Below are 215207 nucleotides of genomic sequence, written 5' to 3'. Positions count from 1 at the left end.
TTGCATCGTTCTCAACCGCATGCTGGCATGGGCACGCCCGGAGTCTATCCGGCGTCAAGTCACGCAGGCATAACCAACTACATTAAAGATCGAAATGCGTTCGATTTCATATCCGCGCACCAACGCCGACTGTGCTTCTTTCCCCAGCGGGGGATGGTCTCGTAGGAGACGACGATCCCCCGCTCCAGCAGCATTTCTTCAACATCGCGCAGGCTCAGCCCGAACCGGTAATAAAGCCAGACGGCATGAGCAACGATTTCGATCGGGAAGCGATGGTTCTTGTAGGTGGCGCATGCTTCGACCATGCCAACCTGACTTATCGTCAAACCGTTAAGCCAAAATCAATGTGACAGCACCCGATGAGGTTGTGATCACGATCGCCGGCAAGAAACACTGGCTATGGCGTGCCGTCGATCAGGATGGTTTCGTCCTTGACGTCCTGGTCCAGAACCGCCGGAGTGCCAGGGCTGCAAAGCGGTTGATGAGAAAACTCCTGAGAGGACAAGGCCGTTCGCCCCGTGTGATGATCACCGACAAGCTCCGGTCCTATGGCGCCGCAAAACGCGACATCATGCCCAGCGTCGAACATCGCTCGCACAAAGGCCTGAACAATCGGGCGGAAAACTCCCATCAGCCGATCCGAAGGCGTGAGAGGATCATGAAGCGCTTCAAGTCAGCCAGGCAGCTTCAACGCTTTGTTTCCATCCACGACCCGATCGCCAACCTCTTTCACATTCCCCGCCACGACATCTCATCCACCCATCATCGCGAGCTGCGAGCAATAGCCATGGAAACATGGCGCCAGATCGCACGCCTTCATGCCGCCTGAACCAAAGGCAGAACTCCAAATCGTGCCTTCGCAGCGTTAAGTTTACGATGCCCTTTCAACTGATCTCGTTGCTCCTTTCCGACCTCGTTCATTTCGGCCGTGATCGACTGTGGAGCCGTGTATTGCAACTGATGCTCGACGACCTCGCATAATTTCGCCAGCGCCCCCTCTATTCCGATAATCAGAAACCTTGAAATCAGCGCAAAAACGATCGACGTAAAGAGTCCTGCGATCGACGTGGCGAACTTGAATGAGGCCACGTTCAGAAGGTTGAACATCGCGTTTTTCATCACGTCGATATCGTTGCTGCTCGCGCCCCTGGCGGCTTCGTGCAAGCACGATTCCGATGAACGTAAGCAACAGACCAACACCGACGAAATAGCCGGAGACGCTGCCGATCACTTTCAAGCCGGGCAGTTTTTCTCGGACCAATCCGTAGTTGATGAAACTTTGTGGCCGGATCGTATTTTGAATAGGACCGCCAGCTTCAACTTTGCCTTTCAGAAGCGTTTCGTCGAACTCCTTCCACGCGGCGCCGATCAAACGATGGCGAAGCAACCGAGGTAGAATCTCGACCTCATAGTCACGCGCAAAACGAACGGAGCTGTCACGGCTGCTCAGCAGCCGCCGCATTCGCAAAAGCGAGACGGTGACCGCGAGGGTGTGCATGACGAAGAATGCGACAAGCAGGCCCAAGCCAGTAAAGAAAATGAGCAATGCGAGGGAATAGATGAAGTCGTGATCCCGCGCAGTCGCAATAGCCATCTCGTCATTGCCGGCCGCGATGCCCTTTGCAATGCCTTCAAATGCTGTGGAGATCAGTGTCAGGTCGAACCAAGGCAGCCACAACGAGGCGACGTAGATGACCCCAATCGCGATAGCCCAGAAGGCTGCGAAGCGAAACGCAGATGACCAAAAGATCCTGTACACGAACTGCAACACCCCCAAGCCGCAGCCCAATAGTTACTGATGTATTAGTCTAACGCAATCGCAGGGGCGAACTTAATGTCGACACCTGGAGCGGGCCGGTCGTGGGACCATATACATGATTCCGAGGGGTGCTATCCTAAGAATTGGCCTTATTTGCCGCGTTCTTAGAGGTCGTTCGAGGTGGGCGGCCTGATCCGGCCGCGCGACATCTATATCACAGAACATACTATAATAAGCTGCAAGCCTGGATGCCACATCGATAGGGATGCGGGGAAGCTCCCAAGACCTCGTCGCGAGCATCTAGTTTCCGCTGAGTGCGAGGAAGCGGTCGCTCGGCCACAACCGATCCCAACCTGCCAATCTCCCGTGCCGTCGAAGGCGAGAGATTGGCAATGCACAAGGAGGAGCGACATTCCTGCATTGCCAGATCCGGACATTTTAACTTAGCCGCTACAGGTCAAAGTCGCATAAGAATGCAGTCCGAAACTGCCGGGCGGATGACCGTTATGGCAATATAGCGGGTCGTTCATGGCACCCAATCGTATGTGAGGCGTATTCCGGTTCCGGACGCGCCGCGCGATGCTAGGTCGCGTTGTCCGGCGGGCCAAGCCAATGACACCCACAAAGCTGCTGATTGGGCAGATCGCTGTTGTGTTCGCAATCGTCATTCTGGGCGTGTGGGCGGCGACGCAATGGTGCGCCCATATGCTCGACCATCAGCCGGCGCTAGGCGGGCCATGGTTTGCCGTGGGCAGATGGCCGATCTACAAGCCGTGGAAGCTTTTCGATTGGTGGTTCCACTTCGACGCCTACGCGCCTGAGGTCTTCGACAAGGCTGGGATGCTCGCGGGCGCCAGCGGATTCGTGGGTTGTGCGGCCGCGATGGCTGGCTCGCTCTGGCGCGCGCGACAGCGTGGTCTGGTCACCACATATGGATCTTCGCGATGGGCCAACACGCGGGAGATCGAGAAGGCAGGGCTGTTTCGGTCGGCAGGCGTTTTCCTCGGCAAACTGAAGGATTGCTATCTTCGCCATGACGGACCGGAGCACGTCATGGCCTTTGCGCCTACACGTTCGGGCAAGGGCGTCGGTTTGGTTATCCCAACGCTTCTTGCCTGGACAGGATCGACCGTCATTCATGATATCAAGGGCGAGAATTGGCAGCTGACGTCTGGCTGGAGGTCGAAGTTCTCGTACTGCCTACTGTTCAATCCGACCGACTCAAGGTCAGCGCGCTACAACCCACTGCTGGAAGTGCGCAAAGGTCCGAACGAGGTCCGCGACGTCCAGAACATCGCTGACATCCTCGTCGATCCGGAAGGCGCGCTGGAGCGACGGAATCATTGGGAAAAGACCAGTCATTCACTCCTGGTCGGGGCCATCTTGCATGTGCTCTACGCCGAGGAGGAAAAGACGCTTGCCCGCGTTGCCACCTTCCTGTCGGATCCGCAACGCTCGTTCGCAGCGACACTGCAGCGGATGATGACGACAAACCATCTCGGTGCCACCGACAGGCCTCAGGTGCATCCTGTAGTGGCTTCGGCCGCACGTGAGGTGCTGAACAAATCTGAGAACGAGCGTTCCGGCGTTCTCTCGACTGCCATGTCTTTCCTCGGGCTCTATCGCGATCCGACTGTGGCTGCGGCAACTTCGGTCTGCGACTGGCGTATCGCCGACCTCATGGATGCCGAACGACCAATGTCGCTCTATCTGGTCGTGCCGCCTTCGGACATCTCGCGCACAAAGCCCCTGGTCCGACTGATCCTCAATCAGATCGGCCGGCGGCTCACCGAGCGATTGGAAGGCGATCCAAAGAAGAGCCGCAAACATCCACTGCTCATGATGCTCGACGAATTCCCGGCGCTCGGGCGGCTAGATTTCTTCGAGACCGCGCTCGCCTTCATGGCCGGCTATGGCATTCGCGCTTACCTGATCGCACAATCCTTGAACCAGATCTCGAAAGCCTATGGCGAAAACAACGCCATTCTCGACAATTGCCACGTACGGATTGCCTTTTCCTCCAATGACGAGCGCACCGCCAAGCGCATCTCAGACGCACTTGGTACGGCGACGGAACTGAGGTCCATGCGCAACTATGCCGGCCATCGGCTGGCGCCCTGGCTTTCGCACGTCATGGTGAGCCGGCAGGAAACTGCCCGCCCGCTGCTGACGCCGGGCGAGGTGATGCAGTTGCCGCCATCGGACGAACTGGTGCTGGTATCGGGATTGCCGCCGATCCGCGCCAATAAGCTGCGCTATTACCAAGATCAGAATTTCACCGAGCGGGTGCTGTCTTCGCCCGTCCTGCACGACGGTCCCTACGCGGACTGCCCTATGTGGCGCCCGGACGATTGGACCGGACAAGTACGCGGCGTCGATCGCCGGCTTGCTGCCGACAACGAAACCGCCACCGCGGCAATTCAAGATGAGGGCGGTATCCAACAGCAGCGCCATCCGGGTTTGCCGGAGGAACACGCCGTCGTGACTCCGGAGCCCGATCAAGGTGATCTGTTCGTGCCCGCCGACGACGATAGTGAGGCACTTGTCGACAAGCGCGTCATGGATCGGATCTCTACCGCCGCGCGTGCCTACGGCATCAACGAGGGAAGGGGCGACGACAAGGACATCGTGCCCGGCTTCTGAAGCTCCATGACCGGCGTACTTCAGCGTATATAACAGCCATAAGCGAATTTGAGCATCTGGCCGATGCTTGTTCCCGCCGCCGTACCCGCCGTGCGGCCAGTTGGAACAAGCCAAATGAAGCCGCACCGTATCCGTCATCAGTTTCTGCTTGAGCCTGGGCTAAGCGAGAAGCTGGACAACCTTGGCCGCGATCCATCGACGACCAAATCAGCGATCGTGGCGAAGGCGATCGAAGCCTTCATCGAGCGGCGTGGCGAGAACGAGCTCGACCGGCGCTACGGCGTAAGGCTCGACCGTCTTTCCCGCGACCTCGCTCATGTCAGGCGCGATGCCGAGATGATCCTGGAGAGCCTCGCACTTTTTATCCGCTTTTCGATCACGCTTCATGCTCATACGCCGGTCCCGGACAGGGCGACACAGGCGATCGCCCAGGAACGTTTCGACAAATTCGTCGAGCAAGTCGGCCGTCAGATCGCGTCGGGGAAACGGTCGCTTGGCAAGGACAATGGCGCGGGAGGGGAAGGATGAGCTCTCATCCGGAGGCCGACCATCGTCGCCGCGCAATGCTGCGCACCGCCATGGGCCCGGCGATCACCGAAGCCCTAGCCGATCCCTTGGTCATCGAGGTGATGGTCAATCCCGACGGTGCGCTGCGCCTCGACCGGTTAGGAGAGGGCCTGGTCGATACTGGCGTGCACATGCACCCATCCGAGGCGGAACGCATCGTCCGCCTTGTCGCTTCCCATGTGCGCGCCGAGGCGCATGCCGATAATCCGATCGTCAGCGCCGAACTGCCCTCGGGCGAGCGCTTCGAGGGGCTGTTGCCGCCAGTCGTACTGGCGCCATGCTTCGCCATTCGCAAGCCAGCGGCAAATCTCTACCCGCTGGCCAACTATGTGGCCGACCGCATCATGCTGCCGCTGCAGGCCGATGCGCTGAGGAAGGCGGTGCGCGAGCGGCGCAACATATTGGTCGCGGGCGGCACGTCTTCGGGCAAAACCACGCTCGCCAATGCGCTGCTGGCCGAAGTCGCCGAATGCGACGAGCGGGTGATCCTGATCGAAGACACACGCGAGCTGCAGTGCGCTGCCAAGGACTGCGTTGCGCTTAGGACAAGACGGGGCTCGGTGACGCTTGCCGATCTCGTACGCTCGACGCTGCGGCTCAGGCCCGACCGCATCATCGTCGGCGAAGTCCGAGGGGCGGAAGCCCTCGACATGCTGAAGGCATGGAACACTGGCCACCCCGGCGGCATCGCCACGGTTCACGCCAATTCGGCGCGCTCCGCCCTCTACCGGATTGAGCAACTCGCCCAGGAAGCCGTCGTCACCGTTCCCCGCCGTCTCATAGCCGATGCCATTGATCTGATCGTCTTCATCGCCGGGCGCGGATCCTCGCGCCGCATCGACGCGATTGCCGAGGTCACCGGTCTCGACGGCAGCGGCGATTACGCTGTCGCCCCGCTCACGCTTCCCCAACTCCAGCAGCTTTGAAAGGTCACTTCATGCGCAAGAAGCTTCGCTTTCTTTCGTCCACCGCGCTCGCGTTTTGTCTTACGGCCTCGGCTCACGCGGCCGGCTCCGGCATGCCATGGGAACAGCCGCTGCAGCAGATACTGGAGTCGGTGCAGGGACCGGTCGCCAAGATCGTCGCGGTGATCATCATCATCACAACGGGCTTGACCCTTGCCTTCGGTGACACCGCAGGCGGATTCCGCCGGCTCATCCAGATCGTCTTCGGCCTTTCAATCGCCTTTGCGGCATCGAGCTTCTTCCTCTCCTTCTTCTCTTTCGGTGGCGGGGCGCTCGTCTGATGGTCGCGGGCGAGCAGCATATCGAGGGCTTCGAGGTTCCAGTCCACCGGGCGTTGGCCGACCCGATCCTGCTCGGCGGTGCGCCGCGGGCGGTCGCGATCCTCAACGGCACGGTGGCCGCGGCAATCGGCCTGGGCTTGCAACAATGGATTGCCGGGCTGGTGCTCTGGCTTGCCGGCCACACACTCGCGGTCTTCGCCGCAAGGCGCGATCCGGACTTCGCCACAGTGCTTGTCCGCCACCTTCGTCTCAAGGGGTGGCTTGCATGCTGAATCTTTCGGAATATCGCGGCAAAGCCGACCGGCTTGCCGATCATCTGCCGTGGGCCGCACTTGTTGCGCCGGGCATCGTGCTCAACAAGGACGGCAGCTTCCAGCGAACTTTTCGGTTCCGCGGCCCCGATCTCGAAAGCGCGACGGAAGCCGAGCTCGTCGGCATCTGCGCGCGGGCAAACAATGCGCTCAGACGCCTTGGCTCGGGCTGGGCATTGTTCGTTGAAGCCGAGCGGATCGAAGCGCTGGGCTATCCGAATTCTCGCTTTCCCGACGCGGCGTCATGGCTGGTCGACGAAGAACGCCGCGCGGCCTTCGAGGGCAAGGTCGCGCATTTCGAAAGCCTCTACCATCTGACCTTGCTGTTCATGCCACCGCCGGACAGCCAGGCACGGGCGGAAAGCGTGCTCGTCGACTCGCATCATTCAGAAGGCGAAAGAGACTGGCGCCAGGAGATGGCGCGGTTCCGAGACGAGACCGACCGGGTTCTGGATCTTCTGTCGGGCTTCATGCCCGAGGTGCGCGCCCTCGACGATGCCGAGACGCTGGCCTATCTGCACGACACAATCTCGACCCGTCGCCATCCGGTCGCCGTGCCGGAAACACCGATGTATCTGGACGGCATCCTGGTCGATGCGCCGCTTACCGGCGGCTTGGAGCCGATGCTGGGTGAGCAACATCTTCGCACACTCACCATCCTCGGCTTTCCGAACGTTACACGGCCCGGAATCCTCGACGCACTCAACAACCGGGATTTCGCCTATCGCTGGATGACGCGCTTCATTCCGCTCGACAAGACCGAAGCCACGAAGACGCTGACCCGGTTGCGGCGGCAGTGGTTTGCTAAGCGCAAATCGATCGTCGCGATCCTACGCGAGGTTGTGACCAACGAACCGGTCCCGCTCGTCGACAGCGATGCCGACAACAAGGCGCTCGATGCCGACGAAGCACTTCAGGCCCTGGGCGGCGATCATGTCGGCTTCGGCTATCTCACGACGACCGTGACGGTATGGGACGAGGATCGCCAAGCCGCCGCAGAGAAACTTCGTTCGGTCGAACGCATCATCAATGGGCTCGGCTTCACCACGATCCGTGAAAGCGTCAATGCGGTCGAGGCCTGGCTCGGCTCATTGCCCGGCCATGTCTATGCCAATGTTCGCCAGCCGCTCGTTCACACACTGAATCTCGCCCATCTCATGCCGCTCTCCTCGGTATGGGCCGGCTCAGCAACGAACGAGCATCTCGCCAAGGTTACCCAGACCGACGCCCCGCCGCTTCTCGTGGCCGAGACCAGCGGATCGACACCGTTCCGGCTTTCCACGCATATCGACGATGTCGGCCACATGCTGATCGTTGGTCCGACCGGCGCCGGAAAGTCGGTTCTGCTTGCGCTGATCGCTCTTCAGTTCCGACGCTACGCCGGCGCCCAGGTCTATCTCTTCGACAAAGGCAATTCGGCCCGTGCGGCGACCCTTGCCATGGGTGGAGAGCACCATGCACTCGGCGCGGACGGGGCGCTTTCCTTCCAGCCGTTGCGCGACATCAGCGACCAGGCTGCCCGCAGCTGGGCGGCCGAATGGGTCGCCGGCCTCATTGCCCATGAGAACGTCGCAGTTACCCCAGAAGTTAAGGAGGCGATCTGGTCGGCACTCACCAGCCTTGCTACCGCGCCGGCGCAGGAACGCACGCTGACCGGCCTGTCGGTCCTGCTTCAGTCCAATGGGCTGAAGTCTGCGTTGATGCCCTACACGCTCGACGGCCCCTTCGGTCGGTTGCTCGACGCCGATGATGATCGGCTGGCCTTGTCGGATGTGCAATGTTTCGAGACTGAGGAGCTGATGCACAGCCAAGGCGCTGTGCTGCCTGTGCTCACCTATCTGTTTCATCGGCTGGAGGAGCGATTCGACGGACGGCCGACGCTGCTCATGCTCGATGAGGCCTGGGTCTATCTCGACAATCCGCTGTTTGCCGCCCGTATCCGCGAATGGCTGAAAGTGCTGCGCAAGAGAAATGTGTCGGTCATCTTCGCCACGCAATCGCTTGCCGACGTCGCCGGCTCTGCAATAGCGCCTGCAATCATCGAGAGCTGCCCACAGCGTATTTTCCTTCCCAATGACCGTGCCGTGGAACCGCAAGCGCGGGCGGCCTATGAGCGCTTTGGTCTGAACGAGCGGCAGATCGACCTCATCGCCCGCGCCACGCCGAAGCGGCAATACTATCTCCAATCGCGTCGCGGCAACCGGCTCTTCGAGCTGGGCTTGGGTCCCATCACACTCGCGCTTTGTGGCGCCTCCGATCCAGCTACGCAGACCCTTATCGACAGGGCCCTGTTCGAGCACGGGCAGGACGGCTTTGCCTCCCACTTCCTGAATTCGCGCGGCCTCGATTGGGCCGTCGAACTTCTTCTGCAATTCCCTCAACCAGACAAGGAGCAATCGTCATGATGGGACGCCGCCTTTTCACCAGCCTGATCACAGTTTCTCTGATCGCCAAACCCTTGGCCGACTATGTTCAGCCAGCCTATGCCCTGATCGTCTTCGATCCGTCGAACTATGCGCAAAACGTGCTGTCGGCGGCACGCGCATTGGAGCAGATCAACAATCAGATCCAATCGCTTCAGAACCAGGCAACCGTGCTGCAGAACATGGCGCGCAACCTTCAGAGCCTGGATTTCTCTTCCGTGGGCCAACTCACCGGCGCGCTCCATCGCATTGATGGGCTCATGGACCAGGCAAGCGGCCTGAGCTTTGATCTAGGCAAACTTCAGGACCAGTGGCGCAGTCAATACCCGGAAAGCTACGACGCCACGATCAAGGTCAGCGACGTGGCAAGTGCCGCGCGCGAGCGTTGGCAGAGCGCCCTGCAGGCGTTCCGCCAGACCATGGGTGTGCAGTCGCAGATCGTCGAGAACGTCCGCGGCGACGGCGACCTGCTTGCCGATCTCGTCAACCGTAGCCAGGGCGCGGCAGGTGCGCTTGAGGCAAGCCAGGCCACCAACCAGCTGATCGCGCTTTCGACCAAGCAGCAGATGCAAATCCAGACGCTGCTCGCGACGCAGTTTCGAGCTGAGGCCGAGGATGCCGCCCGCAAGGCCCAGTCCGAGGAAGCCGCCCGCGAGATGACGAAGCGCTTCCTGGGCACCGGCACGGCCTATCCCGGCAACTGATCACCAGCTCTTTACGACGAGGAAGGCGGCGGCATGAACGACCTCGGGGTCATCGATCGCTTCATGGAGACCTTCATCCGCTACATCGACAGCGGATTCGGGCTGCTCTCTGGCGATGTCGCCTTCCTCACCACGACCCTGATCGGCATCGACATCACGCTAGCCGGTCTGGCCTGGGCGTTCGGCGGCGAACCCAACATTCTCGGCCGCCTCATCCGCAAGGTGCTCTATGTCGGCGTCTTCGCCTTCATCCTGAACAATTTCAAGAGCCTCGCCGACATCATCTATCGGTCCTTTGCCGGTCTCGGCATCAACGCGTCCTCAGGCAATCTCTCCGCTGACAATCTCCTGCATCCAGGCCGCATCGCCGCCACCGGTTTCGAGGGCGCCTGGCCGCTGCTCGATCAGGCAAGCCAGCTCCTGGGCTTCCCCGAAATCTTCGGCAACGCGCTCACCATCTTCGTGCTGCTCGTGGCCTGGTTCCTGGTCATCATCGCCTTCTTCATTCTCTCGATCCAGCTCTTCATCACCATCCTGGAGTTCAAGCTCACCACGCTGGCCGGCTTCACCCTGGTCCCGTTCGCGCTCTGGAACCGGTCGGCGTTTCTCGCCGAGCGCGTGCTGGGCAATGTCATCTCGTCGGGCATCAAAGTGATGGTGCTCGCCGTCATCGTCGGCATCGGTTCCACACTCTTCGGTCAGTTTGCTTCCGCGCTGCAAGGGAAGGAGCCGGATCTGGCCGCCGCCATGTCCCAGGTGTTGGGCGCGCTTGCGCTGTTGGGGCTCGGCATCTTCGGACCTGGGATCGCTTCGGGCCTTGTTTCCGGTGCCCCTCAGCTCGGCGCGGGCGCCGCACTGGGTACCACCGCAGCCGCAGCCGGTGCATCGCTCGTTGCCGGAGGCGCCGCGTTTGCCGGAACGCGCATGGCGACCGGAGGCGGGCTCGCTGCAGTCCGTGCCGGCACGACCATGGGATCGGCTGCTTCCGCTGCTTGGCAGATCGGGCGTGCAACCTCATCCGACTCCGGCATGTCCGGCGTGGCTGCCGGTATGCACGGCGTGGCGGGTGCCGCCGGCGGCGCCGCGATGCGGGCAGCGCGATCTGCTGCGGGAACCTTCGGACGCAACGCCGATGCCGGGCGCGAAGCCGCGTGGACCGCGACGGGCGGTACGCCACCGTCGTCAATGATTGGGCGCACTGCCGGCGCAGGCCCCAATGCCGCGCCGACATGGGCAAGGCGCTTGCGTTCCGAACAGAACGCCCGTGCACATCGCCATGCGGCGGCGCAGGCCGTCCGAGATGGCGACAAGCCGGGCGGCAGCGCCAATCCCTCACTCAACGACAAGGACGACTAGATGCTCTTCAAGCGACCCGTTCAACGATACGGCAAGACGCCCGAGCCGGTCACGCCGTACCAGAAGGCCGCCCAGCTCTGGGACGAGCGCATCGGCTCATCTCGAGTTCAGGCCAGGAACTGGCGGCTGATGGCGCTCGGTTGTCTTGCCTTAGCGGCTGGACTTTCCGGCGGACTCGTGTGGCAGTCGACACAGAGCCGGGTTGTGCCCTACGTCGTCGAAGTCGACCGGTTCGGCGAGGCGCGCGCCGTTGCTCCGGCAGTCCGAGACTACGAGCCCTCCGATGCCCAGATCGCCTGGCATCTCGGCCGCTTCATCCAGAATGTCCGTTCCGTTTCCACTGATCCAGTGCTGGTCAGGCAGAACTGGCTGGCAGCTTATGACTTTGCCACCGACCGGGCAGCGCTCTTCCTCAACGAATACGCCAAGGCGAACGACCCCTTCGGTCAGATTGGCACGCGCAGCATATCCGTGCAGGTGACCAGCGTAGTCCGGGCTTCCGATAGCTCGTTCCAGGTCAAATGGACCGAGCAGGTCTTTGAGCGGGGCAGCCTCGCCAGCACGACGCGCTGGACCGCGATCCTCACCATCATGATCCGGCCACCAAGCAATACGGACCAGCTGCTCAACAATCCGCTCGGCGTCTTCATCAACGCCATCGATTGGTCACGCGAGCTCGACAGCGCCGCGCCGACATCCGTTTTCCCAAAGGAGCCCGCCGATGACAAATAGAGTCCCATCGTTCCGTAACGCGCTAATCCTTTCTGCGTCCGCAGCCGTCCTCTCCGCCTGCGCGTCGAAGCCGGTGCCGCCGCCCGAGATTTCCTATGAAGCTGCCGACTTCAAACCGGCGGCAATCGAGAAGGTGCCGGAGAAGCCTGTCAAGATCGTCGAGGTGCCAAAGCCGTTGCCGCTACCCGGCCAGTTGCAGCCCAATCCGGGTAAGGTCGCCGCCGCCGAAGACAAGCGCTCTCCTGAAGAACGTGTCGCCGATGCCAACAAGGCGGCGACGCAGCAACCCACCAAGTACGGCTATGTCAACGCGGTGCAGGTCTTTCCCTTCACCGATGGCGCGCTTTACCAGCTCTATGCCGCGCCAGAGCGCGTCAGCGATATTGCTCTACAGCCGGGCGAGAAACTGACAGCCGTGTCGGCCGGTGACACCGTGCGCTGGGTCATAGGCGATACCGCCAGCGGCACCGGTGACAATCAGCGCACCCATGTGTTGGTAAAACCTTTCGCGTCAGGGCTTACCACCAATCTCGTTATCACAACGGACCGTCGGACGTATCATCTGCAGCTTCAAAGCACCGAGAAGACGGCAATGGCGGCGATCTCCTGGACGTACAGCGAGGACCAGATCATAGCGCTCCGCCAGCGTAACGCTCAAGCCGAGGCCGCGATGCCGGTGGCGTCGAATCTGGCGCTGGAGAACATTCGCTTCCGCTACTCGATTAGCGGCGATACGCCGCCCTGGAGGCCGACGCGCGCCTTTGATGACGGCAGCAAGGTTTATATCGAATTCCCGCGCCGCATCGATCAGGGCGAGGCGCCGCCGCTCTTCAACGTCGGCGCTGACGGCGGCAGCCAGCTCGTCAACTACCGCATGCGCGGCAACTATTACGTCGTCGATCGCCTCTTCGCCGCCGCTGAACTGCGCCTGGGCACCAAGCAACAGCAGGTGGTGCGCATCACGAGGACTGACGGCCGGCAACTGCCGCGGCGGATCCCACTTTTTGCGCGTTCCGGCAGGTGAGGGGGAAGGGTTCATGACCGATACTTCCCGCTCCAATGCTCCGCCGAAACTCGATCCCGAACAGCTGCAGCTACGGGCCTCACCCCGTCGTGCTGTGCGTTTCAGGCGCGGCGTGATCATCGCTATCGCTGCTGTCGGATCCGGTGCCATTCTGGGCGTCACGGTGATCGCGCTTCAGGGACCGGCATTGCGCATCAGACAGCAGGCGGAAGACCTCCACAACACTGAGCGCAAGCCAACCGCCGAGGGACTCGACACGCTTCCCAAGGACTATTCCGGAATGAAGCCGAAGCCTCCTGTGCTCGGACCACCTCTGCCCGGCGACCTCGGCCGTCCCATCCTTGAACGTCAACGTCAGCTTGGCATAGCGCCGGGGCAGGAGGCGTCGGCCGAGGAGCAGCGGCTTGCTCAGCAGGCGATCGAGGCGCGCGAGTCGCAAGTCCTGTTCCGGATCGAAAACCGGCCTAGGGAAACGAATGTCGCCGACAATGCGCACGGAGCGCAGCCGCCGTTTGAAGCACCGCTTGCGCAACCCGGTGCGGGTGGCGCGCGAGCTTCCGTGGCGCCGACCGAGGGTGACCAGAACAATCAGCAGCGCAAGCTCGACTTTGTCAGCCAGCAGAGCACGAGTGGGATTTACAATCCGCATGCGCTGCAAACGCCGGCTTCGCCCTATCAACTGATGGCGGGCAGCGTGATCGCAGCAAGCCTCATCACCGGGATCAATTCCGACTTGCCCGGCCTCGTCGTCGCGCAGGTCACCGAGAATGTGCACGACACGGTCACCGGCAGCATCTTGCTCATTCCGCAAGGCTCGCGGCTGATCGGCACCTATGACAGCGTTGTCGCCTTCGGCCAAAAACGTGCGCTACTGGTCTGGCAACGCGTTCTGCTGCCCGATGGCTCTTCGATCGAAATCGACAACCTGCCCGCGACAGACACTGCCGGCTACGCGGGGCTTGAGGACAAGGTGGATTTCCATACTTGGCAGCTGATCAAGGGCGTTGCGCTAGCCACGCTGCTGGGTGTCGGCACCGAGTTGAGCTTTGGGGACAATGAAAGCGACCTGGTCAAGGCGATCCGAGAATCTACTCAGCAGAACGTCAGTCAAGCCGGCCAACGCATCACCGAAAAGAACCTCAATATCCAACCCACAATTACGGTGCGCCCTGGTTGGCCGCTGCGCGTCATCGTGCACAAGGATCTTGTGCTGCGGCCAAACGCGGGTTGATTAGGAGTGGCTCATGGCGAACCTGAAACTTGGAAAGCTTCCAGACCGAACACCTTCCAAAGTCACCGTCACTGTCAGCGCTGAGCTGAACCAAGCGCTGAAGGACTATGCGGCGCTATATCGCCAGACCTATGGCGAATCGGAATCAGTTGCGGAACTGATCCCCTTCATGCTGGCAGAGTATCTAGAAAGCGACCGAGCGTTTGCTAAGGCAAGAAAGGAAGGCTTATCCGCTACAGGCACGTCGGAAAAGTCGCGGCGCCAACCCGGTTCGCATTCCGAATAGCCGAACGCCAAACTGGGTCTAGCCGAACCATGGCGCGTGCCGCCGAACTTCCCGGTTCTCTAACGTCGCTGGCAGAGCTCGAACGATTTCTGGCTGTTGCGGCCTATTTGGTCGTTCGTCATGGCGAAACTTACACGCCGACATTCGAGCGGCTTGAGCATGAGCTTAAAGAAGCGCGGCGGCGGCTTGGGATCCGAGACCGGGCCCGGCACGTGCTAGCCGAACTGATCCAGAATGGGGGCCCCGCAGGAGCAAAAGCGATAGCCCAACTGCGATATGCGCCCCAAACTTCCATCGAGAGCGGAATTAACGTCAACCCGTCAGCGCGAAATACGTGAAGCTGTCCGACACCGATCGATTTCAAGTATCGAACCTGCAACCGCACAACATAAAAAACTGCTGATTAGGCACCGTGGTATCAGCCCCGTTCAGGAGGGACGAACGCGATCCTTTGCAGCCACTCGTGCTTCTGCGCCAGGGATGGTCCGGCGCCGTATTTCGGCCGGATCCATTTGTGGCCCATCAAGGAGGCGGTGACCTTCTCGGGCGCCTCAACTGCCGTTAGTCGATCCTCAAATGTGTGCCGCAGGCTATAGAGACTATGCTCCGATGTAGGCAGGAGTTTCTTGTTGGTGAGCACCTTATTGACGAGCGCCGAAAGCGAAGCAGCCTTGTCACGATAGCGCGGGAAGCCCTCCGGATGGAGTTTCATCGCTTCAAGCGCGCAGCCAACAAGGGGGATGTCGCGCGCTGAATGATCAGTCTTCAGGCGTCGCCCATTGGGGCGCACCTGCACGTGCGGGATGTCATGATCGAGGTGAATTGTTTCCGTTGTGAGGTTTGCTGCTTCAGAGAGCCTGAGTCCGGTGTCGGCAATTAGATAGACAAGATGGCGCGCCTCATCGTTGAGCCCGGCCAGTGCGCCTTCGGCGAGGATCTTTCCTTGCACGAACTCCGCCGTAAACGCCGCGCGTTGAGCCGCGACGGCACCGGAAAGGCGCAGTTGATGGAAAACCGGCTCCAGCTTGAGCTGACGCGTCAGGTCGACCACACGCAGCATCTTGGAGATGTGGCCGATATCCTTGTTGGCCGTAGCGATATCGAGGCCGCCTCCGACGACGCGCTTCTGCCACCACTCGCGGAAAGCGACCGCATCATCCCGTGTCAAGCGAGCGATCTCTTTGTCCCCGATGACGCCAATCAAGTTTGCAATCGCTCTTTTCTTCGGATTACGCCACTTCTTCACCTGGTTGGGCGACATGGCCAGCAGGGTCTGTTGCTCGATCGCCTCGAACTCCTTGATGAGACCGCTCAGGCGCAGTGCTGGCCGCTGCTCTCCACCCATCACCGCCGAAACGTCCTTTGCGTCCTCAACCGCATTCTTGTCGAGAAGCAGTTTGATGCGAGCCATGAGTTCGTCGAGAGGGCCCGCCGCCAGTTCCTCATTGGTGCGATAAGCCACCCCGAACGATCGCGCCCGCTTCCTTGCAGCCTCGAAGCGCAGCGCCGCTTCCGCCGACTGGCCGTCGCCCAATCTGCGCCAATACGCCTCGAGCCCGGCGCCGAGGCTGCGCACCGCGTCCCGGGCCCGTACACCGCGCGGATCGTCGGCAACGGCGACCCCAGTGGAAATGCGCACCAGGCCGCGCCGATCATAGGCGGCGAATTCCTTCGGAACCCGTCGCACGAGATACCAGATGCCATCACGTTTGTGCGGCCGCGGCGCCGCAGATCGTCGCATTAGCTAACTCTAATGTTACACAGTTTGTTACACAGAAAGAGATATGTTTCGATCTTGAGCGGTCAAGAGCCACAACGAACTTTTTGAAAACAAACGGTTTTTAGGTGAGTGAGCTGGCGGAGAGAGCGGGATTCGAACCCGCGTTACGGTCTCCCGTAAACACACTTTCCAGGCGTGCGCCTTCAACCACTCGGCCACCTCTCCGTCCTTGCATGGCGCGCCGGCCGGTCTTGCCGCGCGGGTTGGGGACATGCATTCCCTTGGGGGCGGAACCTCCGCGTCGTGGGCGCCGTCAACCGCGGGCAACCCTTCCCCGCACCTGAAGCCGTCGAAGCAACAGGCGCGGGGCTCATCTAGTCGATCCCGCGGCGAATGCCAAGCCATAATGGCGCTTCGCCGGCTTTGCCGCGCACGGATCGTCGGCGATGCCGCCGGCGCGGTGCTTTTCGGCACGGCGGCGGGCGAATGATGTGCACAGGCAGTGCGGCACAGCCTGTCGTTGCTTGACTTCGCCAGCCGTCCCCTGTCGAGTGGATACGAGGCTTTGCGGGGGCATTGTCGGCACATGACGTCCATCAACCAGGAGCCGGCCAGGCGGCCGGACAGCGGCCTGTCCTACGTGCCGGTGGCGTGGCTTTGCATCACAATGGCGCTTTCGGCCTATGGCCTGGTCTCGTCATGGCGGGTGATCGGCGGCCACGACCTGCCGGACAGCGTCGCCTACTTCGTCTACAGCGGTCTCGCCGGCGGTATCGTGACCATTCTATGGGGTCTCTATCTGCTCGGCCTTGCCTTCAACCGCTCGGCGCGCTTTCCGCGTCATTTCATCATCTGGCAAGTCGCCACCATCGTTTGGCTGGCGGCGAGGCTGGCCTATGTGCTGCTCGCGCCGGATTTCGGCTTTTCAGCGCGGTCTATGCCAAGCCGGAAACCGAAAGCCCGTCGGTTCTGGTTTCGGTCGTTGCCGCTTTGCTCGGCATCCTCCTCGGCGCTGTGCTCGGCGCCGGCGTCGGATTTGCCGCCGGCTCGCTGATCGCCGAAATCACCGACATGAGCTGCTTCGAAGGCGTCTCGGAGCCCGAGCCGCGGCGCAAAAGATAGATGCAGAGCACGCCGATGGCGATTTCGCCCAGGCTGAAGACAAGCCCTTGCGCCTGCGGCTATTTCGCCGTTTTCATCGGCCTGGCCGGGCTGGTTGTCGGCGCCATCGCCGGCGGGCTGTTTGCCGTCTGGCGTGTGAACCGGCGAAGGGCCAGGCCGGTCGCGTAATTTCAAATTCGCGTGTCGCGATTGCCGTCCGGGCAGGCGCGTTCTATCTCTCTGACGGGAAGGACGTAACCGGGCCCAAGGGGCCAGGGAAATCCTGGGGAGGAAGTCTGGATGTTCCGTTTCATCTTTCGTCTCGCGGCGATGGTCGCGCTTTCGATTTCCGTCATCATGGCGGTGGTCGATGCGACGCGCTCGGTGGCGGCCTCGGCGCTTGTCATGACGCCGCTCAACGCAAGCTGGCTGGCGGTCTCCCCCGACACCCGCGCTGCCTTCGAAATCTACGTGCGCGACAAGGCCAGCCCGCTGCTGTGGGACGGCGCCATCGCCTTTGTGCTCGGCCAGCCCGGCTTTGCCGTGTTCGCGGTGCTGGCCTTCCTGCTCTATGCCGTCGGCTACCGGCGGCAGCGGCGCAATGAATTCGCCGCGACCTGACCGAAGCAGACCACCGGCAACATCTGGGCAAGAATCCTTGCGGTTGATGCGGCCTCAAGGGCGCGGGGCATCGACTGCGTCGTGCCGGCCACCATCTCTGCCCAGGACCTCCAAGAACGGAATGAGGCACGCCGCAGCCCGCCCGCGGCATGCTTTTCCAAAAGGTCAAAATTCCGCGTGAATTTTGTTTCGGGCCGTGCCAGATTGGCCCGGAGCGGGAGGGGAGTACACTCCTGCCTGACGTCGCGTGCCTGCCGGAGAACCGGGCAGGACGCGGTGTACAACGGAAAAATAACCGACAGGGTGTGGATCACATGAAACGTATCGTTCTCGGCCTCCTGGCCGCAACCGTAATGGTTCTTCCGGCCTTCGCCGCCGATATCCAGCCAGCCATTCTCTATGATCTTGGCGGCAAGTTCGACAAATCCTTCAACGAGGCGTCCTACAACGGCGCTGAAAAATTCAAGACCGAGACCGGCATTGCCTATGTCGAATTCGAGGTCTCCAACGCCACCCAGCGCGAGCAGGCGTTGCGCCGCTTCGCCGAGGACGGCCGCAATCCGATCGTCATGGCGGGCTTCTCCTGGGCTGACGCGCTGGACAAGATCGCCACCGAATTCCCCGACACCAAGTTCGCCATCATCGACATGGTCGTCGACAAGCCCAATGTCCGCTCCGTCGTCTACAAGGAGCAGGAAGGCTCCTACCTGGTCGGCGTGATGGCGGCGATGGCCTCGAAGTCCAAGAAGGTCGGCTTCATCGGCGGCATGGACATTCCGCTGATCCGCAAGTTCGGCTGCGGCTATGTCGGCGGCGCCAAGTCGGCAGGGGCGACCGACGTCATCCAGAACATGACGGGTGACACGCCCGCCGCCTGGAACGATCCGGCCAAGGGCGGCGAGATCGCCAAGACGCAGATCGACCAGGGCGCGGACGTGATCTACGCCGCGGCCGGCGGCACCGGCGTCGGCGTGCTGCAGGCAGCGGCCGATTCCGGCAAGCTCGGCATCGGCGTCGATTCCAACCAGAACGGCCTGCAGCCCGGCAAGGTGCTGACCTCGATGGTCAAGCGCGTCGACGTCGCCGTCTACAACACCTTCATGGACGCCAAGAACGACAAGTTCACCGGCGGCATCAACGACCTCGGCCTCAAGGAAGGCGGCGTCGACTACGCCATGGACGACAACAACAAGGCGCTTGTCGACGACGCGATGAAGACGGCCGTCGAGAAGGCAAAGGCCGACATCATCGCCGGCACCGTCAAGGTGCACGACTACATGTCGGATAACGCCTGCCCGTATTGATCGGCCAATCTCAGTTTGCAAACCGCCGGGCATCGTCCCGGCGGTTTTGTTTTGACTGGACTGGTCGACCGAGCAGCGTCAGCCACGGGAGAGACGATGCGGCCGATAATCGAACTCATGGAAGCTCGCTATGTTGAGGTTCTTGCACGGATGCGCCTTGCCGCCTTCTTCGAGGGGACGGGAAGGATGCTCGGGGAAGACATCGCCGACCTCAACAGGCTTTCGGCAGGAGACAGCTTCCAAGCCGCTTTCGTGGCTCGTGAGGGTGATGTCGCGATCGGGACCTGTCTGCTGGTCCGCAACGAACTGGAACCGGCGCATGAATTGACGCCCTGGCTTGCCGGGCTTGTCGTCGATGCCGGGCATCGCGGCCGCGGGATCGGCACGGCGCTGGTCGGCGCGGTCGAGGCGCGTGCCGCGTCGCTCGGCGTCGATGTGCTCTATCTCTACACCTGGGAAGCGCGCGATTTCTACGCCAGGCTTGGCTGGGCTGCGGTCGAGACGTTCGAACAGGACAGCGGGCCGATGCAGTTGATGTCGCGCAAGCTCCGCCTATAGCTGTCCGGCCAGATAGCCGAGCGCGAAGGCTGTGGCCAAGGCAATGGCGATGACGGTTCCGCGCCGCCGGCCGCGGGAATGCACGCCAACGCCATAGGCTGGGCGCTCCAGTCTGTGGATCACGACGGGCGGCTTGGCTTCAGCCTCGCCAAGGGCGGCCAGCCGCATCTGCGGCAGGTCAGCGATGCGCTGCGAGACCAGTTTCCAGCGATTGTCGGACGCTCCGTCCACTGGTGCCGCGTCGTCGAAGACGCGCATCCGTTCGGCGAGCCGCAGCACCGTGTCGCGAAAAGCAGGGTCGATCTCCAGGTCGCGCTCGGCGCGTTGGCGGTCCCTGTCGTTCATCAGGCCAAGCACATAATCGCCGGCGCGGGCAATGCGGTCGCTTTCACTGGCCATGACACTTGCTCCTCCCTCACCAGTGCGGCGGCTTGGTCACCGGCACGTCGGGCGCGGACTGCTCCTCCAATGCCAGGAACCGGTCGGTCAGCGCGTCGAGCTTGCGCTGCATGCGCTCGATCACCTTCCACTGCTCGGCGATCTGGCCGGACAGTTCCTCGATCGTCTTTTCCTGCTCGGCGGCGCGGATTTCCAGCGTCGTCAGCCGGTCGGCAGGCATGATCATTCAAAACCCCGGTCCGTTGCGCGGCTCCCAGGCCGCGTGTCCATATTAGCGAATGTGAAGGTCTCGGGCACGTTCGAAATTGACAAGCGCGCGGGGATTTGTCGAGAGTGGACAGCACTCCGCCAATTGGCACGGGCGGGGTGTCATGCTAGGCGTTTTGACCAAGCGATAAAAATAAGAGTGGGACATGGCGCAAGCCGCAATCGAGCTGATCGGCATCAACAAGAGTTTTGGCGCCGTGCGCGCCAATCGCGACATCAATCTGGAAATCGTTCGCGGCACCATCCACGGCATCGTCGGCGAGAACGGCGCCGGCAAGTCGACGCTGATGTCGATCCTCTATGGTTTCTACCAGGCCGACAGCGGCGAGATCCGCGTCGGCGGCCAGCCGGCATCGATCAAGACGCCCAATGACGCGATCGCGCTGGGCATCGGCATGGTGCACCAGCACTTCATGCTGGTCGATAATTTCTCGGTGCTGGAAAATGTCATTCTCGGTGCTGAAAGCGACGCGCTGTTGAAGAAGAGCATTGCCAAGGCGCGTTCCGAGCTGGAGCGGCTCGAGCGCGAATACGGGCTCGAGGTCGATCCCGACGCGATCATCGAGGAATTGCCGGTCGGCCTGCAGCAGCGCGTCGAGATCCTCAAGGCGCTCTATCGCGGCGCCGAGATCCTGATCCTAGACGAGCCGACGGGCGTGTTGACGCCGGCCGAGGCCGACCACCTGTTCCGCATCCTCAAGCAATTGAAGGAACAGGGAAAAACGGTGGTGCTGATCACCCACAAATTGCGTGAGATCATGGCCATCACCGACACGGTCTCGGTGATGCGCCAGGGTACAATGGTGGCAACCAGGGAAACCAAGAAGACGACGGTCGAGGAACTGGCCGAGCTGATGGTCGGGCGGCGTGTGCTGCTGAGGGTCGAGAAAGGCGAGGCGGAAGCCGGTGGCGTCAAGCTCGCGGTCAAGAACCTGACGGTGAAGGATTCCCGCGGCGTCACCATGGTCGACGACGTTTCCTTCGACCTGCGCGCCGGCGAGATCGTCGGCATCGCGGGTGTCGCCGGCAACGGCCAGTCCGAACTGCTCGAGGCGATATCCGGCATCAGGCACGCCGTCTCCGGCTCGGTCATGCTCGACGGCAAGCCGATCGACCTTACCGGCAAGGCAGATCCGGGCGAGCTGCGCGACCGCGGCCTCGCCCATGTGCCGGAGGACCGCCATCATGTCGGCCTGGTATTGGCCTTCGAGGAGAACGAGAATTCGATCCTCGGCTATCACGACGACCCTCGCTACCTGAAGGGGCCGCTGCTCGACATCGACGCCATCCGCAACGATGCCAAGGACAAGATCACCAAATACGACATCCGCCCGGCGGACTGCCGGCTCAAGACCGCCAATTTCTCCGGCGGCAATCAGCAGAAGATCGTGCTGGCGCGGGAGATGGAACAGGATCCGGGCGTGCTGATCGTCGGCCAGCCGACGCGCGGCGTCGATGTCGGCGCCATCGAGTTCATCCATAAGCGCCTGATCGCCATGCGCGACCAGGGCAAGGCTGTGCTGGTGGTGTCGGTCGAGCTCGATGAGATCCGCTCGCTCTCCGACCGCATCCTGGTGATGTTCGCCGGCCGCATCGTCGGCGAGCGCGGCCCCGAGGCGACGGAGGGCGAACTCGGCCTGCTGATGGCCGGTGTCGAGCAGCGGGAGGCCGCGGAATGAGCACGCCTTACGCCAAGCTGCCAGCCTGGGCCGACTACGGCCTGATCCCGGTGATCAATCTGTTCGTCGCCTTCGTCGTCGCCGGCTTCGTGGTGCTTCTGGTCGGAGAAAATCCGTTCCGCGCCGCGGTCATCCTGGTCGAAGGCGCCTTCGGCAGGGGCACGGGCATTGCGTTCACGCTTTTCTACGCCACCACCTTCATCTTCAGCGGGCTTTCGGTGGCGGTTGCGGCGCATTGCGGCCTGTTCAACATCGGTGGCGAGGGTCAAGGCTACATTGCAGGGCTCGGCATTGGTGTCGTTTGCCTGGCCTTCGACAGCGTGCTGCCGTGGTGGCTGACCTTCCCGCTGGCGATCATTGCATCCGCGGCGATGGGGGCGCTGTGGGCGCTGGTCCCGGCCTATCTGCAGGCCAAGCGCGGCTCGCACATCGTCATCACCACCATCATGTTCAACTTCATCGCCGCCAGCGTCATGGTCTATGCACTTGTCGGCTTCCTGAAGCCGGCCATTTCGATGGCGCCGCAGACGCGCACCTTCCTCGACGGCGCGCAACTGCCGAAGCTCAACTGGGTCATCGAACTGTTCGGCGCCAAGATCCGCTCGGCCCCGCTCAACATCAGCTTCCTGCTGGCGCTGGTCATGGCCTATCTGGTCTGGCTGCTGATCTGGCGCACCAAGCTCGGCTACGAGATGCGCACCTACGGCCACAGCCCGAAGGCGGCACGCTATGCCGGCATTTCGGAGATCCGCATCGTCATCGTCGCCATGATGATCTCGGGCGCACTGGCCGGCATGATGGCGCTCAACCCGACGATGGGCGACCAGCACAATGTCGCGCTCGATTTCGTCTCCGGCGCCGGTTTCGTCGGCATCGCGGTGGCGCTGATGGGACGCCTGCACCCGGTCGGCATCGTTCTGGCGGCGATCCTGTTCGGCATGCTCTACCAGGGCGGCGCCGAGCTCGCCTTCGAGATGCCGGCGATTTCCCGCGACATGATCGTCATCATCCAGGGCCTGGTCATCCTGTTCGCTGGCGCGCTCGAACACATGTTCCGGCCTTACATCCAGGCGCTGTTCGCTTCGATCAGCTCGAAAGCGGTCGGCATCGAAGCGGTCAAGGGGAAGGGCGCCTGAGATGGATATCTTCATCGCCATCGTGCAGATACTCGACTCGACCATCCGCCTGTCGGTGCCGCTGCTGCTGGCCTGCCTTGCCGGCCTCTATTCGGAGCGGGCGGGTGTTTTCGACATCGGGCTGGAAGGCAAGATGCTGGTCGGCGCCTTCGCCGGTGCTGCGGCCGCCTCGGTCTTCCACTCTGCCTTTCTCGGCCTCGGCATGGCGATCCTGATCTCGGTCGCTTTCGCCCTCATCCACGGCTTTGCCTCGATCACCCATCGCGGCAACCAGATCGTCTCCGGCGTGGCGATCAATTTCATCGCCGCCGGTTCGACCATCATGCTCGGCCAGCACTGGTTCCAGCAGGGCGGGCGCACGCCGGCGCTGGCGCCGGGCGAACGCTTCGAGGCGATCATCTGGCCCGGCGTCGACGCGGTGCGGGGCGTGCCGATCATCGGGCCAATCTATTCGGAGCTGATCTCCGGCCACTCCATACTGGTCTACATCGCCTTTCTGATGGTGCCGTTCACCTGGTGGGTGCTGTTCCGCACCCGCTTTGGGCTCAGGCTGCGCGCCGTCGGCGAAAACCCGGCGGCCGTCGACACGGCCGGCATCTCTGTCGCCTGGCTGCGCTACCGGGCGCTCATCTGCACCGGCATCCTGACCGGCGTCGCCGGCGCCTATCTGTCGATGGTGCAGAATGGCGGCTTCGTGAAGGACATGACCGCCGGCAAGGGCTATATCGCGCTTGCGGCGCTGATCTTCGCCAAATGGAAGCCGGTCAACGCCATGTTTGCCTGCCTTTTGTTCGGCTTCCTCGACGCGCTGTCGATCCGCCTGCAAGGCACGCCGCTGCCTTTGATCGGCAAGGTGCCGGTGCAGTTCATGCAGGCGCTGCCCTATGTGCTGACCGTGATCCTGCTTGCCGGCTTCATCGGCAAGGCGATCCCGCCGCGCGCCGGCGGCGTGCCCTATGTCAAGGAACGCTGAGCGATCGCGACGCGGAAATCGGCATCTGCCAACGAATACCGGCTTTTGAACAAGATCGTGGGAGAGAACACCTGAATGTCGCATGATCTGTTCGAAGCGGCCAAAGCGGCGATGGCCAAGGCCTATGCACCCTATTCGAAATTCCCGGTGGGCGCGGCGCTGCGTACAGAGGATGGCCGGGTTTTTGCCGGCGCCAACATCGAGGTGGCGTCCTATCCCGAGGGCTGGTGCGCCGAGACCACGGCGCTCGGTCATTACATCATGGGCGGTGGCGGCGAGATCACCGAAATCGCGGTCATCGCCGAGCGGATGGCGAAATGCTCGCCCTGCGGCGGCTGCCGGCAGAGGCTGGCGGAATTCTGCCGGCCGGAGACGAAACTCTACCTTTGCGACAATGGCGGCGTGGTCGAGACCGTGACGATGGGCGAGATGCTGCCCTACGGCTTCAAGGGCGATATTTTGAAATGAAGACTTGGTTGAAATGAAGAGTTGGTTGAAATGAAGAGCTGGCTAAAATGATTGAAAAAGCTCTGGATCATCTCGTCGAAAGGCTGGACGGGCTGGCACCGACAGTCGCGCTGGTGTTGGGTTCCGGTCTTGGCGGCCTCGTCGATCAGGTCGAGGACGCCCGGCGCATCTCCTATGCCGAGCTACCGGGCTTCCCGAGAAGCGGCGTCAGCGGCCATGCCGGCGAGGTGGTGGCAGGGCATTTTGCCGGTACGCCGGTGGTGATGCTGTCCGGCCGCGCCCATTATTACGAGCACGGCAACGCGGCTGCGATGCGTCCGGCGCTGGAGGTGCTGGCCGGCATCGGCATCACGCAATTGATCCTCACCAACGCCGCCGGCTCGGTCGATCCGGAGATGGGGCCAGGCTCGGTGATGCTTATCACCGACCACATCAATTTCTCTGGTTCCAATCCGCTGATCGGCGAACCCAGCGACCGCCGCTTCGTCGGCCTCACCGAGGCCTATGATGCGGGTCTGCGCAAGGCGATCGAGAAGGCGGCCAAGGCGACCGGCACAGACCTGCACGAGGGCGTCTACATGTGGTTCTCCGGACCCTGTTTCGAAACGCCGGCCGAAATCCGCATGGCGCGCGTCATGGGCGCCAATGCCGTCGGCATGTCGACGGTGCCGGAAGTCATTCTCGCCCGCTTCCTTGGCTTGCGCGTCGCCGCCTGCTCGGTCATCACCAACCTCGCCGCCGGGATGACCGGGGCGGAGCTTTCGCACCAGGAAACCAAGGACATGGCGCCGCTGGGGGGCGCTCGGCTGGCGACGATCCTCAGGCGCGTGTTCCAGGACGGGCTGCCGGAGAGTAAGGTCTAGGCCGGATGCTTGCCCAGGAAATCATTCGCCGCAAGCGCGACGGCCACAGACTGTCTGCGCCCGAGATCGCAAGCTTCGTCGACGGGCTGACCGCCGGCAGCGTTACGGAAGGGCAGGTCGGCGCCTTCGCCATGGCGGTGTTCTTCAACGGCATGAGCCGCGAGGAGGCGGTGGCGCTGACGATTGCCATGCGCGATTCCGGCGACGTGCTCGACTGGTCGGATCTGCCCGGTCCGGTCACCGACAAGCATTCGACGGGCGGCGTCGGCGACAATGTCTCGCTGATGCTGGCGCCGATCGTCGCGGCCTGCGGCGCCTATGTGCCGATGATCTCCGGCCGGGGTCTCGGCCACACCGGCGGCACGCTGGACAAGATGGATGCCATCCCCGGCTACATCAGCCAGCCGGATCTGGCGCTCTTCCGCAAGACCGTGCTCGAAACCGGCTGCGCCATTATCGGCCAGACCGCCGATTTGGCGCCCGCCGACCGCCGTTTCTATGCGATCCGCGACGTGACCGGGACGGTGGAATCGGCGCCGCTGATCACCGCGTCGATCCTGTCGAAGAAGCTCGCCGCGGGGCTCGGCTCGCTGGTGCTCGACGTCAAGGTCGGCAACGGCGCCTTCATGGAGAAGTCGCGCGACGCCACCGCACTGGCCAACAGCCTGGTTGAGGTCGCCAATGGTGCGGGCTTGAAGGCTTCGGCTTTGGTCACCGGCATGAACGAGCCGCTGGCGTCCGCCGCCGGCAACGCGGTCGAGGTGCGCAATGCCGTCGATTTTCTCACCGGCCGGTTTCGCGACAAGCGGCTGGAGGATGTGACGCTGGCGCTGGCCGCCGAAATGCTGCAGTCGGCCGGCCTGGCTGCGTCCAACCAGGACGGCATCAGGCGCGCCGCCGAGACGCTTGCCGGCGGCCGCGCGGCCGCCGCCTTCCAGCGCATGGTGGCGGCACTCGGCGGTCCCGCCGATTTCGTCGACACACCGGAAAAGTATCTGCCCAAGGCACCGGTGGAACTGGCCGTGACGGCGCCAGAAAACGGTTTTGTCACCGGCATTGCGACGCGCGACATCGGGCTTGCCGTCGTCGGCCTCGGTGGCGGGCGCACCCGGCCCGACGACAGGATCGACCATGCGGTCGGCATCACAAGGCTTGCGCCGATCGGGGCTGAGGTGCCGGCCGGCGAGGCGCTGGCGGTGGTTCATGCCCGTTCAGAGTCGGATGCGGAAGCGGCTGCGGCCGCCGTGCTCGCGGCCTATACGATCGGCGCTTCGAAGCCGGCGGCGGAAAAGACCGTCATGCGGCGGATCCTGCCGCGCAGATAGGGCGTCGTTGTCCTACTGGACAAGCAGCAGCGCGCCGTTTTCGACCTCATATTTCTGCAGCTTCTGCAGAAAGCTCATGCCGATAAGGTTGGTGTGCAGCGCCTTGTCGTCGAGCACGACCGCCTGGATGTTATCGACCGAGATCTTGCCGATCTGCAGACGGTCAAGAGTGACCACCGCCGCCTTGATGGCGCCGTTGGCGGTGTTGACCTGATGGATGAAATCCGACGGATTGAGCGAGATGCCGATCCGGCGCGCCGTGGAGGTGTTGATGGCGACCAATGTGGCGCCGGTGTCGATCATGCCGTCGACCTGACGGCCGTTGAACTTGAAGGCCGAAGTGAAATGGCCGCGCGCGTCGGCGTTGACCACCACCTTGCGGCCGAGCGGCAGGGGGGCGACCTGCTTGTCCGGCACCGAGGCGAGATTGAGGTCCGGCTGCGTCTCGACTGCCGGCTTGGAGGCGACGGCCGATCTCAGCAGTCCGTCCAGCATCTCAGGGTTCGACTGATAGACGATCGGGATCGATGCCGAGGTTCCGGCAAAGACGCCAAGGAAGAGAAGCTTGCGCAGCATGAATGGACCTTCGTGAAGGCCCCATTTCTACGCCGACATGGTGTTTTCAGCTTTAACGCGCGCGGGAACCGCGCCTTTGCGTAAACGGAAGGTAAACGACCCGGCAGCTGTCGGCGGAAGGCTCAAGTCGCCGTCACTTCGTCCCGTACATGCGGTCGCCGGCATCGCCAAGGCCGGGCATGATATAACCCTTGTCGTTGAGCTGGCGATCGATGGAGGCGGTGAAGACCGGGACGTCCGGATGCGCCTTGATGAAGCGCTCGATGCCTTCGGGGGCCGCCAGAAGGCACAAGAAGCGGATGTTGGTGGCGCCTCGGCCCTTCAGCTTGTCGATCGCCGCGATCGCCGAATTGGCGGTCGCCAGCATCGGGTCGACAACGATCACCAGCCGGTCGGCGAGATCGCTTGGCGCCTTGAAGAAATATTCCACCGCCTCAAGCGTTTCATGGTCGCGGTAAAGCCCGATATGGGCGACGCGCGCCGCCGGCACCAGGTCGAGCAGGCCTTCGAGCAGGCCGTTGCCGGCGCGCAGCACCGAGGCGAAGACCAGCTTCTTGCCCTCGAGCGTCGGCGCTTCCATGGTCTCGATCGGCGTCTCGATCTCGGTCGTCGTCAATTCGAGATTGCGGGTCACCTCGTAGCCCAGAAGCAGCGAGATCTCGCGCAACAGCCGCCGGAAGCCGGCTGTCGAGGTCTCCTTCTTGCGCATGATGGTCAGCTTGTGCTGGACAAGCGGGTGGTCGACGACGGTGACGCCCTGCATGGTGCTCTCCTGGAATTCCGGCAATTCGAAAGACCCTAGCGACAATGCGGCGGGCAAGGAACCGCTTGGCCGCCACCGACCACAGTTTTTGCCGGAAATTTGCCGGTGAAAAGATCAGCGTGAAGCGCCGTTGAGCCGGGCGAGAAGCGCCGTCTTCGTCTTCCTGTCGACGAATGCCGCCTCGATTGCCGTCCTGGTGACAGCCGTGAGCGCCTTGTCGTTCAAGGCGAAATGCTCGGCGGCGATGTCGTATTCGCGCTTCAGCGAGGTCCAGAAATAGGGCGGGTCGTCGGAGTTGAGCGTCACCTTGCAGCCTGCCGCCTTGAGCGCCGGAAAGGGATGGTCGGCGAAACTGTCGAAGACTTTCAGCGCGATATTCGAGCCCGGGCAGCATTCGAGCACCACGCCCTGGTCGGCGATGCGGCGGACAAGGTCGGGATTCTCGATGGCGCGCACGCCGTGGCCGATGCGGGAGGGGCGGATGTGGTCGAGCGCTGCCTTGACGCTCTCCCAGCCCATCAGTTCGCCGGCATGGATGGTGATGCCGAGCCCTGCCTCGCGGGCGATCTCGAAGGCGCGGACATAGTCCTCGAAATCTCCCATGCGCTCGTCGCCGGCGACGCCGAAGCCGGTCACCAGCGGATGCCCGCAGCGGGCGGCAAAGCGTGCCGCCTGCTCGATCGATTCGACGCCGACATGGCGCACGCCGGTGACGATCATGCGGCCCTCGATGCCGGTCTTGGCCTTGGCGCGGGCCATGCCTTCGCCGAGCGCGTCCGTATATGCCTTGGCCGACAGGCCGGCCTTTTTGGCGTGATCCGGTGAAGTGAAGACCTCGGAATAGATGGCGCCGTCGCGGGCAAGGCTGGTCAGGTAGTGGTCGGCGAGGCGCGCATAGTCCTCTTCGGTGCGGAACAGGTCGGACGAGAAATCGTAGGCGGCCAGAAAGGAAGTGAAATCGTGCCAGACGAAGGAGCCGTTCTGGATATAGGGCGACGTGTCCTTGCCGTATTTGCGCGCCTGGCTGATGACGAGTTCGGGCGCCGCTGCCCCTTCTATGTGGCAGTGCAGTTCCGCTTTCAATGGCATTCAATCATCCCGTCACGTCGGTCCAGGTCACATGGGCCCACCACCTGGAAGCGCGGCCGAACACCGCGCCTTAAACAATAGCGCCCGCACAATCGATCGGCTATGGTCCCGCCGGTTTTATGACGGATCAAAATAATGTCAGTTGAGAGAACCACGGCCGCGGGCGGCATGGAAACCTCCTATGGTTTCAAGCGGGTAGGGGCAGACGACAAGCAGTCGCTGGTCAACGACGTTTTCCACAAGGTGGCGAACCGCTACGACCTGATGAATGACCTGATGTCGGCCGGGCTGCACCGGCTGTGGAAGGACGCCATGGTGACATGGCTCAATCCGCCGAAACGGCCTGGCTGGAAGGTGCTCGATGTTGCCGGCGGTACCGGCGACATCGCCTTCCGCATCGTCGAGGCGAGCCACGGCAACGCGCATGCCACGGTGCTCGACATCAACGGCTCGATGCTCGCCGTCGGCCGCGACAGGGCCGAGAAAAAGGGCCTGTCCGACAACACCGATTTCGTCGAAGCCAATGCCGAAGAACTGCCTTTCGCCAATGCCACATTCGATGCCTATTCGATCGCTTTCGGTATCCGCAACGTGCCGCGCATCGATGTGGCGCTGGCTGAGGCCTTTCGTGTGCTGAAGCCTGGCGGGCGCCTGCTCTGCCTGGAGTTTTCCGAAGTCGAAATGCCGCTGCTCGACAAGGTCTACGAAGCCTGGTCGTTCAACGCCATCCCGAAGATCGGCCAGGCGGTCACCGGCGACGGCGAGCCCTATTCCTATCTGGTGGAGTCGATCCGCAAATTCCCCAACCAGGTGAATTTTGCTTCCATGATCACCCGCGCGGGCTTCGACCGCGTCACGTTCCGCAACTATTCCGGTGGCATCGCCGCGCTTCATTCGGGCTGGAAGCTTTGAGGCGAGTGCAGCGATGAGCACAGTCGGCGCCGCTTTCAGGCTCGTACGGGCCGGCTGGGTGCTGGTCCGCGAGGGCGTCATCGCCGCCTTGCCGGGCGAGGAGCTTTCCGGCCTGCCGAAATTCGGCTGGCGCATGGCCAGGCTGTTCACCCGCCGCCGCTCGCTTGCCTACAAGCGCGGCGACCGTCTGGCCAAGGCGGTGGTGCGGCTGGGGCCGTCCTACGTCAAGCTCGGCCAGTTTCTGGCGACGCGGCCGGATGTCGTCGGCAACGACATGGCGCTCGACCTGGCCCTGCTGCAGGACAAGATGCATACGTTCCCGCAGGCCGAGGCGATCGCCGCCATCGAAGCCTCGCTAGGGCGCAAGATCGGTGAACTCTACGCCAGCTTCGACGGTGCCGTCGCCGCCGCATCGATCGCCCAGGTGCACAGCGCCGAGACCATCCATGAGGGCGTTGCCTCCAGGGTGGCGGTGAAGGTCATCCGGCCGGGTGTGCGCCGCCGCTTCTTCCACGACCTCGAGAGCTATTTCCTCGCCGCCCGCCTGCAGGAGAAATACATCCCGTCGTCGCGTCGGCTGCGGCCGGTCGAGGTGACCGAGACGCTGGCGCAGACAACCAAGATCGAGATGGATCTCAGGTTAGAAGCGGCAGCACTTTCGGAACTCGGCGAGAACACCAAGGAGGATCCGGGCTTCCGCGTGCCGTCGGTCGACTGGGAGCGCACCGGCCGCGACGTGCTGACCATGGAATGGGTCGACGGCGTCAAGATGAACGACATTGCCGGCCTCGCCGAGGCCGGGCACGACCTCAAGGCGATTGCCGCCAACCTCATCCAGTCGTTCCTGCGCCATACGTTGCGCGACGGCTTCTTCCATGCCGACATGCATCCGGGAAACCTGTTCGTCGAGGCCGACGGCACCATCGTTGCCGTCGATCTCGGCATTGCCGGCCGACTCGGCAAGAAGGAGCGCCGGTTCCTCGCCGAAATCCTCTACGGCTTCATCACCCGCGACTATCTGCGCGTCGCCGAGGTGCATTTCGAGGCCGGCTATGTGCCGCGCCAGCACAATGTCTCGGCCTTCGCGCAGGCGATCCGCGCCATCGGCGAGCCGATCCATGGCCAGCCGGCCGAGACAATCTCGATGGCCAAGCTGCTGACGCTTTTGTTCGAAGTCACCGAGCTGTTCGACATGGCGACGCGGCCGGAACTGATCCTGTTGCAGAAGACCATGGTGGTGGTCGAAGGCGTCGCCCGCACGCTCGACCCGGCCTTCAACATGTGGAAGACGGCCGAGCCGGTGGTCGGTGACTGGATCGCCGGCAATCTCGGTCCGCGCGGCCTGCTGGTCGATGCACGCGATGGCGCCAGAGCGATGCTGGCGCTGGCCCGCCAGGCGCCAGACCTTGCCGTCCGCACCGAGCGGCTGTCGCGCGAGATCGACCTGATGGCCGAGCACGGCCTGCGCTTCGACGAAACGACGGCGCGCGCCATCGGCAAGGCAGAGGCGCGCTACACCCGCTCGGGCCGGCTGGCACTGTGGGTCATCGCGCTGACGCTGCTCTATATTTCGTGGCGGATTTTCTAGCCTCATCCTCGACCGCTTGCTCTCATTTGATAGCATTGCTATCATTGCAGGCAGCATAGCCGAGATGAGTGCAATCATATGGCCAGCATCACCATTCGCAACCTCGATGACGAGGTCAAGGATCTGCTGCGGAAAGTGGCGGCGGAGAACGACCGCTCGATGGAGGAGCAGGCACGGGTTATGATCCGCGCCGCGGTCGAAGGCCAGCTCGGTCCGGCCGGTCGCATCGACCAGATCGAACAGACGCTGCGCGAACTGGCGAGCGCACGCAGCGTGGCGGCGCCGGTCGCTGCCGCGGCGAGCAAGGTCCTGCCGCGCGGCGGCCTCTCCGGCAAGCGCATCCTGCTCATCATCGGCGGTGGTATCGCCGCCTACAAGGCGCTCGACCTGATCCGCCGGCTGCGCGAGCGAGGGGCCGCGGTGCGCGTGGTGATGACATCAGCGGCGCAGGAATTCATCACCACGCTGTCGGTCGGCGCGCTTTCGGCCGACCATGTCTTCACCGATTTGTTCGACCGCAAAGACGAGCACGATGTCGGCCATATCCGCCTGTCGCGCGAGGCCGACCTCTTGGTCGTGGTGCCTGCCACCGCCGATTTGATGGCGAAGCTCGCCAACGGCCATGCCAATGATCTGGCGTCCACCGTTCTTCTCGCCACCGACAAGCCTGTGTTAATGGCGCCGGCCATGAACCCAAAAATGTGGTCGCATCCGGCGACGCGCCGCAATCGCGCGACGCTGGGCAAGGACGGCATTGCCTTGATCGGACCGGCGAAGGGCGAGATGGCCGAGAGCAACGAGGCCGGCGAGGGCCGCATGGCCGAGCCGCTGGAGATCGTTGCCGCCATCGAGGCGTTGCTCGACACCAGGCCGAAGCCGCTTGCCGGCCGCAGGATCATCGTCACCTCCGGGCCGACGCATGAGCCGATCGATCCGGTGCGCTACATCGCCAACCGCTCGTCGGGCAAGCAGGGCCATGCGATTGCGGCGGCGCTGGCAAGGCTCGGCGCCGATGTGCGCCTGGTCTCCGGACCGGTCAATATCGCCGATCCGGCCGGGGTCACGACGGTGCATGTCGAGACCGCGGCCGAGATGAAGGAGGCGGTCGAGCAGCTTTTGCCGGCCGACGCTGGAGTGTTCGTTGCCGCGGTCGCCGATTGGCGCACCGCCAGTGCCGCCGGCGAGAAGATCAAGAAGGTGGCGGGTGAGGGACCGCCGGCCCTGCAGATGATCGAAAATCCTGACATCCTTGCCGGCGTCGGCCATCACAAACAGCGGCCGGGGCTTGTCGTCGGCTTCGCCGCCGAGACGCAGGACCTCGTCAGCAACGCCGAGGCCAAGCTCCGGAAGAAGGGCGCCGATTTCATCGTCGCCAACGACGTCTCGCATGAAAGCGGCGTCGGCCCTTCGGGAGTGATGGGTGGCGACCGCAACAAGGTGCGGATCGTCTCCAAAACCGGCGTCGAGGAATGGCCTGAGATGGATAAGGACGAGGTGGCGGCACGGCTCGCCGCCTTGATCGCCGAACGCCTCAAAACCGTTGTGGTCTGAGGTCCTCGATCAGCCGGCAGTCTTCTCCAGAGGCGTCTCCGGTACCGCAATCCTCAAGGCCGCCACGCATCCGACAATGCCGAGCGGCACGAAGGCGATGAACAGCCAGCTGGCGACACTGGCCGCCGCCTCACGGTTCAACCCTTCCGAAAAGCCACTGGCATTGGCGATGATACCGGCCACGGCAGCGCCCACCGCATAGCCGATGCGCTGCATGGTCGGCACCGCGGCCGACGCGATGGTCTGCTCGTCGTCCCGGGCCGAGGCGACGATGACGCGGGTCAGGAACGGCCAGGCGACACCGAAGCCGCCGCCTTGCAGCAGGGCGCACAGCAGGATCAACGGAATGGAACCCACCGGGATCGTATAGGCGAAGCCGGCAATGCCGCAGGCGATCATCAGCGCGCCGACGACGATGATCGGCCGTTCGCGTTCCTGCGGTGCGTTGGCGACGAGGATCGACAGGATAGACCAGGAGATCGACTCGGCGGCGATGATATAGCCTGTGGTCAGGATCGGTATGTCCTGCAGGCTGGTCAGGAGCAGCGGTCCGTAGACGCCAAAGGAGATGGTGGCCACCGAAAAGGCGGCGACCATGGTCATGCCGCTGCCGACCGGCGAGCGCCATGAGAACAGCTTGGCCGGGAACAGCCGCGATTGCGGCTTCAGCCCGTCGATGCGGAAGAACAGCGCGAGGCCGATCAGGCCGAAGCCAAGCAGCAGGGACGAGCGCAGCAGGGCAATGTCGACGCCTGCCATGGCGATCAGCACGACGCTGACGGCGAGGCAACCGAGCGCGACATAGGGGAAGGGCGGCGCCGTGCCGCCGGTTGCCTGCAGGCGGGTAGCCTCCGGCGTGTTGAGTACGATGAGGCTCGCGAGCGCGAGCGCGATCCCGCCCAGGGTGAAGATGCCGACGGCCCAGCGCCAGGACAAAAGCTCGGTCATGATAGCGCCGATCATCGGCCCGCTGAACGCGGCGATACCCCAGATCGCCGACAGGATGCCAAAAAGCTGCGGCCAGATGTTGCGTGGGAACAACCGCTCGACCGACACGAAGGCCAGCGACACGAGCGCGCCGCCGCCCAATCCTTCGATCAGCCGGCCGGCGAGAAACTGGGGCATGGATGGGGCGATGGCGCTGACCAGGGCGCCCGTCGCGTAGAGCAAGGCGGCGATCACCATGTTGGTGCGCAGCGGAACATAGCTGACGAGCCGGCCGGCGGCGGCTCCGGCGACGATGGCGCCAAGCTCGTAGATCGCCAGCGACCAGCCGACCAGCTGCACGCCGTCCAGTTCGCCGACCATGGCCGGCATCACCGTCGCCACCATCGTCTCGTTGGTGGCGTAGAGCAGGATGCCGAGGTTGATGAAGCAGAAACGCGCCAGATCGCCGCTCGCCCACAGCGCCTGCCAATCGACCCTGTTGCTGGTTTCACTGCTCACATCATTCTCCCGACTTGCCGGCCATTGAAAGGGTCGCAGCATGCGTCGAAAACGATGCGCCGCCCGTCGGGAAGCGCTTGTAGAACGTCAACCGCGGTTGAGCTCAAGCGGTTTTTGAGACGCTTGCGCAGCCAAGCTGCGGACGGTCAGTTCGCGGTACTGCGCAGCTGGAACTGGCTGACGCCGATGGCGATGTTGATGCCGGTCTGCGTCTGCAGACTGAGCGGCTGCAGCGTGAAGGCCTGCGAGGAGCCGCCGACGAGGAGATTGGCGCCGGCGCCGACCGTCGCTGTCACTTCGGCGCTGGCGCCGATGTAATCGCCGGCCAGCGCGCCGGGCGCATAGATGTTCTTCAGCGGCGTCAGCACCAGCCACTGCATCACGCTCTGCTTGGTGGTGCCGATGTCCAGCCCGTATTTGTTGACGGCGCCGAAATAGGCTTCCGGCGCGAAGGTCTTGTCGGCGGGGGTGAAGGTGCAGCTCAGATCCTTGCTCGAGCCGAAAATGAAGCCGGTGCCGCCGCCAATGGCGCATTCCAGTGTGCCGAGTTCGATGCCTTGGTCCCGGGCGTGAGCCTGTCCTGTAAGCGCGGCCGCGATCACGGCGACGGCGATGATGGTTTTGTGCAAGGCGATCCCCCAAAAGCATGCGGCGCGGAAACAGTATCCTGTTCCGCGCCGCGCGTAGAGGGATCAAATGCGCTTATTTGAACGAGTGGATCAGCTGGAGCGAGGCCACGGCTACCGTCAGATTGACGCCGGTCTGCGCCTGGACGCTGAGCGGCTCCAGCATGAAGGCGCCGTCCAGCCCGCCGACCAGGAGATTGGCGCCGCCGCCTGTCACGACGCTGGCCTCGGCATTGACGCCGTAATAGCTGCCGGCGAGGTCGCCCTCGTCATGGCTGCGGGTGGCTGCCAGAACCGCCCATGCCAACTGGCCCTGATGCGTCTGGCCGATATCGACGCCGAGCTTCGAGATCATCCCGGTGTACTGCTCGGACGGCCCGTGATTATAGGGACGGAAGGTGCAGGACACGCCCTTGTTTGACGTGATGACATAGCCGACGCCGCCGTCGATGGTGCAATCGAGCGTGCCGAGCCGGAGCGCGCCGGCGCTGACGGGAGAGGCGAGGACCGTGGTGGCCAGCGCTGAGGCACAAACAAGTATCTTGATCATCGGGAAGGTCCCTTTCGCAAACTTCGCAAGCCTCGATTAACGATCGAGGTGCGCGGAGCGTTCCGCCGAAAACTTGGCGCGAACATGGCAAGAGTTAATGTGCCGTTATCGGGGCGTTGGCGACGCGTGGCGAAACGCTGCCTTGAGCCCGTACGAGCTCAAGGTCGGACTGAACGGCTACGATCTTTTTGTTTTGACGCAATTCCGGACGGAAAACCGCTGCACACTTTTCCTGGAATTGCTCTAGCTAGCTGGCGGTGGCGCTTGAGGTGCGGGACAGACCGTCCTTGGCCGGCTGGTAGGTCGGATCGAGATGGACCGCCTCGCGGTAGGACTTGGCGGCTCTCACCTTGTCGCCGCGCCGCTCGTAGATCAGCGCCTGGTTGGCCCAGGCCTCGGCGTTCTTGCCGTCGAGCTTGATGGCCATGTTGAAGTCGGAGAAGGCGTTGTCCTCGTCGTTCATGGCGAGATAGGAAAGGCCGCGGCCGTTGTAGGGCTCGGCGGCGTCCGGGGCCAGCGAGATGGCGGTCGAAAAATCCTCGATGGCGAATTTGTGCTGGCCCTGGCTCTGATAGATCAGGCCGCGATTGTGATAGGCGCGCGCATCGGTCGTATCGAGCTGGATCGCCTTCTGGAAATCGTTGAAGGCTTCGGTGGTGCGGCCTGCCTTGCGATAGAGGTTGCCGCGGCCGATATAGGCGGCGTCATAGTTCGAATTGATCTGGATCGAACGGTTGTAGTCGGCGAGCGCGGCTTCCTGGTTGCCGAGGAAGCGCTGGATCAAGGCGCGGTTCGAATAGGCCTGGTAGAAATTCGGATTGAGCTGGACGGCGGTGTCGAAATCCTTCAGCGCCGCCTGATACTGGCCGCCACGGCCATAGGCCGAGCCGCGCACATTGTAGGCTTCCGGATCCTGGGGATTGCGCTGGATCACGGCCGAGAGCGAGGAGATGTTCTCGGTCGAGCCTTGCGCCTTGTCGATGTTGTTGAATTCGCCGGTCGGGGCCGTCTGGCAGCCGGCAAGCGCCAAGCCGGAAAGCAGGGCTGCCGTCAGGGCGAAGCCGCGCAATGCGGTTCTGCGCTCCACGGAAATTGCGTTCATGTCTGCTCTGTCCTCACTGCCCGCCGCGCCGTCAGGTCCGTTCCCTCTCCGAACCGGGTCGAAAATTGTCGCAAGTGCTAGAGCGAACTTTGTGCGTCAAGGTGGACGCACGTCACTCTAAATAAAAAGGTGGCGGCGATTCCGCATCGCGCCACCTTGGATATCCTTCGAAAAGGACGAAAAATTGGCGGTATCAGCGCGGCGGACGCGCTGCACCGGCAGCACCGGCCGCAACCGGGCGCGGCGTCATCGGCAGCAGGCCTTCGCGCTGGGCGCGCTTGCGGGCCAGCTTGCGGGCGCGGCGCACGGCCTCGGCCTTTTCACGGGCGCGCTTCTCGGAAGGCTTCTCGTAATGTCCGCGCATCTTCATTTCGCGGAAAATGCCTTCGCGCTGCATCTTTTTCTTCAGCGCGCGAAGCGCCTGATCAACATTGTTGTCGCGAACGAGTACCTGCACGGGCAATCCTGTCTTTCGGGTTTGATATCAACAGGCAAGCGGCCATAGCCACGAGCCTCCGCGGCGAGTTACACCACGAATTGTGGCGGCTGATAGCAGAATCAGGCCGCGCTGTCCACAGCCGAAATGAGGCTGAGCGGTCAAACCGCGGCCGGTCGCCGTCGGATTGGGTTTTCAACCTAGGCAGTGGCCAGATGGAGCTGCTCGAAACCGTCGAAGAACTCGCCGTAGTCGCAGGTTATCTCCTCACCGGCGGCTATGTCGCGGGTCGCGGTCGCGCCGCCATAGCGCGAGAAATCCGTGTTGGGCCTTTCGGCGTGGTTCATGAAACGGCCGTTGTCGACTTCATAGACCATGAAGCCCGGACGGTCGGGGCTTGGATAGGCATAGCGGTCGAGCAATTCCTTGAGGTGCGCGGGTGCCGCCTCGTATTTCTCTACCGGGATCAGCCGGTCGAAATCCGGATCGAGGCGCCAGATCGAGGCGCCCTTGCGGATCGGCTCGGCGGCGAACACGCCGACGCCTTCGATTGCGCTCTGGGCGACATAGGTTCTGATCAGCAGCATGGGTCCCTGCCTGTTTTCGACAGGGAAACGGAATCGCCAAATCGCGCCGAAAAAGCAAGACCGGGGACCTGCGTTGCGGCGACGAACATGCCTGTTCGCCGCGAAAACCCCTTCACGTCCGGTTGATCGAGACGCCGCCATCGGCAAGCAGCGCGGTTCCGGTGGTGAAGCTCGACGCGTCCGAGGCCAGATAGAGCGCCGAGCGGGCGATCTCCTCGGGCTGCGCCATTCGCTTCAGGGCATGCAGGCCCTCGACGAAAGCCAGCACCTCGGGGCCGGCATCCGGCGCGTTGGTGATGCTTGCAGGCGTGTCCGTGCCGCCCGGCATCAGCGCGTTGACCCGCACGCCCTTCGGGCCGTATTCGGCGGCGAGGACCTGCGTCAATCCGATCAGCCCGGCCTTGCTGGCGGCATAGCTCGTCATGCCGGGCATGCCGACTGTGTGGCCAACGAAGGTGCTGGTGAAAATCAGCGATCCGCCGCCACGTTCGACCATTGCCGGCACCTGATATTTCGCCCCAAGGAAAGCGCTGGTCAGATTGGTGTCGAGCGTCTCTCTCCATCCGTTGAGCGACAATTCCGAGATCGGACCCATCTTGCCGACCGAACCGACATTGTTGAAAGCGATATCGAGCCCGCCGAACCTGCCGACCGCCTGCTCGACAAGGGCCTTTGCATAGGCTTCTTCGGTGACGTCGCCGGCAAGGGCGATCGCCGTACCATCGGCGTCCTCGATTTCGGCGACGAGGTCGTCAAGTTCCGCCTGGCGGCGGGCAGCGACGATGATCTTGGCGCCTTCCTCGGCAAAGAGTTTGGCGGTGGCGCGGCCGATGCCGGAACTGGCGCCGGTGACGATGGCGACCTTGTTGGCGAGTGCGAACATTTTCTTGCATCCTTCTGCATGGCGGCGGTCTTGCCGGCAATTGGGATGCTTGATCGCAGGTCGAGGCGATGCGAGCCACCCGATACCCGCGAAGGCATCCAGATGGGTCTTTTTCCCCACGGCGCAAAACGGCAAGCGCCGTCGCAAACAGCGCAAGGGTGGCAGCGCTGTTTCGCTAGTGATACACCTCGCGCGCCGGAGCCTGAACGAATGCCCGGCCGCAATCTGCGAGACCTTTGGCGCGAGGCTGGAACGTGAAGAAATATTCGGTATTCGCCATCGCCCGCGAGGCCATGCGCGGCCATAAGGGCTGGGACGAGCAATGGTCTTCGCCTGAGCCGAAGAAGGAATACGACGTCATCATCGTCGGCGCCGGCGGCCATGGCCTGGCCACCGCCTATTATCTCGCCACGGTGCACGGCATCACCAATGTCGCGGTGCTGGAAAAGGGCTGGCTCGGCGGCGGCAACACCGGCCGCAACACCACCATCATCCGCTCCAACTACCTCTATGACGAAAGCGCCGGCATCTACGACCATGCGCTGAAGCTGTGGGATGGGCTCAGCCAGGAGCTCAACTACAACGTCATGTATTCGGCGCGCGGCGTCATGATGCTCGCGCACAATGTGCACGACATCCAGGTGCTGAAGCGCCATGTCCACGCCAACCGGTTGAACGGCATCGACAATGAATGGCTGACGCCCGAGCAGGCGAAGGAATTCTGCCCGCCGCTCAACATCTCCAAGCAGGCGCGCTATCCGGTTGTGGGCGCCGCCTTGCAGCGGCGCGGCGGCACGGCGCGCCACGATGCGGTGGCCTGGGGCTATGCGCGCGGCGCTTCGGCGCGCGGTGTCCACATCATCCAGAATTGCGAAGTCACCGGCGTCAAGCGCGCGGCGAACGGCGCCGTCACCGGCGTTGACACGACGCGCGGTTTCATCGGCGCCAAGAAGGTCGGCGTGGTGGCGGCGGGTCATTCCTCCGTCATCATGAACATGGCCGGCGTGCGCATGCCGCTGGAAAGCTATCCGCTGCAGGCGCTGGTCTCGGAGCCGGTCAAGCCGGTGGTGCCGTGCGTAATCATGTCGAACACGGTGCACGCCTATATCTCGCAGTCCGACAAGGGCGAGTTGGTGATCGGTGCCGGTACCGACCAGTATGTCTCCTATTCGCAGACCGGCGGTCTGCACATATTGCAGCACACGCTCGATGCCATCTGCGAGATGTTCCCGATCTTCACGCGCATGAAGATGCTGCGTTCGTGGGGCGGCATCGTCGACGTGACGCCGGACCGCTCGCCGATCTTGGCCAAGACGCCGGTGCCCGGCCTCTATGTCAATTGCGGCTGGGGTACGGGCGGCTTCAAGGCGACTCCGGGTTCGGGCCATGTCTTTGCCCACACGATCGCCAAGGACGACCCGCACCCGATCAACGCGCCCTTCACCATCGAGCGCTTCCGCACCGGCCGGCTGATCGACGAGGCGGCAGCGGCGGCGGTGGCGCACTGATGATGACCGAGATGGCTGTCGCGATGCCGCTGGTGCTCGCCGGCGAGCAGGGGATGTTTCATTTTCCCTCGGTCGAAGAGGTGCGCCTGCAGCCGATCAGCCGCACCGAAAACGAGACCGGATGGCCTTTTTCCGTCGATGCGGGCGTGCTGACCTGCGTCTGGAGCGGCGGCCAGAAAGTGGTCAGCTTCCTGGAGAACAGGCCGGCCGATCTTGAGGACCGTGAGACATTCCAGCCGCGCCACGTCATCGTGACGACCGATCCGGTGCTGCTCACTTTCGGCAACATGGCCGATCGCGAGCTGTTCCGCCCGGCGGCGAGCGTCGAGGAACGCATCCGGATGGTCGCGCCCTTCGCGACCCTGGGCCAGAAGCTTTGCGACCAACCGGCCGGCGCTCATGTCGGCCACGGCGAATTGTAGGAACCAAGCACAATGCTTCTCATCCGCTGCCCCTATTGCGAGGAAGAGCGCCCGGAACTCGAGTTCCGCAACGCAGGCGAGGCGCATATCGCGCGCTCGACCAACATGGCCGGCGAAAGCGACGACGATTTCGAGAAGTTCTTCTTCATCCGCTCGAATCCCAAGGGCATCATCTACGAGCGCTGGCGGCACATGAATGGCTGCGCGCGCTTCTTCAACGCCGTGCGCGACACCGTCACCGACAAGTTCATCATGACCTACAAGGCCGGCGAGCCGAAGCCGTCGAAGCTGCCTGGAGTTGCCAAATGAGCGGCGCGTTCCGCATTCCCGGCGCCGGGCGCCTCAAGCAGGCGAAGACGGCGCGCTTCAGCTTCGACGGCCAGGCCTACGCCGGCGTCGAGGGCGACACGCTGGCCTCAGCACTGCTTGCCAACGGCGTCCATCTCGTCGGCCGCTCGTTCAAATACCACCGTCCGCGTGGCTTCCTGTCCGCCGGCGCCGAAGAGCCCAATGCGTTGGTCCAGATCGCGCGCGACGAGGCGCGCAAGACGCCGAATGTGCGGGCAACCGTGCAGGAGCTCTATGATGGGCTCGCCGCGCAGTCGCAGAACCGCTGGCCGTCGCTCGCCTTCGACGTCGGCGCGGTCAACGACATCGCCTCGCCATTCTTTTCGGCCGGCTTCTACTACAAGACCTTCATGTGGCCGAAGGCCGCGTGGAAAAACCTCTACGAACCGAAGATCCGCGCCGCGGCCGGCCTCGGCGTGTCGCCGGACCAGCCTGATCCCGACCATTATTCGGCGCGCTTCGCGCATTGCGATGTGCTGGTGCTGGGCGGCGGTGCCGCCGGCATCGCCGCAGCCCTTGCGGCAGCCGAAACCGGCGCCAGCATCATGCTCGCCGACGAGCAGGCGGAGTTCGGCGGTAGCCTGCGTTTCGAGACTGGCGCCAGGATCGACGGCCAGGACGGTTTTGCCTGGGCTCAAGGTGCAATTGCCAGGCTGAAGGCCATGTCCAACGTCCGCGTGCTCTCGCGCACGACGGCGTTCGGCTACTACGCGCAGAATTTCGTCGGGCTGGTCGAGCGCGTCAGCGATCATCTGCAGAACCCGGGTCGCGAACTGGCCCGCGAGCGGCTGTGGCAGGTTCGCGCCAAGCGCGTCGTGCTGGCGACCGGCGCCATCGAGCGCCACATGGTGTTCGCCGATAACGACCGTCCCGGCATCATGCTGGCTTCCGCCGCGCGCACCTATCTCAACCATTACGGCGTTGCCGTCGGCAAGAATGTCGGCGTCTACACGGCCAATGACTCCGCCTATGCGGCGGCGATCGACCTGAAGAAGGCCGGTGTCAACGTAGCTGCCATCGTCGATTTGCGCGACAACCCGACCGGGCCGGTGATCGACGAGGCGAGGGCGCTCGGTATCGAGATCAATTTCGGCCGCGCGGTGGTCCGCGCCGGCGGCAAATTGCGGGTGACCTCGATGACCGTGCAGCCGAAGAATGGCGGCGGCGAGCGCACCATTCCGGTCGACGCGATCCTGATGTCGGCCGGCTGGACGCCGTCGGTGCATCTGTTTTCGCAGTCGCGCGGCAAGGTCGCCTTCAACGACGAGACCAAGCGCTTCGTGCCCGGCACCTATGCGCAGGATTGCGTCTCGGTCGGCGCCTGCAACGGCACCGACGGGCTGGCGGCGACGGTCGACGAGGCCTATGCGGCCGGCGCCAAGGCGGCGAAGGACGCAGGCGCCAAAGCCGCCAAAGGTACGAAGCCGAAAGTCGACGCCGGCGAGAGCTGGTCGCGCGGCATGCTGGGTGCGGCACCTGGCGCCGGGCCGGATACGACGGTGAAGGCTTTCGTCGATTTCCAGAACGACGTCACCGCCAAGGACATCCGCCAGGCGGTGCATGAAGGCATGCATTCGATCGAGCACGTCAAGCGCTTCACCACCAACGGCATGGCGACCGACCAGGGCAAGACCTCCAACATGCATGGTCTGGCGATTGCCGCCGAGACGCTGGGCAAGCCGATCCCTCAGGTCGGCCTCACCACATTCCGCGCGCCCTATACGCCGGTCACCTTTGGCTCGATCGTCGGACACGCGCGGGGTCCGCTCTTCGATCCGACCCGAAGAACCGCGATCCATCCCTGGGCCGAGACCCAAGGTGCCGTGTTCGAGGATGTCGGCCAGTGGAAGCGCGCGTGGTATTTCCCGAAGGGCGGCGAGGACATGCATGCCGCCGTCGATCGCGAATGCGTCGGCGTGCGCAAGACGGCCGGCCTGTTCGACGCCTCAACGCTGGGCAAGATCGAGGTGGTTGGGCCGGATGCAGCCAAGTTCATGGAACTGCTCTACACCAATCCGTGGGAGAAGCTGGAACCCGGCCGCTGCCGCTACGGCATAATGCTGCGCGAGGACGGCTTCATCTATGATGACGGCGTCGTCGGCAGGCTGGCGCCGGACCGTTTCCATGTGACGACGACGACCGGCGGCGCGCCGCGCGTCATGAACCTTATGGAGGATTACCTCCAGACCGAGTTCACGCATCTCAATGTCTGGCTGAGCTCGATCACCGAGCAATGGGCCGTCATCGCGGTGCAGGGACCGAAGTCGCGCGACATCATCGCGCCGCTGGTCGAGGGCATCGACATGTCGGACGAGGCGCTGCCGCATATGTCGGTACGCGAGGGCAAGATCTGCGGCGTGCCGACCAGGCTGTTCCGCATGTCGTTCACCGGTGAGCGCGGCTTCGAGGTCAACGTGCCGGCCGATTACGGCCAGGCGGTCTGGGAAACGCTGTGGGCCGAGGGCCAGAAGCATGGCGCCGTCGCCTACGGCACCGAGACCATGCACGTGCTGCGCGCCGAAAAGGGCTACATCATCGTCGGCCAGGACACCGACGGCACGGTGACGCCGAACGATGCCGGGCTCGACTGGGCGGTTGGCAAGAAGAAGACCGATTTCGTCGGCATTCGCGGTTTGGCGCGCCCGGACCTGGTCGCCAAGGGCCGCAAGCAACTTGTCGGCCTGAAGACCAAGGACCCGAAAGTGGTGCTGGAAGAAGGCGCGCAGATCGTCGCCGACCCGAAGCAGGCTATCCCGATGAAGATGATCGGCCACGTCACCTCGAGCTACTGGTCGGAGAATTGCGGCCGCTCGATCGCGCTGGCGCTGGTTGCCGGCGGCCGCGACCGCATGGGCGAGACGCTCTACGTGCCGATGCCGAACGGGGTGATCGAAGTGGAGGTCACCGGCATGGTGTTCTTCGACGAGAAAGGGGAGCGCCTCAATGGCTAAGGCTGCCGCGAAAACCAATGCATCCGCGATGTACTCGGCCGAGCGCCGTCCGGCGCTCGCCGGGCGCAGCGTATCGGCGACGGGCGTCAAGCTCGAGGTTATGCCGCCGGCCGAGCGCATCTCGCTGCGCGCGCCGGAGGCTTCCGTGGCAGCGCTTTCGAAGGCGCTCGGCGTGACCTTGCCGACAAAGCCGAAGACCTCGGCGTCCAAAGCCGGCCGCACGGCGCTGTGGCTCGGACCGGACGAATGGCTGATCATCGACGAGGCCGGGAAAGACCCGCTCGCCGATTGCGCCAAGGTCAGCGCGCTGCATTCGGCGGTCGGCATCTCGCACCGCAACGTCGCCTTTTCCGTCACCGGTCCGGCTGCCGCCGCGGCGATCAATGGCGGCTGCCCGCAGGATCTGTCGCTTGAAGTCTTTCCGGTGGGCGCTGCTTCGCGCACCATCCTGGGCAAGTCCGAGATCGTGCTGCTCCGCAGCGGACCAGACGCTTTCCGGGTCGAATGCTGGCGTTCGTTCTCGGACTATGTCTTTACTTTGCTATCGGAAGCAGCGAGCGACGCGGCAGCGTAGCGCGAGTCAGGAACGTTTGTCGCGCAGGCTCGTTCTGCTTCCGCAGGCCGAGGGAGAATGCCGATGCCGCCGAAATCCGCGCCGAAGTCGGCCAGGAAGACTGCTGCCGTCCGTTCGCTCGAACGCGAACGAGATCACGAGGTGAGCGCGGAAGAGGAACTCGAGGAAGGCCTCGAGGACACGTTCCCAGCCAGCGATCCGATATCGATCACCTCGACCTCCATCTCCGGCGCTCCCGCAAGACCCGGCAAGGCCAAGACTGTGGCCGGGCGAAAACAGCGCAAGAAGTAATTCGGCAGGGCAGCGCCCCGACATGAAAACGGGCGGTCAGATTCTCCTGCCGCCCTTTTCTTCATCCGCATATTTGAGCCGCCACGGCGTCGTCGACCTTGGGGGAGAGCGCCTCCGCAGCGGTATCAATCCTTTTGTTTGAGCATGATCTTATCCGAAAACCGGTTCCCACTTTTCGGGATCATGCTTTAGAACGTGCTGGGCACGATCCAGGGGTTGATCTCGATGCCGAGACGCGGGCCCTTGGCTGCGTCGGTCTTGGTCGCGCCGGTCTTTTCGACCGAGCCCGTCGTGCCGCAATCGAGCTTCACATTGGTCTTGGTATGGACGCAGGCCGTAGCCGGCGCTTGCTTGGTCGGCTGGGTGGAGCCGGCGAAGGCCGCACCTGAAAACGCCAGCACCGCTGCGAGGGTGAGGATTGTCTTTTTCATGGCTTGTCTCCGGTTCAATTTCTTCGTACACGTACGATACGGCGTACATATACGCTTCGGAGATCGGGACTTCAAGTTAGAAATCGTACACGTACGATCAAATTTTCCTAAAAGGCCAAAATGCCGCATGGCGCGGCAAAAGCCTGTTCCATCCGGATGAAATCGCGATGGGCTCTATCTCTCTGTTTAAGCTTGATCTTTTTTCCGAACCGAAGGTTAGCGCAGCAAATCCGGTTCTACTTCGGGATCATGCTCCAGACGCTGGCTGGATCAAACGATGTTGGAACGCAGGCCTATCAGCAGTTGACCGGAGTCTCGGTCAGCGGCGGCACATCCTGTGTCGACAGCGTGGCCAGAGTGAAATCGCACATCCGCTTCACGAAAGCCTGCGGGTCGCCGAAGGGGTAGAATGGAAAGGTGATCAGCAGCGAGATCGTGCCGTGGCCCACCGCCCACAGCATGGTGGCGATGGCACGCGGATCGCCCTTGAGCTTGCCGGCGGCGACGCAGGCCTCGACCCTGCTGATCAGCGCCCTCATCGCCGGGTTGCTCTCTTCCATATCCTCGTAGGACCTGCCTTCCGGCGGCTTGGTCTTTTCGGTCATGAAGACGGTGCGGTATTCGTTGGGATTGCCGAGGCCGAAGGCGGCGTATTCGGTCATGACCGCCTGCAATGCCTCGATTGGATCGTCGGACGGATGCTCCTCGATCCGGCGGGCAAGCGTCTCGAACGCATCCTCGGCCAACGCGAAGAGGATGTCCTGCTTGTCGGCGAAATAGGAATAGACCGACATCGGTGCATAGCCGACGCGCTTGGCCAGCTTGCGGATGGTCAGGCCTTCATAGCCTTCTTCCTGCACAAGCTTGTGCGCCGCCTCGACCAGTTCGGAGCGCAACTCGGCTTTCTGTCTTTCGCGGCGGTTCTGGACGCTAAGCGGCAATTCCTGCCTGCCTTTGTTGTTGGTTGCCTGACTAAATTATATACGCTGTACGAAAACCGACAAGGGCGGGTTTGGTTCCCTGGCGCTACGTCAGATCGCGCCAATGCCGCCATCGACGGCGAGCATATGGCCGGTCATGAACGAGTTGGTCGGGTCAGCGGCGAATAGGATGGCGGTGATGATCTCATCCACCTCGGCGACCCGTTTCATCGGCACGCCGCGCGTCAGCTCTGCCAGCGCCTCGGCCTCCGGCGCGCCGCTGCCGCGGACAAAACCGTCGACCATCGCCGTTCGCGTATGGGCCGGGCAGATGGCGTTGATGCGTATGCCCTTGGTGGCGTACTCGGCGGCCGCAGACCTGGTCAGCCCGACGACGCCATGCTTGGCGGCGGCATAGACCGACAGCTTTGGCGCGCCGCCAAGCCCGGCGACGGAGGCGATATTGACGATCGTGCCGCCCTTGCCGCTCTCTTTGAACTGTCGCTCCATGCACGGGATCTGGTGCTTCATCGCGAAGAAAACGCCCAAAAGGTCGATCTCGAGCACCCGGCGGGCTTCGTCGGATGCCACTTGCGGCAGGCGCACGAAGCTGTGGACGATGCCGGCATTGTTGACGGCCACATCCAGCCGGCCGAACCGTTCCGTTGCCAGCGTCACCAGGTCTTCCGACAGTTTTTCCTCGGCGATGTTGCCAGCAAGGATCGTCGTCTCCACTCCAAGCGTCTCGGCAAAGGCGGCCAATGCTTTTTCGTCCAGATCCGAGAGCACCAACCGCGCGCCTTCGGCGGCAAAGCCCTTTGCCGCGCCGCGGCCGAGGCCGCCGGCAGCGCCCGTGATCAGCACCGTCGCCCCGTCGAAACGACCCATCGCTCAGCTCTCCCAATTTTCAAGTATTCTTGTCGATCAATCCCACCGCCAGGCCGGCCAGCAGCTTGACCGCTTCGCCATAGGTTCTCGCCTTTTCCGGATTGGAGGCGTTGCCGTCCAGCGCGCGCCGGTAGACGCCCTGGCAGATTGCCGCCAACCGGAAAAAGGAAAAAGCAAGGAAGAAGCTCCAGTTGCCGATGCCGGCGAGCCCGCGCCGCCGGCAATAGGCGTCGACATAGGCCTCTTCGGACGGCAGGCCGAGCGTCGCGCGGTCGATGCCGCCGAGGCCGCGAAAGCCCGAGGCGAGCGCCAGCCGCCACTGCATGCACTGATAGGCGAGGTCGGCGAAGGGGTGGCCGAGCGTAGACAGCTCCCAGTCAAGCACCGCCAGAACCTTGGGCTCGCCGGCTGCGAAGATCATGTTGTCCAGCCGATAGTCGCCATGCACCAGCGAGACACGGCCGTCATCAGCCGGCATATGCGTCTCGAGCCAGGCAATCAGCCGGTCCATGTCGGCGACCGTGCCGGTTTCGGAGGCGCGATACTGGCTCGTCCAGCGGGCGAATTGGCGTTCGAAATAATTGCCGGGTTTGCCGAAGTCGCCGAGCCCGGCCGCTTCGACATCGACGCCGTGCAGTGCGGCAAGTGTCGCGTTCATGGCGTCGTAGATCGCCGCGCGCTCCTCGTTGCCAGAGGCTTCCGGCAAGGACGGATCCCAGAAGATGCGGCCGTCCAGGAACTCCATGACATAGAACATGCGGCCGATCGGGGAGTCCTCGCCGGACAGATGCAGCATGGCGGGCACCGGCACGGCTGTTCCGGCAAGCGCCCTCATCACCCGGAATTCGCGGTCGACCTGATGCGCGGATTTCAGCAATTGGCCGGGGGGCTTGGCGCGCAGCACATAGCGGCCGCTTGCCGCCGTCAAAAGATAAGTCGGGTTCGATTGTCCGGATTTGAACTTTTCGATCGCGCCCAACCCGGCGAAGCCCGGAATATGCGCTTCGAGATAAGGCGCAAGCGCTGCCTGATCGAGTGCAAGCGCCGACTTGTCGTGCGCGTTGGCGTCGCCGCTCATGCCGTCTCTGGCTGGCGCTCGATCAGCGTCAGGGTCAGCCAGCGCGCGGTCAGCGCCGGCTTCTTCGAGCCCTCGATCTCGATGGTCACGTCATGCGCTGTCTGCACCCAGCCCGACGGCCGGACCTTGACGTCGGCCAGCACGAAACGGGTGCGGATGCGCGCGCCGGTCTTCACCGGCGCCAGGAAGCGTAGCGAATCGAAACCGTGGTTGACGCCCATCTTGCTGTTTTCGAGCGGCGGCATGGTCTCGAAGGTCATCGCCGAAAGCAGCGACAGCGACAGGAAGCCGTGCGCGATGGTGCCGCCGAACGGCGTCTCGCGCTCGGCGCGCTCGGGGTCGCAATGGATGAACTGATGGTCGTCGGTGGCGTCGGCGAACAGGTCGATCATGCGCTGCGTAACGATGCGCCACGGTGACACGCCGACTTCCTTGCCGACGCTGGCCAGAAGCACATCGAGACTGATCGGTTCCACGCTGATGTCCTCCACTTCGCCCGCCAGCTTCTCCGGCCGACATGTCATTCCTTGAACAGTTTCAGCCCATGCTGCACCGACTGCCCGCCGTCGATCGGCAGGATGGCACCGGTAACATAGCTGCCGGCACGGCTGCACAAATAAAGGGTTGCGCCAGCAATGTCATCCGGGGTGCCGATACGACCGATCGGAACATGGTTGCCGACATGTTTCGCCTGTCCCTCGGTTCCAGTGGCGAAAGCGGTCATCCGGCTCTGGAACGGGCCTGGGGCAAAGGCATTGACGGTGATGCGGCGACCGGCGAGCTCGATCGCCAGCGTGCGCGTCAGATGGTGAACGGCGGCTTTTGAGGCGGTGTAGGAATAGGCGTCGTCGGCCAGCGGCTGGGTGCCCATCACCGAACCCAGATTGATCACCCTTGCCGGATCGTCGTCGCTGGCCGCGGCGTCGAGCAGCGGCAGCAGTTCGCGCGTCAGGTGGAAGACGGCGGTGACGTTGACGCCGAGCACCTTGGCCCAGGCCGAATAAGGAAAACTTTCCAGCGGCGCGCCCCAGGAGACGCCGGCATTGTTGACCAGGATGTGCAGTTTTTCCGCGCGCAACTTCACCTCGGCGACCAGAGCCGCAATGCCTGCTTCGCTGGAGACATCGCCGGCAAAGCCCTCCGCGCGGCCCGATGCGCCGAGACCGTTCAGTTCGGCGGCGACCTTGACGCAATCCTCGCCCTTGCGCGAGGCGATCATGACGCTGGCGCCGGCCTTGACCAGGGCGGTTGCCGCCATGCGGCCGATGCCGGTCGCGGCGCCGGTGACCAGCGCGGTCTTGCCGGCGACCGAAAACAGCTCATCCAGATAGCTCATCGCATTTCCTCCGCCTTGCCCCTGTCTCGCGGCCGGGCGAAAGGGCTCGCGTTGACAAGGCTACCCGAAGTACGGTCATCCTTGCCACGGGTAAAGGGCCTGGATGCGCGTTGGAGGGTCGGAGATCGATGGCGGACATGAATCTGGGCATGACCGAGCGGCTGAAGCCGATCCACGCGCGCGTCGCGGCGATGGTGCGCGATGAGATCATGCCGCTCGGCGAGGAATTTTTGGCCGAGATCGGCAAGGGGGGCGACCGCTGGGTCTACACTGACCGCCAGACCGAAATCCTCGAAAGGCTGAAGAAGACCGCAAAGGAGCGCGGCCTGTGGAATTTCTGGCTGACCGGTTCCGAGCGCGGCTACGGGCTTTCCACGGTCGAATATGCCTATCTCGCCGAAGAAATGGGCAAGGCGCATCTCGGCGCCGAGACCTTCAACTGCTCGGCGCCCGACACCGGCAATATGGAGGTGCTGGAGCGCTACGGCTCGGCCGAGCACAAGCAGCAGTGGCTGGAGCCGCTGCTCGACGGCAAGATCCGCTCGGCCTATCTGATGACCGAGCCGGATGTCGCGTCCTCGGACGCCACCAACATATCGATGCGCTGCGCGCGGCAGGGCGGCGACTATGTGCTGAACGGCGAGAAGTGGTGGGCATCGGGCGCCGGCGATCCGCGCTGCGCCATCTATATCGTCATGGTCAGGACCGGCGGCGATGACGAGCCGCAGCACCGCCGGCATTCAATGATCCTGGTGCCGTCGGAGGCGAAAGGCGTGACCAAGGTGCGGCCCATGCAGGTCTATGGCGACGATGATGCGCCGCACGGCCACATGCATCTCAGGTTCGACAACGTGCGCGTACCGGCATCGAATCTGATCCTCGGCGAGGGCAGGGGCTTTGAGATCGCACAGGGGCGGCTGGGGCCTGGCCGCATTCACCACTGCATGCGTGCCATCGGCCAGGCCGAGATGGCGCTGGAGATGCTGTGCCAGCGCTCGGTGCGGCGCGAGGCCTTCGGCCAGCCTCTGGCCAAGCTCGGCGCCAATTTCGACATCATCGCCGAATGCCGGATGGAGATCGAGATGGCCAGGCTACTCTGCCTCAAGGCGGCGTGGATGATCGACCAGGGCGATGCGCGCGCCGCCGCTCCCTGGATCAGCCAGATCAAGGTGGTAGCACCCCGTGTCGCGCTCAAGGTCACCGACGAGGCGGTGCAGATGTTCGGTGCGCAAGGCATCAGCCAGGACACGCCGCTGGCGCGCTCATGGACGCATCTCAGGACGCTGCGCCTGGCCGACGGGCCGGACGCCGTGCATCGCCGGCAGGTGGCGCGGACCGAATTGAAGAAGTACACGCAGGAAAAGGTCTGAGCAGCGGCTTGGCCAACCACCACTGAAATCCGCCGGCAAGCAAGGAGTTCCCGATGGCCATTCCGTCCGAGATGAAGGCGCTGCTGCTTGTCGGCGACGGCTACACCAGGACGCCTTCCGGCTTCGCGCTGGAAGCGATGGAGCCTTATCTCGAGCCTGGCGAGATCGCCGTGCCGGCGCCCGGATCGACGCAGGTGCTGATCAAGGTCAGCCTCGCCTCGATCAACCCGTCCGACGTCGCTTTCATCAAGGGCCAGTACGGCCAGCCGCGCGCCAAGGGCCAGCCGGCTGGCTTCGAAGGGGTCGGCATCGTCGTCGCCGGCGGTGACGAGCCCTATCCCAAGAGTCTGGTCGGCAAGCGCGTTGCCTTCGCCACTGGCGTCACCAACTGGGGCTCCTGGGCGGAATATGCCGTCGCCGAGGCGATCGTCTGCATTCCGCTGCTCGACACGGTGCGCGACGAGGATGGTGCGGCGATGATCGTCAACCCGCTCACCGCGCTCGCCATGTTCGATATCGTCAAGCAGGAAGGCGAAAAGGCCTTCATCATGACCGCCGGCGCCTCCCAGCTCTGCAAGCTGATCGCAGGGCTTGCCAAGGAGGAGGGATACAGACCGATCGTCACCGTGCGCCGCAACGAACAGATCCCGCTGTTGAAAGAGATCGGCGCGGCCCATGTCCTCAACGAGAATGCGGCGGATTTCAAGGCTGCGCTGCGCGAGGTGATCAAGGCCGAGCAGCCGCGCATCTTCCTCGATGCGGTGACCGGGCCACTAGCCTCGACCATCTTCGACGCCATGCCGAAGCGTTCGCGCTGGATCATCTACGGGCGGCTAGATGGCGAGGCGACGGTCATTCGCGAGCCCGGCCAGTTGATCTTCCAGCACAAGCATATCGAAGGCTTCTGGCTGAGCGAATGGATGCGCCAGTTCCGCGACAAGCGCGGCCCGGCGATCCTGGAGGCACAGAAGCGCTTTTCCGACGGGCGCTGGTCGACGGATGTGACGGCGGTGGTGCCATTGGCCGAGGCGATGGCGAAGATTCCGGCGGAGCTGGCCAAGCCGAACGGGAAGGTGTTTATTCGGCCCTAAATCAGAACAGCTCGGGTTAGGTGCATGCGGGTAAAGTGGTTTGTAGGAATCGTCCTGGTGTCGATGACAAGTGCCGTTATCGCCGAGGCTGCAGACAAGTTCCCGCCGGCTTGGCGCAAGTCGATGACCAACGATCCGAGTACAAATTATTTCCTCAAGAAATATTCAACCCCTCTGGATGATCCCGCCGGGACCGCAGTCAGAAGCATAATGCTGGCGCGGGTTATCGGCGCCTCATGTCAGTCGTCCAGGCTCAAGAAAGCCAAGGTCAAAGCCTATCGCGACAGGATAATTGGCCCGCTTACGCCTGAGCAACTCAAGGCAGCCGCATTCGCAGGTGGCAGTGCGCTGCGCAGTTTCGCCTACGAGGATCTCGCTCACCTGTGTGCCGGTATCGACTATATGTTCGGACCTAAAGGAGTGTTGATCGCGGGTGCCGTTTCAACTGGCAAGGGTGAACCGAGCTATCCCTACGATCAGAGGAATCCATATATTCTGCTGCCGGATTTCACAGGCCAGTAACCCCGCACAATCTCAGCAAACAGAGATGACTACTCCGCCGGCTCGACATTGGTGTAGGCGGCTTCTTCCAACTCGCGCTTCAGCCGCGCTTCCTCGTGCGTCTTCGGCGTCACGAAGCGACCGAGCAGGAGATAGGCGACCGGGGTCAGGAACAGGGTCGAGACGGTGGCGAGGCCGAGCCCGCCGACGATCACCCAGCCGAGCGCGATGCGCGCCTCCGCACCGGCGCCGACGGCCAGCACCAGCGGCACGCCGCCGAGCACGGTGCAGATCATCGTCATCATCACCGGCCGCAGGCGGATGATCGAGGCCTGCTCGATTGCCTCGCGCACACCGAAGCCGCGGTCGCGCAGCTGGTTTGCGAACTCGACGATCAGGATGCCGTTCTTGGCCATGACACCGACCAGCAGCACCAGGCCGATCTGGCTGTAGGCGTTGAGGCTGGTGCCTGAGAGCAGAAGCGCGAAGATGGCGCAGGCAAGGCCAAGCGGCACCGTCGCCATGATGATGATGGCGCTGACGAAGCTTTCGAACTGGGCGGCCAGCACCAGCAGGATGATGACCAGCGCGAAGCCGAAGATGGTGATCATGGCGTTGTTGGTTTCGCCCAGCGTCGCGGCTTCCGCCAGCGGCAGGATGCGGCTGCCCGGCGGCAGCAGCGGCGTAGCGATCTGCTCGGCGCGGCTCAGCGCGTCGCCGAGCGCGAAATTGCCGCCGAGGTTCGAGGTGATCGCCACCGACGGCTGCTGCTGCTCGCGCGTCAGCGACGGCGGCACGGCGCGTTCGGTCAGCGTGGCGATGGTCGACATCGGCACGAAGCGGCCGTCTGCCGTCTTCAGGAAGATGTTCTCCAGATCGGTCGGGTCGTTGATCGGATTGGTCGTCGAGACCAGCTTCACGCCATAGCTGCGGTCGGCAATGTAGACGTCGACGACATCATTGCCGTCGAGCATTGCCTGCATGGTGTTGGCAAGCCCGGTGATGTCGATGCCGAGATCGGAGGCGCGCTCGCGGTCGATGGCGACCGCAAGCTGCGGCTGCGTCGGGTCGACGGAGAGCCGTGGCGACTGGAAGCCCGGGTCCTTGCGCATTTCGTCGATGACCTTGACCGCCGCCTCGCCGAGCGCCTTGCGGTCATTGCCGACCAGCGCGAACTGCAGGCCGTTGCCGGCGCCGCGGATGCCCAGGCTGTTGGGCTGCACCGGGAAGACGCGCACGCTCGGCACCTGCCGGGTCAGCTGGCTGATCTCGGCCATGATCTCTCGCTGGCTGCGCGTGCGCTCGTTCCACGGCGCCAGCGTCATCACCATGAAGCCGTTGTTGTAGGCACCGTTCTGGCCGGCATTCTCGAAGGTGCTGCGGATCTCGCCGGAATCGCGCAGCGGCTGGATCAGTTTCTCGATCTTCTGCATCTGCTGCGTCGTGTAATCGAGGCTGACGCCTTGCGGCGCGCTGATACGCAACAGCACGACGGCGCGGTCCTCGCTCGGTGTCAGCTCCTGGCGGATGGTGCCGAACAGGCTGAAGGCGGTGCCGGCAAACAACAGCGCCACCAGGACGACGATCCACGGCGCGCCGAGGCAGGCATGCAGGCAGCGCCGGTAGGTCGTGTTCAGCGCGCCTCCGATGCGGGCGCCGATGCCGTTGCCGCCCTCATGGTGGAGCGCTGCGCTGGACAGCATGCGCGAGGCGAGCATCGGGCAGAGTGTCAGCGCCACCACGCAGGACAAGAGCACCGACATGGCGAGCACGAAGCCGAATTCGCGGAACAGGCCGCCGGTCTGGCCGGGCAGGAAGGAGATCGGCACGAAGACGGCGACCAGCGTCAGCGTGGTGGCGATGACGGCGAAGAACACCTCCTGCGCGCCGAGCACGGCGGCGGCGCGCGGGCCCATGCCTTCATTGCGCCGGCGCACGATGTTTTCGAGCACGACGATGGCGTCGTCGACGACAAGGCCGGTGGCCAGCACCAGAGCGAGCAAGGTCAGGATGTTGACCGAGAAGCCGGCGAGATAGATCGCGGCGATGGTGCCGATCATGGCGACCGGCATCGACAGACCCGGAATGAGCGTCGCGCGCCAGTCGAGCAGGAAGGCGTAGATGACGATCAACACGATCGAGACCGACAGGGCCAGCGCGATCTCGACCTCATGCACGGCGCCGTTGACGAAGACGGCGTCGTCGCTGGTAACCTTGATCGCCATGCCCTGAGGCAGGTTCTCCTGCAGCTTGGCGACCGCGGCCCTGACGCCGGTCGAGATGTCCAGCGTGTTCGATTCCGCCTGGCGGATGATGCCGAGGCCGATGCCGGTCTTGCCGTCCGAACGCAAGGTGGTCTGGCCGATGTCGGGGCCGAGCGTGACGGTGGCGACGTCGCGGATGCGCGTCTTGCCGCCGATGATGATGTTCTCGAACTCGTCGGGCGTGGTCACGTCCGCCGTCGTGCGCACGATCAGGTCCTGGTTGGTGGTGGTGATCGAGCCGGCCGGCGAATCGAAGGCGACCGAGGCCAATGCTGTTCTAAGATCGGCGACGGTGAAGCCGTGGCTGGCCAGCTTGTTCTGGTCGACGTCGATGCGGAAGATCTTGTCGCGGTCGCCGGAAACCTGGACATCGGCGACGCCCGGCACCGCGGCAAGCTCGTCCTCGATCTGGTCCTGGACGATCACCGTCATGTCCTGCACCGACATGGTGTCGGAGGTGACGGCCAGCCGCATCACCGGTTCGGAATTGGCGTCGGCCTTGACGATGCGCGGCGGATCGGCGGTGTCCGGCATCTGGTTGGCGACACGGCCGACGGCGTCGCGTACGTCGGAGGCGGCGACATTGAGGTCGACGCCGTCGTTGAACTCGATGGTGACGCGGCTCGAGCCGAAGGAGGAGGTCGACGAGATCGACTTGACGCCGGAGACGCGGGCGACCGCGCCTTCGATCGTATCGGTCAGTTCGCGGTCGACGGTTTCGGCGGCCGCACCCTCGAAGACCGTGCTGACGGTGATGACAGGGCGGTCGACATCCGGCAGTTCGCGGATCTCGACGCCGTAGAAGGCGGCAAGGCCGGCGACAGCGATCAGCGTGTTCAGCACCAGGGCCATGACAGGCCTGCGGATGAACAGCGCAGTGGAGCCGGTTTCGCTGGCGGCGTTGGCGGTGCCGGTCATGAGCCGTCAGCGTCGGCGGCGCGCTGCTCCTCGCCGGCGATGCGGACCTCGCCGCCTTCGCTGACGCTCTGGGTGCCCTCGGTCACCACCATGTCGCCGCTGACGATCGGGGCATCGATCAGCACCGTCTCGGTGTTGCGCTGGATGATGCGTACGGCGACGCGTTTCGTCTTGCCGTCCTGCACTGCCCAGACATAGGCGCCATCAGAGCCCCACTGGATCGCCAGCGGGCTGACGGCCGGATAGGAGTCGCCGGGAAACTTCATGCTGATCTGGAACGACATGCCGGCACGCAACGAATCCGCCGGATTGGCGATCGTTGCCTTGACCAGCAGCGTGCGGCTGTTCTCGTCGATGTGGTTGTCGATGGCCGAAATCGTTCCGGTATAGGCCTGTGCCGGGTTGGCGATCGGCGTCGCCGACAGTTGTGCGCCGACCTTGACGGCGGCGGCGAAGCGCTCCGGCACGAGGAAGTCGACCAGTATCGAGGAGCGGTCGTCCAGCGTGGCGATGGCCGACTCGTTGGTCACATAGTTGCCGGCGGCGATCGGCAGGATGCCGACGGTGCCGGCGATCGGCGCGGCGATCGAGCGGCGCTGCAGGGCGAGTTCGGCATCGCGAAGTACCAGTTTGGCGACCGCCAGCACCACTTCGGCATCGGCGACGGCGACCGGTGTCGCGGCGTTGGAAGCCTGCAGCGATTTCACCCGGTCGAGCTTGTTCTGCGAGTCCTGTAAAACGAGCTTGGCACGATCCTGCGCGATCACCTCGGTCTCGGAATCGAGGGTAGCGATGATTTGCCCCTTTTCGACACGGGTGCCGGATTCGACCAGAAATCCGGTGAGGCGACCGGAACTGTAGGGATTGACCGCCACCGAAGCGTTGGCGCGGCCGGTGCCGATCGCCTGCAGACGGTCGTTGATGGTGGCTGTGCCAGCCGGCAACGCGATGACGGTGGCGCGCTGGCCGGCGCCGTTGCCACCGGTTGCCTGCCTTGTCGTGTCGACCGCACCTGTCGTCACATTGGGCGCCGCGGCATAAGCCCAGTCGATACCCCAGCGCGCCAGCACCTCCGGCGCGCCCGGAAAGAAGCGAACCCAGGCGGCAGCCGCGGCCACCAGGACCACAAGCGCAAAAACGATCTGTTTCCAGGCGGCCATCGGCACTCCGGTTGGCAAACGTCTACCGGTTTCCCCAAGCATAAAACGCAGCAACGCACCCGGTTTGTGCGAAGCGACGAAAATATCATGGCTTTATGGCAATTCTGCCGCTGCCATGCACATTAAATCTGCGTAACGTTTGGCGGGCTCGCGACAGAAATTCTGGACTGTCAACGCAGGCTTTCCAGCTCGCGGATGCGCTTGGCGCCGTCGGTCTCGAGCTGTCTCGTCACCGCGCCGATCAGCGTTTCGGCGACGACGAAAAGCGCCGCCGAGGAATCCCAGGCCGAGGGCACGGCGGTGCGGCCGGCAATGACATGGCGCGCAAAGCGGGCGATCGGCGACAGCCACTGGTCGGTGAACAGCACGATGTGCACGCCGCGCTGATGCGCCGTTTCGGCGAAGCGCACCAGGCTGTCCTGGTAGCGCCGGATGTCGAAGATCACCAGCACGTCGCGCTTGCCCATGTCGATCAGCCGGTCGCGCCAGATGCCTTCCTGGCCGGCGAGGTGGTAGACGTCGGGCTGGACGATGGCGAGGTGGGCGGCCATGTATCGCGCCAGCGGATCGGTGAAGCGGCCGCCGATCAGGAAGGTCTTGCCGCGGCGATGAGCAAGTGTCGCGGCAATGTCGGCAAGCTGCCTTTCGGACAGATGCCTGAATGTCTCGCGCATATTGTCGAGGGTCGCCTCCAGCATCGGCGACACCGCGCCGCCCGATGAGGCCGGGTTGAGCGTCCGCGTTGCCGGCGACTGCAATTGCGCCGCCAGTTCGTCCTGCAGTGCCGACTGGAATTCGGGATAGTTCTGAAAACCCAGCCGCGCGACGAAACGCAGGATCGTCGGCGAGGACACGCCTGCCGCTGTAGAGAACTCGGCGACCGTCTTCAGGCCGATCAGCGGATAGTTGGCGATCAGCGTTTGTGCGGCGCGCCGCTCGCTTGCCGGCATCGCGCCGATGCGGTCCGAGATCAGTTCGGCAATGCTGGAAATCATGTTTTCCCCCGCTCACGGCATGTCGGGCGCCGCGTTCTTGAAATCGCGTTTGACAAAGCCGGTCAAACTGTATGAAATCATCCATAGGGACGCAATGAGACAAAATACGTAACATACGATACAGCGCTCCCCCGGGGACGGCAGACTATGGAGACAGCACGGCCCGCCAGCCTTGCATCGCCTGAAACCGTAAGGGTTACCAACCCCGGCGGATCGAGCCCGTTCGTATTCACCTGCGACCACGCTTCCAATTTCCTGCCCGCCGAATTCGGCACGCTCGGCCTGCCGGCCGAGGACCTTTCGCGCCACATAGCCTGGGATCCCGGCGCGCTGCCGGTCGCCCGGCGCATGGCCGAGGCGCTCGACTCTACGCTGGTCGAGACCGGCATCTCGCGCCTCGTCATCGACTGCAACCGTCCGCTCGACGCACCGGACCTTGTGCCGCCGGTCAGCGAGACCACGATCATCCCCGGCAATGCCGGCCTGTCGGGCAAGCAGCGCGCGGAGCGTGTCGCTTTGTCGTGGCGGCCCTTCCATGACACGATCGCAGAGATCGTCGACAAAAGGCTGGCGCGCGGGCAGGAGACGCGGCTGGTATCGGTGCATTCCTTCACGCCCGTCTACAAGGGCAAGAGCCGGCCTTGGCATATCGGCATCATCCATGACGAGGACCGCCGGCTGGCGGCGCCGCTGATATCAGCGCTGCAGCGGCTGACCGGCGTCACGGTCGGCGTCAACGAACCCTATTCGCCGGCCGACCGCGTCTATTTCACGCTGGAACGCCACGCGCGTTCGCGCGGCCTTGCCTGCGCGATGATCGAAATCCGCAATGATGAAATCTCCGGCGAGACCGGGCAGCGGAAATGGGCGGATCTGCTCACGGGTATTTTTTCGGATCTGGAGCCCGAGGAGGCCAAGGGCTCCCGACAGCGTGCAGTGGGAAAGTCAGTTCAATCGGCCAGCTAAGAACTTAAAAAGGGGACTTCAAATGGCAGCACCGGGTTATACCGAAGTTGATAAGGCGGAGGACGTAAAACACCTCCACAGCATGGGCTACGCCCAGGAACTGGAGCGGCGGCTCAGCCGCTTTTCGAACTTCGCGGTTTCCTTTTCGATCATCTGCATCCTGTCGGGCGGCATCAATTCGCTGGCGCAGGCAACCTCCGGCGCCGGTGGCATCGGCATCGGCATCGGCTGGCTGGTCGGCTGCTTCGTCTCGCTGACCTTCGCGGTCGCCATGTCGCAGATCAGCTCGGCCTATCCGACCGCCGGCGGTCTGTATCACTGGGGTTCGATCCTGGGCAATCGCGGCACCGGCTGGGTGACGGCCTGGCTCAACCTGCTCGGACTGATTACCGTGCTCGGCGCCATCAATGTCGGCACCTGGACGTTCTTCCTGGGCGCCTTCGGTCCGACGCTCGGCATCGAGGGCACGCTGACCAACCAGATGATCTTCCTGGTCATCATCACCGGCGCCCAGGCGCTGATCAACCATCTCGGCATCAAGCTGACGGCCAAGCTCACCGACTTCTCGGGTTACCTGATCTTCTTCGGCTCGATCCTGATCGCGATCGTCTGCCTTGCTGCCGCCGAGACCTGGGATTTCAGCCGCCTGTTCACCTTCCACAACTACTCGGGCGACGCCGGCGCCGGCGTCTGGCCGTCCGTGTCCAATGCCTGGGTGTTCGCGCTCGGCCTGCTGTTGCCGATCTACACGATCACCGGCTACGACGCCTCGGCGCACACGTCGGAGGAAACCATCAAGGCAGCCTCCTCGGTGCCGCGCGCGATGGTCATGTCGGTGATCTGGTCGGCGGTCTTCGGCTACCTGTTCCTGGCAGCCTTCATCCTGATGATCCCGAACATGGACGACGCCGCCAAGCAGGGCTGGAACGTGTTCTTCTGGGCCTTCGACCAGCGCGTCAGCCCCGGCATCAAGGAGTTCGTCTACCTCGTCGTGTTCATCGCTCAGCTGCTTTGCGGCCTGGCAACCGTCACCTCGGCTTCGCGCATGATCTTCGCCTTCTCGCGTGACGGCGGCCTGCCGGGCTCAGCGGCGCTGGCCAAGGTCAGCCCGACCTACCGCACGCCGGTGGCGGCGATCTGGACTGCATCGATCCTGTCGGTGCTTTTCGTCTGGGGTTCGTCGGTGGTTTCGGTCGCCGGCACCTCGGCCTACACCATCGTCGTGTCCTGCACCGTCATCTTCCTGTTCCTGTCCTTCACCGTGCCGATCGTGCTCGGCATGATGGCCTGGGGCACGCCGAAGTGGGACAAGATGGGACCTTGGAACATGGGACGCGGCATCTTCATGCTGTTTGCCGTGCTCTCGATCCTGTCGATGATCCTGATCTTCGTCATCGGCATCCAGCCGCCGAACAACTGGGCGCTCTATATCACCGTCAGCTTCTTCATCCTGACGGCGATCGTGTGGTTTGCCTTCGAGCGCAACCGCTTCCAGGGGCCGCCGCTCGGCGACATCATCGCGGCGCGCCAGGCGGCGATCAAGGCAGCCGAACAGGCGGTCGGCGAGACCGGCCACTAACGTCGTCATCTCAATCATGGCCGGCATCGCGCCGGCCATGGTTTCGTTCACCCCTCTCAATCGACAAGCGCTGGAGTGCCACAAGAATGGCCGGAAATTTCTCGTTCGATCAGTTGAAGAAGGCGGTCTCCAGCGGCGAGATTGACACGGTGCTGGCCTGCATCGTCGATCTGCAGGGCCGGCTCGCGGGGAAACGTTTCCTGGCGCAATATTTCGTCGATTCCGCCCATGACGAGACGCATGGCTGCAACTATCTGCTGGCCGCCGACATCGATATGGAGCCGGTGCCCGGCTACAAGGCGGCAAGCTGGTCGAAGGGCTATGGCGATTTCGTCATGAAGCCGGACCTGGCGACACTACGGCGCATTCCATGGCTGGAAAAGACCGCGCTGGTGATCTGCGACGTGCTTGACCACCACACCCATGACGACCTGCCGCATTCGCCGCGCGCCATCCTGAGGAAGCAAGTCAAGCGGCTGAAGGAACGCGGCTATATCGGCTATTTCGCCTCCGAGCTCGAATTCTATCTGTTCAACGAGACCTATGATTCCGCCCGCAAGAAGCACTGGCAGGGCCTTGACACCGCCTCGCCCTACATCGGCGACTATCAGATCGGCATCACCACCAAGGAAGAAGGCGTCATGCGCCGGCTTCGCAACGAGATGGATGCGGCCGGCATCCCGATCGAGAACTCCAAGGGCGAGTGGGGTCCGGGCCAGGAAGAGATCAATGTGCGCTATGCCGAGGCGCTCGAGATGGCCGACCGCCACGTCATCCTGAAGAACGGCGCCAAGGAAATCGCCGAGTCCGAAGGCAAGGCGATCTCCTTCATGTCCAAGTACAATTACGGGCTCGCCGGCAATTCCAGCCACATCCACAATTCGCTGTGGAGCGCCGACGGCAAGACGCCGCTGTTCTTCGACAAGAAGGCCGACTGGACGCTGTCGACGCTCGGCCAGCAATGGGCGGCGGGCCAGCTTAAATACGCCAAGGAATTCACCTGGTTCCTGGCGCCCTACATCAATTCCTACAAGCGCTTCCAGGCCGGCACCTTCGCGCCGACCAAGATCATGTGGAGCGAAGACAACCGCACCGCCGGCTTCCGCCTCTGCGGCGAGGGCACCAAGGGCATCCGCATGGAATGCCGCATCGGCGGCGCCGACTTGAACCCGTATCTCGCCTTTGCGGCGCTGATCGCGGCCGGCCTTGCCGGCATCGACGAAAAGCTCGAGCTGCAGAAGCCGTTTGTCGGCGACGCTTACCAGGCCTCGCGCCTGCCGGAGATCCCGAAGACACTGCGAGACGCCACCGAGACGCTGGCCAAGTCGAAAATGCTGAAGCAGGCGCTCGGCGAGGACGTGCTCGAACACTATGTCCACACCGCGAAGTGGGAGCAGTTCGAATACGACCGCCGGATCACGGATTGGGAACTGCACAGAGGGTTCGAGCGGTATTAAGGTTGCCGGGAACACCGGCGCCCCTCACCCTAACCCCGTGAACAATGGGCGGACGGCGTCAGCGCCGGAGCTTCTTCCTTCTCCCCATCACTATACGGGGGAGAAGGTGCCGGCAGGCGGATGAGGGGCACACCAAGCCATATGATTTCGATTGTTAGAACGTGCGAGGACTTAGAAAATGACCGAAACGGTCAAACTCAAATCACCCGTCGATGGTTCGATCTATGCCGAGCGTCCGATCGCCACGGACCAGGCCATCAACGCCGCGGTCGAACGCGCCAAGGCGGCGCAGGAAAAATGGGCTGAGACGCCGATCGTCGAGCGCGGCAAGTACATGCTTGCCATGCTGGAAGCGCTGGTCGCCATGAGCGACGAGATCGTGCCGGAGATCGCTTGGCAGATGGGGCGCCCGGTGCGCTATGGCGGCGAGTTCGGCGGCGTCAAGGACCGCACCAACTACATGGTCGAGATCGCCGAATCGGCGCTGAAGCCGGTCATGGCCTCCAACCCGAAAGATGGTTTCCGCCGCTATGTGAAGAAGGTTCCACTCGGCGTCGTCATGGTGATCGCGCCGTGGAACTATCCCTATCTGACCGCCGTCAACACCATCGTGCCGGCGCTGATGGCGGGCAGCGCGGTCATCCTCAAGCACGCGGCGCAGACGCTGCTGGTCGGCGAGCGTTTCCAACAGGCCTTCGACAAGGCGGGGCTTCCCAAGGGCCTGTTCCAGAACGTCGTGCTGAACCACGCCCAGACCGAGAAGCTGCTCGGCTCCGGCAAGATCGATCATGTCAACTTCACCGGTTCGGTCGGCGGCGGCCGCGCCATCGAGAAGGCGGCGGCCGGCACCTTCATGACGCTCGGCCTCGAACTCGGCGGCAAGGATCCGGCCTATGTGCTGCCGGATGCCAAGATGGACCACGCCGTCGCCAACCTGGTCGACGGTGCCTTCTACAATTCCGGCCAGTGCTGCTGCGGCATCGAACGCGTCTATGTGCATGAGAGGGTCTATGACGAATTCGTCGAAGGCTTCATCGCCGAGACGAAGAACTATGTCGTCGGCAATCCGCTGGAACAGGCGACGACGATGGGGCCGATGGCGCAGGCGCGGTTCGCCGACCTGATCCGCGAGCAGAAGGCCGAGGCGCTGCGCAAGGGTGCTGCAGCGCACATCGACATGAAGGTGGCCGACGACAGAGCCGGCTCGCCCTATCTGGCGCCGGAAGTGCTGACCGGGGTTGACCACCAGATGAGCGTCATGCGCGAGGAAAGCTTTGGCCCGATCGTCGGCATCATGAAGGTGCGCAACGACGAGGAGGCGATCGCGCTCATGAACGACAGCCCCTATGGGCTGACCGCCTCGATCTGGACCGGTGACATCGAGCATGCGGTGGCGATCGGCGACCGCGTCGAGACCGGCACGGTGTTCATGAACCGCTGCGACTATCTCGATCCGGCGCTGGTCTGGACCGGGGTCAAGGACACCGGCAAGGGCGCGGCCCTTTCGGCCATCGGCTACGACAATCTGACCCGGCCGAAATCCTATCATCTGCGTGAAGCCATCTGAATTTCGAAAGACAAAAATGTCCAAGCTCATCTCCAAATGGAACTACCCCACCACCGTTCGCTTCGGCGCCGGGCGCATCAAGGAACTGCCCGATGTACTCGCGGCCACCGGCATCAAGCGGCCGCTCTTCGTCACCGACCCGGGGCTGGCCCAGCTGCCGGTCGTCGCCTCGACCTTGAAGATCCTCGACGATGCCAAGGTGCCCTATGGCGTGTTTTCCGAGGTGAAGCCGAACCCGGTGGATTCGAACCTGATTGCCGGCATCGCCGTCTTCAAAAAGGGCAAGCATGACGGCGTCATCGCCTTCGGCGGCGGCTCGGCACTCGATCTTGGCAAGCTGATCGCTTTCCAGGCCGGCCAGACGCGCCCGGTCTGGGATTTCGAGGATGTCGGCGACTGGTGGACCAGAGCCGATTCCGATGCGATCGCGCCGATCATCGCCGTGCCGACCACCGCCGGCACGGGCTCCGAAGTCGGCCGCGCCGGCGTCATCACCAATGAGGCGACGCACACCAAGAAGGTCATCTTCCATCCGAAACTTTTGCCGGCCATCGTCATTGCCGATCCGGAACTGTCGGTCGGCATGCCGGGCTTCATCACCGCCGGCACCGGCATGGATGCGCTGGCCCACTGCCTCGAGGCCTATTGCGCGCCGGGCTATCACCCGATGGCCGACGGCATCGCAGTGGAAGGCATTCGGCTGGTCTTCGAGAACCTGCCGAAGGCCTATGCCAACGGCAAGGATCTCGTCGCCCGCGCCCATATGATGAGCGCGGCGGCCATGGGCGCCGCCGCCTTCCAGAAGGGGTTAGGGGCCATCCACTCGCTGTCGCATCCGATCGGTGCGCTCTACGACACCCATCACGGCATGACCAACGCCGTGTTCATGCCCTATGTGCTGGCCTTCAATCGCGACGCGATCGATGAGCGCATCGCCAGGGTCGCCGCCTATTGCGGCATCAAGGGCGGCTTCGATGGTTTCGCCAGGGCGATCATCAAGCTGCGCAAGGAGCTCAAGGTGCCGCATGCGCTGCCGGGCCTGATCAAGGGGCTCGACATGGACAAGAAGCGCAAGGGGCTGATTGCCGACATGGCGGTGGTCGATCCGACCGCCGGCGGCAACCCGGTCAAGCTGACCAAGAAGGCGGCGCTGACGCTGCTCGAAAACGCCATCGCCGGCGCCGTCTGAGGCGGATTTCGCGTCGGAAGTGATCTGGAAAACGAGGGGAAAGGAAAGGGGAAAGGGCTACAGGCAGGGCAAAAACTAGTTAGCCGGAAAAATAGTCGCGAAGCGATTGCTACAGCCGGTTAAAAAGAGTTTACTTTTTCGTACTGCGGGGTGCCGGTTTCACAAAGCTTTCATCTGGCTGTCACACGAAAACGATACCGCATCGCAGGCGTCCAACGGCGTCAGTTCAACGGAGAGAACACATGTTCAAATTCACGGGGAAAGTGCTTTCCCTTTCGGCCGCGGCGCTTTTCGCGTCGACGGTGATTTCGTCCGCGGATGCGCTGGACGATCTCGTCAAGGCCGCCAAGGCCGAGGGCCAGCTCACGACCATCGCGCTGCCGCACAGCTGGTGCGGCTACGGCGACGTCATCGCCGGCTTCAAGGCGAAGTATCCGGGAATCACCATCAATGAGCTCAATCCCGACGCCGGCTCCGGCGACGAGATCGAAGCGATCAAGGCCAACAAGGACAACAAGGGTCCGCAGGCGCCCGACGTCATCGATGTCGGCCTGTCCTTCGGCCCGTCCGCCAAGGCTGACGGCCTGATCCAGCCCTACAAGGTGTCGACCTGGGACTCGATCCCCGACAGTGCCAAGGACCCTGAAGGCTACTGGTACGGCGATTACTACGGCGTGCTCGCCTTCGGCGTGAACAAGGCCGTCGTCCAGAACGCACCACAGGACTGGGCTGACCTGGAGAAGTCGGAATATGCCAACTCGGTGGCGCTCGCTGGTGATCCGCGCACGTCGAACAACGCCGTCATGTCGGTCTACGCTGCGGGCCTCGCGACTGGCGGCACCGCCGGCCAGGACGCCGCCGCCAAGGGGCTGCAGTTCTTCAAGAAGCTCAACGACGCCGGCAACTTCGTGCCGGTCGACGGTGAAGCGGCGGCTGTCGCCCAGGGCACGACCCCGATCGTGATGAACTGGGACTACAACCTGCTTGCCATGCGCGACAAGATGGCTGGTAATCCGGAAATCGAAATCGTCGTGCCAAAGGGAGCGGTGGTCGCAGGCGTCTACGTACAGGCGATCAGTGCCTATGCGCCGCATCCGAACGCAGCCAAGCTGTGGATGGAGTATCTGTATTCCGACGAAGGCCAGCTCGGCTGGCTGAAGGGCTACTGCCACCCGATCCGCTTCAATGACCTCGCCAAGAAGAACGCGATCCCGAAGGAAATGCTGGACAAGCTACCGGCGGCCGAGAACTACGAAAAGGCGGTCTTCCCTACCTTGGAGGAACAGAACGCTGCCAAGAAGGAAATTAGCACGAACTGGGACGCCATCGTTGGCGCCGTCGTGAAGTAATGCATAGGGCGCCGGCCGGTTCGCTGCCCGGCGCCCTATGCCAAATTTCGGGAATTCCATGGCAGACTCGACAATGCCCCAGACAGCCAGCGTCAGTCCGCGTGCGCCGGAGATCAGCCGCCTTCGGCTGCCACTGTATTGGTTAGGCGTAGCTCCGTTCTTCGTTTTCGCGCTGCTCTTTCTGATCTTGCCGACGGTAGGGCTGATCGCGGGTGCGTTCAAAAATGCAGCCGGCGACTATACGTTCGACAACATCATAGCGTTGTCGCAGCCCAAGCTCGCCGCGGCCTATCTGGTTTCCATTCAGATCAGCTTTGTTTCCGCGGTGCTTGGGGCCTTGATCGGCCTGGCAATGGCAGTGGCAGTCGTTCGCGGAGGCTTGCCGTCGTGGTTACGCTCGGCGACCTTGACCTTCTCTGGCGTCGCCTCGAATTTCGCCGGCGTACCGCTGGCATTCTCGTTCATCGCGACGCTAGGTCGGCTCGGAGTGGCGACGATCCTGTTGCGAGACATTTTCGGCATTAACATCTATTCGCTCGGCTTCAGTATCTTTTCGTTCTGGGGCCTTATCCTCACCTACCTCTATTTCCAGATTCCATTGATGATCGTCATCATCACGCCGGCGGTCGATGGGCTGAAGAAGGAATGGGGCGAAGCCGCCGCCACGCTCGGCGCAACCAATTGGCAATATTGGCGCATGGTGGTCATCCCGGTCTTGTGGCCGAGTTTTCTCGGTACGACGGTCCTCCTCTTTGCCAACGCGTTCGGAGCGGTCGCGACGGCCTATGCACTGACGGGACCGTCACTCAACATCGTGCCAATCCAGCTGTTCGCGCAGATACGCGGCGACGTGCTTTACAATCCCAATCTAGGCTACGCGCTTGCATTCGGCATGATCGTCATCACCGGCCTGGCCAACCTCTTCTATATCTTGTTCCAACGGCGAGCCGAACGGTGGCTGAAATGAAGCAAGGCAGTCGCTTTTGGGCTTGGCTCGTTTTTGGCGTGGGAATCACCTATTTTATCCTGCCGCTTTTGGCGACCTTTGAATTCTCCTTGCGCAAGCGGCGCGGGGAATACTCCTTTGACGCCTACCGCTCAGTCTTCGGAGATCCGAATTTCCAGACGACATTTACCTACTCCGTGGTGGTGGCGGTCTTCACCATTCTTTTGGGCGTGCTTCTCGTTGTCCCGACGGCCTACTGGATTCGGCTACGGCTACCGAACCTGCGGCCGGTTGTAGAGTTCATCACTCTGCTGCCGCTGGTTATTCCCGCTATCGTCATCGTCTTCGGCTATATCAGAATGTTCGGTTCGAATTCGGCGTTGCCTTTTCTGGCGACAGCGCGCGGCACCGATGTTCTGCTGGTCATCGGCTATGCGGTGCTGGCACTGCCTTATATGTACAGGGCGGTCGATACCGGTCTCCGGACCATCGACGTCAGAACGCTCACCGAAGCCGCACAAATCCTCGGCGCCGGCTGGACCACCATTATCGCCCGCATCATCCTGCCGAACGTACTGATCGCCGTCTTGTCCGGCGCGTTCCTGAGTTTTGCCATCGTCATTGGCGAATTCACCATGGCCTCGCTGTTGAATCGCCCGGCCTTCGGCCCCTACCTGCAGAACATCGGCGCCAACAGTGCCTATGAGCCGTCAGCACTGGCGATCATTTCGTTTGCCATTACCTGGGGGTGCATGTCGCTGATCCAGATCCTGTCGCGTTTTGCGCCGAAATCGGCGAACCGTCCGAACTGATCGAAAGAAAATGCCATGGCCGAGCCATTCCTCTCAATCCAGCATGTCCAAAAGTCCTTCGGCGCCACCACCGTGGTGCAGGATTTCAATCTCGACGTGCAGCCGGGCGAATTCGTCTCCTTCCTCGGGCCATCGGGCTGCGGCAAGACGACGGTGCTGCGCATGGTCGCCGGCTTCGAGGAGCCGAGCGCCGGCAAGATCGTCGCGGCCGGCAAGGACATCACAAGGCTCAAGCCCAACCAGCGCAATGTCGGCATGGTGTTCCAGGCCTATGCGCTGTTCCCCAACCTGACGGTCGCGCAGAACATCGCCTTCGGGCTGAAGGTCGCCGGCATGCCGAGGGCCGATGCCGACAGGCGCGTCGCCGAGATGCTGGACCTCATCAAGCTGCCGCAGATGGGCGATCGCTATCCCTACCAGCTCTCCGGCGGCCAGCAGCAGCGCATCGCGCTGGCGCGCGCGATCGCGCCGAAGCCGAAGCTCTTGCTGCTCGACGAGCCGCTGTCGGCGCTCGACGCCAAGGTGCGCGTGTCGCTGCGCGAGGAAATCCGCTCGATCCAGAAGAAGCTCGGCATCACCACCATCTTCGTCACCCACGACCAGGAAGAGGCGCTGTCGATCTCGGACCGCATCGCCGTCATGTATGGTGGCAAGGCCGAGCAGGTCGGCACGCCGTTCGAGATCTACAACCGGCCGGCAACCAAGTTCGTCGCCAACTTCGTCGGCACGCTGAATGTGCTCGAAGGCACGGTGACCGACGCCGCTTCGGGCACGGTGCGCGTCAATTCGCAAGAGGTCGCGCTCAAAGGCAAGCTCAACGGTTCCAAGTCCGGCGACACGCTGTCGCTGGCGCTGCGGCCCGAGGCGATTTCGCTCGGCCGCCAGCCCGGTCGCGATTCCAGCCTTTCGGGCGAAATCGCCGAGGTGCATTTCCTCGGCTCGGTCATCCGGGTTCGCGTCGGCATCGGCGGCAGCACGGTCTCGCTCGACACGTTCAACAGCCCGGCAACACCGCCGCCCGCCGTCGGCGAAAAGGCCGAGATTTCGTTCTCGTCGGGCGATATGCTGGTGCTGCACTAGACAAACAGCGGCGGTGTTCCGAAAGGTCGAGGCTGCAAGCCGACGCGATGAATAGCAGCGGAGAATGCTACGGCAATCACGACTGCCTCTGGCGAAGCCTATGATGAAGCAGACAAGGGCATAGCGTCCCCGACAGACCTGGAAGTCATTACGGCAAAAACAGAAGCTGCCATCAACCGGCAGATCGTCTGGGTCATCGGCATCGCCTTAACCGTCATCGACGTTATGATCGCCCCTGAAAATCTGGGCCTGACGGCCCGCTTGGCCAGCCTTCATTTTGCCTCCACGGTCAGGCCGTTTTTGCTTGGCTCCATCGCGACGGCCGCGTTTGTGCTGCTATTGTGGCTGCGGTCGCTTCCGCGCCTCTCGCGTCGTCACCTTACTTCACAGTGATCTTTCCAAACGACGGACTACTAAATGCGTTCTTGGTTTTGTCGTAGCCCGCACAGCCTTCCTTCCCCGCCCGAATCTTCTCCCATGTGACACAGAGTTTGTTACCCTTGAGCTTCCAAGTGCCCTTTTGCTTCTCTAGCCCGGAGACGATTTCTGACGTTCCGCCCGCCTTATGACGGGCGCAGACAACTCCCGCTTTCGCGGTTATGCACAGTGTCCTTCCAATCAATTCCTCCTCGATTTGCTTGGCGGTCATCGTTTCCGCGAAAGCGTTCGGCACTAACGCGAAGACGAAACTAGAAATAATAATCAAGCGTTGCATCGTTTTCCTCCCATCGAAAGGACTCATTCTTTACGTTGCGGAGCGTTTTGTCAATTTAGAAGTCTGAACGAGAACTATAGAATACGAAATGTGCCCCCTTTAACCAAGTAACGGATACAGGCGCTTTCGCCAAAATCCCGCCCAAGGCGAAGAGAAAATGCAACGATTGCTTTCACCTTACCTCTACCGGGATCGCAACGCCATCGAGCGCACGTTCTGCGGCGCATCGCCACCGTTGCGATCCTCTCGCGCAGAATTTCTTCGCCGTCTCCATCGGCGTAACCGTCAGCTATTGGTTGTGAGTCCGGACCTAGGGACAATCAACAGCATCTTGCCGCATTGCCACTGCCAACTACCCCGCTTCGCCGCTACGATGGGGATATGGCGCTTTTCGAACTGACCCTCGTCCTGCTCCTGATCGCTGTTGCGCTGACTGCGGTGTCGCGGCGTCTGGAGATACCCTATCCATCCCTGCTGGCTCTGGCAGGCGCCGGGATTGCGTTCGTGCCCGGGGCGCCGACGATCGAGATCGACCCGGAACTGGCGCTTGCGCTGTTCATCGCGCCGGTGCTGCTCGATGCGGCCTATGACACGTCGCTGCGCGATCTCAACCGCTACCGGCTGCCACTCGTGGCGCTGGCGCTCGGCGCCGTCATCTTCACCACCGCAGCCGTTGCCTTCGTCGGCTGGAAAATGGCCGGGCTGCCGATAGCCGCGGCGATAGCGCTTGGCGCCATCGTCGCACCGCCGGACGCGGTGGCGGCGAGCGCCGTGCTCGGGCAATTCAAGGTGCCGCATCGGATCACGGCCATCCTGCAGGGCGAGAGCCTGCTCAACGATGCCACCGCGCTCCTGATCTACCGGCTGGCGGTATCGGCAACGCTCGGCTCGATCATGCTGAGCAACGCCATTCCGACGATCCTGCTGTCGACGATCGGCAGCCTGGTCGCGGGTTATGTGCTTGGCCGCTTCTCGCTGCTCACGCTTACCCGCATCGAAGACGCGGCGAGCAGCACGGTGGTGCAATTCGCCGGGACATTCGGCGTCTGGATCCTGGCAGACAGGCTGGGGCTTTCCGCCATCATCACCATCGTCGTCTACGCCATGACCATCGCACGCACCGCACCGCGCCTGATGTCGGCGAGGAGACGCGTCAGCACCTATTCGGTCTGGGAGTCGGCGGTGTTCGTGCTCAACGTGCTGGCCTTCGTGCTGATGGGCCTGCAGGCACGGTCGATCGTCGGCCGGTTGGCCGGGGAAGGGCAGGCCGAAGCATTCGTCTTCGCCGCAACGGTGCTGGCCGTGGTCATCGTATCGCGTCTCGTCTGGGTTATGAGCTATGGTGTGATCATCAGATGGCTCGCTCGCTTCGGCAGTGCCGAGCGGCGAAGGGAAGCGCCAACTGTTCGCGGCGGCGTGCTTATCGGCTGGTGCGGCATGCGTGGGCTGGTGACATTGGTGGCGGCGTTCGCCTTGCCGGCCGATTTTCCCGGCCGCGATCCGATCGTGCTCGCCGCTTTCGCGGTTGTTCTCGGCACGCTGGTGCTGCAAGGCATCACCCTGAAGCCGCTGCTGCGCTGGCTTGACCTCGATCCGGACAGTACGGTCGATCGCGAGGTGGCGCAGGCACGCGTGGCCATCATGGAGGCGGCGCTTAGTGTATTGAGCGGCAAGACATCGAATGCGGCTGCCGCGGTGCGCGAGCAATATACGGCCCAGCGGACGATCGCGGAAAACCCGGAAAACGCGCAGGCGGCGACGGAGTATGACCGGCTGCGTCTCTATGCCATCAACAGTCAGCGCGACGCTCTCGAAGAATTGCGCCGCAACGGCACGATAGGCGACGAGGCCTATCACCGTCTGGAGGAGGAGATCGACTGGTCCGAACTGGCGGCCTCTCCAGCCGGGCGGTTCCAACCGCTGACAACCTAGATCGGGAAAGAGAAAGCCGAACACTGGTCACATCTGGCCCAGCCCCGGCGTTGGTGCGGTCCATTGCAAGGCCTTCGCCGAACCGCTACTGCCATCACGAAATTGAGCCGGATAAGCAATGAAGCTCGTCAGCTACAACATCCAGTACGGCTTCGGCGGCGATGGCCGCTACGACCTCGCGCGCTGTGCCAAGATCGTTGCCGGCGCCGACATCATCGCCTTGCAGGAGGTGGAGCGGCACTGGCAGCGCACAAACGAGGACGATCAGCCGGAACTTCTTTCCCGGTTGCTGCCCGGCTATCACTGGGTCTATGGCCCGGCCTTCGACATGGATGCGAGCCAGGAACGCGATGGCCGCATGGTCACCCGTCGCCGGCAGTTCGGCACCATGCTGCTGTCCAGGCTGCCGATCGTCTGGTCGCGCCTGCACACGCTGCCGCTGCGCCGCACGCTGCGGCCGCTCAACACCCGCAATGCGGCACTCGAATGCATGATCCGTACCCCAGCCGGGCCGGTTCGGTTCCTCTCGCTGCATCTCGCCCACATCGCCGCTGAGGAGCGGCTGGAGCAGATCGACTATCTGCTCAACGAACATCGCCGGGCGCCGTCCGATGGCGGTCCCTGGAGCGGCGCCGACGATGAGCCCGAGCGCAACTGGAGCAATGGCGAGCCCGAGCCGGAGAACCCGCTCGCCGCGATCTGGCTGGGTGATTTCAATATGGAGCCCGGGAGCGCCGAATACCGGCGCATCGTCGGCAGCACGCCGTATCATCGGGGTGCCGCGTATCTCGACGGCTTTGTCGATGCCACCGCCGTTGCCGCCGAGCCAGTGGCGGATTTCCATACGCATGTGAAGACGATCGACGGCAAAGTGACCAAGCGCCGGCTCGACCATTGCTTCGTCGGCGGCACTTTTGCGGATCGCGTGCGTTCGGTCAGGGCCGACATCGGCGAGATCGCCTCGGACCATTTTCCGCTGCGTGTCGACATCGACCTGGAGACGCCGCTCGCCGCTGCGACAGCCGGAGGCGGATGAGGCAGCAATGACCTTGTTCGTCTTCTTCGCGGTCCTTGCCGCCGCCGCCATGCACGCGATCTGGAACGCGCTGGTCAAGGTGCATCTCGATCGCTTCCTGTCGATTACGCTGATGACGCTCGGCATGGGCGCGGCAGGACTGGTGGTGCTGCCTTTCGTCGAGGTGCCGAAGGCCGAAGTGTGGCCCTACATCATCGCTTCGGTGATCTTCCACATGGGCTACCGAACCTTCCTCATCGGCGCTTACAGGGCCGGCGATTTCGCCCAGACCTATCCGCTGGCGCGCGGCACGGCGCCGCTGCTCGCCGCACTCGGCGGCATGGTGGTGGTCAAGGAGGTGCCGGCACCGCTTGCCATCCTCGGCATTCTGCTGTTGTCGGCCGGCACTGTGGTGATGTCGTTTCGCGGCGGCGCGCATCTGGAGCGGCTCAATCTGCGCGCGGTCGGTTTTGCGCTCGGCACCTCGATCTTCATCGCCAGCTATACGCTGTCCGACGGCAGCGGCGCGCGGCTCGCCGCTACCGCACAGAGCTATGCCGCCTGGCTGTTCATCTGCGATGCCATCGGGGCGCTGGTACTGTGCCTCATCTTCCGTGGACGCCAAGCGCTGCCGGTGCTGGCGCGCGACTGGAAGGCGGGTCTGTTCACCGGCGTGCTCAGCGGTGCCGCCTACTGGATCGTCATGTGGGCGATGACCAAGGCGCCGATCGCCTCGGTCGCCTCGCTGCGCGAGACCTCCATCCTGTTCGCCATGTTGATCTCGGTCTTCGCGCTGGGCGAAAAGATGACGGGCTGGCGGGGTGCCGCCGCGCTCAGCATCGTCGCCGGCGTCGTGGCGCTCAGGCTGGGTTAGCCAAGCACCGTCATCACCTGGCCGCGCCGTTCCGGACTGAAGCGGATGACGACGATGATGCAGACCGCGACCACGCCCGCGAAAAGCGCCAGCGCGTAGCCGTAGCTGCCGCCCGGAGCCTCAGCGATGCCTGCCTGGTAAGGACCGCCATAGGAGGCCGCGAGATTGCCGGCCTGGTAGATGAAGCCGGGCAAGGTCGCGCGCACGGCGCCGGGCGAAAGCTCGTTGAGGTGCACCGGAATGACGCCCCAGGCGCCCTGGACCGCGACCTGCATGATGAAGGCGCCGATGGCCAGCATGAAGGGCGTGGTCGAGTAGGCCCACAGCGGAATCGACGGCAAGGCGATCAAACAGGCGATGGTGATTGCATTGACGCGGCCGATCTTCTCGGACAGCGCGCCGAACGCCAGGCCACCGACGATGGCGCCGATGTTGGCGACGATGGTGATCCAGCTCACCGTATGCGGGTCGAAGCCATGCTGCTTCTTCAGGAAGGTCGGGTAGAGGTCCTGGGTGCCATGGCTGAAGAAGTTGAAGAACATCATCAGCACCACCGCATAGAGCGCGACGCCCCAGTGCTTTTGCAGCGTTTCCAGGAGCCCCGGCCTGGCCGTTTTCTGTGCGTCGACGAAGGCCGGTGATTCCGGCACATGGGAGCGGATGAACAGGACGATCAGTGCCGGCAGGAAGCTGAGCAGGAACATGGCCCGCCAGCCGATCGTATAGCCGCCGATCGTTTGCTGATAGAGCAAGCCATAGACCACTGCCGCCAGCAGGTAGCCGGCCGGATAGCCGCACTGCAGGATGCCCGAGACCATGCCGCGTGCGCTGGGCGGGATGGACTCCATGGCGAGCGAACTCCCGAGCCCCCATTCGCCGCCCATGGCGATGCCGAACAAGGCGCGCAACGCCAGGAAGATGCCGAGATTGGGCGAGAAGGCGGCCAGTGCGCCGATCACCGAATAGCTGACGATGTTGAGCATCAGGATCGGCTTGCGGCCGTATTTGTCGGCGAGCATGCCGAAGAAGAATGCGCCGATGAAGCGCGTCGCCAGTGTCAGGAACAGCGCCTTGGAGACGGCCGGCACGTCAGCATGGAATTCAGTTGCAATATCCGTGAGCAGGAATGTCAGAAGGAAGAAATCAAAGGCGTCCAGGGTCCAGCCCAGAAATGACGCCAGTACGGTTTTCTTCTGCTGCGAATTAAGGGGCAAATTGTTCCTCCTTCCATCTTCACGGATGCGAGGAACTATCGGCCAGTTTGCGTAAGGCCGGTGGTCACTTTTTCGCGCGGCTCATGTGATCGAACGCCGCCTGGAATGACAGGTCCGGGACGCAGCTCGAGGATTGGTTCTAGATTTCCAGATCGAAGACCATCAGCCCGTCGGTGTCACCTTCAAGCGCCGCGACCAGGCGAGCGCCGGCGCGCTGATGCGCTTCGTGCACCAGATAGGCGTCGCGGCAGGCGGCGTCACGGAAGTCGATGGTGAAGCCGTGCTAGAAGCCGCGCGCAAACGGTTCGGGGCTGACATTGGCGCTGAATTTTACCACATCCATGCCATCGATCGCCCAGCGCAGCGCTTCGAGATCGGCGTGGATCGCCGCGCGTTCGGCGTCGGCGACATCGCTGCGGAAGCGGACGAAGACACAGTGCCTGATCATATTTTTGTCCCTCCGATTACGCTGCGCGGTTTCCAGAGAAAACAGCCGGCGGCAGCGGCTCGCGGCCAAGGATCAGGTCGGCGCCCTTTTCGCCGACCATGATGGTCGGCGCGTTGGTGTTGGAGGAGGGGACGCGCGGCATTACCGAAGCATCGCAGACGCGCAGGCCGTCGATGCCGCGCAGCCTGAGGTCGGGTGTCACCACGGCCATCTCGTCATGGCCCATGCGGCAGGTGCCGACCGGATGATGATCGGTCTTGGAACTGCGGCAGGCATAGTCGAACAGTTCGTCGTCGCTCTGCAGGGTAGGGCCGGGCAGCACTTCGCGCAGGACATAGGGTTGCAGCGCCTTCTGGCGCATGATCTCGCGCGCCAGCCGGAGTCCCTTGATCGACATGTCGCGGTCATAGGGATCGGACCAGTAGTTCGGGTCGATCATCGGGTGGTCGGCCGGGTCGGCGCTCTTCAGCCGCACCGTGCCACGCGAGCGTGGGCGCAGGAAGGCCGAGTTCAGCGTCACGCCCGGATTCCTAAGCTTCTCGACGCCGGCCTCGATGCCGGAGCCGAGGCCGAGATGGAACTGGATGTCGGGTGAGGCGGCGGTCGGGTCGGCGTACCAGAAGCCGCCGGTCTCGAACAGGCTGGAGGCCACCGGGCCTTTCTTCAATAGCAGATATTGCAGGCCGGCCCATGCCGTGCGGTGCAGCTTGGCGTAGTTGTCATAGGTGTGGTCGCCGGTGCATTCGGCGATGACGAACAGGTCGAGATGGTCCTGCATGTTGGAGCCGACGCCGGGCAGGTCGTGCACCGGCGTCACGCCGACCGCTTTCAGATGATCGGCCGGGCCGATGCCCGACTGCATGAGAAGCTTGGGCGAGCCGATGGCACCGGAAGAGACGATCACCTCGCGCTCGGCGCGCAGGATTTTTGTCTCGCCGCCGGGCTTATCGACGATCTCGACGCCGATGGCGCGGCCCTTCTCGACGACGATGCGGGTGACCAGCACGTCCGTCCTGACGGTGAGGTTCTTGCGGGCGCGGATCGGCTTCAGATAGGCGACCGAGGCGGAAGATCGTCGCGCGTCCTTCTGGGTGAGCTGATAATAGCCGACGCCTTCCTGGCTGGCGCCGTTGAAGTCGGGATTGAAAGGAATGCCCATCTCCTGGCCGGCGCGGAAATAGGCCTCACAGATCGGCAGCGGCGAAATCGGGTTGGAGACGCCGAGCGGACCCTGATCGCCATGAAAGTCGTTGGCATAGCGCTGGTTGTTCTCGGCGCGCTTGAAATAGGGCAGCACGTCGCGATAGCCCCAGCCTGCAAGGCCTTCCTCCTTCTCCCAGGCGTCGTAGTCGCGGGCGTTGCCGCGCGTGTAGATCTGGGCGTTGATGGAGGAGCCGCCGCCGACCACCTTGGCCTGCGTATACCAGAAGACGCGGTCCTTCATGTTTTTCTGCGGCACGGTCGACCAGCCCCAGGAGGCGATGCCCTTGGTCATTTTGGCGAAGCCCGCCGGCATGTGGATCAGCGGGTGCCAGTCCTTGCCACCTGCCTCGAGCAGCAGAACCGAATTCGAGGGATCCTCGCTCAGCCGGTTGGCGAGAACGCAACCGGCCGGGCCGGCGCCAACGATTATGTAGTCGGTCATGGTCTCATCCGTTCAGAGCCTCGGCACCGAAAGCGCGCCGTCGACATTGATGATCGAGCCGGTGGAAAAGCCGAACTTGCCGCCGGCAAGGGCGGCCACCACGGCGCCGATATCGCCTGCTTCGCCCCAGCGCTTGGCCGGCACCAGACCGCCGTCGATCAGCTTGTCGTATTTGGCGGCGACGCCTGCCGTCATGTCGGTGCGGATGATGCCCGGCCGCAGCTCGAACACGCCGATGTTCTCGGCGGCGAGCCTTAGCGCCAGATTCTTCACCCACATCGACAGCCCCGCCTTGGAAATGCAGTAGTCGGAGCGTTCCGGCGAGGCCATTTCGGCGCTGACCGAGGTGACGGTGATGATCGATTTCGGATGGCCGCCAGGTGCTGCCAGCATTGCCTTGGCGACGGCTTGGCTGAGGAAGACCGTGCCGCGCAGATTGATGTCGAGCGTGCGGTCGAAATTCTCCGGCTTCAGGTCCAGCAGGTCGCCACGCACCACGGCGCCGACGCCGGCATTGTTGACCAGGCAGTCGATGCGGCCGAAGGCGTTCGTTGCAGCGTCGACCAATGCGGCGTGGCCGTCGAGATTGGCGATGTCGCAGCGATGATAGGCGAATGCCGCGCCACGCGCGGTGATGTTGGCAGCAAGTCCTTCGTCGGCCTTTTCGGCGAGGTCGGCGACAAGAATATCGAAGCCGGCATCGGCCAGCGCTTCGGCGCAGGCCAGTCCAATGCCGCGCGCGCCGCCGGTGACAATGACTGCCGGGCGGGTCATGCGGCAAGCTCCGTCTTGCGGATATGATCGGCGACGCGCAGTGCCTGGGCGGCGATCGACAATGCCGGGTTGACGGCCGCCGAGTTGGGCAGGAAACCGCCGTCGACGACGAACAGGTTCTGGTGGTCGAAAGCGCGGCAGAACGGGTCGAGCGGCGACGTCGCCGGATCGTTGCCCATCTTCACGGTGCCGCACTGGTGCGACGGCGTGCGCTTGTCGAAAGGGCGCGACAGCACGATCGGATAGCCGCAGGCGCGGAAGTTTTCGCGCATTACCTTGGTCAGGCCTTCTAGCGACTGCATGTTGGAGCGCCGCCACTGCATGACGATGTCCTTGCCGTCGACCATGATGCGGCTTTCGGGATCGGGCAGGTCCTCGCACATCAGATACCAGTCGACGGCGTGGCCGGCCATGAAGTCGAGCGCGAATTTCGGCGCCAGTTTCACGTTCGCCCTGAGCATGTTGCCGTCGATCTTGCCGAGAAGCTGGACGTTGCCCAGCGGCTTGCCGCCCTTGCCGTCCGACAGATAGTAGTCGTTGAGCATCAGCGTCTTCTGGTAGACAGCGTCGTTCCTTCGGCGTGGATCGATCGCCAGCATGGCGCTCGAATTGTGGTTCATGAAGTTGCGGCCGACCTGATCGGAAGAGTTCGCGAGGCCCTTGCCATTGGGGGAGGGCGAGCGCAGCAGGATCACGGCGGAATTGACCGCTCCTGCTGAGAGGATGACCAGCTTCGGCGAGATTTTCTTCAGCGCGCCGTTCTGGCGGTAATGGACGGCGGCGATGGTTTTGCTGTCGGCCGAGGCTTCGAGATGCTCGACGTAGGCGCCGGTCTCGAGCCGGATGTTCTCGTCCGTCAGCGCCGCCGTCAGCGGGCCGGACTGCGCATCGATCTTGCCCTGGCCGGTGTTGGGGAAAGCATCCCAGCCCGTCTTGCCGTCCTTCAGCCAGGCGTCGATGTCGACGCCGAGGGGCAGCGAAGCGGGATGCAGGCCGAGTCCCTTCAGTTCGGCGCGTGCTCGCGCGATCGGCGCCTCATCGGGTACCGGCTTGAAGGCATAAGGGATCGAGTGGAAGGGCTCGGTCGGGTCCTCGCCAAGTGTGCCGCGGACGCGAAACAGCTGCTCGGCTTTCGAATACCAGGGCTCGAGCTCGTCATAAGAAAACGGCCAGGCCGGCGAGATGCCGCCGAAATGCTCCATGGCTGAAAAGTCTTCCTTGCGGTAGCGGATCAGCACCGCGCCATAGAATTTCGAATTGCCGCCGACATAGTAGTAGTTGCCCGGATTGAAGGCAGCACCGCCGGCCTCGCGCCACATCTCCTTCGGCCGATAATGGCCGTCGACGAAGATGGCGCGGGTGTCGCGCGTCTCGGGCGTCGCCGGCAGCTTCTCGCCGCGCTCCAGCATCAGGATCGAAGCACCGCTGCCGGCAAGGCCGGAGGCGATCGTGGCGCCGCCGATGCCGGAGCCGATGATGACGATATCGGGGTTTGCCATGGCCGTCAGAGAATGCGCTTCTCGGTCGCCGGGTCGAAGAACACTGCCTTGGTCAGGTTGAAGGCGAGCGGCGTGATGGTGCCCGGCTGGATCTTGGCATCGGCGCGCAGCCGCGCCACCACGGCCTTGCCGCCGAGATTGGTGACCGCAAACGTGTCGGAACCGGCCGGCTCGATCACTTCGATGTGGCAATCGGCGGTGGCTATGTTCGACGCATTGCGCTCGGCGCCTTCCGGATCGGTCAGCGCTTCCGGGCGGACGCCGAAGATGATCGGCTTGTCCTTGAACGCCGACAGGCCTGTCGGCGCACCGGCGAGCGGCAGCGAGATCGGCTCACGCCCGTCGCGTTGCAGCACCACCGACAAGGCAGAGCCATTGCCGCCGATCGTCGCCGGCACCAGATTCATCGCCGGCGAGCCCATGAAGTCGGCGACGAAGATGTTGGTCGGGTTGTTGTAGATCTCGGCCGGCGTGCCGAACTGCTGCACCTCGCCGTCGCGCATCACAGCGATCTTGGTCGCCAGCGTCATCGCCTCGATTTGGTCGTGGGTGACGTAGACGATGGTGGTCCCGGTAGTGGCATGCAGACGCTTGATCTCGATGCGCATGTCGACGCGTAGCTTGGCGTCGAGGTTCGAGAGCGGCTCGTCGAACAGGAACAGTTTCGGATCGCGCACCAGCGCCCGGCCCATGGCGACGCGCTGGCGCTGGCCGCCGGAAAGCTGGCTCGGCTTGCGCTGCAGCAGGTGGCCGATCTGCAGCACCTTGGCCACCTTGTCGATCGCCTTCTGGCGCTCGTCGGCCGGCACGCCGCGCATCTCCATGCCGAAGGAGATGTTTCCGGCCACGGTCATGTTCGGATAGAGCGCATAGCTTTGGAACACCATGGCGATGTCGCGCTTGGACGGGTGGAGATCGTTGATCGCCCGGCCGTCGACGCGGATCTCGCCCTCGGTGATGGTCTCCAGCCCGGCGATGGTGTTGAGCAGCGTGGACTTGCCGCAGCCCGACGGGCCGACCAGCACCAGGAAGCCGCCTTTTTCGAGCTCGACATCGATGCCCTTCAGGATCTCGACCGTCCCGAAACGCTTCCTCAGCCCATCAATTTCCAGAAAAGCCATCAGATTATCCTTTGACCGCGCCGGCCATCAGCCCGCGCACGAAATAGCGGCCGGCGACGACGTAGACGAGAAGGGTGGGAAGGGCGGCGATCATCGCTGCCGCCATGTTGACGTTGTATTCGACGACACCGGTCGAGGTGTTGACGACGTTGTTCAGAGCCACCGTCATCGGCATCGCGTCACCGGTACCGGCATAGGCGGAGGCGAACAGGAAGTCGTTCCAGATGTTGGTGAACTGATAAATGACGGTGACGACGAAGATCGGCATCGAGTTCGGCAGCATGATGCGCCGGAAGATCTGGAAGAAGGAGGCGCCGTCGACCTGCGCCGCCTTGATCAGTTCGGTTGGGAAGGCCTCGTAGTAGTTGCGGAAGAACAAAGTGGTGAAGCCGAGACCGTAGACGACGTGGACGAAGACGAGGTTGACGGTCGGATTGCCCAGGCCGAAGGAGAACCCGGTCGAATTCTGCAGCGTCACGCCGAAACGGCCGAGGCTGCCGAGAATGGTCGCCATCGGCAACAGCACCGACTGGAACGGGATGAAGCAGGCGAACAGCATCAGTCCGAAGACCAGCGTGTGGCCGCGAAAGCGCCACTTGGTCAGCACATAGCCGTTGAGCGCGCCGAGCAGGGTCGAGATCAGAACCGCCGGGACTACCATCTTGATGGAGTTCCAGAAATAGCCCTTGATGCCGGCGCAGGTCAGGCCGACGCAGGTCTCTCCCCAGGCCTTGAACCACGGTTCGAGGGTCGGCGACTGCGGCAGCGCCAGCATGTTGCCGTTCTGGATCTCGTCCATGGTCTTGAACGAGGTGACCAGCATGACGAAGAGCGGCATCAGGTAGAACAGTGCGAACAGCGCCAGCAGCCCGTAGATGACGATGCGGTTGACGGTCCTGGCGCTGATGCCGGTGCTGGCCTCGCGGGCAGGTGAGGTGACGGCGCTCATCGCGGTCTCTCCCTGAGTTCGGAATAGAGATAGGGCACGATGATCGCGGTGATGGTCATCAGCATGATCACGGCGCTGGCCGAACCGACCGCCATCTCGTTGCGCTTGAAGGTGAACTCATACATGAAGTTGGACGGCAGCCAGGCCGAGCCGCCCGGCCCGCCGCTGGTCAGCGCCACCACAAGGTCATAGGACTTGATGGCGAGGTGCGCGAGCACGATGAAGGCCGACAGGAACACCGGCCTGAGCAGCGGAATGACGATGCGGCGATAGAGCTGGAAGGTGGTGGCGCCGTCGATCTGCGCTGCCTTCATGATCTCGCCGTCGATGCCGCGCAGGCCGGCCAGGAACATCGCCATGATGAAGCCGGAGGCCTGCCAGACGCCGGCGATGACCACCGTGTAGATGACGAAATCCTTGTTCTTGATCCAGTCGAAATGGAAGCTCGTCCAGCCCCACTGGTGCAGCGTCTGCTCGAGGCCGAGGCCGGGATCGAGGAACCATTTCCAGGCGACGCCGGTGACGATGAAGGACAGCGCCATCGGATAGAGGTAGATCGGCCTCAGTACGCCTTCGCCGCGGATCTTCTGGTCGAGCAGGATGGCCAGGAACAGGCCGAGCGCCAGGCAGATGAAGATGTAGAGGAAACCGAAAATACCCATATTGGTAATCGAGGTGTACCAGCTCGACGGCGGGTCGCTCTCGAAGGTCCAGCGCCACAGCCGCTGATAGGCGCGTGGTCCGGTGATGGCGTAGGACGGGAAGGTCTTGGAATTGGTGAAGGACAGATAGATCGTCCACAGGATGAAGCCGTAGACGAAGATGACGGTGGCGGCGAAACTGGGCGCCAGCACGATCTTCGGCAAAGCGTCCTGCAGCCGCGAGCGGACGGAGGCGCCTGGGCGCGCATTGTGCTCCGGCGTCAGCTTGATCTTGGTTTCGGCAACCGTGCTCATTGGCTCATCCAGTACCGGTTCGTGCGGAGGCTCGCCGGCGCACGAATGCACCGATCAAAGCAGCCTCAAACCCTGCATCGGGGGCCTTCCCCGCCTGCGCGGGGAAGGCCCTTTCAGGTGGCGAAAGCCTTACTTGGCGTCGTCGATTGCCTTGACCAGCTCGGTCACGGCCTCGTCCGAGGTCTTGATCTGACCGTGGACGAACTTCGAGACGACATCCTTGTAGGCATTGGCGACGGCCGGTGGTGCGCCATAGCCCTGGGCCAGCGAGCCGAACAGCGTGCCGCCATCATTGGCGGCCTTCAGGTCGGCCATGCCCTTCTTGCCGCAAGCGTCGAAGTCGGTGTCCGGCACGTCGGTACGGGCCGGAACCGAACCCTTGACGACGTTGAAGGCCGACTGGAAGCTCTTGGACAGCGTGGCGGTGGCCAACGCGACCTGGGCGGCCTTGCGGTCGTCCGGAACGTTGAACATGCCGAACATGTCGGAGTTGTAGATCACGCTGCCGTCGGTGCCCGGGAAGCGATAGCACAGGAAGTCGGTGCCCGGGGTCTTTTTGGCGGCGTTGAACTCGCCCTTGGCCCAGTCGCCCATGACCTGAACCAGCGCATCGCCCTTGATGACCATGGCGGTGGCGAGGTTCCAGTCACGGCCCGAGAAGTTCGGGTCGACATAGGTGACCAGCTTGGCGAGGTTGTCGAACGACTTCTTCATCGTGTCGGACTTCAGCGATTCCTCATCGAGGTCGTTGAAGGCCTTCTTGTAGAACTCCGGTCCGCCGGTCGACAGTACGACCGAGTCGAACATGGTGGCTTCCTGCCAGTTCTGGCCGCCGAGAGCGAGCGGGATGACGCCGCCTGCCTTGGCCTTGTCGAGTAGCGCAACGAAGTCGTCGAAGGTCTTCGGCTCGGTGCCGCCGATCTTGTCCATCACCGCCTTGTTGATCCACAGCCAGTTGACCGAATGGACGTTGACCGGAGCCGCGACCCATTTGCCGTCATAGACCGAGAATTTCTGCAGGGCCGCCGGAACGGACTTGTCCCAGCCTTCTTTCTTCGCGGTCTCGGTCAGGTCGCCCATGACGCCGGCGGCAGCATAGTCGAGCACGGTGTAGCCGAGCATCTGCGAGGCGGTCGGGTAATTGCCGGCCGCGACCATGGCCTTCAGCGCGGTCATGGCAGCGTCGCCGCCACCACCGGCCACCGGCACGTCCTTCCAGGCAAAGCCTTCCTTGGACAGATCCTCCTTGAGGACGTTCAGAGCAGCCGCTTCGCCGCCCGACGTCCACCAATGCAGCATCTGCACTTCCTTGACGTCCTCGGCATGCGCCGAGAACACAAAGCTCGACGCAAGAGCCGTTCCGATAAGCAGTTTGCGCAACATGTACTTCCTCCCTTGTTGCATGCACATAACCGGCGGATGTCCGCCGGGGTCTCCCAACTCAGCCGACCCACCATCCGGTGCGCTGGCCGCGATGAAACTGGATTGTCTTTTCCTCGGTATAGTCCTCGACGGCGCGCTTGCCGAGTTCGCGTCCGAGACCGGACTGCTTGTAGCCGCCGAAAGGCAGTTCGGGATAACCTTCCATGAACGTGTTCACCCAAACGGTCCCCGAACGCACATTCCGCGCCACCGACATGCAGGTGTCGATGCTGGCACTCCACACGCCTGCCGACAAACCATAGGGCGTGTTGTTGGCGATGTGCAACGCCTTTTCAATCGATTCAAAAGTCAGCACGGAAAGCACCGGGCCGAACACCTCTTCGCGCGCGATCGCCATGTCCTCGGTCACGCCGCGAATGATGGTTGGGTCAAGGTATTGGCCAGCATTGGACGCCAGCTGCTTACCGCCGCTGTAGACGCTGCTGCCGTCGCTTGCCGCCGCCGTTACATAGCCGGCTACCTTGGTGAGATGGTCGGACGAGATCATGGCGCCGACCTTGGTGCGGTCATCGAGCGGATCGCCGACGGTCACCTTGGCGGTGAGCGCCTTGACCGCCAAGAGGAAGTCGTCGGCGATCGCTTCATGGACGATCAACCGGCTGCCGGCGTTGCAGCATTCCCCGGCGTTGAAGAAGCCGCCGAATACGGCTGCGTCGGCGGCCGCATCGAGGTCGGCATCCGGGAAGACGATCTGGCCGTTCTTGCCGCCGAGTTCCATCGATACTTTCTTCAGCGAGTTGGCGGCCGAGGCCATGGTCGTCTTGCCGACGCGGGTGGAGCCGGTGAACGACACCATTTCGACCAATGGATGGCTGACCATCGGCGCGCCGACATCGCCGCCCAGGCCAGCGAGGATGTTGACGACACCATTTGGCAGGCCCGCCTGCATCAGGATATCGCCGAGGACGAAGGTCGAGGCCGAGGTCATCTCGCTCGGCTTGACCACGGCCGTGCAGCCGGCGGCAAGCGCGAAAGGCAATTTCTGGCTGACGATCAGGAAGGGGAAATTCCACGGCGTGATGATCGAGACGACGCCGATCGGCTCGCGCAGCACGACGCCCAGCATGGTATCGCCGAGATTGGCGTAGCTCTCGCCGTGCAGCGTGCGGGCAAGCGCGGCGGCATAGCGCCAGATGTCGACGGCGCCACCGATCTCGCCGCGCGCCTGGGCGATCGGCTTGCCGGATTCCAGCGCATCGAGCCGGGCGATGTCTTCCAGTTGGGCCTCGATCAGGTCGGCGGCCTTGAGCAGGATCGCGGCGCGCTCGGAAGCTTTCATGCGCGGCCATGGGCCGGTCTCGAATGCCTTGTGCGCGGCCTGGACCGCCGCCTCGACTTCCGCCTCGCCGGCCTGCGCATAGCGCGAAACAATGAAGCCGTGGCCGGGGCTGTTGCGCTCAAGCGTGCGGCCGTCGCGAGCTTCGACATGCTTGCCGTCGATCAGCAGCCGGTAGCTCTTCGGCGCGGCGGATGCCTCGGCGGGCATGGCGATGTTGAGGGGCGCGTTCATAGGATTTCCACTCTTATCTAGCATCGGGAAAAGGCTGGCTTCTGCTTGGTTTTGAAGGCGCCGACGCCTGCCTTGAGGTCGCTGGTCAGCGCGATGAAACCGCTGGCCAGCGCTTCGGTCGCGGCAGCGCTTTCCTCACCTTCGGCGACCGCAATCATCAGCTTGGCGGCTTCGGTTGCCAGCGGCCCGCGCTCGGCGATTTTTTCTCCCCAGGCCTTGGCCTCATCGAACGCCTTGCCAGTCTCGACAACCTTATCGACAATGCCCAAAGCGAGTGCGTCAGAGGCGAGAAAAACCTCGCCGCCGAGCGCCATGCGCCGCACCGCCTGCGCGCCGAAGCGGCGCACGGCGCGCTGCGTGCCGGACCAGCCGGGAACGACGCCGATCGAAGTCTCAGGGAAGCCAAGCTTCACCTGCGTTTCCGCTACGCGGAAGTCGCAGGCGACCGCCAGTTCCAGCCCACCGCCCAGCGCATGGCCGGACAGAACCGCGATGGTCGGCTGCCTGAGCCGCGCCAGCCGGTCGAAGACGCGGTGGCCGTAGCGGACCCATTGCACCTGGAAATCGGCGGCGCTCATCTGTGCCCAGGCCTCGACATCGCCGCCGGCACAGAAGCCCTTGCCTTCGCCACGCAGCAACACGACGCGAACGCCGTCGGCCATCTCCGCCTCGTCGATCGCCATTTCCAGCGCCCGCAGCATCGGGATATCGAGTGCGTTGAATTTCTCCGGCCGACGCAGCGTGACGATGCCGATGGCGCCGTCCTGCTCGAAGGTGACAAGATGCTCAGCCATGCGTGCCTCCGAGCGAGGCGCCGCCATTGAGCGACAGGCCGATCGGCCGATCCTGATAGAGTGCGGACGGTGTCACCTTGAGGTCGTTGGCGATGCCGAGCGGGATCTCGGCCTGCGCCAGCACATCGCGTTCCAGGTCGATGCCGGGTGCAAGTTCCGTCACCATCAACCCGTCCGGCGTCAGCTTCATCACGCAGCGCTCGGTGACATAGGTGATGTCCTGTCCCTGCGCGACCGCGCGCTTTCCCGAGAACGAGATATGCTCGACCTCGTCGACCACCTTCTTGACTTTACCCTCCTGGTCGATGCGGATGCCGCCATCGGCCAGCGAGAGTTTGGCCCCGGCATTGAAGAAGCCGGAGAAGACGATCTTTTTCGCGCGGGCAGTAATGTCCACAAAACCGCCGGCGCCGGCGGTGACATGCGGCCTTGCCGAAAGTTTTGAGACGTTGACCGAGCCGTGGCGGTCGATCTGCAGGAAGGACAGCAGCGAGGCATCGAAACCACCGGCCTGGAAATAAATGAACTGGTGCGGCGAGGGCATAATCGCCTCGGCATTGGAGGCGCAGCCGAACTTGAAGTCGAGCAGCGGCACGCCGCCGACCGCGCCCTGTTCGATCACCCAGGTGACCTTGCCATGCTGACCCTCCTCCAGGAGGATGCGCGGCACATTGGCCGAAATGCCGAAGCCGATGTTGACGGCCATGCCGTCGCGCAACTCCATGGCGACACGGCGCGCGATGACCTTCTGGACGTTCATCTCTGCATTGCGGAAGGTCGATAGCGGCCGGAAGATCTCGCCCGAGATCGCAGGGTCGTAAGGTGTCAGCGTCGTCTGCAACTGGTCGGGCGCAACGACGATATGGTCGACAAGCACGCCGGGCACGCGCACGTCATGCGGCTTCAGCGTGCCGTTCTCGACGACGCGCTTGACCTGCGCAATGACGACGCCGCCATTGTTGCGTGCGGCGAGCGCCTGCTCGAGGCCGCCGAGATAGGCGCCCTCATGCTCGTAGGTGAGGTTGCCGCGCTCGTCGGCGGTGGTGGCGCGAATGATCGAGATGTTAGGGACGATCGAGCGGAAATAGAGCCATTCCTCGCCGTCGAATTGCTCGACCGAAACGATCGACTCGCTGGCGGCTGCGTTCATGGCGCAGCCCTGATGGCGCGGGTCGGCGAAGGTGTCGAGACCGACCTTGGTGAGCACGCCCGGGCGCTTGGCGGCGGCCTCGCGGTGCATGTCGAACAATATGCCTGACGGAACGTTGTAGGCGGCGACCGAGTTGTCGCCGATCATCTTCCAGATCTGTGGCGGTTCGGACGACGAGGGGCCGGACGGATAGGAACCGCACAAGGTGCGCTTCAGCAGGCCGGGCTTGGCCAGATGGTCGATGCCCTTGATGCCGTACATGTCGCCGGCGGCGATCGGGTGCAGCGTGGTGATGTTCTGCGGATGGCCCTCAGTGTCGAAGCGCTCGCCGATCGCGGCAAGCACCGCGTCCGGGCAGCCAAGGCCGCTCGATGACGAGACGGAAACGACCATGCCGTCCTTGATCAGGCTGGCGGCCTGCGCGGCGGAAACGACCTTGCTCACGCGGTGCTCCCAAGTTTCGGGTCGATTGCGACCGCCTTGCCTGATTTCGCGGACTGCAACGCTGCCTCGGCCGACGTCAGCGACCAGACGCCGTCTTCACCCGTCGCGGATGGCTGGTCGTCGCCGTGGATGGCGGCATGGAACTGGCGCAGCGACCTCGTGTAGAGATCCTCGCGGTCGAAGTTCAATTCTTCCTCGCCTTTTGCGGTGCGCAGCAGCACCGAGCCGACCGGCTTCTGGGTCATGACGTTGCTGGCGAAAAGTGAGCCATCCGAGCCATGCACCTCGAAGCCGGTGCCGGCGAATTTGGTCGTGAAGCCCTCATGCGACTGGGCAATGACGCCCGACTTGAAGCGCCAGATGCACATGGCGCCGTCCTCCAGCCCGCCATTGGCCATGCCTGCCGATTGCGTAAAGGCGGAAATCTCGACCGGATCGTCGCCGAGCACGAAGCGCAGCGTGTCGGCGTCGTGCACGGTGATATCGAGCACCACGCCGCCGCCCGCCTCCGGCTTGGTGATGCGCCATCCCTGCAGGTTCTCGGGCAGATAGACCGAGTGAAAGACACGTGCGGCGACCGGCTTGCCGATGCGCCCAGTTGCGATTGCCTCGCGCATGGCCCTATGGGAGCCGGCATTGCGCAGATGGTGGTTGGTGCCGAGTACGACGCCCGCCGCCTTGGCGGCGGCGACCATCTTGCGCGCATCGGCGCTGCTCAGCGCCAGCGGCTTCTCGCACAGCACATGCTTGCCCGCCTTGATCGCTGCCAGCGCCTGTTCGAGGTGCAATTCATTGGTGGTCGAGATGTAGACGGCGTCGATGTCTGAGTTGAGCAAGGCATCGAGCGTTGAGACAGCGAGCGGGATGTTGTTTTCCTGGGCGTAAGAAGTGCCGCGCTCCCGGTTGGAGCTCATCACCGCGGTGATATCGCCATCGGCCTGCGCTCGGATGGCATTGATCATGAATTGCCTGGCGATCGTGCTGGCGCCGATCAGACCCCATCTGACGCTCATGCCGCGTCTCCCATTCCTGCGCGGCGATCGGGACCGCAGCTGTCCCTGATCACCAGATTGACCGCGCCGATATGATCCTCGGCACGTGTGGTGCGCGACTGGATCATCTTCAGCATGACATGGGCGGCGCGCTCGCCGAGGCCCGCCGAGTCGACCGCGACGCTGGTTAGCGCCGGCATGTAATGCTCGGCCTCGGCCACGTCGTCGAAGCCGACGACGGCAAAATCCGCACCCGGCTCAAGCCCGCGCTTGCGCAGCGCCAGCATGGCGCCGAAGGCGACCGCGTCGTTGAAGCAGAGTGCCGCCGTCGGCGGCGCGGCCATCGCAAGGGCGGTTTCCATGCAGGCGATGCCGCCCTTGCGACTGGTCTCGCCTTCGAAGATCAGCCTGTCACCAGCGGCGATGCCCAGCGTTTCACAGGCCTCGCGGAAACCGCCCAATCGTTCGTGATAGACCACCAGATCGGAGGAGCCGCCGAAGAAGGCCAGCCGGCGATGGCCCTTGCCGATCAGATGCTGCGTGGCCAGAAACGCTCCGCGATGATTGTCGGGTGCGATTACCGGGATGCGGCTTTCAGGCAAGCGGCGCATCGCGAAGACGACCGGCAGGCCTGCCGTCTCCAGGCGGCGGAACGCGCCCGGCGTGGTGCCGCGCGCCGGCGACACGATCAGCCCGGCGACGCCCTGTTCCATCAGCGACTTCAGCACTTCCTCCTGGCGCACCGGGTTCTCCGCCGTGTTGGCGATGAACGGCACGATGCCGGCCGACTGGAAGACACGCTCCATGCCGACTGCCAGTTCGGCGAAGAAGGGGTTGGTGAGATCGTTGATGACCATGCCGATGACATTGGAGTGGGCCTTGCGCAGATTGGCGGCGCCGCGGTTGTAGACATAGCCGACATCCTCGATCGCCTTGCGCACCTTGACCGCGGTTTCAGGCCGGATCAGCCCGCTGCCCTGGAGCACGAGCGATACCGTCGATTTGGACACGCCCGCCTCGCGGGCAATGTCGAGTATCGTCGCCTTGGCCCGGCTGGCCATCCAGATACGTCCTCCCGGTATTTTTGGTCGAATTTATTGGAACGTTCTAATCACTGCCGAGAATGGGAGTCAATCCGGATTTTTCCCTGCTGCGAAAAATTGATTGACCTCGCTGAAAAATCTTTCCTGACAAGGGTTCCTGTGTTGCGATGCAGCATCCGGTCGCGCTGGGCTGGCGAATCATAAAGGTTCTTGATTTATTGGAACGTTCCATTTATAGGCGCGACAAAGGGAGAGTTTCATGGACATCACCTTGCCCGAAGAGGGCGGTCGTCGCGCCAGCTACCGGTTGGTCGGCCAGCCTGTGCAGCCGGTGGCCGGCGCGCGGTTTTCGCGCATCGCCTATGCCGCCGCCCATGTCGTGGCAGATCCCCTGGCCATGACCGATCCGTGGTCCACGCCGGCGGTTGACTGGGACAGGACGATGGCGTTCCGCCATCATCTGTGGGCGCTTGGCTTCCGCATTGCCGAGGCGATGGACACCTCGCAGCGCGGCATGGGTTTCGACTGGGCAAGCGCGAAGGAATTGATCCGGCGTTCGATCGCCGAGGCGCGCACGGTGCCGAGTGCCGACCTCGCTTCGGGCGCCGGCACCGACCATCTGGCACCTGCAACCGCAAAGACGCTCGACGATGTAATCCGCGCCTATGAGGAGCAGTTCGCCTTCATCGAAGGCGAGGGCGGCAAGGCCATCATGATGGCCAGCCGCGCGCTGGCGGCCGTCGCCAACGGACCGGACGACTATGCCCGCGTCTACGACCGCATCCTCTCACAGGCCTCCGGCAGGGTCATCCTGCACTGGCTGGGCGACATGTTCGACCCGGCGCTGAAAGGCTATTGGGGCAGCAACGATTTTGAGGCGGCGCTCGACACGGTCGTCGCCATCATCGAGCGGCATGCCGGCAAGGTCGAGGGCATAAAAATATCGCTGCTCGATGCCGGCAAGGAGGTGTTGCTGCGCGACCGGCTGCCGGAAGGCGTCGTGATGTTCACCGGCGACGATTTCAACTATCCAGAGCTGATCGCCGGCGACGGCAGGAGACATTCACACGCGCTGCTCGGCATCTTCGACGCCATCGCGCCGGTCGCCAATGCAGCACTGGCGAAGCTCGCCGAAGGTGATCGTGTCGGTTATGACGCTCTGATGGCGCCGACCGTGCCGCTGTCGCGAAAAATCTTCGAGGCGCCGACCGAATATTACAAGGCCGGCATCGTCTTCATGGCCTGGCTCAATGGCCATCAGGACCATTTCTCGATGGTCGGCGGCATGCAGTCGGCGCGCGGCGTCCGCCACTATGCCGATGTCTTCCGGCTCGCCGATCAAGCCGGGTTGCTGGCCGACCCGGAACTTGCCGTCGCCAGGATGAAACACCTCTGCGCGGTCGCCGGCGTCTGAGCAGGCAGGCTTCGTCTCCGCCTCGGGCCGATGTTCGGATTTGCCTTGCTTGGGCAAATCTGTATTCGGTATGGCCCATGGGGAGGGACGAGCAGGGCATGACCGACAAAGTAGCTTTGATCACCGGGGTGACGGGCCAGGACGGCGCCTATCTGGCACAGTTGCTGCTGCAGAAGGGCTATGTCGTGCATGGCGTCAAACGCCGTTCTTCTTCCTTCAATACAGAGCGCGTCGACGACATCTATGTCGATCCGCATGAGCATGGCGCCCGTTTCTTCCTGCACTATGGCGATCTGACCGACTCGACCAACCTGATCCGCCTGGTGCAGGAGACGAAGCCGGGTGAAATCTACAATCTCGGCGCCCAGAGCCATGTCCAGGTAAGTTTCGAGACACCGGAATACACGGGCAATGCCGATGCGCTCGGCACGCTCAGGCTGCTGGAGGCGATCCGCATCCTTGGCCTCGAAAAGTCGGTGCGTTTCTATCAGGCGTCGACATCGGAGCTTTACGGCAAGGTTGCTGAAACCCCGCAAAGCGAGACCACGCCCTTCTATCCGCGCTCGCCCTATGCGGTGGCCAAGCTCTACGCCTACTGGATCACGGTCAACTACCGCGAGGCCTATGGCATGTTTGCCGCAAACGGCATCCTGTTCAACCATGAGAGCCCAACACGCGGCGAAACCTTCGTCACCCGCAAGATCACGCGCGCCGTCGCCGCGATCCATCGCGGGCTGCAGGACACGCTCTATCTCGGCAATATCGACGCCAGGCGCGACTGGGGCCATGCGCGCGACTATGTCGAAGGCATGTGGCGCATTCTGCAGCATAGCGAGGCGGATGATTTCGTGCTGGCGACGGGCGAGATGCACTCCGTGCGCGAGTTCGTCGAACTGGCCTTCGCCGAGACCGGACGGACCATTCGCTGGCAAGGCCAAGGCGTCGATGAAGTCGGTATGGATGCCGGTTCGGACGCCGTGCGGGTGCGCATCGACCCGCGCTACTTCAGGCCGACGGAGGTCGAGATCCTTGTCGGCGACGCATCCAAGGCGCGAGCCAGGCTTGGCTGGTCGCACACGATTGGCTTCAAGGAGTTGGTCGCGGAAATGGTGCAGGCCGACCTGGTGCGCTCCGTCGACGACATCCGGCGCAACGGCCACCAGTCATAGGACGCCGCGATGACTTTCGAGCTCCTGGGCAAGCGGGTCTTTGTCGCCGGGCATCGCGGCATGGTCGGTTCGGCAATCGTGCGCCGGCTGGCGGCCGAGGATTGCGAGGTCCTGACCGTGCCGCGTCAGCAGCTAGATCTTCTCGACCAGGCCGGCGTGCGGCGCTGGATGGCCGACCACAGGCCGGACGCGGTGGTGATGGCGGCGGCCAAGGTCGGCGGCATCCTCGCCAATGACAGGTTCCCGGTCGATTTCCTGCATGAAAATCTCGTCCTGCAGACCAACGTCATCGAGGCCGCCTTTCGCAATGGAGTGGAGAAACTCCTGTTTCTCGGCTCGTCCTGCATCTATCCGAAGCTCGCGCCGCAGCCGATCCCCGAAGACGCGCTGCTGACCGGCCCGCTCGAGACGACCAATGAATGGTATGCGGTTGCCAAGATCGCCGGGCTGAAACTCGCCCAGGCCTACCGTCGCCAGTATAGCGTCGATTACATTTCAGCGATGCCGACCAATCTTTATGGTCCGGGCGACAATTTCGACCTTTCCACCAGCCATGTCGTGCCGGCATTGATGCGCAAGGCTCATGAGGCCAAGCGCATCGGCGGCAAGACCCTGGAGGTCTGGGGATCGGGCACGCCGATGCGCGAGTTCCTGCATGTCGACGACGCCGCCGACGCCCTGGTCTGGCTGCTGAAAAATTATGCCGGAGACAGCCATGTCAATGTCGGTTCGGGGCAGGAGGTCAGCATTGCGGATCTGGCCCGCACCATCGTATCCGTCGTCGGCGTGGAGGCAGCGATCACGTTCGATCCGACGAAGCCTGATGGCACGCCGCGCAAGCTGTTGGATGTGTCGCGCCTGTTGGCCACGGGCTGGCGTCCGGGCTACCCGCTTCGCAGTGGATTGGAACAGACCTATGCGTGGTTTCTCCAGCATATTGAGAAAGGTGATGTCCGCCTCGGCGCGGTCTGAACCTCGATCGACGCTGATTGCCGCCATGAGAGATGACGGTCTGGGCGGCCGTCCCCTGTCGAAGCTGCGGTCGCGGCTCTGGTAAGCAGGTCTGAGAATCTGACTGTTTGTTTTTGCGCAATTCCGGACGGAACCGCTACGCACTTTTCCTGGAATTGCTTAGGGCCTTCTCCACATCCAGAACGGAGCGATGCCTTCGTCCGGGTGGAAGACGGGCATGACGGTCTGCGCCTCGGCGTTGCGGATCGTTGCTTCGGGATCGTGGCGCGCAAGATCGAGCAATAGCGGCCAAAGCCGGTGCGGATCGACCGCATCCATCGGCGTGGTGTCATGGCTGTCGATATTCGCCGCCAGCCAGCGCAGGGTTCGGACCAGCCCCTGTCCTTCGCCAGCACGATGCTGCCAAAGATCGTCGCCGACCGAGGACAGGATGCGCGCCAGCGTCGTCCAGCCCTGCAAGGTATACAGTGTGTAGTGTCTGGGCCGGGTGCGCGACAATTCCCTTGGCAGCGAGCCGTCGGGCGCGATCTGATCCACCAGTCTCTCCCTGGCGCGACGGCCGATCTCGGCCAGCATTGCGCTTTCCCCCAGAAATGCGGCGATCGACGCCCGCAGCAGGTCAAAGAACACACCGTGGTTGTTGAGGCGCTTGGACGCCGCCACCGCGGCCGGCGCCGTGTCCAGCCATTGGCGGTATGAACCAAGCCAGGATCTGAATGCTTCCCCTTCGCTTGCGTCCAACACGCCGGCACGTTCGATCAGACGAACCGCGTCGAGGAAGAAATAGAGATCCTTGAGCTCGATGATACCTTGCCCGTTCCCTTCGTTGTCGTCGTGACCGAACCGCACCTGCGCGTAGCGCATATGCGGGTTCATTCTTGTCGCGGGATCGATGAACCATGTGCGGATGAGCCCGCCGGCGTGGCCGGCATAGTGCTGTTCGCCAAGCACGGTCGCCGCCAGTGCAAGCACGGTGGTATCGTCCAGCAATCGCTGCAGGCGCGTACGATCGTAGGCTTCGCTGCCTGTTTCATACAATCTGGTGCCGGGCGCGCGCTCGCCGTCGCGCCCGACAAAGGGAAGTCCGTCAGGCTTGTCGGGATCGGGCCACCAATAGGGCGCCGGCTGGAAGTAGTCGTGCGGGTTGCCGCTCGGCGCCACGCCTGTCTTGTCCGTCACACTGAACGGACCGCGGGTCAGCGCCTGGTCGGCGCAGTTGCGCAGATGCCGCTGAAGATCGGCGTCCTTGTTTCTGGAGGCGGCGGCGAGCGCGTCTTCGTCGTAGAAGGCCAGGCGCGACGGATCGAGCCTGGCAGAGACCGCCCTGGCGTCACAGCGGTCGAGCATGTCGACGATCGCCTCGTCGCGGCTGGTCCAGCGGGCGAGGAAGCCCGCCTTGCCGATTTCAAGATGCGAGCGCCCTGAATCCAGGCGCGCGACCCAGCCGGCATTCTGGAAAAGCCCGGCGGTGGGCGAGAGGGGTCGACGCGGGAAATCCCACCGGTCGTCGCGGAACCGGTCCCACTGCCCGGGAACGCCAAGCCGCCACAGCATTTCGACCTTCGGCCGGCGTCCATAGGGATAGTTTTCGTCGAACAGTTCGGTCGTATCGGTTCGAAATATGATTTGCGGCTCTTCGTTAGCCCGCGGTTTGAAGGCCGTGTCGAGCAGAATTGCGTTGTCGACGATGCGCGCCATCGGCACCACGACATAGCGGAAATGCGGGTTTTCTCGGGTTGCCGCCCGGATCTGCTGGTAGGCCGACAGCGTCAGGTAGCTGTTGCCGTCCCACGGCATCAGCCACTTCGCCCGCCCGCGGGCGATCTCAAGAGCCGTGTTGCGCGCGCCGTTGTTGTTCATCACATAGAGGTTCTTGCCGCGCCGGATGTGCGTTTCATAACGCGCGGCATTCGGCTCGGCCGATCGGACGCTGTCCGAAGACCTGAACAGGCCCGTGGCCAGTTCGTCCATGTTCCAGGGAATTTGCCGATAGGCATCGAGGTCGAAAGGGATCCTGTGGAAGTTCTGGTTCCAGCTTTCCAGCAGGCCGATGATGCGGGCCTCTTCCTCGGGGTCCGTTATCCGGTTGACGATCCAGAATTTCTCGCAGTCCGGGAAGGCGGGTTCGTTGTCCAGGATGAACAGGGCGTTGTCGTATGACTGGCCCTTGCGGTGTCGCGGCTCGAGGTCATTGCCGATGATGCGGACAAGCATGAAGCTGTCCTTCACGCGCGAAATCGGCGAGGCCGCGTAGCCGTCACGCGCCGCCTTTATGCGCAGCCTCACGACATGCCGGTGTTCGAGCTTGCGTTTTGCCGAAACCAGCGCATTGCCAAGACTCGTGAGCGGCGACTTGAGATACCTCCTCGACCGCTTGAGCTCGAGGAGTATTCGTTGCCAGGTGGACCGTCGCTCGGCTGGAACTGGGGTCATGGCTGCCCGCCAGGGAGCATGCGGGGACGATCGGGATCGCATGTCATCATGGACCATCCGATTGCCGCCATCTCCTGCTTCTCTCCTGCAAACCTTCAGTCGTCTCCTAGCCTTTTGCACGTCGTGCGTCACGGCTCAATTCGACCTCGGGCGCTATCGGTGCACTTGCCTGTTCGGGCATCGAGAAAAGTTCCGCAGACTATTTTTTCGTTCCTTTGAACCAATCGCTCGCGGCGCGCGACCAAGCGCTGCGTAACAAACGCGGTTATCAAGGAGAGCATCTATGTTTATTCGATCAAGAAACGTCTTGCTTGCCGCCATCGCCGTTTCCGTGCTGGCAGGCTGCCAGACGACGGCGCCAAGAGATTGCGACAAGACAAAGCCGGGTGTCACCCACAACGCCAAATGCTGCGGCATCGGCGACGCGCCGTGCAAGGAAGGCAGGAACGGTGACAAGCACGACAACAGGCCCGATCCACGGCCGCAGTGAAGTAGGGCGATCTGGGAGTAGGGGAATAGGACGAGCGGCACCAATTGCCCTACGGCCCTATTGCCTTACTCCCCACCGGGACGGGCCTCAGGTGTGGCGAGATGCGATACGGCTTGTCTGGATGGTGGGCGTGACAGGGATTGAACCTGTGACCCCTGCAATGTCAATGCAGTGCTCTCCCGCTGAGCTACACGCCCATCCGAAGCCGCGCATACACCACTTTTGATCCAGCGCGTCAATAGGTCGGAAAGGGAAAGAAAGGCTCGTTTTGTCGCGCCGCCGAGGACGCGCCGGGATCGAGCCGGAAGCGCCTCAGGCGGCCTGCAGCATCTTTTCGACCTCGTTGACGAGGTCGCGCAGGTGGAACGGCTTCGACAGGACCTTGGCGTCCTTCGGGGCCTTTGAATCCGGATTGAGCGCAACGGCGGCGAAACCGGTGATGAACATGACCTTGAGGTCGGGATCGATCTCGGTGGCGCGGCGGGCAAGCTCGATGCCGTCCATCTCGGGCATGACGATGTCGGTCAGCAGCAGCGAGAAAGGCTCCTCGCGCAGTCGCTCATAGGCGCTGGCGCCATTGTCGAAATCGCTCACCTGGTAGCCGGCGCGCTCCAGCGCCTTGACGAGGAACCGGCGCATATCGTCATCGTCTTCCGCCAGCAGAATGCGTGCCATCATATCCCGTCCGAATCACCCGCCCCGACATTGGCGCCGGGCATGCCCGTTAACCATCCTGTATATGAGGAGGTGACGGTAAACATCAAGTGAACGATGGCGGCATTATCCTGACTTTGGCTGAGCTGTGAGGGTGCTGAAATGCTGGACATGCGGCCGGCGAGATGGCAGTTTCAAATCATGATGCAGTGCTGTTTCCGGGTTCGCTCAAATTGAAGACGGCAGCCGAGGATTTTTCGGTCGTTCCACCCTTCGAAATCCGATCGGGCGCCGAGCAGCGCGTTCCCTTTCTCTTCAACTCACCGCATAGCGGCCGCTACTATCCCGACCGCTTCCTGGCCATGGCGCGGCTCGACCGCAATGCCATCCGCCGGTCCGAGGATTGCTATGTCGAGGAACTGTTCGGCGGCGCCGTCACCCTTGGCGCGCCGATGCTGGCGGCGAATTTCCCGCGCGCCTATCTCGACGTCAATCGCGAGCCCTGGGAGCTCGACCCGCGCATGTTCGCCGAACCGGTGCCGTCCTTCTGCAACATCCGCTCGGCGCGGGTGGCGGGCGGACTTGGCACCGTGCCGAAGCTGGTGGGCGAGGGACTCGACATCTATTCCGGCCGCCTGCCGCTGGCCGAGGCCGTGGCGCGTATCGAGACCGTCTACAAGCCCTATCACGAGACGCTGAAGCGGCTTCTGACCAGGACCCATGCGCGGTTCGGCTATGCCGTGCTGATCGACTGCCATTCGATGCCTGCCAGCATCAGGGTCGGCGACAATGGGGTGCGACCGGACTTCATCATCGGCGACCGGTTCGGCATCTCCGCCACGGCGGCCCTGACCGAGACGGCGATCGGCCTGCTCACCGGCATGGGCTATACCGTCGCCCACAACAAGCCCTATGCCGGCGGCTTCATCACCGAGCATTACGGCCGGCCTGCGCGCCATCTCCACGCGCTGCAGATCGAGGTCAATCGCGGGCTTTACATGAATGAGCGGACGTTCCAGAAATCCGCCGGCTTCGATGCGCTTGCCGACGATCTGGCACGGTTCTCGGCCGACCTGATGGCGATGCCCGATCACCATTTCATCGACCTGCCGCTCGCCGCCGAATAGGTTTGGCGACAGGCCGCACAGGTCAGCGCCCGCGCCAGTGTCGCGGCGAAAAAAAGACCGCATCGTTTGCACGACACGGTCGAAGTCTAGGGAGGAAACGCCCAAGGAGGGCATGGACAGGAAGACCTGTCCGAGAACAAAAGTATTGTGCGCTGCACAAATGTCAACCGACTTCAGGTTTTTTTAATTCACTATGAAGTGGAAATTGCGTTTCGACGGCGCTTGCGTGACATTCAGGCAACAGTGGGTCGTGGCGCTGGAGGGCTCCAAGCCCTTGCTCCGGCGCGAAATCACCGGCAATGACATGCTGCAACGCGGGAGAATCAGTTGGATATCAGCATCGATTTCATGCGGCGCATCGCACATGCCGCCGCTGCCGAGACCTTGCCGCGCTTCCGCAGCCAGGGCGCCGTCGCCAACAAGGAGGCGGGCGGCTTCGATCCGGTCACCGAGGCAGACCGCGAGGCCGAGCGGGTGATCCGGGCGCTGATATCGGCGGAATATCCCGATCACGGCATTTTGGGCGAGGAGCATGGCAGTGAGAACATATCCAGCAGGCATGTCTGGGTGATCGATCCGATCGATGGCACGCGTGCCTTCATTTCCGGCCTGCCGGTCTGGGGAACGCTGGTCGGGTTCACGGTCGACGGCGATGCCGTCGCCGGTCTGATGTCGCAGCCCTTCACCGGCGAGCTGTTCTACGCCAACGCCTCCGGGTCCCACTATGAGGGGCCGGGCGGGCCGCGCAAGCTTGCGACGCGCAAGACGACGGAGCTCAGCAAAGCGACGCTGTTCACCACCACGCCGGCACTGTTCAAGGGCGAGGCGCGCACCCGCTACGACCAGTTCGAAAAGCAGGTCCAACTCGCCCGCTACGGCACCGATTGCTATGCCTTCGCCATGGTCGCGGCGGGAAGCGTCGACGTCGTCGCCGATCCCGGGCTGAAGCCCTACGACATCGTGGCGCTGATCCCGATCATCGAAAAGGCCGGCGGCGTCGTCACCACCTTCGACGGCGGTCCGGCCGAGAAAGGTGGAGATATCCTGGCGGCTGCAACACCCGAGTTGCACGCTGCCGCGATGGCGGCGCTGCGCGGCTGAGCCGGGCAAGGCCCCGTCTTTTCGCCATGCCTGCCCAACCCTCCTGACAGGCAGGTGTCAGTATCCTTCCGCTATAGAAGGATTTCACCTGAGGGAGGATCGCACATGCAGACGCAGTCAAAAGCCGGCCGTTCCGACAAAGATCCCGCGGACGGCCGCAACGATTTCGATTTCTTCCACGGACGCTGGTCGGTCAGCCATCGACGGCTGCGCACGCGGCTGGCTGATGATACCAACTGGGACATGTTTGGCGGAACGTGTGACGTGCGCCCGATCCTCGGCGGGCTCGGCAATGTCGACGACAATGTGATTGAATTGCCCGGCGGCGCCTATCGCGCCGCCACGGTACGGACCTTCGATCCGGCGACGAAGCAGTGGTCGATCTGGTGGATCGACGGCCGCAATCCACTGACCATCGACGTGCCGATGCGCGGGTCGTTCGAGGGCGGCATCGGCACGTTCCTGTGCGACGACGTCTTCGAAGGCCGTCCGATCCGGGTCCGCTTCCTCTGGTCGGGGATCACCGAAAAGTCTGCGCGCTGGGAGCAGGCCTTTTCGCCGGATGGCGGCAAGACCTGGGAAACCAACTGGATCATGGAATTCGCCCGTCAGGCCTGATCTCCGAGGGTCCGCGCCTGCGGATTGCTGTCACTCAGGTGTCGTCGCCGGTGCCTGGGATGAAGGCATCGAAGGCGGCGAGGAATTGCTCGCGATACATGTCTGCCTCATGCAGGATTTCATGGTGCGCGCCGTCGATCATCAGCAGCGAGCCGACGCGCAGACGCCTGGCATAGGCCTCCACCGCCTTGGTCGAAACGACTTTGTCGGCGCCAGCGGCGATCACCAGCATGGGGACCTGGATCGCGGCGACAAAGTCCGGATCGCTTACGGCTTCGGAAGCTTCGGCGGCGGCTTTCAGCCAGCGGATCGTCGGGCCGCCAAGCGCCAATTGCGGATAGGCTTCGTAGATCCCCGTGTTGCGGCGGTAGCGCTCCGGATCCGATGTCACCTTGTTGACGGCGAAGGGGGTGGTCTGCTTCGGCCGCGGTCCCCATGCGGCATAAAGCCGGCCGAGACCCAGAAGGCAAAAAAGTGTGCAGACGCGGCGAACGGTCGTGATCGAGACCGGAAGGTCGGGCAAGGTCAGGAAAGGGGCGATCAGCACCATGCGACGTACCCGGTTGACCATCGAGGGCGAGGCAAGCAGGGCGACCACCGCACCGGCTGAATGGGCCAGGATATAATAAGGCCCGCGGCAATCGGGCAGCACGATCTCTTCGAAGAATTGTTCCAGGTCGCTGGCGTAGTCGCGAAAACTGCGGACATAGCCGCGCTGCCGGTCGCGGATCAGCCGGTCGGAGCCACCCTGGCCACGCCAGTCGAAGGTGGCAACGCCAAAGCCTCTTTCGGTAAGGTTGCGGATGGTCTCGAAATATTTCTCGGTGCACTCGTTGCGGCCGGTCAGCACCACCACCGTGCCCTTGATCGGGCGGGTTACGGCGCCAAAAAGGCCGTAGCGGATCAGCTTGCGGTCGTGGGTGGTGAAGTAACCGCCTGCCGCGTTTACCGGTGACGGATTGCCAGGAAATTCGTGGAAGAGGTCCGTCATTCGGCGTTTCGTTTTTCGTGTCGCGCCCTAGCCCTGCGAGGCGCAGGCCCGGTGATAGACGCCAACGCGGCAAAAGCAAAGGGCTTCCGGTTGGAAGGGAAAGGCAGCAACTTCCGGCAACGAATGAGGCCGGAAGCAGCCTGCGGCGTGCTTCCGGCCTCTGTCGATCCGGGAGGAAGGGACGTTACACCCGGTTCGGCCTCGTCGCGGCGCTTTCCAGTGCCGCTTGTTTTTGATCCTGGCCGCACTCTAGCGCTGCCTGGCTGAACGGGCGCCAAAGCAGCGGTTCATCTGCCGTTCATCGAAGCGCGAATTCGCCGGCCGGCAAAAATCTTGAAATGCGCTTTTGCGCTCCCCAAATGTCTGATGCGGTCGCCAATGTCGGGACCGCTGGCCTATCCGGAACGCCGTCTCGGGTTTCGCACCGGCCAAACGCAAACCATGTTGCTCAACAGGAGAACACCTCATGCGTCACGTTGATTTTTCCCCGCTTTATCGCTCCACCGTCGGCTTCGATCGTCTCTTCACCATGCTGGATTCGCTTGCCCAGCCTGAGAGCGCGCAGACCTACCCGCCCTACAACATCGAGCGCACCGGCGAGGACGCCTATCGCATCTCGATGGCGGTTGCCGGTTTCTCGGAAGACGAGATCTCCATCGAGGCCCACCGCAATGTGCTGACCGTGAAAGGTGAGCGCAAGGAGGAGGGCAATGGCGAAGGTTCCGAACTGCTCTATCGCGGTATCGCCTCGAGGGCTTTCGAGCGCCGCTTCCAGCTTGCGGACCACGTCGATGTCGTCGGCGCCACGCTGAAGAACGGCCTGCTCTTCGTCGACCTCAAGCGCAACATCCCCGAGGAGCTGAAGCCGCGCAAGATCGCGATCACCGCGACTTCGGCCAAGGCCAAGCAGATCGAGACCAAGACCGCTGCGTAATGCAGGCTGACTACAAACCGTCTCCTCCCGAGACGAAAGCGGCGCCGAAAGGCGCCGCTTTTTGTTTGCCTCGATGTCTGTGCCATCCCCAACCAAGGATACTGGCCCTTTCGCGGCAAGCCTCGCTGAACGAGGTTTTCGTCCTGCGAACGGATCGAGGGCATGTCTGATTTTTCCCTGGCGCTGACGGGCACAATCGCCATCACCTTCCTGCTCGCCGGCATCGTCAAGGGTGTCACCGGCATGGGCCTGCCGACGCTGGCAATGGGGCTTCTCGGCACCGTCATGCCGCCGGTCACGGCCGCGTCGCTGCTGATCGTCCCGTCCTTCGTCACCAATGTCTGGCAGCTCTTCGCGGGCCCGAGCTTTGCATCGATCCTGCGCCGGCTGTGGTTGATGATGGCCGGCATCCTTATCGGCACAGTTGCCGGGGCAAGGCTGCTGGCCAGCGACAACGTCAAATGGACGACCGCTGGCCTTGTGCCGCGCTGGTGCTCTACGCCGCCTACACGCTGCTGGCACGGCAGCTCAGCATTCCGACCAAGGCAGAGCGCTGGTGGTCGCCGGCCATAGGCTTCCTCACCGGCCTTGTCACCGGCGGCACTGGCGTGTTCGTCGTGCCTGCGGTGCCCTATATCCAGGCGCTGGGGCTGAGCCGGGACGACCTGATCCAGGCGCTGGGTCTTTCCTTCACGGTGTCGACCATTGCGCTGGCAGTCGGCCTCGCCTCGCATGGCGCATTCGAGGTCGAGCATATCGCGATGTCAGCGCTGGCCGTCGCGCCGGCCTTGCTCGGCATGTGGCTCGGCCAACTGCTCGGGCAGAGGATCAGCCCGGAGACCTTCCGGCGCTGGTTCCTGATCTTCCTGATCCTGCTCGGCCTGGAACTGCTGGCACGGCCATTTCTGGCCTAGCCATTTCCTTGCCCGATAAGCAAATGACCGATGTGGTCGACCTCCTCTGTTGTCGTCGCGAAGCTGGCGACGAAACGGTAGATCGCTTCATTGTCGCCGAGGTGGCCGTCGAAGCCTTGGGGTACGCCCCATTCGTAGAATTTGGCGCCGGCCGCCTGCAGCTTTTCGGCACTGGCGCGGTCGAGGATGGCGAATACCTCGTTGGCCTGCGGCAGCCAGGCGAGCCTGCCTGCTGGAGCGTCTTCGATCGTCTCGGCCAGTCGCGCGGCCATGGCGTTGGCGTGGCGCGCCATCCTCAGCCAGAGATCGTCGGTGAAATAGGCTTCGAACTGGGCCGAGATGAAGCGCGCCTTCGAGAAGGTCTGTCCGGCGCGCTGGCGCAGCAGGCGCAGATCATGCCCGATGTCGGGGTTGAGGACCACGACCGCGTCGGCCATCCAGCAGCCGTTCTTGGTCCCACCGAAGGAGATGATGTCGACGCCGCTCTTCCAGGTCATTTCCGCAGGCGAAATGTCGGTCGCGGCAACGGCGTTGGCGAAGCGCGCGCCGTCCATGTGCAGGGGCAGCTTGTGGCGGCGAGCGACCTCAGACACGGCTTTGACATCGTCGACGGTGTAGACCGTGCCGACCTCGGTCGCCTGGGTGATCGTCACCGCCATCGGCTGGCCGGCGGGGGCGAGGTCCTGCGAATAGCGTGTGATGGCGCGGTCGAGAGCCTGCGGATTGATGCGCCCCAATGGCCCAGGGACCGGCGACATGCGCGCTCCGCCGGTATAGAAGCCCGCGGCACCGAATTCATCGACGTTCATATGCGCCTCGGATTGGCAGAAGGCGACGCCGCCGATACGATTGCATGTCGCCATGGAGAGCGCGTTGGCCACCGTGCCGGTGGCGACGAAGAACACCGCGACCTCCCGTTCGAAAATCTCGCTGAAGCGCCGGTAGACGGCGCGGTCGAGTTCGCCGTCGCCATAGGCGGTCGCGATGCCCGCAGCGTGCCGGGACAGATTGGCCGAGATGTCGGGATGGACGCCCGCCCAGTTGTCGGATGCAAAGAACATTGAGAGGTCCGTATCTGGTTTGAAAAACGGGCGGGACCATGGCTGCTTTGGGGTTTGACGCGCAAGGGCCAAGCGCTGGAAAAGCAGTAAAGCCAGCCAAGCCAGGCGGTGCGGGTGGCGACTGAAGGTTACGTTTCTACCCTCTCACGCGTAATTTTCTGTCGTGAAGGGCTCGAGATTTTTGTGAATCGGTCTTGTGCACGCCTGCGATTTCTGTCATAAAAATTTAGGACAGTAGTGCTGTCTTATTTTGTCGCACAAATCAGGCTGGATTGGCGTATCATTTGGGCCTCTCCTGCCGCGAGCGACGGGTAGACGGCTCGGCTCTGGCCTGTACGATACCGGATACGAACCGGGCGGTAAGCCGCATGGTTCGGCAAGGATTTCGCAAGACGTGCAGCAAGGATGAAGGGGAAGCTATGCGCTTCCCGAGGCAAACCAGCGCCTGAAGGGCTGGGAACGGAGGACAGGACGATGACGGAATTGACGCTATCTGCGATCAACGGCCAGGCCGCGCAGACGAAAGCGGCTACCGTCAAAAATACGTCCCTGACCAACGTAGGGCGCACCGCCAACGGCTTCGCCGCCCAGGGTCTTTACGATCCGCGCAACGAGCACGACGCCTGTGGCGTCGGCTTCATCGTCAACATGAAGGGCGTGAAGTCGTACCAGATCGTCAAGGACGGGCTGGCCATGCTCGAAAACCTGACGCATCGCGGCGCCGTCGGTGCCGATCCGCTGGTGGGCGACGGCGCCGGCGTTCTGGTGCAGATTCCAGATCGTTTCTTCCGCGAGGAGATGGCCGCGCAGGGCATCGACCTGCCGCCGGCGGGTCAGTACGGCGTCGGACACTGGTTCATGCCGCACGACGCAGCATTGCGCGCCCATATCGAGGACATCATCGCCGAATCGGCGCAGTCCGAGGGGCTGCCGCTGATCGGGTTCCGTGACGTGCCCGTCGACAACTCGTCCCTGTCGAAGGCTCCTAACATCGTGGCATCCGAGCCGTTCCATCGGCAGGTCTTCATCGGCCGCACGGCAGACATTACCGACGACGAGGAGTATGAGGCCCGGCTCTATCTGCTGCGCAAGGTCATATCGGGCCGCATCTACGCGGAGAACGACAACAAGGACATCGGTTCCTACTGCGTGTCGCTGTCGGCGCGCACCATCGTCTACAAGGGCATGTTCCTGGCCTATCAGGTCGGGGCCTATTACAAGGATCTGATCGATCCGCGTTTTGAGACCGCGCTGATCCTCGTCCACCAGCGATTCTCGACCAACACCTTTCCGTCGTGGAAGCTGGCGCATCCCTACCGCATGGTCGCGCATAATGGCGAGATCAACACCGTACGCGGCAACAACAACTGGATGGCGGCGCGGCAGGCGTCGGTCGATTCCGAATTGTTCGGTAACAACATCTCGAAGCTTTGGCCGATCTCGTACGAAGGCCAGTCCGACACCGCGTGCTTCGACAACGCGCTCGAATTCCTGTTCCAGGGCGGCTACAGCCTCAGCCACGCCATGATGATGCTGATCCCGGAAGCCTGGGCCGGCAACAAGCTGATGGATCAAGACCGCAAGGCCTTCTACGAATACCATGCCGCGCTGATGGAGCCGTGGGACGGACCGGCGGCGGTCGTGTTCACCGATGGCCGCCAGATCGGCGCCACGCTCGACCGCAATGGCTTGCGCCCGGCGCGCTACATCGTCACCGATGACGACCGCGTCATCATGGCTTCCGAAGCCGGCGTGCTGCCGGTGCCGGAGGAGCGGATCGTCAAGAAGTGGCGGCTGCAGCCGGGTCGCATGCTTTTGATTGACCTGGAAAAGGGCCGCATCATCTCCGACGAGGAGATCAAGTCGGAGATCGCGACCAAACACCCCTACAAGAGCTGGCTCGCCAACACGCAGCTCATCCTGGAAGATTTGAAGCCGGTCGAGCCGCGCGCGCTGCGCAAGGATGTCAGCCTGCTCGATCGCCAGCAGGCGTTCGGCTACAGCCAGGAAGACACCAAGCTTTTGATGTCGCCGATGGCCACCACCGGCCAGGAAGCGGTCGGTTCGATGGGCACCGACACGCCGATATCGGCGATGTCGGACAAGTCGAAGCTGCTCTACACCTATTTCAAGCAGAACTTCGCCCAGGTCACCAACCCGCCGATCGATCCGATCCGCGAAGAGCTGGTGATGAGCCTGGTCTCCTTCATCGGGCCGCGGCCGAACATCTTCGACCTGGTCGGCAATTCGCGCCGCAAGCGGCTCGAAGTGCGCCAGCCGATCCTGACCAATGGCGATCTCGAAAAGATCCGCTCCATCGGCCACACCGAGGACCGTTTCGACACCAAGACGATCGACATCACCTACGGCTCGAGCGAGGGCGCTGCCGGCATGCAGGGCGCTGTCGAGCGTCTCTGCGAGCGGGCCGAAGCTGCTGTTGCCGGCGGCTACAACATCATCATCCTGTCCGACCGCCAGCTTGGGCCGGACCGCATCGCCATCCCGGCGCTTCTCGCCACGGCCGCGGTTCACCACCACCTGATCCGCAAGGGATTGCGCACTTCGGTCGGTCTCGTTGTTGAATCCGGCGAGCCGCGCGAGGTGCATCATTTCTGCTGCCTCGCCGGCTATGGCGCCGAGGCGATCAATCCCTATCTCGCCTTCGACACGCTGCTCGACATGCACAAGCGCGGCGAGCTGCCGGCCGAGGTCGACGCCTACGAAGTCGTCTCGCGCTACATCAAGTCGATCGGCAAAGGCATCCTCAAGGTGATGTCCAAGATGGGCATCTCGACCTACCAGTCCTATTGCGGCGCGCAGATCTTTGACGCCATCGGGCTGAAGTCTGACTTCGTCGAGAAGTATTTCACCGGCACGGCGACGCTGATCGAAGGCGTCGGGCTGGACGAGGTTGCTGGCGAGACTGTCAGCCGTCACACGGACGGGTTCGGCAACGATCCGGTGCTGCGCAACAATCTGGAGGTTGGCGGCGAATATCTCTTCCGCATGCGCGGCGAGGCCCACATGTGGTCACCCGACGCGGTCGCCACCTTGCAGCATGCCGTGCGCCAGGGCTCGTGGGAGACGTTCAAGGAGTATTCGGCGCAGATCGACAGCGAGACCGCGCGGGCGCAAGCCATCCGCGGCCTGTTCAAGATCAAGCTGGCGGAAGAGAGCGGTCGCAAGAAGGTCGCGCTCGAGGACGTGATGTCGGCGGCTGATATCGTCAAGCGCTTCTCGACCGGGGCCATGTCGTTCGGCTCGATCTCGCGTGAGGCGCACACCACGCTGGCGCGCGCCATGAACCAGATTGGCGGCAAGTCGAACACTGGCGAGGGCGGCGAAGAGGCCGATCGCTATCTGCCGCTGCCCGGCGGCGGCAAGAACCCGGAACGCTCGGCGATCAAGCAGGTCGCTTCCGGGCGGTTCGGCGTCACGGCGGAATATCTGGTCAACTCCGACGTCATGCAGATCAAGGTCGCGCAGGGCGCCAAGCCCGGCGAGGGCGGCCAGCTGCCCGGCCACAAGGTCGACGCGACCATCGCAAAGGTCCGGCACTCGACACCGGGCGTCGGCCTGATCTCGCCGCCGCCGCACCATGACATCTATTCGATCGAGGATCTGGCGCAGCTGATCTACGATCTGAAGAACGTCAACCCGGCGGCCGACGTCTCGGTCAAGCTGGTCTCGGAAGTCGGCGTCGGTACGGTTGCGGCCGGCGTTGCCAAGGCGCGCGCCGACCACATTACCATATCGGGCTATGACGGCGGCACCGGTGCGTCGCCGCTGACCTCGCTCAAGCATGCCGGCAGCCCGTGGGAAATGGGCCTCGCCGAGACGCACCAGACGCTGGTGCTCAACGGCCTGCGTTCACGCGTTGCGCTGCAGGTCGATGGTGGTTTGCGCACGGGGCGCGACGTCATCATCGGCGCGCTGCTCGGCGCCGACGAGTTCGGCTTCTCGACCGCGCCGCTGATCGCGGCCGGCTGCATCATGATGCGCAAGTGCCACCTCAACACCTGCCCGGTCGGCGTGGCAACGCAGGACCCGGTGCTGCGCAAGCGCTTCAAGGGCACGCCCGAGCACGTCATCAACTTCTTCTTCTATGTTGCGGAAGAGGTGCGCGGGCTGCTCGCCGAAATGGGCTTCACCCATCTCGACCAGATCATCGGCGATACCGATCTCCTGGAGAAGCGCGACGTGGTCCAGCACTGGAAGGCGCGGGGGCTCGATTTCGGCAAGATGTTCTTCAAGCCGGACGCCCCGCATGAGGCCGTGCACTGGACCGAGCGGCAAAAGCACCCGATCGACGACGTGCTCGACCGCAAGCTGATCGAGCTGGCGAAGCCGGCGCTGGAAGCCAAGCAGCCGGTGACCATCGAGCTGCCGATCCGCAATGTCGACCGTTCGGCGGGCGCGATGCTGTCGGGCGAAGTGGCCAAGCGCTTCAAGCACAAGGGCCTGCGCGAGGACACGATCTCGGTCAAGCTCACCGGCACCGCCGGCCAGTCCTTCGGCGCCTTCCTGGCGCGCGGCATCTCGTTCGAGCTGGTCGGCGCCGGCAACGACTATGTCGGCAAGGGCCTGTCGGGCGGCCGCATCGTCATCCGTCCGCCGGATGAGGCCAAGATTGTCGCGGCTGAGTCCATCATCGTCGGCAACACCGTGCTCTACGGCGCGACCGAGGGCGAGGCCTATTTCGCCGGCGTCGCCGGCGAGCGGTTTGCCGTGCGCAATTCGGGCGTTGCCGCCGTCGTCGAGGGCGTCGGCGACCATGGCTGCGAATACATGACCGGCGGCATCGTCGTCGTCATCGGCAAAACCGGCCGCAACTTCGCCGCCGGCATGTCGGGCGGCGTCGCCTATGTGCTGGACGAGGAAGGCGACTTCGCCGAGCGCTGCAACATGGCGATGGTCGAGCTTGAGCCGGTGCCGGAGGAAGACGATCTGATGGAGAAGCTGCTCCATCATGGCGGCGACCTCGACCACAAGGGCCGCGTCGACGTCTCCGGCGACATGACCAGCCACGACGAAGAGCGGCTCTATCAGCTGATCTCGAACCACGTCCACTTTACGGGTTCGGTGCGCGGTCGCGAAATCCTCGACAACTGGACGGCTTTCCGGCCGAAATTCCGGAAAATCATGCCGGTCGAGTATCGCCGCGCGCTGATCGAGATGGAGCGCATGCGCATGAGCGTGGCGGCGGAATAGGCTTTGGGCGTTGCCGGGGAGCAAGGCTTCCCGGCCGACACCTCATCAACAATCCTGACCTCGGACTGAAGGTTGCCATGGCTGCCTTATGAGGTTAACGGGTGCGCCGACGAGCGTGCCTTCGGACAGCAGGGACTGGACTATGGGCAAGGTAACAGGCTTTCTCGAGATCGACCGGCAGGTGCACAAGTACCAGCCGGCCTCCGACCGCATCCGGCATTTCCGCGAATTCACGCTGCCGATGTCGGACAAGGAGGTCGAGAAACAGGCCGCGCGCTGCATGGATTGCGGCATTCCGTTCTGCCACGGGCCGACCGGCTGTCCGATCCACAACCAGATCCCGGACTGGAACGACCTCGTCTACAATGGCGACTGGGACAATGCGATCCGCAACCTGCATTCGACCAACAATTTCCCGGAGTTCACCGGCCGCATCTGTCCGGCACCCTGCGAGGAAGCCTGCACGCTGAACCTCGAGGACATTCCGGTCGCCATCAAGACCGTCGAGCAGGCGATCGCCGACAAGGCCTACGAGACCGGTCATATCCGGCCCTATCCGCCGGAGAAGAAGACCGGCAAGCACGTCGCCGTCATCGGCTCGGGGCCGGCTGGCATGGCGGCCGCGCAGCAGCTCGGTCGCGCCGGTCACGACGTGCATGTCTATGAGCGCGAAAGCCGCCCGGGCGGGCTGATGCGCTACGGCATTCCCGACTTCAAGATCGAGAAGCACTATATCGACCGCCGCATCGAGCAGATGCAGGGCGAGGGCGTGACCTTCTATTGCGGCGTCAATGTCGGCGTCGACAAGCCTGTGGCCGAACTGCTCGCCGAGTACGATGCGGTACTCTATTGCGGCGGTTCGGAAACGCCGCGCGCCGCCAGCATCCCCGGTGACGATCTCGGCGGCGTCTACGATGCGATGCCCTACCTGGTGCAGCAGAACAAGCGCGTCGGCGGCGAGCCGATCCAGTCGGTGGCCTGGCCTTCGCATCCGATCATCGCCAGCGGCCAGCATGTCGTCGTCGTCGGCGGCGGCGACACCGCCTCCGACTGCGTCGGCACCGCTTTTCGGCAGGGCGCGGTCCGCGTCACCCAGCTCGACATACGGCCGCAGCCGCCGGAGAAGGAAGACAAGCTCGCGGTCTGGCCCTATTGGGCGACCAAGATGCGGACCTCGTCGTCCCAGGCCGAGGGTGCGGAGCGCGAATTCCAGGTGGCGACACTCGAATTCATCGGCGAAGAGGGCCAGCTGACCGGCGTCAGGTGCTGCGAGGTCGACGACAAGCGCAAGCCGATCGCCGGCACCGAATTCGTCATCCGTGCCGACCTCGCCTTCATCGCCATCGGCTTTGCCGGGCCTGCAGCCGCTGGCGTGGTCACGGAACTCGACGGGCAGATGAAGATCGCCACCGACAGCCGGCGTTCCAGGAATGTCGAGGCCAATGACCTCGATTACAGGACCAGCGTCGACAGGCTCTACGCAGCGGGCGATGTGCGCCGCGGCCAGTCGCTGGTGGTCTGGGCTATTCGCGAAGGCCGCCAGGCGGCGCGTTCGATCGACGAGGCGCTCATGGGATCGAGCGTTCTGCCCCGCTAAGGAGTGATTGCCGTCGTCTTGTCGGTCACGACGGCAGCCGTGGCGGGCTGGATTTTCGGTGGCGAGGAGAAATCGTCGGCGCGGCCGGGCGAGGCGTCGGGCGCCTTGCCTTCGATGACAAGTTTTTCGCCGGGCAAGTTCGGGTTGCCCTTTACCGGCGGCGCGGCGCCGAGAAGCTCAGAGCCGCCATCGAGCGCCGGATCGCCAAGCAGCATTGGCGGGGTGCGGTCGACCACGATCGGAGCGGCGGCCGGCGCCGGCGCTTCGACCGGGGCGCCAGCGGGGGCGGAGGCTGTCACCGCGCCTCCCGGCGCGGTGATGCCAAGGATCTTCATCAGAGGCTTTTCAGTATAGAAGGCAAGCTTGCGCTTGCCGGCCTTCGACACGTTGATGCCGTCGTCGGAGCGCAGGCGCACCGGCTGGCCGTTAATGTCGGGGCCGCTGGTGACGAAGGCGCCGTTCTCGTCGACGAAACCGTCCCAGACATCGACGAATTCACCGCCATGCTTTTGTGCCGCCGAGTGGTAGATGTCGTTGAAGGCCAGCATGTCGGAGGTCATTTTCGAGACCCGGAACGCGGGCATGCCGACCCACAGGAACGGCACCTTGGCGGCGGCGATGGCGCTGCCGAACGCATCTGTCCGGCGTTCATATTCCTTGGTCCAGTTCTCCGATCGCGGCTGCTCGCGCACGTCGCCGACCTTCATCTGCTGGCGGTCGTTGGAGCCGAGCATGACGACCACGGCCGCCGGTTTTTCGGTCTCGATCAGCGATTTGATCTGTTCCGGCCAATTGTAGAAATCGTCGCGCACGAAACCGGATGAGCCGTTGCTGCGCGCGACGATCCTGACGCCGGGGCTCTCGGCAAAGGCGGTGTCCAGGCCTTCGGCGAGGCCGCTCGCCATGAAATCACCGACCACCAGGACGACGCGGGCATCCGGCGTCTTTTCCACGACAGGCGTCACTGGTTCGACCGGGAGGCGGGGCCGACTTTTTTTCGTCTTGGACTTCGGCCTCGCCTTCTGGATGTCGAGCGGTGGTTCGACCCGCTCGCTGCGGCGCGGAAACAAGAGATCGCGTAGCGACCAGCCGCGATTTTGCTGCTCTTGCGCCAGGGCCGGCGTGTGAAAGGCGCTGGCTGCAGCGACAGCCAGGACGGCGATCGCCAGAAGCAGGATCGGCATGCGGCGAAGGATCACCCGGATACGCGCAACCGAAACCAAGTATTCCCCCGTTTCTAAGTCAGCTCTACTTTTGCCGGAGCCATTTGAGCACTTCCATGCTTGGATAGCCGTCCTGGGTCAAGCCGGTCTTTGCCTGGAAGGCCAGGATGGCGGCTTTCGATCCGTCACCGATCTTGCCGTCGAACTTGCCGTCATAGTAGCCATGCTCGGAAAGCCGCTGCTGAAGCTCCTGCCTTTCCTCGAAGGTGAGCTTGGTGAAAGGCCGTTTCCAGTCCTGCACCAGACCGCCATAGCCGGCGATTTCGTCGGCAAGAAGGCCGACGGCGAGCGCGTATTTGTCGGCGTTGTTGTAGGCTTTGATAACCGAGAAATTCTTGACCATCAGGAAGGCCGGCCCGCCGCGACCGTCCGGCACCTTCAGCGTCGCCTTGTCGGCGCCGTTCTTGAATGGCTTGCCGCTGGCCCTGACAACGCCGAGCGCCTGCCATTGCGCCAGCGTCTTGGAGCCGCCGGGGAGTTTGCCGGCCGGCAAGGTGACCTCATAGCCCCAGGTCTTGCCGGCCTGCCAGCCATTCTTCCTGAGCAGGTTGGCGGCGGTCGCCAGGGCGTCTGGAATCGAATTCCAGATGTCGCGCTTGCCGTTGCCGTCCATGTCGACCGCATAGGCCTGATAGCTGGTCGGTATGAACTGGGTGTGACCCATCGCGCCGGCCCAGGAGCCGCTGAGATGGCTTTCGTCGATATCGCCCCTCTGCAGGATCTTCAGCGCCGCGATCAGCTGGGTGCGGGCGAATTTCGATCGCCTGGGATCGGCATAGCCGAGCGTCGCCAGCGAGCGGATGACATTGCGCATGATGTCGTCGCGCTTGAGGATCTCGCCATAATTCGATTCCATCGACCAGATGGCGAGCAAAATGTTGCGGTCGACGCCGAATCTGGCCTCGATCCTGTCCAGCCACGGCTTCCATTTCCTGGCCATCTGCTGGCCGACGGCAACTGACTGGTCATGGACGCGGTTGTCGAAATAGTCCCAGGCAGGAGCGGTGAATTCGGGCTGGGTACGGGCCTTCTCCAGCACCACCGGGTCGATATCGTTGATGTTCTTGAAGGCCTGGTCGTAAAGCGCCCCGGAAACGCCGCTCTGCACCGCCGTGGCGCGGAAGCTGGCAACCCATTGCCGAAACCCGGCATCGGCGAAAGCGGGCCCAGCGGGCATCAGCAGGGCAAGCGAGAGGCTGGCCGCCGTCACGGCGCTTGCCAGGCGCTTTGCGGTGCTGCGAACGGACATCTTTTCCTCCTTCGTCATATCAGGAAGATCATTCATCGCCGAACCCGGTTAGCATTTAGTTTACCATAGGTGGGGTCGGGAACGAAAAGACGCCTCGATGCTTTACGCAATGCAATATTTGGTCCTGCTCTTGTATGCGTCTCGATTCCGGCGCGAAAATGTCAGAACGGGATTGCGGAGCAGGCCCTCAAACGGATAATTGACAGCATGAAGAGAGTTCGCAAGGCAGTCTTCCCGGTCGCCGGCCTCGGCACGCGGTTCCTCCCGGCCACCAAGGCCATCCCGAAGGAAATGCTGACTGTCGTCGATCGGCCGGTCATCCAATACGTGGTCGACGAGGCGCGCGATGCGGGGATCGAGCACTTCATCTTCGTCACCGGCCGCAACAAGGCGGTCATCGAGGACCACTTCGACGTCCAGTTCGAGCTCTACGACACGCTTGCGCAACGCGGCAAGGACGACCAGCTTGCTCGCCTGCAACGGCTGCAGCCGGCGCCGGGCCAGACCAGCTTCACCCGCCAGCAGGTGCCGATGGGGCTTGGCCATGCCGTCTGGTGCGCGCGCGAGCTTGTCGGCGACGAGCCATTCGCGCTGCTTTTGCCCGACATGATCATGCAGTCGGAAAAGAGCTGCATGAAGGACATGGTCGAGCTCTACGCCGAGACCGGCAACAACATCATCGCGGTGCAGGAATGCGATCCGGCCGAGGCGCATAAATACGGCATCGTCGGCCGCGGCGAGGATACGCATCACGGCTTCCGCATCACCGGCATGGTCGAGAAGCCGAAGACGGGCACCGCGCCGTCCAACCTGTTCATCAACGGCCGCTATATTCTGCAGCCGGAGATTTTCGGCATTCTCGAAGGCCAGGAACGCGGCGCCGGCAACGAGATCCAGCTTACCGACGCGATGCTGAAGCTGGAAAAGCAGCAACCCTTCTACGGCTACCACTATCAGGGCCGCACCTTCGATTGCGGTTCGCCGGAAGGCTTCGTCGAGGCCAATGTCGCCTTCGCCCTGTGGCGCAACGACATGAATGAGAACATGCGCGGTGTCATCCGCACCTTGCTCGATGAGATGAAGCCGTCGGAGCGGCGCGGCGCCGCCCTCTAAGTTACCGCTGCACCTTCACGCCAAGGAAGATGCTGTTTGCGGTGTAGTCGCGGCCGGGCAGGTTGCTGGTCAGTTTCTCGGTCCTGACCCGGGTGGTGAGGCCGGCGTAGCGGTTCAGCCACCAAGTCAGGCTGCTCTCGGCACTCAGCACCAAATCATGACCATCGATGCCGACATAGTCGCGCCAGTCGACGCCGAGTGCCGCGTTCGCCGTCAGATTGGCGCGGATCTGCCGTTCGCCGGTGAGCCGGCCGGAATAGAGGATGTCGCCGCTTTGGGCGGCGGTGGTGGTGTCCTCGATGGTGGTCTGGCCGGTCAGTCCGATCGTGGTGCCGCGCTCGGGCGACCATTTGAGATCGGCATCCACCGTCGGGCCTGAAATCGCTTCCAGGCTATTGTCGTCGATCGCCTCCCGCAGCCAGCCGGCGGAGAATTCGCCGGAGAGCTTGTCGCCCATGTCGAGCTCAAGGCCGGCGCGCGCGCCAAGCCGCGTCGAGGAGCGTTCGAACCCATTGCTGTCTGAGCGCAGATCATAGTCCCTGCGCCCGACCTCGACCTCGGTGAACGGGACGAGGGCTGGAGAGATTTCGTAACCGGTGCGCAAGGTCGCGGTGTAGAGGGTGGAGTCGCGGTCCTTCTGCGACAGCGAGGTGCCGTCTGAAAGCTTGGCGTCGCCATAGAAATCGTGCGTCACCGCGCCGGTCAGCGTGTAGCGCATCTTGCCGACATCCTTCTCGATGCCGAGACTGCCGTTGACGGTCTGCCGCAGCGGCTGCGAGGAGACCCCGGCAATGGCATCCGGCGAGGAGGCCGATTCCGGCACGGCTTCGTAACCGAGCTTGGCGATGGTGCGCAGCTCGTTGTCGAGATCGACGTTGAGCGTTCCCTCGATCCGCCCTTGCGCGTCGGAGACCTCGTCGCCGGATACGGTCTTGCGGAAGCTGCCGTAGCCGTTGATGAGCGCCGAATTCTCGTGCCAGTCGGAGGCGGCGGAAAAACGCAGCGCCGTTTCGGAAAGCAGCGCCGGTGCGCCGCCGCTGCTGGAATCGGCATTGGACGACGACGTCAGGCCTTGCTCCAGCGTTGGCCTGATGAGGAAGGAGCCGACCTTGATGCCGGTCGCGGCGAAGGGGTCGTCCTCGGGTTTCTTGTCCTGCCCTTCGATGGAGCCGGTGCGTTCGGCGCCAGGGTCAAGTTTTTGCCTGTCGGCGCTGTCGACCGTAAGGGCGCGGCGATTGGCGGTGTCCTGCTCGGCGTCGGTGGTCTCGTTGTCATCCGTGGCGGCTGTGCTTGCTGTTGCGTCAGTGGTCTTTTTCGTCTTCTTCTTGTCGGCGGCCTTGGCCTTGTCGTCCTTGGTCTTGTCCTGGTCGGCGGCACGCTGTCTTGCGGTCGAGAGCCGGCGGGGCTTAACCGGAGCCGCCTCGTCGGTCGATGTGTCGTCGGTGGCAGCGGGCTGATCGAAAATGCTGTTGGCCGCGCCTGTCGCGTTGGTGTCGTCAGGCACCGCGCCGGGGCTGGCCGGCTGGTAGGTGTCCGCCGGCGCGTCGTCCGTTGCGGCTGCGTTCGCTTGTGCCTGCTGGTCCTGGGAACTGGCCATGCTCAGTTGCCTGGCCTTGCGCTGCTGGTCGGCCAGGATCGCCGATTCCGAAACCTCGCCGCGCAGCTCGGTTTCCTGGGCGTGGAGCGGTATCGGACGCAGCAAAGCCAGGACGCTGGCCGCCAGCAGCAGAGTGCTGACGGTCGTGTCCCTTAGACCTCTTCTCGTTCCAGGCTGGGCCCGCGACATCGTCACCACTGCTTGCGCTGCGCATGCGCGCCATACTTACCGAACCGTAAATGGGGATGGTTAACGGAGGGTTGAGGCGGTGGCGTCCAGCACGGTCTGGTGGCACGATTTCGAAGTCCGCGCGGTTCGAGATCGGAACGCTAACAGCCATTTCTGTTGGACAGGCGTGGGGCAAAGCGCTAATCGCATCGGCATGCATGCGGGGTCCCCAGAAAAGAAGCAGCCGGACAGGCAGGCCGCGATCGATTCGGCGCTGAGAACGGTGGCGACCGAGCAGGCCGGTGTCGCGGCACTTGCCGCGGCGCTCGAAGACGGACTGGCCGAGCCGTTCGCGCGGGCCGTCGCCATCGTCTCGCGGGCCGATGGCCGCGTCATCGTCACCGGCGTCGGCAAGAGCGGCCATATCGGTTCGAAGATCGCCGCGACGCTTGCCTCGACCGGCACGCCCGCCTTCTTCGTCCATCCGGCCGAGGCCAATCACGGCGATCTCGGCATGATTGCCAAGGACGATGCCATCATCGCCATGTCATGGTCCGGCGAGAGCAAGGAATTGATGGGGATCGTCGCCTATTCCCGGCGCTTTTCGATCCCGCTGATCGCGGTCACATCCGGCGCGACATCGGCGCTGGCGCGCGCGGCCGACGTGGTGCTGCTCTTGCCGCCGGCGCCTGAAGCCTGTCCGCATGGGCTAGCGCCGACGACGTCGACGCTGCTTCAGCTGATCATGGGCGATGCGCTGGCCATCGCACTGCTCGAGGCGCGCGGCTTCACGCCGGATCATTTCCGCACCTTCCATCCCGGCGGCCAGCTCGGCGCCAATCTGACGCAGATCCGCGAGATCATGCATGTCGGCGACAGGCTTCCTCTGGTGCCGACGGGGACCGGAATGCAGGACGCGATCCTCGAATTGTCGCGCAAGGGGTTTGGCTGCGTGGCGATTACGGCCGTGGACGGCGCTCTGATAGGCATCATCACCGACGGCGATATCCGCCGTCATATCGCCAACGATCTCTTGGCAATGAGCGTCGATCAGGTGATGACCAGGAAGCCGAAGACGGCGAGCCCGGACACCCTGGTGGCGACGGCGCTGCAGACCATCAACACTTCGGCCATCACCAGCCTGATGGTGGTCGAGGGCGGACGCCCGGTCGGGCTCGTCCACCTGCATGACCTGCTGCGCATCGGCGCAGCCTAGGCTTGTCGATCTTCAGGTGATGCCGGCCTGACCTGAATCTCAACACACCCTAAACCGTCGACTCATACAGCTTCGACGGTCAGTTCCAGATCGGTGTCGGCAGCACCCGTCACCCGCACCTGCGTGCCGACCGGCAAATCCGGGCCGGAAACACGCCACAGCGTGTCGCCGAGCTTGATGCGGCCGCGGCCGTCCTTGATCGGCTCGGCAAGTGTCGCCATCTTGCCGACCATCTGCGCGCCGCGGCGGTTGAGCAGCGGCTGGTCGGTTGGATCATTGCGACCGCCCACCAGCTTCTTGCCGAAATAGGCGGAAACCAGCGACAGAGCGAGGAAGGCGAGCACCTGGATTTGCCAGGTCCAGAAACCTGCATCCCAGATCAGCAGCGACACGGCGCCGATGATGAGCGCGGCGATGCCGATCCACAGCATGAAAATACCGGGCGCGATGACTTCCATCACCAGCAGGACGAAGCCGAGAACCATCCAGTTCCACGGACCGAGTTCGGAAATGATGCGATCGAGCATGGGAGTGCGCTCCTACGATCTCAATTCTCGCTCGGGCGGACCACCGGCGGGCGGGCGGCCTGCCGCTGCGCGCCGGTCGTGCCTTCGCTGCGAAAGACTTCCTTGGCGATCTCGCCAATGCCGCCGAGCGTGCCGATCAGCGACGAGGCCTCCATCGGCATCAGCACGACCTTGCTGTTGGTGGCCGAACCGATCTTGGTCAGTGCCTCGGTGTATTTCAGCGCGACGAAGTAGTTGAGCGCCTGTACATCGCCCTGGGAGATGGCGTCGGAGACGACCTGCGTGGCACGGGCTTCGGCTTCGGCCGAGCGTTCGCGAGCCTCGGCGTCGCGGAAGGCAGCTTCCTTCCGGCCCTCAGCCTCGAGGATCTGCGACTGCTTGAGACCTTCGGCGGCGAGGATTTGCGCGCGCTTGTTGCGCTCTGCCGTCATCTGCCGACCCATCGATTCGATCAGATTGGCCGGCGGGTTGATATCCTTGATCTCGACGCGGGTGATCTTGATGCCCCACGGGTGCGCGGCTTCGTCGACGACGCGCAGCAGGCGTTCGTTGATGGCGTCGCGGTTCGACAGCAATTCGTCGAGGTCCATCGAGCCCATGACGGTGCGGATGTTGGTCATCGTCAGGTTGAGGATGGCGTTCTGCAGGCCGGAGACCTGGTAGGCCGCCTGCGCCGCATTGAGGATCTGGAAGAAGGCGATGCCGTCGACGCCGACGATGGCGTTGTCGCGGGTGATGATCTCCTGGCTCGGTACGTCGAGCACCTGTTCCATCATATTCATCTTGGCGCCGACACGGTCGACGAACGGCACGATGAGGTTGAGGCCGGGGGACAATGTCTTGGTATAGCGGCCGAAACGCTCAACCGTATAATTGTAGCCTTGCGGGATTGTCCGGATACCCTTGAAAAGCACCAGTACGACAAGTGCAACAAGAACCATAATCGCGATATCGAAACCGCTGAAGCCCATTTCGTTTCTCCCTCAATAGGCGCCGACTTCACGGAATCACTTAAGTGTGTTTCCGCAACGTTACAATCAGGTGATCACGAATATTGGTTAGCGAAGGCTTTTGCGCACCGCTTTCGTGCCGCCGAAGCCCGTCAGACCCAGCCCGCCAGCTCGCGCCGCACCATCGCCTCGATGACGGCCATGCCCTCGGCGCTGTCGTTGAGGCAAGGGATGTGGGCGAATTGCTCGCCGCCGGCGTGATGGAAGGTTTCGGCGGCCTCGCGGCCGATCTCGTCCAGCGTCTCGATGCAATCGACGGAGAAGCCGGGATTGACGACGGCGATCGACTTCACGCCGTCATGCCCGAGTTTCTCCACCGTCTTGTCGGTATAGGGCTGCAGCCAATCCTGCGCGCCGAAGCGCGACTGGAAGGTGGTGATCAGCCTTTCGTCGCTCCAGCCGAGCTTTTGGCGCAGCAGCCGTGTCGTCTCCAGGCAATGGGCCTGATAGGGATCGCCCTTGTCTGAATAAGGCTTCGGAATGCCGTGATAGGAGGTAATGACCACCTCCGGCTCGAAGTCGAGGCTTGCAAGGTGCCGCTCGATCGAGCGGGCGAGTGCATCGATGTAGACAGGCTCGGCATAGTAAGGCGGCACGCTGCGGATGGCTGGTGCCGCCCGCATCTTCATCAGCGCGCGAAACAGCTGGTCGTTGGCGGTCGCCGTCGTCGTTGCCGAGTACTGCGGATAGAGCGGGAAAGACAGGATGTGGTCGCAGCCTTGCTCGACCAGTCTTTGGGCGACGCTCGCCGTCGAGGGGTTGCCGTAGCGCATCGCCCAGTCGACGACGACTTCGGGCAGGTCACCGAGCGCCTGGCCAAGCTTCTCGCTTTGGGCGCGGGTGTAGGTGCGCAGCGGCGACTCGTTCTTCTCCCGGTTCCAGATCCTGGCGTAGTTGGCGCCCGATTTTTTCGGCCTGGTGGTGAGGACCAAAGCATAGAGGATCGGATACCAGATCGCCTTATTCAACTCGATCACACGCGGATCTGAGAGGAATTCCCTCAAATAGCGCCACATCGGCGTGAAGTCGGTGCCATCGGGCGTGCCGAGATTGATCAGCATGACGCCGATCTTGCCCGCCTTGACCGGCGCATGACCCGCCGGGGCAGTCGCCTTCGCGGCTTTGGGGTCGACGGGACTGGAAAGCGTCATGCGGGTCTCCGGGCACCGTGAACCACCGGTGACGCAGCGAAACTAGCGATGCGGCGCCGGTTTTCAATGCTGCGTCTGGCCGCACCTTACCCGAACGCAGAACACCCGCCTGGTTTCCCAGACGGGTGTTGTGAGTTTCTGCGAAAGGACTACTTCGCCGCAGGCGGAATCGTCAGGGTCGCGCCGAGCGGCAGACGGCGCGGCTCGTAGCCCTTGTTGGCTTCGGAAATCGCCTTCCACTTGGTGCCGTCGCCATAGGCGTTCTTGGCCAGATCCCAGAACGTGTCGCCGGCGACGATGACATGGCTGGCTTCGGCTGGCGCGGCCGGGGCAGCCTCTGCCGGCTTGGCGGGTTCCGCGGCCGGGGCAGGGGCCGGTGCTGCTTCTGCGGGTTTGGCCGGCTCCGCCGGTGCGGGCGCCGCAGGAGCGGTTTCGGCCGGGACGGTCGGCGGGGTCGTGGCGATGTCGCCAGAGTTGTCCGGCAAGGCTGGCATCGCCGGCTCGGCTGGTTTGGCCGGCTCGGCCGCGGGAGCCGCCGCGACGGTTGCGGCTATTTCGGTGATGCGGCCGTCGAGCTTCGGCGTATAGGGCCGGTGCGCGCCGAGATAGTCGGCGACCACCTGTTCGAGGCCCGGACCGTAGTCATAGGCATTCTGGGCCTTTTCGGCGAAGACCTTGTAGCCGTCACCGCCCTGGCGGACATAGTTGTTGGTGGCGACCAGATAGTCCTTGTCCGGATTGAGTGGTGTCCAGGCGCCACCCTCCATGACTTCGACCGACTTGACGCGTCCGGCATTGGGCGCGACCGACTTGTCGAAGGAATATTTCAGGCCGGCGACCTGCGGGAAGCGCCCGGCGCCGTCCTCGATCTGGCTGAGGCCACTTTCCAGCCCGGCCACCAGATCCTTGCCCGAGATCTTGAATGTCGCCAGCGTGTTCTGGAACGGCAGCACGGTCAGCACTTCGCCCATGGTCACGGTGCCCTGGTCGATCGAGGCGCGCAGTCCGCCGCCGTTCGAGATGACGATCTCGACGCCCTGGCCCTTGACGCGGTCGAGGATCGCGTCGGAGACGAGATTGCCCATCTCGCATTCGCGGGTGCGGCAATTCTCTCGGCTGCCGTCGATCGGCTTGGTGGTCTCGGCCACCTCCTTGTTCTTCAGTTCCTCGATCGGCGCGCCGAGTTCCTTGATGCGGGCAAGCACGGCGGGATCGGGCGTGATCGACTTGTCGAGAAAGATCGGATCGCCGCTGGCTTCCTTGACGACGCCATTGTCGTCGAACACGACCTTGAACTCGCCGAGATATTTCGAATAGGACGCCGCCTGCACGACCGGCACCTTATAGCCGTCGGGGTTGTCGACCATCGTCGGATAGGGGCCCGCCGCCTTCGGATCGGTGTTCGACAAAAGCGTATGGCTGTGGCCGCCGACCACCACGTCGATGCCGGGGATCTTGGCGATGACGTCGCGCTCGCGGTTGTAGCCGATATGGGTCACCGCGATGATCTTGTTGACGCCTTCGCCCTTCAGCTTCTCGACCTCTGATGTGATCGACTTGACGTCGTCCTCGATGGTGATGTTGGGGCCAGGCGTAGCCAGTTCCGGCGTGTCGTTGGTGACGGCGCCGATGATGCCGATCTTCTGGCCGCCGACTTCGACCACGATCGATGGCTTGACGCGGTCGCCTAGCTTGGATTGCGCGTTGGCCTTCACATTGGCGCCCAGCACGGGGAACTTGATCATGTCGAGGAACGGAGCAAGTGCGGTCTCGCCGTCGTCGAACTCGTGATTGCCGAGCGCCATGGCGTCGAATTTCATCTCGTTGAGGAACTCGCCTTCGACCTTGCCCTTGTAGGTGGTGTAGAACAGCGAGCCCTGGAAATTGTCGCCGGCGCTGAGCAGCAGCACATTCTGGCCTTCCAGCTTCTTGCGCTCCTGCGCGATCGCGGTGATCAGGCGGCCGGCGCCGCCGATGCATTCGCCCTTGGTCTCCTCTTCGGCCGAACAGGTCGACTCGTATTTGTTGTTGCCCTCGATGCGGCTGTGCCAGTCGTTGATATGCAGGATGTTCAGTGTGTAGTCGGCAAAGGATGCGCCGGCCGACAGGCCAAGCGTGGATGCCGACAGGGCGGCAATGGCGGCAAACTTCTTCATATTCGTCTCCCGGATGAACCTGACCAGAGGCATTTAACGCCCTTGCTTGACTGGGGGCATAACAGCCAGCTTTTGCGTCATGTTCACATCGCGTTTTCATCGATGCAAGTGGAAATCAGGACGATGTTTGCCGGCATAAAAAAGAAGGCGGCTCGCGCCGCCGTCTTTTGGATGGATCGATGTCGTACCAGGCTATTTCAGCCGCATTTCATAGGATGCCAAGTGAATACACCTGGGCTGCAAAATGCTTTAGGCCCGGCGCGTCAGCACGAAATTCTGCCCGGCCGCGCTGGTGCAGTTGAGCTGGCTGGTGGAGACCATCAGGCAGTTGAAGCTGACCGGCGTCTGGCGGATGAGCGAGGTGCCGTGGATCTCGACCGAGGTGGCGCCGGTCATGGTGTAGCTGCCTTCGGCGAGCTTCTGGCCGGTATCGGTCGCGACGGTGGCGAAGCTGCCGGCCGCGAAGGTCGACAGGCCGGTGCCTTTGGCATCGATCCAGGAGCCTTCGACGCCTTTCGGTCCAGACGCCATCGGCGGCGCCTCGGGGCCGCCCGTCATGCAGCCGGCAAGCATCGTCGCCAGGGCGCCCGCGGCGCCCATAGAAAGAACTTTGCGCGCAATCGTCATTTCTAAAAACCCTCTCCTCAAGCATCGGCCCGAAAATCGATGCGATTTTCGGAAAGCACGATGCGTGCATCCAAAGTGCTAGAGCGTACTTTCCAAATGGAGGCACGTCGCTCTAGGCCGCATCCCTTCAATCGCCCGATTTCCGGGCGATTGCAAGGCAGTCGGACATGCTGGTGGAACCGCTATCGCACCAGGATGTTGCGGAATTGCCACGGGTCGTTGTGGTCGAGATCCTCGGGGAAAAGCCCCGGGCGGTTATCGAGCGGCGTCCAGTCGGTGTAGTAGCCCTTGACCGGCCCGAGATAGGGCGACTGCACTTCCAGGCAGCGCTTGTAGTCCATCTCATCGGCCTCGACGATGCCGACTTCAGGGTTTTCCAGCGCCCAGACCATGCCGGCGAGCACCGCCGACGTGACCTGCATGCCGGTGGCGTTCTGATAGGGCGCCAGCTTGCGCGCCTCGGCCAGCGACAGCTGCGAGCCATACCAGTAGGCGTTCTTGTCGTGGCCGTAGAGCAGGACGCCAAGCTCGTCGACGCCGTCGACCAGCTCGTTCTCGTCAAGCACGTGATGCACGGGTTGCGACTTGCCGGCGGCGCCGAACATCTCGTGCAGCGACAGTAGGGCGTCATTGCAGGGATGATAGGCATAGTGGCAGGTCGGGCGGTACTGCACCTTGCCCTTCTTGCCGCGCACGGTGAAGAAATCGGCGATCGAGATCGCCTCGTTATGCGTCACCAGGAAACCGTATTGCGGGCCGGGCGTCGGGCACCACGAGCGCACGCGGGTGTTGGCGCCGGGCTGTTCCAGATAGATCGCCGCCTTGGAGCCATGCTTGTGCTTCTTGCCGTTCTTCGGCATCCATTTCTCATGCGTGCCCCAGCCGAGCTCGGCCGGCTGCAGGCCCTCGGAGATGAAGCCCTCGACCGACCAGGTGTTCCAGAACACGTTCATCGGCTTAGGCTTTTTGGTGCGCTGGGTGTCGCGCTCGGCGATGTGGATGCCCTTGACGCCGGCCTTCTTCATCAGCCTGGCCCAGCCGTCACGGTCGTCCTGCGCCGGCTCGGGAAACTCGAGGCCGAGATCGGTGGCGAGGTTCAGCAGCGCCTGCTTGACGAACCAGGAGACCATGCCGGGATTGGCGCCGCAGGTCGAAATCGCCGTCGCACCGCCGGGCTTCTCATGCTTTTCCTTGATCATCGCTTCGCGCAGCGCATAGTTGGTGCGGCTGGCATTGTCGGCCTTGGCATCGAAATAGAAACCGAGCCACGGCTCCACGACCGTGTCGATGTAGAGCACGCCGAGCTTGCGGCAGAGCCGCATCAGGTCCACCGAGCCGGTGTCGACCGACAGGTTGACGCAAAAGCCCTTGCCACCGCCATTGGTCAGAAGCGGCGTCAAGAGCTTCTTGTAGTTCTTCTCGGTCACCGCCTCCTGGACGAAAGCGATGCCGCGCTCGTCGAGCAGCCTGCGGTCGGTGTCGCGCGGGTCGATGACCGTCATGCGCGACTTGTCGAACTTGAAATGGCGCTCGATCAGCGGCAGCGTTCCCCGTCCGATCGAGCCGAAGCCGACCATCACGACCGGGCCGGTGATTTCACCGTAAACGGGCCAGTTTTCATTCGCCATTTTATCGAACACTCCTTCAGCACGCGGGGGGAAAAGCCGGGCATTTGCGCCGGACGGCCAAGCGCTACACCACAGATCATTGTCATAAACCAGTGAAAAGCGCCAACCGCCGGCCAGGCCGGCTTGCGCATTTGGTTAAGCCGCCTTGGCCATGTCGTCGAGGAAGGCGACCAACCGGTTGCGGTCGGCGGTCAGCCCCTTGTAGTCGAGCTGGGCCTGGTCAAGCTCCTGAAGCTGCGCGGCGAAAGACACAGCCAGCGCTTGCCTGTCGGGATGGCTGGCCAGCACCTTGAGCGGATCGAGATGGATGCGGATGGTGAACAGCACGTCGCGCGAGACGGTCAGCTTCCTGAGCGTCTGCCGCTCGACGCGGATGAAGGCGTGGGCGTCGACGTCGCCATCAGGGAATCGCGTCGGGCGGTTGCTGGCGCGGTCGATGCGCTCGACGTTGGAGAGGGGATGGTAGAGCGCGTCGCCTGCCTGGATCGACCAGTTGTAGCGCTTGACCGCCTGGCCCTGAAGGCCGTCGAACATACGGTTGATGAGATCGGCCGGTCGCGTGCCCGGCCCGAAACCTGGCACCGGCGCGTGGATCTGCTGCAGCGGCTTGCCGAATTTTTCGGTGAGCGACCATGACGAGGGAAAGCAAAGCGAGCCGGCGACGAGGCGCCAGCCGCTTTCGTCCCGCCGCATCAGGATCAGGTCATCCTGGACCAGCAGCGACGCCGCGATGAGCGGCGCGTATCGTAAGCCTGCATCAGGCCCGCCAAATTTCCCGGCGCCAACCACCTCGATCCCGTCGCCGGAGCGCCGATAGATGTCAGGATGCTTCGTCAGCAGATGCTCGCCGAGCAGGTCGAGCACTTCGCGCTGCGCGTCGCGAGTACCGTCTTCCTCGACAAAGACCCTTTCGGGGATTTCCGCATAGAGCCGGCGTTTCTCGGCGAGATGCGGCAGCAGATGTTCGTCGACCTCGATCCACCGGTCAGGGTCGAGCGGCTTCAGCCCGATGGTGAAGAGTTTGGACGAGCCGTCATAGGGCGTATGGGTGGGCTGGCGAGAGGTCATGCTTCGTTGAAGGCGTCCAACCCGGCGGCGGTCATCCTCGCGGTGAATTCGGTGACGTCGTAGTCGGCGGCACCCGCCTTGGCGAACGGGTCGGCTGCCAGCCTGGCATCCAGCACATCGCGCGGACCGCGCGCGATGATGACGCCGCCAGTCCTTGGGTTCTTCGGTCCGGACGCGACAAAGATACCTTCGACGTAGCAGGCCTTCAGCCATTCGACATGCGCCGGCGCCAGCCGGTCGATCTCGGCGAGCGGCACCTTGTAGTTCAGCGAAACGACGAACATCGCTATCTCCCGCCTGCGTCAGGCCAATCTGGCCGGGATCAGCCCGCGCAGCGAATTGCCGACGTAGATCGCCCTGGCCGATTTCAGATCGTCAAAGCTGTAGATCGCTTCGGCGGCGCGGCCTTCGTCCAGGAACTCGCCGCGCAATACGCCAGGCAACAGGCCGCAATCGAGGCGGGGCGTCATCAGCACGCCGTCGCCGAAGTCGGCGAAGAGATTGGTGATCGTGCCCTCGCAGAGTTCACCGCGCTCGTTGGCTAAAAGCACCTCGTCGGCCTGGGTGATGAGATATTCGGCGCGGGCATGGATGTAGGTCTGTCGCCGACTGGTCTTGTGGCGCAGCAGCGTATCGCTGGAATCGAGCCGCACCCGCGCCAATTGCAACCTCCAGACCTTGTCGGCTGCCAGCGGTTCGTAAGGCTGCACCGAGGCCGTCGCCTCGCCATTGCGCGCCAGGACAAGGCGGGTGCGCAATGCCGTCTCCTGTCGGCCAACCGTATTCATGAGCGCTTCGCCGACCCGTTGCGGATCGCATGCAAAGCCCAGCTCCGCAGCCGAGCCATAAAGCCGTGCGAGATGGCGATCGAAGCGCAGGAACCCCGCGCCGGGTTCCCAGCGCATGGTCTCGATCAGCTCGAATTCGGCGGCGTTCCCGTCGCGAAGCGTGCTTTCAGCAGACACTCCCGATACTCCTCCTCGGCCGTGGAATCGAAGACGACGCCACCGCCGACATTGTAGACGGCCTCGCCGCTGGAAAAGAGCGAGATGGTGCGGATCGCCACGGAAAAGCGCATCGTGCCGCCGGGCGCGATCCAGCCGATGGCGCCGCAATAGACGTCGCGCGGCACGCCTTCCAATTCGTGCAGTATCTCCATGGCGCGTATTTTCGGCGCGCCGGTGATCGAGCCGCAGGGAAACAGCGCAGCCAGGATCTGGCGGATGCTGACATCCGGCAGGAGCTTCGCCCGCACACGGCTCACCATCTGGTGCACCGTCGGATAGGTCTCGATGCGGAACAGTTCGGGCACCTCAAGCGTGCCGACCTCGCTGATCAGCGAAATGTCGTTGCGCAGGAGGTCGACGATCATCCGGTTCTCGGCCTGGTTCTTCTCGTCGTTGCGCAGGAACGCCTTCAACTTGGCGTCCTCGGCCTTGGTCGCGCCGCGCGGCGCCGTGCCCTTCATCGGATGCGTCTCGATCATGCCGTCGGCGTAGATCTCGAAGAACAGTTCGGGCGAGCGCGACAGCACGATCGGATCGCCGAGCGCAACCAGCGCGCCGTACTTCACCGGCTGGCGCTCGGTCAACGCATTGAAGGCGGCGAGCGGATCGCCCGACCATTGCGCGTTGACTGGAAAGGTCAGGTTGCCCTGATAGCAGTCGCCCTTGCGGATGTGGTCATGCAGCCGTGCGAAGCGTCTGGCGTAATCTTCGGCGGACCAAGCGGCCCTGGCGTCGAAGATCGGACCATTGGTGGCCGGCGCAGTGTTTTGCGGCAAGGCCTGCTCGAGCGGGGCATCGAAAACGCCGAGGCAGACCAGCGGCGCGCGCCGGCCCTCGGGCAGCAGCGGCACCAGTTTCGGCTCGAGCAGGTAACCCGCCTCGTAGGAGAAATAGCCGGCCAGCCATTTGCCTGCGTCGCTCGCCGCCTGCGCGGCTTCCAGCGCCGGCAGGAAATCGCGCGCTTCATGCGCCGTGATGATTTCGGCCGGATGGTCGAAGACGAGCTGACGCGCGCTCGCATCATTGCGGAAGATGGCGGAGGGCAGGGACATTGGGGCTCGGATGCTGCGGTCTGTGACGCCAGCGATCGCTCTATATGGGGGCTCGCCCGCGTGCAATCGAGGGAGCGGCGTCCAAGGACGCAAAGGTTGCACGGCTACAAAAACAATGGCGGCACGGGGCGCCGCCATTGTGGCCCGCAGGCTGAATACGCTCAGGTGTTGTTGGCGGTTCCCGCGGTCGGGAAGCGTCGGGCGAATCCATTTTCGTCGCCGGCGGCCAAAAGCTTCGCCTGGTCGATCCATTGCTCTCGCGCGATACGGCCGTCGAAATTCAGCACGTCCTCGATCCGCTTGACGTCGGCTTCCGTCCAGGCGGCGATCTGGGCGTAGGAGGTGACCCCCAGGCCCTTGAGTAGCTTTTCGTTGACCGGGCCGATGCCGATCAAGCGGCGCAGATTGTCGGGCTTGCCAGCTGCCGCCTTGGCCGAAGCCGGTACTGCTTTCTTCGCCGCGGCCGGTTTGGACGCAGCAGCCTTGGGGGCGGCGGCTTTCGCTGCCGGCTTTGGCACGGCCGCGGTCTTGGCAGCGGAGGGTTTCTTAGCCGCAGCGGCTGGCTTGGCGGAGGCTGGCTTGGCAGCGGGCTTGGCGGCGGCGGGTTTGGCCGGAGCCGTTGCGGGTGTCGACATCAGCGCGGCCGGTGCCTGCCCGGCGGCCTTCGCGGTGCCGGATGCGGCGGGCGCTTCGCGCAGCTGGCGCTCGAGATCGGCGCGGGCGCGGCCACATGCATCCAGCTCGGCACGAAGCTTGTCACGTTCGCTGCGCGTGCGGTCCAGATCGCCGCGCAAACTGTCGAGCTCGCCGCGCAGGCGACCCCAGAGGAACCAGCCAACCAACACACCTACAACGAACGCCAGGAGCATGTAGAAAAAAGTGCCCATTGTCTCTCTCCACTCCGATCCGTCTGCCGTGGCCGGAGTGATGACCTTGGCGCAAGGATCATTCAAAGGTGGTTCCGCGGTTGACGGAACTGCCGGCTTCATCGACCTGTCGGCGATCGGGTTTTACACACCCATGGCCAACGGCCGCCATCGCATTCGCCAAGGCGCCACGACCGGCCGAGAGTGTCCCTGGCCTGAGCAGTGCGTCCGGCTGAGCTTGAGGCGGGACGCTATCATACGGCCTGCGGAAAGCTAACGGAAAAATTCCACCGAGAGTTGTTCAAGAACAGATATTTAGGACAAGAATAGAACGGTCCCAACATGCGCTTCGGCTAATCTATTTTGATTAAGCCGAGTGTCGAGACCGCCTGTCACTTGTCCAGCGCTTCCAGTTCGTCGATCAGGCCGCCGATCACGCTGAGCCCGATTTGCCAGAAGGCGGGATCGGTGGCGTCGAGGCCGAAGGGCGCCAGAAGCTCGGAATGATGCTTGGTGCCGCCGGCGCGCAGCATCTCGAAATACTTCTCCTGAAAGCCGCGCTCGGCATTCTGGTAGACCGCATAGAGCGAGTTCACCAGGCAATCGCCGAAGGCATAGGCATAGACGTAGAAGGGCGAATGGATGAAGTGCGGGATGTAGGTCCAGAACACTTCGTAGCCATCGCGCAGCTTGATCGCCGGTCCGAGGCTTTCGGCCTGCACCTCCAGCCAGAACTGGCCGAGCCGGTCGGAGGTCAGTTCGCCGTTCTTGCGCTCGGCATGCACCTTGCGCTCGAATTCGTAGAAGGCGATCTGGCGCACGACGGTGTTGATCATGTCCTCGACCTTCTGGGCGAGCATGGCCTTGCGCTCGCGCCTGTCGGTGGTCTGGTTGAGCAGCGAACGGAAGGTCAGCATCTCGCCGAAGACGGACGCCGTCTCGGCGAGCGTCAGCGGCGTCGAGGCCATCAATGCGCCCTGGCCACCGGCCAGCACCTGGTGGACGCCGTGGCCAAGCTCATGCGCCAGCGTCATCACATCGCGCGGCTTGCCCATGTAGTTGAGCAGCACATAGGGATGCGCCGACGGCACGGTCGGATGGGCGAAGGCGCCGGGCGACTTGCCCGGCCTGACCGGTGCGTCGATCCAGTTGCGGTCGAAGAAGGTCCGGGCGATTTCGGCCATGTCGGGCGAAAAGCGCTGATAGGCCGACAGCACCGTGTCCCTGGCGTCGTCCCAGCGGATGACCGCCTGCGGGGTCTCGGGCAAGGGCGCGTTGCGGTCCCAGTGGTTCATCACCTCCATGCCCAGCCAGCGCGCTTTCATCGCGTAGTAGCGGTGCGACAGGCGCGGATAGGCTTCGCGTACGGCCAAGGCCAGCGCGTCGACGACGCTGCGCTCGACGCGGTTGGCGAGATGGCGTGAATCGGCGATGTCCTCAAAGCCACGCCAGCGGTCGGAGATCTCCTTGTCCTTGGCCAGCGTGTTGGTGATCAAGGTGAAGGTGCGCAAATTCTTGCGGAAGGTGGCGGCCAGCGCTTCGGAAGCCTGGCGCCGCAGCTCGCCGTCGGCGTCCTGCAGGCGGTTCAGTGCCGGCTCCAGCGCCAGCTCCTCGCCGCCGACGTCAAAGCGCAGATCCGTCATCGTCTCGTCGAACAGCCGGTTCCAGGCGCCGCGCCCGGTGATCGACTTTTCGTGGAAGAGCTGCTCGACCCGGTCCTCGAGTTGGAACGGCTTGTCCTTGCGCAGGTCGAGCACCCAGGGCCGGTAATGGGCGAAGCCAGCGTCGGCTGCGAGCGCGCTCTCGATCACGGCATCGTCGATCAGGTTCAGCTCGAGCGCGAAGAACAGAAGATGCGCGCTGGCGTCGGTCATCTTCTCCTGGATATCGCCATAGAGCTTGGCGCGCTGCGGATCGGCCGTGTTGCCGGCATAGACCAGCCCGGCATAGGAGACGATGCGGCCGATCAGTTCCTCCAGTGCCTCATAGGCGCGCAGCGCTTCGCCCAGCCTGCCGGCGCTGCCGCGCTCAGCCTCGGCTGCCAGCGTTCCCTTCCAGCGGCTCTCGAAGGCGGTGGCATCGCTTGCGGCGCTCGCAATGTCGCGCTTCAGTTCGGGAGCCTCCATGCCGGAGTAGAGATCGGCGAGGTTCCATTCCGGCAGATCGCCCAACTCGGACGCGCCGTGACCGATTGCTGGCGCCGCAAGCCGCCGATCGAACATCATGCGCATCAACAATACCTTCCGGAATCAAGGGGAAAGGAGAAGCCGGTCAAATCCTAAGGAATTCGTTCACCGGGTTTTTTGAAACCTTGTTTAGAACCCTGTGCCAAGATGATCCATGGGGAATTTCTCAGGCGGGCATCCAAGACAGTCATGACAGGTTCCATACTCATAGTCGATGACGATCCCGTGCAGCGCAGGCTGCTCGAGGCGGCGGTGACGAAATTCGGCCACGGCGCGATCGTCGCCGACGGCGGCGAAGCCGGTCTCGGCGTCCTCGACGGGCCCAATGCACGCGAGGTCTCGGTTGTCATCCTCGATCTGGTCATGCCGGGCCTCGACGGTATCGGCGTGCTCAAGGCGATGCGCGAGCGCGGCATCCATGTGCCGGTCATCGTGCAGACCGCGCAGGGCGGCATCGAAACCGTCGTTTCGGCGATGCGCCATGGCGCGTTCGATTTCGTGGTCAAGCCGGCCTCTCCCGACAGGCTGCAGACAGCGATCGGCAACGCGCTCAAAGTCGAGGCGGTCGAGGACGAGATGAAGCGAACGTCGCGGCGGCGCGGCGGCCATCTGACCTTCAAGGACATGATCACCCACAGCCCGGCGATGGACCGCGTGATCCGCCTCGGCCAGAAGGCGGCGGCGTCCAACATCCCGATCCTGATCGAAGGCGAATCGGGCGTCGGCAAGGAACTGGTGGCGCGCGCCATCCAGGGCAGCGGCGACCGCCGCTCGAAGCCTTTCGTCACCGTCAATTGCGGCGCCATCCCCGACAATCTGGTCGAATCGATCCTGTTCGGCCATGAGAAGGGCTCGTTCACCGGCGCCACCGAAAAACACACCGGCAAGTTCGTCGAGGCGCATTCGGGCACGCTGTTCCTCGACGAGATCGGCGACCTGCCGCTCGACGTGCAGGTCAAGCTGCTGCGCGCCGTCCAGGATGGCGAGGTCGATCCGGTCGGCGGCCGCTCAACCGTCAGGGTCGACATCAGGTTGATCTCGGCGACGCACCGTAACCTCTTGCAGCAGGTCAAGGACGGCAAGTTCCGCGAGGATCTGTTCTACCGGCTGAACGTCTATCCAATCTTCGTGCCGCCGCTGCGCGACCGCCGCGACGACATTCCCTATCTGGTCAGGCACTTCATGGAGAAGGTCGCGCCGGCCGATCCGCGCCGTCGCCTGCACGGCATTTCGGCCACGGCGCTTGCCATGCTGCAGGCCTATGACTGGCCGGGCAACATCAGGCAACTGGAAAACGCCGTCTTCCGGGCCTCGGTGCTCGCCGAGGGCGATGTGCTGACGGAAGAGGAATTCCCGCAGATCCGCGCGCAACTGGAAGGCACGGTCAATCTCGATGCCGAGCTCGCGATGCCCGGTCCCGGCCCGGCTTCCGACGATTCGCCACGCGCCAACGGTGTTGCGGCCGACGATGAAGGGTTTGCGGTCGGCGAAGCTGATCCGCCTACCAGGCTGCAGCCGCGTTTCGGTACGCTCAGGGCGCTGGACGAGCGCGGCAATGTGCGCGCGCTGGCCGATGTCGAACTTGAAATGATCAAGCTGGCGATCGATCACTATAACGGCCAGATGAGCGAGGTCGCGCGCCGTCTCGGCATCGGCCGCTCGACGCTGTACAGGAAGCTCAAGGAATACGGCATCGACCCGGAAAGCGGCCGCATCGAACGGCTCGCTTCCTGACGGGAAGGCCTTGTCCCGCAGGGTCCGGACCAGCTTGCACACCTCGTTGTCGTGACGAGATCGACGGTTTCGACCGGGCAATGCGCTGGGCATAGTGGCGGTTGCGTTCACGCATTAAGGCTGGCGGTAACAGATCGTGTTTCGATCGGAGGCGGAATCATGATCTAAACCAGCAGTTTACCAAGAAACCCCGTGCATTATTTTTGACGGGATATCGCCACGGTGTTACCGCATTTCGGCTTCAATAAGCGATGATTAACCATTAGGATCGATATTCGGATGTGATCAACCACGCATCCGTTTGGGCAAATCCGGGGACAAACGGCAGCCTGCAAGGCCTTTTGATTTGAACAAAGTCGAACGACACAAAGACGGGCGGCACTATCACATGAGCGTCTGGCCGAGATGGCTGGCAGCGGTGATCCTTGCTGTTTCGTTCCTGTCCGCAGCCGCGACCGGCGCAAGCGCCGATACACGCTCGCTGAAGCTTTATCACCTCCATACGCACGAAAAGGCCGAAATCGTCTACAAGCGAAATGGCCGCTACGTTCCGGAGGGTTTGCGAAAGATCAACATCATCCTGCGCGACTGGCGCCGCAACGAGCCGACCAAGATGGACCCGCGCCTGCTCGATCTGGTGTGGGAGGCCTATCGGCAGAGCGGTGCCACCGACTATATCCAGGTGGTCTGCGGCTATCGCTCGCCGTCGACGAACTCGATGCTGCGCAGCCGCAGCCGGGGCGTTGCCGAGAAAAGCCAGCACATGCTCGGCAAGGCCATGGACTTCTACATTCCAGGCGTGCCGCTGAAGAAGCTGCGCGACATTGGCTTGAGGATGCAAGGCGGCGGCGTCGGCTATTATCCGTCGTCGGGCTCGCCCTTCGTGCACATGGATGTCGGCAATGTGCGTCACTGGCCGGGCATCAGCCGCCAGGAACTCGTGCGCGTGTTCCCCAACGGCAAGACGCTGCATGTGCCGAGCGATGGCAAGCCGCTGCCTGGCTATCAGCAGGCCTTGGCCTCCTACAAGGCGCGCAAGGGCTCCGGCTCTCCCGCCATCGAACTGGCCAGCGCCGGCGGCAGCTACAAGAAATCCGGTGGCTTCCTTTCTGCCTTCTTTGGCGGCGGCGACGACGAGGCCGACGACAGTGCCGATGTGGCGAGCGCGGCGCCCGCGCCCAAACCGAAGACCGCAAAGCCGGCGGCGAGCGCCAAGACGAGCAATTTGCCTGGCATAGCCATCGTGTCGCCGAAGGATGCGCAGCGCGCCGACATCCCGCAGCTTGCCGACGAGAACGCAGCCGAACCCGAGCCGCAGCAGGATACGCCGGAGACGATCATCGCGGCGCTGCCGGCCAAAGAGATTCCGCTGCCTGACTTCGCCCCGCGTCCGAAGGCCGCCGTTGGTGCGCAGACACCTGAAAACGTTCCATTCGGCACGGCGGAAACCACCGCCAGCACCGAGCAGACGGTGGCGACTGCGCATGCGCCGGTCAATGTTCCGTTCGGCATAACCGACCCGGCCAATGCAACCGATGCCAATGCGACTGCCGCCGACCCGGCACAGGTTGCGGTCAACAACATTCCGCTGCCGTCCTGGCGTCCGGACCTGCCGGCCGATCTCGCACCGCAGGACAAGAATGTTCTGCTGGCGCTGGCCGATACGGCCCAGCACAACACGACCGCGACCGATGCGTTCTCGGTCTTGCCGTCCGCGCGTCCGGATGAGGTCAAGCCGGATCAGGTCGGGCAGGATGAGGTCAAAGCGGTTCTCGAGCGGGTCAGTGCAACGAGCGATGCCGCTGCGGGCGGCGACTATCAGGTCGCCTCGCTCTCTGGGCCGCGCTCGGCATTCAACGATCCGGCCGGTGTCGATGCGGCATCGCCGCGCGATGCCATTGTTGCCCGTCCCGCCGGTACCGATCCCGCACTGGCGATCGGCGCTGGCGTGAAGACGACGCGCAAGGAAGCCAGGGCCACCGCCCGCGATCTGAAGCCCGGCCCGAAGGCGGTGGTGGTTGCAGCCGCGCCGCAGGCGGCGCGCTGGGCGCTGAACAGCAACGAATACGTCGCTACCGTTTCCAGCCCGACGACCGCGCCGCGCTATGCCTACAACATCGTGCACACGCCGCCGAGCGAGGTCTATACGGCCGGCTTCCAGCCGGACAGCGAGACGGTGGATCCCAACCGGTTCACCGGCAACGCGGTCAAGTTCCTTTCGGTCGCCCGCTTCCAGACCAAGTAGCCGATCGATCAAACCAACCAAAGCCGCGCCGGGCAACCGGCGCGACTTTTGCTTTTTCGGGGTGCGGCCTGTTGTTGCAAACAGGGAGAACGTCACGGCCTCACGCTGGCTTTCGTTGCACCGGGATGCTAACCAGCAGGCACCATTCATCCCGCTTCGTCTAATGGTAGGACAGCGCCCTTTGAAGGCGTGAATCGTGGTTCGAGCCCATGAGCGGGAACCAGCCGGCAACAGCGATCATCCAAGGCCGACCGAAGTCTGAGCCGGCAAGATCACGGCGGACTAAACTTCTCGTGAAGGCGGAACGGCGCGCTCTTTTCCGGGTTAGGATGCGTGCGTTCCAACTTTGGGGATATTCATGAAGAACATTCTATTGGCGTCAGTTCTGGCTCTGGCTGCTGTTTCCGCGGCTGTCGTTCCCACGCAGGCCGAAACGGTGATCATCAAGACCGGCAAGCATCACTGCAGGACCAAACTGGTCACGCACTGGGTGCATCACCACAAGGTCGTTGAAAAGGTCAAAGTCTGCCACTGATCCTGTTCAAAGCAGCAAAATCCTGGCCCGGTCGGCGAAAGCCGGCCGGGTTTTTTCATTCCTTCGGGAGAAGAGCGCTATCGGTTGAGCTTGCTTGCCGCACTCGCCAGGACTTCGATCTCGTCCCACTTGCCGGCCTTGACCAATTCGTCCGGCGCCACCCAGGAGCCGCCGACGCAGATGACGTTGGGCAGGCTTAGATACTCGGCGGCGTTCTTGCCGGTGATGCCGCCGGTCGGGCAGAATTTCACGTCGGCGAGCGGCGAGGCGAAGGCTTTCAGCGAGGCGATGCCGCCGGACTGTTCGGCCGGGAAGAATTTCAGGAAGCGCAAGCCGGCTTCGCGCGCGGCCATGATCTCGCCGGGCGTGATGGCTCCGGGCAGCAGCGGCACGGCACTGTCCTTTGCCGCCGCCAGAAGCTGGTTCGTGATGCCGGGGCTGACGATGAATTTCGAACCGGCGCTGGCCGCTTCGTCGAACTGACGGGCATCGAGAATGGTGCCGGCGCCGACGACGGCGCCCTCGACTTCGCCGGCCACGCGGCGGATCGCTTCCAGCGCGTCGGCGGTCCTGAGCGTGATCTCGATTGCCGGCAGGCCGCCTGCGGTGAGTGCACGTGCCAGCGGCACGGCGTCCTTGACGTCGGCGATCTTCAGCACCGGGATGACCGGCTGGCCATTGAGGAGCGACAGGAGCTTTTCGGTCTTGCTGGGCATTCGCTTGTCTCTCCGGTATCGATGATTTCAACCGATTAGCAGAAGGCAGATTCCGAGTCCACGAAACGAGGCGTGTCGCGATGTCACGCGCACCGGGCCGCTTGCAACGCCCAAGGCTGTGCCGTTCGCTCTGCCTTGAATTGGCTTTCAGCAGAGTTTAGTGGCTTGGCGATGACAAGGTCCACCCGCAATCAACCTGTTCGCGTCGCCGCGCTCTACCGTTTTGCCCGACTCGACGGCTTCGAAGCGCTGCGCGCGCCGCTCGCCGCCTTCTGCTGCGGGCGCGGCATCAAGGGCACGCTGCTGCTTGCGCATGAGGGCATCAACGGCACGGTTGCCGGTAGCGAGGCCGATATCGCCGCGCTGATCGATCATCTGCAATCGATCGAAGGCCTCGCCGGCCTCGAGGTCAAATACAGCAGCTCCGCCAGTATGCCTTTCCACCGCATGAAGGTGCGGCTGAAGCGTGAGATCGTCACCATGGGCGTTGAGGATATAGACCCGGCAGCGAGTGCCGGCACCTATGTCGCGCCGGCCGACTGGAACGCGCTGATCTCGAACGCCGACACCGTCGTCATCGATACGCGCAATGCCTACGAAGTGTCGATCGGCACCTTCAAGGGCGCCGTCGATCCGGCGACATCGAGTTTTCGTGAGTTCCCGGCCTGGGTCGAGAAGCACCGGGGAGAGCTGGAAGGCCGCAAGGTCGCCATGTTCTGCACCGGCGGCATACGCTGCGAGAAGGCGACGGCCTATGTGAAGTCGCTCGGCTTCGAGGACGTGTTCCACCTCAAGGGCGGTATCCTGAAATACCTCGAAGAGGTACCAGCCGAGGAGAGCCTGTGGCAAGGCGAATGCTTCGTCTTCGACGAGCGCGTCTCGGTATCGCATGGCCTCGCCGAGGGCGAGGCTGAGCTCTGCCGCGCCTGCCGGCATCCGCAGGTCGCGGAGGACCTGCTGTCGCCGCGCTATGCCGCCGGCATCTCATGCCCGCATTGCTTCGACGCGCGCTCGGATGAGGATCGCGCCCGCTATGCCGAGCGTCAGCGCCAGGTCGAACTCGCGCAAGCGCGTGGTGACGGTCCGCATATCGGCGGATAGCGGCTAGAATCTGAGACTTGGTGCCCGGGCAGAGACACCACCGGAGGCCCATATGCCGTCGCCGCGCCGATGCCAGCTGGCGGAAATGTCTCTGGAGGTAGATTGGCGCCCCGTATACGCTGCGCGCCTCGGGTTACGAACATGGGAGTAGAGCGATGCGTGACCCTGCCTATGCTGCGTTTTCCGCGCTCGATCCTTTCTTTGACATCGTTAGGCAGGGCCTGGCAGGCCTTGTCGACGGTGATCACTACTTCGACACGATCGCTGCCGATGCGGTGTTCGAGTTTCGCTATCGATTTCGTGGTTGGCCAACAAAGCTAGTGGGCCGTGAAGCCCTCATGGCCCTGTATGCGGGTTACGGGGAGGGCATGGTGTTGCATGGCGCGGACGCGCTCGTGGTGAACATTTCCCAGACTCCCGGCGTCGTCATCCTCGAGTACGAAGTTCAGGGCAACGCAGTCGGCTCCGGCAAGCTCTACGAAAACCGCTTCATCTCGGTTGTCACGATTGAAGATCGGAAGATTGTGGGTTGGCGCGACTACATGGACTCGCTGGCGGCGATGTCCGCGCTTACCTAGAAGGCTACAACCGAGTAGCGATCGATGACCCACAGCCATGTGCCGTCGTCCTGCCGGCGGGCGACCTCGGTGGTTATGCTCCCGTCAGGTAGCTTGGTTGAGGTGAGCGCCAGGTCGCCATTGATGAGGGCGGGGCGCTGCTCTCCGGCGGCGAATTTCCGGCCCGCCGCGGTGATCTCCGCGAAGAGCGTTCGGATTGCCTCCCGGCCACGCGTCAACTGACCTTCGCCGCTGTCGACAACGGCGTTGGGTTCGAACAGCGCCACCATTCCATCGATGTCGCCCACCCATTGGCGGGCGATCAACAGGCGCTCCAGATCCTGCGGATCCCGCGCCGGCGCGCGGTCTGGTTCAACGGTCACGGCAAACTCCTCCCTCGTCGACAGGGCCGGAACACTAGCCGAAGCCGGAGCCGGTTTCGACACCGGGTTCAATTTGCGCCGCCGCCGGCATTTCCGACAAAGCGCCCGCCCGTCATTGTAATGTCAATGTGCGGGCCCTACCTCTTCGACGTTCGAAACCTGCCCGTTCGGCCGGGCAAATTCTGGAGGCACTGATGTTCGATCCCAAGAAGCTCCTCGACGATCTGCTGGGCTCGCAAATCCCCGGCACAAGCGGCACCGTCCGCGACAAGGCGGGGCAGGCCGTGCAGATGGCCAAGGACAATCCGCTGGCAGCCGGCGCGCTGGCTGCGGTGCTGCTTGGAACCGGCGCCGGCCGGCAGGTCACCGGTACGGCCGTGAAGCTCGGCGGAATGGCCGCCATTGGCGGCCTCGCCTACAAGGCCTACCAGAATTACAAGGCCGGCAACGCGCCGGCGCAAACGCCTGCCGCCGGCGAGCCGGAATTGCTGCCGCCGCCCGCCGACACCGCTTTCCATCCATCACAGGCGCCGCAAGGCGAGGACGAATTCACGCTGACGCTGGTGCGGGCGATGATCTCGGCGGCGAAAGCCGACGGCCATGTCGACGACGAAGAACGCCAGAAGATCGCCGGCAAGCTCAGCCTGTCGGGCATCGGCACGGAAGCGGAGCAATTCCTGATGACGGAACTGGAAAGCCCGCTCGACCTCGATACGCTGGTCGCCGGCGCCAAGACCGATGCGCAGAAGCTCGAACTCTACACGGCCTCGCGCCTCACCATCGATCCCGACACGCGCGCCGAACGCGGTTATCTCGACCTGCTCGCCGGACGTCTCGGCCTGCCGGACGCGCTGGTCGATCATGTCGAGGCGACGGTGTCGGCGGCGAAGGTGCCGGCCGGAACTTCGCCCAATCCGCGCTGGTAGCTTCGGGCGAGCACTGCTGGCCGCCGAGGTGGACGCCATTGCGTTAGTGCCTCGTTAACCGAGCAAGCGCATCATTCTAAGCAGTCGGACCGGCTTCTCCTCCTCCCAAGCCCGGTTCAGATCAGGGGCGGTCGCCAATGACCGCCCTTTTTGTTGAACCGATCACGAATGGTTCGGCTTGCCATGGGAGCCGTCATTTGCGATGGCACATGTTCTTCCAGCCATGATCAGGGAGGACGGCGATGACAGCCATCACAGAGAAAACCGCCATCGTCACCGGCGCCGGCACCGGCATCGGCAAAAGTGTCGCCACGGCATTGCTCAAGGCGGGCTGGAACACGGTGTTCTGCGGCCGCCGCAAGACGGTGCTGGAGGAGGCGATCGCTGAAGCCGGGAAAACGGACGCCAAGGCGCTGGCGGTTGCCTGCGACATCAGCAAGGCCGACCAGGTCGACGATCTCTTCGAGACGGTGTTGGAGGCGTTCGGCCGTGTCGACCTGCTCTTCAACAATGCCGGCATGGGCTACAAGTCGACATTGATCGACGAGATCCCGGTCGAGGTGTGGACCGATATCGTCGGCGTCAATCTCACCGGCTCGTTCCTGTGCGCGCGCGCCGCCTTCGGCGCCATGCGCCGGCAGCGGCCGATGGGTGGCCGCATCATCAACAACGGCTCGGTGTCGGCCTATGCGCCGCGGCCTGGCTCGGTGCCTTACACCGCGACCAAGCATGCCATCACCGGGCTGACCAAGACGCTGGCGCTGGACGGAAGGCCCTATGACATCGCCTGCGGCCAGATCGACATCGGCAATGCGCTCACCGACATGGCGCAAGCGATGACGGTCGGCGTGCCGCAGGCCAACGGCTCGATCGCCGCCGAAGCGGTGATGGATGTCGAGCGCGTCGCCGATGCCGTCGTCCACATGGCGACCCTGCCGCTCGACGCCAACGTGCTGTTCATGACGGTGATGGCAACCAAGATGCCGTTCGTCGGGCGTGGGTGAGCGGCTGAAGTCCTACTTCGCCAGGAACGCCTCGATCCGCTCCAGCGCACGCAGGATGTTCTCTTCCGAATTGGCGTAGGAGAGCCTGATATAGCCTTCGCCGAGAATGCCGAAATCGGGACCGCCGATCAGCGCCACGCCGGCATCCTCAAGCAGCGCCGAAGCGAGTTTCTTGGCCTTCCAGCCGGTCTTGGAAACGTTGGGGAAGGCGTAGAATGCACCCTTCGGCGTGATGCAAGAAACGCCGGGCAAGGCATTCAGCCCCTCGACCACGACCTTCCTGCGATTGTCGAAGGCGCGCATCATCTTGTCGACGTCGTCCTGCGGCCCGTCGATGGCGGCGATGCCGGCGAACTGGCTCGGCGCGTTGACGCAGGACCAGCAATTGACCGCCAGCTTGCGCACCTTGTCGTAGAGATGGGCGCCCTTGTCGCCGTTCGGCCAGATCGACCAGCCCATGCGCCAGCCGGTCATCGCCCAGGTCTTCGACCAGCCGTTCAGAACGATCAGCCGGTCGCGGATCCCGGGGAAGGTGAGCAGCGAGCAATGCGTCTCGCCGTCATAGGTCATCACGTCGTAGATCTCGTCGGAGAGGATGGCGACATGCGGGTGGGCTTCCAAGCCCTTGACCAGCTTCTCGATCTCGGTACGCGGCGTCACGCCCCCGGTCGGGTTGGCCGGCGAATTGAGGATCAGAAGCCTGGTCTTCGGCGTGATCAGCGCCAGCGTCTCGTCGGCCGAGAAGGCAAAGCCGTTCTCCTCGCGGATCGGCACCGGAATGGGGGCCGCGCCGGTGAACTCGATCATCGAGCGATAGATCGGAAAGCCGGGGTCGGGATAGAGGATTTCCGTCCCCGGTTCGCCGAACATCAGGATCGCCGCGAACATGGTCGGCTTGCCGCCGGGCAGGATCATCACGCTCTCGGGCGACACCTCGACGCCGGTGGTGGTCAGCGTGCGGCGCACCACCGCCTCGCGCGTCGCCAAGAGGCCATTGGCCGGCGTGTAGCCATGGTGGCCGTCGCGCAGCGCCTTGATCGCTGCATCGACGATGTGCTGCGGCGTCTTGAAGTCGGGCTGGCCGATGCCGAGATTGACGATGTCGCGGCCTTGATGGGCAAGTGCCGTTGCGCGCGCGAGCACCGCGAAGGCATTTTCCTCGCCGAGACGGTCGAAGGCCGAAATCGTGTGGAGCATTTTTCCCGTCCCTGTGGTTCTTTCACTCAGCGTGCGTTTTTGTGAGCGTCCGGTCACAAAAGTCAAACGGATTGGAGCCTTGCGTGTCGGATAATCTCAAGAATTGGCAGCCGCGTCCGCGGCCCGAACGCAAGGTGCTTGAAGGCCGCACTGTCAGGCTCGAGCCGCTGAGCGCCGCAAAGCATGGCGACGGCCTCTACGAAGCGTCGTCTGTGCCTGACGTCGGCGGCCGCTTCGCCTGGCTGCCCGATTATCCGCCGGAAACCCGCGCCGCCTTCCAGCCATGGCTGGACAAGGTTGAAGCGAGTGAAGACCCCTTGTTCTTCACCGTCATCGACAAGGCCAGCGGCAAGGTCGCCGGCCGCCAGACGCTGATGCGCATCGATCCGGCCTATGGCGTCATCGAGATCGGCAACATCTATTGGGGGCCAATCATCTCGCGCAAGCCGGCGGCGACCGAAGCGCAGTTCCTGTTCATGAAGTACATCTTCGACGAGCTCGGCTATCGCCGTTACGAATGGAAATGCAACAACCGCAACGAACCGTCGAAGCGCGCGGCCGAGCGTTTCGGCTTCAAGTTCGAGGGCATTTTCCGCCAGCATCTTGTGGTCAAGGGTGAAAACCGCGATACCGCGTGGTACTCGATCATCGACAAGGAATGGCCTGATCTGCGCAGAGCCTATGAGGCATGGCTCGATCCGGCCAATTTCGATGCTGAAGGCCAGCAGAAGCGGCGGCTCGAGGACTTTCGCGCCGAGTTCGGCGCCTGAACCATGATCCCGAAAAGTGGAAACCGGTTTTCGGACAAGATCATGGTCAAACAAGAAGATAGAGCTTCCATCCCGATTTTGTCGGGATGGATCAGGCTCTAGCAGGAGTTTCATGTATGGCTCATAGCCACGATCATGGTTCGCAGGGGCACGCCCACAGCCACGGCGCCGGCCATGTGCATGGCTCGACCGACAAGAAACGGGTGCTGATCGCCGCCTGCCTGACGGCTGGCTTCATGGTGGCGGAGGCGCTTGGCGGCCTGCTGACGGGGTCGCTGGCGCTGCTGGCGGATGCCGGCCACATGCTTGCCGATTCGATCGCGCTCGGCCTGGCCTGGTATGCCTTCCATCTTGCCGGACGGCCGGCGACGGTCCGGCTCACCTATGGTTTCGGGCGGGTCAAGACGCTGGTCGCCTACACCAACGGCATCGCCATCTTCGCCATCGCACTGTGGATCGTCTACGAGGCCTGGGGCCGCCTGCTGACGCCGGCGCCGGTGCTCGGCGGACCGATGCTGGTGGTGGCAATCGCCGGCCTGCTGGTGAACATCGGCTCGTTCTTCGTGCTGCATGGCGGCGATCGCGACAGCCTCAACATGCGCGGCGCCATCCTGCATGTGCTGGGCGACCTGCTCGGCTCGGCGGCGGCCATCGTTGCGGCCCTGGTCATCCTGGCGACCGGATGGACGCCCATCGATCCGATCCTGTCGGTGCTGGTCTCGCTGCTGATCCTGTCGACAGCGTGGTCGCTGATGCGCGAAGCCGCCCATGTCCTGCTCGAAGGCGTGCCGGCAAGCCTCGATCGCGATCTCATCGCCAAGGACATCGAGGGGACGGTGAAGGGCGTGCGCGAGGTGCATCACATGCATGTCTGGTCGCTCGATGGCTCAGCCAACATGGCGACGCTGCACGCCTGCCTCAATGACGGGGTCGATGCCCATACCGCCGTCAGCGCCATCAAGAAACGGCTTGCGGCCGAGCACGGCATCAACCATGCCACTGTCGAACCGGAATTCGGGCATTGCGCCGATGACGAGCATGATCACGACCATGATCATGATCATGCACATGGTACGGCGCCGCATCACGGTCACTATCACTGACGCAGGGAATCCCATGACATTGGCAATGAGCATGATTTTCCGCCGCATCGGGCGCGCGTGATGGATCGCGATACGCGCAATGCACTGATTGCGGCGGCATGGATCATGCTGCTGTTCGGCCTCGCCGCCTATTGGCTGCCAACGGTGATGCTGGCGGTCGGCAGCGTCTCGACCGTTCTCGCAGTCGTCGTCGCCGCCATCTTCCTGCTGGCGTTGTTCGTCGTGTTCTGGCTGCGCGGCCGCAGCCAACGCAAGAAGGGTCTCTGACAAATGCGCATTCTGATCACCGGAGCGGCAGGCATGGTCGGCCGCAAGCTCATTGCCCGGCTGGCGAAGGACCGGACGCTGCGCGGGCAGAAGATCACCGCGCTAGACCTGCACGACATCGTGCCGCCGCAGGCGCCCGTCATCGACGGCGTCGATACCTCCATCCATACCGGCGATCTCGCAGCACCCGGCGCGACGGCAAGCCTGGTGGCTTCGCGTCCCGACGTGATCTTTCATCTTGCCGGCATCGTGTCGGGCGAGGCGGAGGCCAATTTCGATCTCGGCTACCGCGTCAATCTCGACGGCACGCGTGCGCTGTTCGATGCCGTGCGGCTGGCGGCGTTCGCGCCGCGCCTTGTCTTCACCTCGTCGATCGCCGTGTTCGGCGCGCCGTTCCCGGATATCATCCCGGACGAATTCCATCCGACGCCGCTGACCTCCTACGGCACGCAGAAGCTGATTGGCGAGGCGCTGCTTGCCGACTATTCCAGGCGCGGGTTTTTCGATGGCATCGGCATCAGGCTCCCGACGATCTGTGTCAGGCCCGGAAAGCCGAACAAGGCTGCCTCCGGGTTCTTCTCCGGCATCATCCGCGAGCCGCTGAGCGGTCAGGAGGCGATCCTGCCGGTGCCGCGCTCGGTCGTGCACACCCATGCCAGCCCGCGCTCGGCGGTGAACTTCCTGATCCATGCCGCCGGGATCGACGGCAGCGCCGTCGGGCCGCGCCGCAACCTGACCATGCCCGGCGTCGCCGTCACGGTCGGCGAGCAGATCGAGGCGCTCGAGCGCGTCGCCGGGGCCGGCGCGGTGAAGCTGATCCGCGAGCAACCCGACGAAATGATCTGGGCGATCGTGAAGGGCTGGCCGACGCGGTTCGAGGCGCGGCGTTCGAGGGAGCTTGGCTTTACAGCCGAAAAGAGTTTCGACGAGATCATCCACGCTCATATCGAGGATGAGCTCGACGGCAAGGTGGCGAACTAAGCCTGATGGCGCCCGGGCGTTATACCCCGCCAGTCAGGCTTGCCGACAGCAGCAGCAATCCGAACAGGAAGACGAAGGCCGCGCCGCCGATCTCGACGATCGAGTGGATGCGGTTGCCCATACGGCCGTCACCGGCGAAATAGACGGCCCAGTTCTTGGCGGTGACGGCAAGCGTCGCCAGCGCCGAGACCGTGATCGCCGTGCCGAGCGACATCGCCAGGACCGACAGCAGGCCGCCGAGCCAAAGCCCGTTAAGCAGCGCGAAGCTCAGCACGATCAGCGCGCCGGAGCAGGGGCGGATGCCGACGGCGGCCACCGCGGACCAGGCCGTGCGCCAGTCGAAACGATCGCCCGACAGCAGTGACGGATCGGGCGCATGCGAATGGCCGCAGGTCTCGCAGACCTCGCCCGCCGCGTGGTCGTGATGGGCATGCGCGCCATGATCGTGGTGATCGTGCGCGCCGTGGTCGTGATGATCGTGGGCATGTGCCCCGTGGTCGTGATCATGCGAATGGTCATGGTCCGTATGATCACGGTCGTGACGCGCATGGGAATGCGCCGAATGCGCATGCGCGGCATGGGAATGGCCACCATGCGAATGGGCGTGAGCAGCCGAGAGACTGTAGGCCGGGCCGGCGCCGAACAGGCGCAGGACGGTGGGACCGAGCTTGCGCCACAGCAGCCAGGCACCGAACAAGGTGACGAAGACAAAGCTCATGATCTCCATGAACCATGCAGCGTCGGTCATCGAGACGGTGGTGCCGCGCAGCACGAAATAGGCGAGCAGCATGACGGCGATCGCCGTCAACCCCTGCAGCAGGGCCGAGACGAAGGACAGCAGGATTCCGCGCTTCAGCGCCACTTCGTTGGCCACCATGTAGGACGAGATCACCGCCTTGCCGTGACCGGGACCGGCGGCGTGGAAAATGCCATAGGCGAAGGAGAGCGCAATCAGCAGCCACATCTTGCTGCCGTCCTGGCGCATCGCTTTCATCGCCGTCGCCAGCGCGCGGTAGAATTCCTGCTGTCTGAGATTGATCCACATCAGGATGTGGGCGAACGGGCCGCTGGCGGTGGGGGCCATGCCGTCATTGGTGCCGATGCCGAGCGAGCTCTGGGCATGGGCGGAGCCGAGGAAGTGCGTCATCAGCAGAGCGGCGGCCACGAGGCCGAGCGCCAGGCGCGGGGACGGTTTCATCACCGGATCTATCCTTCTGGCGGGCAGTTCAGTTCGAGCTTGGTGGCGAAGATCTTGCTCATGTCGGTGCCTGTCGGATCGTTGAAGAAGGCTTCCGTCAAGGTCTTCTGGTTCTCTGCGATGGCCTCGTCCGGATCCGGACGGACGACCTTCTTGGTGCATGTCGAAGGCAGGCCTTCGACCGTGATGTTGGAATCCTCGGTGAAGTCGATTGCCGTATAGAAGGTCGGGTCGTAGACGCCGATGTCGATCTTGCCGGACAGCTTGATCGGCTGCTTCGGCTCGGACTCGAACAGGATGATCAATTGATCGTTCTCGAAATTGGCCATCAGGTGCGGCGGCGGCGTCATCGCCACGTCCTTGCCGTCGACGGTGACGAGCTGGAAGTAGTTGAATTCGGCGAGCGAAGCGTGGACGGTGTCAGCGACATCCTTCAGCTCCTTGTCGTCAAGCTTCAGGTCGGAGTTCTTGTCGAACTCCATCATCACCGTACTCGAAAACAGGTCGTCGAAGCGCCAGAGATGGCGCAGCGCTTTCACACTTTGGTGATCTGGGCTGAGGATGACGTCGAGGCGGGCCTCGGCGAAGACGTGGGGGTGCGCAGCGGCCGACTCGACCGCGGCAAATGTCGCCGCCATGGCCGAAGCCATCAAAATTGCCTGCCGTTTCAGCTGCATTCTCGGTCGCGATTCCATCGACTTCGGAGGTGGACCCGAGAGTTATCACAAAGGGGGCGAAATTGGGACCGCCGGGCACGAGGCCAGTCAGGCGGCGTCGCGCACCCTGAACCATTGCACCAGGAAATCGACGAAGACGCGGACCTTGGCGGGCAAATAGCGCCGATGCGGATAGACGGCGAAGATGCCGGCGCCCGACATGATACGGTCGTCCAGCGCGGTCACCAATCGGCCGCTCTCGAGATCGGGCGCGGCGATGAAATCCGGCAGTATGGTGAACCCCAGCCCCGACACAGCGGCAGCCCGTGCTGCCATCGGGCTGTTGACCTCGACCGGACCGGAGACCGAAACGCTCACCGTGTCGCTGCCGTCGCCCTTGAACTGCCAGTTGTTCAGCCCGCGACCGTTGGTGTCGACGATGCAGGGAATTCGGGCAAGGTCTTGCGGCCGCGCCGGCATGCCGTGCCTGGCGATGAGCTCCGGAGAGGCGCACAGCCGCACCGAAAACGGCGCCAGACGTCTGGCGATGAGCGAGGAATTCTCCAGCCGCGAAATGCGCACCGCGAGATCGAAGCCCTCCTCGACCAGGTCGACGAAGCGGTCGTCGAGCTGGATGTCGAGCACGATGTCGGGGTGCTGTTTGGCAAAGTCGATCAGCGATTGGCCGATCGGCGCGTCGGCGAAGGTGCGCGGCGCCGAAAGCTTGATGCGGCCCCGCACATCGCCGGAGGATTCGCGCACCGCATCGGCCAGGCTGTCGACCTCGCGCACGATCTCCGAGGCGCGCCGGTAATAGGTATGGCCGGCTTCGGTCATCGAGAACTGCCGCGTGGTGCGGTTCAACAGCAATGCGCCCAGCTCGTCCTCCAGTTCGCGCACATATTTCGACAGCAGCGCCTTGGAGCGGCCGATCTTGCGCGCGGCCGCCGAAAAGCCTTCGGCCTCGACCACGTCGATGAAGGCGCGCATGCGGGTCAGCGTGTCCATGGCTCAGGCCTTTCGTGCGGCGTCGAGAAGTTTGCGGCCGAGCCGTATCAGGGCAATGTCGCTTCCGGAAGGGCCGAGCAGCGAGAGGCCAAAGGGCGCACCGTCCACCGATCCGAGCGGCAGCGTGATCTGCGGAAAACCGGATAGGCCCGAAAGGCACAACAGATGCAGCGCCCTTTCGCGATAGGCCTGGAGCTGCTCGGCCGTGCCGTTGACGAGCGGTGCCGGGCCGGGAACCGTCGGCAGCACGAGAAAGCCATGGTTGCCAAGCAATCTGGCGAGCTCGGAGCGGAAGACCAGCCGGCGCGCCGTCTCTGCTTCAGCGGTTCTGGTGTCGACCGCGCGGCCGAAACCGAAGCGCTCGTCGACGCCGGGACCAAGGCGAGGCTCTCCAGCCGTGATCCACTCGCCATGCACCTGCCAGGCCTCGTAGGCCTGCAGCCGGCGAAAGCACCAATAGAGCTCGTCGGGGGAAGAGGCGAAGCTGTAGTCGATCGGCGTCGGCTCGCCGAAAACGGCTGCCGCCCACGCCTTCATTTCAGCATATTCGGCGGCCTCGGCCGGTCCGGCGACGAAGGCGTCCAGCCAGCCGATCGAAAGCGGGCGGTTGAGCGCGTGCTGATGCGGATCGCGGCCGAGCAGGAGTTTGCCGACCGCCTCGTAGGTCTCGATGTCGTCGGCGAACCAGCCGAACGTGTCGAGGCTTGGCGCCAGCTTCATGGCGCCCTCAAGTGAGATGCGGCCATGCGTGGTGCGCAGCCCGATCAGCCCGCAGAAGCTCGCAGGCGCCCGAATGGAGCCGCCGGTGTCCGAGCCGACGGCAATATCGGCGAGCCCGCCTGCCACCGCGGCGGCCGAGCCGGACGAGGAACCGCCAGTGACGCGGTCGGGCGCGGCCGGGTTCACCGGAAACGGGAAATGCGCGTTCTGGCCCATCAGCGAGAAGGCAAGCTCGTCGGTCTGGGTCTTGCCGATGAAGCGCGCGCCGGCATCGAGAATCACCTGCACGGCCTCGGCCGTCTGAGAGGCGGCGTGGGCCTCGGCGAATTTGCGCGGGTTCCCGCAGCCGGTGCGGTAGCCGGCGACGTCGTAGATGTCCTTGACTGCCAGCCTGAGGCCGACGAGCGGGCCCAACTGCGCATGCTCCACCGGCATTTGGCGAAGGTCGAGGAAAGCGTTGAGCGGGCCGTGTGTGCCTGTCATCGTTCAATATCCGGATACGGTCATGCGTAGATTGTTCGGTGCCGGAAATTTTACAACCAGGGGATACGATTTTTATTGATTGTGAAACCCTTCGCTCTTATATCGCGCTTGCCCAAAGTCGCACGTGCCTGTGGGTGTCCGCCGATCCTCGAATGGTGAGGGCAATCGGTAAGGTAACTGGAGCTAACCCCTCCAGTCGGTTTAGCGGCCAACCGCCAGACCGAGGACACCTTGAAGCAACGACGGTGCGGGCCTTTCTGGTGTTCTGCCGGTTGTCCAAAGACCGGGGTTACTGAAGAGGCACACCTTCATTGCCGGCAGTGCGGACGGGTCTCCCATCCAAGCCAAGGCAGACAAAGCGAACCGAGGCCGGGCAAGGCCAAGGTTCACCGCCGCGAGACGGCGCTTCATGGTTCCGGGGTCTCCACCGGCTGGTTCCATGGATTTCCGTCCCGCCTTTGTCCACCGCGTGTTCGCGAGGCCGACGGCCCGCGTCCCGCAGCCTTACTGCGCGCCGCAAGGCGCTGATGGAGAGACCCCGATGGCTACCCAGCGCATCCTTGACTTCCTCGCCACCCGACGTCCGAACGGCCCGTGCCTCGTCGTCGACCTCGATGTCGTGCGCGACAATTTCCGCGCCTTCGAGAAGGCGTTGCCCGATTCGAAAATCTATTATGCGGTGAAAGCAAACCCGGCGCCGGAAATCCTGCGCCTCCTTGCTGCGATGGGCTCGTCCTTCGACACCGCTTCCGTTGCCGAAGTCGAGATGGCGATGGACGCCGGTGCGCCGGCGGACCGCATCTCCTTCGGCAACACCATCAAGAAGGAGCGTGACATCGCACGCGCCTACCAGCTCGGCATTCGCCTGTTCGCGGTCGACTGCGTCGAGGAAGTCGAGAAGATCGCCCGTGTCGCTCCCGGCGCGCGCGTGTTCTGCCGCGTGCTGACCGACGGCGAGGGCGCCGAGTGGCCGCTGTCGCGCAAGTTCGGCTGCGTGCCGGCAATGGCCGTCGACGTGCTGCGCCATGCCAAGACGCTCGGCCTCGACGCCTATGGCGTGTCGTTCCATGTCGGCTCGCAGCAGACCGACCTGACCGCGTGGGATCGTGCGCTGGGCGACGCCAAGCATGTGTTCGCGACGCTCGCTGACGAAGGCATCGTCTTGAAGATGGTCAATATGGGCGGTGGTTTCCCGACCCGCTACCTGAAGGACGTGCCGGTGGCGCAGGCCTACGGCCAGGCGATCTTTTCGGCGCTGCGCAAGCATTTCGGCAATGCGCTGCCCGAGACCATCATCGAGCCGGGCCGCGGCATGGTCGGCAATGCCGGCGTTATCAAGTCGGAAGTCGTGCTGATCTCGAAGAAGGCCGACAACGACAATGTGCGCTGGGTGTTCCTCGACATCGGCAAGTTCGGCGGTCTCGCCGAAACAATGGACGAGGCGATCCGCTACCCGATCGTCACCGCGCATGACGGCACCGAGACCGCGCCTTGCGTGCTCGCCGGCCCGACCTGCGATTCGGCCGACGTGATGTACGAGAAGACGCCGTATCCGCTGCCCTTGTCGCTGACCATCGGCGACGAGGTGCTGATCGAAGGCACCGGCGCCTACACGACGACCTACGCTTCGGTCGCCTTCAATGGCTTCGAGCCGCTCCGATCCTACGTGATCTGACGGTTCGAAAGAACCGCTCAGATCATCCCAGGTGGGCGCCCGTCGCCCGCCCGGGCTCGCCTGTGGAACAGATCTCCGCTCGTGAAGGATCGCGGAAATGGAAATGCCAGTTGAAATCGTGAACCACTCGCCGGCCTTTGTGATGGTCGCCGAAACCGCCACCGATGAGGCGGCGCGCGAGGCTTTGCTCGATCGAGCCATGGGGCCGAAGCGGCGGAAAAAGTCGTCGGAGAAGCTGCGGCGCGGCCGCCGGCCTTCCGAAGGCCTCGCCTTTGTCGTGCGCGACGCCTCGGGCGCCGTCGTCGGCACCGTGCGGCTTTGGGACGTGAGGCTGGGCGAGGGCGGTCGGGCAGCGCTGCTGCTCGGCCCGCTCGCCGTCGACCCCGCCCTCAAGAATGCCGGCATCGGCTCGGCGCTGATGCGGCACGCGGTGGCCGAGGCGGCGCGCCTTGGCCACGGCGCCATCCTGTTGGTCGGCGACGCACCCTACTATGGGCGCTTCGGTTTCTCGGCGGCAAAGACCGGCGCACTTACCATGCCGGGCCCCTATGAGCGGCACCGGCTGCTGGCGCTGGAACTGACGGAAGGCGCGCTTGACGGCGCGCAGGGCACGCTACGGGCGGCGGGGCGCAAGCTGAAGGCGCTGCCGCTCACGTTCGCGGCGTAGAGCTTCCAGCCTGGATACAAGCAAAAACGCCGCCCGATGGGCGGCGTTCTATCTTGATCCGGAGCGGATCAGCCGAGCAGCTGGCTGAGCGCCATGGCGACCGTCATGTCGCCTTCGACCTTGATCTTGCCGGACATGAAAGCCATGGTCGGGTTCAGATCGCCTGCAATTAGCGAGTCCAGATCGTCGAGCGAGAGCTTTACGGTGCAATCGGTCGGTGCGTCGGTGGTCGAGATGGTCGCGCCGTCGATGACGATGACGCCGTCGCTACCCGTGTCGAACTTCACCGAATGCTCGAAACCGGCGCTTGCCACGCGCGACTTGATCCGGTCGGCAATCTCCTGAACGCCCATGGCTGTTCTCCTCGTCTGGTTGCGTTGATGCGCATATAGCTTTGAGTTGACGTTTACGTCAACGCGGCCGGGATGCGTCATCTTGGTTTTCGGCCGATATGTGAGGCGCCGTCTGAGCTTTCGCCTGAAACCAGACTAGCGCTCGTGGCCGATCCGCATTGCTGCAGGTCAATGTCCCGAGGCTGCCTTGGCCGGTTCCGTGGTCGCTGGCTCATCGTCATTTTTGCGCCGGCGCATAGCGTTGTCGCGGATCTCGTCCTTGGTCAGGAAGTTGACTTGGTCGACCAACACATCATGCACCAACTCGACGCCGACACGGGCGTTGACGGTTTCGCGGATGGCGTTGCGGAAGGCGTCGAGATCGATCGTTTCCTTCTTGGTGAAGTCGATCTGCGGATTGGCATAGAGGTAGGAATAGACCTGGTCGGTCATCAGTGCCGCGGCCGGGATCGACAGTTTCTTTATCTCGGCGGGTTCGACCGTATAGACGAGCTTGGTTAGAAAATAGCCGTCGATCCGGGAATCGCGGATCAGCGGCACCGAGATCATGTCGGTCTTGACGTAATCGAGACCGCCCAGCATCGGCTTGGGCGTCTCGCCGACGCCATTTTCGCCGGCTGCCTGGAACGAATAGAACACCGCGCCGAGCGTGGCGGCGCAGATCCAGATCGCGGCGGCGATGAATTTGATCATGTCTTTTTTTCTTGTTTGAGCATGATCTTGTCCGAAAACCGGGTCCCACTTTTCGCTGACGCGGTCCTGCGGTTCGGGATCACGCTCTTGCCCAGCCGAATTCGCCGGCCGAATAGGTGCCGTCGGCTTCGGCGCGCTGGATGGCGTTCTTCAAAAGACCGGCGACCTCGTTGACGGCGTTGAGATGAGCGAGGATCGCGGCCTCGTTGCGCGCCAGTTTCTGGCGCAGCCGCGTCAACCCCTCGCGGTGCTGCTCCAGGAATTCGATCTCGTTGCCGCCCTTGATGGCGCGGGTCAGCTCATAGAGGTAGCGGCTCTTGCGGGCGTTCGACGCCTTGAGGTCGAAACCGGTGCCGGTGCGGATGCCCGCCGTCTCCTCTTCGACCGCTTCCTCGATGCGGCCGATGATGGCGGCAAGGTTTCCGGGGCGCGCGAAGGCGATCGGCGCGTCAGGCGCGACCGTGCGGGCAGGCAGATTGGAGAAGTCCGATTTGTCGGCCATGTAGGTCCCTAGATCTCTTTATCTGTTTTTATGGTTGTCTCATCGCCGGTCATCGACCGCGCGGCCTGGCGCTGCAGTTCCTGGACCATGGAGGTCGACAGCCGGGTCTGCTGGTCGATCTCGGCCTTGTCGGGGCCGCCCGAAACGGGGCCGACGGGCACCATGCGCTTGCCGTCCATGTAGTGGTCAGCGAGCAGCGATTTGGCGATGCCGATGCCGCCGCGCGCGGCCATGACATCGGCCATGTGCTCGGCGAGCTGCGATTTCCACATGTCGCCGGCCAGCCCCTTGCCGTAAACGCCCTCGGTGTCCTTGGGCATCATGTTCTGGATGAAGGTCTGCAGCACCATCGCCTCGAAGCGCTGGAATTTTTTCTCCGGGTTGGCCGCCCCGGTTGCGTCAGCCGTGCTGCGCGACAGGATCGAGCCGGCATCAGCCGAAGCGGCGGTATCGACCGAAAAGGTCCCAGAAACACCGCCGGCCCGCTTTGTCAGCGCGGCGCGGGCGGCTTCGATGTCCGCCGGTTCGACTGCGCGGGCAACATCCAGAACGATGTCGCTGGGTGGAGAAATGGCCAAGAAGGTCCGCCTTTTGCCCGTTTTCGTGTCAAGACAATGCCCCAACAAGCTTGCGGCAGGCTTGCGAGGAGAGCCGATGCCTTTGTCAGCCGGCGAAACCGCCTTCATCGAGAAAGCATTGCTCCTCCGGCCGCATGGCGCGGCCGAGAATCGGGTTGCGATGCGGGAAGCGTCCGAACCGCCTGATGATGTCGCGGTGGTGTTCGGCGCGCTCCAGGTTTGGTCCGCCGGTCTCGCTGGCCAGCGCCACCGAGCGGTCTTGGTCGGCAAGGCTCTCGGAATGGGCGAAGGGCAGCCTCAAGAACAGCTGCCAGGTCGGGTGCACCTCGTGCTCGAAACCCGCATCGATGGCGTCGGCCGCGATGCGGCGAGCCTTCTCGTCGGTCGCATACATGCGCGGCGTGCCGCGAAAGGCATTGCGTGGGAACTGGTCGAGCAGCACCAGCAGCGCCAGGGCGCCGTATGGTGTTGCCGCCGAGCCGTCGCAGTCGCCGCGTGCCGCCGCCTCGTGCAGCGGCAGGAAGCGGTCGCGAAAGACGCGGTCGAACTCCGTGTCCTTGGCGAACCACGCGGTGGGTCCCACCAGCCACCAGAAGTCGATGACTTCGGCGGCTTCGTGAGGCACATTTTCGAGCGCGGATGAACCGGCCCGGTCCTGGATCAGGATCGCTGCCATGGTCATGCCGCCCTCTCGGTGCCGGCCAGCGCCGGCCAGTCCTGAGCCTTTGCCCAGTCGGCGAACGAGGTTGGTTTGATCGCCAGCATGCCGATCGTGTCGGCGAGATCGACGGCGAACAGTATCGAGCGCTGCCGGTGCACCCAGGCGTAATTGGCGGCGACCTGTTCGGCCGCTTCCTTGCCCAGCATCGCGGTGAGGCCCGTGGCAAAGTCCGCCAGCGGTACCGGATAGTACTGGACCTGGCGGCCGACAATGTCGGACAGAACATCGCCAATCTGCTGTCCGGTGAGTGCCTCGGGGCCACCAATGTCTAAACTCGCGCCGGCAAGCTCCGGCCGGCGCATTGCCTCGACCACATAGGCCGCCATGTCTTCCGATGAGATCCAGGAGGTTCGAAAGTCCGACGGCAGCGGATAGGCGAACACGCCACGGTGAACGATCGCAGGCGCGCTCCAGGGCGCGGCGATATTGCTCATGTAGAGCGTCGGCTTGAGGACGATCGACGGCAGACCGGAAGCCTTCAAACGGTCGATGAGTTCGACCTTGGCCTCCATCAGCGCCGTGCCGGAATGCCTGGAAACATGACCGCTGGCGTTAAACACCAGAAGCTTGACGTCTGCCGCCAGCGCCGCGTCGATCATGTTGCGACCGTAGCGGAGAATTTCCTTGGGGCCGGCATCGAGCGGCAGCGTCAGCGCCACCGCATCGACTCCAAGGCAGGCGAGGCCGACACGGTCGGCATCGGCAAGGTCGCCGCGCACGATGTTGACGCCGTCACCAAACGGGTCGGGCGAGCCTTTGCGCAAGAGAAGGCGCACGGTCGCGCCCGCCGCGCGGCAGGCTTGCACGATGGCTGATCCCTGGGCGCCGCCGGCGCAGGCGACCAGAACTGAACTGGGGAAATCAGACATTAAGTTTGCTCCTCGGTCGCGAGGTGATTCCAAGCGGCGGGTGAGCCCGCCGCTTGGACGTCGGATGTCGACCGTGATGGTCGATCTCGCCATCAACGGCCCCAGATTCCCTGGCCATAACCCGGCGCGGGCTTATCGAAAGCCGAATTTCCACCTTGCGCCTTTTCGCCATCGTTCGTGCCGATGCTCTTCGTGCTGTTCGGGTCGATCGAGTAGCCGTTGTCGGACGCCATCGAAGAGTGGCCGGTGACCGGATAGCTGTCGGGGCCCGGGATGAAGTGCGAGCCATAGTGGTCGCTGCCGGCGAAAGCCATGCCGGAGGCAGACAGGAGCGCAACAGCGGCAAGAATGATCTTCTTCATTTCAATTCTCCATCGTTAAGAGTTTAACAATTGGCGGCCCGCGCTTTGCCTTGCACTGCGTTGATATGGCCGTCTTTTCAGGCACTTAGCAAAACCTCCCAGCCGTCATCCTTCTGGACGCGCGGCGGCAGGTTGTTCAGCGTACGATCGTCTTGGGTTTGGTCGTGCGCTGTTCGTGAGGCTGCTTACGGCAGCCGGAATCATCGAGAACTCTGGTCCTTCTTCCAAGGTCGCGGCCGAACCATTCGGCTACGTCAATGCGGCCTGTGGGGAATGGCGGTTCCCGATTACCGTTGCGTCGTAAAGTGAATGCCTCGGATCCTCACTGTTGCGAGCAGGTCCAGGCGCCGATCATGGGCGGAAACATGATGCAGGCTCCATGTGCGACAGCTTCCTCGCGCAGCCGGTCGGCAAGGTCGTCGATGCCGATCTCCGCGGCCGTGGTGATGCCTGTCCGCTCCATCGCTGGAATGAGGCTTCTGACGGTCTGCGCGATGTATTCATAGCCAAGCGATTCCCCGCCGCCTTCGACGCGGGCGCCGGAGATCATCTGCGGGACGGGCAAGCCGGCAGCGAGATAGGTCGAAAACAGCTTTCCGCCCATGTCGGTCTCAAAACCGGTTCGCGCGAAGGCCCGAACGATCCAGCCGAGCACCTGTGTGAAGAGCGGTGTTGTGGGGACGCTTCGTGCGTAGGCATCGACATCTCCTGGAAGGCGACGATGCCGCCCGGGCGCAAGAACCCTGCCAGACGGCGCAGCGTCTCGGCTGGTTCGGGCAGATACATCAGGATAAGCCGCCCGATGATGGCGTCGAACTTTCTCTCCGGAACGAAGCTGGCAAAATCGGCCGAGGCAAAGCGCACCCAGTAGCATTGTCCCGCTGCGACGGCACGACGCTCTGCCGTTTCGACCGCATCCTGCGACCGGTCGATGCCCAGCACCGACCCGCTCGGGCCAACCAGTTGCCCGGCAAGCAGAGAAACGTCGCCAACGCCGCAGCCCAGGTCGAGCACGTGCATGCCTTGCTTCAGTCCGTCTCGGCGCAGCACATCCTCTGTCAGGTCACGCACGAAGTCGCCCTGCAGCTGCAGCCGTTTGAATTCGCCTTCGGAATAGCCGAGCGTATACTGTCTGGTATCAAGGGTTTCGGTCCGGCCGTTTGGCCGGCGTTCGACAAAGCTGGTGTTCACTGCCCCGTCTCCTCAAAAACCGGTTTCCTGCTGGGGGCTGTCGAGAATCGTTCGAATCCGTAAGACCGGTTGGAGTCTCATGCTCCACCTCGCCCAACATGTCTGGGCCGGTACCGGGTCTGAGTTGCTTTGATATCTGCCGCCCCGCAACGGCACGGGAACAAAATCCCGCCGACGATCTAACGCGATCAACGTGGTCGCAGGATCAGGGAGCTGCGTTTAAGCGAGCGTGGTAGCGAGCGTGGTAAGAAACGCCGCAAATGTGGTATTTTGCGTTGAAAGCGACCGGGGAGCGGGGGAACGCAGCCGGGGCGTAATGTCATCGCACATTCAGATCTGCCTTCTGGGTGAATTGCGCATTGTGTCGGACGGACGCCAGCTCGACCTGCCGCCGTCCAAGAAGACGCGCGCGCTGCTGGCCTATCTGGTGCTGACCGGTCGCCCGCACCGGCGCGAGCGATTGTGCGAGATTTTTTGGGAGCTGCCTGACGATCCGCGCGGATCGCTGAGATGGGCACTGAGCAAGATCCGTGCCCTGGTTGACGTGCCCGGCTCCGAGCGGTTGAGCGCCGATCGTGAACGCGTTTCCTTGATCCGGGATTCGGCGACGGTGGACTATCTTGAAATCGTCCAGCGACTGCAGGCTTCCTCACCGCCCGCCACACTCGATGAACTGCACGAATTGGGGAAGCTTCTGGCGCTGCCTTTGCTCGACGGGCTCGATCTGCCGCAGCTTGACGCCTACCAGGCCTGGCTCGCGGCCGAGCGCGAGGAGGCGCTGCAACTCCGTCTCGGTGTGCTGGAGCGCATCACGCTTCACCCCGAAACCAGCGACCGCGACGCAGTCAAATGGCTGCGCCAGTGGCAAAGCGCGGACCCGACTTCGGAACAGGCCGCCGGCATCCTGGTTCGAACGCTCAAGCGGCTCGGTCGCGGCGACGAAGCCGCCGGGGTGGTGAGCAACTACCGGCGCATGGCCAAGGACACCGGGTTAGCGCCGGTAGACGATCTGTCGGAAGTGGGGCCCCCACCCTCCGCGGCCGAGACGGCAACAATGGTGCCCAGCCTCCTGAAGCGCCAGTCGATCGGTTTTTGTCAGTCGGCAGATGGAGTGCGTATCGCCTACGCGACCGTGGGCACGGGACCGCCACTGGTCAAGGCCGCCAACTGGCTCAATCACCTTGAACTCGACTGGCAGAGTCCGATTTGGAGCAAGACTTTTCAGGCGCTGGCCGAGGGACGCACGTTTGTCCGCTACGATGAACGCGGCAACGGTCTTTCCGACTGGGAAGTGGACGACATCAGCTTCGAGGCGTTCGTGCGCGACCTCGAAACCGTTGTCGACGCGCTGCGGCTGGAGCGTTTCCCGCTGCTCGGCATGTCGCAAGGCTGCGCGGTGTCGATCGCCTATGCCCTGCGACATCCCGAGCGGGTGTCCGCGCTTGTACTGATTGGCGGCTACGCGGCAGGCTGGCGCATCGGCTGCACGGCAGAAGAGCAGGAGCGGCGCCAGGCGGTGATGACCTTGACCAAGCTCGGTTGGGGCACCAACAATCCCGCATATCGCCACATCTTCTCGCAGACTTTCATGCCGGACGGCACACCCGACGAACTTGCCTGGTTCGACGAATTCCAACGGCAGACCACCTCGCCGGACAATGCCGTCCGGTTCCAAGATGCATTCGGCGATATCGACGTGCGCTACCAGTTGGCGCAGCTGCACGTGCCAACCCTGGTGCTGCACGCCCGACACGATCAACGCATATCGCTCGATCAAGGCCGGGAACTTGCCATCGGCATTCCGAATGCCCGCTTCGTCGTGCTGGAGAGCCGAAGCCACATCATCTTAGGCCACGAACCCGCCTGGCCGGTATTCATGGACGAGGTCCAGCGGTTCCTCGCAGAGACAAATACAGCATAAGAAGGTCAATTTCAGAGCAGATTGGGCAGGTCCGATTTCCGCGTGCCCCTTGCGGCCTCTTTCTGGAAGTACGCTGGCTGTCTGCCGATAACCTCAAGTCTTATTTTAGAAAGTATTAATCTGTTAACGAGACTGCCTCGTTTGGGACCAAATTGAGCAGTTTAGAAACCGCTCATTAACCCGCCCCGCTCATCCTCAAATCCATGCACCGGAGACGTTGATTGTGAAACGCGATGTCGCGCTGATCGCATTTTTGCTGTCGTTTGCCTGCCCGTTTGCTGCGCAGGCAGGGACGACCATGGAAACCAAGGGCAAGGCGTTCGCGCCGCCCGCCTTCTATTCGTTCTGTAGCCGACAACCCAGCCTGTGCAGCACGGCCGGCGGAAAGAAGGTCGTCGCCCTGCAGCCCAAGCTCAGCTCGGAATTGAAGCAGGTGAACCGATCGGTCAATTCACGCATCACGGAGCTCAGCGATCGTGTCGCTGTCGGCAAGGACGACGACTGGCGCTTGCCGACCGTCTCTGGCGATTGCGAGGATATTGCGATCCTGAAGAAGCTTGAACTGATGAGGCGCGGCTGGCCGGCCTCGGCGCTCCTGTTGACTGTGGCAAGCTATGGCGGCGATGGGCACACGGTGCTGACCGTGCGCACCAGCGAGGGCGACCTGGTGCTCGACAATCTCACGAACTCCGTCCGTGACTGGTCCAGCACTCCCTACAGCTACTTCGCCCGACAGGCGCAGGGGAATGGCAAACGCTGGGAGCGGATCGGCGGCGCCAAGCCTATCCAGACGACCGCGACGGGCGGCTGAGGCTTCTCAGCTCGAAGTTCAGCCCCACGCAGAATTCCGCAGCTACTCGTGTCCCCGCTTCTGGGCGATCAGGTCGAGACGCTCGCGGTCGGAGCGTTCGCGCTCGTCGCGGCGGCGCACGTCCTTGTAGGCACGCTCGACCATGTTGGTGCGCGCGGTCGCCGTGGCGATCAGCGCGGCCTCCTGCCTGGCGCTTTCCTGGTTCGCCTCCTGGCGAACCAGCGCATTGGCGATGCGGCGATGGTAGAGGTCGGGAAACAGGCCGGCGAGCGACCGGTCGGCGTCGAAACGTTCGACCAGTTCCCTGGCTTCGGCTTCGGCGGCCGCGGCGGTTGTCAGGAATGTCGCGTGACGGGTTTCGTGCAGCGCCTTCAGCTGCTCCTGCACCTTGACCAGCTTCCTGAGGCGGTCCTTGCGCGTGGTCATCTGCCTACCGCGCGAGCGTCAGGTCGACAAAATCGTCGACGAACAGCGACAGCATGGTGCCGATGGCGAAATAGAAGATGATCAGCCCGCCGGCGATGACGAAGGGCAGCGAGATGAAATAGACCGGGATCTGCGGCGTCAGCTTGTTGACGAAGCCGATCGTCAGATTGACGAGGATGGCATAGGCGACGAAGGGGCTGCCGAGGCGGATGACCAGGAAGAAGGCGTCCGAAACGGTGTCGGTGAGATCGACCAGGGCCGCCTGCGGGTTGAAGAAGACATTGACCGGCGCGACGGTGTAGGAGGCGACCAGCGCCCGCACGATCTCATGGTCGAAATCGAAGACGAACAGCAAAAGCAGCGCCGAAAACGAGATGATGGCGGCAAGGGCCGCCTGCGGCTCCGCCTCCTCGATCGCCGGCCCGCCGGTGCCGCCATAGCCGATCAGCATGGCGATGGCCGAGCCCATGAAGCGCAGCGCCTCCATGTAGAGCCTCGTCATGGCGCCGATCAGTCCGCCGACCAGCAATTCCGAGACGATCATCGGCGCCAGGATCTGCGGACGCGGATCGACGAACGGATAGATGCGGTCCCAGAGGAAGGCGAGCAGCCCGCCGGTGGCGGCCACCGCCACGAACAGCCGGACCTGGATCGGCACGCGGGCGCTGGACAGGCCGGGCATCAGCATGAAGCAGGCGCCGATGCGGCAGAAGGCGAGGAAGGCGGCGATCACAACGCCTTGCGAGAGCGCGCTCACGATATGGTCCCGAGCACCTTGATCTCGACGCCCTTGGCGATTTCGACGTGGCTGAGCACCGGCAGCGTGGTGAACAGGCGCTCGATGATCATGCGCACATAGGGACGCGCATCCGGCGCGGTGACGAGGACGAAGCGCTCGCCGGCCTCGAGATGCTTGCGGATTGCCTTGGTCGCGTCCTGGCCGAATTCCTCGAGCTGGCGCGGGTCGATGTCGAATTCGCGCACCTCGCCCTTGGCGTCGCGCTTGAGGCTCTGGTGGAAAGCGAGGTCCCAGCGGTTGCCGAGCCGCAGCACCTTGAGCACGCCGCCTTCGGAGAGGTCGCCGCAGATCTGCTGCGCCATGCGGATGCGGACATGCTCGACGATCTGCTCGGTGCGGCGCACATGCGGGGCGATCTCGGCGATCGCCTCGATGATCAGGTGCAGATTGCGGATCGAGACGCGTTCGGCCAGCAAGAGCTTCAGCACCGCCTGCAGACCCGGATAGGAAATATGCGTGGTGCAGATCTCGTCGGCGAGCTTGCGGTATTCGGGGTCCTGGCGTTCGAGCAGCGCCTTCATGTCCTTATACGACAGAAGCTGCGGCAGGTTGTTGCGGATGACCTCGGACAGGTGGGTGAGCAGCACCGACATGTTGTCGGCGAAGGTGTAGTTCTCGCGCTTCAAATCCTCGGCGAAGGTTTCGAGTACGGAGAAGGCGCGCATGCCGAAAGCCGGCTCGCGGATCTCCTCGCCGGGAAGTTCCGGCACGTCGCGGGTGCCGAGCAGCACCATGATCTCGCCGACGCGCATCTGGTATTCGGCGACCACCGTGCCGTGGACCTTGATCTGGTAGCTCTTCGGCGGAATGGCGAAATCATCGGCGACGCGCACTTCCGGCACGACGAAGCCGTATTGCGTGGCGAACTTCTTGCGCATCTTGCCCATGCGGAAGACCAGTTCCTGATGCGATACCAGCAGCCTTGTCGAAAGCTGCTTGCCGATCAAGAGCTCGATCTCGGCGGTGGCGAGCGAGGCCTTGACCGAGTTCTTCTCTTCCTCGGCCTTGTTGGCCTTTTCCTGGTTCTTCACCGCCTCGGCGGCGGCGAGTGCCCGGTTGTGGCGCAGCGGGATGATGTAGCCGAGACCGGCCATACCGCCGGCAAGAGCAAAGAACGGGAACAGCGGCAGGCCGGGCATCAGACCCAGAATGACGAGCAGCGACGCCGCGACGTAGAGCGCGCGCGGATGGGCGCCGAGCTGACCGAACACCGCCTGGTTGGTCGAGCCACGCGTGCCGCCCTTGGAGACCAGAAGGCCGGCGGCGAGCGAGACGATGAGTGCCGGGATCTGGGTGACGAGGCCGTCGCCGACAGACAGCTTGATGAACACGTCGGCGGCCTGGCCCATGCCCATGTCGTGGCGGATGTAGCCGATGGCGATACCGCCGACGATATTGATGGCGGTGATGATGAGGCCGGCGATGGCATCGCCGCGGACGAATTTCGAGGCGCCGTCCATCGAGCCGAAGAAGGAGGATTCCTCCTCCAGTTCGCGGCGGCGCAGCTGCGCCGTCTTTTCGTCGATCATGCCGGCGGAAAGGTCGGCATCGATCGACATCTGCTTGCCGGGAATGGCGTCGAGGGTGAAGCGCGCGCCGACCTCGGCGATACGGGTGGCGCCCTTGGTGATGACGATGAAGTTCACCACAATCAGGATCAGGAAGACGATGAGGCCGATGACGAAGTCGCTGGCCATCACCAGCCGGGAGAAACCGGCAATGACATAGCCGGCGGCGTGGGTGCCTTCATTGCCATGCGCCAGGATCATGCGCGTGGTGGCGATGTTGAGCGACAGCCTCAGCATGGTTGCGATCAAGAGCACGGTCGGGAAGGACGAGAAATCGAGCGGGCGCTGGATCCAGAGCGCAACCATCAGGATCAGCACCGACAGCGCGATCGAGAAGGCAAGGCCGATATCGATGAGGAAGGCCGGGATCGGCAGGAACAGCACGGCCAGGATGATGACGATCCCGATCGCGAAGAAGACGTCGCGGCCGTTCTTGGCAACGGTGCCGGCTGCAATGCTTTCGCTGATCGCCATAATCGTCCTCAAATCATAAGCCTGCCGCGCGCGACAGCCTTGTAAGCCTAGCTGGCCAAGCTTGCGCGAGGGTGGGAGAATGCGCCCTGAGAGAAGAAGGGAATCGCATGCTCCTGATCATCGGCACGGTCCGTTTGCCGCCGGACAAGCTCGCTGAGGCAAGACCGGCCATGCAGCGGATGATCTCCGCCAGCCGCGCCGAGCCCGGCTGCATCGAATATTCCTATGCGCAAGATGTCCTCGACGCAGGGCTTATCCACGTCTCCGAAGTCTGGAGTGACCGCGCCGCGCTCGACGCGCATTTCAGCTCGGCGCACATCGCGGACTGGCGTGCAAGCTGGGCGACGCTCGGCATCGGTGATCGCAATCTGATGCTCTACGAAGCGGGCAATGCCAAGCCGACCTGATCGATCGAAGACAGTTTCGGCGATGCCGGCTCGGCGCTGCTGAGCTTCGCAGGGGTGGGAAGCTGCAGCGCGGTGCCAAAATGGCGCCACAAGCAGTCGGCATTGCGGTTGTCACGCAATGCCGCCGGGCGTATCAGGCGGCAGCTTCCACCTCTTGCTCAACGGCGAGCCGTTCCGGTGCTTTCCAGAAACGAACCTCAAGTCTATGCCCGCCGGCTCCGCGCGGTGCTGATCAGATCGATCCCGCTGCTCGAGGCGCGCGGCATCGTGATCGTCGTCCTGGCCGGTGTCGTGGGCGTGATGGCGGGCGTGCTGGTCACGGCGATGAGCCAGATGGTGCAGGGCATGCATGGGCTGCTGTTCGGGGTCCAGCCGGGCGGCCGGCTGTCGGCGATGTTTTCCTTATCCGACCCGGTTCAGGCGGCGATCCCGGCGATCGGCGGCATCCTGCTCGGTCTGTCGGTGGTCTGGCTGCGGAAGCGAAAGTTCCGCACCCCGGTCGATCCGATCGAGGCCAACGCGCTTTACGGTGGACGCATGTCGCTCACCGACACTTTCATCATCGCCGGGCAGACGATCATCTCGAGCGGCTTCGGGGCTTCGGTCGGACTGGAGGCCGGCTACACGCAAGTCGGCTCCGGCTTGGCGTCGCGGTTGGCGCGCGCCTTGAGGCTGCGTCGCAATGACGTGCGTATCCTGGTCGGCTGCGGCGCGGCAGGTGCTATCGCCGCCGCCTTCGATGCGCCGCTGACGGGGGCCTTCTACGGGTTCGAGCTGGTCATCGGCATCTATTCGGTCGCCAATGTCGCGCCGGTGATGACCGCCGCGATCTACGCTTCGCTGACCGCCGAGGTGTTTGGTGGCGTGCCCTTTCCGCTGGAGCTCGCCGGCCTGCCGGCACTCACCGCCAGCCAGTATTTGCCGTTCCTGCTGCTCGGGCTTCTGGGCGGCGCCGCTTCCATCGCCATCATGCATCTGGTCAGCCTGATCGAGCGCGGCTTTGCCAGGCTTTCCATCGACGCCTCGCTGCGACCCTTCATCGGCGGCATTCTCGTCGGACTGCTGGGGCTGGTCACGCCGCAGGTCCTGTCCAGCGGCCATGGCGCCCTGCATCGCGAGTTCGCGATGAATTACGGCATCGCCGTCGTCGCAAGCGTCTTCGTGCTGAAGCTGGCGGCTTCAGCGATCTCGCTGGGCTCGGGCTTTCGCGGCGGCCTGTTCTTCGCCTCGCTGTTCCTCGGTGCGCTGCTCGGCAAGATCTTCGCCGGGGTGATGGCATTCGTATCGCCGGCAACCGGCATCGATCCGGCGGTTGCCGCCGTCGTGGGCATGACCTCGCTTGCCGTCGGCGTCGTCGGTGGGCCGCTGACCATGACGTTCCTGGCGCTGGAATCGACGCGCGACCTGACGCTGACCGGCGTCGTGCTGGTGGCCTCGATCATGTCGGCGATCCTGGTGCGCGAAACTTTCGGCTACTCGTTCTCGACGTGGCGTTTCCATCTGCGCGGCGAGACGATCCGCAGCGCGCACGACGTCGGCTGGATGCGCAGCCTCACCGTCGGCTCGATGATGCGCAAGGATGTCCGCACCATCGACGCTTCGACGACGCTTGGCGCTTTCCGTAAGGAAATCCCGCTCGGCTCAGCGCAACGCGTCATCGCGGTGGACGAGGGCCGGCACTATGTCGGCGTGCTGATCGTGGCCGAACTGCACAGCGAACTGTCCAACGGCGAGACGCCGGTGCGGACGCTTGCCCAGTTCAAGGATGCGGTTCTGGTGCCGACCATGAACGTCCAGTCGGCGGCCGAAACCTTCCAGCGCGCCGGCGCCGAGGAACTGGCCGTGGTCGAGGATTTCGCCGACTGCGTCGTGCTTGGGCTTTTGACCGAAAGCCATCTGATGCGGCGCTATGCCGAAGAACTCGACAAGGCGCGGCGGGATCTGTCCGGCGAGGGCTAGCCAGAGATCATACCGGCCCCGATCAGTGTTCGATCGGCCCCTTCGGCATGACGAGCGCGGTGCCGGCGGTCGTCGGCCGCTCGATCATGCGGCGGACGCGGGGCGACTCGCTGCCGCTGTGCAGCGCCCGTATGCGCTCGCCGATGACGGCGTCGGCATGGGTGGCGCGCCTGTTGTGGCGGATGTATTCGAGCCAGGTCGGCGTGTGGTAGTGCTCGATCCAGATCGCCGGATTTTCGAGGTCGCGCGCCAATGTCCAGTTGCGGGCGCCGTCGCGGCGGCGGATGCGGCCGCGCTCGGCCATGGTGGCGAGGAACTCCGGCACGTCCTCGTCACGGATGATGTATTCGATCATGATGGCGATCGGGCCGCTGCGCGGCTTGAGGTCGAGCCCGAGAGGCGGCTCCTTGAAGCGGTTGAGCGGGTCGAGATTGAGCACCGCCTGCTGGGGCAAAGGCAGCAGCAGGCCGATGGTGCCGCCTGCCAGCATGGCGATGCTTGCCACGATGAGCGCGGTCTCGGCGCCATGCGCGTCGGCGACGACGCCCCAGATCCAACTGCCAAGTGCGATGCCGCCGAAGGTCGCCGTCTGGTAGACCGAGAGCACCCGGCCGACCACCCAGCGCGGTGTCGACATCTGCACCGTGACGTTGAAATGCGACAGCGCGATCACCCAGCAGGCGCCGCCGACGAGCAGTCCGAGCGCAGTCTGCCAGGCGTGGTCGCTGATGGCGGCGTTGAAAGCGCAGACGGCGAAGCCGGCAAAAGCCATGCGCACCATCGTCTCGCTCGACAGCAACTGCCGCAGCCGCACGCTGATCAGCGCCCCGCCGACCGCGCCGATGCCGAAGGCGCCGAGCATGATGCCGTAGGTCAAGGCGTCGCCCTTGACGACATCGCGCGCCACCAGCGGCAGCAAGGCGAGCACCGCGCCGGCGCTGAAACCGAAGGCAAAACCCCTGACCAGGACCTTGCCGATGTTGGGCGACATGGCGACATAGCGCAGGCCGGCGCCCATCGCCGCTCCCAGCGTCTCGCGCGGCAGCGTCGACACCGGCAGATCCGGCTTCCAGCGAAACAGCACGATGATCAGGCCGACATAGCTTATTGCGTTGGCGGCGAAGGCAGCGGCAGCACCCGCGGCGGCGACGATGATGCCGCCGATCGCCGGGCCGACGCTGCGCGTCAGATTGAAGCCCAGTGAGTTCAGCGCGACGGCTGCCGGCAGCTTGGCGCGCGGCACCATGTCGCCGACCGAGGCCTGCCATGACGGATTGTTCAACGCCGTACCGCTGTCGATCAGGAAGGTGAAGGCAAGCAGCGTCCACGGCGTGATCAGGCCGAGGTAAGTGAAGACGGTCAGGAGCACCGAGACGACCAGCATGAAGGTCTGTGCGACCAGCATGACCTTGCGACGGTCGAAGCTGTCGGCGATGGCGCCGGCAACCAGCGCAAACAGCATGATCGGCAAGGTGGTCGAGGCCTGGACGAGCGCGACCTGGTAGGACGAGGTGGCGATCGAGGTCATCATCCAGGCGGCGCCGACGCCCTGGATCAGGCCGCCGAAATTCGACACCAGGCTGGCCGACCATACAGCCCGGAAAATGCCGTGCCGGAAGGGCGCCAACGCCGAGACGCGGTCGCCGCCCGGCTCGTCATCGATCATCAATGCTGTCCCGCCTGATTACGTCCGTACCCCTCACCGTCATGCCACCTATGGAGGTGGAACACGGCAGCGCGGGAGGCGAACACCACTTCGAAAAAGACCATGGTCCAACAACAGGATAGCACGGCAAAAATACGTCGGGACGCAACTAATCCAAAGGTCTTGGCGCTCTGGACCAATTTAGAGCCTGGTCCCGCGGCGTTCGCGGCGGTGTACAGCGCGTCGGTGAGGGTGCCCGCTGCAGCCGGCCGAAGATTTCGGGCATGCTGAATGGTACCTGGCGAAGGCGCTGGAATTTCCGCGCGGGCCTAGAAGCCGCTTTCGATGCGCTCGAAGATAACGTTGGTGAAGGCCGATATCTGGCCGCCGATAAACGGACCGGTCAGCGCCACCACCAGCATGATGGCGACGATCTTGGGGACGAAGGTGAGGGTGATTTCCTGGATCTGCGTCAAGGCCTGGATCAGGGCGATGCCGATACCGACCGCCATTGCCACCAGCACGACGGGAGCGGATGCGGTCAGCACCGTCCACACCGCGTATTGTACGATATCGAGGGCGTCTGCCTCGTTCATGGCACCGGCCTCGGCTATAGTTCGCGACTAGCTCGCGGCCTTGACCGAGACGCCCGAGGTCACGGGAACTTCCGTGCCGTTCTCCAGCACAGCGATAAGGCCGCTGCTGGCGAGGCGCACCGACGCCACGGTGCCTGATGTGTTGCCGTCGGCGGACGTTATCGAGCGGCCGATCAGGGCATCGGCCTGCGACAAGGCCGAGGATTGCATGATCTGGTCGAGCTTGGTGTTGGTCTGCACCGATTGCTCGACCTGCGAGAAGGTGGCGAGCTGGGCGACATACTGCGTCGAATCCATCGGCTTGGTCGGATCCTGGTTCTTCATTTCGGCGATCAGCAGCTTCAGGAACGACTGGTAGTCGACCGCTGTCTTGGAGGTCGACGTGGTGGTCGAATTGGCGCCGGTCGGTATGGTGGTCGTCATGTCAACGGTCATTAGTATCGGGCTCCCACGGCCAGCGGGCGCGGCGCACCCGCAACATCGTCATTGCCGCCAAGCGCGCGGCGTTCGAGCGGATAAAGCGCACGGATCGCCTTCAGCGCCTCATAGATATGGTCCTCGCCGACCATGCGGTCGATCTGCTTTAGCGCGCTGCAGATCCGTTCGTCCTCGAAACTCGCCAGCAGCATGGGCAGCGAGCGGCGGAACATGTCGCGCGCCTCGGAGGCCGCCTGCGGGTTCATCAGCATGACCTGCAGGATGAAATAGAGCTGCTTGAGCGGTGTCGACGCCTCGTCGGCCTGGATGACATGGCTTTCGAGCAGGAACTGCACGTCGTTCATCAGCTCGATGGCGACCTTGCGGTCGACGCGGATGACGGCGCCGTTGATGTAGATCTTCTCGTTCGGCTTCAGCGATATCTTCAGCGTGTTGGTCATTGAATGCCGTCCCGGATGATCTGGGACACTTCGATCAGGCCTTCGAAATTGTTCGTGCGGCCCTGACGGATGTCCTCGGCCTCGCGCAGCAGCCACAGGCCGATGGAGATCAGGTTGGCGCGCAATTCCTTGGGCAAGGCATTGTCGCTGGAGCCGAGATCCTCGACGAAGGTGGTCCATACCCGGTTGGTGAAGTGCAGCGCCTCGGCTGCTTCCATCGAACCATGGCCGACGGCCGCCGCCGCCGCGAGCATGTCGATCGAGCGGGTGAGCAGCTGCCGCTCCCGGTCCTTCGCGTCGGCGACGGAGTCGGTCTGGATGTCGGCGTAGGAGAATTGGTACATCTTGGGAGCTCTGCCGTTCCGGTGGGTGGTTTCAGGTCAGGTAATTCAACAGGCTGAGTTGCTGCAGGCGCGCCGTCAGCGCGAAGGACGTCTCGATATGCTGCGTCAGGTCGGCGACGCGGGTCGCGGCCTCGGCGGGATCGACGCCTACGAGGTCGATGATATGCTTCTCGAACAGGTCGACCTGGGTTTTCATGCGATCGGTGGCGTCGGACACGCGCTTCTGGGCGAGGCCGGCCTCGGACCGCACCTGGACAAGTCCGCCGATGGCCTCGCCGACCAGCGTTTGGGCGCGGCTGGTGACCGCAGTCCTCGCTGCCTGGCTGATGGTGCTGCTGGAAAGCAGGCTGGTGACCATGGCCGATGCCATGGCGAGCTTGCGGATGCCTTCTTCGTTGGCGCTGACCGAGGTTTCGGTGGTTTCGTTGAGCGCGATGCGGCTGGTGATCTGCTCATCGGTAGCGTTCGACCAGGTGCCTTGCCAGCCCGAGCCGAGGAACTGCGGCTCGACGCTGGTGGTGATGAAATCATCCATCTGGGCAGCAGTGATGCTGGCTGCGGCCGGATCGCCCTGCGCGAAACCGAAATAGGCGACGAAGGAAGCGTCGAAGGCAGCCTTGGCGGGGGAGCCGGTGGCCGCGAAATCATCGATCGGCTTGACGTCAGTGTTGGTGCCGGCGAACAGATATTCGCCATTCACGCCGGTGTTGAGGATTCCCGTCATCTGCTGCAGCGCCGAGGCGCCGGCGGCCTGCGTGATGCTGGTCGAGGAATCGCCGGATACGGCGCTGGTCAGGGCCGAGAGGAAACTCTGCGCAACATCGGAGAGCTGGCCAAGCGAATCCTGGGTCGATGTGAGCCGGGCGGCGACCAGCGCATTGGAATCGATGATGCCGTTCAGCCGGTCGAGATCGCGCGAGAAGGTCACGGCCTGAGTCGTGCGTCCGCCAAGCGCCAGACCGACATCGGCGACCTGACCCGTCGACGACTCCTTGGTCGCCTTGACCAGTTCGGCCTGCATGCGCATTTGCTGATAGCGCATGGCATTGGACAATGCAGCTGAGGAGACGGATGTGGCTTTCATGGATTATCCCACGGCATCGAGCAGGGCTGACAGCATGTCGTCGACAGTCTTCATCATGCGCGCCGAGGCCTGATAGGTGTGTTCGAGATCGAGCAGCAACGACATTTCCTGGTCGACATTGACGCCGGTGTCGTTGGACAGCGCCTCGGCCGTGCGCGTGGCCAGCGCTTCCTTGGCGTCGGCGGTCGTCGAGGCCTGCTGGCGCACGCCTTCGAACCAGCCGATGGCGTTGGCGGCATAGTCGGAGACGCTGGATGTCGTCGTGATGCCGGCGGCGGCATCGAAGGCCATCGGCTGGTCGAGCCTGTCGCCATAGGCGATCAATAGGTCGGAATAGGATGAGCCGCTGGTGTTGAGGATATAGGCCGCGCCGTTGGCGCCGCCGTCGCGCAGCAGCGCCGGGTCGCCGCCGGCGCTCGGATCCATCGCCATGTTGACGCTGATCGAACCGGCAAGGCCATTGACCAGCGTGCCGGCCGCCGGCACGGCGGGCGCGCCGGACCAGGTGAACAGGCCGGCCGCATCGGATTGCGACGGCGCGGTTTCGGCGAAGGCGGAGATGAGACCGCGCGCGGTCTCGTCGAGCTGGCTCTGCATGGTTGCGGCGACGCTGTCGCGCAAGGTTATCAGGCCGGCGAGCTTGCCGACAGCGCTGGTGTTGTCGCCGGTGCCGGCGGAGACCGGGACGTTGTCGATATAGATGGTGTTGCCAGGGGTGCCGGCGGTGTAGCCGGCCGACGGCGTGAAGCTCACCGAGCGCGGCACGGTCTCGAACAGCGTCGTGCCGTCGGTGGTGGTGATGACCATGTCGTTGTCGCCGCGCGTAAAGGTCGAGACGGGGACATATTCGGCAATCTTCTTCAGCAGCGCGTCGCGCTGGTCGAGCGCGTCGGACACGTCGGTGCCCGAACGCGTTCCGGAGATGACGGCCTTGTTGGCATCCTGGAACTGGCTGAGCAGCGAGTTGAGGTCATCGACGGCGGTGGCGATCTGGCTGTCGGTCCGGGTGCGGAAATCCTGGATCGCCGTGGTGCCGTCGTTCAGCGAGCGCACGACATCCTTGGCCGCGTCGATGACGCTGGCGCCGAGATTCTGGTTGGACGGCGTCGTCGCGTAGAGCTGCAGCGCATTCTGCAGATTGGCGATCGCGGTCGAAGGCGAGTAGGCGTTGTCGACGCCGTTTACAGCGAGATCCAGCTGGTCCATGCCGCTGTAGAGCGCGCTCTGGCCACTCCATGCCGAGAGCGCGCTGAGGTTCTGGCGAAACAGCAGGTCGTTGGCCGCTCGCTGGACCTCCACGGAACGGGCGCCGGGCGCCGTGCTGGTGATGACCGCGGTGCGGCGGGCGTAGTCCGAATTGGAGGCATCGGCGACGTTGCGGGAAACGATGCTGGTCTGTTTCGACGTGGCCAGAAGCGACGACTGGGCGATGCTCAATGCGGAAGACAGCGACATGCGGCTCTTTCACGGGCGGACGCCCGTCGTTTATCTCTTCAGGTTGACAAGGACGTCCATCAGGTCGGAACCCGTCTGGAAGACTTTCGAATTGGCGGTATAGCTGCGCTGCGCCGCGATCATGTTGGTGAGTTCCTCGGCGATATCGACGTTGGAATTCTCGAGTGCGCCTGAGACGATCGAGCCGAGCTTGCCTTCACTGGCGAAGCCGATGCGCACGGCGCCGGAGTCTGAACTCTGCGAATAGACATTGCCCGGCAATGCGGTGAGGCGATCGGGACTGGTCACGTCAGCCAGCGGGATCTTGTAGAGCGGCTTGGTGGAGCCGTCCTCATACTGCGCGTAGATGACGCCGTCCTCGCCGATCTGGACACTCTCGATGGTGCTCGGGGCGTTGCCGTTGACCTCAGCTTCTGAAACCGTGTAGCCGGTGCCGAGCTGGGTCAGCTTGGACAGATCGATGCTCAGGGCCGCGCCGTTCGGCACGGTGAGCGAGATGCTGTCGACGGCGCCCGTGAGCTTGCCGGTGGTGGTGTCGAAGGTCAGGTTGGCCGAACCCAGTGCGCCACCCGTATAGGGGAAGGACGTGCCGGCGGTGGCCTGGGACTGGTCGAAGACCGAGACTTCCCAGGTGCCGGTTCCGGTGTTGGTGAAATAGACGTCGAGCAGCACCTTGTTGCCGAGATTGTCATAGGCGACCAGCGAGGACTTCGACGTGTATTCGGCGGTCGCACTGTTGGTCGAGGGCAGGCTGCCGGCAGCAACCGTCGTTGCGCCCGCCGGCAGATTGCCGGTAAAGGTGCCCTCGGTGCTGGGGGTCGCCGTCATTTCCTGGTCGGAAATCTGCACCGGCACAAGGCCCTCGAAGCCGTTGGCGGTGGCGGCCGGCACGCCATTGTCGTAGCTGTAGGCCATCAGCTGGTAGCCGGCAGCGTTGACCAGCTTGCCCTCGGCGTTCGGAACGAAGGCACCTGCGCGGGTGAGGTAAGGCGTTCCGCTCGGATCCTGGACGACAAAGAAGCCGTCGCCATTGACCGCCAGGTCCGACACCGAAGTGGTGTACTGGAGCACGCCCTGGGCGCTGATCGAGGAGCGGACCGTCGTGGTGACGCCGCCCGAATTATAGGCGCCGCCGGTGCTCGGCATAACCAGCGTCGAAAACTCCGTCGAGGACCGCTTGTAGCCGGTGGTGTCGGAATTGGCGATGTTGTCGGCGACGGTCGACAGGCGATTTGCCTGCGCGTTCATGCCGGAAACGCCGGTCCGCATCATTCCGTACAGGCTCATCGAAACGTCTCCTCAATGCCCCGAGAGTGGGGTCCATGACAGTGGTCGCGAGCCTATGCCCTGTGTCTTGCGCGAGGCTGGCGCGGGCCGAGCGGGCGCGGGCATCAAAACACCAGCCGATAGCCGAGGAAGCGCTTGGAATCGATCGGGTCGTGGCCGAGCTTTTCGCGCAGCTTCTTGCGCAGCTTGCTGATATGGCTTTCCACCACGTTCTCCTCGACCTCCTCGTCGAAGATGCCGTAAATGGCGTTGAAGACCTGGGTCTTGGTTACGCGCCGTCCGCGATTGCTGGCCAGATATTCGAGGATACGGCGCTCGCGGCGCGGCAAGGGCAGCGGCTGGCCGTCGATCTCGGGATCGCGGCCGTCCATGAAGATGCGCATCGAGCCGACCTCGGTATAGGGCGCGTCTTCCTGCGCGCGGCGGCGGATGGCGGTGATGCGGGCCAGGATCTCGCGGATGTGAACCGGCTTGCGGATGACATCGTCGACGCCGCTCTCGAACAACCGAAGCGTGTTTTCGAGCGAGTGCTGCTCGCTCAGCGCAATGACCGGAGCACCGGTGCGGTCGCGGATCTGGCGTGGAGAAATCGCGCCTTCCCGGCAGTCGCCGATGAGGAAGGCCCTGACCGAGCGCAAATCGGTGTCGGCCGCCGAGTTCACCCATTCCCCGAATTCGCCCGGAGCGAAGCCTGCACAGGCGACGCCTTCGCGATCGAAAAGTGAGTTATAGCCTTCAGTTACGAGCTCTCGCTCGTCAACGATCACGATCATCGGCCCGCCCTCCGAATCAGCTCATTTGCCCCGTGGAAAAAGGCGTATCCGGTGGCGGGAATCCTGAACAACCGTCATTTCTTGTAGCTATTTTCTTGGGAGTTTTTTTGGGACGCGTAAATAAGCGCGGTCGCATGGGTGCATCGGCGGTGTATCGGCAGCTGCGTCTTGCGGGGGCGCGGCTGCCTCCAGCAGGGCTGAGAAAGTCGGCGAGGCTGTCGCGCGATCTACAATCATGGATTGCAGAAATCGCGAGCGTTGGGCGTCCATTTCCCGAAGCCGGTGGCGACCATGTTGGCGATGACGCGGCAGACATAGAGCTTCTGCGCCGGATCGTTGTCGGGCCCGGCATGGTATCGGGCCACCGCCATCGACCAAGTCAGGTGACGGGCATGGAGACTGGCCAGGAACCGCGCCGCGTAGTCGACGTTCTGGCGCGGGTCGAGCATGTCGGCGACGCTGCGGAAATGCGAGGCGTGATAGTGGTGGTTGACCTGCATGCAGCCGAGATCGATCAGCGTCTTGCCTTCGCGGCGGGCAGTCTCGAACGTTGCCAGGGCCTCGGCCCGGCTCCTGGGGAAGACAGCTTTTCCTTCTATGTTCAAAGCGTTAGGCTGGAGGCTGCCCTTGTTGCCGGTCTCGGTCAGTCCGACGGCATAGAGGATGCCGGCGGGCACGCCGTAACGGTCGGCGGCGCGCAGGATCTCCGGCTCGCAAGGATTGCCGGCCGCGTTCGCGGCGCCGGCGGTGACGCTAGATAAACATGCCGTCGCCAGTGCGCTCGCGAGCAGGCGAAACAGCACGGCCGATTTCCTGTGCGTCATTGCGGTAGTTCCTTCCCGGCTGCTGACCACCGGAACCGGCATTGCCGCCGCTCGGGTCGCCGGACTGAAAGGCGGACTGTTCACGCCCCGTCGACATCGGCAGGGAACTGCTTGCATCGGCGCGGGCGGTGGTGGGGGCTGCTATCGAAGGTTGCAGGATCGCGACCTTGTCGACGTCGAAACCGAGCCCGCGCAACGACTTGACGATGGCCTCGCTGTCGGCCGCCAGACGGCGGTATGCCTCATGGGTTTCGGGCTTCAATTCGATCGAAAGCTGCTCGCCGGCAAGCCGTAGGCTGGCGGTGACCATGCCAAGCTCGGCCGGGTGAAGCTCGATCTTCAGAATATGTGTCGGAACGGCAACAGAGCTGGCCATCTGCGGGCTCGCGGAGGCCGTCGAAAAAGCCTGACGCAGGCCGCTGTCGGACGTGATGGCGTCAAACAGGACCGATGTCGTCTGGCTCATCGGGCTTTGCGCTGGCGCCGGGAAGCTCTGCTCGGCGACGACGTCGATGCGTGCGGCGGACGTAGCCTGTTTTCCCTGTTCGGAGGGCATCGCCGATCTGATGGCTTCAAGGCTCTTCGACCCAGGCGCGGGCCGTTTTGCCGGCGATGCCGGCACGTCTGTCGCGACCTTGTCCTTTGACGGGATCGTAGTGTCGTCATCTGGACGCGGCGGCCCCTTGAGGACGGAGCCAACGACGTCCGGCTGCCGGAGCTGTCCTGGAAGGCTCACGCCGTTGGCGATGCGTTCGGCCTTTGCGATGGAGCCGACATCGCGCGCATCGGAGCCGGAGCTTGAGCGGGATTTCTTCAAGGAGGAAAGCTGTTGCTGCGCGGGCAGTGGCTGGCTTTCAAGCGTCGGCTCGGCTGTCTCCCGGTTGGCCGTGGCCGCGCTTACTTCCGCCTTGGCCGCGGCCGAGAATTGCCGGATGTCATGCAAGGCCATCAGCAACGGCAGGCGGTCCTGAAGCGATGCCACATTCGCGCTTTGCGCGGCCGGTTCCGCGTTGTCACTGGCCTTGCCCGTATCGGTGTCGGCATCCGCCTTCGCGATCCTGCCGGCGGGCTGTTTCGGCGAAGCGGCCCTGGCTGACGGCTCGTGGTCGGGCTGCACCTTGCCAAGGTTCACCGACGCACCCTTGGCCCATCGTGCGCCGTGCGGCCCTGCGTCGTTCGGCTGGCTTTCCGGTCCGGCCGGCTTTTCGGTGCCGCGCACCATGTCGTCGAAGCTTGACGTCTCGCTGCTGCCGTTCGTCGCCGCCGCCTTGGATGGCGCGCGCGTGGAAACAAGTCCCGGAAGGGCCTGGCCGAGGCTGGTGGTCATTTCGGAGCGGCTCCAAGCATCTGATCGATCAGGTCGAGTTGATGGCGCGTGTTGATCATCGCCGCGTCGGTGGGATCGTGCGGATCGAGGCCGCCAGCCGATGCCGATGCCGGTTGCGGCACCGGGGCATCGGTGGACGCGGACGCGACAGCCGGTGCAGCGGCAGGCGCGGAGCCCTGCGCCGCCGCCGCCGGGGAAGCAGAAGCCGCTGACGATTTATCCGGCGACGCGGCGGCCGCGGCCGGCGCTTCCGACGGCTTTGCGGCAGGGGCGGATGCTTCCAGCGCCGGCTGCTCGGACATCACGCCTTCGACCGGCGGAAGGCCGGCCTCGTCGGATTTGTCCGTTGCGGCGATTTCGGTCTCGGGTTTCGGCGCGGCGGCAGGGCCGGGTTCTTGGGCGGGAAGAGGGGCGGGCGGCGCGACCACTTCGCCGGCAATGGCTTGCGCGGCATCGAGCAGGTCGCGGTCGCTTTGCGAAAGCCTGCTGCGGTCGATCTTGCCCAGCTTGGCGCGCACGTCGTCGATTGTGCCCGACGTCACGGTGGACAGGCTGGAGTAGAGCTGGGCGCGCGGATCGTTCTCGTTGTTGTTGCCGTTGCGGCCCTGCTCGGCCCTGGCCGCGGCAAAGGCGGAGAGATCCGTCAGTCCGTCGATCGCCGCGCGGCGAGCGATACGCAGATAGATCACCTTCTCGCGTTCGGGATCCATCATCGCGGTGATGTCGGCGAGCTTGTCCTGGCTGATCGCCATGTGCAGCGTGATCATGCCCGAAACGAAGGAGTCCGCGAACTGGCTGGCATAGGGCGAATAGAGATAGCTCGCGACATACTGGGTGGAAGCAAGCGCGAAGCGCGCCGCGTCGCCCTGCGCCGCAGTGATGCCGACGGAGCGGCGAAGTGCTGCTTCCTCAACCAACGTGCCGGGGCTGAGCAGGCGGGCGTCGTCGAGCAGAGCGAGTGCCTCGGCCGGCTCGTCGGTGGCGAGCAGCGAGCCCTTGACCAGCGCCACGAAAGCGCCGAGGTCGCTCGGCAGCGTCATCGGGTCGATCGGCTTCAGTGCCTCTATCGCCTTGGCGGGCCGGCCGTTCAGATAGTCGATGATACCCTTGGCGATGGCGTGGCTTTGCGGATCCGCTTCGGCGCGTGAAGTCACCGCCTCGACCGTGACCGGGTTGCCGCCGCTCATGCCGTAGACGAGCAAGGCGCGGAAATTCTTCGGCTCCTTGAAATCCTCGGCATCCGCTGCGCGCAGGCGCGTGTCGACCATTTCCAGAAGCTTGGCCTGCATCGGCAGCGCCGCATGGTCGCCGGCGGCAATACGGTCCTGCACGAGCTGCAGTGAGCGCACCAGCTGATAGGGTTGCAAGGCCCCCTCGGCGAAGCCGGTCGAGGGCGGCCCGGCGGTCAGCAGCAGCAGGCCGATGGCGCGGCCGATGATGGTCGCACCTCTCATCCGCCGCTCGTCATCAGGATCTCGATGCGGCGGTTCGCGGCCGCCATCGGATCGGCGCGATCTTTCGGCTGACGGTCGGCAAAGCCCGCGACCTCGGTGATGCGACGTTCGTCGACGCCGCCGCGCACCAGCATGTAATAGGCGGAATGGGCACGCGCCGTGGACAGCCGCCAATTGTCGTAGGTGTCGCTGCGGAACGGCCGCGCGTCGGTATGGCCGTTGATGCTGATCGTGCCCTTCTGGCCGTTGACGATGCGGCCGATCTTCTCCATCGCCAGCACCAGCTCGCGCCTCGGCATGGCCGAGCCGATCTCGAACATGCCGAAATCGAGCTGGTCGGTGATCGAGATCACGACACCCTTGTCGGTTGCCTCGACCGAGACACCGTCATGCAGCTTGTCGCCCGGCTTGAAGGCCTCGGCCAGTTGCTGCTTGACCTCGGCCGCGGCCTTGACGGTGGCGGCGCTCGGCGCCTTTTCGCCGGCATCGGTCCTTGCGGTCTCCTCGGCCTTGACGGTTTCGACCTTTGCCGCGGGCTCGGTCTTCGGCGCCGGCTCGGCCTTCGCCATGGTTTCGGGTTTTGCCGCTTCGGTCTTTGCCGCCGACGCCGATTTCGGCTCCGTCTTGTCCGGCGCGGATTTTGCCAATGGCTCGAGCGGTGCAGCCGTCACGGGCGGCGCCGGCGGCACGGCCTTGACCTTCGGCACCTGACTTTCGGCGACCTTGTCGCCGGCCTTCACCGGATCGCCTTCGATCCTGGTGCGTTCGGCACTTGCCTCGGCGCCGGGCGCGGCCACCTGCTGCGACCAGAAGTCCGGCGCGAACGGATCGCGGTAGGATACGCCGCCGGAGGCACCGGTCGCCGGGCCGGCATTCTGCACCCCGCCATCGCCCTTCTCGCTGACGTTCTGCATCACGCCGGTGTCGGCGGCGATCTCCGACAGGACCGCGTAGGGGTCGGCAAACATCTGTTCGTCGGAGTGGTCCGATGCCTGTGAGGATTCCTTGGCTTGCCTTTTGTCCGAAGATCCGGCGGCGCCCTGGCCGTCCTCGCCGGCCTTGCTGGCCCCGTCCTGCGGGTTGTCGGCCGTCAGCCCGACCTTGCTCGGACCATCGCCGACATCTTCAAGCCCTTTGCGGCTGGAGTTGCGGTCGATCAACTCGACCGGGTTGAAGTAGCTGGCGACGGCCGCCTTGGTCTGCTCGTTGGCGGCGTTGATCAGCCACATGACGAGGAAGAAGCACATCATGGCGGTCATGAAATCGGCAAACGCGATCTTCCAGACGCCGCCATGATGGCCATCGTCGTGGTCGTCATGATTGCGCTTGACGATGATGATCTCGTGCCTGGCTTCGCCGGCCTCGACAGCGCTCATGACAGGATCTCGGACAGGGAAGCCGACCATTCGGCGATGCGCGTCTCGAAGACCGTTTCATCGATGGCAATTGTCAGGTCGAAACCTGGGCTCTCGACAAAGTCGAGTTGCGCAGCGCGCGGGCCGAGAGAGGTCTTCAACGTTTCGAACAGCGAAAGCGGGCCGCGCACGGAGATGCGCACCGCCTCGGAATCGGCGACGGCCTCGCCGATGGTGCGGGCAAGAGCCTCGATCGAGCGCTTCTGCAGGTCGTCGGTGACGATGCCGCCGACGATGCGGCCGACCGTGGCGCCGACAAGCCCGGTCACGCGTGTCTCCATCGCCTCGATGTGTGCCGCGACGGCGGCGCCGAGATCGCCGCCGAAGCTGTCGAGAAAGGCCTTTGCTTCCTCGGCATTGGCTTGGCGCTCGGCGTCGAGCGCGGCCTGGTGGTCGACGGCAAGGCGCGCTTCCAATGCTGCTTCGGCCTCGGCGACGGCTTCGGCGATCAGCGTACCGATATCGGCCTGCGGCGCGGGCGCTTCCGGCTTGCGCGCGGCTTCGCTCGCGGGCTGGGGTTGGCTGCCGCGCTGGGCACGCGTCCCGAAATCCGGCAGAAGGTCGAAGAGGGCGGCAGAGGCCATGGTTTATCCCGCGACTTCCTGGGCGGCCCATTTGCGCAGGATATGCGCGGTGCGCTCCTCATTGATGTCAACCATGCGGGCAAGGCGGTCCTGCGGTGCGGGCCTGATCTTCTGGCGAAGGTCGTCAAGCGGGGTGGAGCCGGGGCGGGTGCCCGGCAAGGCAACCGGAGCGGCCGCCGTTTCGAGAGCGGCGGGCTCGGGCGTTGGCAGCGAACGCTGCACGTCCTCGAAGCTCGGACCGGCGAGGGCTGGCGTTGCCTTTGCCGTCAGAGCAGCTGCCATCGGCCTCAGACCGAAGAAAGCCACCAGGAAAACCACGACGATGAAGGCGACGGCGTTGATGAGGGTGCCGGCATGCGTTCCGATCGATGCCAGCATGCCAGGCTGTTCGATCGGCTCGCCGTCCAGCCCGTCGATGAACTCGACAGCCGAGACGTCGATAACGTCGCCGCGCTTGTCGTCGAAGCCGGTGGCCGAAGCCACCATCTTCTGGATGTCGGCAACGCGCTTGGCGATCTGTTCGGGCGTTGCGTCCTTGCCGAGGATGGTCGCCAGCCGCTGCTGGTTGACGACGACGGCGATCGACATCTTGGTGACCGAATAGCCGTTGGAGACGGTGGCAATCTTCTTCGAATTGATCTCGTAGTTGGTGATCTCCTCCTTGCGGTCGTTCTGGGAGGAGGATTGCGGGCCCTCAGTGCTGGTGGTCTGGGTCTCCGGCAGGTTCTGCTCGACGCTTGTCGGGGCCGAAGCCTGCTTCTGGTTGTTGTTCTCATTGGCCCGCACCGACTGCACGGAACGTTCGACGCGCGACTCCGGATCGAAGATCGTCTCTTCGGTCTGGCGGGTGTCGGTGTTGACGTCGGCCTTGACGCTGGCACGGAAATTGTCGGGACCGAGATAGGGGGTCAGCGCGCGGCGGATGTTGTCGCCGATCTGCGCCTCCACCGTCTGCTCGACGCCCAGCGTGCGTGCGGCGCTGGTGTTGGAAGGGTCGTCCCCGGCCGCCAGAAGGTTGCCGTTGGAATCGAGCACCGTCACCTTGTCGGCCGAGAGACCGGGAACGGCGGCGGCGACGAGATGGCGGATCGACATGGCGCTCTTTTCGGCATCGATGCCGGAATAGCGGATGACCACCGAGGCGGAGGGCTGCTGCTCGTCGCGGCGGAAATTGGCGCGCTCTGACATGACGATGTGGACGCGCGCCGCCTTGATGCCGGCAATCGACTGGATGGTGCGCGCGATCTCGCCTTCCAGTGCCCGCACCCGGGTGATCTGCTGCATGAAGGATGTCAGGCCCAGCGAGCCGACATTGTCGAACAGCTCGTAGCCGGCATTGGCGCTGGTCGGCAGACCCTTCTCGGCAAGCAGCATGCGCGCCTGCGCGGTGGTGCCGGCCGGCACCAGCACGGTGGTGCCGTCGGGGCCGACGTCGAAGCCGATGCCGGCTTCGCCCAACACCAGGCCGATCTGGTTCACGTCGGAGCGTTCAAGTCCGACATAGAGCGTCTCGTAGGCCGGCCGGTTGAGATAGACCGAGGCAACGCCGATGACGGCCATGACCAGCGCGGCGATGCCGCCCAGCATGGCGAGGCGCTTGACGCCAAATCCCTGGAGATTCGAGATGATGCTCTGGATCTGTTCCGGCACGATTCAACGGCTCCCAGCAAGACTGTCCGTGGGAACACTAGACCGCGAAGCTTGTGCGAGGATGATAGGCTTAAACTGAAAGGCCGCGCCCCAGGCGCGGCCTTTCAATCCGAAGAAAAAGCTTGTCAATCCGAATGGAAAACTTGCTTGGGCCTAGCTCTTGAACAGCGACAGGATGGACTGCGAGTTGCCGTTGGCGATGGACAGCGCCTGGATGCCGAGCTGCTGCTGGACCTGGAGCGCCTGCAGGCGGGTCGATTCCTTGTTCATGTCGGCATCGACCAGGGCGCCGACGCCCTTGTCGATCGAGTCGCTTAGGTTCGACAGGAAGCTCTGCTGGGTGTCGATGCGCGACTTGGCGGCGCCGAGATAGGCAGCGCCGGTCGACAGTCTGGCAAGCGCGGTTTCAACGTTACCGAGTGCGGTGTCGATGGCCGTGTCGGTGACCGCGGCGGCGCTCGGATCGAAGAAGGTCGTGGCCAGCAGACCACCGACGATGCCGCCGGTGCCGGCCACGTCGAGAACCTGGGTGTCGGCGGCCGTGACGTCGATCGTGTCGATGGCGACGGTTGTGCCGGTACGGTTGTAGGAAGCGACGATCTTCAGGTCCGAAGCGGCCAAGCCGTCATTCTGCAGCAGATTCGAGCCGGCATAGCTGGCATTGGTGACGGACGACTTGATCTGGTCCTGGATGGCCTTGATTTCCGTCGCGATCTTCTGCTGGTTGTCCTGGCTCGCGCCACGGGCGGTGACGAGCTTGGCCTTGATCAGGTCGACCTGGTCCTTGATGTCGGTGATGGCGGTGTAGGCGGTGTCGACCTTGCCGGCGCCGAGGCCGAGCGAGTCCTGAACAGCCGAAAGCGCCTTGTTGTCGGATTTCATCGAGGTGGCGATCGACCAGTAGGCGGCGTTGTCGCTGGCGGTGGCGACGCGGTAGCCGGTCGAAATGCGGGCCTGCGTCGTTTCAAGCTGCTTGTTGGTGGCGTTGAGACTCTGAAGCGCGGTCAGCGCCGCGGCGTTGGTCATGATGCTTGCCAAGATACACCTCTTCTCAAAGCAGGCATGCCTCGCGCATGCCGGTCAACCTGTTCGGCGGGAGCGTCATGCCTGTCGACCAACTGGTGGTCTGCCCGTCCTAAGCGAATGGTTAACCATGAGTATCGCGATATCGTTAATGGCGCGTTAAAACCATGCTTTGACAACGAAAAACGGTAGCATCTTCACAACGAAAATCGGGCCGCGCTGATGGCGCGGCCCGATGCAGATAACTGAAGTCCGGTAAGCGATCAGCCGCGGAACAGCGACAGGATGGACTGCGAGTTGCCGTTGGCGATCGACAGCGCCTGGATACCGAGCTGCTGCTGGACCTGGAGGGCCTGCAGGCGGGTCGATTCCTTGTTCATGTCGGCATCGACCAGAGCGCCGACGCCCTTGTCGATCGAGTCGCTGAGGTTCGACAGGAAGCTCTTCTGGGTGTCAATACGCGACTTGGCGGCGCCGAGCGAGGCAGCGCCGGTGGACAGTGAGCTAAGCGCCGTTTCAACGTTGCCGAGTGCGGTGTCGATGGCGGCGTCGGTAACCGCAGCGGCGCTCGGATCGAAGAAGGTCGTGGCCAGCAGACCACCGACGATGCCGCCGGTGCCGGCCACGTCAAGAACCTGGGTGTCGGCAGCCGCGACATCGATCGTGTCGATGGTGACGGTCGCGCCGGTGCGGTTGTAGGAAGCGACGATCTTCAGGTCCGAAGCGGCGGCGCCGTCGTTCTGCAGCAGGTTCGAGCCGGCGAAATTGGCGTTGGTGACCGACGACTTGATCTGCGCCTGGATGGCGTTGATTTCGGTCGCGATCTTCTGCTGGTCTTCCTGGCTGGCGCCACGGGCGGTGACGAGCTTGGACTTGATCAGGTCGACCTGGTCCTTGACGTCATTGATGGCGGTGTAGGCGGTGTCGACCTTGCCGGCGCCGAGGCCGAGGGAGTCCTGAACGGCGGAAAGCGCCTTGTTGTCGGATTTCATCGAGGTGGCGATCGACCAGTAGGCGGCGTTGTCGCTGGCGGTGGCGACGCGGTAGCCGGTCGAAATGCGGGCCTGCGTCATTTCAAGCTGCTTGTTGGTGGAGTTCAGGCTCTGCAGCGCGGTCAGCGCCGAGGCGTTGGTCATGATACTGGACATGGCTACTCGTACCTTGTTTTTACACGTGTTTTTTTGACATACCGGCTTGTCCGGTATGACGGTGCGGCATCATGCCAATGATCGCTGAAACAGATCACCCGCCATCTGGAGCGACTATGGTGGCAAGTCCCTACCAAAGCGCTAAATCGGACGGTTAACCGAAAATATATTGCGGGAAATTCTTGCAGGCGCCGCGTTTGGCCGGACGGTCAGGTGAAGGATCGCACCAGGCTGCCGACGAGCAGGTTCCAGCCGTCGATCAAAACGAAGAACAGGATCTTGAAGGGCAGCGACACGACGGTCGGCGGCAGCATCATCATGCCCATGGCCATGGTGATGGTGGCGACGATCAGGTCGATGACGAGGAACGGCAGCACGATCAGGAAGCCGATCTCGAAGCCGCGGCGGATCTCCGAGATCATGAAGGCCGGCACCAGGATGCGCAGGTCGACGGTCTCCTTTGCAACGACCTGGCCGCGCTCGCGGGCAAGGTCGGCGAAGAGGTCGAAATCCTTGTCGCGCACATTGCGCAGCATGAAGGTACGGAACGGGTCCGAAATCTTCTCGAATGCCTCGGTCTGGCTGATCTGGTTGTCCATCAGCGGCTTGACGCCGGTGTTCCAGGCCTGGTCGAAGGTCGGCGCCATCACATAGAAGGTCATGAACAGCGATAGCGAGATAAGGATCAAATTGGCCGGAGTCGATTGCAGGCCGATGCCGGCGCGCAGGATCGAGAAGGCGATGACGAAGCGTGTGAAGCTCGTCACCATGATCAGCAGGCCCGGCGCCACCGACAGCACGGTGAGCAGGCCGAACATCTGGATGATGTAGCCGACGGTGGTGCCGTCGGCCTTGCCGATGCCGCCGAGATCCAGCTGCTGGGCTCCGGCGACGGATGTGGCGACGAACAACAGCGCCGCAGCGACGAGCAATTTTCTCATTCGAGCAGCAATGTCCTGATCAGAATCTGTTTGGCATGACCGCCGCTGCGGATAGCGGCGCGCTCCTCGAGGTCGGCCTTCAGATGCTGGTAGCCGCTGGCGCCCTCGATCTGATGCAGCTTCATCGTGCGCACCAGAGCTAGCAGATCCTGGTGGATCTCCTCGGTCATCGCCGATGGCTGCGGCGCGTCATAGACCACCGATGCCTCCAGCCTTATCCAGATCTTGGACGGCGCGGCGAGGTTGGTGGTGATCGGTGGTAGCGCGACAAGCGCCGGTCCGGCCTCGGTTCCGTGACCCTCGGCGCCCGCGGCCTTCCCGGTGCTGCCTTCGTTTTCCGGGGCCACCGGTACCGGCACCGGCCCCCCAGCGGCTTTCAGATAGCCGCCGGACATCCAGCCCATGCCGATGGCGGCGCCCGTCATCGCCAAGAGCATGGCGAGCTGGATAACAAGGGAAGGTCCCTTTTTTGGCTCGACCTGTTCGACATTCGCCATGGCTTGGTTTTCCCCTTCCGGCCCGTCCTAGAAAGGCAGGACCTGATCGAGGACCTGCTGGCCGTAAGCCGGCTGCTGGACCTCGCTGACGCGGCCACGGCCGCCATAGGAGATGCGCGCCTCGGCGATGCGTTCGTAGGAGATGGTGTTCTCGGCGCCGATGTCGGACGGCCGCACCATGCCGGCGATGGTCAGCACCCTGAGCTCGTAGTTGACGCGCACTTCCTGCGAGCCCCGGATCATCAGATTGCCGTTGGGCAGAACCTCGGTCACGACGGCGGCGACGTTCAGCTCGAGGTTTTCCGAGCGCTTGATTTCGCCGTCGGCGTTGGTTTCGGTGCTGGAGCTCAGGCCGGCATCACCCTTGCCGCTTGTGCTGTTGCCTTCCCATCCGAGCGTGACGTCATAGCCGAGCTTGCGCGCGGCGGTGCGGCTCCTGTCGTTCTGGTTCTTGAAGTTCGCCTTGTCGTTGAGCTTGATCTTGACCGTCAGGATGTCGCCATCGCGCAGTGCGCGCGGATCGGTGAACAGCCGGCTCTGGCGATCATCCCAAAGCGAGAATTTCTTCAAAGGCGCCGGCGGTGCTTCAGGATAGCTATAGGGGGCGTTGACGCTGCCGGTGATGCCTGAGCCGACCGGCGACAGCGCAGGCTCCCGGCCGACCTCCTTGAGATCGGTGCCGCAGCCTGACAGCACGGCGACGCCAAGCAGGATGAGCATTCTGCGGATCATGACGGATCTACCCTTCGCGCCGCGCTGGCCATGATGCCGGTGAGCGCTGCCGCCGCCTTCTGGTCCATTTCGTTGAGGATGACGCCGGCCTTGCGCGAATCGAGTTTCATCAGGATGGCGGCGGCGAGGTCGACATTGACCATCGCCAGGCGTTCGGCCGCGGCATCGGGCTTCATGCCGGCGTAGATCTTGACGACGCCGTCCTCGGCGCGCGCCAGGAACACCTCGCGCCGCTTCAGCCATTGCTCGTATTCGGCGCGCTTGTCTTCCAGCGCCTTCATGCGCTGGTCGATGCCGGCCTGCAGTTCCTTCAGCTCCTGCGCCTGCAGCGCATAGCGGCGGTCGCGCGCGGCGTCGGCGATGTTGGAGCAGAAGCGCTGGATCTCGCTTTCGTCCGGCGCCTTCTCCTTCGTCAGTTGCTGCGGGGCCACCGGCGGCGGCCCACTGGGCAGCACCTGGCGCACCGTGTCCTCGGCGCCGGCCGGGCCGATGGTCAGGAGCATGGCGGCGAGGGCCGAAGCGAGAAGCGCCGGCCCAGCGAAGCGAGAGTTCGGTTTTACGGAGAAAGGATCGATCATCGGCATGGCCTATTGGAGAACCAGGTCGGCCTGCAGGGCGCCGGCCGACTTGATGCCTTGCAGGATGGCAATGATGCCGTCGGGCTTGACGCCGAGGCGGTTGAGGCCGGAAACGAGCGTTTCGAGGTTGGGCCCGTCGAGCACGGCGACGCGCGCGTCCGGCCGGGTGGCCTCGATGGCGGTGAAGGGCTCGACCGCGGTCTCGCCCTTGGAGAAAGGCTCGGGTTGAACGACCCTCGGCGCCTCGGTGATGCGCACGGTGAGCGTGCCGTGGCTGATGGCGACCCGCGAGATCTTGACGTCGTTGCCGATGACGATGGTGCCGGTGCGCTCGTCGATGACGACGCGGGCCGGTGTGTCCGATTCGACGACCAGATTTTCGATCTCGGCGTAGAAGCGCGCCGCCGAAACGTTCTTCGGCCTTCTGATCTGCACCGTGCGGGCGTCGCGTTCGGCGGCCACGCGCATGCCGAAACGCTGCGCGGTGTAGTCATTGATGGCGTCGGCGATGCGAATGGCGGTCGAGAAATCGGGGTTGCGCAGTTGCAAGGTGAGCACGGCCTGGTCGTCGAACTCGGCCTGCACCGAACGCTCGACGATGGCACCGTTCGGCACCCGTCCGGCGGTCGGCACGCCTTGTGTCAGCTGCTCGGCCTGGCCCTGGGCGGTGAAGCCCGAAACGATGACGGATCCCTGTCCGACGGCATAGATCTCGCCGTCCGCGGCCTTTAGCGGCGTCATGATCAGCGTGCCGCCGGCCAGCGATGTCGCATCACCCATCGAGGAGACGTCGATGTCGATGCGGGCCCCCGACTGGACGAAGGCAGGCATGTTGGCGGTGACGATGACAGCGGCGACGTTCTTGGCGCGGGCACTGCCGCCCTCGGTGGCGATGCCGAGGTTTTCCAGCATGGCGCGGATCGACTGTTCGGTGAAAGGCGAATTACGCAGGCTGTCGCCCGATCCGGCCAGGCCAATGACCAGACCGTAGCCGACAAGCTGGTTGTCGCGCGCGCTCTGCAACTGGGCGATGTCCTTGATGCGCGACGCCACTTGACCCGGTGGCAGCGAGCTCGGCCCATTCGACACCCGGAACATCCGGCTGGTGGTGGCCGGGTCGTATTCCGGATCGTTGTAGACGCCGCCGTTCCTGGCGGCGAGCTCGCGCTTGGCCTTGGGCGTCAGCCCGTCGGCCAGGGCCGGCTGCAGGCCGAGAACGGCCGCCAGCAATAAGGCAAGTCCGCGCGTCATGTCGCGCTGACCCTGATGGTCCCGTCGGCCATCACCGTGCCGGAGATGATCTTGCCGCTGTCGACGTTGCGAACCTTGACGAGGTCGCCGGCAGCACCTGGTTGCAGGGTGACGCCCGAAGCCGAGATGGTCAGCCCGCCGGCGGTGAAATAGATCTGCACGGCAGCGCCCTGCTCGACCAGCCAGGCGTCGCGGATGGCGGCGGTGGGAATGTAGCGGCCGGGCAGCAGCGTGCGCTTGGCGACCTTGCCCTGGAGTTCCTCGGCCCGCGTGGCGACCGCATCAGGCTTGTGCTTGCCCGGCAGCAGCGTCACCTGCTTCAGGACGCCAAGCTCGACCGTCTCGCCCGGATAGATCACCCGGTTGGGGATCAGCACGACTTCGCTGACGGTCTGGTTGCTGGCGATCTGATTGGCCGACTGATTTGCCGACTCCTGGGCAACAGCGGGCACGCCGCCGGCCACCAGCGCCAGGATCAGCGCGGTGCGGAGGAATGCGGAGCGGGAGGTCGGCGAGGCCATCATCCGTTACCTGATGTTCTTGGACACCACCGAGGCCATGTCGTCGGCCGCCTGGATGACCTTGGAGTTCATCTCGTAGGCGCGCTGCGCCGAGATCAGTTCGGTGATTTCCTTGACCGGATCGACATTGGACGCCTCGAGATAGCCCTGCTCGACCGTAGCGAAGCCCGGGTCGCCGGGCACGCCGACATTGGCCGGGCCCGAAGCCGCAGTCTCCTGGAACAGATTGTCGCCGAGTGGTGCGAGGCCGGCCTCGTTGGCGAAGTTGGCGAGTTGGAGCTGGCCGAGAAGCTGGAGATCGGTCTGGCCATCGATGCGGGCGAAGATCTGGCCCGTTTTGTTGACGATGACCTCGACCGCATCGGCAGGCACGGTAATGGCCGGGACGACATTGGCGCCGTCGACAGTCACCAGCTGTCCCGTGGCGTTGGTGTTGAAGGCGCCGGCGCGGCTGTAGAGCGTGCCGCCGTCGGCGCCCTCGATCTGGAACCAGCCCCTGCCGGTCAGCGCCATGTCGAAGCTGTTGCCGGTGCTGGTCAATTCGCCCTGGGTGTGGACGTTGCGGACGGCCGTCGTCTTGACGCCGAGACCGATCGAGACGCCTTCCGGCACCAGCGAGGTGTTGGCGCGGTTGGGCACGCCCTGCGTGCGGTCGACCTGATAGAGCAGGTCGGAGAATTCGGCCCGGGCGCGCTTGTAGCCGGTGGTGTTGATGTTGGCGATGTTGTTGGCGATGACTTCCAGATTGGTCTGCTGGGCGTTCATGCCGGTGGCGGCGATGGCGAGTGCTTTCATGATGCGCTCCTAAATGCCCATGCGGCTGACTTCGAGATAGGCCGAGACGACCTTGTCGCGGATCGCGACCGCCGTCTGCAGGGCCTGCTGGGCACTCATGACGGCGTCGACGACCTGGCGCGTATCGGCGTCGCCGCTGAGCGCCTTGATCGATACCTGCTCGGCATTCTGCAAGGTGTTGACGGTCTTCGACGCAGCATGGCTCAGCGCCTCGGCAAAGGACGCACCGACATTCTCCGTGGCCTGCGGCGACACGATGCCCTGGAACAGCCCTGTCGCCCCTTCGGCGCCTTCGGTCACCGGTTTGAGCTGAAGTGCGCCAATGTTGCCGATGCCGCTGATCATTACTGGTTCCTCATCAGGTCGATGGTCATGGAAATCAGGTCGCGCGCCTGCTTGATGACCTGAAGATTGGCCTCATAGGAGCGGTTGGCCTCGCTCATGTCGGCCATTTCGATCAGCACGTTGACGTTGGGCATCTTGACGTAGCCCTTGTCGTTGGCGGCTTCGTTGCCAGGCTGGAATTCAACGGGAAAATCCGAGGGGTCGCGGGCGATCGAGTTGACCTCGACGAGCGAGCCGCCGGATGAGCGGTCGAGCTCGGAGGCAAAGCTGATGGTCTTGCGGCGATAAGGATCGGAGCCCGGAGTCGTGCCCGTCGACTGGGCGTTGGCGAGGTTTTCCGAGACCACGCGCAGACGCTCCGACTGGGCGCCGAGGCCGGATGCGGCGACTTTGAGGGCTGCGGTCAGCGCGTCCATGTCAGCTCTTCACCGCCATCATCATCATGGAATGGAAAGCCTTGACGATCGCGGTGTTCAGCTCGAAAGAGCGACGGACCTCACCGGCCTTCATCAACTCGTCTTCCAGCACCACCGTGTTCTTGGACGGCATGATCGACCCGGTGGTTTCCTCCGGCTTGACGGTGAAGCCGGCATTGGTCGCCTCGGTGCCGAGGTGGCCGGCCTGGGTGGCCTGCAGCGACACCGCTGTGCGGTCGAGGACCTTTTCGAAGGGCTCGACATCGCCTGCGGTGTAGCCCGGCGTGTTGGCGTTGGCGATGTTGGAGGCAATGGCGGACTGGCGCACGGCCAGCCACTGCGACTGCTTGGTGGCAAGATCGAAAAGGTTGACGGGCTCCATGGGAATCTCCGGGCGGGTACGCACAAGACTAGGCTGCCAGTCTTGCGCGGACCTTGCGCTGAACCTGCGTCAGCGGGGGCGTGGCCCTGACGCGGCTATTTGGAGAGCTCGATCACCTGGTCGGTGCTGGTGACCATGACCCAATTGCCGCCGCGCTGCTCGATCGACGAGACGCGGCTGGAATCCGGCAGCACCGAACCGCGCTGGACGATCCACAGGCCGGCGTCGTCCTCGATCATGGCGCGGCCGTTGGCGACGTGCACCATGCGGAATTTGCCGGCATCGGCCGGGAAGGGCTGCTGCTCGAGACCAGGCGCCTGGTCGGGATCCTCGGTCTGGTCGGGCAAGGTGCCGGTGGCGAACAGGTCGACATCGGGGGGGACATCCTTGGCCGTCAGCGGCGCACCGCGATTTTCCAGATGCGAGCTGCCGCTGACACGACCGGGATTGGTGCCGCTGCCGCCGAAGTTGAGCGCCTGCACGCCGAACTGTTCCTGGTTGAAGAAAATGTACCAGGGAAACAGTGCGCAGATCAGGCCGAGCGTGATGCCAAGGGCTGCGACGACAAAGTCGCTGCGCCGGTCGGGCTTCTTTCCCAATCGGGGAAATTCCACCTTTGGCGGTTGCGGCCATTCGGTGCGCGGAAACAGCCCGTCGATGAGCGAGTCGCGGCTGGCCTCTGTCATCTCGACAGCCTCGGCCTGGGGACCCCTAGGGAGGGGAGGCTTGGCAGCCCTGGCCAGTGCAGCCTCAGCTTTGGCAACCCAGGCCCTGGCAGAAAGTGCCTTGGCAATTCTCGCTTCGTCAGCCCTGGCCTGTTCCTTGGCGTTGGCCTCGGCGATCATCTCGCGCAAGATGCGCTCGGTGTATTGACGCTCACTCTCCTGCATCGCCATTCTGCTTTCCCTTCAGGTGGCGGGCGAGATCGGCGAACGGATCGACCGACGCGCGGTCCCTCGGCGACTGCGTCAGCGCCTCGTAGATCAGCGGCACCTGGCGCACGGCGATGTCGAGCTCGGCATCGGCGCCGCCCTGATAAGCGCCGAGCAGACGGATGTCGCGCGTGTCCTCGAAGCGCGAGATCATCGACTTCAGCCGGGTCACCAGCATGCGCTGCTCGGGGCTCCATGCCTTGTCGGCCAGGCGCGAGATCGACGACAGCGGATTGACCGGCGGATAACGTCCCTGTTCGGCGATCGCGCGGTCGAGCACGACATGGCCGTCGAGGATGCCGCGCACCGAATCGGCGACCGGATCATTGTGGTCGTCGCCGTCGACCAGCACCGAGATGATGGCGGTGATCGACCCCTTGCCTTGGACCCCCGGGCCCTCGATGCCGGGTCCGGCCCGCTCGAGCAGCTTGGGCAGATCGGTGAACACCGAGGCCGGGTAGCCACGCGCGACTGGCGGCTCGCCGGTCCCCGTCGCCACCTCGCGCAGCGCATGGGCGAAGCGGGTGATCGAATCGAGCACCAGAAGCACGCGATGGCCCTGGTCGCGAAAATGCTCGGCGACGCGCATGGCGGTGTCGGGTGCGCGCCGGCGCATCATCGCGCTCTCGTCGCTGGTGGCGACGACGGCCACGGTCTTGGCCATGCTTTCGGCGCCGATCGTGTCCTCGAGGAATTCGCGCACCTCGCGCCCGCGTTCGCCGATGAGCGCCACGACGACCGTATCGAAGGCATCGGCGCCAGCGAGCATCGCCAGCAGCGTCGACTTGCCGACGCCCGATCCGGCAAAGACGCCGAGACGCTGGCCGAAGCAGAGCGGGGTGAAGATGTCGATGACCCGAACGCCGGTCATGAAAGCGGTGCCGACGCGCTGCCGCGCCATGGCGCCCGGTGTCGTCGTGCCTTCTCCCACGGCGACGCCCAATCTCACCAGCGGCGGACCGCCGTCGATGACGCGGGTGAGCGCGTCGATGGCACGTCCGCGCCACGAGGCGTGCGGCGTCACCGTCAGCGGGCCGCGCCGGAACACGGCGTCGCCGATGCCGGCATCGGCGCTGCGTTCGAAAGGCGCCACGACGACCTCGTCGCGACCGATCTTGACGATTTCGCCACGGCGCGTGCCGGAATGGCCGCGCTGCTCGACGATGTCGCCCAGCCTGGCGATGCCAGACAGGCCGCGCACCTTGTAATGGGTCGGCGAGATTTCGGCGACGCGGCCGCCGCGCCGCAGTAACGCATCTGGGTCATCGAACCGGCGCCAGATATGCTCCAGCGCCGCCAGCCGGTCTTGCGGCGCGGCGTCGGGCCGCTTTTCCAGGGCGCGTATCGAGGGCAGGCCGGTCGACATGCCGCTACTTGGAGCCGAGCGTCTTGATCGCGTCGTCGGTGGTCGTATTGGCCTGGCGTATCAGCGCCGCGGTGTTCTCGAAAGCGCGCTGGACCATGATCAGCCGGGTCATTTCCAGCACCGGATTGACGTTGGATTCTTCCAGGAACCCTTGCGCGACACCAACATCGGAGCGGTCGGTGACCGGCTCGGGCGTACGCGCTGGAACGATGCCCGAATTGCCGTAGCGGACAAAGTTCTGTCCGGGGTCGAAATCGTAGAGACCGATGGCGCCGACGAGCTGATCGCCCTGGCGCAGCGAGCCGTCGGCACCGGCCCTGGGTGGGCCGTTGCGCGGGTCGAGCTGGATCGGCGCGCCGCCGCTGTCGAGCACCGGATGGCCCTCGATCGACATCAGTTCGCCGGCATCGTTCATCGAGAAGCGGCCGTCGCGTGTCATCACCGTGCCGACGGGCGTCTCGATGGCGAACCAGGCGTCGCCCTGGATGGCAAAGTCGAAGGGATTGCCGGTCTCGGTCATCGAGCCATGCGCATTGGAAAGATAGGTGTTACCGGAAGAGGCGAAAGAGACGGACTTTGGCCCGGTGCCGGAGACGACGTCCTCGAACTTCACGCCGGTAGCGCGAAAGCCGATGGTCGAGGCGTTGGCGACATTGTCGGCGATGGTGTCGAGCCGGCGCTCGAGCGCGATCTGCGACGACAGGGCTACGTAGAGGCTGTCCTGCATGGTGTTCTCAGAACCTCAGTTTCTGCATGGCCATCATCAGATCGGTAGATATGCCGACCGTGGTCGGCTGGGCGAAAAGCACGCTGACCGATGTCTGCGCCGTCGAGGTCGGGTTGTTGATCTCCCACATGCTGGTGAAGCGGGTGAGGAACTTGCTCAGCTTTTCGGGGTCGGTGAAATCGGCGATGTCGAGCTTCTGCTCGAACGCCTGCGCCTGCTTGTCGATGTCGGCGGAGGCGAAGGAATCCGGCAGGCCGAGCGCGGTGCGGACCACGCTGGCGAGCGCGGTATCGGCAAGCACGTCGTACCAGTTGGTGATGCTGGACGCCTTGCGGTCGAAGTACAGCGCCAGCCGCACGCCTTCATTGGTCTCGCCGGCGTTTTCCTCCAGCGTCTGGCGCATGTATTTGTCGACCGTGTCCTGCTGGGCGGCGGGGAACAGCGTGGCGGTCTCGCCATAGGCGGCGAAATTGAATGCCTTGACGAAGGCGGCGTAGCGCTTGTCGGTCAGTTTGTTGGCGAAGCTGTCCTCGTCCGAGACGCCTTCCTTCAGTGCCTTGACCATGAAAGCCTTGGCGTAGGCCATGTCGCCGAGGCCGTATGCCTTCATGGCATAGGTGAACAGGCGTGTGTCCTTGACGAAATCGTCGATGGTTTTGACGTTGCCGATATTGGCAAGATAATAGTCGGTGTCGCGCTTCACGACAGGCTGCGCCTCGACCTGGTCGAGTGACTTGGTGATGTCCTTGGTGATGAGCTGATAGCTCGTATAAGTGTCCAACACGCTGCGCCTCCGGCCGAAGCTATGTCAGGACAATATCCTCACTTCCTTGCGCGAAGCTGAATCCGTGTCGGGACATGTTTCGCGACGCTCGTGCAACATTGGGGATTCAAGCCTCACACAAGGCACGGGGATTATCCGTTGATCCTGAAGCGACATGCGGAAGGATCTTGCGTGGGCATTCTGATTGGACTGGTGGTGACGCTCGGCTGCGTTCTCGGCGGCTTCATGGCCATGGGCGGCCATCTTCACGTGCTGATGCAGCCATGGGAAGCGGTGATCATCTGCGGTGCGGCGCTTGGCACCTTCCTCGTGGCCAACCCGATGAAGACCGTCAAGGATACCGGCAAAGGCATTCTCGAAGCCTTCAAGCAGGCGGTGCCGAAGGAGCGGGACTATCTTGAAACGCTCGGCGTACTGCACAGCCTGATGCGCGAGCTACGGTCCAAGTCACGCAGCGAGGTCGAGGCGCATATCGACAATCCGGAGGAATCGGCGATCTTCCAGGCATTCCCGACGGTGCTGCACAACCATGACCTGACGCATTTCATCTGCGACTACTGCCGCATCATCATCATCGGTAATGCGCGCTCGCATGAGATCGAGGCGCTGATGGACGAGGAGATACACACCATCAAGGCCGACAAGATGAAGGCCTATCATGCCCTGGTGGCGGTGGGTGACGGCCTGCCTGCGCTTGGCATCGTGGCCGCCGTGCTCGGCGTGGTCAAGGCGATGGGCGCGCTCGACCAGTCGCCGGAAATCCTCGGCGGCCTGATCGGCGCGGCGCTTGTCGGAACCTTCCTCGGCATCTTCCTGTCCTATGCTCTGGTCGGGCCGGTCGCCACCAAGATCAAGACCGTGCGCGAGAAGCGGAACCGGCTCTATATCATCGTCAAGCAGACCTTGCTGGCCTATATGAACGGCGCCCTGCCGCAGGTCGCGATCGAGTTCGGGCGCAAGACCATCTCGTCTTACGAGCGGCCGACGATCGACGCCGTCGAGCAGAGCACGATGAACACCGGCACGGCCGAGAAGAAAGCGGCCTGAGCATGCGCAGCGACAGAGGCCGTTCGTCGTCATGACCAGCCCAGGCAGTCCGTCCGAGACCCGTTCCTTGATCATCGAGCGTCTGGTCGGCGACAGCGGCGAAGCCGCCCATGTCATCGGCGCCGGGCGCGGGATGGCCGAGCGCGCCGTGCCGCTGCTGCAGAAGAGCCTCGCCGGTGAACTAGGCGCACCAGTCACCGTCGACCTGCGCGCGGTAGAGGTAAGCCGCGTGCCCGACGCGCGCGCGTATGCCGGCGACACATTCGCCATGACCATCGTTACGTCGCCGACGTCCTCCGACGCCATGACTCTGGTGATCGATGCGCCTGCCATCGCGGTGATGGTCTGTGCGCTGTTCGGGGGTGATCCGGACCTGGCGGTTTCGCCGATCGAGCGTGAGCTGTCGCAGATCGAGACCGACGTGGCGACGATGGTGTTCCAGGAAGTGGCGCAGGCCTTGAACGGATCGGGCAGGCGCTCGCTCGAGCTGCGGCTGCCGGTACAGCGCGCGATGTCCGGTGCGGAAGCCAAGCGGCGCGTGCTGCGCGATGGAGCGGCGGTTCGCATGGTCTTCGGCATCTCGACGCCGACCGATAGCGGCACGGTCACGGTGATGATCCCGCAACGCATCCTGCTGGCGACCCGTGGCGGCGCGGCCGGTGCCAATGACGACCAGACGACGGGGTCGGACTGGCGGGCGCGGTTCTCGGAAGAGGTGATGCGCTCGACGGTGACGCTGAAGGCGACCATGCCGCTCGCGCGGCTGACGCTTGGCGACCTCGCCAGCCTCGAGGTGGGGCAGATCATCGAATTCGAGGAGACCGCGCAATCGCAGGCGCGGCTCAGCGCACGCGACAAGACGCTATTCGTTTGCGAGTTCGGCAAGCTCGGCCAGAATTACACCGTTCGCGTCCGCCATCCCTACGATGCTGGGCAGGACTTCATCGATGGGCTGATGCCGGGCTGACGCCGGCAGGCTCGAGTTTTTTGGGAGACGATCAATGGCCAAGACCAAGGTGGAAGCCGAACTCGACCAGCCGGACGAGCAACTCGACCGTGCCATCGAGGAATTGCGCGGCGTTCTCCAGGAAGAGGAGAAGCGTCCGGACGTTGCCTTCCGCGCGGCATCGGGCGCCAATTCGAACATCATCATGAGCATCCCGGTCGATGTGCAGATCATCCTCGGCAGCACCGAAATGCCGGTGTCCGACCTGATGGCGCTGCAGAAGGGCTCGACGGTGGCGCTCAACCGGCGCATCGGCGAACCCGTCGACGTGGTGGTCAACGGCCGCAAGATCGCGCGCGGCGAGATCACCGTGCTCGAAAGCGACCCGTCGCGCTTCGGCATCAGGCTGACCGAAATCATCGCGGCCACGATGAGTGCATAGGATAACCGGCGTGTCGCAGGGACAGACAGCATGACGACGCTTACCGCGCTGACGCGCCCGCAGAAGGCCGCCGCCATACTGGTAGCCATGGGCAAGCCCTCGGCCAGCCGGCTGCTCAAATTCTTCAAGCAGGAGGAACTCAAGGCGCTGATCGAGGGGGCGCGGCTGCTGCGCACGATTCCGCAGAGCGACCTCGAACGCATCGTCGCCGAATTCGAGGCCGAGTTCACCGAAGGCGCGGGGCTGCTCGATTCCGCCGACAGGATGGACACGATCCTCAATGAGTCGCTGTCGCCGGAAGAAATGAGCGCCATTATGGGCGACAAGAAGTTCGAGGTGGCGCCGGAACGGCCGCAGCCGATCTGGCCCGATCTGGAGAAGCTCGAGCCGGCACGGCTAGGCACCTTCCTCGCCAGCGAGCACGCGCAGACCGCGGCCATGGTGCTGTCGAAGCTTGCCCCGCAAGCTGCGGCGAACGTGCTGTTGACCATGGCAAAACCGATGCGCGGCGAAATCATCAAGCGCATGGTGACGATGGCGACCATTCCGGATGCGGCCGCGAAGATCGTCGAAAGCCAGTTGCGCTCGAGTTTGCTGTCGCAAGCCGCAACCAAGGACATTTCTGCCGGGCAGGCGCGGGTCGCCAGCGTGCTCAACGAAATGGACAAGCCGCAGCTCGAAGAGGTCATGCAGGACCTGGAAGAGGCGGGCACGCCCGACCTCGACGGCGTCAGGTCGCGGCTGTTCGCCTTCGACGACCTGCCGTTGCTGACCCAGAAAGCGCGGGTGCTTCTGTTCGACGGGCTGTCGACAGAACTGGTTACGCTGGCGCTGCGCGGCGCACCGCCGGCGCTGACCGAATCGGTGCTGTCGGCGATCGGCGCACGTTCGCGGCGCATGATCGAATCCGAACTCGGGCAGGGCTCGGAAGGCATCGCCCTTGCAGACATCATGACTGCCCGCAAGACGATCGCGGTGGCGACGATCCGTCTGTCGCGCGAGGGGGCTTTCGAACTGCCCTCCTCGACGCAGAACGCCGCAGCCTGATGGCGACGGGCCGGCTAGTCCAATATGGCTGAGGCGGTCGACAAGGACTCGAAAACCGAGGAAGCCACAGAAAAGAAGATCCGTGACACGGTCGAACAGGGCAAGCTGCCCAATTCGCGCGAGACCGCCATCTTCACGTCCTTCGTCGCCATACTGGTGTTCACCGTCTTCTACGCCAAGGACGCCATCGTCGATCTCGGCATGTTCCTGTCGATGTTCCTGGAGAAGCCGGAGGCCTGGCCGATGGACACCGAGACCGACGTCATCGCGCTCTACAAGACCGTCATGTTCGAGATCGGCCGCGCCGTCGTCAGCCTGCTGGTGTTGCTGGTGGTGGCCGGCGTCGGCGCTTCGGTGTTGCAGAACATGCCGCAGTTCGTCGGCGAGCGGGTCAGGCCGCAACTGTCGCGCATTTCGATCACCAAGGGTTGGAGCCGCCTGTTCGGCGCCCAGGGCTTCGTCGAGTTCCTGAAATCGCTGGGCAAGCTCGGCTTGGCCGTCGTCGTGCTTTTCTTCACGCTGTCGGAGGACCACCGCAAGCTGCTCGCCGGGATGATCACCAACCCGGTCGCTTTCGGTCTCGTCATCAGGGGCATCGTCATCGACATCCTGGTGGCGATCGTCTTCGTCATAGGACTGATTGCGACGGTCGACCTGGTCTGGTCACGTTTCCATTGGCGGCGCGACCTGCGCATGAGCAAGCAGGAGGTCAAGGACGAGATGAAGCAGGCGGAAGGCGATCCGATCGTCAAGTCGCGGCTCAGATCGTTGGCGCGCGATCGCGCCCGCAAGCGGATGATGACGGCGGTGCCGCGCGCCACGCTGATCATTGCCAACCCGACCCACTTCTCGATCGCGCTAAAATACGTCCGCGACGAGGATGCGGCGCCGCTGGTGCTGGCCAAGGGCCAGGATCTGGTGGCGCTCAAGATCCGTGAGATCGCCAGAGAGAACAATATCCCGATCTTCGAGGACGTGGCGCTTGCCCGCTCCATGTACAAGCAAGTTTCGGTTGATAGCGTGATCCCGTCGCAATTCTATCAGGCCGTCGCCGAGTTGGTGCGGATCGTCTACTCGAAAAAGGCTGAGCGCAGACTGACCTCATGAACCGGCAACCTTACGCAAAATCCCGCGAGATCATCGTCGCCAACGCCATCGAGCAGGTGATCGCCGAGCTCAGGCTGATCGATGTCGCCGACTACATCGCCTTCATCCGGCTGGAGCATTTCGCCTGCCTGTCAGACCTGGTGGATTCGGCGGCCGAACTGTTCTTCATGGCCGGCACGCTCAGGCTCGGCCATGGCGGCGAGGCCCATGTCGACTGGAGCGGCAGTCCGCGCATCGTGCTGGATCTGGAGCTCAGGCCGCCCGGCGTCACTGTCTATTTCCAGCTGACGTTGAACGAAGACAAATCGTCGGTGGCCGTCAACTACGTGTCATTCGAAAAGCCGGGCGAAAACCCCGAGCACAACACCGCCTTGCTGGAGGCCGTGATCGAGCAGGCGCGCATCCGCAGGACCGAGCCGCTCGCCTTCTGAAAATCAGGCGCTTGTTGGTGGGAGCACGTCGGAGTCGCTTCGTGCACTGCGCGCTTGTCGATGTTGCCGCGACGCCGCCGCGCCACCTTCGGTCATTTCCGAGAGCGAATTTCCAGGCCTACTCGATCAACCCCAGCCGCAGCGCCTTGGCCACCGCCTGGTTGCGGTTGACTGCGTTGAGCTTCTGCGTCGACTGGGTCAAGTACTGGTTGGCGGTGTGCACCGACAGCTTAAGCAGCTTGGCGATCTCCTCGCTGGTGTTGCCGTTGGCGGTCAGCTTCAGGCATTCGAGCTCGCGCTTGGAGATCGACCGCATCCTGCCGGCGTCGCTCGGGCGCATGCGGGCGACCGCGGCAAACAGCGTGAAACTGCGTGCATGGATTTCGTAGAGCGCGTCTTGCGGCAAGGCGATCTCCGAGCCCAGGAACACGACCAGCCCGCACTGGCCGCGATCGGCATGAACGGGGAAGGCAATGCCATTGGTGCCTGGCGCCAAGGGTGCGGTTCGTTCCGACCAGGCGAGGTCCTTGAAGGTCTCCTGCGAGCTGGCGATGCCGTCGTCGGCCCACCAGCGCGGCGCCGTCGAAATGCGGGTGTGGCGCACCATCTCCTCGCCATTGGCGCCAGAGATGAATTTTGTCGCCACCGCGGTGCTGGGATAGTCGGAATCGAAGCAGGGGACGAGGCGTGCCCGCTCCGCCGAAGGGCTGACAAAGAACAGGCCGAAGGCCGAGGCGTTGATGTCGACGGCGATCCAGCGGCAGCGGCGCACGGCATCCGGAATGGTGACGGCGTGATGGGTTTCGGAACCAAGCGAGAAGGCGCCGAACGGATTGCGCTGCTCGTTGAAAAGGGCTTCGGCCGCCTCCTTGACGTGTGCGTGTTTCAAATGATGCCGCTCCTGATCGCCGTCGCGATGGCCATCGCGCGGTTGCTGGCCGCGAATTTCTGAATGGCGTGGGTGATGTAGCTGTTGACGGTGTTCGACGAGACGCCAAGGATAAGCGCGACCTCGTCCGTCGTCTTGCCCTCGGACACCCAGAACAGGCATTCGCGCTCGCGGTCGGACAGTGGATCCTGCATGGCGGCGGCGGCGATCAGCTGCGGGATGGTGGAGAGCGCGTAGCAGCACTTCAACTGAGCCTTCATCAGCGCCGGCTGGTCGATCTTGCCCGGTTCGGCAGCTGAAAACAGTGCGAACAGACGCTGGCGACCGACGTTCAGCCTGAGCGAGTAGATCTCGGCATGGCCGAGCACGTCGAGAAGCCGAGCCTCCTCGCCGGTGAGCAGTCCACCGGTGTCGGGGGCATGCGCTGCCACCAGCGCCTGCGGGCGGATGCCGGGCGCCGCGGTCAGCGGACCCTGGGCGAGGCCGCCGATCAGCCGTTTGCCGATGAGCTCGATGGCGTCGAAAATCCAGTTGGAGGACACGATGCGCGCGTCGTTGCGGTCCTGGTCGTGGACGATGGCGACGAGCATGTAGCTGTCGGCGCCGATCTCTGCGGCAAGCTGCATGAAAAAGCTGGTGAGGTCGCCGCGAGACGCAAGGCGCGATGGTTCGGATTGGAGAAGCGCGGCGGGACTGCCCATTTTATGCTTTGGCCGGAATCGATCCATGTGCCCGGTGCTGGCTTTGCCAGCGGCCGAACCCGAATACGCATCACTTTGACGAAGACACACTCTGGGCGCGGTCAGCGCCCAACCAGGCCGAATCCATTCAGGGAACGCGAAGCCGTCCGCGTCTGGTGCCGGACGATGCCGGTACTTGAGACTTTGGGTTGGTCGCCGCGCCCCCCAAGGACCGGCTGATTCGGGTCTAATCTACCCGCAGATGAATCCGACATCAAATGCGATTTGACAAAAACGAATCCGATGGACTCCGATTGCGACTCAGCGGCCGTTTCATGTTGCCTTCGGCCGGATTTTTCGACGGGAAAAGCAGGAGCCGGTGCGGGCCCGCGGTATCGGCGCGCGCCTGATTCCGATAGGATTCGCGGGAGCGGGAATGGCTGGGCGTCCATGCCGGCGACTTTGCGGGGGCAACAATGAGCGATTCATTTCGGGAAGTGACATCCGTTTCGTGGTTCGGGCGGATCAAGCGCGCTGTCGGCGGGGTGGTCTTCGGCCTGCTCCTGATCGTGCTGATGGTCATCGGCCTGTTCTGGAACGAGGGCCGCGCGGTGCAGACGGCGCGCTCGCTGGCCGAGGGATCGGGCGCCGTCGTCTCGGTCAGCGCCGACAGCATCGATGCCGGCAATGACGGCAAGCTCGTGCATGTCACCGGGCCGGTGATCGCGGACAGCGGCCTCGCTGATCCGGATTTCGGCATTGCGGCGCAAGGACTGCGCCTGTCGCGCAGTGTCGAGATGTATCAGTGGAAAGAGGAATCGAAGTCGGAGACGACCAAGAAGCTCGGCGGCGGCGAGGAGACGGTGACGACCTACAGCTATTCCAAGGTGTGGGACGACAGCCAGATCGATTCCTCGGATTTCAAGAAGCCGGACGGCCACCAGAATCCGCCGATGGCGATCCACAGCAGGACCTTCCAGATTCCGGACGGCAAGCTCGGCGCCTTCATGCTCGACACGCCGGTGCTCGATCGCATCGAAGGCGACAAGGAATTTTCGCTCTCGTCCAGCCAGTCGGCCGCGATCAAGGCCGCCTATGCCGGCACGAAGCCCGTCACCATCGTCGACGGCGGGATCTACCTCGGCGCCGATGCGATATCGCCGGCGCTGGGCGACTATCGCATCGGTTACGACCTGGCGCCGCTCGGTGTGATCAGCATCGTGGCGCGCCAGACCGGCAGCCAGTTCGAACCTACCAGACCGTTGCCGGCGACCAGTTGGTCATGGTCGATACCGGCGATGTGCCGGCGGCAAAGATGTTCGCCGACGCGGTCTCGGAAAACACATTGATCACCTGGCTGTTGCGTGCCGCCGGCCTGCTGCTGCTGACGATCGGCTTTGCCCTGTTTCTCAGCCCGATCGGCGTCATCCTCGACGTCATTCCGTTCCTCGGCAGCATCGCGCGGATGGGAACCGGCATCATCGCCTTCTTCCTGGCGATCCTGGTCGGGACGACGACGATCGCCATCGCCTGGTTCTGGTACCGGCCGCTGCTGGCGGCAGGCATCCTGGCGGCAGGCCTCATCGCCGCGGCGGCGGTCTACTATCTCGGCCGGTCGCGCAGACCGGCCGCTCCGGCAGCCGCGCCAGGCGTTGGCGCCCCGACCTGATCGCGAGAGCCGGGCGGGGTTGCCGTCCGGTCCTGGCTGTTAGCGATCCTCGAAGCCGGTCAGCACGCCGACGGCGTTGATGCCGATCTCCTCGACAGCGTAGCCGCCTTCCATGACGAACAGCGTCGGCAGGCCGAGCCGCGCGATGCGGCGGCCGATCTTGGGGTAGTCGGCGCTTTTCAGCTTGAACTGGCTGATCGGATCCTTCTCGAAGGTGTCGACGCCGAGCGAGACGACGACGACATCGGGCGCATAGGCGGCGAGTTTGGCGCAGGCGTCCTCCAGCGAGGCGTTCCAGGCGTCCCAGCCAGTGCCGAAGGGCATCGGGTAGTTGAGGTTGAAGCCTTCACCATCGCCCGCGCCGCGCTCGTCGGTATGGCCAAGGAAGAACGGATATTCGGTCATCGGGTCGCCATGCAGGTTGATGACCTGGACGTCGCCGCGGTCGTAGAAGATCTCCTGGGTGCCGTTGCCGTGGTGGTAGTCGACATCGAGGATGGAGACGCGGCTTGCGCCCTGGTCCAGGAACCATTGCGCGGCGACGGCGGCGTTGTTGATGAAGCAATAGCCGCCCATGAAGGCAGCACCCGCGTGATGGCCGGGCGGACGGCAGAGCGCGAAAGCCGATCGTTCGCCGACCTTGACCAGGCCGGCCGCCGTCAGGGCGACGTCGTAGGAGGACTTGATCGCGGCCCAGGTGCCTTCGACGAAGGTGGCGCCGGCGTCGAACGAATAGTAGCCCAGCAAGGCATCGATGCGCTGCGGCGGCGCGTCGCCGCGCAGGCCGCGTGTCGGCCAGGTGAAGGCCATGGCCGAGCCCTTGAAGCCGGCGGCCGTCCATTGCGGCCACACCGTCGGCAGGAAGTCGATGTAGTCTGCCCTGTGGATGCGCTTGGCGGCGGCAAGGTCATGCTCGGCAGGAGCGATGATCGGCCCGAGCTTCTCGCTTTCGACCCGCGCCCTGATGAATTCCGCCCGCGACGGCTTCTCGAAACCCAGCACGATCGCCGCCGTCACCAGTTCCATCTGGCCGGCATGACCGGCATGGAGAGGGGAAAAAACTGTCTTCATTTTGGGAGTTGGCTCGCTCTTCGGGTTGCGTGTCTGCGGGTCTCTCACTGCTTTGTGACAGAGAGTTTCGGTGTCGCCAAGGGCCATAGCGAATTGTTGCTTGGGGGCAGCACGGGATGGCTTGCCAGACGCCAATTCTCTGCTAGCCTAGCTCAAACGGGAGAAAATTATGCCGCCATCGGCCGATCTGATTGTCGAGAATGCCAGCATTTTGACGATGGATCCCGATACCCCCCGCGCCGAGGCGATCGCCATCAAGGGCGGTGACATCATTGCGATCGCAGATCGCGCCAGGGTGCTGGACTACAAAGGCGCAGGCACCCGCGTCATCGACGCCGGCGGCGGCTCCGTCCTGCCCGGCTTCATCGAAGCGCATATGCATCTTTTCGGCGGCGCGGCCGAACTCGACAATCTGCATCTTGCAGGCGTGCATGGCTTCGACGCCCTGCGCGACGCGATCCGCCCCTATGCGTCGGCGCGGCCCAACGCCAGACTGCTGCTCGGCGCCGGGGTCGATTACTCCATCCTGTCGAGCGATGAGCCGGTCACACGTCATCATCTCGACCGCATCATTCCAGACCGGCCCTTCGCCATGTCGGCTTCCGATCACCACACGATGTGGGCGAACACCAAGGCGCTGGAGCAGGCGGGCATCCTGCATGGCAGGCAACTAGGGCCGGGCAACGAGATCGTGATGGGAGCGGACGGACTTGCCGCCGGCGAGCTGCGCGAAGGCGAGGCATTCGGCCCGATCCTGGAGCACTTCGGGCAGAACCGCACGCGGCTCGGTCTGACGGGCGGCGAGCCGGAGCCCTATCCATCCGCTGAAGAACTGGCTGCCGACCGCGACCTGATGCACCGCGGACTTCAGTGGTGCGCCCAGCACGGCATTACGTCGATCCAGAACATGGACGGCAATCTCTACCAGCTCGAACTGCTTGCCGGCCTGGAAGAAGAAGGGCGGCTGCTCTGCCGGACGAAGATCCCGTTCCACTTCAAGAATTTCATGACGCTGGACATTCTGGAAAAAGCCTCGCGTATGGCCGCGGCTTACAAATCCGAATGGCTGTCGTCGGGTATGGTCAAGGTCTTCTATGACGGCGTGCTCGATTCATGGACCGCCGTGATGGTCGACGACTATGCCGACCGGCCGGGCTGGCGCGGCGAGCCGCTGTTCACGCCAGAGCACTTCGCGCAAGTGGCGGTGGAAGCCGACAGGCGCGGCCTGCAGATCGCCGTGCATTCGATCGGCGACGGCGCGGTGCGGGCCGTGCTCGACGGCTACCAGGCGGCGCAGAAGGCGAACGGCAAGCGCGACAGCCGGCACCGGGTCGAGCATATCGAGGTCACCACCCCCTCGGACGTGCCGCGGTTTGCCGAACTCGGCGTCATCGCTTCGATGCAGCCGCCGCATCCGCCCGGCGCCATGAACTTCCCGCTGGAGCCGACGCTTTCGCGCATCGGCCGCGAGAAGTGGCCGCTGAGCTATGCCTGGCGCACCCTGAAAAATGCCGGTGCGCGTGTCGTGTTCGCGTCCGACTGGCCGGTCTCGCCGGTAGATCCGATCCTGGGCATCCAGGCGGCGGTGATGCGCAAACCTTGGGCAGAGGGGCTGCCGGACCAGAGCTTCTCGCTGCATGAATCGATTGCCGGCTACACGGTGGAAGGGGCTTATGCCGAGTTCATGGAACATCGCAAGGGCCGCCTGAAGCCGGGCTACATGGCCGATCTCGTGGCGCTGTCGGCCGATATCGAGGCAACTGCACCGGAAGCGCTGCATACGTTGCGACCGGTGACGACCATCTGTGGAGGCAAGATCACCTATCAAGCCTGACAGGCATGGGAATTGCCTTTTAGATCAAGGTCTAGCTCTACAGTTGCCAAGCCGATTGGCTTGTGATGACAATCAAACCGGAACAAAACCTGCCGCCAAGAGCAGGCTTTCTCAATGGGGTAGTCGTGCCGGAACAACCGGGTAAGAATGCAATCGAGGTGCGTGGCGTCCGCAAGGTGTTCGGCACCGGAGAGGCGCAAGTCGCCGCGCTGGACACCGTCTCCGTCGCCATCCGCGAAAATGAGTTCTTCACGCTGCTTGGGCCGTCCGGCTGCGGAAAGACGACGCTTCTGAGGCTGATCGCCGGCTTCGACTTTCCGAGCGAAGGCGAGATCCTGCTCTACGGCCAGGACATCGCACCCCTGCCGCCGTTCAAGCGGCCGGTCAACACCGTCTTTCAGTCCTATGCGCTGTTCCCGCATATGACGGTGGCGCAGAATATCGGGTTCGGCCTTGAGATGCTGGGCAAGCCGAAGGCCGAGATCCAGGCCCGCGTCGCCCAGATGCTGAAGCTGGTCAAGATGGAGGCCCTCGCCGGCCGCCGCACCAGCCAGATCTCGGGCGGCCAGCAGCAGCGCGTGGCGCTCGCGCGGGCACTCGCACCGCAGCCCAAAGTGCTGCTGCTCGACGAGCCTTTGTCCGCGCTCGACTACAAGCTGCGCAAGGAAATGCAGATCGAGCTGAAGCGGCTGCAGCACGAGACCGGCATCACTTTCATCTTCGTCACTCACGACCAGGAAGAAGCGCTGACCATGTCCGACCGGATCGCGGTGATGTCGTCGGGCAAGATCCTGCAGGTCGGCGCGCCGCGCGACATCTATGACCGCCCGGCCGAGCGCTTCGTCGCCGACTTCATCGGCGAGACCAACTTCCTCAAGGGCACCGTGGTGTCGAAGAAATCCGGCGTCGCGACGGTAAAGCTTGCCTCCGACGCAACGGTTGCGGCCGGGTTCCCCGAAGGTTTCGATCCTTCCGGCGCCGTGACGGTCGTGGTGCGGCCCGAGCATGCGGATCTGGTTGCCGATGCGGCCAAGGGCACGGTTGCGGGGATCTTGGCCAATGTCGTCTATTTCGGCACCGACACCCACTACCACGTGAAGCTCGACGGGGGTGACAACTTCATCGTGCGCCACCAGAACAGCCGGTCCGGCGCGGTGGCATTCGAACCGGGCGCCAAGGTGGGCATCGTGTTCGAGGACGACGGCGCCCGGATCTTGAGGGACTGATGTCGATCACCCTTTCAAAAGCTGCGATGTTCGAAGCCCAGGCGGAAAAGGTCACCAGCTGGCGCAACCGTCTGCTTGCGCTGCCGGCTTTGGTCATCATCGGCATTTTCGGCGTGCTGCCGCTGCTGATAATCTTCGTCTATTCGTTTCTCCAGGCTGCACCCTATGGTGGCGTGCAATGGAAGTTCTCGACCGACGCCTATCTGAACTTCCTCTTCCAGCGCGATATTTTCGACGACACGCTGCAGTTCACGCCGGACTTCCTGATCATCTACCTGCGCTCGTTTCTGTTTGCCGTGGTGACGACGGTGATCTGCCTGCTGCTTGGTTTTCCGACCGCCTATTTCATGGCGACGCGGCCGCCGGCGCAGCGCAACTGGTGGGTGCTTTTGATCACCATTCCGTTCTGGTCGAACCTTCTTGTGCGTACGCTGGCGATCATGTTCATCATCCGCGACGAGGGCCTCATCAACAATGCGCTGATGGGGCTTGGTTTGATCGAGAAGCCGATCACCATGCTCTACACCAACTTCGCCATCCAGCTCGGCCTGCTCTACTCGTTCCTGCCGTTCATGATCCTGCCGCTCTATTCCAGCCTGGAAAAGCTGGATTTCAGGCTGGTCGAGGCCGCGAACGACCTCTACGCGACACGGCGGCAGGTTCTCTGGCGGGTGATCATTCCGCTGTCGCTGCCCGGCATCATCGCCGGCTGCCTGCTGGTCTTCATTCCGGCCCTCGGCGCCTATGTGACGCCGCTGATCCTTGGCGGCGGCATCCATTTGATGATCGGCGATCTCATCGCCCAGCAGTTCGGCTCCGGACGCAACTGGCCGCTTGGCTGCGCCCAGGCGCTGATCCTGATGGCCGCGGTGCTGGTCGCGCTCTATTTCTACGTCCGCAACACGTCGGGGAAGATCCAGCATGGCTGACCCCCGCACCATCGACATCAAGGACCAGCCGGGCTTCCGCTCGATCGCCATCCTTTGCCTGTGCGTGCTTTACGTGCCGATCCTGATCCTGATGATCTTTTCGTTCAACACGGGTTCGCTCGTCACCCATTGGGAGGGTGTCGGGTTCGGCTGGTACGGCAGTGCGCTGCTCAACGAGGAATTCCACCGCGCCGCCCAGAACACGCTGATCATCTCGACGAGCGCGACCATCATTTCGACGATCGTCGCAACACTGGCGGCGATCGGCATGACAAGGGTGAAACCGTGGCGCGGGCTTCCGGCCGCCTTCATGGTGATAAACCTGCCGCTGATGGTCCCCGAGATCATCACGGCGGTAGCGACCTTGTCCTTCTTCGCCCTGATCGCCGGGGCCTTCGGGCTGAATTTCGGCATTGGCAATCTGATCCTCGCCCACACCGTCTTTTGCATTCCTTTCGCCTATATGCCGATCAGGGCGCGTCTCGAGGACATGGACCTGACTCTCGAGGCCGCCGCGGCCGATCTCTACGCCACGCCGTGGCATGCGTTCCGCCGCATAACGCTGCCCTTGCTCGTCCCCGGTATCATGTCGGGTGCCGCGCTCGCCTTCATCGTGTCCTTCGACGATTTCACCATCACGCAGCTCGTCGCCGGTCCCGGCCAGACGACGCTGCCGCTCTACATCTGGAACCAGATCAGGCGGCCGATGACGCCGGAGATCAATGCCATCTCCACCATCCTGCTGCTGGTCTCGATCCTCTTCGTCTCGGTATCGTTCCTGATCGCGCGCCGGCGCGCCAAATGAATAATAATGGGAAGGCAAAGGAGAACAAAATGTCTAGGAAACTGATGGCGGCCGTTTCGACGGCAGTGCTGTTGTGGGCGGTGCCCGCGCTCGCCGACGGCGAGCTGCACATCTACAATTGGGGTGACTACACCAATCCCAAGCTGATCGAAAAGTTCGAGAAACAGTACAACGTCAAGGTCACGCTGGACGACTACGATTCCAACGAAACCATGTTGTCGAAGGTACGCGCCGGCAATTCCGGCTACGACATCGTGGTGCCGTCGGACTACACCGTGAAGATCATGATCGACGAGGGTCTGCTCGAAAAGACCGAGCCCAATGCGATGCCGAACGGCAAGAACATCGACCCGCGCTTCCTCGACATCTACTGGGACAGCGGCCGTCACTACACCGCGCCGTGGCAGTTCGGCACGACGACGTTCGAAGTCAACACCGACAAGTTCAAGGGCGACATCGACACGCTGGCGATCCTGTTCGACCCGCCGGACGAGTTGAAGGGCCAGATCAACATGCTCGACGACGTCAACACCGTCATGCATGCGGCCGAGCGCTATGCCGGCGTGCCACGCTGCGGCGCAGACAAGGCCGACCTCAAGAAGGTCAACGACGTCCTGATGGCGGCCAAGCCGTCGTGGAAGACCTTCAGCTATGACACGATCACCAAGATCACCTCCGGCGACGTCATCGTCACGCAAGCGTGGAATGGCGCCACCTATCGTGCGCGCCAGAAAATCCCGGCGATCAAATATGCCTATCCGAAGGAAGGCATCGAAGGCTGGATGGACAATGTGGCGGTGCTGAAGGGCGCCAAGAACCTCGAGAATGCCAAGCTGTTCCAGGACTTCATCATGGCTCCGGAGAATGCGGCGCTGATCTCGGAATTCGCCGGCTACGATAACGGCATTGTCGGCAGCCACAAATTCCTTCCCGCCGATTTCGCGGCCTCGCCGGAACTCAATCCGCCGGCTGGTGCGCCTGCGGCGGAATTCGTCCCGCCATGCCCGCCCGAGGTGGTCGAGATTTACAACAAGATCTGGACCAACCTGCGCAAATAGGTTCGGTCTAGAAGCCAATGGAAGGGGGGCTTTTGGCCTCCCTTCTTCGCTTCCGGGAGGCTCGATGACATCCTACCGCAACTCCGATCCGCGGCCGCCGATCATGCAGGGCTCGCCGCCAGCCATGGTGCCGCCTCGGCTCGATTGGGACAGGGGCCCTTGGAACCGCTGGGCATTCCAGCACATCCGCGAATTCCTGCCGACCGCCGAGGTCTGGCGCGGGCACGGCCATCGCCGCCGGCTCGAACTGGCCGAGGTCGATCTCGACGCGCTGCCGGTGGAGGACAGCAGCGGCTCGGCAACGACGCTAGCCGGGCTACTCGACGAGACCTATACGGACGGTTTCCTCGTGCTCAAGGACGGCAAGGTCGCCTATGAGCGCTATTTCAACGGCATGGACGAGCGCACGCTGCATCTGTCGCAGTCGATGGCGAAGTCGGTGACCGCCTCGGTGTTCGGCATACTGGTAGGACGCGGCCTGATCGACCCGGCCAAACCGGTGACGACCTATCTGCCGGAGCTCGGGTCCACTGGCTGGGCGGGTGCCAGCGTGCAGCATGTGCTCGACATGACCACAGGCGTGCGCTTCTCCGAGGAATACACCGACCCCTATTCCGATATCGGCCAGGTCGATGTCGCTGGCGGCTGGAAGCCGGTGCCGCCGGACAGCGATCCGGCGTTCCAATGGCCGTCGCATATGTTCGAGCTGATCCTTGGGCTGAAGGAGCAGATCCGGCCGCACGGCGAGGCTTTCGAGTACCGCTCCATCGAAACCGACGTGCTCGCCTTCATCATGGAACGGGTGACCGGCAAGCGGCTGCCGCAACTGGTTTCCGAAGAGCTCTGGCAAAAGCTCGGCGCGGACGAGAGCGCCTGCTTCACCGTCGACAGCGCCGGCTACGCGGTGGCCGACGGCGGCTTCAATGCGACGCTGCGCGACTATGGCCGCTTCGGCCAGCTGATCCTCGACCGTGGCGGCGGCGTGGTGCCGGCCGACTGGATCGAGACGACGCGCAATGGCAAGCATGCGCCGGATTTCAATCCCAGCCTGCCGGAAGGCAGCTATCGCAACCAGTTCTGGATCGAGGACCCGCGCTCGCGCGCACTGATGTGCCGAGGCGTGTTCGGGCAGATGATCCATATCGACTGGGACACGAGGATGGTGGTGGTGAAGCTGTCGACCTATCCGGATTTCACCAACATCGCCTATTCGGTGGCGACGCTGAAGGCCGTGCACGCCATTGCCGCGGCGCTCGCCTAATCTCCAGGAAAAAGAGCCGGAAGGAATGCCATGACCGGCAAGACCGCGTTCGAGACCAGATATGGCTTTGCCCGCAGTGCGGTGCTGCTTTCCAACTGGCGCGAAAACCCGTTCAACCGCTGGTCGTTCCAGAATGTCGGCGAGCTGGTGCCAAGCGCGCCTGTCGCGGCGTCAAGCGGCACAGAGCCGCCTCGGCAAGAACTCGGAAGTCTGCTTGGCGAAAAAGTCAGCCTGGCGAATGGCCCGGAAACGGTGGCGGCCTTCCTCGCGCGTTCGGACACCGACGCGCTGACGATCATGAAGGCCGGTACGATCATTGGCGACTGGTTCGCGCCGCATATGGATTTCGGCGGACGCCACATCATCTTCTCGATCAGCAAATCGTTCACCGCCATTCTCGCCGGCATATTGGAAGGTGAGGGGATTTTCGATCCGGAAGCACCTGTCATCAGTTACATTCCGGAAGCCAAGGGATCGGCCTATGGCGATGCGAGCGTCCGGCATGTGCTCGACATGAGCGTCAGCCTCGACTTCGAAGAGGCCTATCTCGATCCGGAAAGCGCCTTTGCCCGCTATCGCCGCGCCACGCTCTGGAACCCGGGCGGCGGCACGGAAAGCCTGCGCGAATTCATCCTGACGCTGCAGCGGCTGGCCGAACCACATGGCCAGACCTTCCGCTATCGCTCGCCCAATTCCGACCTGCTCGGCATGCTGGTCGAGCGCGCCTCCGGCCAGCGTCTGACCGATCTGCTGCGCGAGAAATTGTGGCTGCCGCTCGGTGCGGCGAGCGAAGCCTCGATTACCGTCGACATGGAAGGGACGGCGCGCACGGCCGGCGGTATTTCGGTGACGCCGCGCGATCTGGCGCGTGTCGGCGAGATGATGCGGCAGGGCGGCACAGCCAATGGCCGCCGCATCGTGCCGGAGGCCTGGGTGCGCGACACGGTCGAAACAGGCGGCAGTTCCGAAGCCTGGCAGCGCGGCACGATGGCCTTCCTGTTTCCGCAGGGACGTTACCGCAACAAATGGTACCAGACAGGGGCGCAAAGCGGCGCCTTCTGCGGCATCGGCATCCATGGGCAGTGGCTGTACGTCGATCCCAAGACGGAAGTGGTGATCGCAAAGATGTCGTCGCAGCCGGTGCCGGTCGACGATCCGCTCGATGTCGCGGCCGTCGCCTTTTTCGAGGCGCTGAGCCGGATGGTCTGAGGCGTTCCGCGCCTCGCCCGCGGCACGCTTTCCTGTGGACCTCTCATGCCGGCGAAAACAGCGCGGTTGGCGGCGCGGAGATCCCGGCCTATGGTCGCCGCTCTTTTCGACAAGGCATGAGAGCAGCATGGCATCCGACATCAAGCGCATCGCGGCAATCATCGCGGCCGAGATCAGCGCGCGGCCAGAGCAAGCAGCGGCGGCGATCGGCCTGCTGGACGAGGGCGCGACAGTGCCGTTCGTGGCGCGCTACCGCAAGGAGGTCACCGGCGGGTTGGACGACACGCAATTGCGCGACCTTGCCGAGCGACTGGCCTATCTGCGCGAATTCGATGCGCGCCGCGACACCATCCTCGGTTCGATCCGCGAGCAGGGCAAGCTGACCGAGGAGCTTGAAGCCAAGATCGCCGCCGCTGCCACCAAGGCCGAACTCGAAGACATTTATCTGCCCTACAAGCCGAAGCGGAGGACCAAAGCCGAGATCGCCAGGGAGCGTGGGCTGGGGCCGCTGGCCGAAGCCATTCTTGCCGACCGCTCGGCGGTGCCCGCCGAACTGGCACTCGCCTATGTCACGGAAGAGGTGGCGGACGCCAAGGCGGCGCTCGACGGCGCGCGCGACATCCTGTCGGAACAGTTCGCCGAGAACGCCGATCTGGTCGGCAAATTGCGAGCCTACATGAAGGAGCGCGCCTTCCTGCGCGCCAGGGTGGTCGATGGCAAGCAGGAGGCCGGCGCGAAATTCTCCGACTATTTCGACCATGTCGAGCGCTGGGCCAACGTGCCGAGCCATCGCGCTCTCGCCATGCTGCGCGGCCGCAACGAAGAGGTGCTGTCGCTCGACATCGAAGTCGATGCCGACGATGCGTCTGCGGTGAAGCCGGTCGAGCGGATGGTCGCCAACGCCTATGCCATCGGTGGCAGCCTGCCGGGCGACCGCTGGCTGATGGAGGTGGCCGGCTGGACGTGGCGCATAAAATTGTCGCTGCACCTGACGCTCGATCTGATGCGAGACCTGCGCGAGCGGGCCGAGGAAGAGGCGATCCACGTCTTTGCCCGCAATCTGAAGGATTTGCTGCTTGCAGCACCAGCCGGATCGCGACCGACGATGGGGCTCGATCCGGGCATCCGCACCGGCGTCAAGGTCGCGGTGGTCGACGGCACCGGCAAGCTGATGGCGACGACGACGGTCTATCCGTTCCCGCCCAGAAACGATGTGCGCGGCACGCAAGCCGAACTGGCGAAGCTTGTCCGCCTGCACAGGATAGAGCTCATCTCGATCGGCAACGGTACGGGCAGCCGCGAGACGGAGAAGCTGGTGGCCGACATGCTGTCGGGTCTGCCGACCGACAGCGGTCTCAAGCCGCTCAAGGTGATCGTCAGCGAAGCCGGCGCCTCGGTCTATTCCGCTTCGGCGACAGCGGCGGCGGAATTTCCCGGCCTCGACGTGTCGCTGCGCGGCGCGGTGTCGATCGCTCGGCGCCTGCAGGATCCGCTGGCCGAACTGGTCAAGATCGAACCAAAGTCGATCGGCGTCGGCCAGTACCAGCACGATGTCGACCAATACCGGCTCGGCCGCTCGCTGGAAGCGGTGGTCGAGGATGCGGTCAATGCCGTCGGCGTCGATCTCAACACGGCGTCGGCGCCGCTGCTGGCGCGGGTTTCAGGCCTTGGCGCGTCGCTCGCCGACGCGATCGTCGCGCATCGCGATGCGGCCGGCCCGTTCGCCAGCCGGAAGGATCTGCTCAAAGTCTCCCGCCTTGGGCCGCGCGCCTTCGAGCAATGCGCCGGCTTCCTGCGCATCCCGAACGGCAGCGAGCCGCTCGATGCTTCCTCCGTGCATCCGGAAGCCTATGGTGTGGCCAAGAAAATCGTCGCCGCCTGCGGCCGCGATCTGCGCTCGCTGATGGGTGACAGCGCGGCGCTGAAGGCGCTCGATCCGCGCGTCTTCGTCGACGAGCGGTTCGGCCTGCCGACGGTGCGCGACATATTGGCGGAGCTGGAAAAGCCCGGTCGCGACCCGCGCCCCGGCTTCAAGACCGCGACCTTCGCCGACGGCGTCGACGACATCAAGGATCTGAAGCCCGGCATGCTGCTCGAAGGCACCGTCACCAATGTCGCGGCCTTCGGCGCTTTCGTCGATATCGGCGTGCATCAGGACGGCTTGGTGCACGTCTCGCAACTGGCGGACCGCTTCGTCAAGGATGCGCATGAAGTGGTCAAGGCCGGCGACGTGGTCAAGGTGCGCGTCGTCGATGTCGACATCAAGCGCAAGCGCATTGCTCTCTCCATGCGCAAGGACGGCGACGGTGGCGCATCGAAGGGGCCGCGCGACACCGGCGGCAAGCCGGCACCGCGTTCGCCGGCGCCGCAGCGCCAGCCGGAACGGCCGGCCCAGCAAGGCGCGTTCGGCGCCGCATTGGCGGATGCGCTGAAGCGGAAGTAGTTATTTCTCCACCGGGAGATGACCCAGAAGCCAGTCGCGAAAACTGGCGACGGGCGGATGGCCGCGCTTGTCGTGCGGCACGACGAGATAATAGGCGCTGCGGCTTTGCATCGGGCGGCCCGGCGCCGGTACGAGTTGGCCGCGATGCAATTCGCCGGCAATAAGGATCTGCGGCAGCAGCGCCACGCCAAGGCCAGCCATGCAGGCCTGGGCGGCGGTGCCGAATTGCTCGAACTGCATGCCCGGTCCGGTCGGCGCGCTCAGCCCCTGATGCTCGAACCACTCGGTCCAGGCGCCGGGGCGCGTCGCCATATGGAGCAGCGGCAGGCGGCCGATATCGGCGGCCGTCGCGATCTCGCGCCCAGCCAGGAATTCGGGCGACACGACCGGCGCCACCGTCTCGCGCATCAGCAGCGTGGAGTCGGCTTCCGGCCAGTCGGGCAGGCCGTAGTGAATGGCGGCATCCAGCCTTTCCCGGGCGAAGTCGAAACGGCCGATGCGGGTGACGAAATTGATGGTGATGTCGGGGTTGCTTGCGACGAAATCCGGGATCAGCGGCATCAGCCAGCGGGTGCCGAAGGTCGGCAATATGGCCAGGTTCAGGATACCACTATGCCGATTGCTCATCAATCCAAGAGCCGCGTCGCGCAACTGGCCAAGCGCGGAGCGTACCGCCTCGGCGTAGATTTCGCCTGCCGTCGACAGCCGGACATTGCGGCTGTCGCGCTCGAACAGCCGGCGGCCGAACTGCTCTTCCAGCAGCCCGATCTGCCGGCTGACGGCGCCCTGGGTCAGGTCGAGTTCCCGTGCGGCGGCGGTGAAGGAGCCGAGGCGCGCCACCGCCTCGAAGGCGGCAAGGGCGCTGATGTTGGGCAAGAGGCGGCGCTGGACGTTCATGATTCATTACTAACGCTCATTGATCGGTGATGCAATTTCGTTTGATTTTTTCGGGGCGGAGGCGGATAAGCCCGGCATTCGAATTTTTTCTTAGAAAGACCGAGCCATGGCCGCCGACAAGAACGCGTTCGTCTGGGAAGACCCTTTCCTGATCGAGAGCCAGCTTTCGGAAGACGAGCGCATGGTGCGCGACGGTGCTGCGGCCTTTGCCGCCGACAAGCTCGCGCCGCGGATCGAGGAGGCCTACCTCGAGGAGAAGACCGATGCCGGCATCTTCCGCGAGATGGGCGAGGCGGGCCTGCTCGGTATCACCATTCCGGAAGAATATGGCGGCCTCGGCGCCAACTATGTGACCTACGGGCTGGTGGCACGTGAAGTCGAGCGCGTCGATTCGGGCTACCGCTCGATGATGAGCGTGCAGTCGTCGCTGGTCATGTATCCGATCCATGCCTATGGCTCGGAGGAACAGCGCAAGAAATATCTACCGAAGCTGGCCTCGGGCGAATGGATCGGCTGCTTCGGCCTGACCGAGCCGGATGCCGGCTCCGATCCGGGCGGCATGAAGACGCGGGCCGAAAAGACGGCGAACGGCTACAAGCTCAGCGGCTCGAAGATGTGGATCTCCAACGCGCCGATCGCCGACGTGTTTGTCGTCTGGGCGAAGTTAAAGGGCGAGAACGGCAAGGACGAGATTCGCGGTTTCGTGCTGGAGAAGGGCATGAAGGGACTGTCGGCGCCGAAGATCGGCGGCAAGCTCAGCTTGAGGGCCTCGATCACCGGCGAAGTGGTGATGGAAGGCGTCGAGGTCGGCGAGGACGCATTGCTGCCCGATGCCAAGGGCCTCGGCGGTCCATTCGGATGCCTCAACCGGGCGCGTTACGGCATCTCCTGGGGCGCCATGGGCGCGGCCGAGGATTGCTGGCACCGGGCCCGCCAATACGGCCTCGACCGTAAGCAGTTCGGCAAGCCGCTGGCCGGCACGCAGTTGTTCCAGAAGAAGCTCGCCGACATGCAGACCGAAATCGCGCTGGGCCTGCAGGGCTCGCTGCGCGTCGGCCGGCTGATGGACGAAGGCAAGTTGGCGCCCGAGATGATCTCGATCGTCAAGCGCAACAATTGCGGCAAGGCGCTCGACATCGCCCGCCAGGCCCGCGACATGCATGGCGGCAACGGCATCCAGATCGGTTACCACGTCATGCGCCACGCGCAGAACCTGGAGACGGTCAACACCTATGAGGGCACGCATGACGTGCATGCGCTGATCCTCGGACGGGCTCAGACGGGTATCCAGGCGTTTTTCTAAGCTGGGTAGATATTCAGGTGATGCCGGCCTACAAACGGCAACTTCCTGTGCTACCGGTGCTCACGTACTTGAGTACGCTCCGCTCCGGTTCTCGGAAGTCACCATTTTCGGCTCGGCCTGACCTGAATCTCAACACAGCTTAGCCGGCAACGCTGCTTAAATTAGGTGCAGCGCAACATCTCTGCTTGGAGAATGACCGCCAGATGTGTCAGGGTTCAGCGAATTCGTTTGAAACGCCGATCTCCGGGGCCCCATGGCAATTCTGGCAGCCGTCTACCACCTGACCCACTACAAATACGACCGGCCGGTGGTTCTCGGCCCGCAGGTCATCAGACTGCAGCCGGCGCCGCATTCCCGCACCAAGGTCTTGAGCCATTCGCTGAAGGTCGAGCCAAAGAACCATTTCGTCAATCTGCAGCAGGACCCCTACGGCAATTTCCTCGCCCGTTTCGTCTTCCCGGAGCCGGTGACCGAACTGAAAATCGAGGTCGACCTCGTCGCCGACATGACGGTCTACAATCCGTTCGATTTCTTCGTCGAGCCGTCGGCCGAGACGTTTCCGTTCGAATATCCGGAAGAGATCCGCGACGATCTCGCCATCTACCGGACGCCGGAGCCGGCGGGGCCGCTGCTGTCAGCCCTCCTGAAGACCATCGACCGCAGCCCCAAAAATACCGTCGATTTCCTCGTCGACCTCAATGCGCGGCTGCAGCGCGAGATCGCCTACATCGTGCGCATGGAAACCGGCGTCTTCTCGCCCGAGGAGACGCTGGCCGCCGCCAAGGGATCGTGCCGGGATTCCAGCTGGCTGCTGGTACAGATCCTGCGCAATCTCGGCATCGCCGCGCGTTTCGTCTCCGGCTATCTGGTCCAGCTCAAGCCTGATCTCGTCGCGCTCGACGGACCGCCCGGCACGGCGATCGATTTCACCGATCTGCACGCGTGGTGCGAGGTCTATATACCAGGTGCCGGCTGGATCGGCTTCGACCCGACCTCCGGCCTGCTCACCGGCGAAAGCCATGTGCCGCTGGCGGCGACGCCGCATTTCCGCAACGCAGCGCCCATTTCCGGCATGGCGAGCTTCGCCAATGTCGAATTCGGCTTCGATATGCGGGTCGACCGCATCGCCGAGCATCCGCGCATCACTAAGCCGTTCTCCGACGAAAGCTGGCAGGCGCTCGATGCGCTGGGCAACAAGGTCGATGCCGCGCTCCAGGCCGGCGACGTGCGGCTGACCATGGGCGGCGAGCCGACCTTCGTGTCGATCGACGATTTCGAGTCGGCCGAGTGGAACACCGCCGCCGTCGGCCCGACCAAGCGCGAAAAGGCCGATGCGCTGATTAGAAAACTGCGCGAGCGTTTCGCGCCGGGTGGTTTTCTCCACTATGGCCAGGGCAAATGGTATCCGGGCGAAAGCCTCCCGCGCTGGACCTTCTCGCTCTACTGGCGCGCCGATGGCGAGCCGGTGTGGAGCGACCCGACGCTGATCGCGCGCGAAAAGAGCGACGCAAAGGTCGGGCCGCAGCAGGCCGAAAGCCTGCTGACGGCGATCGCCGGCGAACTCGGCATCGACAAGTCGATGGTCAGTGAGGCCTATGAGGATCCGGCCGAATGGCTGCTCAAGGAAGGCAAGCTGCCCGACAATGTCGATCCGTCCAACTCGAAGCTGGAAGACCCGGAAGAGCGCAGCCGCATGGCGAAAGTGTTCGAGCGCGGGCTGACCAAACCGTCGGGTTACGTGCTGCCGGTACAGCG

Annotated in this window: 203 protein-coding genes, 3 tRNA genes and 4 pseudogenes (1 of these 210 only partly in view); 96 read left to right on the top strand and 114 right to left on the bottom strand. The window is 63.7% G+C overall.

Annotated features, from left to right (window positions below):
- Positions 1-134 precede the first annotated feature (134 nt).
- A pseudogene (locus ACFX5Q_RS07080) lies at positions 135-305 on the bottom strand (IS6 family transposase); the annotation flags it as partial.
- A 53-nt stretch (positions 306-358) separates the two neighbouring features.
- On the opposite strand from ACFX5Q_RS07080, the pseudogene ACFX5Q_RS07075 reads away from it, so the two are divergent.
- Positions 359-829 (top strand): annotated as a pseudogene (locus ACFX5Q_RS07075) (IS6 family transposase); the annotation flags it as partial.
- 42 nt (positions 830-871) lie between these two features.
- Here ACFX5Q_RS07075 and ACFX5Q_RS07070 read toward each other — a convergent pair.
- Positions 872-1759 (bottom strand): hypothetical protein, encoded by an 888-nt coding sequence (locus tag ACFX5Q_RS07070; protein WP_404276454.1) that lies wholly within the window; start codon positions 1757-1759, stop codon positions 872-874.
- Positions 1760-2371: 612 nt separating this feature from the next.
- On the opposite strand from ACFX5Q_RS07070, the gene ACFX5Q_RS07065 reads away from it, so the two are divergent.
- From ACFX5Q_RS07065 to ACFX5Q_RS07010, 12 genes are all read left to right on the top strand, one after another.
- Positions 2372-4402, top strand: a complete 2031-nt coding sequence (locus ACFX5Q_RS07065; RefSeq protein ID WP_404276452.1) for a conjugal transfer protein TraG — start codon at positions 2372-2374, stop codon at positions 4400-4402.
- 114 nt (positions 4403-4516) lie between these two features.
- Positions 4517-4930 (top strand): CopG family transcriptional regulator, encoded by a 414-nt coding sequence (locus tag ACFX5Q_RS07060; RefSeq protein WP_404276450.1) that lies wholly within the window; start codon positions 4517-4519, stop codon positions 4928-4930.
- Positions 4927-5895 (top strand): P-type conjugative transfer ATPase TrbB, encoded by a 969-nt coding sequence (gene trbB, locus ACFX5Q_RS07055; RefSeq protein ID WP_404276448.1) that lies wholly within the window; start codon positions 4927-4929, stop codon positions 5893-5895. Before ACFX5Q_RS07060 ends, trbB begins: the two co-directional genes overlap by 4 nt.
- An 11-nt stretch (positions 5896-5906) precedes the next feature.
- Complete coding sequence (locus ACFX5Q_RS07050) at positions 5907-6215, top strand: TrbC/VirB2 family protein (RefSeq protein ID WP_192182968.1); 309 nt, start codon at positions 5907-5909, stop codon at positions 6213-6215.
- Positions 6215-6487, top strand: coding sequence for a VirB3 family type IV secretion system protein (locus ACFX5Q_RS07045; RefSeq protein WP_192257616.1), 273 nt, complete (start codon positions 6215-6217; stop codon positions 6485-6487). The genes ACFX5Q_RS07050 and ACFX5Q_RS07045 overlap by 1 nt, the downstream gene beginning before the upstream one ends.
- Positions 6481-8931 (top strand): conjugal transfer protein TrbE, encoded by a 2451-nt coding sequence (trbE, locus tag ACFX5Q_RS07040; RefSeq protein WP_404276446.1) that lies wholly within the window; start codon positions 6481-6483, stop codon positions 8929-8931. The genes ACFX5Q_RS07045 and trbE overlap by 7 nt, the downstream gene beginning before the upstream one ends.
- Positions 8928-9653 carry a P-type conjugative transfer protein TrbJ gene (trbJ, locus tag ACFX5Q_RS07035; RefSeq protein ID WP_192182971.1) on the top strand — a complete coding sequence of 242 codons (726 nt, stop codon included), beginning with the start codon at positions 8928-8930 and terminating at the stop codon, positions 9651-9653. Before trbE ends, trbJ begins: the two co-directional genes overlap by 4 nt.
- A gap of 33 nt (positions 9654-9686) precedes the next feature.
- Positions 9687-11009 carry a P-type conjugative transfer protein TrbL gene (gene trbL / locus ACFX5Q_RS07030; protein WP_404276444.1) on the top strand — a complete coding sequence of 441 codons (1323 nt, stop codon included), beginning with the start codon at positions 9687-9689 and terminating at the stop codon, positions 11007-11009.
- Positions 11010-11741 (top strand): conjugal transfer protein TrbF, encoded by a 732-nt coding sequence (gene trbF / locus ACFX5Q_RS07025; protein ID WP_404276442.1) that lies wholly within the window; start codon positions 11010-11012, stop codon positions 11739-11741.
- A complete protein-coding gene (trbG, locus tag ACFX5Q_RS07020) occupies positions 11731-12765 on the top strand; it encodes a P-type conjugative transfer protein TrbG (protein WP_404276440.1) in 1035 nt (344 codons plus the stop codon). The genes trbF and trbG overlap by 11 nt, the downstream gene beginning before the upstream one ends.
- Before the next feature lie 13 nt (positions 12766-12778).
- Positions 12779-13996, top strand: coding sequence for a TrbI/VirB10 family protein (locus ACFX5Q_RS07015; RefSeq protein WP_404276438.1), 1218 nt, complete (start codon positions 12779-12781; stop codon positions 13994-13996).
- Positions 13997-14009: 13 nt separating this feature from the next.
- Positions 14010-14282 (top strand): DUF2274 domain-containing protein, encoded by a 273-nt coding sequence (locus ACFX5Q_RS07010; protein WP_192182976.1) that lies wholly within the window; start codon positions 14010-14012, stop codon positions 14280-14282.
- 418 nt (positions 14283-14700) lie between these two features.
- Here ACFX5Q_RS07010 and ACFX5Q_RS07005 read toward each other — a convergent pair whose 3' ends face one another.
- Positions 14701-16023, bottom strand: a complete 1323-nt coding sequence (locus tag ACFX5Q_RS07005) for an integrase (RefSeq protein WP_404276436.1) — start codon at positions 16021-16023, stop codon at positions 14701-14703.
- A 114-nt stretch (positions 16024-16137) separates the two neighbouring features.
- A tRNA-Ser gene (locus ACFX5Q_RS07000) sits at positions 16138-16227 on the bottom strand.
- A gap of 361 nt (positions 16228-16588) precedes the next feature.
- On the opposite strand from ACFX5Q_RS07000, the gene ACFX5Q_RS06995 reads away from it, so the two are divergent.
- From ACFX5Q_RS06995 to ACFX5Q_RS06975, 5 genes are all read left to right on the top strand, one after another.
- Entirely contained in the window at positions 16589-17056 is a 468-nt protein-coding gene (locus tag ACFX5Q_RS06995) for a hypothetical protein (RefSeq protein ID WP_404276434.1), read from the top strand.
- A gap of 83 nt (positions 17057-17139) precedes the next feature.
- Positions 17140-17292 carry a hypothetical protein gene (locus ACFX5Q_RS06990; RefSeq protein WP_404276432.1) on the top strand — a complete coding sequence of 51 codons (153 nt, stop codon included), beginning with the start codon at positions 17140-17142 and terminating at the stop codon, positions 17290-17292.
- A 111-nt stretch (positions 17293-17403) separates the two neighbouring features.
- Positions 17404-17724, top strand: a complete 321-nt coding sequence (locus ACFX5Q_RS06985; RefSeq protein ID WP_404276430.1) for a hypothetical protein — start codon at positions 17404-17406, stop codon at positions 17722-17724.
- A 314-nt stretch (positions 17725-18038) separates the two neighbouring features.
- Positions 18039-19028, top strand: a complete 990-nt coding sequence (locus tag ACFX5Q_RS06980) for a BMP family protein (protein ID WP_192177750.1) — start codon at positions 18039-18041, stop codon at positions 19026-19028.
- A 96-nt stretch (positions 19029-19124) separates the two neighbouring features.
- Positions 19125-19586 (top strand): GNAT family N-acetyltransferase, encoded by a 462-nt coding sequence (locus tag ACFX5Q_RS06975; RefSeq protein ID WP_404276428.1) that lies wholly within the window; start codon positions 19125-19127, stop codon positions 19584-19586.
- Here ACFX5Q_RS06975 and ACFX5Q_RS06970 read toward each other — a convergent pair.
- Together ACFX5Q_RS06970 and ACFX5Q_RS06965 are read right to left on the bottom strand one after the other, a co-directional pair.
- Positions 19581-19985: a hypothetical protein gene (locus ACFX5Q_RS06970; RefSeq protein ID WP_404276426.1), complete on the bottom strand. Its 405-nt coding sequence runs from the start codon at positions 19983-19985 to the stop codon at positions 19581-19583. The two genes, ACFX5Q_RS06975 and ACFX5Q_RS06970, sit on opposite strands and share 6 nt — an antisense overlap.
- Positions 19986-20001: 16 nt before the next feature.
- The gene (locus ACFX5Q_RS06965) at positions 20002-20208 is read right to left on the bottom strand and encodes a SlyX family protein (RefSeq protein WP_193364566.1); all 207 of its coding nucleotides are present in this window, start codon (positions 20206-20208) and stop codon (positions 20002-20004) included.
- A gap of 190 nt (positions 20209-20398) precedes the next feature.
- Between ACFX5Q_RS06965 and ACFX5Q_RS06960 the strand changes: the two genes are divergently transcribed.
- From ACFX5Q_RS06960 to deoA, 6 genes are all read left to right on the top strand, one after another.
- Positions 20399-21931, top strand: a complete 1533-nt coding sequence (locus tag ACFX5Q_RS06960; protein ID WP_404276424.1) for an ABC transporter ATP-binding protein — start codon at positions 20399-20401, stop codon at positions 21929-21931.
- Positions 21928-23067, top strand: coding sequence for an ABC transporter permease (locus ACFX5Q_RS06955; RefSeq protein ID WP_404276422.1), 1140 nt, complete (start codon positions 21928-21930; stop codon positions 23065-23067). The genes ACFX5Q_RS06960 and ACFX5Q_RS06955 overlap by 4 nt, the downstream gene beginning before the upstream one ends.
- 1 nt (position 23068) lies before the next feature.
- Positions 23069-24040, top strand: a complete 972-nt coding sequence (locus tag ACFX5Q_RS06950; protein ID WP_404276420.1) for an ABC transporter permease — start codon at positions 23069-23071, stop codon at positions 24038-24040.
- Positions 24041-24115: 75 nt separating this feature from the next.
- Positions 24116-24508 carry a cytidine deaminase gene (gene cdd, locus ACFX5Q_RS06945; protein WP_404276418.1) on the top strand — a complete coding sequence of 131 codons (393 nt, stop codon included), beginning with the start codon at positions 24116-24118 and terminating at the stop codon, positions 24506-24508.
- 47 nt (positions 24509-24555) lie between these two features.
- On the top strand, positions 24556-25371 hold the full coding sequence (locus ACFX5Q_RS06940; RefSeq protein WP_404276416.1) for a purine-nucleoside phosphorylase: 816 nt from the start codon (positions 24556-24558) through the stop codon (positions 25369-25371).
- Between the two features lie 5 nt (positions 25372-25376).
- On the top strand, positions 25377-26696 hold the full coding sequence (gene deoA / locus ACFX5Q_RS06935) for a thymidine phosphorylase (RefSeq protein ID WP_404276414.1): 1320 nt from the start codon (positions 25377-25379) through the stop codon (positions 26694-26696).
- Between the two features lie 12 nt (positions 26697-26708).
- Here the strand turns inward: deoA and ACFX5Q_RS06930 are convergent, their stop codons facing one another.
- The 3 genes from ACFX5Q_RS06930 to ACFX5Q_RS06920 all read right to left on the bottom strand — a co-directional run bounded on the left by ACFX5Q_RS06930 (position 26709) and on the right by ACFX5Q_RS06920 (position 29124).
- Entirely contained in the window at positions 26709-27272 is a 564-nt protein-coding gene (locus ACFX5Q_RS06930; protein ID WP_404276412.1) for a TIGR02281 family clan AA aspartic protease, read from the bottom strand.
- Between the two features lie 133 nt (positions 27273-27405).
- On the bottom strand, positions 27406-28035 hold the full coding sequence (gene upp, locus ACFX5Q_RS06925; RefSeq protein WP_006203161.1) for a uracil phosphoribosyltransferase: 630 nt from the start codon (positions 28033-28035) through the stop codon (positions 27406-27408).
- A gap of 114 nt (positions 28036-28149) precedes the next feature.
- Positions 28150-29124, bottom strand: coding sequence for an adenosine deaminase (locus tag ACFX5Q_RS06920; protein ID WP_404276410.1), 975 nt, complete (start codon positions 29122-29124; stop codon positions 28150-28152).
- Positions 29125-29259: 135 nt separating this feature from the next.
- On the opposite strand from ACFX5Q_RS06920, the gene ubiE reads away from it, so the two are divergent.
- The 3 genes from ubiE (at position 29260) to coaBC (ending at position 33175) form a co-directional block, all read left to right on the top strand.
- Positions 29260-30036, top strand: coding sequence for a bifunctional demethylmenaquinone methyltransferase/2-methoxy-6-polyprenyl-1,4-benzoquinol methylase UbiE (gene ubiE / locus ACFX5Q_RS06915; RefSeq protein WP_404276408.1), 777 nt, complete (start codon positions 29260-29262; stop codon positions 30034-30036).
- A 13-nt stretch (positions 30037-30049) separates the two neighbouring features.
- The gene (gene ubiB / locus ACFX5Q_RS06910) at positions 30050-31624 is read left to right on the top strand and encodes a 2-polyprenylphenol 6-hydroxylase (protein ID WP_404276406.1); all 1575 of its coding nucleotides are present in this window, start codon (positions 30050-30052) and stop codon (positions 31622-31624) included.
- Positions 31625-31702: 78 nt separating this feature from the next.
- A complete protein-coding gene (coaBC, locus tag ACFX5Q_RS06905; RefSeq protein ID WP_404276404.1) occupies positions 31703-33175 on the top strand; it encodes a bifunctional phosphopantothenoylcysteine decarboxylase/phosphopantothenate--cysteine ligase CoaBC in 1473 nt (490 codons plus the stop codon).
- 9 nt (positions 33176-33184) lie between these two features.
- Here coaBC and ACFX5Q_RS06900 read toward each other — a convergent pair whose 3' ends face one another.
- The 7 genes from ACFX5Q_RS06900 to ACFX5Q_RS06870 form a co-directional block, all read right to left on the bottom strand.
- Positions 33185-34621: an MFS transporter gene (locus ACFX5Q_RS06900; RefSeq protein ID WP_404276403.1), complete on the bottom strand. Its 1437-nt coding sequence runs from the start codon at positions 34619-34621 to the stop codon at positions 33185-33187.
- A gap of 146 nt (positions 34622-34767) precedes the next feature.
- Positions 34768-35250, bottom strand: coding sequence for a DUF992 domain-containing protein (locus ACFX5Q_RS06895; RefSeq protein WP_404276402.1), 483 nt, complete (start codon positions 35248-35250; stop codon positions 34768-34770).
- 73 nt (positions 35251-35323) lie between these two features.
- Positions 35324-35797 carry a DUF992 domain-containing protein gene (locus ACFX5Q_RS06890; RefSeq protein WP_404276400.1) on the bottom strand — a complete coding sequence of 158 codons (474 nt, stop codon included), beginning with the start codon at positions 35795-35797 and terminating at the stop codon, positions 35324-35326.
- Positions 35798-36044: 247 nt separating this feature from the next.
- Complete coding sequence (locus ACFX5Q_RS06885) at positions 36045-36899, bottom strand: tetratricopeptide repeat protein (RefSeq protein ID WP_404276398.1); 855 nt, start codon at positions 36897-36899, stop codon at positions 36045-36047.
- 193 nt (positions 36900-37092) lie between these two features.
- Complete coding sequence (rpsU, locus tag ACFX5Q_RS06880; protein WP_008874389.1) at positions 37093-37356, bottom strand: 30S ribosomal protein S21; 264 nt, start codon at positions 37354-37356, stop codon at positions 37093-37095.
- A 179-nt stretch (positions 37357-37535) separates the two neighbouring features.
- Positions 37536-37922 carry an SET domain-containing protein gene (locus ACFX5Q_RS06875; RefSeq protein WP_404276396.1) on the bottom strand — a complete coding sequence of 129 codons (387 nt, stop codon included), beginning with the start codon at positions 37920-37922 and terminating at the stop codon, positions 37536-37538.
- A 112-nt stretch (positions 37923-38034) separates the two neighbouring features.
- Positions 38035-38805 carry an SDR family oxidoreductase gene (locus ACFX5Q_RS06870; RefSeq protein WP_404276394.1) on the bottom strand — a complete coding sequence of 257 codons (771 nt, stop codon included), beginning with the start codon at positions 38803-38805 and terminating at the stop codon, positions 38035-38037.
- Between the two features lie 254 nt (positions 38806-39059).
- On the opposite strand from ACFX5Q_RS06870, the gene ACFX5Q_RS06865 reads away from it, so the two are divergent.
- From ACFX5Q_RS06865 to ACFX5Q_RS06840, 6 genes are all read left to right on the top strand, one after another.
- The gene (locus ACFX5Q_RS06865; RefSeq protein WP_404276392.1) at positions 39060-40313 is read left to right on the top strand and encodes a sarcosine oxidase subunit beta; all 1254 of its coding nucleotides are present in this window, start codon (positions 39060-39062) and stop codon (positions 40311-40313) included.
- Positions 40313-40735, top strand: coding sequence for a hypothetical protein (locus tag ACFX5Q_RS06860; protein ID WP_404276390.1), 423 nt, complete (start codon positions 40313-40315; stop codon positions 40733-40735). The genes ACFX5Q_RS06865 and ACFX5Q_RS06860 overlap by 1 nt, the downstream gene beginning before the upstream one ends.
- A 12-nt stretch (positions 40736-40747) precedes the next feature.
- Positions 40748-41044 carry a sarcosine oxidase subunit delta gene (locus tag ACFX5Q_RS06855; protein ID WP_404276388.1) on the top strand — a complete coding sequence of 99 codons (297 nt, stop codon included), beginning with the start codon at positions 40748-40750 and terminating at the stop codon, positions 41042-41044.
- On the top strand, positions 41041-44034 hold the full coding sequence (locus ACFX5Q_RS06850) for a sarcosine oxidase subunit alpha (protein ID WP_404276386.1): 2994 nt from the start codon (positions 41041-41043) through the stop codon (positions 44032-44034). Before ACFX5Q_RS06855 ends, ACFX5Q_RS06850 begins: the two co-directional genes overlap by 4 nt.
- Positions 44027-44608 carry a sarcosine oxidase subunit gamma gene (locus tag ACFX5Q_RS06845; protein WP_404276384.1) on the top strand — a complete coding sequence of 194 codons (582 nt, stop codon included), beginning with the start codon at positions 44027-44029 and terminating at the stop codon, positions 44606-44608. Before ACFX5Q_RS06850 ends, ACFX5Q_RS06845 begins: the two co-directional genes overlap by 8 nt.
- 63 nt (positions 44609-44671) lie before the next feature.
- Positions 44672-44899, top strand: a complete 228-nt coding sequence (locus ACFX5Q_RS06840) for a hypothetical protein (RefSeq protein ID WP_404276382.1) — start codon at positions 44672-44674, stop codon at positions 44897-44899.
- Positions 44900-45087: 188 nt separating this feature from the next.
- On the opposite strand, the gene ACFX5Q_RS06835 is transcribed toward ACFX5Q_RS06840, so the two are convergent.
- The 6 genes from ACFX5Q_RS06835 to ACFX5Q_RS06810 all read right to left on the bottom strand — a co-directional run bounded on the left by ACFX5Q_RS06835 (position 45088) and on the right by ACFX5Q_RS06810 (position 49552).
- Positions 45088-45330, bottom strand: a complete 243-nt coding sequence (locus tag ACFX5Q_RS06835) for a DUF680 domain-containing protein (protein ID WP_404276380.1) — start codon at positions 45328-45330, stop codon at positions 45088-45090.
- Positions 45331-45626: 296 nt separating this feature from the next.
- Positions 45627-46271, bottom strand: a complete 645-nt coding sequence (locus tag ACFX5Q_RS06830) for a TetR/AcrR family transcriptional regulator (protein WP_404276379.1) — start codon at positions 46269-46271, stop codon at positions 45627-45629.
- A gap of 90 nt (positions 46272-46361) precedes the next feature.
- Positions 46362-47138: an SDR family NAD(P)-dependent oxidoreductase gene (locus ACFX5Q_RS06825; protein WP_404276378.1), complete on the bottom strand. Its 777-nt coding sequence runs from the start codon at positions 47136-47138 to the stop codon at positions 46362-46364.
- A gap of 19 nt (positions 47139-47157) precedes the next feature.
- On the bottom strand, positions 47158-48216 hold the full coding sequence (locus ACFX5Q_RS06820) for a phosphotransferase family protein (protein WP_404276377.1): 1059 nt from the start codon (positions 48214-48216) through the stop codon (positions 47158-47160).
- Entirely contained in the window at positions 48213-48740 is a 528-nt protein-coding gene (locus ACFX5Q_RS06815; RefSeq protein WP_404276375.1) for a MaoC family dehydratase, read from the bottom strand. The genes ACFX5Q_RS06820 and ACFX5Q_RS06815 overlap by 4 nt, the downstream gene beginning before the upstream one ends.
- Entirely contained in the window at positions 48737-49552 is an 816-nt protein-coding gene (locus ACFX5Q_RS06810) for an SDR family oxidoreductase (protein WP_404276374.1), read from the bottom strand. The genes ACFX5Q_RS06815 and ACFX5Q_RS06810 overlap by 4 nt, the downstream gene beginning before the upstream one ends.
- A gap of 128 nt (positions 49553-49680) precedes the next feature.
- Here ACFX5Q_RS06810 and ACFX5Q_RS06805 point away from each other — a divergent pair, with 128 nt between their 5' ends.
- The 3 genes from ACFX5Q_RS06805 to ACFX5Q_RS06795 are packed head-to-tail and all read left to right on the top strand — an operon-like array spanning position 49681 to position 52535.
- The gene (locus ACFX5Q_RS06805; RefSeq protein ID WP_404276372.1) at positions 49681-50922 is read left to right on the top strand and encodes an acyl-CoA dehydrogenase family protein; all 1242 of its coding nucleotides are present in this window, start codon (positions 49681-49683) and stop codon (positions 50920-50922) included.
- Between the two features lie 53 nt (positions 50923-50975).
- On the top strand, positions 50976-52013 hold the full coding sequence (locus ACFX5Q_RS06800) for a zinc-binding dehydrogenase (RefSeq protein WP_404276370.1): 1038 nt from the start codon (positions 50976-50978) through the stop codon (positions 52011-52013).
- A gap of 57 nt (positions 52014-52070) precedes the next feature.
- Positions 52071-52535 carry a hypothetical protein gene (locus ACFX5Q_RS06795; RefSeq protein ID WP_404276368.1) on the top strand — a complete coding sequence of 155 codons (465 nt, stop codon included), beginning with the start codon at positions 52071-52073 and terminating at the stop codon, positions 52533-52535.
- A gap of 29 nt (positions 52536-52564) precedes the next feature.
- On the opposite strand, the gene ACFX5Q_RS06790 is transcribed toward ACFX5Q_RS06795, so the two are convergent.
- The 3 genes from ACFX5Q_RS06790 to ACFX5Q_RS06780 form a co-directional block, all read right to left on the bottom strand.
- The gene (locus ACFX5Q_RS06790; protein WP_404276366.1) at positions 52565-55696 is read right to left on the bottom strand and encodes an efflux RND transporter permease subunit; all 3132 of its coding nucleotides are present in this window, start codon (positions 55694-55696) and stop codon (positions 52565-52567) included.
- Positions 55693-56856 (bottom strand): efflux RND transporter periplasmic adaptor subunit, encoded by a 1164-nt coding sequence (locus ACFX5Q_RS06785; protein ID WP_404276364.1) that lies wholly within the window; start codon positions 56854-56856, stop codon positions 55693-55695. Before ACFX5Q_RS06785 ends, ACFX5Q_RS06790 begins: the two co-directional genes overlap by 4 nt.
- 170 nt (positions 56857-57026) lie before the next feature.
- Positions 57027-57851, bottom strand: a complete 825-nt coding sequence (locus ACFX5Q_RS06780; RefSeq protein ID WP_404276362.1) for a MurR/RpiR family transcriptional regulator — start codon at positions 57849-57851, stop codon at positions 57027-57029.
- A 147-nt stretch (positions 57852-57998) separates the two neighbouring features.
- On the opposite strand from ACFX5Q_RS06780, the gene ACFX5Q_RS06775 reads away from it, so the two are divergent.
- The 9 genes from ACFX5Q_RS06775 (at position 57999) to ACFX5Q_RS06735 (ending at position 68796) form a co-directional block, all read left to right on the top strand.
- On the top strand, positions 57999-58817 hold the full coding sequence (locus tag ACFX5Q_RS06775; protein WP_404276360.1) for an N-formylglutamate amidohydrolase: 819 nt from the start codon (positions 57999-58001) through the stop codon (positions 58815-58817).
- Between the two features lie 22 nt (positions 58818-58839).
- Positions 58840-60396, top strand: a complete 1557-nt coding sequence (locus ACFX5Q_RS06770) for an amino acid permease (protein WP_404276358.1) — start codon at positions 58840-58842, stop codon at positions 60394-60396.
- An 86-nt stretch (positions 60397-60482) separates the two neighbouring features.
- A complete protein-coding gene (locus tag ACFX5Q_RS06765) occupies positions 60483-61853 on the top strand; it encodes a glutamine synthetase family protein (RefSeq protein ID WP_006206238.1) in 1371 nt (456 codons plus the stop codon).
- Between the two features lie 178 nt (positions 61854-62031).
- Positions 62032-63420: an aldehyde dehydrogenase family protein gene (locus tag ACFX5Q_RS06760; protein WP_404276356.1), complete on the top strand. Its 1389-nt coding sequence runs from the start codon at positions 62032-62034 to the stop codon at positions 63418-63420.
- A gap of 16 nt (positions 63421-63436) precedes the next feature.
- Entirely contained in the window at positions 63437-64609 is a 1173-nt protein-coding gene (locus ACFX5Q_RS06755) for an iron-containing alcohol dehydrogenase (protein WP_404276354.1), read from the top strand.
- A 242-nt stretch (positions 64610-64851) separates the two neighbouring features.
- A complete protein-coding gene (locus tag ACFX5Q_RS06750; RefSeq protein ID WP_404276353.1) occupies positions 64852-65958 on the top strand; it encodes an ABC transporter substrate-binding protein in 1107 nt (368 codons plus the stop codon).
- A gap of 73 nt (positions 65959-66031) precedes the next feature.
- Entirely contained in the window at positions 66032-66925 is an 894-nt protein-coding gene (locus ACFX5Q_RS06745) for an ABC transporter permease (protein WP_404276351.1), read from the top strand.
- Positions 66922-67716 carry an ABC transporter permease gene (locus ACFX5Q_RS06740; RefSeq protein WP_404276478.1) on the top strand — a complete coding sequence of 265 codons (795 nt, stop codon included), beginning with the start codon at positions 66922-66924 and terminating at the stop codon, positions 67714-67716. Before ACFX5Q_RS06745 ends, ACFX5Q_RS06740 begins: the two co-directional genes overlap by 4 nt.
- 15 nt (positions 67717-67731) lie before the next feature.
- Complete coding sequence (locus ACFX5Q_RS06735; protein ID WP_404276350.1) at positions 67732-68796, top strand: ABC transporter ATP-binding protein; 1065 nt, start codon at positions 67732-67734, stop codon at positions 68794-68796.
- A 379-nt stretch (positions 68797-69175) separates the two neighbouring features.
- Here ACFX5Q_RS06735 and ACFX5Q_RS06730 read toward each other — a convergent pair whose 3' ends face one another.
- Positions 69176-69511 (bottom strand): hypothetical protein, encoded by a 336-nt coding sequence (locus ACFX5Q_RS06730; protein ID WP_404276348.1) that lies wholly within the window; start codon positions 69509-69511, stop codon positions 69176-69178.
- A gap of 381 nt (positions 69512-69892) precedes the next feature.
- Here ACFX5Q_RS06730 and ACFX5Q_RS06725 point away from each other — a divergent pair, with 381 nt between their 5' ends.
- The 3 genes from ACFX5Q_RS06725 (at position 69893) to ACFX5Q_RS06715 (ending at position 73332) form a co-directional block, all read left to right on the top strand.
- Positions 69893-71443 (top strand): cation:proton antiporter, encoded by a 1551-nt coding sequence (locus ACFX5Q_RS06725; RefSeq protein ID WP_404276346.1) that lies wholly within the window; start codon positions 69893-69895, stop codon positions 71441-71443.
- Between the two features lie 118 nt (positions 71444-71561).
- Positions 71562-72479, top strand: coding sequence for an endonuclease/exonuclease/phosphatase family protein (locus tag ACFX5Q_RS06720; protein WP_404276345.1), 918 nt, complete (start codon positions 71562-71564; stop codon positions 72477-72479).
- A gap of 7 nt (positions 72480-72486) precedes the next feature.
- Positions 72487-73332, top strand: coding sequence for an EamA family transporter (locus tag ACFX5Q_RS06715; protein WP_404276343.1), 846 nt, complete (start codon positions 72487-72489; stop codon positions 73330-73332).
- Here the strand turns inward: ACFX5Q_RS06715 and ACFX5Q_RS06710 are convergent.
- The 14 genes from ACFX5Q_RS06710 to ACFX5Q_RS06645 all read right to left on the bottom strand — a co-directional run bounded on the left by ACFX5Q_RS06710 (position 73329) and on the right by ACFX5Q_RS06645 (position 89332).
- Positions 73329-74546, bottom strand: coding sequence for an MFS transporter (locus ACFX5Q_RS06710; RefSeq protein WP_404276342.1), 1218 nt, complete (start codon positions 74544-74546; stop codon positions 73329-73331). The two genes, ACFX5Q_RS06715 and ACFX5Q_RS06710, sit on opposite strands and share 4 nt — an antisense overlap.
- 283 nt (positions 74547-74829) lie before the next feature.
- Positions 74830-74994 carry a Dabb family protein gene (locus ACFX5Q_RS06705; RefSeq protein WP_404276341.1) on the bottom strand — a complete coding sequence of 55 codons (165 nt, stop codon included), beginning with the start codon at positions 74992-74994 and terminating at the stop codon, positions 74830-74832.
- 16 nt (positions 74995-75010) lie between these two features.
- Entirely contained in the window at positions 75011-76639 is a 1629-nt protein-coding gene (locus ACFX5Q_RS06700) for a GMC family oxidoreductase (protein WP_404276339.1), read from the bottom strand.
- A 12-nt stretch (positions 76640-76651) separates the two neighbouring features.
- Positions 76652-77413 carry a 3-ketoacyl-ACP reductase gene (locus tag ACFX5Q_RS06695; protein ID WP_404276338.1) on the bottom strand — a complete coding sequence of 254 codons (762 nt, stop codon included), beginning with the start codon at positions 77411-77413 and terminating at the stop codon, positions 76652-76654.
- The gene (locus ACFX5Q_RS06690) at positions 77410-78912 is read right to left on the bottom strand and encodes a GMC oxidoreductase (RefSeq protein ID WP_404276336.1); all 1503 of its coding nucleotides are present in this window, start codon (positions 78910-78912) and stop codon (positions 77410-77412) included. The genes ACFX5Q_RS06695 and ACFX5Q_RS06690 overlap by 4 nt, the downstream gene beginning before the upstream one ends.
- 5 nt (positions 78913-78917) lie before the next feature.
- Complete coding sequence (locus ACFX5Q_RS06685) at positions 78918-80033, bottom strand: ABC transporter ATP-binding protein (RefSeq protein ID WP_404276334.1); 1116 nt, start codon at positions 80031-80033, stop codon at positions 78918-78920.
- A 4-nt stretch (positions 80034-80037) separates the two neighbouring features.
- On the bottom strand, positions 80038-80982 hold the full coding sequence (locus tag ACFX5Q_RS06680; protein WP_006199492.1) for a carbohydrate ABC transporter permease: 945 nt from the start codon (positions 80980-80982) through the stop codon (positions 80038-80040).
- Entirely contained in the window at positions 80979-81938 is a 960-nt protein-coding gene (locus tag ACFX5Q_RS06675; RefSeq protein ID WP_120014963.1) for a carbohydrate ABC transporter permease, read from the bottom strand. The genes ACFX5Q_RS06680 and ACFX5Q_RS06675 overlap by 4 nt, the downstream gene beginning before the upstream one ends.
- 129 nt (positions 81939-82067) lie before the next feature.
- Entirely contained in the window at positions 82068-83321 is a 1254-nt protein-coding gene (locus tag ACFX5Q_RS06670) for an ABC transporter substrate-binding protein (protein WP_404276333.1), read from the bottom strand.
- A gap of 58 nt (positions 83322-83379) precedes the next feature.
- Positions 83380-84891: an aldehyde dehydrogenase family protein gene (locus tag ACFX5Q_RS06665; RefSeq protein ID WP_404276331.1), complete on the bottom strand. Its 1512-nt coding sequence runs from the start codon at positions 84889-84891 to the stop codon at positions 83380-83382.
- A 17-nt stretch (positions 84892-84908) separates the two neighbouring features.
- Entirely contained in the window at positions 84909-85685 is a 777-nt protein-coding gene (locus ACFX5Q_RS06660; RefSeq protein WP_404276329.1) for an enoyl-CoA hydratase/isomerase family protein, read from the bottom strand.
- A complete protein-coding gene (locus ACFX5Q_RS06655) occupies positions 85678-87279 on the bottom strand; it encodes an acyl CoA:acetate/3-ketoacid CoA transferase (RefSeq protein ID WP_404276328.1) in 1602 nt (533 codons plus the stop codon). Before ACFX5Q_RS06655 ends, ACFX5Q_RS06660 begins: the two co-directional genes overlap by 8 nt.
- On the bottom strand, positions 87276-88292 hold the full coding sequence (locus ACFX5Q_RS06650; protein ID WP_404276326.1) for a Gfo/Idh/MocA family protein: 1017 nt from the start codon (positions 88290-88292) through the stop codon (positions 87276-87278). Before ACFX5Q_RS06650 ends, ACFX5Q_RS06655 begins: the two co-directional genes overlap by 4 nt.
- Positions 88289-89332, bottom strand: a complete 1044-nt coding sequence (locus ACFX5Q_RS06645) for a LacI family DNA-binding transcriptional regulator (protein WP_404276325.1) — start codon at positions 89330-89332, stop codon at positions 88289-88291. Before ACFX5Q_RS06645 ends, ACFX5Q_RS06650 begins: the two co-directional genes overlap by 4 nt.
- Before the next feature lie 241 nt (positions 89333-89573).
- On the opposite strand from ACFX5Q_RS06645, the gene ACFX5Q_RS06640 reads away from it, so the two are divergent.
- The 3 genes from ACFX5Q_RS06640 to ACFX5Q_RS06630 all read left to right on the top strand — a co-directional run bounded on the left by ACFX5Q_RS06640 (position 89574) and on the right by ACFX5Q_RS06630 (position 92869).
- A complete protein-coding gene (locus ACFX5Q_RS06640; RefSeq protein ID WP_404276323.1) occupies positions 89574-90728 on the top strand; it encodes a dihydrodipicolinate synthase family protein in 1155 nt (384 codons plus the stop codon).
- Between the two features lie 98 nt (positions 90729-90826).
- On the top strand, positions 90827-91897 hold the full coding sequence (gmd, locus tag ACFX5Q_RS06635; protein WP_404276321.1) for a GDP-mannose 4,6-dehydratase: 1071 nt from the start codon (positions 90827-90829) through the stop codon (positions 91895-91897).
- A 9-nt stretch (positions 91898-91906) separates the two neighbouring features.
- The gene (locus ACFX5Q_RS06630) at positions 91907-92869 is read left to right on the top strand and encodes a GDP-L-fucose synthase family protein (RefSeq protein ID WP_404276319.1); all 963 of its coding nucleotides are present in this window, start codon (positions 91907-91909) and stop codon (positions 92867-92869) included.
- Between the two features lie 159 nt (positions 92870-93028).
- Here ACFX5Q_RS06630 and ACFX5Q_RS06625 read toward each other — a convergent pair whose 3' ends face one another.
- Complete coding sequence (locus tag ACFX5Q_RS06625; protein ID WP_404276317.1) at positions 93029-95302, bottom strand: alginate lyase family protein; 2274 nt, start codon at positions 95300-95302, stop codon at positions 93029-93031.
- Between the two features lie 283 nt (positions 95303-95585).
- Between ACFX5Q_RS06625 and ACFX5Q_RS06620 the strand changes: the two genes are divergently transcribed.
- Positions 95586-95792, top strand: coding sequence for a hypothetical protein (locus ACFX5Q_RS06620; protein ID WP_404276315.1), 207 nt, complete (start codon positions 95586-95588; stop codon positions 95790-95792).
- A gap of 122 nt (positions 95793-95914) precedes the next feature.
- Here ACFX5Q_RS06620 and ACFX5Q_RS06615 read toward each other — a convergent pair.
- Both ACFX5Q_RS06615 and cpdR read right to left on the bottom strand, forming a co-directional pair.
- Positions 95915-95989 (bottom strand) — tRNA-Val (locus ACFX5Q_RS06615).
- A gap of 115 nt (positions 95990-96104) precedes the next feature.
- On the bottom strand, positions 96105-96467 hold the full coding sequence (gene cpdR, locus ACFX5Q_RS06610) for a cell cycle two-component system response regulator CpdR (protein ID WP_006199474.1): 363 nt from the start codon (positions 96465-96467) through the stop codon (positions 96105-96107).
- A gap of 164 nt (positions 96468-96631) precedes the next feature.
- Between cpdR and ACFX5Q_RS06605 the strand changes: the two genes are divergently transcribed.
- The 3 genes from ACFX5Q_RS06605 (at position 96632) to ACFX5Q_RS06595 (ending at position 99292) form a co-directional block, all read left to right on the top strand.
- Positions 96632-97573 (top strand): N-formylglutamate amidohydrolase, encoded by a 942-nt coding sequence (locus tag ACFX5Q_RS06605; protein ID WP_404276300.1) that lies wholly within the window; start codon positions 96632-96634, stop codon positions 97571-97573.
- A gap of 327 nt (positions 97574-97900) precedes the next feature.
- Entirely contained in the window at positions 97901-98674 is a 774-nt protein-coding gene (gene hisN, locus ACFX5Q_RS06600) for a histidinol-phosphatase (RefSeq protein WP_404276298.1), read from the top strand.
- Between the two features lie 105 nt (positions 98675-98779).
- Positions 98780-99292, top strand: a complete 513-nt coding sequence (locus ACFX5Q_RS06595) for a DUF1579 domain-containing protein (RefSeq protein WP_404276297.1) — start codon at positions 98780-98782, stop codon at positions 99290-99292.
- A 34-nt stretch (positions 99293-99326) separates the two neighbouring features.
- On the opposite strand, the gene ACFX5Q_RS06590 is transcribed toward ACFX5Q_RS06595, so the two are convergent.
- Positions 99327-100283, bottom strand: coding sequence for an alpha/beta fold hydrolase (locus ACFX5Q_RS06590; RefSeq protein ID WP_404276295.1), 957 nt, complete (start codon positions 100281-100283; stop codon positions 99327-99329).
- Positions 100284-100749: 466 nt separating this feature from the next.
- Between ACFX5Q_RS06590 and ACFX5Q_RS06585 the strand changes: the two genes are divergently transcribed.
- Positions 100750-101217 (top strand): Hsp20 family protein, encoded by a 468-nt coding sequence (locus ACFX5Q_RS06585; protein WP_404276294.1) that lies wholly within the window; start codon positions 100750-100752, stop codon positions 101215-101217.
- Between the two features lie 162 nt (positions 101218-101379).
- Positions 101380-102131 (top strand): annotated as a pseudogene (locus tag ACFX5Q_RS06580) (sulfite exporter TauE/SafE family protein).
- On the opposite strand, the gene ACFX5Q_RS06575 reads toward ACFX5Q_RS06580, so the two are convergent.
- Positions 102128-103192 carry a threonine aldolase family protein gene (locus tag ACFX5Q_RS06575; RefSeq protein WP_404276292.1) on the bottom strand — a complete coding sequence of 355 codons (1065 nt, stop codon included), beginning with the start codon at positions 103190-103192 and terminating at the stop codon, positions 102128-102130. The pseudogene ACFX5Q_RS06580 and the gene ACFX5Q_RS06575 overlap by 4 nt on opposite strands.
- Before the next feature lie 474 nt (positions 103193-103666).
- Here ACFX5Q_RS06575 and gltB point away from each other — a divergent pair, with 474 nt between their 5' ends.
- Positions 103667-108403 (top strand): glutamate synthase large subunit, encoded by a 4737-nt coding sequence (gltB, locus tag ACFX5Q_RS06570; protein ID WP_404276291.1) that lies wholly within the window; start codon positions 103667-103669, stop codon positions 108401-108403.
- Between the two features lie 142 nt (positions 108404-108545).
- Positions 108546-110000, top strand: coding sequence for a glutamate synthase subunit beta (locus ACFX5Q_RS06565; protein ID WP_404276290.1), 1455 nt, complete (start codon positions 108546-108548; stop codon positions 109998-110000).
- Here the strand turns inward: ACFX5Q_RS06565 and ACFX5Q_RS06560 are convergent.
- Complete coding sequence (locus ACFX5Q_RS06560; RefSeq protein WP_404276288.1) at positions 109997-111223, bottom strand: DUF459 domain-containing protein; 1227 nt, start codon at positions 111221-111223, stop codon at positions 109997-109999. The genes ACFX5Q_RS06565 and ACFX5Q_RS06560 overlap by 4 nt on opposite strands.
- A 25-nt stretch (positions 111224-111248) precedes the next feature.
- The gene (locus ACFX5Q_RS06555) at positions 111249-112472 is read right to left on the bottom strand and encodes a lytic murein transglycosylase (protein WP_404276286.1); all 1224 of its coding nucleotides are present in this window, start codon (positions 112470-112472) and stop codon (positions 111249-111251) included.
- Positions 112473-112679: 207 nt separating this feature from the next.
- Between ACFX5Q_RS06555 and galU the strand changes: the two genes are divergently transcribed.
- Positions 112680-113585, top strand: coding sequence for a UTP--glucose-1-phosphate uridylyltransferase GalU (gene galU, locus ACFX5Q_RS06550; protein WP_404276285.1), 906 nt, complete (start codon positions 112680-112682; stop codon positions 113583-113585).
- Between the two features lies 1 nt (position 113586).
- Here galU and ACFX5Q_RS06545 read toward each other — a convergent pair whose 3' ends face one another.
- The gene (locus ACFX5Q_RS06545; RefSeq protein ID WP_404276284.1) at positions 113587-115371 is read right to left on the bottom strand and encodes an outer membrane beta-barrel protein; all 1785 of its coding nucleotides are present in this window, start codon (positions 115369-115371) and stop codon (positions 113587-113589) included.
- Positions 115372-115564: 193 nt separating this feature from the next.
- Here ACFX5Q_RS06545 and ACFX5Q_RS06540 point away from each other — a divergent pair, with 193 nt between their 5' ends.
- A complete protein-coding gene (locus ACFX5Q_RS06540; RefSeq protein WP_404276476.1) occupies positions 115565-116566 on the top strand; it encodes an SIS domain-containing protein in 1002 nt (333 codons plus the stop codon).
- A 62-nt stretch (positions 116567-116628) separates the two neighbouring features.
- Here ACFX5Q_RS06540 and ACFX5Q_RS06535 read toward each other — a convergent pair whose 3' ends face one another.
- From ACFX5Q_RS06535 to ACFX5Q_RS06480, 12 genes are all read right to left on the bottom strand, one after another.
- On the bottom strand, positions 116629-117093 hold the full coding sequence (locus ACFX5Q_RS06535) for an NfeD family protein (RefSeq protein WP_404276283.1): 465 nt from the start codon (positions 117091-117093) through the stop codon (positions 116629-116631).
- 20 nt (positions 117094-117113) lie between these two features.
- Positions 117114-118064: an SPFH domain-containing protein gene (locus ACFX5Q_RS06530; protein WP_404276281.1), complete on the bottom strand. Its 951-nt coding sequence runs from the start codon at positions 118062-118064 to the stop codon at positions 117114-117116.
- 131 nt (positions 118065-118195) lie between these two features.
- Positions 118196-119254, bottom strand: a complete 1059-nt coding sequence (gene hemH, locus ACFX5Q_RS06525) for a ferrochelatase (protein ID WP_404276279.1) — start codon at positions 119252-119254, stop codon at positions 118196-118198.
- A gap of 149 nt (positions 119255-119403) precedes the next feature.
- On the bottom strand, positions 119404-121410 hold the full coding sequence (locus ACFX5Q_RS06520) for a 5'-nucleotidase C-terminal domain-containing protein (RefSeq protein ID WP_404276277.1): 2007 nt from the start codon (positions 121408-121410) through the stop codon (positions 119404-119406).
- A 249-nt stretch (positions 121411-121659) separates the two neighbouring features.
- Positions 121660-122037, bottom strand: coding sequence for a hypothetical protein (locus ACFX5Q_RS06515; RefSeq protein WP_404276276.1), 378 nt, complete (start codon positions 122035-122037; stop codon positions 121660-121662).
- A gap of 182 nt (positions 122038-122219) precedes the next feature.
- The gene (locus tag ACFX5Q_RS06510; RefSeq protein ID WP_404276274.1) at positions 122220-123665 is read right to left on the bottom strand and encodes a homospermidine synthase; all 1446 of its coding nucleotides are present in this window, start codon (positions 123663-123665) and stop codon (positions 122220-122222) included.
- Between the two features lie 135 nt (positions 123666-123800).
- Positions 123801-124733 (bottom strand): heme-dependent oxidative N-demethylase family protein, encoded by a 933-nt coding sequence (locus ACFX5Q_RS06505; RefSeq protein ID WP_404276273.1) that lies wholly within the window; start codon positions 124731-124733, stop codon positions 123801-123803.
- A complete protein-coding gene (locus tag ACFX5Q_RS06500) occupies positions 124730-125017 on the bottom strand; it encodes a YciI family protein (RefSeq protein WP_404276271.1) in 288 nt (95 codons plus the stop codon). Before ACFX5Q_RS06500 ends, ACFX5Q_RS06505 begins: the two co-directional genes overlap by 4 nt.
- Before the next feature lie 18 nt (positions 125018-125035).
- Positions 125036-125698 (bottom strand): aminotransferase class IV family protein, encoded by a 663-nt coding sequence (locus ACFX5Q_RS06495; protein WP_404276269.1) that lies wholly within the window; start codon positions 125696-125698, stop codon positions 125036-125038.
- Positions 125647-126792, bottom strand: a complete 1146-nt coding sequence (locus ACFX5Q_RS06490) for an aminodeoxychorismate synthase component I (RefSeq protein ID WP_404276267.1) — start codon at positions 126790-126792, stop codon at positions 125647-125649. Before ACFX5Q_RS06490 ends, ACFX5Q_RS06495 begins: the two co-directional genes overlap by 52 nt.
- 161 nt (positions 126793-126953) lie before the next feature.
- Entirely contained in the window at positions 126954-127679 is a 726-nt protein-coding gene (locus ACFX5Q_RS06485; RefSeq protein WP_404276265.1) for a proton-conducting membrane transporter, read from the bottom strand.
- Between the two features lie 371 nt (positions 127680-128050).
- Complete coding sequence (locus ACFX5Q_RS06480) at positions 128051-129889, bottom strand: M3 family oligoendopeptidase (RefSeq protein ID WP_404276263.1); 1839 nt, start codon at positions 129887-129889, stop codon at positions 128051-128053.
- Positions 129890-130033: 144 nt separating this feature from the next.
- Between ACFX5Q_RS06480 and ACFX5Q_RS06475 the strand changes: the two genes are divergently transcribed.
- The 4 genes from ACFX5Q_RS06475 (at position 130034) to ACFX5Q_RS06460 (ending at position 134358) form a co-directional block, all read left to right on the top strand.
- Entirely contained in the window at positions 130034-131578 is a 1545-nt protein-coding gene (locus ACFX5Q_RS06475; protein ID WP_404276262.1) for a sigma-54-dependent transcriptional regulator, read from the top strand.
- Between the two features lie 388 nt (positions 131579-131966).
- The gene (locus ACFX5Q_RS06470; RefSeq protein ID WP_404276261.1) at positions 131967-133823 is read left to right on the top strand and encodes a DUF882 domain-containing protein; all 1857 of its coding nucleotides are present in this window, start codon (positions 131967-131969) and stop codon (positions 133821-133823) included.
- 149 nt (positions 133824-133972) lie between these two features.
- Positions 133973-134046 (top strand) — tRNA-Gln (locus ACFX5Q_RS06465).
- Between the two features lie 135 nt (positions 134047-134181).
- Positions 134182-134358, top strand: a complete 177-nt coding sequence (locus ACFX5Q_RS06460; protein WP_404276260.1) for a hypothetical protein — start codon at positions 134182-134184, stop codon at positions 134356-134358.
- A 77-nt stretch (positions 134359-134435) separates the two neighbouring features.
- On the opposite strand, the gene ACFX5Q_RS06455 is transcribed toward ACFX5Q_RS06460, so the two are convergent.
- Complete coding sequence (locus ACFX5Q_RS06455) at positions 134436-135074, bottom strand: 2-dehydro-3-deoxy-phosphogluconate aldolase (RefSeq protein WP_404276259.1); 639 nt, start codon at positions 135072-135074, stop codon at positions 134436-134438.
- Positions 135075-135245: 171 nt separating this feature from the next.
- On the opposite strand from ACFX5Q_RS06455, the gene ACFX5Q_RS06450 reads away from it, so the two are divergent.
- On the top strand, positions 135246-136175 hold the full coding sequence (locus ACFX5Q_RS06450; protein ID WP_404276258.1) for a rhodanese-related sulfurtransferase: 930 nt from the start codon (positions 135246-135248) through the stop codon (positions 136173-136175).
- Positions 136176-136330: 155 nt separating this feature from the next.
- Positions 136331-136753 (top strand): nuclear transport factor 2 family protein, encoded by a 423-nt coding sequence (locus ACFX5Q_RS06445; protein ID WP_404276256.1) that lies wholly within the window; start codon positions 136331-136333, stop codon positions 136751-136753.
- On the opposite strand, the gene ACFX5Q_RS06440 is transcribed toward ACFX5Q_RS06445, so the two are convergent.
- Positions 136750-137115, bottom strand: a complete 366-nt coding sequence (locus ACFX5Q_RS06440) for a YybH family protein (protein ID WP_404276254.1) — start codon at positions 137113-137115, stop codon at positions 136750-136752. The two genes, ACFX5Q_RS06445 and ACFX5Q_RS06440, sit on opposite strands and share 4 nt — an antisense overlap.
- Positions 137116-137309: 194 nt before the next feature.
- Here ACFX5Q_RS06440 and ACFX5Q_RS06435 point away from each other — a divergent pair, with 194 nt between their 5' ends.
- Both ACFX5Q_RS06435 and ACFX5Q_RS06430 read left to right on the top strand, forming a co-directional pair.
- The gene (locus tag ACFX5Q_RS06435; protein ID WP_404276253.1) at positions 137310-138041 is read left to right on the top strand and encodes a tellurite resistance TerB family protein; all 732 of its coding nucleotides are present in this window, start codon (positions 137310-137312) and stop codon (positions 138039-138041) included.
- Positions 138042-138283: 242 nt separating this feature from the next.
- Positions 138284-139045, top strand: coding sequence for an SDR family oxidoreductase (locus ACFX5Q_RS06430; RefSeq protein ID WP_404276251.1), 762 nt, complete (start codon positions 138284-138286; stop codon positions 139043-139045).
- Positions 139046-139057: 12 nt separating this feature from the next.
- Here the strand turns inward: ACFX5Q_RS06430 and ACFX5Q_RS06425 are convergent, their stop codons facing one another.
- Positions 139058-140242, bottom strand: coding sequence for a pyridoxal phosphate-dependent aminotransferase (locus ACFX5Q_RS06425; RefSeq protein WP_404276249.1), 1185 nt, complete (start codon positions 140240-140242; stop codon positions 139058-139060).
- An 83-nt stretch (positions 140243-140325) separates the two neighbouring features.
- On the opposite strand from ACFX5Q_RS06425, the gene ACFX5Q_RS06420 reads away from it, so the two are divergent.
- The 4 genes from ACFX5Q_RS06420 (at position 140326) to denD (ending at position 143363) form a co-directional block, all read left to right on the top strand.
- Positions 140326-141012, top strand: coding sequence for a GNAT family N-acetyltransferase (locus ACFX5Q_RS06420; RefSeq protein ID WP_404276247.1), 687 nt, complete (start codon positions 140326-140328; stop codon positions 141010-141012).
- A 116-nt stretch (positions 141013-141128) separates the two neighbouring features.
- On the top strand, positions 141129-142115 hold the full coding sequence (locus tag ACFX5Q_RS06415; RefSeq protein WP_404276245.1) for a cation diffusion facilitator family transporter: 987 nt from the start codon (positions 141129-141131) through the stop codon (positions 142113-142115).
- Between the two features lie 60 nt (positions 142116-142175).
- Positions 142176-142382, top strand: a complete 207-nt coding sequence (locus ACFX5Q_RS06410; protein WP_404276243.1) for a hypothetical protein — start codon at positions 142176-142178, stop codon at positions 142380-142382.
- 3 nt (positions 142383-142385) lie between these two features.
- Positions 142386-143363 carry a D-erythronate dehydrogenase gene (denD, locus tag ACFX5Q_RS06405; RefSeq protein WP_404276241.1) on the top strand — a complete coding sequence of 326 codons (978 nt, stop codon included), beginning with the start codon at positions 142386-142388 and terminating at the stop codon, positions 143361-143363.
- Positions 143364-143382: 19 nt separating this feature from the next.
- Here the strand turns inward: denD and ACFX5Q_RS06400 are convergent, their stop codons facing one another.
- From ACFX5Q_RS06400 to ACFX5Q_RS06385, 4 genes are all read right to left on the bottom strand, one after another.
- Positions 143383-144561 carry a nickel/cobalt transporter gene (locus ACFX5Q_RS06400; RefSeq protein ID WP_404276475.1) on the bottom strand — a complete coding sequence of 393 codons (1179 nt, stop codon included), beginning with the start codon at positions 144559-144561 and terminating at the stop codon, positions 143383-143385.
- 8 nt (positions 144562-144569) lie between these two features.
- Positions 144570-145238: a DUF1007 family protein gene (locus tag ACFX5Q_RS06395; RefSeq protein ID WP_404276240.1), complete on the bottom strand. Its 669-nt coding sequence runs from the start codon at positions 145236-145238 to the stop codon at positions 144570-144572.
- Positions 145239-145325: 87 nt separating this feature from the next.
- A complete protein-coding gene (locus tag ACFX5Q_RS06390; protein ID WP_404276238.1) occupies positions 145326-146225 on the bottom strand; it encodes a LysR family transcriptional regulator in 900 nt (299 codons plus the stop codon).
- A gap of 3 nt (positions 146226-146228) precedes the next feature.
- The gene (locus ACFX5Q_RS06385; protein WP_404276236.1) at positions 146229-147428 is read right to left on the bottom strand and encodes an amidase; all 1200 of its coding nucleotides are present in this window, start codon (positions 147426-147428) and stop codon (positions 146229-146231) included.
- A gap of 541 nt (positions 147429-147969) precedes the next feature.
- On the opposite strand from ACFX5Q_RS06385, the gene odc2 reads away from it, so the two are divergent.
- Together odc2 and ACFX5Q_RS06375 are read left to right on the top strand one after the other, a co-directional pair.
- Complete coding sequence (gene odc2 / locus ACFX5Q_RS06380) at positions 147970-149103, top strand: ornithine/lysine decarboxylase (protein ID WP_192177854.1); 1134 nt, start codon at positions 147970-147972, stop codon at positions 149101-149103.
- A 97-nt stretch (positions 149104-149200) separates the two neighbouring features.
- Positions 149201-149770, top strand: coding sequence for a GNAT family N-acetyltransferase (locus ACFX5Q_RS06375; RefSeq protein ID WP_404276234.1), 570 nt, complete (start codon positions 149201-149203; stop codon positions 149768-149770).
- Between the two features lie 68 nt (positions 149771-149838).
- Here ACFX5Q_RS06375 and ACFX5Q_RS06370 read toward each other — a convergent pair whose 3' ends face one another.
- The 9 genes from ACFX5Q_RS06370 to ACFX5Q_RS06330 form a co-directional block, all read right to left on the bottom strand.
- Positions 149839-150123, bottom strand: coding sequence for an SCP2 sterol-binding domain-containing protein (locus ACFX5Q_RS06370; protein ID WP_120014974.1), 285 nt, complete (start codon positions 150121-150123; stop codon positions 149839-149841).
- Positions 150124-150291: 168 nt separating this feature from the next.
- The gene (locus ACFX5Q_RS06365; protein WP_006199421.1) at positions 150292-150816 is read right to left on the bottom strand and encodes a hypothetical protein; all 525 of its coding nucleotides are present in this window, start codon (positions 150814-150816) and stop codon (positions 150292-150294) included.
- Positions 150817-150895: 79 nt separating this feature from the next.
- The gene (locus ACFX5Q_RS06360) at positions 150896-151318 is read right to left on the bottom strand and encodes a hypothetical protein (RefSeq protein WP_404276231.1); all 423 of its coding nucleotides are present in this window, start codon (positions 151316-151318) and stop codon (positions 150896-150898) included.
- An 8-nt stretch (positions 151319-151326) separates the two neighbouring features.
- On the bottom strand, positions 151327-151896 hold the full coding sequence (locus ACFX5Q_RS06355; protein WP_404276229.1) for a rod-binding protein: 570 nt from the start codon (positions 151894-151896) through the stop codon (positions 151327-151329).
- A gap of 85 nt (positions 151897-151981) precedes the next feature.
- Positions 151982-152572 (bottom strand): DUF924 family protein, encoded by a 591-nt coding sequence (locus ACFX5Q_RS06350; protein ID WP_404276473.1) that lies wholly within the window; start codon positions 152570-152572, stop codon positions 151982-151984.
- A 2-nt stretch (positions 152573-152574) separates the two neighbouring features.
- Positions 152575-153486 carry an SDR family oxidoreductase gene (locus tag ACFX5Q_RS06345; RefSeq protein ID WP_404276227.1) on the bottom strand — a complete coding sequence of 304 codons (912 nt, stop codon included), beginning with the start codon at positions 153484-153486 and terminating at the stop codon, positions 152575-152577.
- Positions 153487-153578: 92 nt separating this feature from the next.
- Complete coding sequence (locus tag ACFX5Q_RS06340; RefSeq protein WP_404276226.1) at positions 153579-153848, bottom strand: hypothetical protein; 270 nt, start codon at positions 153846-153848, stop codon at positions 153579-153581.
- Positions 153849-154170: 322 nt separating this feature from the next.
- Positions 154171-154452 carry a hypothetical protein gene (locus ACFX5Q_RS06335; RefSeq protein ID WP_404276225.1) on the bottom strand — a complete coding sequence of 94 codons (282 nt, stop codon included), beginning with the start codon at positions 154450-154452 and terminating at the stop codon, positions 154171-154173.
- The gene (locus ACFX5Q_RS06330) at positions 154395-154868 is read right to left on the bottom strand and encodes a class I SAM-dependent methyltransferase (protein WP_404276471.1); all 474 of its coding nucleotides are present in this window, start codon (positions 154866-154868) and stop codon (positions 154395-154397) included. The genes ACFX5Q_RS06335 and ACFX5Q_RS06330 overlap by 58 nt, the downstream gene beginning before the upstream one ends.
- 487 nt (positions 154869-155355) lie before the next feature.
- On the opposite strand from ACFX5Q_RS06330, the gene ACFX5Q_RS06325 reads away from it, so the two are divergent.
- Both ACFX5Q_RS06325 and ACFX5Q_RS06320 read left to right on the top strand, forming a co-directional pair.
- Positions 155356-156960: an alpha/beta fold hydrolase gene (locus tag ACFX5Q_RS06325; protein WP_404276224.1), complete on the top strand. Its 1605-nt coding sequence runs from the start codon at positions 155356-155358 to the stop codon at positions 156958-156960.
- 217 nt (positions 156961-157177) lie between these two features.
- Complete coding sequence (locus ACFX5Q_RS06320; RefSeq protein WP_404276223.1) at positions 157178-157771, top strand: transglutaminase-like cysteine peptidase; 594 nt, start codon at positions 157178-157180, stop codon at positions 157769-157771.
- A gap of 42 nt (positions 157772-157813) precedes the next feature.
- Here ACFX5Q_RS06320 and ACFX5Q_RS06315 read toward each other — a convergent pair whose 3' ends face one another.
- Genes ACFX5Q_RS06315 through flhA form a run of 3 tightly spaced genes read right to left on the bottom strand, consistent with a single transcriptional unit; the run spans position 157814 to position 161038 of the window.
- Positions 157814-158197, bottom strand: coding sequence for a hypothetical protein (locus ACFX5Q_RS06315; protein ID WP_404276221.1), 384 nt, complete (start codon positions 158195-158197; stop codon positions 157814-157816).
- Between the two features lie 4 nt (positions 158198-158201).
- Positions 158202-158954, bottom strand: coding sequence for a flagellar biosynthetic protein FliR (gene fliR / locus ACFX5Q_RS06310; protein ID WP_404276219.1), 753 nt, complete (start codon positions 158952-158954; stop codon positions 158202-158204).
- Positions 158951-161038: a flagellar biosynthesis protein FlhA gene (flhA, locus tag ACFX5Q_RS06305; RefSeq protein ID WP_404276217.1), complete on the bottom strand. Its 2088-nt coding sequence runs from the start codon at positions 161036-161038 to the stop codon at positions 158951-158953. Before flhA ends, fliR begins: the two co-directional genes overlap by 4 nt.
- Before the next feature lie 107 nt (positions 161039-161145).
- On the opposite strand from flhA, the gene ACFX5Q_RS06300 reads away from it, so the two are divergent.
- Together ACFX5Q_RS06300 and ACFX5Q_RS06295 are read left to right on the top strand one after the other, a co-directional pair.
- The gene (locus ACFX5Q_RS06300; protein ID WP_404276215.1) at positions 161146-161445 is read left to right on the top strand and encodes a putative quinol monooxygenase; all 300 of its coding nucleotides are present in this window, start codon (positions 161146-161148) and stop codon (positions 161443-161445) included.
- A 177-nt stretch (positions 161446-161622) separates the two neighbouring features.
- A complete protein-coding gene (locus tag ACFX5Q_RS06295; protein ID WP_404276214.1) occupies positions 161623-163404 on the top strand; it encodes a chloride channel protein in 1782 nt (593 codons plus the stop codon).
- Positions 163405-163426: 22 nt separating this feature from the next.
- Here ACFX5Q_RS06295 and ACFX5Q_RS06290 read toward each other — a convergent pair whose 3' ends face one another.
- From ACFX5Q_RS06290 to ACFX5Q_RS06140, 31 genes are all read right to left on the bottom strand, one after another.
- Positions 163427-165070 (bottom strand): MFS transporter, encoded by a 1644-nt coding sequence (locus tag ACFX5Q_RS06290; protein ID WP_404276212.1) that lies wholly within the window; start codon positions 165068-165070, stop codon positions 163427-163429.
- Positions 165071-165378: 308 nt separating this feature from the next.
- Positions 165379-165645 carry a flagellar biosynthesis protein FliQ gene (fliQ, locus tag ACFX5Q_RS06285; RefSeq protein WP_006204067.1) on the bottom strand — a complete coding sequence of 89 codons (267 nt, stop codon included), beginning with the start codon at positions 165643-165645 and terminating at the stop codon, positions 165379-165381.
- 27 nt (positions 165646-165672) lie between these two features.
- Positions 165673-166080: a flagellar hook assembly protein FlgD gene (gene flgD / locus ACFX5Q_RS06280; protein ID WP_120014896.1), complete on the bottom strand. Its 408-nt coding sequence runs from the start codon at positions 166078-166080 to the stop codon at positions 165673-165675.
- Positions 166080-166523, bottom strand: coding sequence for a flagellar biosynthesis repressor FlbT (gene flbT, locus ACFX5Q_RS06275; RefSeq protein ID WP_006204069.1), 444 nt, complete (start codon positions 166521-166523; stop codon positions 166080-166082). The genes flgD and flbT overlap by 1 nt, the downstream gene beginning before the upstream one ends.
- On the bottom strand, positions 166520-166867 hold the full coding sequence (flaF, locus tag ACFX5Q_RS06270; protein WP_006204070.1) for a flagellar biosynthesis regulator FlaF: 348 nt from the start codon (positions 166865-166867) through the stop codon (positions 166520-166522). Before flaF ends, flbT begins: the two co-directional genes overlap by 4 nt.
- A 31-nt stretch (positions 166868-166898) precedes the next feature.
- The gene (locus ACFX5Q_RS06265; protein WP_404276210.1) at positions 166899-167951 is read right to left on the bottom strand and encodes a flagellar hook-associated family protein; all 1053 of its coding nucleotides are present in this window, start codon (positions 167949-167951) and stop codon (positions 166899-166901) included.
- Positions 167952-167954: 3 nt separating this feature from the next.
- Entirely contained in the window at positions 167955-169406 is a 1452-nt protein-coding gene (gene flgK / locus ACFX5Q_RS06260; RefSeq protein WP_404276208.1) for a flagellar hook-associated protein FlgK, read from the bottom strand.
- Between the two features lie 30 nt (positions 169407-169436).
- Complete coding sequence (locus ACFX5Q_RS06255) at positions 169437-170693, bottom strand: flagellar hook protein FlgE (RefSeq protein WP_192177879.1); 1257 nt, start codon at positions 170691-170693, stop codon at positions 169437-169439.
- Between the two features lie 104 nt (positions 170694-170797).
- Positions 170798-171466, bottom strand: coding sequence for a response regulator transcription factor (locus ACFX5Q_RS06250; protein WP_006204074.1), 669 nt, complete (start codon positions 171464-171466; stop codon positions 170798-170800).
- Positions 171467-171699: 233 nt separating this feature from the next.
- Entirely contained in the window at positions 171700-172290 is a 591-nt protein-coding gene (locus ACFX5Q_RS06245) for a transglycosylase SLT domain-containing protein (RefSeq protein ID WP_404276206.1), read from the bottom strand.
- Positions 172220-173512, bottom strand: a complete 1293-nt coding sequence (locus tag ACFX5Q_RS06240) for a flagellar hook-length control protein FliK (RefSeq protein ID WP_404276205.1) — start codon at positions 173510-173512, stop codon at positions 172220-172222. Before ACFX5Q_RS06240 ends, ACFX5Q_RS06245 begins: the two co-directional genes overlap by 71 nt.
- Positions 173513-173613: 101 nt before the next feature.
- Positions 173614-175071, bottom strand: a complete 1458-nt coding sequence (locus ACFX5Q_RS06235) for a chemotaxis protein MotC (protein WP_404276204.1) — start codon at positions 175069-175071, stop codon at positions 173614-173616.
- Positions 175068-176447, bottom strand: a complete 1380-nt coding sequence (locus tag ACFX5Q_RS06230) for a MotB family protein (protein WP_404276203.1) — start codon at positions 176445-176447, stop codon at positions 175068-175070. The genes ACFX5Q_RS06235 and ACFX5Q_RS06230 overlap by 4 nt, the downstream gene beginning before the upstream one ends.
- Positions 176444-177070, bottom strand: coding sequence for a hypothetical protein (locus ACFX5Q_RS06225; protein ID WP_404276202.1), 627 nt, complete (start codon positions 177068-177070; stop codon positions 176444-176446). The genes ACFX5Q_RS06230 and ACFX5Q_RS06225 overlap by 4 nt, the downstream gene beginning before the upstream one ends.
- 3 nt (positions 177071-177073) lie before the next feature.
- Positions 177074-178720, bottom strand: a complete 1647-nt coding sequence (gene fliF / locus ACFX5Q_RS06220; RefSeq protein WP_404276201.1) for a flagellar basal-body MS-ring/collar protein FliF — start codon at positions 178718-178720, stop codon at positions 177074-177076.
- Positions 178721-178873: 153 nt separating this feature from the next.
- On the bottom strand, positions 178874-179758 hold the full coding sequence (locus tag ACFX5Q_RS06215) for a flagellin (RefSeq protein WP_192177885.1): 885 nt from the start codon (positions 179756-179758) through the stop codon (positions 178874-178876).
- A 248-nt stretch (positions 179759-180006) separates the two neighbouring features.
- Positions 180007-180891 carry a flagellin gene (locus ACFX5Q_RS06210; RefSeq protein ID WP_192177886.1) on the bottom strand — a complete coding sequence of 295 codons (885 nt, stop codon included), beginning with the start codon at positions 180889-180891 and terminating at the stop codon, positions 180007-180009.
- Positions 180892-181100: 209 nt separating this feature from the next.
- The gene (gene fliP / locus ACFX5Q_RS06205; RefSeq protein ID WP_404276199.1) at positions 181101-181832 is read right to left on the bottom strand and encodes a flagellar type III secretion system pore protein FliP; all 732 of its coding nucleotides are present in this window, start codon (positions 181830-181832) and stop codon (positions 181101-181103) included.
- A complete protein-coding gene (locus ACFX5Q_RS06200) occupies positions 181829-182329 on the bottom strand; it encodes a flagellar basal body-associated FliL family protein (protein WP_404276198.1) in 501 nt (166 codons plus the stop codon). The genes fliP and ACFX5Q_RS06200 overlap by 4 nt, the downstream gene beginning before the upstream one ends.
- Before the next feature lie 27 nt (positions 182330-182356).
- Positions 182357-183061, bottom strand: a complete 705-nt coding sequence (gene flgH / locus ACFX5Q_RS06195) for a flagellar basal body L-ring protein FlgH (RefSeq protein ID WP_404276196.1) — start codon at positions 183059-183061, stop codon at positions 182357-182359.
- Complete coding sequence (locus ACFX5Q_RS06190) at positions 183058-183645, bottom strand: MotE family protein (protein WP_404276195.1); 588 nt, start codon at positions 183643-183645, stop codon at positions 183058-183060. Before ACFX5Q_RS06190 ends, flgH begins: the two co-directional genes overlap by 4 nt.
- Positions 183646-183648: 3 nt before the next feature.
- On the bottom strand, positions 183649-184890 hold the full coding sequence (locus tag ACFX5Q_RS06185; protein WP_006204087.1) for a flagellar basal body P-ring protein FlgI: 1242 nt from the start codon (positions 184888-184890) through the stop codon (positions 183649-183651).
- Positions 184887-185411, bottom strand: coding sequence for a flagellar basal body P-ring formation chaperone FlgA (flgA, locus tag ACFX5Q_RS06180; RefSeq protein ID WP_404276192.1), 525 nt, complete (start codon positions 185409-185411; stop codon positions 184887-184889). The genes ACFX5Q_RS06185 and flgA overlap by 4 nt, the downstream gene beginning before the upstream one ends.
- 6 nt (positions 185412-185417) lie before the next feature.
- Positions 185418-186206, bottom strand: coding sequence for a flagellar basal-body rod protein FlgG (gene flgG, locus ACFX5Q_RS06175; RefSeq protein WP_192177892.1), 789 nt, complete (start codon positions 186204-186206; stop codon positions 185418-185420).
- Between the two features lie 9 nt (positions 186207-186215).
- Complete coding sequence (locus ACFX5Q_RS06170) at positions 186216-186551, bottom strand: flagellar hook-basal body complex protein FliE (RefSeq protein WP_404276190.1); 336 nt, start codon at positions 186549-186551, stop codon at positions 186216-186218.
- Positions 186551-186967: a flagellar basal body rod protein FlgC gene (gene flgC, locus ACFX5Q_RS06165; RefSeq protein WP_404276188.1), complete on the bottom strand. Its 417-nt coding sequence runs from the start codon at positions 186965-186967 to the stop codon at positions 186551-186553. Before flgC ends, ACFX5Q_RS06170 begins: the two co-directional genes overlap by 1 nt.
- Position 186968: 1 nt before the next feature.
- Positions 186969-187349 (bottom strand): flagellar basal body rod protein FlgB, encoded by a 381-nt coding sequence (gene flgB / locus ACFX5Q_RS06160; RefSeq protein ID WP_404276186.1) that lies wholly within the window; start codon positions 187347-187349, stop codon positions 186969-186971.
- A 95-nt stretch (positions 187350-187444) separates the two neighbouring features.
- Positions 187445-188245, bottom strand: a complete 801-nt coding sequence (locus tag ACFX5Q_RS06155) for a hypothetical protein (RefSeq protein WP_404276184.1) — start codon at positions 188243-188245, stop codon at positions 187445-187447.
- Entirely contained in the window at positions 188226-189647 is a 1422-nt protein-coding gene (fliI, locus tag ACFX5Q_RS06150; protein WP_404276182.1) for a flagellar protein export ATPase FliI, read from the bottom strand. The genes ACFX5Q_RS06155 and fliI overlap by 20 nt, the downstream gene beginning before the upstream one ends.
- A gap of 4 nt (positions 189648-189651) precedes the next feature.
- Positions 189652-190374, bottom strand: a complete 723-nt coding sequence (gene flgF, locus ACFX5Q_RS06145; RefSeq protein ID WP_404276180.1) for a flagellar basal-body rod protein FlgF — start codon at positions 190372-190374, stop codon at positions 189652-189654.
- 7 nt (positions 190375-190381) lie between these two features.
- Complete coding sequence (locus ACFX5Q_RS06140; RefSeq protein WP_404276178.1) at positions 190382-191158, bottom strand: DUF1217 domain-containing protein; 777 nt, start codon at positions 191156-191158, stop codon at positions 190382-190384.
- A gap of 171 nt (positions 191159-191329) precedes the next feature.
- Here ACFX5Q_RS06140 and motA point away from each other — a divergent pair, with 171 nt between their 5' ends.
- Genes motA through ACFX5Q_RS06110 form a run of 6 tightly spaced genes read left to right on the top strand, consistent with a single transcriptional unit; the run spans position 191330 to position 196178 of the window.
- The gene (gene motA / locus ACFX5Q_RS06135; RefSeq protein WP_192177899.1) at positions 191330-192205 is read left to right on the top strand and encodes a flagellar motor stator protein MotA; all 876 of its coding nucleotides are present in this window, start codon (positions 191330-191332) and stop codon (positions 192203-192205) included.
- A 31-nt stretch (positions 192206-192236) separates the two neighbouring features.
- The gene (locus ACFX5Q_RS06130) at positions 192237-193172 is read left to right on the top strand and encodes a FliM/FliN family flagellar motor switch protein (protein ID WP_404276176.1); all 936 of its coding nucleotides are present in this window, start codon (positions 192237-192239) and stop codon (positions 193170-193172) included.
- 34 nt (positions 193173-193206) lie between these two features.
- Positions 193207-193593: a flagellar motor switch protein FliN gene (gene fliN, locus ACFX5Q_RS06125; RefSeq protein ID WP_404276174.1), complete on the top strand. Its 387-nt coding sequence runs from the start codon at positions 193207-193209 to the stop codon at positions 193591-193593.
- A gap of 30 nt (positions 193594-193623) precedes the next feature.
- Positions 193624-194640 (top strand): flagellar motor switch protein FliG, encoded by a 1017-nt coding sequence (locus tag ACFX5Q_RS06120; RefSeq protein ID WP_192177901.1) that lies wholly within the window; start codon positions 193624-193626, stop codon positions 194638-194640.
- 24 nt (positions 194641-194664) lie between these two features.
- A complete protein-coding gene (gene flhB / locus ACFX5Q_RS06115; RefSeq protein ID WP_404276173.1) occupies positions 194665-195747 on the top strand; it encodes a flagellar biosynthesis protein FlhB in 1083 nt (360 codons plus the stop codon).
- A complete protein-coding gene (locus ACFX5Q_RS06110; protein WP_192177903.1) occupies positions 195744-196178 on the top strand; it encodes a hypothetical protein in 435 nt (144 codons plus the stop codon). Before flhB ends, ACFX5Q_RS06110 begins: the two co-directional genes overlap by 4 nt.
- A gap of 118 nt (positions 196179-196296) precedes the next feature.
- Here ACFX5Q_RS06110 and ACFX5Q_RS06105 read toward each other — a convergent pair whose 3' ends face one another.
- Both ACFX5Q_RS06105 and ACFX5Q_RS06100 read right to left on the bottom strand, forming a co-directional pair.
- Positions 196297-197067, bottom strand: coding sequence for a response regulator transcription factor (locus ACFX5Q_RS06105; RefSeq protein WP_404276171.1), 771 nt, complete (start codon positions 197065-197067; stop codon positions 196297-196299).
- The gene (locus ACFX5Q_RS06100; protein WP_006204105.1) at positions 197064-197768 is read right to left on the bottom strand and encodes a helix-turn-helix transcriptional regulator; all 705 of its coding nucleotides are present in this window, start codon (positions 197766-197768) and stop codon (positions 197064-197066) included. The genes ACFX5Q_RS06105 and ACFX5Q_RS06100 overlap by 4 nt, the downstream gene beginning before the upstream one ends.
- Before the next feature lie 455 nt (positions 197769-198223).
- Between ACFX5Q_RS06100 and ACFX5Q_RS06095 the strand changes: the two are divergent.
- Positions 198224-199416: pseudogene (locus tag ACFX5Q_RS06095) on the top strand (TMEM43 family protein).
- A 39-nt stretch (positions 199417-199455) separates the two neighbouring features.
- Here the strand turns inward: ACFX5Q_RS06095 and ACFX5Q_RS06090 are convergent.
- Positions 199456-200487, bottom strand: coding sequence for a histone deacetylase family protein (locus ACFX5Q_RS06090; RefSeq protein WP_404276169.1), 1032 nt, complete (start codon positions 200485-200487; stop codon positions 199456-199458).
- Between the two features lie 169 nt (positions 200488-200656).
- Between ACFX5Q_RS06090 and ACFX5Q_RS06085 the strand changes: the two genes are divergently transcribed.
- From ACFX5Q_RS06085 to ACFX5Q_RS06050, 8 genes are all read left to right on the top strand, one after another.
- Positions 200657-202321, top strand: coding sequence for an amidohydrolase (locus ACFX5Q_RS06085; protein ID WP_404276168.1), 1665 nt, complete (start codon positions 200657-200659; stop codon positions 202319-202321).
- Positions 202322-202446: 125 nt separating this feature from the next.
- Complete coding sequence (locus ACFX5Q_RS06080; RefSeq protein WP_404276469.1) at positions 202447-203547, top strand: ABC transporter ATP-binding protein; 1101 nt, start codon at positions 202447-202449, stop codon at positions 203545-203547.
- Positions 203547-204476 (top strand): ABC transporter permease, encoded by a 930-nt coding sequence (locus ACFX5Q_RS06075; protein WP_404276167.1) that lies wholly within the window; start codon positions 203547-203549, stop codon positions 204474-204476. The genes ACFX5Q_RS06080 and ACFX5Q_RS06075 overlap by 1 nt, the downstream gene beginning before the upstream one ends.
- Positions 204469-205281: an ABC transporter permease gene (locus tag ACFX5Q_RS06070; protein ID WP_192177909.1), complete on the top strand. Its 813-nt coding sequence runs from the start codon at positions 204469-204471 to the stop codon at positions 205279-205281. The genes ACFX5Q_RS06075 and ACFX5Q_RS06070 overlap by 8 nt, the downstream gene beginning before the upstream one ends.
- A 29-nt stretch (positions 205282-205310) precedes the next feature.
- Entirely contained in the window at positions 205311-206339 is a 1029-nt protein-coding gene (locus ACFX5Q_RS06065) for an extracellular solute-binding protein (protein WP_404276166.1), read from the top strand.
- A 64-nt stretch (positions 206340-206403) separates the two neighbouring features.
- Positions 206404-207600, top strand: coding sequence for a serine hydrolase domain-containing protein (locus ACFX5Q_RS06060; RefSeq protein WP_404276165.1), 1197 nt, complete (start codon positions 206404-206406; stop codon positions 207598-207600).
- Positions 207601-207630: 30 nt separating this feature from the next.
- Positions 207631-208809 (top strand): serine hydrolase domain-containing protein, encoded by a 1179-nt coding sequence (locus ACFX5Q_RS06055; protein ID WP_404276163.1) that lies wholly within the window; start codon positions 207631-207633, stop codon positions 208807-208809.
- A 127-nt stretch (positions 208810-208936) separates the two neighbouring features.
- Positions 208937-211252: a Tex family protein gene (locus ACFX5Q_RS06050; protein WP_404276161.1), complete on the top strand. Its 2316-nt coding sequence runs from the start codon at positions 208937-208939 to the stop codon at positions 211250-211252.
- Here the strand turns inward: ACFX5Q_RS06050 and ACFX5Q_RS06045 are convergent, their stop codons facing one another.
- Complete coding sequence (locus ACFX5Q_RS06045) at positions 211253-212149, bottom strand: LysR family transcriptional regulator (RefSeq protein WP_404276160.1); 897 nt, start codon at positions 212147-212149, stop codon at positions 211253-211255.
- A 106-nt stretch (positions 212150-212255) separates the two neighbouring features.
- Between ACFX5Q_RS06045 and ACFX5Q_RS06040 the strand changes: the two genes are divergently transcribed.
- Both ACFX5Q_RS06040 and ACFX5Q_RS06035 read left to right on the top strand, forming a co-directional pair.
- Complete coding sequence (locus tag ACFX5Q_RS06040; RefSeq protein WP_404276159.1) at positions 212256-213452, top strand: acyl-CoA dehydrogenase; 1197 nt, start codon at positions 212256-212258, stop codon at positions 213450-213452.
- Positions 213453-213705: 253 nt separating this feature from the next.
- A protein-coding gene (locus ACFX5Q_RS06035; protein ID WP_404276157.1) for a DUF2126 domain-containing protein crosses the window boundary here: on the top strand, positions 213706-215207 show its 5' portion. 1858 nt of this gene lie beyond the right edge of the window; the window shows 1502 of its 3360 coding nt (coding positions 1-1502); its start codon is at positions 213706-213708; the stop codon falls past the right edge of the window.

It is taken from the genome of Mesorhizobium sp. IMUNJ 23033 (assembly GCF_044778005.1).
In the GTDB taxonomy this organism is placed as follows: domain Bacteria; phylum Pseudomonadota; class Alphaproteobacteria; order Rhizobiales; family Rhizobiaceae; genus Mesorhizobium; species Mesorhizobium amorphae_A.
Note: the sequence above shows the minus strand (reverse complement) of the source record. Positions and strands in the feature narration are given on the sequence as shown.

Bases quoted from the DNA above. Each gene is read 5' to 3' on its own strand.
- ACFX5Q_RS07065 (WP_404276452.1), top strand. From the start codon at position 2,372: ATGACACCCACAAAGCTGCTGATTGGGCAGATCGCTGTTGTGTTCGCA.
- ACFX5Q_RS07060 (WP_404276450.1), top strand. From the start codon at position 4,517: ATGAAGCCGCACCGTATCCGTCATCAGTTTCTGCTTGAGCCTGGGCTA.
- trbB (WP_404276448.1), top strand. From the start codon at position 4,927: ATGAGCTCTCATCCGGAGGCCGACCATCGTCGCCGCGCAATGCTGCGC.
- ACFX5Q_RS07050 (WP_192182968.1), top strand. From the start codon at position 5,907: ATGCGCAAGAAGCTTCGCTTTCTTTCGTCCACCGCGCTCGCGTTTTGT.
- ACFX5Q_RS07045 (WP_192257616.1), top strand. From the start codon at position 6,215: ATGGTCGCGGGCGAGCAGCATATCGAGGGCTTCGAGGTTCCAGTCCAC.
- trbE (WP_404276446.1), top strand. From the start codon at position 6,481: ATGCTGAATCTTTCGGAATATCGCGGCAAAGCCGACCGGCTTGCCGAT.
- trbJ (WP_192182971.1), top strand. From the start codon at position 8,928: ATGATGGGACGCCGCCTTTTCACCAGCCTGATCACAGTTTCTCTGATC.
- trbL (WP_404276444.1), top strand. From the start codon at position 9,687: ATGAACGACCTCGGGGTCATCGATCGCTTCATGGAGACCTTCATCCGC.
- trbF (WP_404276442.1), top strand. From the start codon at position 11,010: ATGCTCTTCAAGCGACCCGTTCAACGATACGGCAAGACGCCCGAGCCG.
- trbG (WP_404276440.1), top strand. From the start codon at position 11,731: ATGACAAATAGAGTCCCATCGTTCCGTAACGCGCTAATCCTTTCTGCG.
- ACFX5Q_RS07015 (WP_404276438.1), top strand. From the start codon at position 12,779: ATGACCGATACTTCCCGCTCCAATGCTCCGCCGAAACTCGATCCCGAA.
- ACFX5Q_RS07010 (WP_192182976.1), top strand. From the start codon at position 14,010: ATGGCGAACCTGAAACTTGGAAAGCTTCCAGACCGAACACCTTCCAAA.
- ACFX5Q_RS07005 (WP_404276436.1), bottom strand. From the start codon at position 16,023: ATGCGACGATCTGCGGCGCCGCGGCCGCACAAACGTGATGGCATCTGG.
- ACFX5Q_RS06995 (WP_404276434.1), top strand. From the start codon at position 16,589: ATGACGTCCATCAACCAGGAGCCGGCCAGGCGGCCGGACAGCGGCCTG.
- ACFX5Q_RS06990 (WP_404276432.1), top strand. From the start codon at position 17,140: ATGGCGATTTCGCCCAGGCTGAAGACAAGCCCTTGCGCCTGCGGCTAT.
- ACFX5Q_RS06985 (WP_404276430.1), top strand. From the start codon at position 17,404: ATGTTCCGTTTCATCTTTCGTCTCGCGGCGATGGTCGCGCTTTCGATT.
- ACFX5Q_RS06980 (WP_192177750.1), top strand. From the start codon at position 18,039: ATGAAACGTATCGTTCTCGGCCTCCTGGCCGCAACCGTAATGGTTCTT.
- ACFX5Q_RS06975 (WP_404276428.1), top strand. From the start codon at position 19,125: ATGCGGCCGATAATCGAACTCATGGAAGCTCGCTATGTTGAGGTTCTT.
- ACFX5Q_RS06970 (WP_404276426.1), bottom strand. From the start codon at position 19,985: ATGGCCAGTGAAAGCGACCGCATTGCCCGCGCCGGCGATTATGTGCTT.
- ACFX5Q_RS06960 (WP_404276424.1), top strand. From the start codon at position 20,399: ATGGCGCAAGCCGCAATCGAGCTGATCGGCATCAACAAGAGTTTTGGC.
- ACFX5Q_RS06955 (WP_404276422.1), top strand. From the start codon at position 21,928: ATGAGCACGCCTTACGCCAAGCTGCCAGCCTGGGCCGACTACGGCCTG.
- ACFX5Q_RS06950 (WP_404276420.1), top strand. From the start codon at position 23,069: ATGGATATCTTCATCGCCATCGTGCAGATACTCGACTCGACCATCCGC.
- cdd (WP_404276418.1), top strand. From the start codon at position 24,116: ATGTCGCATGATCTGTTCGAAGCGGCCAAAGCGGCGATGGCCAAGGCC.
- ACFX5Q_RS06940 (WP_404276416.1), top strand. From the start codon at position 24,556: ATGATTGAAAAAGCTCTGGATCATCTCGTCGAAAGGCTGGACGGGCTG.
- deoA (WP_404276414.1), top strand. From the start codon at position 25,377: ATGCTTGCCCAGGAAATCATTCGCCGCAAGCGCGACGGCCACAGACTG.
- ACFX5Q_RS06930 (WP_404276412.1), bottom strand. From the start codon at position 27,272: ATGCTGCGCAAGCTTCTCTTCCTTGGCGTCTTTGCCGGAACCTCGGCA.
- upp (WP_006203161.1), bottom strand. From the start codon at position 28,035: ATGCAGGGCGTCACCGTCGTCGACCACCCGCTTGTCCAGCACAAGCTG.
- ACFX5Q_RS06920 (WP_404276410.1), bottom strand. From the start codon at position 29,124: ATGCCATTGAAAGCGGAACTGCACTGCCACATAGAAGGGGCAGCGGCG.
- ubiE (WP_404276408.1), top strand. From the start codon at position 29,260: ATGTCAGTTGAGAGAACCACGGCCGCGGGCGGCATGGAAACCTCCTAT.
- ubiB (WP_404276406.1), top strand. From the start codon at position 30,050: ATGAGCACAGTCGGCGCCGCTTTCAGGCTCGTACGGGCCGGCTGGGTG.
- coaBC (WP_404276404.1), top strand. From the start codon at position 31,703: ATGGCCAGCATCACCATTCGCAACCTCGATGACGAGGTCAAGGATCTG.
- ACFX5Q_RS06890 (WP_404276400.1), bottom strand. From the start codon at position 35,797: ATGATCAAGATACTTGTTTGTGCCTCAGCGCTGGCCACCACGGTCCTC.
- ACFX5Q_RS06885 (WP_404276398.1), bottom strand. From the start codon at position 36,899: ATGAACGCAATTTCCGTGGAGCGCAGAACCGCATTGCGCGGCTTCGCC.
- ACFX5Q_RS06875 (WP_404276396.1), bottom strand. From the start codon at position 37,922: ATGCTGCTGATCAGAACCTATGTCGCCCAGAGCGCAATCGAAGGCGTC.
- ACFX5Q_RS06870 (WP_404276394.1), bottom strand. From the start codon at position 38,805: ATGTTCGCACTCGCCAACAAGGTCGCCATCGTCACCGGCGCCAGTTCC.
- ACFX5Q_RS06860 (WP_404276390.1), top strand. From the start codon at position 40,313: ATGATGACCGAGATGGCTGTCGCGATGCCGCTGGTGCTCGCCGGCGAG.
- ACFX5Q_RS06855 (WP_404276388.1), top strand. From the start codon at position 40,748: ATGCTTCTCATCCGCTGCCCCTATTGCGAGGAAGAGCGCCCGGAACTC.
- ACFX5Q_RS06850 (WP_404276386.1), top strand. From the start codon at position 41,041: ATGAGCGGCGCGTTCCGCATTCCCGGCGCCGGGCGCCTCAAGCAGGCG.
- ACFX5Q_RS06845 (WP_404276384.1), top strand. From the start codon at position 44,027: ATGGCTAAGGCTGCCGCGAAAACCAATGCATCCGCGATGTACTCGGCC.
- ACFX5Q_RS06840 (WP_404276382.1), top strand. From the start codon at position 44,672: ATGCCGCCGAAATCCGCGCCGAAGTCGGCCAGGAAGACTGCTGCCGTC.
- ACFX5Q_RS06835 (WP_404276380.1), bottom strand. From the start codon at position 45,330: ATGAAAAAGACAATCCTCACCCTCGCAGCGGTGCTGGCGTTTTCAGGT.
- ACFX5Q_RS06825 (WP_404276378.1), bottom strand. From the start codon at position 47,138: ATGGGTCGTTTCGACGGGGCGACGGTGCTGATCACGGGCGCTGCCGGC.
- ACFX5Q_RS06820 (WP_404276377.1), bottom strand. From the start codon at position 48,216: ATGAGCGGCGACGCCAACGCGCACGACAAGTCGGCGCTTGCACTCGAT.
- ACFX5Q_RS06815 (WP_404276375.1), bottom strand. From the start codon at position 48,740: ATGACATGTCGGCCGGAGAAGCTGGCGGGCGAAGTGGAGGACATCAGC.
- ACFX5Q_RS06810 (WP_404276374.1), bottom strand. From the start codon at position 49,552: ATGAGCTATCTGGATGAGCTGTTTTCGGTCGCCGGCAAGACCGCGCTG.
- ACFX5Q_RS06805 (WP_404276372.1), top strand. From the start codon at position 49,681: ATGGCGGACATGAATCTGGGCATGACCGAGCGGCTGAAGCCGATCCAC.
- ACFX5Q_RS06800 (WP_404276370.1), top strand. From the start codon at position 50,976: ATGGCCATTCCGTCCGAGATGAAGGCGCTGCTGCTTGTCGGCGACGGC.
- ACFX5Q_RS06790 (WP_404276366.1), bottom strand. From the start codon at position 55,696: ATGACCGGCACCGCCAACGCCGCCAGCGAAACCGGCTCCACTGCGCTG.
- ACFX5Q_RS06785 (WP_404276364.1), bottom strand. From the start codon at position 56,856: ATGGCCGCCTGGAAACAGATCGTTTTTGCGCTTGTGGTCCTGGTGGCC.
- ACFX5Q_RS06780 (WP_404276362.1), bottom strand. From the start codon at position 57,851: ATGATTTCCAGCATTGCCGAACTGATCTCGGACCGCATCGGCGCGATG.
- ACFX5Q_RS06775 (WP_404276360.1), top strand. From the start codon at position 57,999: ATGGAGACAGCACGGCCCGCCAGCCTTGCATCGCCTGAAACCGTAAGG.
- ACFX5Q_RS06770 (WP_404276358.1), top strand. From the start codon at position 58,840: ATGGCAGCACCGGGTTATACCGAAGTTGATAAGGCGGAGGACGTAAAA.
- ACFX5Q_RS06765 (WP_006206238.1), top strand. From the start codon at position 60,483: ATGGCCGGAAATTTCTCGTTCGATCAGTTGAAGAAGGCGGTCTCCAGC.
- ACFX5Q_RS06760 (WP_404276356.1), top strand. From the start codon at position 62,032: ATGACCGAAACGGTCAAACTCAAATCACCCGTCGATGGTTCGATCTAT.
- ACFX5Q_RS06755 (WP_404276354.1), top strand. From the start codon at position 63,437: ATGTCCAAGCTCATCTCCAAATGGAACTACCCCACCACCGTTCGCTTC.
- ACFX5Q_RS06750 (WP_404276353.1), top strand. From the start codon at position 64,852: ATGTTCAAATTCACGGGGAAAGTGCTTTCCCTTTCGGCCGCGGCGCTT.
- ACFX5Q_RS06745 (WP_404276351.1), top strand. From the start codon at position 66,032: ATGCCCCAGACAGCCAGCGTCAGTCCGCGTGCGCCGGAGATCAGCCGC.
- ACFX5Q_RS06740 (WP_404276478.1), top strand. From the start codon at position 66,922: ATGAAGCAAGGCAGTCGCTTTTGGGCTTGGCTCGTTTTTGGCGTGGGA.
- ACFX5Q_RS06735 (WP_404276350.1), top strand. From the start codon at position 67,732: ATGGCCGAGCCATTCCTCTCAATCCAGCATGTCCAAAAGTCCTTCGGC.
- ACFX5Q_RS06730 (WP_404276348.1), bottom strand. From the start codon at position 69,511: ATGCAACGCTTGATTATTATTTCTAGTTTCGTCTTCGCGTTAGTGCCG.
- ACFX5Q_RS06725 (WP_404276346.1), top strand. From the start codon at position 69,893: ATGGCGCTTTTCGAACTGACCCTCGTCCTGCTCCTGATCGCTGTTGCG.
- ACFX5Q_RS06720 (WP_404276345.1), top strand. From the start codon at position 71,562: ATGAAGCTCGTCAGCTACAACATCCAGTACGGCTTCGGCGGCGATGGC.
- ACFX5Q_RS06715 (WP_404276343.1), top strand. From the start codon at position 72,487: ATGACCTTGTTCGTCTTCTTCGCGGTCCTTGCCGCCGCCGCCATGCAC.
- ACFX5Q_RS06705 (WP_404276341.1), bottom strand. From the start codon at position 74,994: ATGATCAGGCACTGTGTCTTCGTCCGCTTCCGCAGCGATGTCGCCGAC.
- ACFX5Q_RS06700 (WP_404276339.1), bottom strand. From the start codon at position 76,639: ATGACCGACTACATAATCGTTGGCGCCGGCCCGGCCGGTTGCGTTCTC.
- ACFX5Q_RS06695 (WP_404276338.1), bottom strand. From the start codon at position 77,413: ATGACCCGCCCGGCAGTCATTGTCACCGGCGGCGCGCGCGGCATTGGA.
- ACFX5Q_RS06690 (WP_404276336.1), bottom strand. From the start codon at position 78,912: ATGGCAAACCCCGATATCGTCATCATCGGCTCCGGCATCGGCGGCGCC.
- ACFX5Q_RS06685 (WP_404276334.1), bottom strand. From the start codon at position 80,033: ATGGCTTTTCTGGAAATTGATGGGCTGAGGAAGCGTTTCGGGACGGTC.
- ACFX5Q_RS06680 (WP_006199492.1), bottom strand. From the start codon at position 80,982: ATGAGCGCCGTCACCTCACCTGCCCGCGAGGCCAGCACCGGCATCAGC.
- ACFX5Q_RS06675 (WP_120014963.1), bottom strand. From the start codon at position 81,938: ATGAGCACGGTTGCCGAAACCAAGATCAAGCTGACGCCGGAGCACAAT.
- ACFX5Q_RS06670 (WP_404276333.1), bottom strand. From the start codon at position 83,321: ATGTTGCGCAAACTGCTTATCGGAACGGCTCTTGCGTCGAGCTTTGTG.
- ACFX5Q_RS06665 (WP_404276331.1), bottom strand. From the start codon at position 84,891: ATGAACGCGCCCCTCAACATCGCCATGCCCGCCGAGGCATCCGCCGCG.
- ACFX5Q_RS06660 (WP_404276329.1), bottom strand. From the start codon at position 85,685: ATGGCTGAGCATCTTGTCACCTTCGAGCAGGACGGCGCCATCGGCATC.
- ACFX5Q_RS06650 (WP_404276326.1), bottom strand. From the start codon at position 88,292: ATGAGCGTCAGATGGGGTCTGATCGGCGCCAGCACGATCGCCAGGCAA.
- ACFX5Q_RS06645 (WP_404276325.1), bottom strand. From the start codon at position 89,332: ATGGCCAGCCGGGCCAAGGCGACGATACTCGACATTGCCCGCGAGGCG.
- ACFX5Q_RS06640 (WP_404276323.1), top strand. From the start codon at position 89,574: ATGGACATCACCTTGCCCGAAGAGGGCGGTCGTCGCGCCAGCTACCGG.
- gmd (WP_404276321.1), top strand. From the start codon at position 90,827: ATGACCGACAAAGTAGCTTTGATCACCGGGGTGACGGGCCAGGACGGC.
- ACFX5Q_RS06630 (WP_404276319.1), top strand. From the start codon at position 91,907: ATGACTTTCGAGCTCCTGGGCAAGCGGGTCTTTGTCGCCGGGCATCGC.
- ACFX5Q_RS06625 (WP_404276317.1), bottom strand. From the start codon at position 95,302: ATGACCCCAGTTCCAGCCGAGCGACGGTCCACCTGGCAACGAATACTC.
- ACFX5Q_RS06620 (WP_404276315.1), top strand. From the start codon at position 95,586: ATGTTTATTCGATCAAGAAACGTCTTGCTTGCCGCCATCGCCGTTTCC.
- cpdR (WP_006199474.1), bottom strand. From the start codon at position 96,467: ATGGCACGCATTCTGCTGGCGGAAGACGATGACGATATGCGCCGGTTC.
- ACFX5Q_RS06605 (WP_404276300.1), top strand. From the start codon at position 96,632: ATGGCAGTTTCAAATCATGATGCAGTGCTGTTTCCGGGTTCGCTCAAA.
- ACFX5Q_RS06595 (WP_404276297.1), top strand. From the start codon at position 98,780: ATGCAGACGCAGTCAAAAGCCGGCCGTTCCGACAAAGATCCCGCGGAC.
- ACFX5Q_RS06590 (WP_404276295.1), bottom strand. From the start codon at position 100,283: ATGACGGACCTCTTCCACGAATTTCCTGGCAATCCGTCACCGGTAAAC.
- ACFX5Q_RS06585 (WP_404276294.1), top strand. From the start codon at position 100,750: ATGCGTCACGTTGATTTTTCCCCGCTTTATCGCTCCACCGTCGGCTTC.
- ACFX5Q_RS06575 (WP_404276292.1), bottom strand. From the start codon at position 103,192: ATGTTCTTTGCATCCGACAACTGGGCGGGCGTCCATCCCGACATCTCG.
- gltB (WP_404276291.1), top strand. From the start codon at position 103,667: ATGACGGAATTGACGCTATCTGCGATCAACGGCCAGGCCGCGCAGACG.
- ACFX5Q_RS06565 (WP_404276290.1), top strand. From the start codon at position 108,546: ATGGGCAAGGTAACAGGCTTTCTCGAGATCGACCGGCAGGTGCACAAG.
- ACFX5Q_RS06555 (WP_404276286.1), bottom strand. From the start codon at position 112,472: ATGTCCGTTCGCAGCACCGCAAAGCGCCTGGCAAGCGCCGTGACGGCG.
- galU (WP_404276285.1), top strand. From the start codon at position 112,680: ATGAAGAGAGTTCGCAAGGCAGTCTTCCCGGTCGCCGGCCTCGGCACG.
- ACFX5Q_RS06545 (WP_404276284.1), bottom strand. From the start codon at position 115,371: ATGTCGCGGGCCCAGCCTGGAACGAGAAGAGGTCTAAGGGACACGACC.
- ACFX5Q_RS06540 (WP_404276476.1), top strand. From the start codon at position 115,565: ATGCATGCGGGGTCCCCAGAAAAGAAGCAGCCGGACAGGCAGGCCGCG.
- ACFX5Q_RS06535 (WP_404276283.1), bottom strand. From the start codon at position 117,093: ATGCTCGATCGCATCATTTCCGAACTCGGTCCGTGGAACTGGATGGTT.
- ACFX5Q_RS06530 (WP_404276281.1), bottom strand. From the start codon at position 118,064: ATGGGCTTCAGCGGTTTCGATATCGCGATTATGGTTCTTGTTGCACTT.
- hemH (WP_404276279.1), bottom strand. From the start codon at position 119,254: ATGACGCTTTCCAGTCCCGTCGACCCCAAAGCCGCGAAGGCGACTGCC.
- ACFX5Q_RS06520 (WP_404276277.1), bottom strand. From the start codon at position 121,410: ATGAAGAAGTTTGCCGCCATTGCCGCCCTGTCGGCATCCACGCTTGGC.
- ACFX5Q_RS06515 (WP_404276276.1), bottom strand. From the start codon at position 122,037: ATGACGATTGCGCGCAAAGTTCTTTCTATGGGCGCCGCGGGCGCCCTG.
- ACFX5Q_RS06510 (WP_404276274.1), bottom strand. From the start codon at position 123,665: ATGGCGAATGAAAACTGGCCCGTTTACGGTGAAATCACCGGCCCGGTC.
- ACFX5Q_RS06505 (WP_404276273.1), bottom strand. From the start codon at position 124,733: ATGACCTCTCGCCAGCCCACCCATACGCCCTATGACGGCTCGTCCAAA.
- ACFX5Q_RS06500 (WP_404276271.1), bottom strand. From the start codon at position 125,017: ATGTTCGTCGTTTCGCTGAACTACAAGGTGCCGCTCGCCGAGATCGAC.
- ACFX5Q_RS06490 (WP_404276267.1), bottom strand. From the start codon at position 126,792: ATGTCCCTGCCCTCCGCCATCTTCCGCAATGATGCGAGCGCGCGTCAG.
- ACFX5Q_RS06485 (WP_404276265.1), bottom strand. From the start codon at position 127,679: ATGGGCACTTTTTTCTACATGCTCCTGGCGTTCGTTGTAGGTGTGTTG.
- ACFX5Q_RS06480 (WP_404276263.1), bottom strand. From the start codon at position 129,889: ATGCGCATGATGTTCGATCGGCGGCTTGCGGCGCCAGCAATCGGTCAC.
- ACFX5Q_RS06475 (WP_404276262.1), top strand. From the start codon at position 130,034: ATGACAGGTTCCATACTCATAGTCGATGACGATCCCGTGCAGCGCAGG.
- ACFX5Q_RS06470 (WP_404276261.1), top strand. From the start codon at position 131,967: ATGAGCGTCTGGCCGAGATGGCTGGCAGCGGTGATCCTTGCTGTTTCG.
- ACFX5Q_RS06460 (WP_404276260.1), top strand. From the start codon at position 134,182: ATGAAGAACATTCTATTGGCGTCAGTTCTGGCTCTGGCTGCTGTTTCC.
- ACFX5Q_RS06455 (WP_404276259.1), bottom strand. From the start codon at position 135,074: ATGCCCAGCAAGACCGAAAAGCTCCTGTCGCTCCTCAATGGCCAGCCG.
- ACFX5Q_RS06450 (WP_404276258.1), top strand. From the start codon at position 135,246: ATGACAAGGTCCACCCGCAATCAACCTGTTCGCGTCGCCGCGCTCTAC.
- ACFX5Q_RS06445 (WP_404276256.1), top strand. From the start codon at position 136,331: ATGCGTGACCCTGCCTATGCTGCGTTTTCCGCGCTCGATCCTTTCTTT.
- ACFX5Q_RS06435 (WP_404276253.1), top strand. From the start codon at position 137,310: ATGTTCGATCCCAAGAAGCTCCTCGACGATCTGCTGGGCTCGCAAATC.
- ACFX5Q_RS06430 (WP_404276251.1), top strand. From the start codon at position 138,284: ATGACAGCCATCACAGAGAAAACCGCCATCGTCACCGGCGCCGGCACC.
- ACFX5Q_RS06425 (WP_404276249.1), bottom strand. From the start codon at position 140,242: ATGCTCCACACGATTTCGGCCTTCGACCGTCTCGGCGAGGAAAATGCC.
- ACFX5Q_RS06415 (WP_404276245.1), top strand. From the start codon at position 141,129: ATGGCTCATAGCCACGATCATGGTTCGCAGGGGCACGCCCACAGCCAC.
- ACFX5Q_RS06410 (WP_404276243.1), top strand. From the start codon at position 142,176: ATGGATCGCGATACGCGCAATGCACTGATTGCGGCGGCATGGATCATG.
- denD (WP_404276241.1), top strand. From the start codon at position 142,386: ATGCGCATTCTGATCACCGGAGCGGCAGGCATGGTCGGCCGCAAGCTC.
- ACFX5Q_RS06400 (WP_404276475.1), bottom strand. From the start codon at position 144,561: ATGAAACCGTCCCCGCGCCTGGCGCTCGGCCTCGTGGCCGCCGCTCTG.
- ACFX5Q_RS06395 (WP_404276240.1), bottom strand. From the start codon at position 145,238: ATGCAGCTGAAACGGCAGGCAATTTTGATGGCTTCGGCCATGGCGGCG.
- ACFX5Q_RS06390 (WP_404276238.1), bottom strand. From the start codon at position 146,225: ATGGACACGCTGACCCGCATGCGCGCCTTCATCGACGTGGTCGAGGCC.
- ACFX5Q_RS06385 (WP_404276236.1), bottom strand. From the start codon at position 147,428: ATGACAGGCACACACGGCCCGCTCAACGCTTTCCTCGACCTTCGCCAA.
- odc2 (WP_192177854.1), top strand. From the start codon at position 147,970: ATGGCTACCCAGCGCATCCTTGACTTCCTCGCCACCCGACGTCCGAAC.
- ACFX5Q_RS06375 (WP_404276234.1), top strand. From the start codon at position 149,201: ATGGAAATGCCAGTTGAAATCGTGAACCACTCGCCGGCCTTTGTGATG.
- ACFX5Q_RS06370 (WP_120014974.1), bottom strand. From the start codon at position 150,123: ATGGGCGTTCAGGAGATTGCCGACCGGATCAAGTCGCGCGTGGCAAGC.
- ACFX5Q_RS06365 (WP_006199421.1), bottom strand. From the start codon at position 150,816: ATGATCAAATTCATCGCCGCCGCGATCTGGATCTGCGCCGCCACGCTC.
- ACFX5Q_RS06360 (WP_404276231.1), bottom strand. From the start codon at position 151,318: ATGGCCGACAAATCGGACTTCTCCAATCTGCCTGCCCGCACGGTCGCG.
- ACFX5Q_RS06350 (WP_404276473.1), bottom strand. From the start codon at position 152,572: ATGGCAGCGATCCTGATCCAGGACCGGGCCGGTTCATCCGCGCTCGAA.
- ACFX5Q_RS06345 (WP_404276227.1), bottom strand. From the start codon at position 153,486: ATGTCTGATTTCCCCAGTTCAGTTCTGGTCGCCTGCGCCGGCGGCGCC.
- ACFX5Q_RS06340 (WP_404276226.1), bottom strand. From the start codon at position 153,848: ATGAAGAAGATCATTCTTGCCGCTGTTGCGCTCCTGTCTGCCTCCGGC.
- ACFX5Q_RS06335 (WP_404276225.1), bottom strand. From the start codon at position 154,452: ATGGGCGGAAAGCTGTTTTCGACCTATCTCGCTGCCGGCTTGCCCGTC.
- ACFX5Q_RS06330 (WP_404276471.1), bottom strand. From the start codon at position 154,868: ATGCACGTGCTCGACCTGGGCTGCGGCGTTGGCGACGTTTCTCTGCTT.
- ACFX5Q_RS06325 (WP_404276224.1), top strand. From the start codon at position 155,356: ATGTCATCGCACATTCAGATCTGCCTTCTGGGTGAATTGCGCATTGTG.
- ACFX5Q_RS06315 (WP_404276221.1), bottom strand. From the start codon at position 158,197: ATGACCACGCGCAAGGACCGCCTCAGGAAGCTGGTCAAGGTGCAGGAG.
- flhA (WP_404276217.1), bottom strand. From the start codon at position 161,038: ATGGCGATCAGCGAAAGCATTGCAGCCGGCACCGTTGCCAAGAACGGC.
- ACFX5Q_RS06300 (WP_404276215.1), top strand. From the start codon at position 161,146: ATGCTCCTGATCATCGGCACGGTCCGTTTGCCGCCGGACAAGCTCGCT.
- ACFX5Q_RS06290 (WP_404276212.1), bottom strand. From the start codon at position 165,070: ATGATCGATGACGAGCCGGGCGGCGACCGCGTCTCGGCGTTGGCGCCC.
- fliQ (WP_006204067.1), bottom strand. From the start codon at position 165,645: ATGAACGAGGCAGACGCCCTCGATATCGTACAATACGCGGTGTGGACG.
- flgD (WP_120014896.1), bottom strand. From the start codon at position 166,080: ATGACCGTTGACATGACGACCACCATACCGACCGGCGCCAATTCGACC.
- flbT (WP_006204069.1), bottom strand. From the start codon at position 166,523: ATGACCAACACGCTGAAGATATCGCTGAAGCCGAACGAGAAGATCTAC.
- flaF (WP_006204070.1), bottom strand. From the start codon at position 166,867: ATGTACCAATTCTCCTACGCCGACATCCAGACCGACTCCGTCGCCGAC.
- ACFX5Q_RS06265 (WP_404276210.1), bottom strand. From the start codon at position 167,951: ATGAAAGCCACATCCGTCTCCTCAGCTGCATTGTCCAATGCCATGCGC.
- flgK (WP_404276208.1), bottom strand. From the start codon at position 169,406: ATGTCGCTGTCTTCCGCATTGAGCATCGCCCAGTCGTCGCTTCTGGCC.
- ACFX5Q_RS06255 (WP_192177879.1), bottom strand. From the start codon at position 170,693: ATGAGCCTGTACGGAATGATGCGGACCGGCGTTTCCGGCATGAACGCG.
- ACFX5Q_RS06250 (WP_006204074.1), bottom strand. From the start codon at position 171,466: ATGATCGTGATCGTTGACGAGCGAGAGCTCGTAACTGAAGGCTATAAC.
- ACFX5Q_RS06245 (WP_404276206.1), bottom strand. From the start codon at position 172,290: ATGACGCACAGGAAATCGGCCGTGCTGTTTCGCCTGCTCGCGAGCGCA.
- ACFX5Q_RS06240 (WP_404276205.1), bottom strand. From the start codon at position 173,512: ATGGTGCGCGGCACCGAAAAGCCGGCCGGACCGGAAAGCCAGCCGAAC.
- ACFX5Q_RS06235 (WP_404276204.1), bottom strand. From the start codon at position 175,071: ATGAGAGGTGCGACCATCATCGGCCGCGCCATCGGCCTGCTGCTGCTG.
- ACFX5Q_RS06230 (WP_404276203.1), bottom strand. From the start codon at position 176,447: ATGAGCGCTGTCGAGGCCGGCGAAGCCAGGCACGAGATCATCATCGTC.
- ACFX5Q_RS06225 (WP_404276202.1), bottom strand. From the start codon at position 177,070: ATGGCCTCTGCCGCCCTCTTCGACCTTCTGCCGGATTTCGGGACGCGT.
- ACFX5Q_RS06210 (WP_192177886.1), bottom strand. From the start codon at position 180,891: ATGTCCAGTATCATGACCAACGCCTCGGCGCTGACCGCGCTGCAGAGC.
- fliP (WP_404276199.1), bottom strand. From the start codon at position 181,832: ATGAGAAAATTGCTCGTCGCTGCGGCGCTGTTGTTCGTCGCCACATCC.
- ACFX5Q_RS06200 (WP_404276198.1), bottom strand. From the start codon at position 182,329: ATGGCGAATGTCGAACAGGTCGAGCCAAAAAAGGGACCTTCCCTTGTT.
- flgH (WP_404276196.1), bottom strand. From the start codon at position 183,061: ATGATCCGCAGAATGCTCATCCTGCTTGGCGTCGCCGTGCTGTCAGGC.
- ACFX5Q_RS06190 (WP_404276195.1), bottom strand. From the start codon at position 183,645: ATGCCGATGATCGATCCTTTCTCCGTAAAACCGAACTCTCGCTTCGCT.
- ACFX5Q_RS06185 (WP_006204087.1), bottom strand. From the start codon at position 184,890: ATGACGCGCGGACTTGCCTTATTGCTGGCGGCCGTTCTCGGCCTGCAG.
- flgA (WP_404276192.1), bottom strand. From the start codon at position 185,411: ATGGCCTCGCCGACCTCCCGCTCCGCATTCCTCCGCACCGCGCTGATC.
- flgG (WP_192177892.1), bottom strand. From the start codon at position 186,206: ATGAAAGCACTCGCCATCGCCGCCACCGGCATGAACGCCCAGCAGACC.
- ACFX5Q_RS06170 (WP_404276190.1), bottom strand. From the start codon at position 186,551: ATGATCAGCGGCATCGGCAACATTGGCGCACTTCAGCTCAAACCGGTG.
- flgC (WP_404276188.1), bottom strand. From the start codon at position 186,967: ATGGACGCGCTGACCGCAGCCCTCAAAGTCGCCGCATCCGGCCTCGGC.
- flgB (WP_404276186.1), bottom strand. From the start codon at position 187,349: ATGGAGCCCGTCAACCTTTTCGATCTTGCCACCAAGCAGTCGCAGTGG.
- ACFX5Q_RS06155 (WP_404276184.1), bottom strand. From the start codon at position 188,245: ATGGCGATGCAGGAGAGTGAGCGTCAATACACCGAGCGCATCTTGCGC.
- fliI (WP_404276182.1), bottom strand. From the start codon at position 189,647: ATGTCGACCGGCCTGCCCTCGATACGCGCCCTGGAAAAGCGGCCCGAC.
- flgF (WP_404276180.1), bottom strand. From the start codon at position 190,374: ATGCAGGACAGCCTCTACGTAGCCCTGTCGTCGCAGATCGCGCTCGAG.
- ACFX5Q_RS06130 (WP_404276176.1), top strand. From the start codon at position 192,237: ATGACCAGCCCAGGCAGTCCGTCCGAGACCCGTTCCTTGATCATCGAG.
- fliN (WP_404276174.1), top strand. From the start codon at position 193,207: ATGGCCAAGACCAAGGTGGAAGCCGAACTCGACCAGCCGGACGAGCAA.
- ACFX5Q_RS06120 (WP_192177901.1), top strand. From the start codon at position 193,624: ATGACGACGCTTACCGCGCTGACGCGCCCGCAGAAGGCCGCCGCCATA.
- flhB (WP_404276173.1), top strand. From the start codon at position 194,665: ATGGCTGAGGCGGTCGACAAGGACTCGAAAACCGAGGAAGCCACAGAA.
- ACFX5Q_RS06110 (WP_192177903.1), top strand. From the start codon at position 195,744: ATGAACCGGCAACCTTACGCAAAATCCCGCGAGATCATCGTCGCCAAC.
- ACFX5Q_RS06100 (WP_006204105.1), bottom strand. From the start codon at position 197,768: ATGGGCAGTCCCGCCGCGCTTCTCCAATCCGAACCATCGCGCCTTGCG.
- ACFX5Q_RS06090 (WP_404276169.1), bottom strand. From the start codon at position 200,487: ATGAAGACAGTTTTTTCCCCTCTCCATGCCGGTCATGCCGGCCAGATG.
- ACFX5Q_RS06085 (WP_404276168.1), top strand. From the start codon at position 200,657: ATGCCGCCATCGGCCGATCTGATTGTCGAGAATGCCAGCATTTTGACG.
- ACFX5Q_RS06075 (WP_404276167.1), top strand. From the start codon at position 203,547: ATGTCGATCACCCTTTCAAAAGCTGCGATGTTCGAAGCCCAGGCGGAA.
- ACFX5Q_RS06070 (WP_192177909.1), top strand. From the start codon at position 204,469: ATGGCTGACCCCCGCACCATCGACATCAAGGACCAGCCGGGCTTCCGC.
- ACFX5Q_RS06065 (WP_404276166.1), top strand. From the start codon at position 205,311: ATGTCTAGGAAACTGATGGCGGCCGTTTCGACGGCAGTGCTGTTGTGG.
- ACFX5Q_RS06060 (WP_404276165.1), top strand. From the start codon at position 206,404: ATGACATCCTACCGCAACTCCGATCCGCGGCCGCCGATCATGCAGGGC.
- ACFX5Q_RS06055 (WP_404276163.1), top strand. From the start codon at position 207,631: ATGACCGGCAAGACCGCGTTCGAGACCAGATATGGCTTTGCCCGCAGT.
- ACFX5Q_RS06050 (WP_404276161.1), top strand. From the start codon at position 208,937: ATGGCATCCGACATCAAGCGCATCGCGGCAATCATCGCGGCCGAGATC.
- ACFX5Q_RS06045 (WP_404276160.1), bottom strand. From the start codon at position 212,149: ATGAACGTCCAGCGCCGCCTCTTGCCCAACATCAGCGCCCTTGCCGCC.
- ACFX5Q_RS06040 (WP_404276159.1), top strand. From the start codon at position 212,256: ATGGCCGCCGACAAGAACGCGTTCGTCTGGGAAGACCCTTTCCTGATC.